The 230686-nt window shown below is 65.0% G+C and carries 213 protein-coding genes, 3 tRNA genes, 3 rRNA genes, 2 pseudogenes and 1 riboswitch (2 of these 222 running past the window's edge); of the genes and pseudogenes, 168 read left to right on the top strand and 53 right to left on the bottom strand.

Features of this window, described 5'->3' with window-relative positions; all coding sequences use genetic code 11:
* The 38 genes from rpoB to dsbD form a co-directional block, all read left to right on the top strand.
* A protein-coding gene (rpoB, locus tag CFB47_RS01560) for a DNA-directed RNA polymerase subunit beta (RefSeq protein ID WP_089439036.1) crosses the window boundary here: on the top strand, positions 1-437 show its end. The gene continues 3670 nt to the left of window position 1, outside the view; 437 of the gene's 4107 nt are visible here — the last part of the coding sequence; its start codon lies beyond the left edge, outside the window; the stop codon is at positions 435-437.
* Between the two features lie 21 nt (positions 438-458).
* Entirely contained in the window at positions 459-4703 is a 4245-nt protein-coding gene (gene rpoC, locus CFB47_RS01565) for a DNA-directed RNA polymerase subunit beta' (protein ID WP_089439037.1), read from the top strand.
* A 240-nt stretch (positions 4704-4943) separates the two neighbouring features.
* Complete coding sequence (recQ, locus tag CFB47_RS01570) at positions 4944-6791, top strand: DNA helicase RecQ (protein ID WP_089460336.1); 1848 nt, start codon at positions 4944-4946, stop codon at positions 6789-6791.
* A gap of 227 nt (positions 6792-7018) precedes the next feature.
* Positions 7019-7399, top strand: coding sequence for a 30S ribosomal protein S12 (rpsL, locus tag CFB47_RS01580; protein WP_006400662.1), 381 nt, complete (start codon positions 7019-7021; stop codon positions 7397-7399).
* Positions 7400-7571: 172 nt separating this feature from the next.
* Positions 7572-8042 (top strand): 30S ribosomal protein S7, encoded by a 471-nt coding sequence (gene rpsG, locus CFB47_RS01585; protein ID WP_006477195.1) that lies wholly within the window; start codon positions 7572-7574, stop codon positions 8040-8042.
* A gap of 123 nt (positions 8043-8165) precedes the next feature.
* Positions 8166-10268: an elongation factor G gene (gene fusA, locus CFB47_RS01590; RefSeq protein WP_006482929.1), complete on the top strand. Its 2103-nt coding sequence runs from the start codon at positions 8166-8168 to the stop codon at positions 10266-10268.
* A gap of 39 nt (positions 10269-10307) precedes the next feature.
* The gene (tuf, locus tag CFB47_RS01595) at positions 10308-11498 is read left to right on the top strand and encodes an elongation factor Tu (RefSeq protein ID WP_089460337.1); all 1191 of its coding nucleotides are present in this window, start codon (positions 10308-10310) and stop codon (positions 11496-11498) included.
* A 286-nt stretch (positions 11499-11784) separates the two neighbouring features.
* Positions 11785-12096 (top strand): 30S ribosomal protein S10, encoded by a 312-nt coding sequence (gene rpsJ / locus CFB47_RS01600; protein WP_004199280.1) that lies wholly within the window; start codon positions 11785-11787, stop codon positions 12094-12096.
* Between the two features lie 177 nt (positions 12097-12273).
* Complete coding sequence (gene rplC, locus CFB47_RS01605) at positions 12274-12924, top strand: 50S ribosomal protein L3 (RefSeq protein WP_006482922.1); 651 nt, start codon at positions 12274-12276, stop codon at positions 12922-12924.
* On the top strand, positions 12924-13544 hold the full coding sequence (rplD, locus tag CFB47_RS01610; protein WP_011350675.1) for a 50S ribosomal protein L4: 621 nt from the start codon (positions 12924-12926) through the stop codon (positions 13542-13544). Before rplC ends, rplD begins: the two co-directional genes overlap by 1 nt.
* Positions 13541-13855: a 50S ribosomal protein L23 gene (gene rplW, locus CFB47_RS01615; protein WP_004199275.1), complete on the top strand. Its 315-nt coding sequence runs from the start codon at positions 13541-13543 to the stop codon at positions 13853-13855. The genes rplD and rplW overlap by 4 nt, the downstream gene beginning before the upstream one ends.
* 2 nt (positions 13856-13857) lie before the next feature.
* Positions 13858-14685, top strand: coding sequence for a 50S ribosomal protein L2 (gene rplB, locus CFB47_RS01620; RefSeq protein ID WP_006482900.1), 828 nt, complete (start codon positions 13858-13860; stop codon positions 14683-14685).
* Positions 14686-14695: 10 nt separating this feature from the next.
* A complete protein-coding gene (gene rpsS, locus CFB47_RS01625; protein ID WP_004199273.1) occupies positions 14696-14971 on the top strand; it encodes a 30S ribosomal protein S19 in 276 nt (91 codons plus the stop codon).
* Between the two features lie 12 nt (positions 14972-14983).
* Entirely contained in the window at positions 14984-15313 is a 330-nt protein-coding gene (rplV, locus tag CFB47_RS01630) for a 50S ribosomal protein L22 (RefSeq protein ID WP_004199272.1), read from the top strand.
* An 11-nt stretch (positions 15314-15324) separates the two neighbouring features.
* Positions 15325-16125, top strand: coding sequence for a 30S ribosomal protein S3 (gene rpsC / locus CFB47_RS01635; protein WP_006482899.1), 801 nt, complete (start codon positions 15325-15327; stop codon positions 16123-16125).
* Between the two features lie 2 nt (positions 16126-16127).
* A complete protein-coding gene (gene rplP, locus CFB47_RS01640) occupies positions 16128-16544 on the top strand; it encodes a 50S ribosomal protein L16 (protein WP_006482873.1) in 417 nt (138 codons plus the stop codon).
* A gap of 9 nt (positions 16545-16553) precedes the next feature.
* Positions 16554-16748: a 50S ribosomal protein L29 gene (gene rpmC / locus CFB47_RS01645; RefSeq protein ID WP_006400652.1), complete on the top strand. Its 195-nt coding sequence runs from the start codon at positions 16554-16556 to the stop codon at positions 16746-16748.
* The gene (rpsQ, locus tag CFB47_RS01650) at positions 16745-17017 is read left to right on the top strand and encodes a 30S ribosomal protein S17 (protein ID WP_006477189.1); all 273 of its coding nucleotides are present in this window, start codon (positions 16745-16747) and stop codon (positions 17015-17017) included. Before rpmC ends, rpsQ begins: the two co-directional genes overlap by 4 nt.
* 309 nt (positions 17018-17326) lie before the next feature.
* The gene (gene rplN, locus CFB47_RS01655; protein WP_006482918.1) at positions 17327-17695 is read left to right on the top strand and encodes a 50S ribosomal protein L14; all 369 of its coding nucleotides are present in this window, start codon (positions 17327-17329) and stop codon (positions 17693-17695) included.
* A gap of 9 nt (positions 17696-17704) precedes the next feature.
* Positions 17705-18013 (top strand): 50S ribosomal protein L24, encoded by a 309-nt coding sequence (rplX, locus tag CFB47_RS01660; RefSeq protein WP_006477187.1) that lies wholly within the window; start codon positions 17705-17707, stop codon positions 18011-18013.
* Positions 18014-18029: 16 nt separating this feature from the next.
* Positions 18030-18569: a 50S ribosomal protein L5 gene (gene rplE, locus CFB47_RS01665; RefSeq protein WP_006477186.1), complete on the top strand. Its 540-nt coding sequence runs from the start codon at positions 18030-18032 to the stop codon at positions 18567-18569.
* Between the two features lie 7 nt (positions 18570-18576).
* Positions 18577-18882: a 30S ribosomal protein S14 gene (gene rpsN, locus CFB47_RS01670; RefSeq protein ID WP_011350676.1), complete on the top strand. Its 306-nt coding sequence runs from the start codon at positions 18577-18579 to the stop codon at positions 18880-18882.
* A gap of 14 nt (positions 18883-18896) precedes the next feature.
* Entirely contained in the window at positions 18897-19292 is a 396-nt protein-coding gene (gene rpsH, locus CFB47_RS01675; protein ID WP_011350677.1) for a 30S ribosomal protein S8, read from the top strand.
* Between the two features lie 18 nt (positions 19293-19310).
* The gene (gene rplF / locus CFB47_RS01680) at positions 19311-19841 is read left to right on the top strand and encodes a 50S ribosomal protein L6 (protein WP_006758786.1); all 531 of its coding nucleotides are present in this window, start codon (positions 19311-19313) and stop codon (positions 19839-19841) included.
* Positions 19842-19853: 12 nt separating this feature from the next.
* The gene (gene rplR, locus CFB47_RS01685; protein ID WP_006477183.1) at positions 19854-20219 is read left to right on the top strand and encodes a 50S ribosomal protein L18; all 366 of its coding nucleotides are present in this window, start codon (positions 19854-19856) and stop codon (positions 20217-20219) included.
* A 14-nt stretch (positions 20220-20233) separates the two neighbouring features.
* The gene (gene rpsE, locus CFB47_RS01690; protein ID WP_006482895.1) at positions 20234-20752 is read left to right on the top strand and encodes a 30S ribosomal protein S5; all 519 of its coding nucleotides are present in this window, start codon (positions 20234-20236) and stop codon (positions 20750-20752) included.
* A 15-nt stretch (positions 20753-20767) separates the two neighbouring features.
* Positions 20768-20950 (top strand): 50S ribosomal protein L30, encoded by a 183-nt coding sequence (rpmD, locus tag CFB47_RS01695; RefSeq protein WP_006400644.1) that lies wholly within the window; start codon positions 20768-20770, stop codon positions 20948-20950.
* A gap of 26 nt (positions 20951-20976) precedes the next feature.
* Positions 20977-21411 carry a 50S ribosomal protein L15 gene (gene rplO / locus CFB47_RS01700; protein WP_006482880.1) on the top strand — a complete coding sequence of 145 codons (435 nt, stop codon included), beginning with the start codon at positions 20977-20979 and terminating at the stop codon, positions 21409-21411.
* Between the two features lie 42 nt (positions 21412-21453).
* Positions 21454-22803: a preprotein translocase subunit SecY gene (gene secY / locus CFB47_RS01705; RefSeq protein ID WP_006482915.1), complete on the top strand. Its 1350-nt coding sequence runs from the start codon at positions 21454-21456 to the stop codon at positions 22801-22803.
* Between the two features lie 7 nt (positions 22804-22810).
* Complete coding sequence (gene infA, locus CFB47_RS01710; protein WP_004521905.1) at positions 22811-23029, top strand: translation initiation factor IF-1; 219 nt, start codon at positions 22811-22813, stop codon at positions 23027-23029.
* Positions 23030-23049: 20 nt separating this feature from the next.
* Positions 23050-23166 (top strand): 50S ribosomal protein L36, encoded by a 117-nt coding sequence (rpmJ, locus tag CFB47_RS01715; RefSeq protein ID WP_004199844.1) that lies wholly within the window; start codon positions 23050-23052, stop codon positions 23164-23166.
* A 38-nt stretch (positions 23167-23204) separates the two neighbouring features.
* Entirely contained in the window at positions 23205-23570 is a 366-nt protein-coding gene (rpsM, locus tag CFB47_RS01720; protein WP_006477178.1) for a 30S ribosomal protein S13, read from the top strand.
* Between the two features lie 28 nt (positions 23571-23598).
* Positions 23599-24000, top strand: coding sequence for a 30S ribosomal protein S11 (gene rpsK / locus CFB47_RS01725; RefSeq protein WP_004197937.1), 402 nt, complete (start codon positions 23599-23601; stop codon positions 23998-24000).
* 154 nt (positions 24001-24154) lie between these two features.
* Positions 24155-24778 carry a 30S ribosomal protein S4 gene (gene rpsD / locus CFB47_RS01730; protein WP_006477177.1) on the top strand — a complete coding sequence of 208 codons (624 nt, stop codon included), beginning with the start codon at positions 24155-24157 and terminating at the stop codon, positions 24776-24778.
* 124 nt (positions 24779-24902) lie between these two features.
* On the top strand, positions 24903-25880 hold the full coding sequence (locus CFB47_RS01735) for a DNA-directed RNA polymerase subunit alpha (RefSeq protein WP_006477176.1): 978 nt from the start codon (positions 24903-24905) through the stop codon (positions 25878-25880).
* A gap of 138 nt (positions 25881-26018) precedes the next feature.
* Complete coding sequence (gene rplQ / locus CFB47_RS01740) at positions 26019-26414, top strand: 50S ribosomal protein L17 (RefSeq protein WP_006477175.1); 396 nt, start codon at positions 26019-26021, stop codon at positions 26412-26414.
* Positions 26415-26616: 202 nt separating this feature from the next.
* Complete coding sequence (gene cutA, locus CFB47_RS01745; protein ID WP_089455445.1) at positions 26617-26943, top strand: divalent-cation tolerance protein CutA; 327 nt, start codon at positions 26617-26619, stop codon at positions 26941-26943.
* Positions 26936-28792 carry a protein-disulfide reductase DsbD gene (gene dsbD, locus CFB47_RS01750; protein WP_089460338.1) on the top strand — a complete coding sequence of 619 codons (1857 nt, stop codon included), beginning with the start codon at positions 26936-26938 and terminating at the stop codon, positions 28790-28792. The genes cutA and dsbD overlap by 8 nt, the downstream gene beginning before the upstream one ends.
* A gap of 154 nt (positions 28793-28946) precedes the next feature.
* Here dsbD and hemB read toward each other — a convergent pair whose 3' ends face one another.
* Together hemB and yihA are read right to left on the bottom strand one after the other, a co-directional pair.
* Entirely contained in the window at positions 28947-29945 is a 999-nt protein-coding gene (gene hemB / locus CFB47_RS01755; RefSeq protein WP_089460339.1) for a porphobilinogen synthase, read from the bottom strand.
* A gap of 252 nt (positions 29946-30197) precedes the next feature.
* Positions 30198-30857, bottom strand: coding sequence for a ribosome biogenesis GTP-binding protein YihA/YsxC (gene yihA / locus CFB47_RS01760; RefSeq protein ID WP_089424303.1), 660 nt, complete (start codon positions 30855-30857; stop codon positions 30198-30200).
* 214 nt (positions 30858-31071) lie between these two features.
* On the opposite strand from yihA, the gene CFB47_RS01765 reads away from it, so the two are divergent.
* The 5 genes from CFB47_RS01765 to msrQ all read left to right on the top strand — a co-directional run bounded on the left by CFB47_RS01765 (position 31072) and on the right by msrQ (position 37205).
* On the top strand, positions 31072-31725 hold the full coding sequence (locus CFB47_RS01765; protein WP_089439042.1) for a cytochrome c: 654 nt from the start codon (positions 31072-31074) through the stop codon (positions 31723-31725).
* A 204-nt stretch (positions 31726-31929) separates the two neighbouring features.
* Positions 31930-34146, top strand: a complete 2217-nt coding sequence (locus tag CFB47_RS01770; protein ID WP_089460340.1) for a cytochrome c biogenesis protein ResB — start codon at positions 31930-31932, stop codon at positions 34144-34146.
* Between the two features lie 4 nt (positions 34147-34150).
* Positions 34151-35341, top strand: coding sequence for a c-type cytochrome biogenesis protein CcsB (ccsB, locus tag CFB47_RS01775; protein WP_089460341.1), 1191 nt, complete (start codon positions 34151-34153; stop codon positions 35339-35341).
* Positions 35342-35499: 158 nt separating this feature from the next.
* A complete protein-coding gene (gene msrP, locus CFB47_RS01780) occupies positions 35500-36495 on the top strand; it encodes a protein-methionine-sulfoxide reductase catalytic subunit MsrP (RefSeq protein ID WP_089460342.1) in 996 nt (331 codons plus the stop codon).
* A gap of 20 nt (positions 36496-36515) precedes the next feature.
* On the top strand, positions 36516-37205 hold the full coding sequence (gene msrQ, locus CFB47_RS01785; protein WP_089461327.1) for a protein-methionine-sulfoxide reductase heme-binding subunit MsrQ: 690 nt from the start codon (positions 36516-36518) through the stop codon (positions 37203-37205).
* A 78-nt stretch (positions 37206-37283) separates the two neighbouring features.
* Here the strand turns inward: msrQ and CFB47_RS01790 are convergent, their stop codons facing one another.
* Positions 37284-37559: a lipoprotein gene (locus tag CFB47_RS01790; protein ID WP_089455451.1), complete on the bottom strand. Its 276-nt coding sequence runs from the start codon at positions 37557-37559 to the stop codon at positions 37284-37286.
* Between the two features lie 36 nt (positions 37560-37595).
* Here CFB47_RS01790 and cyaY point away from each other — a divergent pair, with 36 nt between their 5' ends.
* A complete protein-coding gene (gene cyaY, locus CFB47_RS01795; protein WP_069246934.1) occupies positions 37596-37925 on the top strand; it encodes an iron donor protein CyaY in 330 nt (109 codons plus the stop codon).
* 90 nt (positions 37926-38015) lie between these two features.
* Here the strand turns inward: cyaY and CFB47_RS01800 are convergent, their stop codons facing one another.
* Entirely contained in the window at positions 38016-40406 is a 2391-nt protein-coding gene (locus tag CFB47_RS01800) for a penicillin-binding protein 1A (protein ID WP_179243602.1), read from the bottom strand.
* Between the two features lie 220 nt (positions 40407-40626).
* On the opposite strand from CFB47_RS01800, the gene CFB47_RS01805 reads away from it, so the two are divergent.
* The 12 genes from CFB47_RS01805 (at position 40627) to ugpQ (ending at position 52748) form a co-directional block, all read left to right on the top strand.
* On the top strand, positions 40627-41553 hold the full coding sequence (locus CFB47_RS01805) for a competence protein ComA (protein ID WP_089460343.1): 927 nt from the start codon (positions 40627-40629) through the stop codon (positions 41551-41553).
* Positions 41550-42158, top strand: a complete 609-nt coding sequence (locus CFB47_RS01810) for a fimbrial protein (RefSeq protein WP_089460344.1) — start codon at positions 41550-41552, stop codon at positions 42156-42158. Before CFB47_RS01805 ends, CFB47_RS01810 begins: the two co-directional genes overlap by 4 nt.
* Positions 42155-43024: a pilus assembly protein gene (locus tag CFB47_RS01815; RefSeq protein ID WP_089460345.1), complete on the top strand. Its 870-nt coding sequence runs from the start codon at positions 42155-42157 to the stop codon at positions 43022-43024. The genes CFB47_RS01810 and CFB47_RS01815 overlap by 4 nt, the downstream gene beginning before the upstream one ends.
* On the top strand, positions 43021-44652 hold the full coding sequence (locus CFB47_RS01820) for a type IV pilus secretin PilQ (protein WP_089460346.1): 1632 nt from the start codon (positions 43021-43023) through the stop codon (positions 44650-44652). The genes CFB47_RS01815 and CFB47_RS01820 overlap by 4 nt, the downstream gene beginning before the upstream one ends.
* A 40-nt stretch (positions 44653-44692) precedes the next feature.
* Positions 44693-45247, top strand: coding sequence for a shikimate kinase (locus CFB47_RS01825; protein ID WP_089424313.1), 555 nt, complete (start codon positions 44693-44695; stop codon positions 45245-45247).
* Positions 45244-46323 carry a 3-dehydroquinate synthase gene (gene aroB / locus CFB47_RS01830; protein ID WP_089439053.1) on the top strand — a complete coding sequence of 360 codons (1080 nt, stop codon included), beginning with the start codon at positions 45244-45246 and terminating at the stop codon, positions 46321-46323. Before CFB47_RS01825 ends, aroB begins: the two co-directional genes overlap by 4 nt.
* A 41-nt stretch (positions 46324-46364) precedes the next feature.
* The gene (locus tag CFB47_RS01835; RefSeq protein ID WP_089424315.1) at positions 46365-47573 is read left to right on the top strand and encodes a deoxyguanosinetriphosphate triphosphohydrolase; all 1209 of its coding nucleotides are present in this window, start codon (positions 46365-46367) and stop codon (positions 47571-47573) included.
* A 90-nt stretch (positions 47574-47663) separates the two neighbouring features.
* On the top strand, positions 47664-48998 hold the full coding sequence (ugpB, locus tag CFB47_RS01840) for a sn-glycerol-3-phosphate ABC transporter substrate-binding protein UgpB (protein WP_089439054.1): 1335 nt from the start codon (positions 47664-47666) through the stop codon (positions 48996-48998).
* A 103-nt stretch (positions 48999-49101) separates the two neighbouring features.
* Positions 49102-49986 carry a sn-glycerol-3-phosphate ABC transporter permease UgpA gene (ugpA, locus tag CFB47_RS01845; protein WP_089460347.1) on the top strand — a complete coding sequence of 295 codons (885 nt, stop codon included), beginning with the start codon at positions 49102-49104 and terminating at the stop codon, positions 49984-49986.
* On the top strand, positions 49983-50828 hold the full coding sequence (gene ugpE / locus CFB47_RS01850; protein ID WP_039366729.1) for a sn-glycerol-3-phosphate ABC transporter permease UgpE: 846 nt from the start codon (positions 49983-49985) through the stop codon (positions 50826-50828). The genes ugpA and ugpE overlap by 4 nt, the downstream gene beginning before the upstream one ends.
* 32 nt (positions 50829-50860) lie before the next feature.
* A complete protein-coding gene (locus CFB47_RS01855) occupies positions 50861-51946 on the top strand; it encodes a sn-glycerol-3-phosphate import ATP-binding protein UgpC (RefSeq protein WP_089455457.1) in 1086 nt (361 codons plus the stop codon).
* A gap of 28 nt (positions 51947-51974) precedes the next feature.
* A complete protein-coding gene (gene ugpQ / locus CFB47_RS01860) occupies positions 51975-52748 on the top strand; it encodes a glycerophosphodiester phosphodiesterase (protein WP_089455522.1) in 774 nt (257 codons plus the stop codon).
* A gap of 170 nt (positions 52749-52918) precedes the next feature.
* Here ugpQ and CFB47_RS01865 read toward each other — a convergent pair whose 3' ends face one another.
* Positions 52919-53650, bottom strand: a complete 732-nt coding sequence (locus CFB47_RS01865; RefSeq protein WP_089439057.1) for an OmpW family protein — start codon at positions 53648-53650, stop codon at positions 52919-52921.
* Positions 53651-53843: 193 nt separating this feature from the next.
* Between CFB47_RS01865 and CFB47_RS01870 the strand changes: the two genes are divergently transcribed.
* The 5 genes from CFB47_RS01870 to thpR all read left to right on the top strand — a co-directional run bounded on the left by CFB47_RS01870 (position 53844) and on the right by thpR (position 63546).
* Positions 53844-54557 carry a transposase gene (locus CFB47_RS01870; RefSeq protein ID WP_006477151.1) on the top strand — a complete coding sequence of 238 codons (714 nt, stop codon included), beginning with the start codon at positions 53844-53846 and terminating at the stop codon, positions 54555-54557.
* Positions 54558-54846: 289 nt separating this feature from the next.
* Entirely contained in the window at positions 54847-59550 is a 4704-nt protein-coding gene (locus CFB47_RS01880) for a glutamate synthase-related protein (protein WP_089455458.1), read from the top strand.
* An 85-nt stretch (positions 59551-59635) separates the two neighbouring features.
* Positions 59636-61102: a glutamate synthase subunit beta gene (locus tag CFB47_RS01885; RefSeq protein ID WP_039366713.1), complete on the top strand. Its 1467-nt coding sequence runs from the start codon at positions 59636-59638 to the stop codon at positions 61100-61102.
* Positions 61103-61468: 366 nt separating this feature from the next.
* Positions 61469-62959, top strand: coding sequence for a sodium:alanine symporter family protein (locus CFB47_RS01890; protein WP_089455459.1), 1491 nt, complete (start codon positions 61469-61471; stop codon positions 62957-62959).
* On the top strand, positions 62956-63546 hold the full coding sequence (gene thpR / locus CFB47_RS01895) for an RNA 2',3'-cyclic phosphodiesterase (RefSeq protein ID WP_089460348.1): 591 nt from the start codon (positions 62956-62958) through the stop codon (positions 63544-63546). Before CFB47_RS01890 ends, thpR begins: the two co-directional genes overlap by 4 nt.
* Before the next feature lie 114 nt (positions 63547-63660).
* Here thpR and CFB47_RS01900 read toward each other — a convergent pair whose 3' ends face one another.
* The 4 genes from CFB47_RS01900 to CFB47_RS01915 form a co-directional block, all read right to left on the bottom strand.
* The gene (locus CFB47_RS01900; protein WP_089460349.1) at positions 63661-64977 is read right to left on the bottom strand and encodes a D-amino acid dehydrogenase; all 1317 of its coding nucleotides are present in this window, start codon (positions 64975-64977) and stop codon (positions 63661-63663) included.
* Between the two features lie 25 nt (positions 64978-65002).
* A complete protein-coding gene (locus CFB47_RS01905; protein WP_089430505.1) occupies positions 65003-66265 on the bottom strand; it encodes an MFS transporter in 1263 nt (420 codons plus the stop codon).
* 231 nt (positions 66266-66496) lie between these two features.
* Positions 66497-67273: an SDR family NAD(P)-dependent oxidoreductase gene (locus CFB47_RS01910; protein ID WP_089439062.1), complete on the bottom strand. Its 777-nt coding sequence runs from the start codon at positions 67271-67273 to the stop codon at positions 66497-66499.
* Entirely contained in the window at positions 67270-69039 is a 1770-nt protein-coding gene (locus tag CFB47_RS01915; protein ID WP_089439063.1) for an ABC transporter ATP-binding protein/permease, read from the bottom strand. Before CFB47_RS01915 ends, CFB47_RS01910 begins: the two co-directional genes overlap by 4 nt.
* Positions 69040-69308: 269 nt before the next feature.
* Positions 69309-69432, top strand: a riboswitch (TPP riboswitch).
* Positions 69433-69657: 225 nt separating this feature from the next.
* On the opposite strand from CFB47_RS01915, the gene CFB47_RS01925 reads away from it, so the two are divergent.
* The 29 genes from CFB47_RS01925 to tatC all read left to right on the top strand — a co-directional run bounded on the left by CFB47_RS01925 (position 69658) and on the right by tatC (position 91135).
* On the top strand, positions 69658-70794 hold the full coding sequence (locus CFB47_RS01925) for an FAD-dependent oxidoreductase (RefSeq protein ID WP_089460350.1): 1137 nt from the start codon (positions 69658-69660) through the stop codon (positions 70792-70794).
* Positions 70795-70826: 32 nt separating this feature from the next.
* On the top strand, positions 70827-71024 hold the full coding sequence (gene thiS, locus CFB47_RS01930) for a sulfur carrier protein ThiS (RefSeq protein ID WP_011350713.1): 198 nt from the start codon (positions 70827-70829) through the stop codon (positions 71022-71024).
* Between the two features lie 49 nt (positions 71025-71073).
* Positions 71074-71889, top strand: coding sequence for a thiazole synthase (locus CFB47_RS01935; protein ID WP_089455465.1), 816 nt, complete (start codon positions 71074-71076; stop codon positions 71887-71889).
* On the top strand, positions 71886-73010 hold the full coding sequence (gene thiE, locus CFB47_RS01940) for a thiamine phosphate synthase (protein ID WP_089460351.1): 1125 nt from the start codon (positions 71886-71888) through the stop codon (positions 73008-73010). The genes CFB47_RS01935 and thiE overlap by 4 nt, the downstream gene beginning before the upstream one ends.
* Before the next feature lie 84 nt (positions 73011-73094).
* On the top strand, positions 73095-73916 hold the full coding sequence (locus CFB47_RS01945) for an ABC transporter ATP-binding protein (RefSeq protein WP_006477138.1): 822 nt from the start codon (positions 73095-73097) through the stop codon (positions 73914-73916).
* Positions 73913-74680, top strand: a complete 768-nt coding sequence (gene mlaE, locus CFB47_RS01950) for a lipid asymmetry maintenance ABC transporter permease subunit MlaE (protein ID WP_006486220.1) — start codon at positions 73913-73915, stop codon at positions 74678-74680. The genes CFB47_RS01945 and mlaE overlap by 4 nt, the downstream gene beginning before the upstream one ends.
* A 24-nt stretch (positions 74681-74704) precedes the next feature.
* Positions 74705-75259: an outer membrane lipid asymmetry maintenance protein MlaD gene (mlaD, locus tag CFB47_RS01955; protein WP_089424332.1), complete on the top strand. Its 555-nt coding sequence runs from the start codon at positions 74705-74707 to the stop codon at positions 75257-75259.
* Positions 75260-75289: 30 nt separating this feature from the next.
* Entirely contained in the window at positions 75290-76255 is a 966-nt protein-coding gene (locus CFB47_RS01960; RefSeq protein WP_089461328.1) for a VacJ family lipoprotein, read from the top strand.
* A 111-nt stretch (positions 76256-76366) separates the two neighbouring features.
* A complete protein-coding gene (locus CFB47_RS01965; RefSeq protein WP_089439148.1) occupies positions 76367-76996 on the top strand; it encodes a phospholipid-binding protein MlaC in 630 nt (209 codons plus the stop codon).
* Positions 76993-77268, top strand: coding sequence for a lipid asymmetry maintenance protein MlaB (locus CFB47_RS01970; protein ID WP_089424333.1), 276 nt, complete (start codon positions 76993-76995; stop codon positions 77266-77268). Before CFB47_RS01965 ends, CFB47_RS01970 begins: the two co-directional genes overlap by 4 nt.
* A gap of 192 nt (positions 77269-77460) precedes the next feature.
* Positions 77461-78387, top strand: a complete 927-nt coding sequence (locus tag CFB47_RS01975) for an ABC transporter ATP-binding protein (protein WP_011350722.1) — start codon at positions 77461-77463, stop codon at positions 78385-78387.
* A complete protein-coding gene (locus tag CFB47_RS01980) occupies positions 78384-79139 on the top strand; it encodes an ABC transporter permease (RefSeq protein ID WP_089460352.1) in 756 nt (251 codons plus the stop codon). The genes CFB47_RS01975 and CFB47_RS01980 overlap by 4 nt, the downstream gene beginning before the upstream one ends.
* Before the next feature lie 56 nt (positions 79140-79195).
* A complete protein-coding gene (locus tag CFB47_RS01985; protein ID WP_006477131.1) occupies positions 79196-79435 on the top strand; it encodes a BolA family protein in 240 nt (79 codons plus the stop codon).
* Positions 79436-79449: 14 nt separating this feature from the next.
* Positions 79450-80799, top strand: a complete 1350-nt coding sequence (gene murA, locus CFB47_RS01990) for a UDP-N-acetylglucosamine 1-carboxyvinyltransferase (RefSeq protein WP_089439069.1) — start codon at positions 79450-79452, stop codon at positions 80797-80799.
* On the top strand, positions 80796-81449 hold the full coding sequence (gene hisG / locus CFB47_RS01995) for an ATP phosphoribosyltransferase (RefSeq protein ID WP_011350725.1): 654 nt from the start codon (positions 80796-80798) through the stop codon (positions 81447-81449). The genes murA and hisG overlap by 4 nt, the downstream gene beginning before the upstream one ends.
* Before the next feature lie 24 nt (positions 81450-81473).
* Positions 81474-82790, top strand: coding sequence for a histidinol dehydrogenase (gene hisD, locus CFB47_RS02000; RefSeq protein ID WP_089460353.1), 1317 nt, complete (start codon positions 81474-81476; stop codon positions 82788-82790).
* A 144-nt stretch (positions 82791-82934) separates the two neighbouring features.
* Positions 82935-84008, top strand: a complete 1074-nt coding sequence (hisC, locus tag CFB47_RS02005; protein WP_089455471.1) for a histidinol-phosphate transaminase — start codon at positions 82935-82937, stop codon at positions 84006-84008.
* A 65-nt stretch (positions 84009-84073) separates the two neighbouring features.
* Entirely contained in the window at positions 84074-84661 is a 588-nt protein-coding gene (gene hisB / locus CFB47_RS02010; protein ID WP_011350728.1) for an imidazoleglycerol-phosphate dehydratase HisB, read from the top strand.
* 66 nt (positions 84662-84727) lie between these two features.
* Positions 84728-85348, top strand: coding sequence for a YchE family NAAT transporter (locus tag CFB47_RS02015; protein WP_039366649.1), 621 nt, complete (start codon positions 84728-84730; stop codon positions 85346-85348).
* A complete protein-coding gene (gene hisH / locus CFB47_RS02020; protein WP_089439072.1) occupies positions 85345-85986 on the top strand; it encodes an imidazole glycerol phosphate synthase subunit HisH in 642 nt (213 codons plus the stop codon). Before CFB47_RS02015 ends, hisH begins: the two co-directional genes overlap by 4 nt.
* 164 nt (positions 85987-86150) lie before the next feature.
* Entirely contained in the window at positions 86151-86906 is a 756-nt protein-coding gene (hisA, locus tag CFB47_RS02025) for a 1-(5-phosphoribosyl)-5-[(5-phosphoribosylamino)methylideneamino]imidazole-4-carboxamide isomerase (RefSeq protein WP_039366646.1), read from the top strand.
* 107 nt (positions 86907-87013) lie between these two features.
* Positions 87014-87787, top strand: a complete 774-nt coding sequence (gene hisF, locus CFB47_RS02030; protein WP_011350732.1) for an imidazole glycerol phosphate synthase subunit HisF — start codon at positions 87014-87016, stop codon at positions 87785-87787.
* Positions 87787-88203, top strand: coding sequence for a phosphoribosyl-AMP cyclohydrolase (gene hisI / locus CFB47_RS02035; protein WP_089455474.1), 417 nt, complete (start codon positions 87787-87789; stop codon positions 88201-88203). Before hisF ends, hisI begins: the two co-directional genes overlap by 1 nt.
* A complete protein-coding gene (locus tag CFB47_RS02040; RefSeq protein ID WP_006485344.1) occupies positions 88200-88565 on the top strand; it encodes a phosphoribosyl-ATP diphosphatase in 366 nt (121 codons plus the stop codon). The genes hisI and CFB47_RS02040 overlap by 4 nt, the downstream gene beginning before the upstream one ends.
* 69 nt (positions 88566-88634) lie before the next feature.
* The gene (locus CFB47_RS02045; protein ID WP_089460354.1) at positions 88635-89027 is read left to right on the top strand and encodes a DUF4870 domain-containing protein; all 393 of its coding nucleotides are present in this window, start codon (positions 88635-88637) and stop codon (positions 89025-89027) included.
* Between the two features lie 31 nt (positions 89028-89058).
* Positions 89059-89424 (top strand): histidine triad nucleotide-binding protein, encoded by a 366-nt coding sequence (locus CFB47_RS02050; protein WP_059491979.1) that lies wholly within the window; start codon positions 89059-89061, stop codon positions 89422-89424.
* Between the two features lie 93 nt (positions 89425-89517).
* On the top strand, positions 89518-89748 hold the full coding sequence (gene tatA / locus CFB47_RS02055; RefSeq protein WP_089439073.1) for a Sec-independent protein translocase subunit TatA: 231 nt from the start codon (positions 89518-89520) through the stop codon (positions 89746-89748).
* Positions 89749-89774: 26 nt separating this feature from the next.
* On the top strand, positions 89775-90305 hold the full coding sequence (gene tatB / locus CFB47_RS02060) for a Sec-independent protein translocase protein TatB (RefSeq protein ID WP_089439074.1): 531 nt from the start codon (positions 89775-89777) through the stop codon (positions 90303-90305).
* Between the two features lie 41 nt (positions 90306-90346).
* Positions 90347-91135 carry a twin-arginine translocase subunit TatC gene (tatC, locus tag CFB47_RS02065; RefSeq protein WP_046544799.1) on the top strand — a complete coding sequence of 263 codons (789 nt, stop codon included), beginning with the start codon at positions 90347-90349 and terminating at the stop codon, positions 91133-91135.
* Positions 91136-91348: 213 nt separating this feature from the next.
* Here the strand turns inward: tatC and CFB47_RS02070 are convergent, their stop codons facing one another.
* Positions 91349-92554: a Do family serine endopeptidase gene (locus CFB47_RS02070; RefSeq protein ID WP_089424342.1), complete on the bottom strand. Its 1206-nt coding sequence runs from the start codon at positions 92552-92554 to the stop codon at positions 91349-91351.
* 21 nt (positions 92555-92575) lie between these two features.
* Here CFB47_RS02070 and CFB47_RS02075 point away from each other — a divergent pair, with 21 nt between their 5' ends.
* The 8 genes from CFB47_RS02075 to CFB47_RS02110 all read left to right on the top strand — a co-directional run bounded on the left by CFB47_RS02075 (position 92576) and on the right by CFB47_RS02110 (position 98654).
* On the top strand, positions 92576-93322 hold the full coding sequence (locus CFB47_RS02075) for a Nif3-like dinuclear metal center hexameric protein (protein ID WP_089439076.1): 747 nt from the start codon (positions 92576-92578) through the stop codon (positions 93320-93322).
* 218 nt (positions 93323-93540) lie between these two features.
* Positions 93541-94161 carry a ubiquinol-cytochrome c reductase iron-sulfur subunit gene (petA, locus tag CFB47_RS02080; protein ID WP_089439077.1) on the top strand — a complete coding sequence of 207 codons (621 nt, stop codon included), beginning with the start codon at positions 93541-93543 and terminating at the stop codon, positions 94159-94161.
* The gene (locus CFB47_RS02085; protein WP_089455476.1) at positions 94158-95540 is read left to right on the top strand and encodes a cytochrome bc complex cytochrome b subunit; all 1383 of its coding nucleotides are present in this window, start codon (positions 94158-94160) and stop codon (positions 95538-95540) included. The genes petA and CFB47_RS02085 overlap by 4 nt, the downstream gene beginning before the upstream one ends.
* 21 nt (positions 95541-95561) lie before the next feature.
* Entirely contained in the window at positions 95562-96320 is a 759-nt protein-coding gene (locus CFB47_RS02090; protein WP_089460355.1) for a cytochrome c1, read from the top strand.
* A 92-nt stretch (positions 96321-96412) separates the two neighbouring features.
* Complete coding sequence (locus tag CFB47_RS02095) at positions 96413-97024, top strand: glutathione S-transferase N-terminal domain-containing protein (protein ID WP_006400565.1); 612 nt, start codon at positions 96413-96415, stop codon at positions 97022-97024.
* A 71-nt stretch (positions 97025-97095) separates the two neighbouring features.
* Entirely contained in the window at positions 97096-97623 is a 528-nt protein-coding gene (locus tag CFB47_RS02100) for a ClpXP protease specificity-enhancing factor (RefSeq protein ID WP_089439080.1), read from the top strand.
* Positions 97624-97641: 18 nt separating this feature from the next.
* A tRNA-Thr gene (locus tag CFB47_RS02105) sits at positions 97642-97717 on the top strand.
* Positions 97718-98102: 385 nt separating this feature from the next.
* The gene (locus CFB47_RS02110) at positions 98103-98654 is read left to right on the top strand and encodes a hypothetical protein (RefSeq protein WP_179249944.1); all 552 of its coding nucleotides are present in this window, start codon (positions 98103-98105) and stop codon (positions 98652-98654) included.
* Positions 98655-98719: 65 nt separating this feature from the next.
* Here the strand turns inward: CFB47_RS02110 and CFB47_RS02115 are convergent, their stop codons facing one another.
* Together CFB47_RS02115 and CFB47_RS02120 are read right to left on the bottom strand one after the other, a co-directional pair.
* The gene (locus tag CFB47_RS02115; RefSeq protein ID WP_089460356.1) at positions 98720-99454 is read right to left on the bottom strand and encodes a LytTR family DNA-binding domain-containing protein; all 735 of its coding nucleotides are present in this window, start codon (positions 99452-99454) and stop codon (positions 98720-98722) included.
* A 1-nt stretch (position 99455) separates the two neighbouring features.
* A complete protein-coding gene (locus tag CFB47_RS02120) occupies positions 99456-100478 on the bottom strand; it encodes a sensor histidine kinase (RefSeq protein WP_373453138.1) in 1023 nt (340 codons plus the stop codon).
* 459 nt (positions 100479-100937) lie between these two features.
* On the opposite strand from CFB47_RS02120, the gene CFB47_RS02125 reads away from it, so the two are divergent.
* Positions 100938-101480, top strand: a complete 543-nt coding sequence (locus CFB47_RS02125) for a hypothetical protein (protein WP_089460358.1) — start codon at positions 100938-100940, stop codon at positions 101478-101480.
* A 357-nt stretch (positions 101481-101837) separates the two neighbouring features.
* Complete coding sequence (locus CFB47_RS02130) at positions 101838-102041, top strand: hypothetical protein (protein ID WP_011350748.1); 204 nt, start codon at positions 101838-101840, stop codon at positions 102039-102041.
* Between the two features lie 59 nt (positions 102042-102100).
* Here CFB47_RS02130 and CFB47_RS02135 read toward each other — a convergent pair whose 3' ends face one another.
* Entirely contained in the window at positions 102101-102901 is an 801-nt protein-coding gene (locus tag CFB47_RS02135; RefSeq protein ID WP_034189797.1) for a transporter substrate-binding domain-containing protein, read from the bottom strand.
* Positions 102902-103264: 363 nt separating this feature from the next.
* On the opposite strand from CFB47_RS02135, the gene tssI reads away from it, so the two are divergent.
* From tssI to CFB47_RS02160, 6 genes and pseudogenes are all read left to right on the top strand, one after another.
* The gene (gene tssI / locus CFB47_RS02140; protein ID WP_089460359.1) at positions 103265-106468 is read left to right on the top strand and encodes a type VI secretion system Vgr family protein; all 3204 of its coding nucleotides are present in this window, start codon (positions 103265-103267) and stop codon (positions 106466-106468) included.
* A gap of 37 nt (positions 106469-106505) precedes the next feature.
* Positions 106506-111179, top strand: coding sequence for an RHS repeat-associated core domain-containing protein (locus CFB47_RS02145; protein ID WP_179258911.1), 4674 nt, complete (start codon positions 106506-106508; stop codon positions 111177-111179).
* Positions 111172-111594 carry a hypothetical protein gene (locus CFB47_RS02150; protein ID WP_089460360.1) on the top strand — a complete coding sequence of 141 codons (423 nt, stop codon included), beginning with the start codon at positions 111172-111174 and terminating at the stop codon, positions 111592-111594. The genes CFB47_RS02145 and CFB47_RS02150 overlap by 8 nt, the downstream gene beginning before the upstream one ends.
* A 103-nt stretch (positions 111595-111697) precedes the next feature.
* Positions 111698-112432: pseudogene (locus tag CFB47_RS02155) on the top strand (RHS repeat-associated core domain-containing protein); the annotation flags it as partial.
* Between the two features lie 296 nt (positions 112433-112728).
* Positions 112729-113154: a hypothetical protein gene (locus CFB47_RS40135; protein WP_143330790.1), complete on the top strand. Its 426-nt coding sequence runs from the start codon at positions 112729-112731 to the stop codon at positions 113152-113154.
* A 130-nt stretch (positions 113155-113284) separates the two neighbouring features.
* Positions 113285-114535, top strand: coding sequence for an IS256 family transposase (locus tag CFB47_RS02160; RefSeq protein ID WP_089460362.1), 1251 nt, complete (start codon positions 113285-113287; stop codon positions 114533-114535).
* Between the two features lie 3 nt (positions 114536-114538).
* Here the strand turns inward: CFB47_RS02160 and CFB47_RS02165 are convergent.
* A pseudogene (locus CFB47_RS02165) lies at positions 114539-114765 on the bottom strand (transposase domain-containing protein); the annotation flags it as partial.
* Positions 114766-115045: 280 nt separating this feature from the next.
* Here CFB47_RS02165 and CFB47_RS02170 point away from each other — a divergent pair.
* Positions 115046-115363: a hypothetical protein gene (locus CFB47_RS02170; protein WP_089455484.1), complete on the top strand. Its 318-nt coding sequence runs from the start codon at positions 115046-115048 to the stop codon at positions 115361-115363.
* Between the two features lie 87 nt (positions 115364-115450).
* Here the strand turns inward: CFB47_RS02170 and icmH are convergent, their stop codons facing one another.
* The 3 genes from icmH to tssJ form a co-directional block, all read right to left on the bottom strand.
* Positions 115451-116233 (bottom strand): type IVB secretion system protein IcmH/DotU, encoded by a 783-nt coding sequence (icmH, locus tag CFB47_RS02175; RefSeq protein ID WP_089460363.1) that lies wholly within the window; start codon positions 116231-116233, stop codon positions 115451-115453.
* Positions 116230-117576, bottom strand: a complete 1347-nt coding sequence (gene tssK / locus CFB47_RS02180; RefSeq protein ID WP_069246988.1) for a type VI secretion system baseplate subunit TssK — start codon at positions 117574-117576, stop codon at positions 116230-116232. Before tssK ends, icmH begins: the two co-directional genes overlap by 4 nt.
* Positions 117577-117679: 103 nt before the next feature.
* On the bottom strand, positions 117680-118291 hold the full coding sequence (tssJ, locus tag CFB47_RS02185; protein WP_089439097.1) for a type VI secretion system lipoprotein TssJ: 612 nt from the start codon (positions 118289-118291) through the stop codon (positions 117680-117682).
* Positions 118292-118665: 374 nt separating this feature from the next.
* On the opposite strand from tssJ, the gene CFB47_RS02190 reads away from it, so the two are divergent.
* The 15 genes from CFB47_RS02190 (at position 118666) to CFB47_RS02260 (ending at position 138187) form a co-directional block, all read left to right on the top strand.
* Positions 118666-119295 carry a M48 family metallopeptidase gene (locus CFB47_RS02190; RefSeq protein ID WP_089439098.1) on the top strand — a complete coding sequence of 210 codons (630 nt, stop codon included), beginning with the start codon at positions 118666-118668 and terminating at the stop codon, positions 119293-119295.
* A 46-nt stretch (positions 119296-119341) separates the two neighbouring features.
* Complete coding sequence (gene tssB, locus CFB47_RS02195; protein ID WP_027783377.1) at positions 119342-119857, top strand: type VI secretion system contractile sheath small subunit; 516 nt, start codon at positions 119342-119344, stop codon at positions 119855-119857.
* 15 nt (positions 119858-119872) lie between these two features.
* The gene (tssC, locus tag CFB47_RS02200; protein ID WP_006477094.1) at positions 119873-121363 is read left to right on the top strand and encodes a type VI secretion system contractile sheath large subunit; all 1491 of its coding nucleotides are present in this window, start codon (positions 119873-119875) and stop codon (positions 121361-121363) included.
* Positions 121364-121433: 70 nt separating this feature from the next.
* Positions 121434-121937: a type VI secretion system tube protein Hcp gene (locus tag CFB47_RS02205; protein WP_006477093.1), complete on the top strand. Its 504-nt coding sequence runs from the start codon at positions 121434-121436 to the stop codon at positions 121935-121937.
* Positions 121938-122000: 63 nt separating this feature from the next.
* Positions 122001-122486 carry a type VI secretion system baseplate subunit TssE gene (gene tssE / locus CFB47_RS02210; protein ID WP_089460364.1) on the top strand — a complete coding sequence of 162 codons (486 nt, stop codon included), beginning with the start codon at positions 122001-122003 and terminating at the stop codon, positions 122484-122486.
* 77 nt (positions 122487-122563) lie between these two features.
* Complete coding sequence (gene tssF / locus CFB47_RS02215; RefSeq protein WP_089460365.1) at positions 122564-124399, top strand: type VI secretion system baseplate subunit TssF; 1836 nt, start codon at positions 122564-122566, stop codon at positions 124397-124399.
* Positions 124363-125463 (top strand): type VI secretion system baseplate subunit TssG, encoded by a 1101-nt coding sequence (gene tssG, locus CFB47_RS02220; RefSeq protein WP_089460366.1) that lies wholly within the window; start codon positions 124363-124365, stop codon positions 125461-125463. The genes tssF and tssG overlap by 37 nt, the downstream gene beginning before the upstream one ends.
* Before the next feature lie 50 nt (positions 125464-125513).
* A complete protein-coding gene (tssH, locus tag CFB47_RS02225) occupies positions 125514-128183 on the top strand; it encodes a type VI secretion system ATPase TssH (RefSeq protein ID WP_089460367.1) in 2670 nt (889 codons plus the stop codon).
* A 42-nt stretch (positions 128184-128225) separates the two neighbouring features.
* Positions 128226-129347 (top strand): type VI secretion system protein TssA, encoded by a 1122-nt coding sequence (tssA, locus tag CFB47_RS02230; RefSeq protein WP_089439100.1) that lies wholly within the window; start codon positions 128226-128228, stop codon positions 129345-129347.
* Between the two features lie 121 nt (positions 129348-129468).
* Positions 129469-132027, top strand: a complete 2559-nt coding sequence (locus tag CFB47_RS02235; protein WP_089460368.1) for a type VI secretion system Vgr family protein — start codon at positions 129469-129471, stop codon at positions 132025-132027.
* The gene (locus tag CFB47_RS02240; protein ID WP_089460369.1) at positions 132027-133076 is read left to right on the top strand and encodes a DUF4123 domain-containing protein; all 1050 of its coding nucleotides are present in this window, start codon (positions 132027-132029) and stop codon (positions 133074-133076) included. Before CFB47_RS02235 ends, CFB47_RS02240 begins: the two co-directional genes overlap by 1 nt.
* A complete protein-coding gene (locus CFB47_RS02245; protein ID WP_179258912.1) occupies positions 133063-133893 on the top strand; it encodes a hypothetical protein in 831 nt (276 codons plus the stop codon). The genes CFB47_RS02240 and CFB47_RS02245 overlap by 14 nt, the downstream gene beginning before the upstream one ends.
* A 158-nt stretch (positions 133894-134051) precedes the next feature.
* Positions 134052-134903, top strand: a complete 852-nt coding sequence (locus CFB47_RS02250) for a DUF3304 domain-containing protein (RefSeq protein ID WP_089460371.1) — start codon at positions 134052-134054, stop codon at positions 134901-134903.
* 172 nt (positions 134904-135075) lie between these two features.
* The gene (locus CFB47_RS02255; RefSeq protein WP_089460372.1) at positions 135076-135912 is read left to right on the top strand and encodes a DUF3304 domain-containing protein; all 837 of its coding nucleotides are present in this window, start codon (positions 135076-135078) and stop codon (positions 135910-135912) included.
* Positions 135905-138187, top strand: a complete 2283-nt coding sequence (locus tag CFB47_RS02260; protein ID WP_089460373.1) for a DUF2235 domain-containing protein — start codon at positions 135905-135907, stop codon at positions 138185-138187. Before CFB47_RS02255 ends, CFB47_RS02260 begins: the two co-directional genes overlap by 8 nt.
* A 103-nt stretch (positions 138188-138290) precedes the next feature.
* On the opposite strand, the gene CFB47_RS02265 is transcribed toward CFB47_RS02260, so the two are convergent.
* The 4 genes from CFB47_RS02265 to CFB47_RS02280 all read right to left on the bottom strand — a co-directional run bounded on the left by CFB47_RS02265 (position 138291) and on the right by CFB47_RS02280 (position 145335).
* Entirely contained in the window at positions 138291-139253 is a 963-nt protein-coding gene (locus CFB47_RS02265) for an OmpA family protein (RefSeq protein WP_179258913.1), read from the bottom strand.
* Between the two features lie 4 nt (positions 139254-139257).
* Complete coding sequence (tagF, locus tag CFB47_RS02270) at positions 139258-140247, bottom strand: type VI secretion system-associated protein TagF (protein WP_069246999.1); 990 nt, start codon at positions 140245-140247, stop codon at positions 139258-139260.
* Positions 140244-144188 (bottom strand): type VI secretion system membrane subunit TssM, encoded by a 3945-nt coding sequence (gene tssM / locus CFB47_RS02275; RefSeq protein WP_089460374.1) that lies wholly within the window; start codon positions 144186-144188, stop codon positions 140244-140246. The genes tagF and tssM overlap by 4 nt, the downstream gene beginning before the upstream one ends.
* Before the next feature lie 301 nt (positions 144189-144489).
* Complete coding sequence (locus tag CFB47_RS02280; RefSeq protein WP_069247001.1) at positions 144490-145335, bottom strand: M15 family metallopeptidase; 846 nt, start codon at positions 145333-145335, stop codon at positions 144490-144492.
* Positions 145336-145456: 121 nt separating this feature from the next.
* On the opposite strand from CFB47_RS02280, the gene CFB47_RS02285 reads away from it, so the two are divergent.
* A complete protein-coding gene (locus CFB47_RS02285) occupies positions 145457-146419 on the top strand; it encodes a phage tail protein (protein ID WP_089460375.1) in 963 nt (320 codons plus the stop codon).
* A 207-nt stretch (positions 146420-146626) separates the two neighbouring features.
* Positions 146627-147652, top strand: a complete 1026-nt coding sequence (locus tag CFB47_RS02290) for a transporter (protein WP_089455495.1) — start codon at positions 146627-146629, stop codon at positions 147650-147652.
* A 32-nt stretch (positions 147653-147684) separates the two neighbouring features.
* Here CFB47_RS02290 and CFB47_RS02295 read toward each other — a convergent pair whose 3' ends face one another.
* On the bottom strand, positions 147685-147837 hold the full coding sequence (locus CFB47_RS02295; protein WP_081051886.1) for a DUF1427 family protein: 153 nt from the start codon (positions 147835-147837) through the stop codon (positions 147685-147687).
* A gap of 24 nt (positions 147838-147861) precedes the next feature.
* Positions 147862-148839: a zinc-binding alcohol dehydrogenase family protein gene (locus CFB47_RS02300; protein WP_089439109.1), complete on the bottom strand. Its 978-nt coding sequence runs from the start codon at positions 148837-148839 to the stop codon at positions 147862-147864.
* A 161-nt stretch (positions 148840-149000) separates the two neighbouring features.
* Here CFB47_RS02300 and CFB47_RS02305 point away from each other — a divergent pair, with 161 nt between their 5' ends.
* The gene (locus CFB47_RS02305; protein ID WP_089460376.1) at positions 149001-149921 is read left to right on the top strand and encodes a LysR family transcriptional regulator; all 921 of its coding nucleotides are present in this window, start codon (positions 149001-149003) and stop codon (positions 149919-149921) included.
* A gap of 123 nt (positions 149922-150044) precedes the next feature.
* On the opposite strand, the gene CFB47_RS02310 is transcribed toward CFB47_RS02305, so the two are convergent.
* Complete coding sequence (locus CFB47_RS02310) at positions 150045-152228, bottom strand: M1 family metallopeptidase (RefSeq protein ID WP_089455498.1); 2184 nt, start codon at positions 152226-152228, stop codon at positions 150045-150047.
* Between the two features lie 644 nt (positions 152229-152872).
* On the opposite strand from CFB47_RS02310, the gene CFB47_RS02320 reads away from it, so the two are divergent.
* From CFB47_RS02320 to CFB47_RS02330, 3 genes are all read left to right on the top strand, one after another.
* Positions 152873-153367 carry an LEA type 2 family protein gene (locus tag CFB47_RS02320; RefSeq protein ID WP_089460377.1) on the top strand — a complete coding sequence of 165 codons (495 nt, stop codon included), beginning with the start codon at positions 152873-152875 and terminating at the stop codon, positions 153365-153367.
* Between the two features lie 129 nt (positions 153368-153496).
* The gene (locus CFB47_RS02325; RefSeq protein ID WP_089460378.1) at positions 153497-154630 is read left to right on the top strand and encodes a class I SAM-dependent methyltransferase; all 1134 of its coding nucleotides are present in this window, start codon (positions 153497-153499) and stop codon (positions 154628-154630) included.
* A gap of 89 nt (positions 154631-154719) precedes the next feature.
* Positions 154720-155610 carry an SAM-dependent methyltransferase gene (locus tag CFB47_RS02330; protein WP_089439153.1) on the top strand — a complete coding sequence of 297 codons (891 nt, stop codon included), beginning with the start codon at positions 154720-154722 and terminating at the stop codon, positions 155608-155610.
* Between the two features lie 60 nt (positions 155611-155670).
* Here CFB47_RS02330 and CFB47_RS02335 read toward each other — a convergent pair whose 3' ends face one another.
* A complete protein-coding gene (locus CFB47_RS02335) occupies positions 155671-156243 on the bottom strand; it encodes a DUF1415 domain-containing protein (RefSeq protein ID WP_089460379.1) in 573 nt (190 codons plus the stop codon).
* A 55-nt stretch (positions 156244-156298) separates the two neighbouring features.
* Positions 156299-156919 (bottom strand): TetR/AcrR family transcriptional regulator, encoded by a 621-nt coding sequence (locus tag CFB47_RS02340; protein WP_089460380.1) that lies wholly within the window; start codon positions 156917-156919, stop codon positions 156299-156301.
* 219 nt (positions 156920-157138) lie between these two features.
* Between CFB47_RS02340 and CFB47_RS02345 the strand changes: the two genes are divergently transcribed.
* From CFB47_RS02345 to CFB47_RS02355, 3 genes are all read left to right on the top strand, one after another.
* The gene (locus CFB47_RS02345) at positions 157139-158422 is read left to right on the top strand and encodes an MFS transporter (RefSeq protein WP_089439115.1); all 1284 of its coding nucleotides are present in this window, start codon (positions 157139-157141) and stop codon (positions 158420-158422) included.
* Positions 158423-158586: 164 nt separating this feature from the next.
* Entirely contained in the window at positions 158587-159192 is a 606-nt protein-coding gene (locus CFB47_RS02350; RefSeq protein WP_089439116.1) for a nitroreductase family protein, read from the top strand.
* Positions 159193-159379: 187 nt separating this feature from the next.
* The gene (locus CFB47_RS02355; protein ID WP_089439117.1) at positions 159380-160630 is read left to right on the top strand and encodes an Hsp70 family protein; all 1251 of its coding nucleotides are present in this window, start codon (positions 159380-159382) and stop codon (positions 160628-160630) included.
* A gap of 98 nt (positions 160631-160728) precedes the next feature.
* On the opposite strand, the gene CFB47_RS02360 is transcribed toward CFB47_RS02355, so the two are convergent.
* Entirely contained in the window at positions 160729-160932 is a 204-nt protein-coding gene (locus tag CFB47_RS02360) for a cold-shock protein (protein WP_006477070.1), read from the bottom strand.
* A 420-nt stretch (positions 160933-161352) separates the two neighbouring features.
* Between CFB47_RS02360 and CFB47_RS02370 the strand changes: the two genes are divergently transcribed.
* Complete coding sequence (locus CFB47_RS02370; protein ID WP_089460381.1) at positions 161353-162951, top strand: APC family permease; 1599 nt, start codon at positions 161353-161355, stop codon at positions 162949-162951.
* Positions 162952-163063: 112 nt separating this feature from the next.
* Here the strand turns inward: CFB47_RS02370 and CFB47_RS02375 are convergent, their stop codons facing one another.
* From CFB47_RS02375 to CFB47_RS02405, 7 genes are all read right to left on the bottom strand, one after another.
* Positions 163064-163855: a class III extradiol ring-cleavage dioxygenase gene (locus tag CFB47_RS02375; protein ID WP_089455504.1), complete on the bottom strand. Its 792-nt coding sequence runs from the start codon at positions 163853-163855 to the stop codon at positions 163064-163066.
* A 209-nt stretch (positions 163856-164064) separates the two neighbouring features.
* Complete coding sequence (locus CFB47_RS02380) at positions 164065-164661, bottom strand: UbiX family flavin prenyltransferase (RefSeq protein ID WP_048251007.1); 597 nt, start codon at positions 164659-164661, stop codon at positions 164065-164067.
* A gap of 16 nt (positions 164662-164677) precedes the next feature.
* Positions 164678-164989: a Grx4 family monothiol glutaredoxin gene (gene grxD, locus CFB47_RS02385; protein ID WP_006477066.1), complete on the bottom strand. Its 312-nt coding sequence runs from the start codon at positions 164987-164989 to the stop codon at positions 164678-164680.
* Between the two features lie 67 nt (positions 164990-165056).
* Entirely contained in the window at positions 165057-165899 is an 843-nt protein-coding gene (prmC, locus tag CFB47_RS02390) for a peptide chain release factor N(5)-glutamine methyltransferase (RefSeq protein ID WP_089460382.1), read from the bottom strand.
* 7 nt (positions 165900-165906) lie between these two features.
* Positions 165907-166989 (bottom strand): peptide chain release factor 1, encoded by a 1083-nt coding sequence (gene prfA / locus CFB47_RS02395; RefSeq protein ID WP_089460383.1) that lies wholly within the window; start codon positions 166987-166989, stop codon positions 165907-165909.
* Positions 166990-167071: 82 nt separating this feature from the next.
* Complete coding sequence (gene hemA, locus CFB47_RS02400) at positions 167072-168370, bottom strand: glutamyl-tRNA reductase (RefSeq protein ID WP_089460384.1); 1299 nt, start codon at positions 168368-168370, stop codon at positions 167072-167074.
* Positions 168371-168396: 26 nt separating this feature from the next.
* The gene (locus CFB47_RS02405; RefSeq protein ID WP_089430538.1) at positions 168397-169161 is read right to left on the bottom strand and encodes a response regulator transcription factor; all 765 of its coding nucleotides are present in this window, start codon (positions 169159-169161) and stop codon (positions 168397-168399) included.
* A gap of 171 nt (positions 169162-169332) precedes the next feature.
* Between CFB47_RS02405 and CFB47_RS02410 the strand changes: the two genes are divergently transcribed.
* From CFB47_RS02410 to CFB47_RS02425, 4 genes are read left to right on the top strand one after another with little or no spacing between them, the layout of a single operon-like run.
* Positions 169333-169587, top strand: a complete 255-nt coding sequence (locus CFB47_RS02410) for a hypothetical protein (RefSeq protein WP_039352130.1) — start codon at positions 169333-169335, stop codon at positions 169585-169587.
* A gap of 18 nt (positions 169588-169605) precedes the next feature.
* Entirely contained in the window at positions 169606-171420 is a 1815-nt protein-coding gene (locus CFB47_RS02415; protein ID WP_089461330.1) for an aminopeptidase P family protein, read from the top strand.
* Positions 171421-171475: 55 nt separating this feature from the next.
* On the top strand, positions 171476-172027 hold the full coding sequence (locus tag CFB47_RS02420) for a cysteine hydrolase family protein (RefSeq protein ID WP_089455508.1): 552 nt from the start codon (positions 171476-171478) through the stop codon (positions 172025-172027).
* On the top strand, positions 172024-172647 hold the full coding sequence (locus CFB47_RS02425; RefSeq protein ID WP_089455509.1) for an HAD family hydrolase: 624 nt from the start codon (positions 172024-172026) through the stop codon (positions 172645-172647). Before CFB47_RS02420 ends, CFB47_RS02425 begins: the two co-directional genes overlap by 4 nt.
* Before the next feature lie 137 nt (positions 172648-172784).
* Here CFB47_RS02425 and ettA read toward each other — a convergent pair whose 3' ends face one another.
* The 3 genes from ettA to gcvA all read right to left on the bottom strand — a co-directional run bounded on the left by ettA (position 172785) and on the right by gcvA (position 175962).
* A complete protein-coding gene (gene ettA, locus CFB47_RS02430) occupies positions 172785-174452 on the bottom strand; it encodes an energy-dependent translational throttle protein EttA (RefSeq protein WP_089439125.1) in 1668 nt (555 codons plus the stop codon).
* A 204-nt stretch (positions 174453-174656) separates the two neighbouring features.
* On the bottom strand, positions 174657-174965 hold the full coding sequence (locus CFB47_RS02435) for a DUF3761 domain-containing protein (protein WP_089460385.1): 309 nt from the start codon (positions 174963-174965) through the stop codon (positions 174657-174659).
* A 79-nt stretch (positions 174966-175044) separates the two neighbouring features.
* A complete protein-coding gene (gcvA, locus tag CFB47_RS02440; RefSeq protein ID WP_089460386.1) occupies positions 175045-175962 on the bottom strand; it encodes a transcriptional regulator GcvA in 918 nt (305 codons plus the stop codon).
* A gap of 193 nt (positions 175963-176155) precedes the next feature.
* On the opposite strand from gcvA, the gene CFB47_RS02445 reads away from it, so the two are divergent.
* From CFB47_RS02445 to CFB47_RS02460, 4 genes are all read left to right on the top strand, one after another.
* A complete protein-coding gene (locus tag CFB47_RS02445; RefSeq protein WP_089460387.1) occupies positions 176156-177475 on the top strand; it encodes an MFS transporter in 1320 nt (439 codons plus the stop codon).
* Positions 177476-177558: 83 nt separating this feature from the next.
* Positions 177559-177903: an MmcQ/YjbR family DNA-binding protein gene (locus tag CFB47_RS02450; protein ID WP_089460388.1), complete on the top strand. Its 345-nt coding sequence runs from the start codon at positions 177559-177561 to the stop codon at positions 177901-177903.
* 415 nt (positions 177904-178318) lie between these two features.
* Positions 178319-179710, top strand: coding sequence for a GABA permease (gene gabP, locus CFB47_RS02455; protein WP_046544846.1), 1392 nt, complete (start codon positions 178319-178321; stop codon positions 179708-179710).
* Between the two features lie 242 nt (positions 179711-179952).
* On the top strand, positions 179953-180921 hold the full coding sequence (locus CFB47_RS02460; RefSeq protein ID WP_256946635.1) for an alpha/beta fold hydrolase: 969 nt from the start codon (positions 179953-179955) through the stop codon (positions 180919-180921).
* Between the two features lie 153 nt (positions 180922-181074).
* Here the strand turns inward: CFB47_RS02460 and ychF are convergent, their stop codons facing one another.
* Positions 181075-182169 carry a redox-regulated ATPase YchF gene (gene ychF, locus CFB47_RS02465; RefSeq protein WP_089439131.1) on the bottom strand — a complete coding sequence of 365 codons (1095 nt, stop codon included), beginning with the start codon at positions 182167-182169 and terminating at the stop codon, positions 181075-181077.
* A gap of 246 nt (positions 182170-182415) precedes the next feature.
* Between ychF and CFB47_RS02470 the strand changes: the two genes are divergently transcribed.
* The 4 genes from CFB47_RS02470 to CFB47_RS02485 all read left to right on the top strand — a co-directional run bounded on the left by CFB47_RS02470 (position 182416) and on the right by CFB47_RS02485 (position 187064).
* Entirely contained in the window at positions 182416-183594 is a 1179-nt protein-coding gene (locus CFB47_RS02470; RefSeq protein WP_089424390.1) for a UbiH/UbiF family hydroxylase, read from the top strand.
* A 94-nt stretch (positions 183595-183688) separates the two neighbouring features.
* Entirely contained in the window at positions 183689-184417 is a 729-nt protein-coding gene (locus CFB47_RS02475; protein WP_039362328.1) for a DsbC family protein, read from the top strand.
* Positions 184418-184520: 103 nt separating this feature from the next.
* The gene (locus CFB47_RS02480) at positions 184521-186320 is read left to right on the top strand and encodes a M61 family metallopeptidase (protein WP_089460390.1); all 1800 of its coding nucleotides are present in this window, start codon (positions 184521-184523) and stop codon (positions 186318-186320) included.
* Positions 186321-186467: 147 nt separating this feature from the next.
* Positions 186468-187064 (top strand): FMN-dependent NADH-azoreductase, encoded by a 597-nt coding sequence (locus CFB47_RS02485; RefSeq protein ID WP_089439134.1) that lies wholly within the window; start codon positions 186468-186470, stop codon positions 187062-187064.
* Positions 187065-187181: 117 nt separating this feature from the next.
* Here CFB47_RS02485 and CFB47_RS02490 read toward each other — a convergent pair whose 3' ends face one another.
* The 8 genes from CFB47_RS02490 to rpe form a co-directional block, all read right to left on the bottom strand.
* The gene (locus CFB47_RS02490; RefSeq protein ID WP_089439135.1) at positions 187182-188087 is read right to left on the bottom strand and encodes a uracil-DNA glycosylase; all 906 of its coding nucleotides are present in this window, start codon (positions 188085-188087) and stop codon (positions 187182-187184) included.
* 12 nt (positions 188088-188099) lie between these two features.
* Positions 188100-188726, bottom strand: a complete 627-nt coding sequence (locus CFB47_RS02495; RefSeq protein WP_089439136.1) for a CYTH domain-containing protein — start codon at positions 188724-188726, stop codon at positions 188100-188102.
* Complete coding sequence (gene trpC / locus CFB47_RS02500; protein WP_089460391.1) at positions 188726-189511, bottom strand: indole-3-glycerol phosphate synthase TrpC; 786 nt, start codon at positions 189509-189511, stop codon at positions 188726-188728. Before trpC ends, CFB47_RS02495 begins: the two co-directional genes overlap by 1 nt.
* 29 nt (positions 189512-189540) lie before the next feature.
* A complete protein-coding gene (trpD, locus tag CFB47_RS02505) occupies positions 189541-190572 on the bottom strand; it encodes an anthranilate phosphoribosyltransferase (RefSeq protein ID WP_043191545.1) in 1032 nt (343 codons plus the stop codon).
* A 13-nt stretch (positions 190573-190585) separates the two neighbouring features.
* Positions 190586-191176: an aminodeoxychorismate/anthranilate synthase component II gene (locus CFB47_RS02510; RefSeq protein ID WP_089460392.1), complete on the bottom strand. Its 591-nt coding sequence runs from the start codon at positions 191174-191176 to the stop codon at positions 190586-190588.
* Positions 191177-191189: 13 nt separating this feature from the next.
* Positions 191190-192683, bottom strand: coding sequence for an anthranilate synthase component I (gene trpE, locus CFB47_RS02515; RefSeq protein WP_089460393.1), 1494 nt, complete (start codon positions 192681-192683; stop codon positions 191190-191192).
* A gap of 357 nt (positions 192684-193040) precedes the next feature.
* Positions 193041-193805 carry a phosphoglycolate phosphatase gene (locus CFB47_RS02520; RefSeq protein WP_089439140.1) on the bottom strand — a complete coding sequence of 255 codons (765 nt, stop codon included), beginning with the start codon at positions 193803-193805 and terminating at the stop codon, positions 193041-193043.
* Between the two features lie 4 nt (positions 193806-193809).
* The gene (gene rpe / locus CFB47_RS02525; protein ID WP_089460394.1) at positions 193810-194496 is read right to left on the bottom strand and encodes a ribulose-phosphate 3-epimerase; all 687 of its coding nucleotides are present in this window, start codon (positions 194494-194496) and stop codon (positions 193810-193812) included.
* A gap of 178 nt (positions 194497-194674) precedes the next feature.
* Between rpe and apaG the strand changes: the two genes are divergently transcribed.
* Complete coding sequence (gene apaG / locus CFB47_RS02530; protein ID WP_011350820.1) at positions 194675-195049, top strand: Co2+/Mg2+ efflux protein ApaG; 375 nt, start codon at positions 194675-194677, stop codon at positions 195047-195049.
* Between the two features lie 22 nt (positions 195050-195071).
* Here apaG and CFB47_RS41615 read toward each other — a convergent pair whose 3' ends face one another.
* The gene (locus CFB47_RS41615; protein ID WP_256940834.1) at positions 195072-195203 is read right to left on the bottom strand and encodes a hypothetical protein; all 132 of its coding nucleotides are present in this window, start codon (positions 195201-195203) and stop codon (positions 195072-195074) included.
* Positions 195204-195231: 28 nt separating this feature from the next.
* Between CFB47_RS41615 and CFB47_RS02535 the strand changes: the two genes are divergently transcribed.
* Positions 195232-196356 carry a murein transglycosylase A gene (locus CFB47_RS02535; RefSeq protein WP_242808690.1) on the top strand — a complete coding sequence of 375 codons (1125 nt, stop codon included), beginning with the start codon at positions 195232-195234 and terminating at the stop codon, positions 196354-196356.
* A gap of 264 nt (positions 196357-196620) precedes the next feature.
* On the opposite strand, the gene paaK is transcribed toward CFB47_RS02535, so the two are convergent.
* The 5 genes from paaK to paaN all read right to left on the bottom strand — a co-directional run bounded on the left by paaK (position 196621) and on the right by paaN (position 202245).
* The gene (gene paaK / locus CFB47_RS02540; RefSeq protein WP_089455518.1) at positions 196621-197919 is read right to left on the bottom strand and encodes a phenylacetate--CoA ligase PaaK; all 1299 of its coding nucleotides are present in this window, start codon (positions 197917-197919) and stop codon (positions 196621-196623) included.
* A gap of 38 nt (positions 197920-197957) precedes the next feature.
* On the bottom strand, positions 197958-198410 hold the full coding sequence (paaI, locus tag CFB47_RS02545) for a hydroxyphenylacetyl-CoA thioesterase PaaI (protein WP_089460395.1): 453 nt from the start codon (positions 198408-198410) through the stop codon (positions 197958-197960).
* A gap of 1 nt (position 198411) precedes the next feature.
* Entirely contained in the window at positions 198412-199203 is a 792-nt protein-coding gene (gene paaG / locus CFB47_RS02550; RefSeq protein ID WP_089455519.1) for a 2-(1,2-epoxy-1,2-dihydrophenyl)acetyl-CoA isomerase PaaG, read from the bottom strand.
* 45 nt (positions 199204-199248) lie between these two features.
* Positions 199249-200451, bottom strand: a complete 1203-nt coding sequence (gene pcaF / locus CFB47_RS02555) for a 3-oxoadipyl-CoA thiolase (protein ID WP_089455529.1) — start codon at positions 200449-200451, stop codon at positions 199249-199251.
* 87 nt (positions 200452-200538) lie between these two features.
* Entirely contained in the window at positions 200539-202245 is a 1707-nt protein-coding gene (paaN, locus tag CFB47_RS02560) for a phenylacetic acid degradation protein PaaN (RefSeq protein ID WP_089455520.1), read from the bottom strand.
* A 129-nt stretch (positions 202246-202374) separates the two neighbouring features.
* On the opposite strand from paaN, the gene CFB47_RS02565 reads away from it, so the two are divergent.
* From CFB47_RS02565 to CFB47_RS02605, 8 genes are all read left to right on the top strand, one after another.
* Complete coding sequence (locus CFB47_RS02565; protein ID WP_069247041.1) at positions 202375-203151, top strand: enoyl-CoA hydratase; 777 nt, start codon at positions 202375-202377, stop codon at positions 203149-203151.
* A gap of 565 nt (positions 203152-203716) precedes the next feature.
* A 16S ribosomal RNA gene (locus tag CFB47_RS02570) occupies positions 203717-205249 on the top strand.
* A 64-nt stretch (positions 205250-205313) separates the two neighbouring features.
* Positions 205314-205390: transfer RNA gene (locus tag CFB47_RS02575), tRNA-Ile, on the top strand.
* Between the two features lie 43 nt (positions 205391-205433).
* Positions 205434-205509, top strand: a tRNA-Ala gene (locus CFB47_RS02580).
* 281 nt (positions 205510-205790) lie between these two features.
* Positions 205791-208672: ribosomal RNA gene (locus tag CFB47_RS02590) — 23S ribosomal RNA — on the top strand.
* 153 nt (positions 208673-208825) lie between these two features.
* Positions 208826-208938: ribosomal RNA gene (gene rrf / locus CFB47_RS02595) — 5S ribosomal RNA — on the top strand.
* The 16S, 23S and 5S rRNA genes sit together here with 2 tRNA genes alongside, the layout of an rRNA operon.
* Positions 208939-209391: 453 nt before the next feature.
* Complete coding sequence (locus tag CFB47_RS02600) at positions 209392-211467, top strand: molybdopterin-dependent oxidoreductase (protein WP_089460396.1); 2076 nt, start codon at positions 209392-209394, stop codon at positions 211465-211467.
* A 136-nt stretch (positions 211468-211603) separates the two neighbouring features.
* Positions 211604-213277 carry a long-chain fatty acid--CoA ligase gene (locus CFB47_RS02605; RefSeq protein WP_089439157.1) on the top strand — a complete coding sequence of 558 codons (1674 nt, stop codon included), beginning with the start codon at positions 211604-211606 and terminating at the stop codon, positions 213275-213277.
* A 276-nt stretch (positions 213278-213553) separates the two neighbouring features.
* Here the strand turns inward: CFB47_RS02605 and CFB47_RS02610 are convergent, their stop codons facing one another.
* Positions 213554-214705 carry a porin gene (locus tag CFB47_RS02610; RefSeq protein WP_089455531.1) on the bottom strand — a complete coding sequence of 384 codons (1152 nt, stop codon included), beginning with the start codon at positions 214703-214705 and terminating at the stop codon, positions 213554-213556.
* Between the two features lie 276 nt (positions 214706-214981).
* Here CFB47_RS02610 and coq7 point away from each other — a divergent pair, with 276 nt between their 5' ends.
* The 14 genes from coq7 to CFB47_RS02680 all read left to right on the top strand — a co-directional run.
* Entirely contained in the window at positions 214982-215608 is a 627-nt protein-coding gene (gene coq7, locus CFB47_RS02615) for a 2-polyprenyl-3-methyl-6-methoxy-1,4-benzoquinone monooxygenase (protein WP_089460397.1), read from the top strand.
* Positions 215609-215994: 386 nt separating this feature from the next.
* Positions 215995-216423: a division/cell wall cluster transcriptional repressor MraZ gene (gene mraZ / locus CFB47_RS02620; protein WP_006487094.1), complete on the top strand. Its 429-nt coding sequence runs from the start codon at positions 215995-215997 to the stop codon at positions 216421-216423.
* A 23-nt stretch (positions 216424-216446) separates the two neighbouring features.
* A complete protein-coding gene (gene rsmH / locus CFB47_RS02625; RefSeq protein WP_089455532.1) occupies positions 216447-217388 on the top strand; it encodes a 16S rRNA (cytosine(1402)-N(4))-methyltransferase RsmH in 942 nt (313 codons plus the stop codon).
* Positions 217385-217726, top strand: a complete 342-nt coding sequence (gene ftsL / locus CFB47_RS02630; protein WP_009694564.1) for a cell division protein FtsL — start codon at positions 217385-217387, stop codon at positions 217724-217726. Before rsmH ends, ftsL begins: the two co-directional genes overlap by 4 nt.
* The gene (locus CFB47_RS02635) at positions 217723-219570 is read left to right on the top strand and encodes a penicillin-binding protein 2 (RefSeq protein ID WP_089455533.1); all 1848 of its coding nucleotides are present in this window, start codon (positions 217723-217725) and stop codon (positions 219568-219570) included. Before ftsL ends, CFB47_RS02635 begins: the two co-directional genes overlap by 4 nt.
* Positions 219567-221105, top strand: coding sequence for a UDP-N-acetylmuramoyl-L-alanyl-D-glutamate--2,6-diaminopimelate ligase (locus CFB47_RS02640; protein ID WP_089455534.1), 1539 nt, complete (start codon positions 219567-219569; stop codon positions 221103-221105). Before CFB47_RS02635 ends, CFB47_RS02640 begins: the two co-directional genes overlap by 4 nt.
* The gene (gene murF / locus CFB47_RS02645; protein WP_089460398.1) at positions 221102-222508 is read left to right on the top strand and encodes a UDP-N-acetylmuramoyl-tripeptide--D-alanyl-D-alanine ligase; all 1407 of its coding nucleotides are present in this window, start codon (positions 221102-221104) and stop codon (positions 222506-222508) included. Before CFB47_RS02640 ends, murF begins: the two co-directional genes overlap by 4 nt.
* Before the next feature lie 16 nt (positions 222509-222524).
* Complete coding sequence (mraY, locus tag CFB47_RS02650) at positions 222525-223694, top strand: phospho-N-acetylmuramoyl-pentapeptide-transferase (RefSeq protein ID WP_006477019.1); 1170 nt, start codon at positions 222525-222527, stop codon at positions 223692-223694.
* Between the two features lie 28 nt (positions 223695-223722).
* Positions 223723-225237, top strand: coding sequence for a UDP-N-acetylmuramoyl-L-alanine--D-glutamate ligase (gene murD, locus CFB47_RS02655; RefSeq protein WP_089455536.1), 1515 nt, complete (start codon positions 223723-223725; stop codon positions 225235-225237).
* Positions 225234-226517 (top strand): putative lipid II flippase FtsW, encoded by a 1284-nt coding sequence (ftsW, locus tag CFB47_RS02660; RefSeq protein WP_089439163.1) that lies wholly within the window; start codon positions 225234-225236, stop codon positions 226515-226517. Before murD ends, ftsW begins: the two co-directional genes overlap by 4 nt.
* Positions 226514-227617 (top strand): undecaprenyldiphospho-muramoylpentapeptide beta-N-acetylglucosaminyltransferase, encoded by a 1104-nt coding sequence (murG, locus tag CFB47_RS02665; RefSeq protein WP_089439164.1) that lies wholly within the window; start codon positions 226514-226516, stop codon positions 227615-227617. The genes ftsW and murG overlap by 4 nt, the downstream gene beginning before the upstream one ends.
* Positions 227614-229011 (top strand): UDP-N-acetylmuramate--L-alanine ligase, encoded by a 1398-nt coding sequence (gene murC, locus CFB47_RS02670; RefSeq protein ID WP_069247052.1) that lies wholly within the window; start codon positions 227614-227616, stop codon positions 229009-229011. Before murG ends, murC begins: the two co-directional genes overlap by 4 nt.
* A 1-nt stretch (position 229012) precedes the next feature.
* Positions 229013-229954 (top strand): D-alanine--D-alanine ligase, encoded by a 942-nt coding sequence (locus tag CFB47_RS02675; RefSeq protein WP_089424424.1) that lies wholly within the window; start codon positions 229013-229015, stop codon positions 229952-229954.
* A 19-nt stretch (positions 229955-229973) separates the two neighbouring features.
* Positions 229974-230686, top strand: partial view of a cell division protein FtsQ/DivIB gene (locus CFB47_RS02680; RefSeq protein WP_011350842.1) — the 5' portion only. The gene runs 40 nt beyond the window's last position; only the first 713 of its 753 coding nucleotides appear in the window; it begins with the start codon at positions 229974-229976; the stop codon falls past the right edge of the window.

A 230686-nucleotide genomic window follows, 5' to 3' on the forward strand; every position in this document is an offset into this window, starting at 1 on the left:
CTGAACAGCTCGGCATGAACCCGTCGAAGAACCAGGTTCGTCTGTACGACGGCCGCACGGGTGAAATGTTCGAACGTCGCGTGACGCTCGGCTACATGCACTACCTGAAGCTGCACCACTTGGTCGACGACAAGATGCACGCGCGTTCGACCGGCCCGTACTCGCTCGTCACGCAGCAGCCGCTGGGTGGTAAGGCGCAGTTCGGTGGCCAGCGTTTCGGTGAAATGGAAGTGTGGGCACTCGAAGCGTACGGCGCGTCCTACGTGCTGCAGGAAATGCTGACGGTGAAGTCGGACGACGTGACCGGCCGGACGAAGGTGTACGAAAACCTCGTCAAGGGCGATCACGTGATCGATGCAGGCATGCCGGAATCCTTCAACGTGCTCGTGAAGGAAATCCGCTCGCTCGGTATCGATATCGATCTCGACCGCAATTAATCGGACTACGGAGAGAAAGCAATGAAAGCTCTGCTCGATCTATTCAAGCAAGTCCAACAGGAAGAAGTTTTCGACGCGATCAAGATCGGTCTGGCCTCGCCGGACAAGATCCGTTCGTGGTCGTTCGGCGAAGTGAAGAAGCCGGAGACCATCAACTACCGTACGTTCAAGCCGGAACGCGATGGTCTCTTCTGCGCGAAGATCTTCGGGCCGATCAAGGACTACGAGTGCCTGTGCGGCAAGTACAAGCGTCTGAAGCACCGCGGCGTGATCTGCGAGAAGTGCGGCGTCGAAGTGACGCTGGCGAAGGTGCGTCGCGAACGGATGGGCCACATCGAGCTGGCCTCGCCGGTCGCTCACATCTGGTTCCTGAAGTCGCTGCCGTCGCGTCTGGGCATGGTGCTCGACATGACGCTGCGCGACATCGAACGCGTGCTGTACTTCGAAGCGTATGTGGTGATCGAACCGGGCATGACGCCGCTGAAAGCGCGGCAGATCATGACCGAAGAGGATTACTACAACAAGGTCGAGGAATACGGCGACGAATTCCGTGCCGAAATGGGCGCGGAAGGCGTGCGTGAACTGCTGCGCGCGATCAACATCGACGAGCAGGTCGAGACGCTGCGCACCGAGCTGAAGAACACCGGCTCGGAAGCGAAGATCAAGAAGTACGCGAAGCGCCTGAAGGTCCTCGAGGCATTCCAGCGCTCGGGCATCAAGCCCGAGTGGATGATCCTCGAAGTGCTGCCGGTGCTGCCGCCGGAACTGCGTCCGCTCGTGCCGCTGGACGGCGGCCGTTTCGCGACGTCGGACCTGAACGACCTGTATCGCCGCGTGATCAACCGTAACAACCGGTTGAAGCGTCTGCTCGAGCTGAAGGCACCTGAAATCATCGTCCGCAACGAAAAGCGGATGCTGCAGGAAGCCGTCGACTCGCTGCTCGACAACGGTCGTCGCGGCAAGGCGATGACGGGCGCAAACAAGCGTCCGCTGAAGTCGCTCGCCGACATGATCAAGGGTAAGGGCGGTCGTTTCCGTCAGAACCTGCTGGGCAAGCGCGTCGACTACTCGGGCCGTTCGGTCATCGTGGTCGGCCCGACGCTGAAGCTGCACCAGTGCGGCCTGCCGAAGCTGATGGCGCTCGAGCTGTTCAAGCCGTTCATCTTCAACAAGCTGGAAGTGATGGGCGTCGCGACGACCATCAAGGCTGCGAAGAAGGAAGTCGAGAACCAGACGCCGGTGGTGTGGGACATCCTCGAAGAGGTGATCCGCGAGCACCCGGTGATGCTGAACCGTGCGCCGACGCTGCACCGTCTCGGTATCCAGGCGTTCGAGCCGGTGCTGATCGAAGGCAAGGCAATTCAGCTCCACCCGCTCGTCTGCGCGGCGTTCAACGCCGACTTCGACGGTGACCAGATGGCCGTTCACGTGCCGCTGTCGCTCGAAGCGCAGATGGAAGCGCGGACGCTGATGCTGGCGTCGAACAACGTGCTGTTCCCGGCCAACGGCGATCCGTCGATCGTGCCGTCGCAGGATATCGTGCTGGGTCTGTACTACGCGACCCGCGAAGCGGTTAACGCCAAGGGCGAAGGCCTGTCGTTCACGGGCGTGTCGGAAGTGATCCGCGCGTACGAGAACAAGGAAGTCGAGCTGGCATCGCGTGTCAACGTGCGGATCACCGAAATGGTCCACAACGAAGACACGTCGGAAGGCGCACCGCCGTTCGTGCCGAAGATCTCGCTGTATGCGACGACCGTCGGCCGCGCGATCCTGTCGGAGATCCTGCCGCACGGCCTGCCGTTCTCGGTGCTGAACAAGCCGCTGAAGAAGAAGGAAATCTCGCGCCTGATCAACACGGCGTTCCGCAAGTGCGGTCTGCGCGCGACGGTGGTGTTTGCCGATCAGCTGATGCAGTCGGGTTTCCGTCTCGCGACGCGTGCCGGCATCTCGATCTGCGTGGACGACATGCTCGTGCCGCCGCAGAAGGAAACGATCGTCGGCGACGCCGCGAAGAAGGTGAAGGAGTACGACCGCCAGTACATGTCGGGTCTCGTCACCGCGCAGGAACGCTACAACAACGTGGTCGACATCTGGTCGGCAACGTCGGAAGCGGTCGGCAAGGCGATGATGGAGCAGCTGTCGACGGAGCCGGTGACGGACCGCGACGGCAAGGAAACGCGCCAGGAATCGTTCAACTCGATCTACATGATGGCCGACTCGGGCGCCCGGGGTTCGGCGGTTCAGATTCGTCAGCTGGCCGGTATGCGAGGCCTGATGGCGAAGCCGGACGGCTCGATTATCGAGACGCCGATTACCGCGAACTTCCGCGAAGGTCTGAACGTGTTGCAGTACTTCATCTCGACCCACGGTGCACGTAAGGGTCTGGCTGATACGGCACTGAAGACCGCGAACTCGGGTTACCTGACGCGTCGTCTCGTCGACGTCACGCAGGATCTGGTCGTGGTGGAAGACGATTGCGGCACGTCGAACGGCGTGGCGATGAAGGCACTCGTCGAAGGCGGTGAAGTCGTCGAAGCGCTGCGCGACCGTATCCTCGGCCGCGTTGCGGTGGCGGACGTCGTGAACCCGGAAACGCAGGAAACGGTGTACGAATCGGGCACGCTGCTCGACGAAACGGCGGTCGAGGAAATCGAACGCCTCGGCATCGACGAAGTGCGCGTGCGCACGCCGCTGACCTGCGAAACGCGTTACGGCCTGTGCGCAGCCTGCTACGGTCGTGACCTCGGCCGCGGCTCGCTCGTGAACGTCGGCGAAGCAGTCGGCGTGATCGCGGCACAGTCGATCGGTGAACCGGGCACGCAGCTGACGATGCGTACGTTCCACATCGGTGGTGCGGCATCGCGTGCGGCAGTGGCTTCGTCGGTCGAAGCGAAGAGCAACGGTATCGTGCGCTTCACGGCGACGATGCGCTACGTCACGAACGCGAAGGGCGAGCAGATCGTCATTTCCCGTTCGGGCGAAGCGATGATCACCGACGATTTCGGTCGCGAGCGCGAGCGTCACAAAGTGCCGTACGGCGCGACGCTGCTGCAGCTCGACGGTGCGACGATCAAGGCAGGCACGCAGCTCGCCACGTGGGATCCGCTGACGCGTCCGATCATCACCGAGTACGGTGGTACGGTGAAGTTCGAGAACGTCGAGGAAGGCGTGACCGTCGCGAAGCAGATCGACGACGTGACCGGCCTGTCGACGCTGGTCGTGATCGACGTGAAGCGTCGTGGCTCGCAAGCTTCGAAGAGCGTGCGTCCGCAGGTCAAGCTGCTCGACGCGAACGGCGAAGAAGTGAAGATTCCGGGCACGGAGCACGCAGTGCAGATCGGCTTCCAGGTCGGCGCACTGATCACCGTGAAGGATGGTCAGCAGGTGCAGGTCGGTGAAGTGCTCGCACGTATCCCGACGGAAGCGCAGAAGACGCGTGACATTACCGGCGGTCTGCCGCGGGTGGCGGAACTGTTCGAAGCGCGTTCGCCGAAGGATGCCGGCATTCTCGCGGAAGTCACCGGTACGACGTCGTTCGGTAAGGACACGAAGGGCAAGCAGCGTCTCGTCATCACGGACCTCGAGGGCAATCAGCACGAGTTCCTGATCGCGAAGGAAAAGCAGGTTCTGGTTCACGATGCCCAGGTGGTCAACAAGGGCGAAATGATCGTGGACGGTCCGGCCGATCCGCACGACATCCTGCGTCTGCAGGGTATCGAGGCGCTGTCGCGCTACATCGTCGACGAAGTGCAGGACGTGTATCGTCTGCAGGGCGTGAAGATCAACGACAAGCACATCGAGGTGATCGTTCGCCAGATGCTGCGTCGTGTGCAGATCACCGACAACGGCGATACGCGCTTCATCCCGGGCGAGCAGGTCGAGCGTTCCGACATGCTGGACGAGAACGATCGCATGATCGCCGAGAACAAGCGTCCGGCTTCGTACGACAACGTGCTGCTTGGTATCACGAAGGCATCGCTGTCGACCGACTCGTTCATCTCCGCGGCATCGTTCCAGGAAACGACCCGGGTGCTGACCGAAGCGGCGATCATGGGCAAGCGCGACGATCTGCGTGGCCTGAAGGAAAACGTGATCGTCGGCCGTCTGATTCCGGCCGGTACGGGTCTCGCGTTCCACAAGGCACGCAAGGCGAAGGAATCGTCGGATCGCGAGCGTTTCGACCAGATCGCAGCGGAAGAGGCATTCGACTTCGGCACGCCGAGCGCGCCGGCAGAAGAGCCGCAGCAACATCCGGCAGCCGAGTAAGTGCGGGCGGCGCGAGCCGCCTTGCCTTACCTTGCTGTCACCGAGACCGCCCGGTTATGCCGGGCGGTTTTTTTTCATCTGTCGTTCATGCGCATGACGGGCCTGCCGCGCGGCTGCCGCAGGCCCGTCATGCGCGCGAACGAATCCTGGCCAATCGGCCAAATCCGCACGATTCGCCACGCGTCGCGCGAGCGGGTTGTTAAAATTGCGGTCATCGCTTAGCCGTCCCTGCCCTCATTCATGTCCCGCGCCCTCGAAATCCTCGACGAAGTATTTGGTTATCCCGCATTTCGCGGCCAGCAGGGCGAGATCGTCGAACACGTCGCCGGCGGCGGCGATTGCCTTGTGCTGATGCCGACCGGCGGCGGCAAGTCGTTGTGCTACCAGATTCCGGCGCTGCTGCGCCGCGAGGCCGGGCAGGGCGCCGGCATCGTCGTATCGCCGTTGATCGCGCTGATGCAGGACCAGGTCGCCGCACTGAGCGAAGTGGGGGTGCGCGCCGCGTACCTGAATTCGACGCTGTCGGGCGCCGAGGCCGCGGCGACCGAGCGCGCGCTGCGCGAGGGCGAAATCGACCTGCTGTACGTCGCGCCGGAACGGCTGATGACGGGGCGCTTCCTCGATCTGCTCGAGCGCGCGAAGATCGGCCTGTTCGCGATCGACGAAGCGCACTGCGTGTCGCAATGGGGGCACGATTTCCGCCCGGAATACATTCAACTGTCGGTGCTGCACGAGCGGTTCCCGGCGGTGCCGCGAATCGCGCTGACGGCCACGGCCGATGCGATTACGCGCGACGAGATCATCCACCGTCTCGCGCTCGACGATGCGCGCGTGTTCGTGTCGAGCTTCGACCGCCCGAACATCCGCTACCGGATCGTCGAAAAGGACAACGCGCGCTCGCAACTGCTCGATTTCATTCGTGCCGAGCACACGAATGCCGACGGTACGACCGATGCCGGCGTCGTCTATTGCCTGTCGCGCCGCAAGGTCGAGGAAACGGCCGAATGGCTGAAAGCGCAGGGCGTGCGTGCGCTACCGTATCACGCGGGCATGGAGTTCGAGGTGCGGCAGAAGCATCAGGAAATGTTCCAGCGCGAGGAGGGCATCGTGATGTGCGCGACGATCGCGTTCGGCATGGGCATCGACAAGCCGGACGTGCGCTTCGTTGCGCACCTGGATCTGCCGAAAAGCGTCGAAGGCTACTACCAGGAAACGGGCCGCGCCGGCCGCGACGGGATGCCTGCGAATGCGTGGATGGCGTACGGCCTCGGCGACGTCGTCCAGCAGCGCAAGATGATCGACGAGTCCGATGCGGACGATGCGCACAAGCGCGTCCAGACGTCGAAGCTCGACGCGCTGCTCGGGCTGTGCGAGACGATCTCGTGCCGACGCGTGCGGCTGCTGAACTACTTCGGCGAGGAGAGCAAGCCGTGTGGCAACTGCGATACGTGCCTCGAGCCGCCGGCGTCGTGGGACGCCACGCGTGAGGCGCAGATGGCGCTGTCGTGCGTATTCCGCGCGCAGCGTGCAAGCGGCTTCAATTTCGGCTCGAGCCACCTGATCGAGATCCTGCGCGGCGGGCGCACCGAAAAGGTGTTGCAGCGCGGCCACGACCAGCTCACGACGTTCGGAATCGGCGCGTCGCTGTCGGAGCCCGAATGGCGGGCGATTTTCCGGCAGCTCGTCGCGTACGGCTACCTGGCCGTCGATCATGGCGGCTTCGGCGCGCTCGTGCTGACCGAGGCCGCGAAGCCTGTGCTGAAGAACGAGGAGAAGGTCACGCTGCGCCGCTACGTGAAGCCGCAGCGCACGCGCCAGTCGTCGAGCCGCAGCGGTACGCGCGTCGATCCGACGGCCGGCATGGGCACGCGTGAGCGCGCACGGTGGGATGCGCTGCGCGCGTGGCGTGCGGAAACGGCGAAAACGGACGGCGTGCCGGCCTACGTGATCTTCCACGACGCAACGCTCGCCGAGATCGCACGCAACGCGCCGGAGACGATCGACGACCTGCGCCATATCCCCGGCATGGGCGTGCGCAAGCTCGAACGCTTCGGCGACGAGATCATCGACGTCGTCGAGTCAGCCTGACACAGGTGTTCCGACCCCTCCGGTAAACCACGCGTTCGGCTGGCGAATCACGCAAGCCGTTGACTTAGTTGGTATTTCCGGAATATCATGCTGGGTTCCGGTATTCGGTGGGCCGAGTCGCGTTCCAAGGTTCGCACCCGTTTCGCCGGTTCGGAAGTCAACTGTGCGCCGATTCTCGCTTTGCCCGAAATCGATGCGCAGATTTTGTTCAATTTCAGGAATAAACAATGCCAACCATCAACCAACTGGTTCGCAAAGGCCGTCAGTCGGAAACGACGAAGAGCAAGAGCCCGGCCCTGCAGGACTGCCCCCAGCGTCGCGGCGTGTGCACCCGTGTGTACACGACGACGCCGAAGAAGCCGAACTCGGCACTCCGTAAGGTCGCCAAGGTTCGTCTGACGAACGGCTTCGAAGTGATTTCGTACATCGGTGGTGAAGGCCACAACCTGCAGGAACACTCGGTTGTGCTGATCCGCGGCGGCCGTGTGAAGGACTTGCCGGGTGTGCGTTACCACATGGTTCGCGGCTCGCTGGATACCCAGGGCGTCAAGGACCGTAAGCAAGCGCGCTCGAAGTACGGCGCGAAGCGTGCAAAGGCTGCCAAGTAAGCAGTTTTTGATCAGGGATCGCCGCAGGGCGGTCAAGGCGGGAGTGCCGGATTGCCGGTGCTGTCGAGTAAGTGGTCACCCGGCCAAGCTGGTTAGTCGTGAAGATGTGATCGGGTTTGTTGGTGGCCGCGGAGCTGGAACCAGCTCCAACTGAACAAGTAAAGGAAGAATCATGCCGCGTCGTCGCGAAGTCCCCAAGCGGGAAGTGTTGCCGGATCCGAAGTTCGGTAACGTTGATGTAGCCAAGTTCATGAACATGCTGATGCTGTCCGGCAAGAAGTCGGTCGCAGAGCGCATCGTTTATGGCGCATTCGAACAAATCCAGACCAAGGGTGGCAAGGACCCGCTGGAAGTGTTCACGGTTGCGCTCAACAACGTCAAGCCGGTGGTCGAAGTGAAGAGCCGTCGCGTTGGTGGTGCCAACTATCAAGTTCCGGTCGAAGTGCGCCCGTCGCGTCGTATGGCATTGGCGATGCGCTGGCTGCGTGAGGCTGCGAAGAAGCGTAGCGAGAAGTCGATGGCCCTGCGCCTGGCAGGTGAACTCTCCGAAGCGGCCGAAGGCCGTGGCGGCGCGATGAAGAAGCGCGACGAAGTTCACCGCATGGCAGAAGCCAACCGCGCGTTCTCGCATTTCCGTTTCTAAGCGCCTGGCTGGGCTTTTAGCGGAAATAAATTCCGGGCGGGTGCGCTTTTCAGGCGCCTCGCCCGTTTGTGTTGAAGCATGATGCAGCAGGGCTGCATCGTGTCATCCCAGTAGAGGATCAAAGTGGCTCGCAAGACTCCTATCGAGCGCTACCGCAATATCGGTATTAGCGCTCACATCGACGCCGGCAAAACGACGACGACCGAGCGCATTCTGTTTTACACCGGTGTGAACCACAAGATCGGTGAAGTCCACGACGGCGCAGCCACGATGGACTGGATGGAGCAGGAACAGGAGCGTGGCATCACGATCACGTCCGCTGCTACCACCGCCTTCTGGAAGGGCATGGGCGGCAACTATCCGGAACACCGCATCAACATCATCGACACGCCGGGCCACGTCGACTTCACGATTGAAGTTGAGCGCTCGATGCGCGTGCTCGACGGCGCGTGCATGGTGTACTGCGCAGTGGGCGGCGTGCAGCCGCAGTCGGAAACGGTGTGGCGCCAGGCTAACAAGTACAAGGTGCCGCGTCTCGCGTTCGTCAACAAGATGGACCGTACCGGCGCGAACTTCTTCAAGGTCTACGACCAGCTCCGTCTGCGCCTGAAGGCGAACCCGGTTCCGGTCGTGGTGCCGATCGGCGCGGAAGAGAACTTCAAGGGCGTCGTCGACCTGATCAAGATGAAGGCGATCATTTGGGACGAAGCGTCGCAAGGCACGAAGTTCGACTACGTCGACATCCCGGCCGAGCTCGCAGAGACCTGCAAGGAATGGCGCGAAAAGATGGTCGAAGTGGCTGCTGAAGCCAGCGAAGACCTGATGAACAAGTACCTGGAAGAAGGCGACCTGCCGGAAGCCGACATCGTCAAGGCGCTGCGTGATCGTACGATCGCGTGCGAAATCCAGCCGATGCTGTGCGGTACCGCGTTCAAGAACAAGGGCGTGCAGCGTATGCTCGACGCCGTGATCGACTTCCTGCCGTCGCCGGTCGACATCCCGCCGGTCAAGGGCGAGCTCGAAAACGGTGAAGAAGCAGAGCGCAAGGCGTCGGACGAAGAGAAGTTCTCGTCGCTCGCGTTCAAGATCATGACCGACCCGTTCGTCGGCCAGCTGATCTTCTTCCGTGTGTACTCGGGCGTCGTCAACTCGGGCGACACGCTGCTGAACTCGACCAAGGGCAAGAAGGAACGCCTCGGCCGTATTCTGCAGATGCACGCGAACCAGCGTGAGGAAATCAAGGAAGTCCGCGCAGGCGACATCGCCGCAGCGGTCGGCCTGAAGGAAGCGACCACGGGCGACACGCTGTGCGACCCGGCGAACCCGATCGTTCTCGAGCGCATGGTGTTCCCGGAGCCGGTGATTTCGCAGGCTGTCGAGCCGAAGACCAAGGCTGACCAGGAAAAGATGGGCCTCGCACTGAACCGTCTGGCTCAGGAAGACCCGTCGTTCCGCGTGCAGACCGACGAAGAGTCGGGCCAGACCATCATTTCGGGCATGGGCGAACTCCACCTCGAAATTCTGGTCGACCGGATGAAGCGTGAATTCGGCGTGGAAGCAACCGTCGGCAAGCCGCAGGTTGCCTACCGCGAAACGATCCGTTCGACGGCGAAGGACGTCGACGGCAAGTTCGTCAAGCAGTCGGGTGGTCGCGGCCAGTACGGTCACGCAGTCATCACGCTCGAGCCGAACGAACAAGGCAAGGGCTACGAGTTCTTCGACGAGATCAAGGGTGGTGTGATTCCGCGTGAATACATCCCGGCGGTCGACAAGGGTATCCAGGACACGCTGAAGTCGGGCGTGCTGGCTGGCTTCCCGGTCGTCGACGTGAAGGTTCACCTGACGTTCGGTTCGTACCACGACGTTGACTCGAACGAAAACGCGTTCCGCATGGCCGGTTCGATGGCGTTCAAGGAAGCGATGCGCAAGGCGAACCCGGTCGTCCTCGAGCCGATGATGGCTGTCGAAGTCGAGACGCCGGAAGACTACATGGGCAACGTGATGGGCGACCTGTCGGGCCGTCGCGGTATCGTCCAGGGCATGGAAGACATGGTTGGCGGCGGCAAGATCGTGCGCGCCGAAGTACCGCTGTCGGAAATGTTCGGTTACTCGACGTCGCTGCGTTCGCTGACGCAAGGTCGTGCAACGTACACGATGGAGTTCAAGCACTACGCTGAAGCTCCGCGCAACGTTGCAGAAGCGATCATCAGCGCGAAGTCGAAGTAATTCGTTATCTCAATCGATAATTTTTGAAAGAAGAGAATCATGGCAAAAGGTAAATTCGAGCGGACCAAGCCGCACGTGAACGTTGGTACGATTGGTCACGTTGACCACGGCAAGACGACGCTGACGGCAGCGATCACGACGGTTCTGACGAAGAAGTTCGGCGGCGAAGCGAAGGCATACGACCAGATCGACGCGGCACCGGAAGAAAAGGCGCGCGGCATCACGATCAACACGGCACACGTCGAGTACGAAACGGCTAACCGCCACTACGCACACGTCGACTGCCCGGGCCACGCTGACTATGTGAAGAACATGATCACGGGCGCAGCGCAGATGGACGGCGCGATCCTGGTTTGCTCGGCAGCAGACGGCCCGATGCCGCAGACGCGTGAGCACATCCTGCTGGCACGTCAGGTTGGCGTTCCGTACATCATCGTGTTCCTGAACAAGTGCGACATGGTGGACGACGCTGAACTGCTCGAGCTGGTCGAGATGGAAGTTCGCGAACTCCTGTCGAAGTACGACTTCCCGGGTGACGACACGCCGATCGTGAAGGGTTCGGCCAAGCTGGCGCTGGAAGGCGACACGGGCGAGCTGGGTGAAGTGGCGATCATGAGCCTGGCCGACGCGCTGGACACGTACATCCCGACGCCGGAGCGTGCAGTTGACGGCGCGTTCCTGATGCCGGGGGAAGACGTGTTCTCGAGCTCAGGTCGTGGCACGGTCGTGACGGGTCGCGTTGAGCGCGGCATCGTGAAGGTCGGCGAAGAAATCGAAATCGTCGGTATCAAGCCGACGGTGAAGACGACCTGCACGGGCGTTGAAATGTTCCGCAAGCTGCTGGACCAAGGTCAGGCAGGCGACAACGTTGGTATCCTGCTGCGCGGCACGAAGCGTGAAGACGTGGAGCGTGGCCAGGTTCTGGCGAAGCCGGGTTCGATCACGCCGCACACGCACTTCACGGCTGAAGTGTACGTGCTGAGCAAGGACGAAGGCGGCCGTCACACGCCGTTCTTCAACAACTACCGTCCGCAGTTCTACTTCCGTACGACGGACGTGACGGGCTCGATCGAGCTGCCGAAGGACAAGGAAATGGTGATGCCGGGCGACAACGTGTCGATCACGGTGAAGCTGATCGCTCCGATCGCGATGGAAGAAGGTCTGCGCTTCGCAATCCGCGAAGGCGGCCGTACGGTCGGCGCCGGCGTCGTCGCCAAGATCATCGAGTAATATCGACGATCCGCGGATCCCACGGGATCCGCGATTCCGCGGTATGCAGTCCGTACCGTCGAAACCGGGTGTCCAGCTTGCGCTGGCACCCGGTTTTGTTTTTCCGTCACGCGAACGCGCGGGGCGAGAAACTCGCACCATCGCTCCAGAATTTCGTGTAGAATCGCGGGCTTAGCAGTGGAAGTACCGTCCGGAACCTGATGTCTCGCTCCCCGCAGGCGTCAAGTTTCACGTTCTTTTAGTGTCCGGCGATGCAACATCGCCTCGCTCTTTCCAAGGAATCGTCATGCAGCAACAGAAAATCCGCATTCGCCTGAAGGCATTCGACTATCGTCTGATCGATCAATCGGCTGCCGAGATCGTCGATACCGCGAAGCGGACTGGCGCAATCGTCCGTGGCCCGGTGCCGCTGCCGACGCGCATTCAGCGTTTTGACATCCTGCGTTCGCCGCACGTCAACAAGACGTCGCGCGATCAGCTCGAAATCCGTACCCACCAGCGCCTGATGGACATCGTCGATCCGACCGACAAGACGGTTGACGCGCTGATGAAGCTCGACCTGCCGGCTGGCGTCGACGTGGAAATCAAGCTGCAGTAAGGCTTCCAGCGCCGATCGGCTTGCCGGGCGGCGCTAAGTCTTTGATTGCTTGCGGAAAACGCGAAGGCGGGCTATAATGCTTGGCTTTTCGCGTATTCGCGTAAAAAAGTTGGGCCTTGCGTGCCCGGCATTTTGTAAATCAGCCCCGACCAATCGCAGTCGGGAATGGAGAAAATGATGAGCCTTGGACTCGTAGGTCGCAAGGTTGGCATGACCCGTATCTTCACGGCGGAAGGGGATTCGATTCCCGTCACCGTGCTGGACGTGTCGGACAACCGCGTGACGCAGATCAAGACTGTTGAAACCGACGGCTACACGGCCGTGCAGGTTGCATTCGGCTCCCGTCGTGCCTCGCGCGTGACGAAGCCGCTGGCAGGTCATCTCGCCAAAGCCGGTGTTGAAGCCGGTGAAATCCTCAAGGAATTCCGCATTGACGCGGCCAAGGCAGCTGAGCTGTCGAATGGCGCCGTGGTCGGTGCCGATCTTTTCGAAGTGGGCCAGAAGGTCGACGTGCAAGGCGTGTCGATCGGTAAGGGCTACGCCGGTACGATCAAGCGTTACAACTTCTCCTCCGGCCGTGCCACGCACGGTAACTCGCGCTCGCACAACGTGCCGGGCTCGATCGGTATGGCGCAGGATCCGGGTCGTGTTTTCCCGGGTAAACGCATGACGGGTCACATGGGTGACGTGACGGTGACGGTGCAGAACCTCGAAATCGCCCGTATCGACGCAGAGCGCAAGCTGCTGCTCGTGAAGGGTGCGATTCCGGGCGCGAAGGGCGGCAAGGTCTTCGTGACGCCGGCCGTCAAGACCAAGGGGGCGAAATAATGGAACTCAAGCTCCTGAACGAAAATGGTCAGGAAGGTGCAGTGGTCAACGCATCGGACGTCGTGTTCGGTCGTGACTACAACGAAGCGCTGATCCACCAGGTCGTCGTCGCTTACCAGGCGAATGCTCGCCAGGGTAACCGCGCACAGAAGGACCGTGAGCAAGTCAAGCACACGACGAAGAAGCCGTGGCGCCAGAAGGGTACGGGCCGCGCTCGTGCCGGTATGTCGTCGAGCCCGTTGTGGCGTGGCGGTGGTCGTATCTTCCCGAATTCGCCGGAAGAAAACTTCTCGCACAAGGTCAACAAGAAGATGCATCGCGCAGGTCTCTGCTCGATCTTCTCGCAGCTGGCCCGTGAAGGCCGTCTGTCGGTCGTCGAGGACATCATCCTCGAAGCGCCGAAGACCAAGCTGCTGGCCGAAAAATTCAAGACCATGGGTCTCGACTCCGTGCTGATCATTACGGATACGGTCGACGAGAACCTGTACCTGGCTTCGCGCAACCTGCCGCACGTGGCGATTGTCGAGCCGCGCTACGCTGACCCGCTGTCGCTGATCTACTTCAAGAAAGTGCTGGTCACGAAGGCTGCGGTCGCCCAGATCGAGGAGTTGCTGTCATGAGCGAGATTCGCAAGAACGATCATCGTTTGATGCAGGTCCTGCTCGCGCCGGTGATCTCGGAAAAGGCGACGCTGGTTGCCGACAAGAACGAGCAAGTCGTGTTCGAAGTCGCACCGGATGCCACGAAGCAGGAAGTGAAGGCGGCTGTCGAGCTGCTGTTCAAGGTTGAAGTTGATTCGGTCAACGTGCTGGTTCAGAAGGGCAAGCAAAAGCGCTTCGGCCGTTCGATGGGCCGTCGCAAGGACGTGAAGAAGGCGTACGTTTGCCTGAAGCCCGGCCAGGAAATCAACTTTGAAGCGGAGGCCAAGTAATCATGGCAATCGTTAAAGTTAAGCCGACATCGCCGGGTCGCCGCGCGATGGTCAAGGTGGTCAACAAGAACCTGCACCAGGGCAAGCCGTTCGCGGCACTGCTCGACTCGCAGAGCTCGACCGCCGGCCGTAACAACAACGGTCGTATCACCACGCGTCACAAGGGTGGTGGTCACAAGCAGCACTACCGTATCGTCGATTTCCGTCGCACGAAGGATGGCATTCCGGCAAAGGTCGAGCGTCTCGAGTACGACCCGAACCGTAGCGCGAACATCGCGCTGGTGCTCTACGCAGACGGCGAACGTCGCTACATCATCGCCCCGAAGGGCCTGACCGTCGGCCAACAGCTGATGTCGGGTTCGGAAGCGCCGATCCGTGCAGGCAACACGCTGCCGATCCGCAACATTCCGGTCGGTACGACGATCCACTGCATCGAGATGCTGCCGGGCAAGGGCGCGCAAATGGCGCGTTCGGCCGGTACGTCGGCCATGCTGCTCGCCCGTGAAGGCGTCTACGCGCAGGTTCGTCTGCGTTCGGGCGAAATCCGCCGCGTGCACATCGAGTGCCGTGCAACGATCGGTGAAGTCGGCAACGAAGAGCATAGCCTGCGCCAGATCGGCAAGGCTGGCGCGAACCGCTGGCGCGGTATCCGCCCGACGGTGCGTGGCGTTGCGATGAACCCGGTTGATCACCCGCACGGTGGTGGTGAGGGCAAGACGGCTGCAGGTCGCGATCCGGTTAGCCCGTGGGGTACGCCGGCTAAGGGTTATCGCACCCGTAGCAACAAGCGCACGACGACGATGATCGTCCAGCGCCGTCACAAGCGTTAAGGAGTAGGCAATGGCACGTTCTGTTAAAAAAGGTCCGTTCTGCGACGCCCATTTGCTGAAGAAAGTTGAGGCGGCTGCAGCTTCGCGCGACAAAAAGCCGATCAAGACCTGGTCGCGTCGTTCGACGATTCTGCCGGATTTCATCGGCCTGACGATCGCTGTTCACAACGGCCGTCAACACGTTCCGGTGTACATCTCGGAAAACATGGTCGGCCACAAGCTTGGCGAGTTCGCACTGACCCGTACGTTCAAGGGTCACGCAGCCGACAAGAAGGCCAAGAAATAAGGGGCAATCAAGATGGAAGTGAAAGCAATTCATCGCGGTGCCCGCATCTCGGCGCAGAAAACGCGCCTTGTGGCTGACCAGATCCGCGGTTTGCCGGTCGACAAGGCGCTGAACGTTCTGACGTTCTCGCCGAAGAAGGCGGCTGGCATCGTGAAGAAGGTTGTGCTGTCGGCAATCGCGAATGCGGAGCACAACGAAGGCGCTGATATCGACGAGCTCAAGATCAAGAGCATCTACGTCGACAAGGCTGCATCGCTCAAGCGTTTCACCGCGCGCGCCAAGGGCCGCGGTAACCGCATCGAGAAGCAATCCTGTCACATCACTGTGACGGTCGGGAATTAAGGAGCCATACGATGGGACAGAAAATTCATCCGACTGGCTTCCGCCTGGCTGTCAGCCGCAATTGGGCTTCGCGTTGGTACGCGAACAACAACAATTTCGCGGCGATGCTGCAGGAAGACATCGGTGTTCGTGAATACCTGAAGAAGAAGCTGAAGAACGCTTCGGTCGGTCGGGTCGTCATCGAGCGTCCGGCGAAGAACGCGCGCATCACGATTTACAGCTCGCGTCCGGGTGTGGTCATCGGCAAGAAGGGCGAGGATATCGAGCAGCTGAAGACGGAACTGCAACGCCGCATGGGCGTTCCGGTTCACGTCAACATCGAAGAAATCCGCAAGCCGGAAACCGATGCTCAGCTGATCGCTGACTCGATCACGCAACAGCTCGAGCGCCGGATCATGTTCCGTCGCGCGATGAAGCGTGCGATGCAGAACGCGATGCGTCTGGGTGCCCAAGGCATCAAGATCATGAGCGCGGGCCGTCTGAACGGTATCGAAATCGCTCGTACGGAGTGGTATCGCGAAGGTCGCGTGCCCCTTCACACGCTGCGTGCTGATATCGACTACGCGACCTCGGAAGCGAAGACGACCTACGGGATCATCGGCGTCAAGGTGTGGGTTTACAAGGGCGATACGCTCGGCCGCAACGACGCACCGGTGGTGGAAGAAGTAGCCGAAGACAAGCGTCCGCGTCGCAATGCGCGTCCGGGCGACCGTCGTCCGCGCCGTGACGGCGAAGGCGGCGCTCCGGGTGCTCGTCGTGGCGCACCGCGCCGCGGCGCCGGCAAGCCCGAAGACGGCAAGACTGGAGAATAACGATGCTGCAACCGAAACGCAGAAAGTATCGTAAAGAGCAGAAGGGTCGTAACACCGGCAAGGCGACGCGCGGCAACGCAGTGTCGTTCGGTGAATTCGGCCTGAAGGCTATCGGTCGCGGTCGTCTGACCGCACGCCAGATTGAAGCGGCGCGTCGTGCAATGACGCGTCACATCAAGCGTGGCGGCCGCATCTGGATCCGGATCTTCCCGGACAAGCCGATTTCGCAGAAGCCGGCCGAAGTGCGTATGGGTAACGGTAAGGGTAACCCGGAGTACTACGTCGCCGAGATTCAGCCGGGCAAGATGCTCTATGAAATGGACGGCGTAACCGAAGAACTGGCACGCGAAGCGTTCCGTCTGGCTGCAGCCAAGCTGCCGCTGAAGACGGCGTTCATCGTGCGCCAGCTCGGCGCCTAAGGAGAAAATATGAAGGCTTCCGAACTTCTCCAGAAAGACCAGGCCGCGCTCAACAAGGAGCTGGCGGACCTGCTGAAGGCGCAATTCGGCCTGCGCATGCAACTCGCGACCCAGCAGCTCACGAACACGAGCCAGCTGAAGAAGGTTCGTCGCGACATCGCACGTGTGCGGACCGTCATGACTCAGAAGGCGAACCAGAAATGAACGATAGCGTGAAAACCTCGCTGAAGCGGACGCTGGTCGGTCGGGTCGTCAGCAACAAGATGGACAAGACCGTCACCGTGCTGATCGAGCACCGCGTCAAGCACCCGATCTACGGCAAGTATGTCGTGCGTTCGAAGAAGTACCACGCGCACGATGAAGCGAACACCTACAACGAAGGCGATCTCGTCGAAATCCAGGAAACCCGTCCTGTTTCGAAGACGAAGGCCTGGACGGTGTCGCGCCTCGTCGAAGCAGCTCGCGTCATCTAAGCGGGCAGCGCAGTAGGCAGTAACAGGCACTTCTCCGCGAAGTGCTTGAAATCGCAAAGTATTTGCTTGCGTGACCAGGATTATTTGTTATAATCCTGGTCTTCCCTCTTTATGGGAGCCCCGTCGCGGGCGAAGTTGGTGGGGGAAGCGGACTGGCGCCTGCCTGTCCGAAAGATTCACCGAATTGCGATGGCGGGTTTCGTTTGCCGTCGCTGCTGTTCCAACCCAAGCAGCCGATTGGCTGACGGGACCAAGACTGACCGAATGCATCATGGTGGTGCATCCGGATTAAGTTGGGAAAGACAAACCATGATCCAGACCGAATCTCGGCTCGAAGTAGCCGACAACACGGGTGCACGTGAAGTCCTGTGCATCAAGGTGCTCGGCGGCTCGAAGCGTCGTTATGCCGGCATTGGCGACATCATCAAGGTGAGCGTCAAAGAGGCAACGCCGCGCGGGCGCGTGAAGAAAGGCGAAATTTACAACGCCGTGGTGGTCCGCACCGCCAAGGGCGTGCGCCGTCAAGACGGCTCGCTGATCAAGTTCGACGGCAACGCCGCTGTGCTTTTGAATAACAAGCTCGAGCCGATCGGCACCCGTATTTTCGGGCCGGTCACGCGTGAGCTGCGTAGCGAACGATTCATGAAGATCGTTTCGCTGGCGCCGGAAGTGCTGTAAGGAGTCGCGATGAACAAGATTCGCAAAGGTGACGAAGTCATCGTCGTCACTGGCAAGGACAAGGGCAAGCGCGGCGTCGTGCTGGCTGTCGGTGCAGAGCATGTGACGGTTGAAGGTATCAACCTCGTCAAGAAGCATGTGAAGCCGAACCCGATGAAGGGTACGACGGGCGGCGTGGAAGCGAAGACGATGCCCCTGCATATTTCGAACGTCGCACTGGTCGACGCGAATGGCAAGGCGTCGCGTGTTGGCATCAAGGTCGAGGAAGGCAAGAAGGTTCGCTTCCTGAAGACGACCGGTGCTGTACTGAGCGCCTGACGCAGCGGAGTAAAAAATGGCTCGTTTTCAAGAGTTTTACAAAGAAAAGGTTGTGCCCGGCCTGATCGAGAAGTTCGGTTACAAGTCGGTCATGGAAGTGCCGCGCATCACCAAGATCACGCTGAACATGGGTCTTGGCGAAGCGATCGCTGACAAGAAGATCATCGAGAACGCCGTTGGCGACCTCACGAAGATCGCTGGTCAGAAGCCGGTCGTGACCAAGGCACGCAAGGCAATCGCAGGCTTCAAGATCCGCCAGGGCTACCCGATCGGCGCGATGGTGACGCTGCGTGGCCAAGCGATGTACGAATTCCTCGACCGTTTCGTGACGGTTGCCCTGCCCCGCGTGCGTGACTTCCGCGGCGTGTCGGGTCGTGCTTTCGATGGCCGTGGCAACTACAACATCGGTGTGAAAGAGCAGATCATTTTCCCCGAAATCGACTACGACAAGATCGACGCACTGCGTGGGCTGAACATCAGCATCACGACGACTGCGAAGACCGACGACGAAGCAAAGGCTCTGCTCGCCAGCTTCAAGTTCCCGTTCAGAAACTGAGGTTACCGTGGCTAAACTGGCACTGATCGAACGTGAAAAGAAGCGCGCCCGCCTGGTCGCGAAGTTCGCAGCAAAGCGCGATGCGCTGAAGGCGATCGTCGAAGACCAAAGCAAGTCGGAAGAAGAGCGCTACGAAGCACGCCTTGAGCTGCAGCAACTGCCCCGCAACGCAAACCCGACCCGCCAGCGTAACCGCTGCGCGATCACGGGCCGTCCGCGTGGCACGTTCCGTAAATTCGGCCTCGCGCGTAACAAGATTCGTGAAATCGCATTCCGTGGCGAGATTCCTGGCCTGACCAAGGCGAGCTGGTAATAGGAGAAACGTAAATGAGCATGAGTGATCCTATCGCCGATATGCTGACTCGCATCCGCAACGGGCAGATGGTCGAGAAGGTATCGGTGTCGATGCCCTCGTCGAAAGTCAAGGTTGCAATCGCGCAAGTCCTGAAAGACGAAGGCTATATCGACGATTTCGCCGTGAAGGCGGAAGGTGCGAAGTCCGAACTGAATATCGCGCTGAAGTACTACGCCGGCCGTCCGGTTATCGAACGCATCGAACGCGTATCGAAGCCTGGCCTGCGCGTGTACCGCGGCCGTAACGACATCCCGCAGGTCATGAATGGCCTCGGTGTGGCAATCGTGTCGACGCCGAAGGGCGTGATGACCGACCGCAAGGCGCGCGCTACCGGCGTCGGCGGCGAAGTCATCTGCTACGTCGCTTAAAGCCGAGGAGAGAGAAACATGTCTCGAGTAGGTAAGAGCCCGATCGCGCTGCAAGGCGCGGAAGTCAAGCTGGCCGACGGTGCGATCACCGTCAAGGGCCCGCTGGGCACCATCACGCAAGCGATCAATCCGCTCGTGAACGTGGCGAACAACGACGGCACGCTGAACCTGTCGCCGGTGGACGAAAGCCGCGAAGCAAATGCACTGTCGGGCACGATGCGCGCGATTATCGCGAATGCCGTGCACGGCGTGACCAAGGGTTTCGAGCGCAAGCTGACGCTGGTTGGCGTCGGTTATCGTGCGCAAGCGCAAGGCGACAAGCTGAACCTGTCGCTGGGTTTCTCGCACCCGGTGGTGCACCAGATGCCGGAAGGCGTCAAGGCAGAAACCCCGACGCAAACCGAAATCGTGATCAAGGGGATCAACAAGCAACAAGTCGGTCAAGTGGCTGCGGAAGTCCGCGGTTACCGTCCGCCGGAACCCTACAAGGGCAAGGGCGTGCGCTATTCCGACGAGGTTGTGATCCTCAAAGAAACGAAGAAGAAGTAAGGGTGCGCAATCATGGATAAGACTCAATCTCGCCTGCGCCGCGCTCGCCAGACGCGTATCAAGATCGCTGAGCTGCAGGTCGCGCGTCTCGCCGTGCATCGCACGAACACGCACATCTACGCTCAAGTGTTCTCGCCGTGCGGCACCAAGGTGCTCGCCAGCGCGTCGACGCTCGAAGCAGAAGTGCGCGCAGAACTGGCCGACAAGTCGGGCAAGGGCGGCAACGTCAATGCCGCGACGCTGATCGGCAAGCGTATTGCCGAAAAGGCAAAGGCTGCCGGCATCGAATCCGTCGCCTTCGACCGCTCGGGCTTCCGCTACCACGGCCGCGTCAAGGCGCTGGCTGAGGCAGCTCGCGAAGCTGGGCTCAAGTTCTAAGGAAGGAATTCGTCATGGCAAAGATGCAAGCGAAAGTTCAGGCTGACGAGCGCGACGACGGCCTTCGCGAAAAGATGATTTCGGTCAATCGCGTGACCAAGGTCGTGAAGGGTGGCCGTATTCTCGGCTTCGCCGCACTGACCGTGGTTGGCGACGGTGATGGCCGCATCGGTATGGGCAAGGGCAAGGCGAAGGAAGTGCCGGTCGCTGTCCAGAAGGCAATGGAACAAGCTCGCCGCAACATGTTCAAGGTGCCGCTCAAGAACGGCACGCTGCAACACGAAGTGCACGGCAAGCATGGCGCATCCGCTGTCCTCCTCGCTCCGGCGAAGGCAGGTACGGGCGTGATCGCCGGCGGCCCGATGCGCGCAGTGTTCGACGTGATGGGCGTTCAGAACGTTGTGGCAAAGAGCCACGGTTCGACGAACCCGTACAACCTCGTTCGCGCCACGCTGGACGGTCTGCGCAAGCAGTCCACCCCGGCAGACATCGCGGCGAAGCGCGGCAAGTCCGTCGAAGAAATTTTGGGCTAAGCCCGGGTGGTCACCATGTCTGAAAAAACTGTCAAGGTTCAGCTCGTTAAGAGCCTGATCGGGACCCGCGAATCGCACCGCGCGACCGTGCGTGGCCTGGGCCTGCGCCGACTCAACTCGGTCAGCGAGCTTCAGGACACGCCGGCGGTCCGCGGCATGATCAACAAGGTCTCGTACCTCGTTAAGGTCATCGCGTAAGCGGCCCTACGGATCAAGGAGTTGATATGGAATTGAATAACCTGAAGCCGGCAGCTGGCGCCAAGCACGCCAAGCGTCGCGTCGGCCGTGGCATCGGTTCGGGCCTCGGCAAGACGGCTGGCCGTGGTCACAAGGGTCAGAAATCGCGTTCGGGCGGCTTCCACAAAGTCGGTTTCGAAGGCGGTCAGATGCCGCTGCAACGTCGGCTGCCGAAGCGCGGCTTCACGTCGCTGACGAAGGAATTCGTCGGTGAAGTGCGCCTGGGCGACCTCGAGAAGCTGCCGGTCGATGAGATCGATCTGCTCGCACTGAAGCAAGCCGGCCTGGTCGGCGAGCTGACGAAGAGCGCAAAGATCATCGCGACCGGCGAACTGAAGCGCAAGATCGTCGTGAAGGGTCTCGGTGCCACCAAGGGTGCGCGCGCTGCGATCGAAGCGGCTGGCGGTTCGTTCGCCGAGTGACACGCGTAGCGCGTCGTCACTTGCATTCATCGGAGAAGGTACTTGGCTAACAGCCCGAGTCTTGCAAAACCCGGTCGAAGCACGGCGAAATTCGGCGATCTGCGCCGGCGAGCAATGTTCTTGCTCCTGGCGCTGATCGTCTATCGCATCGGCGCGCACATTCCCGTGCCGGGCATCGATCCGGATCAACTGGCTAAGCTGTTCCAGAGCCAGGCGGGCGGCATCCTGGGCATGTTCAACATGTTCTCGGGTGGCGCGCTTTCCCGCTTCACGATCTTTGCGCTGGGGATCATGCCGTACATCTCGGCGTCGATCATCATGCAGTTGCTGGCGATTGTCTCGCCGCAGCTCGAGGCGCTGAAGAAGGAAGGGCAGGCAGGGCAACGGAAGATCACGCAGTACACGCGGTATTTCACCGTGGTGCTCGCGACCTTCCAGGCGTTCGGTATCGCGGCTGCGCTGGAAAACCAGCCGGGCCTCGTTACTGACCCCGGCATGCTGTTCCGTCTGACGACGGTCGTGACGCTGGTTACCGGTACGATGTTCCTGATGTGGCTCGGCGAGCAGATTACCGAGCGTGGTCTGGGCAACGGTATCTCGATCATCATCTTCGGCGGGATCGCAGCAGGGTTCCCGAATGCCGTCGGTGGGTTGTTCGAGCTGGTGCGTACGGGTTCGATGAGCATCATTTCGGCGATCATCATCGTCGTCCTGATTGCCGCGGTGACTTACCTGGTCGTGTTCATCGAACGCGGTCAGCGCAAGATCCTCGTGAACTACGCGAAGCGCCAGGTCGGCAACAAGATCTACGGTGGGCAGTCGTCGCATCTGCCGCTGAAGCTGAACATGTCGGGTGTGATTCCGCCGATCTTCGCATCGTCGATCATTCTGTTCCCGGCAACGATTCTCGGCTGGTTCAGTACCGGTCAGCCGACGGGAAGCTGGATTTCCAATACGTTGCATAACGTTGCGGAAGCGCTGAAGCCGGGCCAGCCGGTCTATGTGCTGCTGTACACGCTGGCGATCGTGTTTTTCTGCTTCTTCTACACCGCACTGGTGTTCAACAGCAGGGAAACCGCAGACAACCTGAAGAAGAGTGGCGCGTTTGTTCCGGGCATCCGTCCGGGTGATCAGACCGCACGATATATCGACCGCATCCTCACGCGTCTGACGCTGGCCGGTGCGATCTACATCGTCTTCGTGTGTCTGCTGCCGGAGTTTCTGGTGCTGCGCTGGAACGTGCCGTTTTATTTTGGTGGAACGTCGCTGCTGATCATTGTCGTCGTCACGATGGACTTTATGGCGCAGGTGCAGTCGTACGTTATGTCGCAACAGTATGAGTCACTGCTCAAGAAGGCGAACTTCAAGGGCGGCAACATCCCGATGCGTTGAAAGGACTATGGCCAAAGACGATGTAATCCAGATGCAGGGTGAGGTGATTGAAAACCTCCCGAATGCGACCTTCCGCGTGAAGCTGGAAAACGGCCATGTCGTGTTGGGGCATATTTCCGGAAAGATGCGGATGCACTACATCCGCATCCTGCCGGGCGACAAGGTGACGGTTGAATTGACGCCTTACGATCTGTCTCGTGCGCGGATCGTGTTCCGGGCGAAGTGATTTGAAAAAAGGGTATTATCATGAAAGTGATGGCATCGGTTAAGCGCATTTGCCGCAATTGCAAGATCATCAAGCGCAAAGGCGTCGTTCGCGTGATCTGCAGCTCGGATCCGCGCCACAAGCAGCGCCAAGGCTGACCGCGCGTTTGTTTGCGCTTTTTGTTTGAGGAAAAACAATGGCTCGTATCGCAGGGGTTAACATCCCGAATCACCAGCACACCGAGATCGGCCTGACGGCAATCTTTGGTGTCGGCCGCACCCGTTCGCGCAGCATCTGCGTGGCAGCTGGCGTCGATTTTTCGAAGAAGGTCAAGGACTTGACCGACGCAGACTTGGAAAAGCTGCGTGAAGAAGTGGGCAAGTTTGTCGTCGAAGGCGATCTGCGCCGTGAAGTGACGATGAACATCAAGCGCCTGATGGACCTCGGTTGCTACCGTGGTGTTCGTCATCGCAAGGGCCTGCCGATGCGCGGTCAGCGTACGCGTACGAACGCACGTACTCGCAAGGGTCCGCGTCGTGCAGCGCAAGCGCTGAAGAAGTAAGCGGAACTGACAGTTACAGGAAAACGTAATGGCTAAGGCTTCGAACACCGCGGCGCAACGCGTTCGCAAGAAGGTTAAGAAGAACGTCGCTGAAGGCGTGGTTCACGTTCACGCGTCGTTCAACAACACGATCATCACGATCACCGATCGCCAAGGCAACGCACTGGCATGGGCGACGTCGGGCGGTCAGGGCTTCAAGGGCTCGCGCAAATCGACGCCGTTCGCTGCCCAGGTCGCAGCCGAGTCGGCTGGCCGCGTCGCGATGGAATACGGCGTGAAGAATCTGGAAGTGCGGATCAAGGGCCCGGGCCCGGGTCGTGAGTCGGCAGTGCGCGCACTGCACGGCCTCGGCATCAAGATCACCGCGATTTCGGACGTCACCCCGATTCCGCACAACGGCTGCCGTCCGCCGAAGCGTCGTCGTATCTAAAAGTGTGCTGGCACGTTCGTGCTAGCACATTGCCTGTCGCCGCTCAGCGTCGACGGGCGTTGCTTTTTTGATTGACTAAGCCCACCGTTCGCCCCAAAGGGCGCGAACTAGCGCGGATTCAGATCTGCGTGACTGATTGATAGAGGAATGCAAAGTGGCACGTTATATCGGCCCGAAGGCCAAGCTGTCCCGCCGTGAAGGCACCGACCTGTTCCTGAAGAGCGCACGCCGCTCGCTCGCCGACAAGTGCAAGCTCGACAGCAAGCCGGGTCAGCACGGCCGTACCTCGGGCGCACGTACGTCCGACTACGGTACGCAGCTGCGCGAAAAGCAGAAGGTCAAGCGTATCTACGGCGTGCTGGAGCGTCAGTTCCGCCGCTACTTCGCTGAAGCCGACCGCCGCAAGGGCAACACGGGTGAAAACCTGCTGCAACTGCTCGAATCGCGTCTCGACAACGTCGTGTATCGCATGGGCTTCGGCTCGACCCGCGCTGAAGCGCGTCAGCTGGTGAGCCACAAGTCGATCACCGTGAACGGCGTCGTCGCGAACGTCCCGTCGCAGCAAGTGAAGGCAGGCGACGTCGTCGCGATCCGCGAAAAGGCGAAGAAGCAGGCGCGTATCGTCGAAGCGCTGTCGCTGGCCGAGCAAGGCGGCATGCCGAGCTGGGTTGCAGTCGATGCGAAGAAGTTCGAAGGCACGTTCAAGCAAATGCCGGAACGCGCTGAAATCGCAGGCGACATCAACGAAAGCCTGATCGTCGAATTGTATTCGCGTTAATCCGATTGACGGCCGAGGTACCCCGATTGCGTTGCGCAAGGAGGGGCCTCGGCTGTTTATTTTCTGGTTGTTACCGGTCAGCCTTATCGGTGTAACGAGCCGAGGGTATTGAAAAGGAAAGCCCATGCAAACCAGTTTGCTGAAACCCAAGATCATCGCCGTGGAATCGCTGGGCGAGAACCACGCGAGGGTGGTCATGGAACCGTTCGAACGCGGTTACGGCCACACCTTGGGCAATGCGCTTCGCCGCGTGCTGCTGTCGTCGATGGTTGGCTACGCGCCGACCGAAGTGACGATCGCGGGCGTGGTGCACGAGTACTCGACGCTGGATGGCGTGCAGGAAGACGTCGTCAACCTGCTGCTGAACCTGAAGGGCGTGGTGTTCAAGCTGCATAACCGTGACGAAGTGACGGTTACGCTGCGCAAGGAAGGTGAAGGCGTTGTCACGGCCGGCGATATCGAGCTGGCTCACGACTGCGAAGTCATCAACCCGAATCACGTGATTGCACACCTGTCGAAGGGCGGCAAGCTCGACGTTCAGATCAAGATCGAAAAGGGTCGCGGCTACGTGCCCGGCAACGTTCGTCGCTACGGCGAAGACACGGCCAAGATCATCGGCCGCATCGTCCTCGACGCATCGTTCTCGCCGGTTCGCCGCGTGAGCTACGCTGTCGAAAGCGCACGTGTCGAACAGCGTACCGACCTCGACAAGCTCGTGATGAACATCGAGACGAGCGGTGTGATCACGCCGGAAGAAGCGATCCGTCAATCGGCCCGCATCCTGGTCGACCAGCTGTCCGTGTTCGCGGCGCTGGAAGGCACGGAAACGGCAGCCGAAGCGCCGTCGCGCGCACCGCAGATCGACCCGATCCTGCTGCGTCCGGTGGACGATCTCGAGCTGACGGTTCGTTCGGCGAACTGCCTGAAGGCCGAGAACATCTACTACATCGGCGACCTGATCCAGCGCACGGAAAACGAGCTGCTGAAGACGCCGAACCTCGGTCGCAAGTCGCTCAACGAGATCAAGGAAGTGCTCGCTTCGCGCGGTCTCACGCTGGGCATGAAGCTCGAAAACTGGCCGCCGGCTGGTCTCGACAAGTAAGCTCGGTTGTTGCTGTAGTTGGCAAAGATGCGGATTTTCCTTTAAAATCCGCATCTTGCTTTTTTTCGTTACCGGCCCGTGCACCCGTCGAGGTGCGATAGAAGAGCTGGATCAAAACTTTGAATCAAGGAAACTGAAATGCGCCATCGTCATGGTCTGCGGAAACTGAACCGCACGAGCAGCCACCGTCTGGCTATGCTCCGTAACATGTCCAACTCGCTGATCGAGCACGAAGTCATCAAGACGACGCTGCCGAAGGCGAAGGAACTCCGTAAAGTCGTCGAGCCGCTGATCACGCTCGGCAAGAAGCCGTCGCTGGCAAACCGTCGCCTGGCGTTCAACCGCCTGCGCGATCGTGACTCGGTGGCGAAGCTGTTCGACGTGCTCGGTCCGCGTTTCGCGAACCGTCCGGGCGGCTACCTGCGCGTGCTGAAGTTCGGCTTCCGCGTGGGCGACAACGCACCGATGGCACTGGTCGAGCTGCTCGATCGTCCGGAAGTCGACGAAACGGAAAACGTGCAAGAAGCTGAGTAAGCTTCCAGTACGCAGCAGTAACTGAAAGGGGCCGAGCAATTGCTTGGCCCTTTTTGTTTTTCCGGCGCCAGCTGCGATCGATTGTCGCAGGGCGGTGCCGGCAGTGTTGCGCGGGCTGCGCTACGATACGGGGCAGCCGGCGCGCGCCCCAGGTGGGCAATCCGCGTCGGCAGGAGCCGATAGACCAGCCAGGAGGGCGCGGATGATAGTGGTGCTGATGCTGACGACGGTGCCCGATGCCGAGACCGCCAAGGCGCTTTCAGACGGTGCGCTCGATGCGCGGCTTGCCGCGTGCGTGTCGGAGCTCGGCGCGATCACGTCGCGCTATCACTGGCAGGGCAAGGTCGAAACGGCCGACGAGATCCAGTTGCTGTTCAAGACGAGCCCCGTGCGGGCGCTCGAACTGGAGCGATTTATTCTCGCGCATCATCCTTACGAGACGCCCGAAATCGTCTCGTGGCAGACGACGGCATCGGCCGCGTACGGCCAGTGGGTGACCAGCGAAACTCAACGTCTATTTCATGTTTAACGGTATGGCGCTTCCCGTGCGCGTGCGCGCGCTGCGATTCCTCGCAGTCCTGTTGTCGTTCATGCTCGTGCTGGGCGGCCTGTCGGTCGCGCGCGCGGCCGACGATTTCCTCGATCCGTCGGTTGCGTTCAAGTTCAGTGCGAGCGAATCGCCGGGACAGGTGGACGTTCGCTTCAAGGTCGCCAACGGCTATTACCTGTACCGCGAGCGGTTCGCGTTCGCGGTGAAGAGCGGGCAGGCGACGCTCGGCGATCCGCAATTCCCGGCCGGCCACGTGAAGTTCGACCAGACGTTCCAGAAGGACGTCGAGACCTACCGTGACGAAGTCGTCGTGCACGTGCCCGTCAAGCAGGCATCGGGCCCGTTCGAGCTCGCGGTGACGTCGCAGGGGTGCGCGGACGAGGGCATCTGCTATCCGCCGGCCGAGCACGTCGTGAAGGTCGACGGCGCCGCGCTGGGTGCCGCGTCGTCGTCACCGTCGCCCGGCGTTGCGGTTGCCGAGGGCAGCTGGTTCGACAAGGTCACGAGCGCCGATTTTGCGCAGTCGCTGCTCGAAGGGCATGGCTTCTTCACGATCGTCGCACTGTATTTCGTCGCGGGCGTCGTGTTGAGCCTCCTGCCGTGTTCGTATCCGATGATTCCGATCGTGTCGGCGATCATCATCGGCCAGGGCACGCGCGCGACGCATGCGCGCGGCTTCGCGCTGTCGCTGACCTATGTGGTCGGCATGGCGCTGGTCTACACGGTGCTCGGCATTGCCGCGGCGCTGGTGGGCCAGAGCCTCGGCGCGTGGTTGCAGAACCCGTGGGTGCTCGGCGCGTTCGGCTTGCTGTTGACTGCGTTTGCCGTCTCGTTGATCTCGGGCAAGGACATCGCGCTGCCCGCGCGCTGGCAGAACGGCGCGGCCGAGGCATCGAGCGCGCGTCAGGGCGGCCATTTCATCGCGGTCGCGGCGATGGGCGCGCTGTCCGCGCTGGTCGTCGGCGCATGCATGACGGCGCCGCTGTTCGCGGTGCTCGCCTTCATCGCGCACACGGGCAATGCGCTGCTCGGCGGCGCTGCATTGTTCGCGATGGGGCTGGGGCTGGGCGTGCCGCTGCTGGTCGTCGGCGTCGGGGCCGGGACGGTACTGCCGCGCGCCGGCGCATGGATGGATGGCGTGAAGGTGTTCTTCGGCATCGTGCTGCTCGCAGCCGCGCTGTGGATCGTGTGGCCCGTGCTGGCGGGTGGCCTGAAGATGGTGCTCGCTGCGTTGTGGCTGCTGATCGCGGCCGCGGCGCTCGGGTTGTTCACGCCGAATGCCGGCGCCACGTCGATCTGGCGTCGCCTTGGCCGTGGCTTGGGCGCTGCGCTCGCGATCTGGGCGGCCACGCTGCTTGTCGGCCTGGCTGCGGGATCGACCGATCCGGTCAAGCCGCTGGCGGTGCTGGCGGCACGCACGGTTGCGTCGGGCGGTACGGCGGCAGCAGGCGCGGCCGCTGCTCAGGAAGGGCCCGCGTTCGCATCGGTGCGCTCGAGCGGCGAACTCGACACGCTGCTGAAGACGGCGAGCCAGCCCGTGATGCTCGACTTCTACGCCGACTGGTGCGTGAGCTGCAAGGAGATGGAGCATCTGACGTTTACCGACCCGCGCGTGCAGGCGCGGCTCGCGCAACTTCACCTCGTGCGCGCGGACGTCACCGCGAACAACCCGGATGACCAGGCGCTGCTGAAGCGCTTCAACCTGTTCGGCCCGCCAGGCATCATCTTCTTCGATCGAAGCGGCAACGAGATCGGGCGCGTGGTCGGCTATCAGGCGGCCGAAACGTTCCTGCGCAGCCTCGACCGGGCTGCGGTCCCGACGGTATGACCATACGTGTCGCGGGCGCGCGGGTGGCGAACCGGCCCGCTTGCGTGGCATGAATTGACGATCGACAACGCATACGGCCGCGATCGACAGCAAACAAAAAACGGCGGGACACCGAAGTGTCCCGCCGTTTTTCTTTCCACCTGCCGGCAGGCGCTTAGCGCTGTGCTTTCAGCAGACGCGCGGCGTCGAGTGCGAAGTACGTGAGCACGCCGTCGGCGCCCGCACGCTTGAACGCGAGCAGCGATTCCAGCACGACCTTGTCGTGATCGAGCCAGCCATTCATCGCGGCGGCCTTCAGCATCGCGTATTCACCGCTCACCTGGTACACGTAGGTCGGGAAGCGGAACTCGTCCTTCACGCGGCGCACGATGTCGAGGTACGGCATGCCGGGCTTGACCATCACCATGTCGGCGCCTTCGTCGATGTCCAGGCGCACTTCGCGCAGCGCTTCGTCGCTGTTCGCCGGATCCATCTGGTAGGTCATCTTGTTGCCCTTGCCCAGATTGGACGCCGAGCCGACCGCGTCGCGGAACGGGCCGTAGAACGCCGACGCGAACTTGGCCGAATAGGCCATGATCCGCGTGTGGATATGGCCGTCGCTTTCGAGCATTTCGCGGATCGCGCCGATGCGGCCGTCCATCATGTCCGACGGGGCGACGATGTCGACGCCGGCTTCCGCCTGCGCGCGCGCCTGGTCGATCAGGATCTCGATCGTGTCGTCGTTGATCACGTAGCCGTTTTCGTCGAGCACGCCGTCCTGGCCGTGGCTCGTGTACGGATCGAGTGCGACGTCGGTCAGCACGCCGAGTTCGGGGAAGCGCTTCTTCAGCTCGTGCACCGCGCGCGGGATCAGGCCTTCCGGATTGGCTGCCTCGCGGCCGTCAGGCGTTTTCACCGACGGCTCGATCGCCGGGAACAGCGACAGCACGGGCACGCCGAGTTCGACGCACTGCTCGGCGACCTGCATCAGCAGATCGACGGACACGCGTTCGACGCCGGGCATCGACGGCACCGGCTGCCGTTCATGGGTGCCTTCGACGACGAACACCGGATAGATCAGGTCGTCGGTGGTCAGGCGGTTTTCGCGCATCAGGCGCCGGGAGAAGTCGTCGCGGCGCATCCGGCGCGGACGATGAAGCGGATGGAAGCTCATGGCGATTGGGTAGAAATCAGGGCAGTAAGACCTTACGGAACCCTTAGGTCATTTTCGGGAGCGTTGGTATATGATAGCGATCGAGCGGCACGCGTCGCGTGCAGCTCCCCGCTTCTCCTCCCTGAGCGGGTGCCTGTCGTTTTTCGATTAGGCTGTTTGACCCGCCGTTCAACGGCGGGTTTTTTTATGAGCCGGCCGAAATCGCAGGCGCCGTCAGGTGCGCGCCGCCGATCCCGGCCGCGCGTTGCCCGATCATTGTGCTACAGGCTCGCTTTTTTCGTCGGCGACGGACGGCCGCACCCAGCTTTCGATCAATTCGTGCGCCTCGTCGAGCCCGACGCGCTTCATCGCCGAGAACAGCTGGACCGTCAGCTTGCCCTGGACGCCCTGGTCACGATACGCATCGAGCCCCTTTTGCGTGGTCCGCAGCGCGTTGATGCTTTCCTGCCGCGTCAATTTGTCGCACTTCGTCAGCAGCGTGTGGATCGGCTTGCCGGTCGGCACGAACCACTCGATCATGCGGCGGTCGAGATCGGTCAGCGGACGGCGCGAATCCATCATCAGGATCAGGCCGCAGAGCTGCGAGCGGGTCGCGAGGTAGGACGACAGCAGCATTTCCCAATGCGCCTTGGCGGCGCCGGGCACTTCCGCGTAGCCGTAGCCGGGCAGGTCGACGAGATTCGCGACGGGCTCGGCGGCCGGACCGACGGAGAAGTAGTTGATATGCTGCGTGCGGCCGGGCGTCTTCGACGCGAAGGCGAGCCGCTTCTGGTTGCACAGCACGTTGATGGCCGTCGACTTGCCGGCATTCGAGCGGCCCGCGAACGCGATTTCCGGCTGGACCGTCGGCGGCAGGTCGCGCAGATGGTTGACGGTCGTGTAGAAGCGGGCTTGATGGAGCAGAAAGGCCATGGGAACCGGAAGGACGGGCGGCGCGAGCCGCTTGGTGGAGGCGGGGTAGCCCCGATAGGCGCCGGAGCTTTCAACACGATATTGTACAATACGGCGGTTTTACCGAAGGCTACCGGGCGCCTGCCTCGCGCTTTTATGTAGCTTCTGCGGTAGACTGAACGCTGTCGTTTTTTGCAGAACCTCAAATTCCCACAAGACGAAACAGGGTGTGCGAATGAATCGACTGTGCAAGTCTCTGATGGTGCTTCAGGTTGCAGCAGGGTTCGTAGGTTTCGTAGCGGAGGCAAACGCGGCGGATGCGGCAAAGCCGGATCTCGACCGTGGCAAGGCGATTGCCGGGCAGGTCTGCGCGTCGTGTCACGGCGCCGACGGCAATAGCGCGTCGGGCAGTTTCCCGAAGCTTGCCGGCCAGCATCCCGAATATCTGGTCAAGCAGTTGAACGACTTCAAGACGCAGCCGGGCGCGAAGGGGCCGATGCGCACCAACGCGGTGATGGTCGGATTCGCGAGCGCGCTGAGCGCGGACGACATGCGCAACGTCGCCGCGTACTACGGGGCGCAGACGACGAAGCTCGGCACCGCGCGCGATGCGGCAACCGTGCCGATCGGCCAGAAGATCTATCGCGGCGGCATCGCGGAGAAGGGCGTACCCGCCTGCGCGAGCTGCCACGGGCCGACAGGGCAAGGGATCCCGGTCCAGTATCCGCGTCTGTCGGGGCAATGGGCCGATTACACGGTCGCGCAGTTGACCGCGTTCCAGCAGGGTGCCGGCGCGCGCAACAACAACGAGGCGATGCATCAGATCGCCACGCGGCTGTCGGACAACGAGATCAAGGCCGTCGCGGATTACATCGCGGGCCTGCGTTGAGCGGTCAGCCGCCAACGGAATGACCGGGCGCCGGAAGGGCGGCCGGAGTCAGAACAAGAAAAGGGTGGGGCGCCGCGTCGTTGCGGTTGCCTCGCCCTTCTTTTTTGTCAGCGCGCGCCGGCCGTCACGAGCGTGCTGGCCGCCCCTTCGGGGGCAATGATCAAAGTGAGCGTTGGGGGCTGTTTCCCCTGAGTCGGAGTTTGAATGAGCGTTACCACGTCGGGGTTGCAGTCGAAGTCAGGTCAGGGCGCGTCCAAGCGCGCGGTCGAGCTGCTGAGCTCGATGCGCTTCGCGATTGCGCTGCTGGTGGTGCTGTCGATTGCGAGCATCATCGGCACGGTCCTGACCCAGGACGATCCGTATCCGAACTATGTGAACCAGTTCGGGCCGTTCTGGGCGGACATCTTCCGCTCGCTCGGCCTGTACAACGTGTACAGCGCGTGGTGGTTCATGCTGATCCTGATCTTCCTCGTCGCGTCGATCTCGCTGTGCGTGATCCGCAACGCGCCGAAGATGCTCGCCGATGCGAAGAGCTGGAAGGACAAGGTTCGCGAAGGCAGCCTGCGGGCCTTCCACCACAAGGCCGAGTACACGACGTCCGGCACGCGCGCGACGGTCACTGCGACGCTCGCGACGTTCGTCACCAAGGCCGGCTACAAGCACATCGTGCGTGAGAACGACGGTGCGACGCTGATCTCCGCGAAGCGCGGTGCGATGACCAAGTGGGGCTACATCTCCGCGCACCTCGCGATCGTCGTGATCTGTATCGGCGGCCTGCTCGACAGCAACCTGCCGATCAAATTCCAGATGTGGATGTTCGGCAAGAGCCCGGTCAACACGAGCGCGACGATCAGCGAGATCTCGCCCGACCATCGCCTGTCCGCGTCGAACCCGACGTTCCGCGGCTACGCGTGGGTGCCCGAGGGGCAGTTCGTGTCGACCGCGATCCTGAACCAGCCGAGCGGCTCGCTGATCCAGGACCTGCCGTTTTCGATCCAGCTCAACAAGTTCATCGTCGACTACTACACGACGGGCATGCCGAAGCTGTTCGCGAGCGACATCGTCGTGATCGATCGCGAGACCGGCCAGAAGATCCCGGCGCGCGTCGAGGTCAACAAGCCGTTCACGTACAAGGGTGTGTCGATCTACCAGTCGAGCTTCCAGGACGGCGGCTCGCAGATGCAGATGACGGCCTACCCGATGACCGGCGGCAACGCGAAAACCTTCCCCGTGAAGGGGACGATCGGCAGTTCGGCGCCGCTGCAGATGCCGGGCAACGACGGCGACACGATCGAGTTCTCCGATTTCCGTGCGATCAACGTCGAGAACATGGCCGACGCGAACGGCAAGCCGGACGTGCGCGGTGTCGCGACGACCAGCTCGCTGAAGGAAGCGTTCGACGAACGCCTCGGCTCCGGCGCGAAGACGTCGAAGCCGACGCAGCTCCACAACATCGGCCCGTCCGTGCAGTACAAGATCCGCGGCAAGGACGGTCAGGCGCGCGAATTCAACAACTACATGCTGCCCGTCGACATGAACGGCGAGCGCGTGTTCCTCGCCGGCGTGCGTGCGAGCCCGAACGACCCGTTCCGCTACATGCGGATCCCGGCCGACAGCCAGGATTCGATCGGCGAATGGATGCACCTGCGTGCCGCGCTCGAGGATCCGTCCGCGCGCGCCGAGGCCGCTGCGCGCTTCGCGCAGCGTTCGCTGCCGGGCATGGACGCATCGCTGCGCAGCCGCCTGCAGGACAGCGCGCTGAAGGTGCTGACCCTTTTTGCGGCGGGCGACGACAGCATCGGGCGTGGCGCCGATGGCCAGCCGATCGGCGGCTTCCAGGCGGTGGCGACGTTCATCGACCGCTCGGTGCCGAAGGCCGAGCAGGAGAAGGCCGCAAGCCTGCTGCTGCGCATGCTCGAGGGCTCGATGTGGGAGGTCTGGCAGATCGCGCGGGAGCGTGCGGGCGAGCCGGCGGCGCAGCAGGGCACCGACACGATCCGCTTCGTGCAGAACGCGATCAATGCGCTATCTGACAGCTTTTTGTATGGATCGCCGGTCTATTTGCAGCTTGACTCATTCAAGCAGGTGCAAGCTTCGGTATTTCAGTTGACGCGCGCACCCGGCAAGAATCTGGTGTATCTTGGCAGCCTGCTGCTGGTCGCCGGCATCTTCTCGATGTTCTACGTGCGCGAGCGGCGCCTCTGGTTCTGGTTGAAGGACGCCGGTTCGGGCGTCGATGTGGTGATGGCAATGTCCACGGCCCGCAAGACCTTCGATTTCGAGAAAGAGTTCGTGCAGACGCGCGACGCGGCGGGTGCCGCGTTGCACGCCGCACCTCGCGACGCCGCGCCGGCCGGTGCGGCATCGACGGCCCGTCCGCCTGCCGGCGACGGTTCCGATTCCGAGAATTCCACCCGGTAACATCATGGATCTCACGCAAGTCTCCTCTTCCCATCGGGCGTCGGCCCAGGCTCCGGTGACGGCGCCGCTGTTCGACGACCGTCCGTTCCTCGCGCGCCTGTCGTTGCTCGACTGGCTGTTCGCACTGGCGCTCGTGGTGGGCGCGGGCTATGCGCTCGTGCACTACAACGCGCACATGGATTATTACGACAAGGCGGTGATGATCGGCACCGTGCCGGCGCTCATCGCGCTCGGCTGGCGCTGGAAGCCCGCGCGACTGATGATGGCGTCGATCGCCGTGCTGGCGCTGCTGTCGATCCAGATCTACCAGGGCGATCTCGCGCGCGCCGATTCGGCGTTCTTCCTCAAATACTTCCTGTCGAGCCAGTCGGCGATCCTGTGGATGAGCGCGCTGTTCGTGCTCGCGACGATCTTCTACTGGATCGGCTTGCTCGCGCGCTCGGAGTCGGGCTCCGCGATCGGCCAGAAGCTTACGTGGGTCGCCGTGCTGATGGGCTTCACCGGCCTGATGGTGCGCTGGTACGAGTCCTACCTGATCGGTTCGGACGTCGGGCACATTCCGGTATCGAACCTGTATGAAGTGTTCGTGCTGTTCAGCCTGATCACCGCGCTGCTCTATCTGTATTACGAAGGCCACTACGGCACGCGCGCGCTCGGCGCGTTCGTGCTGCTGGTGATCAGCGCGGCCGTGGGCTTCCTGATGTGGTACTCGGTCGCGCGTGACGCGCAGCAGATCCAGCCGCTCGTGCCGGCGCTGCAAAGCTGGTGGATGAAGATCCACGTGCCGGCGAACTTCATCGGCTACGGCAGCTTCGCGCTGTCGGCGATGGTGTCGGTCGCGTACCTGATGAAGGAGCGCGGCGTGCTCGCCGATCGCCTGCCGACGCTCGACGTGCTTCACGACGTGATGTACAAGTCGATCGCGGTCGGTTTCGCGTTCTTCACGATCGCGACGATCCTCGGCGCGCTGTGGGCCGCCGAAGCATGGGGCGGCTACTGGAGCTGGGACCCGAAGGAAACCTGGGCGCTGATCGTTTGGCTCAACTACGCGGCGTGGCTGCACATGCGCCTGATGAAGGGCCTGCGCGGCACGGTGGCCGCATGGTGGGCGCTGACGGGCCTGCTCGTGACGACCTTCGCGTTCCTCGGCGTCAACATGTTCCTGTCCGGGCTGCACAGCTACGGCAAGCTGTAAGATTTCCGCTGCTCGTCCGACTATGAGACCGCCGGTGCACTGCGTGCCCGGCGGTTTTCTTTTGTAACGGGCGGGCGGTCCGGGCGTCGAACGGCGCAAGACGGGCCGGGTCGAACGCTCATGAAACTGCGCGCGGCGCAGGCAGGAGGAGCAGCACGATGTGGATCAAACGCCCTTTGCGGAACGTACTGACCGGCGGCGATATTGCGCCCGACGAAATCACGCCGCGTGCGGTGTTCGAGAACCGGCGGCGCGTATTGCAGGCGGCTGGCCTCGCGGCGGCGGGCGGGTTGCTCGGCGGCAGCGGCGCAGCATTGGCCGCCCATGCGTCGCCCGATGCGCGGGCCGCGAAGCTTGCGGCGAAGACGAATGCGAAGTTCGTCGCGGCCGACAAGGTGACGCCGTTCAAGGACATCACCAGCTACAACAACTTCTACGAATTCGGCACGGACAAGAGCGACCCCGCGCAGAACGCGGGCACGCTGCGGCCGCGCCCATGGCGGGTGAGCGTCGAGGGCGAGGTGCTGCATCCGAAGGTATTCGATCTCGACGAACTGCTGAAGCTCGCGCCGCTCGAGGAGCGCGTGTACCGGCTGCGCTGCGTCGAGGGCTGGTCGATGGTGATCCCGTGGATCGGCGTGCCGCTGTCCGAGCTGATCAAGCGCGTGCAGCCGACCGGCAACGCGAAATACGTGCAGTTCGTCACGCTGGCCGATCCGTCGCAGATGCCCGGCCTCTCGGCGCCCGTGCTCGACTGGCCGTACTCGGAAGGACTGCGGATGGACGAGGCGATGAATCCGCTGACGCTGCTGACGATGGGCGTCTACGGGCAGGTGCTGCCGAACCAGAACGGCGCGCCGGTGCGGATCGTCGTGCCGTGGAAGTACGGCTTCAAGAGCGCGAAGTCGCTCGTGAAGATCCGCTTCGTCGACAAGCAGCCGAAGACGAGCTGGAACACGTACGCGTCGAACGAGTACGGCTTTTATTCGAACGTGAACCCGAACGTCGATCATCCGCGCTGGAGCCAGGCGACCGAGCGGCGCATCGGCGAGGACGGCTTTTTCACGCCGAAGCGCAAGACGCTGATGTTCAACGGCTACGGCGACCTGGTCGCGTCGATGTATCAGGGCATGGACCTGAAGAAGAATTTCTGAGGGCGATGGTGAGAAACGACATGCCCCCTTCGACGCTGACGGCCGCGCCCACGGCCGGCGCCGACCAAGGTGCCGCACGGGCCGCCCGGGCGGGTGCGGTCCGTCCCGCCGCGCCGCGCTGGCTCGCACCGGCCAAGGTACTGGTTTTCGCGGCCGGCCTTTATCCGCTCGCGCGCCTCGTGCTGTTCGGGCTGACCGACCGGCTCGGCGCGAATCCGATCGAGTTCATCACGCGCTCGACCGGGCTCTGGACGCTCGTGATCCTGTGCATCACGCTCGCCGTCACGCCGCTTCGGCGCATGACGGGGTTCGCCACGCTGCTGCGCTTTCGGCGGATGATCGGGCTGTTCGCGTTCTTCTACGCGACGCTGCACTTCACGACCTACCTGTGGTTCGACAAGTGGTTCGACGTCGTCGCGATCCTGAAGGACGTCGGCAAGCGCCCGTTCATCACGGTCGGTTTTGCCGCGTTCGTGCTGCTGATTCCGCTCGCGGCCACGTCGCCGCGCGCGATGGTGCGCCGCCTGGGCCGCCACTGGGCGACGCTGCACAGCGCGATCTATGCGATCGCACTGTTCGCCGTGCTGCACTTCTGGTGGATGCGAGCCGGCAAGCACAATCTGGCGCAGCCGAAGCTGTATGCGGGAATCGTCGCCGTGCTGCTCGGCTGGCGGCTCATCGCATGGGGATGGCGGCGCGTGCGCGCGTGACGGCGCAGCCTGAAAAAACAAAAGGCGATGACCGGGAAGTCATCGCCTTGTTTCGTGAGCCGTGCAGGTAGCGCGTCGTTACTTCGCGGCCGGGCTCGACGCCGGTGCAGGCATCGACGATGCGCTGCTCGACAGTTCGGGTGACAGCGTGAGCGGCGTGCCGGACGAATCGGGCACACTGTCGGACGACGCGTTTTCATCGGTCGGCTTCACGTCCGACGGCGGTGTGTCCTGCTGCTGGAGTGGCTTGGGCATCGGAGGCACGGTGGGCAGATAGAGCGCGCCGCTTTGACCGCAGCCGGCAAGAATCGCCAAAGCCGCTACAATCGCGCTCATCCGGAAAACGACTCGCATGATCGTCCCTGAACAATTGAACCGATAGAGTTTAGCATGTCCGATACCGAATACCTGACCCGTGCCGAGGCCGTGCTGGCGGCCGTCGAGCGTACTGTCGACGACGCCAACGACGGCGATCACGACATCGATCTGGAGCGCAACGGCAGCGTCCTGACGCTGACGTTCGAGAACGGCTCGAAGATCATCGTCAACCTGCAGCCGCCGATGAAGGAAGTGTGGATCGCCGCTCGGGCGGGCGGTTTCCACTACCGTTTCATCGACGGCGAATGGCGCGATACGCGCACGGGCACCGAGTTTTTCTCGGCGCTCACCGAATACGCGACGCAGCAGGCTGGCCTGCCGATCACGTTCAGCGCGCCGTAACCGCTCGGGCCGAAGCCGGGGCTGCGCGTCGACGCGTCGTGCCAAAGAAAAAGCGCCCCGCGGGGCGCTTTTTTCATGTTCGGCCGGTGGTCAGTGCGCGAACAGGTTCATGATGTCCTGCTTTTCCTGCTCGTCGACGTGCGGCACGGTGGCGTCGACGTTCTGCGCGGCCGGTGCCTGCGGTACGCCGACCGTCGACACGAAGCCGTGGCCCGGCGCGAACTCGGTGAAGTACAACTCGCCGCCGAGCGATTCAACGCCGTCCGGCATCGTCGGCTTGAACTCGGGCACGCCCTTCAGCGCGGCGCCCATGTAGTCGATCCAGACCGGCAGCGACAGGCCGCCCCCCGTTTCGCGATCGCCGAGGCTGCGCGGATTGTCGTAGCCGATCCACGCGATCGCGGCGAGCGTGTGCTGGTAGCCGGCGAACCACGCGTCGTGCGAGTCGTTCGTCGTGCCGGTCTTGCCCGCGAGGTCGGTGCGCTTCAGCACGTTGGTCCGTGCGCCCGTGCCGCGCTGCGCGACGCTCTGCAGCAGGCTGTTCATCACGTACGCGTTGCGCGGGTCGATCGCGCGCGGCGCATTCTGCTCGGCGACGAGCGGCTGCGCGCGCACGACGATCGCGCCGTTCGGATCGGTGACTTCGGCGATCAGGTACGGATTGACGCGGTAGCCGCCGTTCGCGAAAACCGAGTACGCGCCCGCCATCTGCAGCGGCGTGACCTGGCCCGCGCCGAGTGCCATCGGCAGGTAGGCCGGATGGCGTTCGGCGTCGAAGCCGAAGCGGGTGATGTACTGCTGCGCGTACTTCGTGCCGATGTGGTTCAGGATCCGGATCGACACGAGGTTGCGCGAGCGCTGCAGCGCGGTGCGCATCGACATCGGGCCTTCGAAGCCGCCGCCGTAGTTCTTCGGCTCCCAGGGCTGGCCACCCGTTTCGGCGGCGCTGAAATACAGCGGGCCGTCGTTGATCACGGTGGCCGGCCCGAGGCCCTTGTCGAGCGACGCCGAATAGATGAACGGCTTGAACGACGAACCCGGCTGCCGCCACGCCTGCGTGACGTGGTTGAACTTGTTCTTGTTGTAGTCGAAGCCGCCGACGAGCGAGCGGATCGCGCCGTCCTGCGGGACGATCGACAGGAATGCCCCCTCGACCTGCGGCAACTGCGTGATCGACCATTTGCCGGCGTCGTTCTTCACGACGCGGACGATCGCGCCCGGGCGGATGCGGCGATTCGGCTGCGCATTGGCCGACAGCGCGCCCGATGCGAAGCGCAGGTTGTCGCCCTCGATCGTCGCATTGCTGCCGTCGATGAACGCGACCGTGATCTGGCGCGGGCTGGCGGCCGTGACGACCGCGGCGATCAGTTCGCCGTTGTCGGGGTGTTCGAGCAGCGCATCGTCGATCGCCTGTTCGCGGTCGTCGGCCCCGGCCGGCAGCTCGATGAAGCCTTCCGGCCCCCGATAGCCGTGCCGGCGTTCGTAATCCATGATGCCCTTGCGCAGCGCGGTGTACGCGACCTGCTGATCTGCGGAGTCGATCGTCGTGACGACGTTGAAGCCGCGCGTGTAGGTTTCCTCACGGTACTGCGCGTACATCATTTGTCGGACCATTTCCGCGACGTACTCGGCGTGCACGCTGAAATCGCGGCCCGGACCCTTGACGACGAGCGGCTGCGCGGAAGCTTCGTCGTACTGCTCGCGCGAAATGAAGTTCAGCTCGAGCATGCGTTGCAGGATGTATTCCTGGCGCACCTTCGCCCGCTTCGGGTTCACGACCGGGTTGTACGCGGACGGCGCCTTCGGCAGCCCGGCAAGCATTGCGGCTTCGGCGAGCGAGATGTCCTTCAGGTCCTTGCCGAAGTAGACCCGCGCGGCGCTGGCGAAGCCATACGCGCGCTGGCCGAGGTAGATCTGATTCATGTAGACCTCGAGAATCTGATCCTTCGTCAGCGCGCGCTCGATCCGGTACGCGAGCAGCATCTCGTAGATCTTGCGCGTGTAGGTCTTCTCGCTCGACAGGAAGAAGTTGCGCGCGACCTGCATCGTGATCGTGCTCGCACCTTGCGACGCATGGCCGTTCGTCAGCGCGACGATGCCGGCGCGGACGATGCCGGTGAGGTCGACGCCGCCGTGATCGTAAAAGCGTGCGTCCTCGATCGCGAGGATCGCCTTCTTCAGCGAGTCGGGCACGTCCTTGAAATGGACGACGTCGCGGCGCTCTTCGCCGAATTCGCCGATCAGCACGTGATCGGACGTATAGATGCGCAGCGGCACCTTCGGCCGATAGTCGGTCAGCGCGTCGAGCGACGGCATGTTCGGCCATGCAACGACGAGCGCATAGCCGAGCACGAGGCCGCCGGCCACGACGAGCGCGACGCACATCGTGGCGAATCCGAGCAGGACTTTTTGCCACCAGGGCCGCTTCTTCGGCTCCGGGGCGGGAGGCGGGGACGTAGGAGTCGTGGATTGCATAGGCATACCGGAAAACAGTCCCGCGATTATAGCTGCCCGGTAAGACCGGTCCTGACGCGGGGGGCGCCCGCCGCGAAGACGCGGTCTGGCGTGCTTCCAGCATAGCCCGCGCATGGCCGTCGCGAGCGGATGCTGGCCGTTAGGCCGACTGTCGGCCGCACGCGCCGATTTGCAGAATCAGGTCTCGGAAACGCGGCATGGGCCGCGACGATTTCGGGAGGCTGGGATGGCGGGACGATGGCGAGCGCGGTTTGCGCAGGGTGGGCAACGGTCGACGGGAATCGACGTCGGTGCGGATGAGGTGAGGGTGGCCGTGCTGAGCCGGTGCGGCCGGGGCGCGGAGGTGTGCGTCGAGGGGCTGGAGCGGGAGCCGGTCGGGTTGGCGGGCGGGCCGGAGGATGCGCGCTGGGCGGCGGTTGCGCGTGCGCTGGCCGCTGCCGTGTCGAGGCTGTCGGCGGCCGGGGTGCGGTGTGACACGCGCGGCGTGATGGCGTTGCACGATGACGAGATGCGCACCGCGACGCTAGACCTGGCCGGTCGGGCCGATGTCGAGGACGCCGCGCGGCAGGCGGCCGAACGCATCTCGGGGCTGGCGCCGGACAGTCTCGCGTTCGACTGGCGGCAGGACGGCGGCGCGGGAGCCGGCGAGATCGAAATTGCCGTGGCTCCGCTGGCGCTGCTCGAACGGCGGATCGACGTGGCCGCCCAGGCCGGTGTCGACCTGACGGTGGTCGACGGCGAGTCGGCCGCGGCGCTGCGTGCGTTGCGCTATGCCGCGCAATTCGAACCCGACGCGCAGGCGGGCCCCTACGCGGCGCTCTGGTTCCATGACTCGGGCGTGCACGGCTGGCGGATTGACGGCCCGTTGGCCGTACCGGTGCTGACGCTGTCCGGCGCCGTGCCGGGGGCGTTCTCCGATGCATTGCGCCAGCGCGCGCTCGGGGCCGTGTGTTGCGTACTCGTGTCAGGGGACGAGCGGTGTATCGCCCGCGTCGATACGTCCGTCGCCGAGATTGGCGACGTGCTCGGCGCGGTTGCGGTGTCGTTCGACTGCACCGGCTGGAATGGGCAGCCATGCCTGCCCGCCGGCATGCCGGGCGGCCCGGCATGGGCGGTCGCATTCGGGCTGGCATTGCGCGGGGTGTGGGAATGACGGCCTGTCGTGCGGAGCCGGGCGGCTTCAACCTGCTGCCGTACCGCGAGCGGCTGGCGCAGGCGTTGCGACGTCGCCGCGCCGCGCAGTGCGGTGCGGCGATTCTGGTCGGTGTGCTCGGCGCCGGCCTGTGGACGGGCGCCGCCACCGGGGCGCGGTGGCGCGTGGATGCCCAGCGCGCGAGTGTGGAGGCGCGGCTGCGGCAGTTGCAGCCGCAGGTGGCGGCCGCGACACGTGCAGCCAAGGCTGCGGCCGTTGCCGCGCAACGCGACGCGCAGGCGGCCGCGCTCGCCGCGCCTTATCGGCACGTCGCAGGGCTGCTGGCCACGCTGGCGCAGGTGCGTGACGGCACCGTCCGGCTCGACGCGCTGCGCACGACGTCGGCCGGTGCCGTGCTCGATGCACGCGCCGCGAGCTACCGGGCGGTCGCGCGATGGCTCGGTGGGATGGCGCGCGAGCAACGTAGCTGGCGGATCGATATCGATGCACTGAAGCCTGCTTCCGGTGCTCCGGTCGTGACAGGCGGGATGCCGTTCCGGTTCTCGGTCCAGCTGCGCTGGCTCGATGCGATGGCATCCCGGAATGCGTCGGGAGGTGGCGCATGACGGCGGTGCTCGCGCATCGGTTCGCACTGCGCGGCGACGGATGGCGGGGCGGCATGCGGCGCGTGCCGCCGGCGGCTGTGCACGTCGCAGGCTGCGCGCTCGCATTCGCGGCCGTGCTGGCGGGCGGCATTCATCTGGCGAATGCTGCCGACTGGAGCGGGCTCGCGCATAGTCGCGCGTTGCTCGCCGCGGCGCAGACGCGGGAGGCCGACGCGCGGCGTGTCCTGGCTGCCGCTGCACGGCAACGCGGGGTGCAACCGGCGGCGGCACATGGCGATCGCTCGCCGCGTACGCCGGAATGGGCTGCGTTGATGCTGGAACTGGCAAATCGCGCCGCGTCGAGCGGGCTGCGCGACGTATCGATCGAACCGCTGCGCACCGATGGCGCGGTGCCGGACGGTCGGCGCACGGTGCGCATCGTCGCCGAGGGCCGCTTTCACGCGTTGCTGCAGCTGGTCGGCGGGCTGGCTCGTTTCCCGGTTCTGGCTGTGCCGTCCGCGCTGCGTGTCGAACGGGGAAAGGAGGCCGCGCGCGTGGAAATGTCCGTCGACGTGTTTCCGGGGTTGCCGGCGCCGACGTCCACGGGCGGGGAGGCGTCGGTTCTGGCCGACGTGCCCGGCGCCGATCCGTTCGGCGAGGCCGGTTCGTCCGAAGCGGAGGGGGCGGCTGTCCGCCTGGCCGGCACGATTCGCGACGGGCGTACCGGTCTCGCGCTGTTCGACGACGGTGACGGCGCGTTCACGGCCGTGGTCCCTGGCGACACCCTCGGGGTCGCGCGGGTGGTGCGAGTCGATCCCGTCGCCGTGACGCTCGCGACAGCGGACGGCGCGTACCGGGTCACGCTGGACGACGGGAGGCAGCCATGATCAAGCACGGATGCCGGGTGCTCGCCGTTTGGGCCGGATTGACCGCGTCCGGTGCAAGCGCGTCATTGCCGCCACTGCCGGCCGTCTGGCCTGCCGCATCGCTGGATACGCAGGTGCCGGGCCAGCCGTTGCCACAAGGCGCGGTGGACGGTGCGGATCACACCGTAGCGACGGAGGCCGATCCGCCGCCGTTCGATCAGGCGGCTCGCGCGGCGCTGCAAGCGGAGGCCGCCGCCCGTGCACCCGGGCTGGAGGGGCCGCCGATCCCGTTGGCGCCGCCGGCCCGGATGGGCGACGCTGCGGCCCGGCAACCGGGCGATGCGGACGACACGCGGCGGATCTCGCTGAATCTGCAGGGCGCGGGGCTTCCAGCCGCGTTCGACGCGTTCGCGCGGTTCACGGGGCTCAATATCGTCGTCAGCGAGCAGGTGCGCGGCACCGTCACGTTACGTCTGAACAATGTCCGTTGGCGCGATGCCTTCGACACGCTACTCGACACGCACGGGCTCGCGATGACCCGGCGGGGCACCGTGATATGGGTCACGCCGGCGGTCGAACTGGCCGCCCGCGAACGCGAGCGCTTCGAAATGCACGCGCGGGCCGCCGATCTCGAGCCGCTTGCGAGCCGGACGTTCGCGCTGCACTACCCGCGTGCGCAGGACGTGCAGCGACTGCTGGCCGGCGCGACCGGCCAGCGCCTGCTGTCGAAGCGCGGCGCCGCGGCGGCCGATCCGCGCACGAACCTGCTATTCGTCACCGATCTCGCGCCGCGTCTCGACCAGATCGCGAGCCTGATCGAGGCGATCGACCGGCCGTCGCGGCAGGTCCGGATCGAGGCCCGCATCGTCGAGGGCGAGCAGGGTTTTTCGCGCAATCTCGGCGCACGCGTCGCGCTGCGGGCGCGGGAGCGGCCGCCGTCGGGCGAGAGCGGCACGTCTACGACCGTTGCCGGCAACGCGCTCGACCTGGCGGCGCGGCCGCTCGGCGGCTTCGAAGCGGCAACCGCCGGCTTCACGCTGTTCGCCGCACCGTTCAGCCGCGTGCTCGACGTCGAGCTGAGCGCGCTCGAGGCGCAAGGGCGGGGCCAGATCGTTTCGAGCCCGCGCGTGGTGACTGCTGATCGAGTCAAGGCGATCGTCGAACAGGGCTCGGAGTTGCCGTACCAGGCGAAGGTCGGGAACGGCGTGAGCGGCGTGCAGTTCCGCCGGGCCACGCTCAAACTGGAGGTCGAGCCGCAAATCACGCCGGACGGGCGCGTGGTGCTCGACCTGGACGTGACGAAGGACAGCATCGGCGAGCCGACGGCGGCCGGCCCCGCGATCCATACGAAGCACGTCCAGACGCGCGTCGAGGTCGAGAACGGCGGGACGGTCGCCATCGGCGGGATCTATGAACAACTGAACCGGAACGATGTGACGCGCGTGCCGCTCTTGGGCAAAATACCGTTTCTGGGCGCGCTTTTCCGGCACCGCGCGCAACGCGATCAACGTAACGAACTGGTCGTTTTCATCACGCCGACCGTCGTCGATGCGCGCTGCAATGCGCGCGGCGCGGTCAGCACGGATGCCGAGAAAACGGGGACGGAAGCCGCCGACGCAGGCTCGACAAGGCAGCCGCTTTGCCAGTAAGCTGCGCCACACACCAGCAAGATTGAAGCAGAGGAAGCCGTTGCAAGCGCGGGACCCACATGCAAACGTATTTTTCGTCGGCCTTATGGGAGCGGGTAAGACCACCGTGGGCCGTGCGGTCGCGCGTCGTCTCGACAGGACGTTCTTCGACTCCGACCACGAAATCGAGGCCCGCACGGGCGCGCGCATTCCGGTGATCTTCGAGATGGAGGGCGAGGCCGGGTTTCGCGATCGCGAAACGCAGGTGATCGCCGATCTCACGCAGCGCGAGAACATCGTGCTCGCGACGGGCGGCGGCGCGGTGCTGCGCCCGGAAAACCGCGACTGCCTGAAAAACCACGGCATCGTCGTCTACCTGCGCGCCAATCCGCACGATCTGTGGCTGCGCACGCGCAAGGACAAGAACCGCCCGCTGCTGCAGACCGAAGATCCGAAGGGGCGTCTCGAAGCGCTGTACGAGGTACGCGACCCGCTGTACCGCGAATGCGCGGATTTCGTCATCGAGACCGGCCGTCCGTCGGTCAACGGTCTCGTCAACATGGTGCTGATGCAACTCGAACTGGCCGGCGTCATCGCCAAGCCGCTACAAGCATGATTACTGTCAACGTCGACCTGGGCGACCGCGCCTATCCGATTCACATTGGCGCCGGCCTGATCGGCCGCGCCGAGCTGTTCGCGCCGCATATCAAGGGCTCGTCCGTCACGATCGTCACGAACACGACGGTCGATCCGCTCTACGGCGACGCGCTGCGCGCGGCGCTTGCGCCGCTCGGCAAGCGCGTGTCGACGGTCGTGCTGCCGGACGGCGAGGCGTACAAGAACTGGGAAACGCTGAACCTGATCTTCGACGGCCTGCTGACCGACCGCGCGGACCGCAAGACGACGCTCGTCGCGCTCGGCGGCGGCGTGATCGGCGACATGACGGGCTTCGCGGCCGCGTGCTACATGCGCGGCGTGCCGTTCATCCAGGTGCCGACGACGCTGCTGTCGCAGGTCGACTCGTCGGTCGGCGGCAAGACGGGCATCAACCACCCGCTCGGCAAGAACATGATCGGCGCGTTCTACCAGCCGCAGGCCGTGATCGCGGACATCGGCGCGCTGACGACCCTGCCCGACCGCGAACTGGCGGCCGGCGTCGCCGAGATCATCAAGACCGGCGCGATCGCCGATGCGGAATTCTTCGACTGGATCGAGGCGAACGTCGACGCGCTGAACCGGCGCGACCCGGCGGCGCTCGCGCATGCGGTGAAGCGCTCGTGCGAGATCAAGGCGAGCGTGGTGGCGGCCGACGAACGCGAAGGCGGCCTGCGCGCGATCCTGAACTTCGGCCACACGTTCGGCCACGCGATCGAGGCCGGGCTCGGCTATGGTGAGTGGCTGCACGGCGAAGCGGTCGGCTGCGGGATGGTGATGGCGGGCGACCTGTCGGTGCGGCTCGGCCTGCTCGACGAAGCGTCGCGGCAGCGCCTCGATGCGGTGATCGCGGCCGCGCACCTGCCGACCCGCGGGCCCGCGCTCGGCGACGCGCGCTATATGGACCTGATGCGCGTCGACAAGAAGGCCGAGGCCGGCGCGATCAAGTTCATCCTGCTGAAGCGATTCGGCGATACGCTGATCACGCAGGCGCCGGACGAAGCCGTGTTCGCCACACTGGCGCAGACCACCCGCTAACGGCGGCCCGGATGCCCCGGCGCCCCTGACATGGAGGAGACGTGAGCGAGACATCCAGCAGCACACTGCCCGAAGCCGGCCACGCGTCAGCTGCGCCGGTGGCCGAGCCGCCGACGCTGGCGGCGCTGGAAGCCCATCTCGCTCCGTATGCCGCACACGCGTCGCAGTCGCGCGGCCGTCGCCATCCGGAAGCACCGCCGGCGGCGCGCACCGAATTCCAGCGCGACCGCGACCGCATCGTCCATTCGACCGCGTTCCGCCGGCTCGAATACAAGACGCAAGTCTTCGTCAATCACGAAGGCGACCTGTTCCGCACACGCCTCACGCACAGTCTCGAAGTCGCGCAGATCGCGCGCTCGGTCGCGCGCAACCTGCGCCTGAACGAGGATCTCGTCGAAGCGATCTCGCTCGCGCACGACCTCGGGCATACGCCGTTCGGCCATGCCGGGCAGGATGCGCTGAATGCCTGCATGCGCGAGCATGGCGGCTTCGAGCACAACCTGCAGAGCCTGGCGGTCGTCGACGAGCTCGAGGAGCACTACGGCGCGTTCGACGGGCTGAACCTGTGCTTCGAGACGCGCGAAGGCATTCTGAAGCACTGCTCGCGCGAGAATGCGCGCAAGCTCGGCGCGCTCGGCGAGCGCTTCCTGCAGGGCCGCCAGCCGTCGCTCGAAGCGCAGCTCGCCAACATCGCGGACGAGATCGCGTACAACAACCACGACGTCGACGACGGCCTGCGTTCCGGCCTGATCACGATCGAGCAGCTCGCGGAAGTCGAGCTGTGGCAGCGCCACTACGAGGCGGCGCTCGCCGAATTCCCGCACCTCGAAGGCCGCCGCCTCGTGCACGAGACGGTGCGCCGCATCATCAACACGCTGATCGTCGACCTGATCGACGAGACGACGCGCAATCTCGCGCGTGTCGCGCCCGCATCGCTCGACGACGTGCGCGCCGCGCCGCCGCTCGTGTCGCACAGCGAAACGGTCGCTGCGCAAGCGGCCGCCCTCAAGCGTTTCCTCTTCAAGAACCTCTATCGCCACTACAAGGTGATGCGCATGGCGAGCAAGGCGCAGCGGGTCGTCACCGGCCTGTTCGACGCGTTCATCGACGATCCGCGCCTGCTGCCGCCGCCGTATCAGTCCGACGACACCGCGCAGCAGCCGCGCCTCGTCGCGCACTACATCGCCGGCATGACCGACCGCTTCGCGCTGAAGGAGTATCAGCGCCTGTTCGTCATCGGCGACAACTGACTGTCACAAACGATCACTAGACTTCGCCGGTTCAATGGCGACGGGAATGTTGCACACGCTGTTGGTAACGTTTTCATAGGAGAGAGGTCGATGAAGAAGAAGCCTGCGGGGACACTGGTTCGTTCGATCGCGCTCGGCGGCGCGCTGATGTTCGGGATGCAGCACGTGGCGCTCGCCGCGACGGAAATCCAGTTCTGGCATGCGATGGAGGCCGCGCTCGGCGAGCGGGTCAATGCGATCGCCGACCAGTTCAATGCGTCGCAGAGCGACTACAAGATCGTGCCGGTCTTCAAGGGCACCTACGACCAGGCGCTCGCGGCCGGCATCGCCGCCTATCGCAGCGGCAACGCGCCGGCGATCCTCCAGGTCTACGAAGTCGGCACCGCCACGATGATGCAGGCGAAGAAGGCCGTCGTGCCGGTCTACGACGTGTTCAAGCAGGCCGGCGTGCCGCTCGACGAAAAGGCGTTCGTGCCGACCATCGCGAGCTACTACAGCGACGCCAAGACGGGCCATCTCGTTTCGATGCCGTTCAACAGCTCGACGCCGGTGCTGTACTACAACAAGGACGCGTTCAAGAAGGCCGGGCTCGACCCGAACCAGCCGCCGAAGACGTGGGCCGACGTGCAGGCCGATGCCGAGAAGCTGCGCAAGTCGGGGATGGCATGCGGCTTCACGACCGGCTGGCAGGGCTGGATCCAGCTCGAGAACTACAGCGCGTGGCACGGGCTGCCGTTCGCGAGCCGCAACAACGGCTTCGACGGTACCGACGCGGTGCTCGAATTCAACAAGCCGCAGCAGATCGCACACATCTCGTTCCTGCAGCAGATGGCGAAGGACGGCACGTTCACGTACGCGGGCCGCAAGGATGAAGCGTCGGCGAAGTTCTACAGCGGCGACTGCGGGATCCTGACGACGTCGTCGGGCGCGCTCGCGAACGTGCAGAAGTTCGCGAAGTTCAGCTACGGCACGGGCATGATGCCGTACGACGCGAACGTGAAGGGCGCGCCGCAGAACGCGATCATCGGCGGTGCGAGCCTGTGGGTGCTGGCGGGCAAGGATCCGGCGACCTACAAGGGCGTCGCGAAATTCCTCGCGTATCTGGCGTCGCCGGCCGTCGCCGCGAAGTGGCACCAGGACACGGGCTACCTGCCCGTGACGACCGCGGCGTACGACCTCACGCGCCAGCAGGGCTTCTACGCGAAGAACCCGAGCGCCGAAACCGCGATCAAGCAGATGCTGAACAAGCCGCCGCTGCCGTACACGAAGGGGCTGCGCCTGGGCAACATGCCGCAGATCCGCACGGTGGTCGACGAGGAATTCGAACAGGTCTGGGCGCAGAAGAAATCGCCGAAGGACGCGCTCGATTCGGCCGCGTCGCGCGGCGACGAACTGCTGCGCCGCTTCGAGAAGTCGGGCGGCTGAGCCCGCATCGCACCGTGCCGCCGGCCGCGTCGCGTCCTGTCCGGATGCGTGCGCCGGCCGGCGGCACGACCCCCTTTCCGTTACGCCTGACCGGATATCCGCGATGCAATCCCGTTCCCGTTTTGGTACGAGCCTGCTGCCGTACCTGCTGATCGCGCCGCAGCTCGCGATCACCGCCGTGTTCTTCCTGTGGCCGGCCGGCGTCGCGCTGTGGCAGTCGACGCAGATGCAGGATGCGTTCGGCTCGTCGAGCGAATTCGTCGGCCTCGCGAACTTCACGCACCTGTTCGCCGATCCGCTGTATCTCGATTCGTTCCGCACGACGCTCGTGTTCAGCTCGCTCGTCACGGTGAGCGGGCTCGTCGTGTCGCTGATTCTCGCCGCGTGCGCCGACCGCGTGATCCGTGGCGCGCGCGTGTACCGCACGCTGCTGATCTGGCCGTACGCAGTCGCGCCGACGATCGCCGCCGTGCTGTGGGCGTTTCTGTTCAACCCGAGCATCGGCCTGATCACCTATGCGCTCGCGAAGAGCGGCATCGTGTGGAACCACGCGCTGAACGGCGGGCAGGCGATGTTCCTCGTCGTGCTCGCGTCGGTATGGAAACAGGTGAGCTACAACTTCCTGTTCTTCTACGCGGGCCTGCAGGCGATTCCGCGCTCGCTGATCGAGGCGGCGGCGATCGACGGCGCCGGGCCGGTGCGGCGCTTCTTCAACATCGTGCTGCCGCTGCTGTCGCCCACCAGCTTCTTCCTGCTGGTCGTGAACCTCGTCTACGCGTTCTTCGACACGTTCCCGGTGATCGACGCGGCCACCGGCGGCGGCCCGGCGCAGAGCACGAAGACGCTGATCTACAAGATCTTCGCGGAGGGCTTCCAGGGGCTCGACATCGGCAGCTCGGGCGCGCAGTCGGTCGTGCTGATGATCATCGTCGTCGGGCTCACGGTGATCCAGTTCCGCTTCGTCGAACGCAGGGTGCAATACGCATGATCGAAAATCGCAAGGGCTTCGACCTGTTCTGCCACGCGGTGCTGATCGCCGGTGTGGTGCTGATCGTGTTTCCCGTCTACGTCGCGTTCTGCGCGGCGACGATGAACGCGCAGGAAGTGTTCACGGTGCCGCTGTCGCTCGTGCCGAGCACGCACCTGTTCGAGAACGTCGCGTACATCTGGGGGCACGGCAGTGGCGGCACGACGGCGCCGTTCGGCCGCCTGCTCGTGAACAGCTTCGCGATGGCGCTCGGCATCGCGGTGGGCAAGATCGCGGTGTCGATCCTCTCCGCGTACGCGATCGTCTATTTCCGCTTCCCGTTCCGCAACACGGCGTTCTGGCTGATCTTCGTCACGCTGATGCTGCCGGTGGAAGTGCGGATCTTCCCGACCGTGCAGGTCGTGTCGACGCTGCACCTGACGAACACCTACGCGGGGCTCACGCTGCCGCTGATCGCATCGGCGACCGCGACGTTCCTGTTCCGCCAGTTCTTCATGACGCTGCCCGACGAGCTGATGGATGCGGCGCGCATCGACGGCGCGGGGCCGCTGCGGTTCTTCTGGGACGTCGTGCTGCCGCTGTCGAAGACGAGCATCGCGGCGCTGTTCGTGATCACGTTCATCTACGGCTGGAACCAGTATCTGTGGCCGATCCTGATCACGACGGAGGCGTCGCTGTCGACGGCGGTGGTGGGTATCAAGACGATGATCGCGAGCGGCGACGCCGCGACCGAATGGCAATACGTGATGGCGGCGACGCTGCTGGGAATGATCCCGCCGCTCGTCGTCGTGCTGGCGATGCAGCGCTGGTTCGTGCGCGGCCTCGTCGATTCCGAGAAATGAATGACAGACGGCAACCGGGAGAAAGACCAAGAATGGCTGCGCTGAGCTTGAAGGGCGTCAGGAAATCCTACGACGGCAAGCAGCACGTGCTGCATGGCATCGACGTGGAGATCGCCGACGGCGAATTCATCGTGCTGGTCGGCCCGTCGGGCTGCGGCAAGTCGACGTTGCTGCGGATGATCGCGGGGCTCGAGACGGTGACGGACGGCGAGATCGCGATCGGCGAGCGCGTCGTCAACGCGCTGGAGCCGAAGGATCGCGACATCGCGATGGTGTTCCAGAACTATGCGCTGTACCCGCACATGACAGTCGCGCAGAACATGGGCTACGGGCTGAAGATCCGCGGGATCGAGCGCGCGACGATCGATGCGCGGGTGGCGGCGGCCGCGAAGATCCTCGAGCTCGAGCCGCTGCTCGCGCGGCGGCCGCGCGAGCTGTCGGGCGGCCAGCGGCAGCGTGTCGCGATGGGGCGCGCGATCGTGCGCGAGCCGTCGGTGTTCCTGTTCGACGAGCCGTTGTCGAACCTCGACGCGAAGCTGCGCGTGCAGATGCGGCTCGAGATCCAGCGGCTGCATGCGCGGCTCGCGACGACGAGCGTCTACGTGACGCACGACCAGATCGAGGCGATGACGCTCGCGCAGCGCGTGATCGTGATGAACCGCGGCTACGCGGAGCAGATCGGCGCGCCGGTCGACGTGTACGAGAAGCCGGCGACGGTGTTCGTCGCGGGCTTCATCGGCTCGCCCGCGATGAACCTGATGCACGGCCGGCTGTCGGACGACGGCGCGACGTTTACGGTCGCGGGCGGTGGCCCGGCGCTGCCGGTCGCGGGCGCCCCCGGCATCGGCCGCGAGATCGCCGCCGGGCGCGACTGGGTGCTCGGCGTGCGTCCCGAGCACATGACGCCGCAGCCGGGCGTCGCGCAGGCGACGCTGCCGGTCGACTCGTGCGAGCTGCTCGGCGCGGACAATCTCGCGCACGGCCGGTGGGGCAGTCACGACGTCGCGGTGCGCCTGCCGCACGCGGACCGCCCGGCGCGCGGCACGGCGCTGGCGGCCGCGCTGCCCGCGCACCGGCTGCATTTCTTCGATCCCGAGACCGGCAAGCGTGCCGGCTGAACCTGCCGACCTTGCCGAGAGACCGACGATGACGACCCGTACCGACTGGTGGCCTTATCCGCGCGTCGTCGCCCATCGCGGCGGCGGCACGCTCGCACCGGAGAACACGCTCGCCGCGCTCGACGAGGGCGCGCGCCGTGGCCACCGGATGGTCGAGTTCGACGCGAAGCTGTCGGCCGACGACGTGACGTTCCTGCTGCACGACGACACGGTCGACCGGACCTCGAACGGTCACGGCGCGGCGGCGGGCATGCGTTATGCGGCGCTGGCCGCGCTCGATGCGGGCACGTGGCGCGACGCGCGCTTCGCGGGCGAGCGGATGCCGACGCTCGAGGCGGCGGCGGCGCGCTGCCTCGCCCACGGGCTGGCAGCGAATGTCGAGATCAAGCCGTGCCCGGGGCGCGAGATTGAGACTGGGCAGCGCGTGGCGGCCGACGCGGCTGCGTACTGGCGTGATGCCGCGGTTCCGCCGCTCCTGTCGTCGTTCTCGTTCGATGCGCTGCAACAGGCACGCGCGACTGCGCCTGCGCTGCCGCGCGGGATGCTTTACGAGGCCGTGCCGGACGATTGGCATGCGCAAGTCGTCGGCGTGCTCGGCTGCGTTTCGTTGCATGCAGACCACAAACAGCTCGACGAACCGCTCGTGCGCGCGATCAAGGCGGCCGGGCTGCGCATCCTGGTTTACACGGTGAACGACCTCGAACGGGCACGCGAACTCGCGCGCTGGGGTGTCGATGCGGTCTGCACGGATCGCATCGACCTGATCGCGCCCGATGCGCTGGACGACATCGCCATCCCCTGACGGCCGCGCCGACGGCCGGCGAAACCCTTGCGCGGAACGTGCCTGACGCGAAAAAACGACGCCCCGACGGGATTTCCGCCGGGGCGTTTTGCATCGTGGAGACGTTACGCCAGGAAAAATCCGCTACAAATTGCAGCAGGATTAACCATTCCCCAAATATTCGACTACGCTTAGAAGCGGTAGCCGACGTTCAGGTACGTGACGATCGGGTTCAGCGAGATGTGGGCCTTCGACGTTTCCGTCAGCGTGCCGACCGGCGTCCGGCGGGCCGTCGTAAAGGTCGCCGTCACGCTGACCGGGATGTACGAGAGCGACAGGCCTGCGAACCAGTGTTTCGTGAAGTTGTACGTGAAGCCGGCGTTGAAGACAGGCGCCCACTGGTTGCTGGTCGTGGCGCTGGTCGGGCCGCCGAGCACGCCGTTCTCGAAGCTGCTGTTCGTGATCTTTGCACCGGTGAACCAGACGTACGTCGCGCCGATGCCGACATACGGACGGAACTTCGCGTTGGCGTCGTTGAAGTGGTAGCGCAGCAATACGGCGGGGCTCCACTGGTACGCACGGCCGAGTACGCCGAATCTATCGAACTGACCCTTGCCGGTAATGTCGAACTTCGGCGGTATCCCCATAACGAGCTCGGTGGAGATATGGTCGGTGATGAAGTAGCCCGTTGCGAGTCCAAGCGTATCAGCGTCGTTGATGCCGGCGCCGGTGTTGGGAATCGATTGGTTGATGGGCGTGCCGCCTACGCCGTAGACGAACAGCGGGTCGCTGCTGTCCTGCGGCGCAAGGTGGAACCAGCCGGTGCTGACGTAGAAATCACCTGCGGATTGTGCATGTGCCGTACCGCCCGCGAAAGCGAATGCGAGCGCTGCGGCCCCCGTAATGGCCAGTTTTCGTTTCATTGTGTCTCCTCCGATCAAAGGCGTGCTCATTATGACGACTGCGTTTAAAACCAAACAAGCTCGTAAGTTAGAGTTTTCTCCCTAGGTTTCGTACGACCGTACGCTTTCGCGCCCCGCGGGGAAAGGCATTCTACGCAGGTGCGCAATTTCGGACCCCCGGGTATTTCCTAACGCGTTCAAACGGACATTCAGCATGGCACGGTTAGCACGACTCTACGTTCCCGACCAGCCGCAGCACGTGATACTGCGCGGCCTGGATCAGCAACCCGCGTTCGTCGACGACCAGGACTACGAACTCTTCATCGATTGTCTGAAGGCCGCCGCGCGCGATCATCACCTGTCGGTGCACGCCTACGTGCTGCTGCCGCGCCAGGTGCAACTGCTCGTGACGCCGAGCGACGAAGCGAGCCTGCCGAAAGCGATGCAGGCCGTCGGTCGCCGCTACGTCGCGCATTTCAACCGCCGCTACTCGCGGCGCGGCACCCTGTGGGAAGGCCGCTATCGCGCGACCGTGATCGAAGGCGAGCGCTATTTCCTGCTCGCGAGCCGCGTGGTCGAGATGAGCCCGGTGCGCGCGCAGCTCGTCGCGACGCCCGAGGCCTATCGGTGGTCGAGCTACCGGCACCACGTCGGGCTCACCGTCGACAGCCTGATCACCGACCATCCGCTCTACTGGGCGCTCGGCAATACGCCGTTCGACCGCCAGCGCGCGTACAAGGAGCTGTGCGAGCAGCCGCTCGACGAGCGCCAGGCCGACCAGCTGCAGCAGGCGACGTTGAAGGGCTGGGTGCTCGGCGGCGAGAATTATCGCGAATGGGCGGCGCGTACCGCGAACCGGCGCGTGTCGCCGCTGCCGCGCGGACGCCCCAGAAAGGTGCGTGAAAACACGCCGCCGATCCAGCAATAAAGCAGGAACGGCGGTTCAGGAGGCGGCGCTGCGGGCGCCGCTTCTTTTTGCACCAAAACGATGCGGCCCTAATAAAACGGCACCAGATCGAGGCATCCATTTTATTGGGGTTCGATCAAGCGGTTTTTGTTGCTATTCCTTTGATTCGTCGCGTATATTCCGAATTCCGGTGGCCCGGGCGAAGCATGCCCATCCACGGTCGGCCGCGCCGTCTCCCGCCGGGAGCGGGATCGACGGCAACAAGAAAATGGTTCAACGGCCTCCAGGCCCCCTTTACGACGGTGTCCCCATGAACGACCACCAGCAGCCGCTCGCCGCGGTGCCCGCCGCACAAGGTCTGTATGACCCGCAAAACGAACACGACGCCTGTGGCGTCGGCTTCGTCGCTCACATCAAGGGCAAGAAGAGCCACGAGATCATTCAGCAGGGTCTGAAGATCCTCGAGAACCTCGATCACCGTGGCGCGGTCGGTGCCGATCCGCTGATGGGCGACGGCGCGGGCATCCTGATCCAGATTCCGGACGCGTTCTATCGCGAGGAAATGGCGAAGCAGGGCGTGAATCTGCCGCCGGCGGGTGAATATGGGGTCGGCATGATCTTCCTGCCGAAGGAAAACGCGTCGCGTCTCGCATGCGAGCAGGAGCTCGAGCGGACGGTGAAGGCCGAAGGCCAGGTCGTGCTCGGCTGGCGCGACGTGCCGGTCGACCATGCGATGCCGATTTCGCCGACGGTCAAGGCGAGCGAGCCGCTGATCCGCCAGATCTTCATCGGCCGCGGCAAGGACATCATGGTGACGGACGCGCTCGAGCGGAAGCTGTACGTGATCCGCAAGACCGCGAGCCACCGCATCCAGGCGCTGAAGCTCAAGCACGGCAAGGAATACTTCGTGCCGTCGATGTCGGCGCGCACGATCGTCTACAAGGGGCTGCTGCTCGCGGGCCAGGTCGGCGTGTACTACCGCGACCTGCAGGACACGCGCGTCGTGTCGGCGCTCGCGCTCGTGCACCAACGCTTCTCGACCAACACGTTCCCGGCGTGGGAACTGGCTCACCCGTACCGGATGATCGCGCACAACGGCGAGATCAACACCGTGAAGGGCAACGTGAACTGGCTGAACGCGCGTACCGGCGCGATCGCGTCGCACGTGCTCGCCGACGACCTGCCGAAGCTGTGGCCGCTGATCTACCCGGGCCAGTCGGATACCGCGTCGTTCGACAACTGTCTCGAGTTGCTGGTGATGGCCGGCTACCCGCTCGTGCACGCGGTGATGATGATGATCCCGGAAGCATGGGAACAGCACACGCTGATGGACGAGAACCGCCGCGCGTTCTACGAATACCACGCCGCGATGATGGAGCCGTGGGACGGCCCGGCCGCGATCGCGTTCACCGACGGCCGCCAGATCGGCGCGACGCTCGACCGTAACGGCCTGCGTCCGGCGCGCTACATCGTCACCGACGACGATCTCGTGATCATGGCGTCGGAAGCCGGCACGCTGCCGATCCCCGAATCGAAGATCGTCAAGAAGTGGCGCCTGCAGCCGGGCAAGATGTTCCTGATCGACATGGAGCACGGCCGCATCATCGACGACAAGGAACTGAAGGACAACCTCGCGAACGCGAAGCCGTACAAGAGCTGGATCGACGCCGTGCGCATCAAGCTCGACGAGATCGAGCCGAAGGCCGAGGAAGTCGCGGCCGGCCGCACGCAGGGCGCCGCGCTGCTCGACCGCCAGCAGGCGTTCGGCTATACGCAGGAAGACCTGAAGTTCCTGATGGCGCCGATGGCGCAGCAGGGCGAGGAAGCCGTCGGTTCGATGGGCAACGACTCGCCGCTTGCGGTGATGTCGAACAAGAACAAGACGCTCTATCACTACTTCAAGCAGCTGTTCGCGCAGGTCACGAACCCGCCGATCGACCCGATCCGCGAGAACATGGTCATGTCGCTCGTGTCGTTCATCGGCCCGAAGCCGAACCTGCTCGACACGAACAACATCAACCCGCCGATGCGTCTCGAAGTGTCGCAGCCGGTGCTCGACTTCAAGGACATCGCGAAGATCCGCGCGATCGACCAGTACACGGGTGGCAAGTTCAGCGCATACGAACTGAACATCTGCTACCCGGTCGCGTGGGGCAAGGAAGGCATCGAAGCACGCCTCGCGTCGCTGTGCGCGGAAGCCGTCGACGCGGTGAAGTCGGGCTACAACATGCTGATCGTGTCGGACCGCAAGACGGACGCCGAGCATGTCGCGATTCCGGCGCTGCTCGCCACGTCGGCGATCCACTCGCACCTCGTCCAGCAAGGGCTGCGCACGAGCACGGGCCTCGTCGTCGAGACGGGCTCCGCGCGTGAAACGCACCACTTCGCGCTGCTCGCGGGCTACGGCGCGGAAGCCGTGCACCCGTACCTCGCGATGGAAACGCTCGCGAAGATGGCCGAAGGGCTGCCGGGCGACCTGTCGCCGGAGAAGGCCGTCTACAACTTCACGAAGGCGGTCGGCAAGGGCCTGCAGAAGGTGATGTCGAAGATGGGCATCTCGACGTACATGTCGTACACGGGCGCGCAGATCTTCGAAGCGCTCGGCCTGTCGAGCGACCTCGTCGAGAAGTACTTCAAGGGCACGGCGTCGAAGGTCGGCGGCATCGGCCTGTTCGAAGTCGCGGAAGAGGCGATCCGCCTGCACCGCGACGCGTTCGGCGACAGCCCGGTCCTGCGCGACATGCTCGACGCGGGCGGCGAGTACGCGTACCGCGTGCGTGGCGAAGACCACATGTGGACGCCGGATTCGATCGCGAAGCTGCAGCACGCGACGCGCAGCAACTCGTACCAGACGTACAAGGAATACGCGCACCTGATCAACGACCAGACCAAGCGTCACATGACGTTCCGCGGCCTGTTCGAGTTCAAGGTCGAGCCGACCAAGGCGATCCCGATCGACGACGTCGAACCGGCGAAGGACATCGTCAAGCGCTTCGCGACGGGCGCGATGTCGCTCGGTTCGATCAGCACCGAAGCGCACGCAACGCTTGCGATCGCGATGAACCGGATCGGCGGCAAGTCGAACACCGGTGAAGGCGGCGAAGACGAGAAGCGTTACCGCAACGAACTGCGCGGCATTCCGATCAAGTCGGGCGAGACGCTGAAGTCGGTGATCGGCGATGAAATCGTCAGCGACATTCCGCTGAAGGATGGCGATTCGCTGCGCTCGAAGATCAAGCAGGTCGCGTCGGGCCGCTTCGGCGTCACCGCCGAGTACCTCGCGTCGGCCGACCAGATCCAGATCAAGATGGCGCAGGGCGCGAAGCCGGGCGAAGGCGGCCAGCTGCCGGGCCACAAGGTGTCCGAATACATCGGCAAGCTGCGTTACTCGGTGCCGGGCGTCGGCCTGATCTCGCCGCCGCCGCACCACGACATCTACTCGATCGAGGATCTGGCGCAGCTGATCCACGACCTGAAGAACGTGAACCCGAGCGCGAGCATCTCCGTGAAGCTCGTGTCGGAAGTGGGTGTCGGCACGGTCGCGGCCGGTGTCGCGAAGGCGAAGGCCGATCACGTCGTGATCGCCGGCCATGACGGCGGCACGGGTGCGTCGCCGCTGTCGTCGGTCAAGCACGCGGGCACGCCGTGGGAACTCGGCCTGGCCGAAACGCAGCAGACGCTGGTGCTGAACCGCCTGCGCGGCCGTATCCGCGTGCAGGCCGACGGCCAGATGAAGACGGGCCGCGACGTCGTGATCGGCGCGCTGCTCGGCGCGGATGAATTCGGCTTCGCGACGGCGCCGCTCGTCGTCGAAGGCTGCATCATGATGCGCAAGTGCCACCTGAACACGTGCCCGGTCGGCGTCGCGACGCAAGATCCGGTGCTGCGTGCGAAGTTCAAGGGCCAGCCCGAGCACGTCGTGAACTACTTCTTCTTCGTCGCCGAGGAAGTGCGCGAGATCATGGCGCAGCTCGGCGTCGCGAAGTTCGACGACCTGATCGGCCGCGCCGACCTGCTCGATACCCGCAAGGGCATCGAGCACTGGAAGGCGAAGGGCCTCGACTTCTCGCGCGTGTTCTACCAGCCGGAAGAATGCGAGGACGTCGCGCCGCGTCACGTCGACGTGCAGGATCACGGCCTCGAGCGCGCGCTCGACCACGTGCTGATCGAGAAGGCGAAGGCCGCGATCGAGAACGGCGAGCATGTGTCGTTCATCCAGCCGGTGCGCAACGTGAACCGGACGGTCGGCGCGATGCTGTCGGGCGTGATCGCGAAGAAGCACGGCCACGAGGGCCTGGCCGACGACGCGGTGCACATCCAGCTGAAGGGCACGGCCGGCCAGAGCTTCGGCGCGTTCCTCGCGAAGGGCGTGACGCTCGACCTCGTCGGCGACGGCAACGACTACGTCGGCAAGGGCCTGTCGGGCGGCCGGATCATCATCCGCCCGACCAACGACTTCCGCGGCAAGTCCGAGGAAAACATCATCTGCGGCAACACGGTGATGTACGGCGCGATCGAAGGCGAATCGTTCTTCCGCGGCGTGGCGGGCGAGCGCTTCTGCGTGCGCAACTCGGGCGCGACGGCGGTCGTCGAAGGCACGGGCGACCACGGTTGCGAATACATGACGGGCGGCACGGTCGTCGTGCTCGGCGAGACCGGGCGCAACTTCGCGGCCGGCATGTCGGGCGGTCTCGCGTACATCTACGATCCGGAAGGCACGTTCGCGGCGAAGTGCAACAAGTCGATGGTCGCGCTCGAGCCGGTGCTGCAGCAGGCCGAGCAGGAGCGCACGGTCGACCGCGCGCTCTGGCACGAAGGCACGACGGACGAAGCGCTGCTCAAGGGGCTCGTCGAGCGTCATTTCCAGTTCACGGGTTCGCCGCGCGCGAAGTCGCTGCTGGAAAACTGGGACGCGGCGCGCCGCCAGTTCGTGAAGGTGTTCCCGCACGAATACAAGCGCGCGCTGGGCGAGATCGGTGCGAAGAAGGCGGCGAAGGAAGAACTGGCCGCCTGAGCGACGAACGACATAGCGAATGCCGCGCGCGCCTGACTGCCGCGCGCGGCTCCCCCACCCGATACACCGAACAGAAGAGCACCTTATGGGCAAGGCAACCGGTTTTCTGGAGTTCGAACGCCGCCACGAGGCGTACGAAGCACCGCTCACGCGCGTGAAGCATTACAAGGAATTCGTCGCGGCACTGACCGACGCGGACGCGAAGGTCCAGGGCGCGCGCTGCATGGATTGCGGCATCCCGTTCTGCAACAACGGCTGCCCGGTCAACAACATCATTCCGGACTTCAACGATCTCGTTTACCGGCAGGACTGGCAGCAGGCGATCGAAGTCCTGCATTCGACCAACAACTTCCCGGAATTCACGGGCCGCATCTGCCCGGCGCCGTGCGAGGCCGCTTGCACGCTCGGGATCAACAACGACCCGGTCGGCATCAAGTCGATCGAGCACGCGATCATCGACAAGGCCTGGGCGGAAGGCTGGGTGAAGCCGCTGCCGGCCGAGCACAAGACGGGCAAGAAGGTCGCGGTCGTCGGTTCGGGCCCTGCGGGTCTCGCCGCCGCGCAGCAGCTCGCGCGTGCAGGCCACGACGTGACGGTGTTCGAGAAGAACGACCGGGTCGGCGGCCTGCTGCGTTACGGGATCCCCGATTTCAAGCTCGAGAAGTGGCTGATCGACCGCCGCATGCGTCAGATGGAAGCGGAAGGCGTGACGTTCCGCACCAGCGTGTTCATCGGCAAGGATCCGCTGCCCGAGTCGATCGGTAGCCTCGCGAAGGAAACCATCTCGCCGGACACGCTGAAGGAAGAATTCGACGCGGTCGTGATCGCCGGTGGTTCGGAAACGCCGCGCGACCTGCCGGTGCCGGGCCGCGAACTCGCGGGCGTGCATTTCGCGATGGACTTCCTGCCGCAGCAGAACCGCGTGAATGCGGGCGACAAGCTCGTCGACCAGCTGCTCGCGAAGGGCAAGCACGTGATCGTGATCGGTGGTGGCGACACGGGTTCGGACTGCGTCGGCACGTCGAACCGTCACGGTGCGAAGCAGGTCACGCAGTTCGAGCTGCTGCCGCAGCCGCCGGAAGAGGAAAACAAGCCGCTGGTGTGGCCGTACTGGCCGATCAAGCTGCGCACGTCGTCGTCGCACGAGGAAGGTTGCGAGCGCGACTGGGCGGTCGCGACGAAGCGTCTCGAAGGCAAGAACGGCAAGGTCGAGAAGCTGATCGCGGTGCGCGTCGAGTGGAAGGACGGCAAGATGCAGGAAGTGCCGGGCTCCGAGTTCGAGATGAAGGCCGACCTCGTGCTGCTGGCGATGGGCTTCACGCAGCCGGCAGCGCCCGTGTTGGAGGCATTCGGCGTCGCGAAGGATGCGCGCGGCAATGCGCGTGCGGCGACCGAAGGCGATCGTTCGTACTACACGTCGGTCGACAAGGTGTTCGCGGCGGGCGACATGCGCCGCGGCCAGTCGCTCGTGGTGTGGGCGATCCGCGAAGGCCGCCAGTGCGCACGCTCGGTCGATGCGTACCTGATGGGGCATTCGAACCTGCCGCGATAAGCGCAGGTCGGTAGCCGTCGTGGAAACCGGGCGTCCGAAAGGGCGCCCGTTTTTTTTGCGCACACGATTCGGTGATCGTGCGGTGCGCGCCGTGCGCTTCGTATCGGGCGACCGGCCGGCGTCTCGCTGCGTCCGACACCGCCCCGGGCGCGCCACGACACGATCCCACGCCGCGGCTGTCACGATCCTGACACCTCCGCATTTTCGCGAAGCGTCGCCTAATCTGATCACATCCGGCAGCAATTTCCGGTCATCCCAAACCTTTCGTTTTGTAATGATCCTTGCAAACTGTCATATCATGTCGCCCCTCCGGCCGTGAAGCGAGCGGCTATCACATGTGACTGACCCTATTTACAAGGATTCTGGATGGAAGCACTCGTGCAAGGGCTGATCGACGCCGTCAACGGCGTGTTGTGGAACTACGTGCTGATCGCGCTGCTGCTCGGCGTGGGCCTGTGGTTCACGTTGCGGTTCCGGATGATCCAGCTGAAGGCGCTGTTGCTCAGCGTGAAGCTGGTCGGCAGCAAGGGCGAGCCGGGCAGCATCTCGTCGTTCCAGGCGTTCGCGACGGGGCTCGCGAGCCGCGTCGGCACCGGCAACATCGCCGGCGTCGCGGTCGCGCTGACCGTCGGCGGGCCGGGCGCGATCTTCTGGATGTGGATGACGGCGCTGGTCGGGATGTCGTCCGCGTTCGTCGAGGCGACGCTCGCGCAGATCTTCAAGGTGTCGCATTCGGACGGCAGCTATCGCGGCGGCCCCGCGTACTACATCCAGACGGGCCTGCGCTCGCGCGGCTTCGGCGTCCTGTTCTCGCTGTCGCTGATCCTCGCGTTCGGCTTCGTGTTCAATGCGGTGCAGGCCAACGCGATCGCCGATGCGTTCGACACGTCGTTCGGCTGGAGCCGCGCGACGGTCGGTCTCGGGCTCGTGCTGCTGACCGCGCCGATCATCTTCGGCGGGATTCGCCGGATCGCGGCGGTTGCGCAGGTGATCGTGCCGCTGATGGCGATCGGCTATCTCGCGCTCGCAGTCTATGCGGTCGCCACGCATATCGCGCTGGTGCCGGGCGTGATCGCGCTGATCGTGAAGAGCGCGTTCGGTCTCGAACAGGCGGCGGGTGGCCTGACGGGCTATGCGGTCAGCCAGGCGGTCGCGATGGGCGTGAAGCGCGGGCTGTTCTCGAACGAGGCCGGCATGGGCAGCGCGCCGAATGCAGCGGCAACCGCCAGCACGCGGCATCCGGTCGTGCAGGGGCTGATCCAGATGCTCGGCGTGTTCGTCGACACGATCGTGATCTGCAGCGCGACCGCCTTCGTGATCCTGCTGTCGGGCCAGTACGAACTCGGCACCGGCATGGAAGGTGCGGCGCTCACGCAGCGCTCGATCGCGAGCCACGTCGGCGACTGGGGCGGTATCTACATGGCGTTCGCGATCTTCTTCTTCGCGTACTCGTCGGTGATCGGCAACTACGCGTATGCGGAAGGCAACGTCGAATTCATCACGAAGCGGCGCGGCGTGCTGCCGCTGTTCCGCGTCGCGGTGCTCGCGATGGTGATGTTCGGCAGCGTCGGGCAACTGCCGCTCGTGTGGGCGATGGCCGATACGAGCATGGGGCTGATGGCGATCATCAACCTGATCGCGATCCTCGCGCTCGGCAAGTACGCGCACGCAGCCTGGCGCGACTATCGCCGCCAGCGCGCGGCAGGCGTGGCCGAGCCGGTGTTCACGCGCAACACGATTCCGGAACTCGCGAACGTGCTGCCGACCGACGTGTGGGGCGAGCATGGCCCGCTGCCGCAACGTCCGGCCGCGGCTGATCCGGCGCGCGCGCCGCGCGCGGTGGCGAGCGAGTCATGAACGGCGACCGGCTGCGCGTGTTCGTCGCGCTGATGCCCGATGCGGCATCGCGCGACGCGCTGCACGCGCTGCCGGTTACCCGGGGCGCGCGGCGTCCGCTGCCCGCGCAACTGCATGTGACGCTCGCGTTCGTCGGCGCGATCGAGCGGGCGTGCTGCGACGCGCTGGCCGCGTGCCTGCCGGCGCTCGCGGCCGCGCATGCACTGCCGTTGATGCCGGTCGAACGGATCGCGTGGTGGCCGAGCCTGCCGCGCGCGCGGCTGATCGTCGCCGAGCTGGCCGCCGTGCCGGCGTGCGCGGCGTTGAATCTCGCACTGTCGGCGAAGCTGCGCGAACTCGGCGCGCCGGCCGACCGGCGGCCGTTCCGCCCGCACGTGACGCTCGCGCGGCTGCCGCACGATGCGGTCGGGCAGCCGGCGCACGGCGGTGCGGTGAAGCGGCCGGTCGCGCTGCGGTTCGACGCGCTCACGCTGTTCGAAAGCCGGCTGTCGCACGAAGGCGTGTCGCATCGGCCGATCGTGTCGGCGCCGATTGCGCGGGCGGATGGAGAGGCGGACGGTGAGGCGGGCGGCCACGCGGCGCAGTGAGCGGCTTGTGAGCCGCGTTGCGATTGCCGGTCGCCATGTGTTTTGCGTCAGCGCATCGCGTCGACGATATCGTCGTGCCTGCCGTGCCTGCCGTGCCTGCCGTGCCTGCCGTGCCTACCGGGCGTAGCGCGCGAGCGTCAATCCCGACAGGTCGATCTCCGGTTCTCGCCCCGTGACGAGATCCGCCACCACCTTCCCCGAGCCCATCGACATCGCCCAGCCCGTCGAACCGTGGCCGACGTTCAGCCAGAGTCCGTCGACCCCGCTCGCGCCCAGCAGCGGCGGCCCGTCGGGTGTCATCGGTCGGCGGCCGACCCAGAAGCGCGCCGACGCGCGATCGGCCGCGTGCGGGAACCAGTCGTCGAGTACCTTCTTCAGCGTATCGAGCGCCTGCTGGCGCAGTGCGGCGTGCCGGTTGCCGAGTTCCGCGGTACCCGCGACGCGCAGCGTCGGGCCGAAACGCGTGATCGCCGTCTTCAGCGATTCGTCCATCAGCGCGGCGTGCGGCGATTTTTCGTCGTCGACGACGGCGAGCGTCGCCGAGTAGCCCTTCACCGGATACAGCGGCACGTCGATGCCATGCGGCCGCAGCAGGCCGGCGCTGTCGACACCGAGCGCGACGACGATCGCATCGGCGGCGAGCCGCACGTCGCGGTGCTTGCCGCCGGGGTTCGATGCGCGCGGGTTCGGTCCGCCAGCATCGCCGCCGTTACCGAGGATCCGCACGCCGCGCACCCGGCCGGCTGCAACGTCGAGCGCCCGCACTTCCGTGCGAAAGCGGAACGTCACGCCGTTGGCTTCGCACAGCGCTCGCAGTTCGCGCGTGAAGCGTGCGCAGTCGCCGGCTTCGTCGTCGGGCAGGTAGATACCGCCGACGGGTGCCTGCCGCGCCCAGCGCAGGCCCGGCTCGATCGCCGTGCAGCCGGCCGCGTCGAGTTCGCGGAACGTGATGCCCGCGTCGCGCAGCACCTTCAACGCGGGCTGCACCATCTCGACGTCGAACGCGCCGCGCAGCAGTTGCAGGTAGCCGCGGCTCGCGCCGTAGTCGAACGGATGGCTGTCGCGAAACGCGTGCAGGCACGCGCGGCTGTAGTACGCGATGCGCTGCATCCGCTGCTTGTTCACACGGAACCGCTCGAACTCGCATTCGCGCAGCCAGCGCGCGATCCAGCGCCACTGCGCGGCGTCGAGCGTCGGCCGGAAGATCAGCGGCGAAGCGGGCTTGAACAGGTACTTGAGGATCTTGCCCGGCATCCCCGGCGCGGCCCACGGCGTCACGTAGCCGGGGGCGATCACGCCCGCGTTGCCGAGGCTCGTCGCCTGCGCGACGTCGGCTTCGCGTTCGATCACGGTGACGTCGCAGCCTGCTTCGCGCAGGTGCCAGGCGGTGGTGACGCCGATCACGCCGGCGCCGAGAACGATCACGTGCATGCGGTTTCCCGAACGAGGAGGCCGCTCATGACGCGACGGCCGGATCGTCGACGAGCGACTTGCCGCGCGTTTCCGGCAGCACGAGCGCGGCGACGATCACGAGCAGGTAGCCGCCGCCCGCCACGAGGCCGATCGCCTTCACGAGCGACATCGACTGCGACAGCGCGCCGACGAGAATCGGGAAGAACGAGCCGAGCCCGCGCCCGAGGTTGTAGCAGAAGCCCTGGCCCGAGCCGCGGATCGCGCCCGGATACAGCTCCGACAGATAAGCGCCGACGCCCGCGAAGATTCCCTGCACGACGATGCCGAGCGGGAAGCCGAGCAGCAGCATCGCGGTGTCGGTGATCGGCAGCATCGTGTACGCCATGCCGAGCGAGAACGAGCCGATCGCGAACAGGATGAACGACGCGCGGCGGCCGAGCCGGTCGGACAGGATCGCGCCGACCACGTAGCCGACGAACGAGCCGACGATCAGCACGACGAGATAGCCGCTCGTGTTGAACACCGACAGGTGGCGGACGGTTTTCAGGTAGGTGGGTAGCCACGTCGTGATCGCGTAGTAGCCGCCGAGCATCCCGGTGCACAGCGCGCTGCCGAACAGCGTCGCGCGCAGGTGCGGCGGCGAGAAGATCTCGAGGAAGTGGCCCGACACGCGGCCTTCGTCGCGCGCGCGGCGGGTGGCCGTGTAGATGTCGGGATCGCTGACGTTGCGGCGGATGTACAGGATCCACAGCGCGGGCAGGATGCCGATCCAGAAGCACGCGCGCCACGCGACCTGCTCGGGCAGCAGCGCGAAGAAGGCCCAGTAGAGGATCGCGGCCGCGCCCCAGCCGAACGACCAGCTGCTCTGCACGGTGCCGACCGCTTTTCCGCGATGCTCGGGCGAGCGGATCGTCTCGGCCATCATGATCGTCACGACCGACCATTCGCCGCCGAAGCCGAAGCCCTGCAGCGTGCGCGTCGCGAGCAGTTGCCAGAACGAATGGGTGAAGCCGGACAGGCAGGTGAACAGCGCGAACGTCGCGATCGTCCACTGCAGCACGCGTACGCGGCCGTAGCGGTCGGCGAGGATGCCGGCGACCCAGCCGCCGAGCGCCGACGAGATCAGCGAGCTCGTCGCGATCATCCCGGCCTCGCTCTTCGTCATGCCCCAGGTGGCGATCAGCGTCGGAATCAGGAACGAATAGATCATGAAGTCGAACGCATCGACCGCGTAGCCGCCGAAGCCGGCGTACAGCGTCCTGCGCTCGCGCGTCGACAGTTCGTTGAACCACTGGAATGCCTGCATGCTTGCCGCCCCCTCTTCTGTCTCGTCTCGCGCTGCCGTCTGGCGGCTATTTTACGGGCGGGATGCGGGGTGCCAAAAAGGGGAGTGCCGGTGCGTGGCGGCTCAATGAACGGTGAGGGCGGCGGGTGTTTGCTCGCGGAAGGCGGGATGGCGGACCCAATCGCTTGGGCGTCGTGCAGGCCCGGGCAAAGGTGGCGGTCCACGCGCCGGCACCGTGCGCCGGCACGTGCTTCAGAGCGTCAGGCCACCGTCGACATGCACGACCTGGCCGGTGATCTGCCGCGCGGCGTCCGACAGCAGAAACGCGATCAGCGCGGCCACATCGTCGGGTTCGGCGATCCGGCCGAGCGGTGTCGCCTGTTCGGCCTGCGCCCATGCGGCGGCATTGCCGGCGCTCGGCCCGTGGTCCTTGCGCGTGAAGCCGGGCGCGACCGCATTGACGGTGATGCCGCGCGCGGCGAATTCGGCGGCCGCGGAGCGCACGAGCGATTCGAGCGCGGCCTTAGCCGCGGCGGTGGCCGCGAACGGCGCGTCGGCGCGGTAGCGGTGCGCGACGAACGAACTGACCGCGACGATTCGCGGCGCCACCGACGCTTCGAGCAGCGGCCGCGCGCGGCCCGCGAGCGCCGAGAACGCGCCGGGCATCGCCGCGAAGGCCGACGTGAGCGCATCCGCGGAAAGACCGGAAAAGGATTGCCGCGCGGCGAAGCCGGCATTGGCGACGAGATGATCGAGGCCGCCGAAGTGCGTGGCGGTTGCATCGACGAGCGACGCGGCGACGCCCGGCTCGCCGAGATCGCCGGTGAGCGTGACGCACTCCGCGCCGGCCGCCGTGCATGCATGAGCAACGTCGGTGAGCCGGGCGCGCGCCGCTTCGTCCGCGCCGCGCGCGTGCAGCGCCAGCGCGATGCCGGGTGCCGCGAGCCGCCGCGCGAGCGCCGCACCGATCCCGGAACCCGCCCCGGTAATCAGCGCGATCCGTGCGATGGGCGCGGCGCGTGCGCTCAAGCCGCGACCTTGTCGCTGTCGTTCACGCGCTCGACGTTGATCGTGCCCACATGGAACGCGGCCAGCGACTCGCGGTGCGCGATGCTGACGATCGCGGCCTTCGGCAGCCGTTCGGCGAACAGGTGGTACAGGCGCGCTTCGTTGTCGGCGTCGAGCGCGCTGGTCGCTTCGTCGAGGAACAGGAAGTCGGGCTTGTGCAGCAGGACGCGCGCGCCGGCCAGGCGCTGCTGTTCGCCCGGCGACAGCACGCGGGTCCAGTGCGCGGTTTCGTCGAGGCGGCCGACGTAATCCTCGAGGCGGCATGCGCGCAGCGCGTCGCGGCAGGCTTCGTCGCTGAACGCGTCGGCCGTCGCCGGATAGGTGAGCGCGGCCTTCAACGTGCCGATCGGCAAGTAGCTCGTCTGCGGCACGAACATCATCCGCGCGCCGACCGGTGCATCGATCGCGCCGTCGCCGAACGGCCACAGGCCCGCGAGCGCGCGCATGAACGTGCTCTTGCCGGAACCCGACTTGCCGACCACGAGCCAGCGCGAGCCGGGCTCGATCGTGACGCTGCCGATGGTCGCGAGCGCGTTGCCGTTCGGCAGCGCGAGCTTGAGCGACGACGTCGACAGCTTCGCGTCGTCGACGTAGTGCAGGTTGATGCCGCCGTGCTCGGTCGCGGGCGACAGGCTTTCCTTCAGGTGCGACGTGCCCATCACGCGCTTGAATTCGCGCAGACGGTTGACGGTGGCGCGCCATTCGACGAGGGTCGAGTAACTGTTGATGAACCACGAGAACGAATCGCTGACGGTGCCGAACGCGGACGAGATCTGCATCAGCACGCCGAACGAGAACGCGCCCGCGAAATAGCGCGGCGCGGCGACGACGAGCGGGAAGATGATCGCGATCTGCCCGTAGAAGCTCAGCACGAACGTGAGCCGCTTCGTGTACTTCATCACGCGCCACCAGTTGTCGCGGATGCGCATGAAGAGGTTTTGCGCGTTGCCGGTCTCGGTCTTCTCGCCGTCGTAGAACGCGATCTGCTCGGCGTTCTCGCGCACGCGGATCAGCCCGAAGCGGAAGTCGGCCTCGACGCGCTGCTGCTGGTAGTTGATCGACACGAGCGGATGGCCGACCTTCTGGATGATCAGCGAGCCGACCACCGCGTACAGCGCGGCCGCCCACACCATGTAGCCGGGGATCGCGATCGGCGTCGCGCCGAGCGAAATCGTCAGCGCGCCGGCGAGCGACCACAGGATCGTGATGAACGACACGAGCGTGACGACCGTCGACAGCAGGTCGAGCGACAGCGCGAGCGTGGTCGTCGCGAACGACTGGAGGTCGTCGGTGATCCGCTGGTCGGGGTTGTCGGCGAGGCGGTCACGCTCGATCCGGTAGAACGCGCGATCGCCGAGCCACTGGCCGAGAAAGCGGTCGGTGAGCCACTGGCGCCAGCGGAAGCCGAGCATCTGCCGCAGGTAGCGGCCGTACACGGCGAGGATGATGAACGCGAACGCGAGCGCGGAGAACTGCATCAGCAGGTTCGGGAAGTCGTGGACGTCCTTCGACTGCAGCGCGTTGTAGAACTCCGCATTCCACTTGTTCAGCCGGACGTTGATCCAGACCACGCAGAGGTTGATCGCGATGATCGTGACCAGCAGGCCCCACGCGATTTTCCATTCGGACGATACCCAGTAGGGCTTGATGAGGCTCCATGCGGATACCGGGCGCTCGTCCTGCGGCGCGTCGGAGGCGGAGCGGACGGGATCGATCGATTGGGTCATGTGCTTCCTGATGAGTAGCCGGCGCGCGGGCCGGGCGAAGCCGGTTGCGCGCCGCGATACGGCATGCCGGGACGCGGCGCCGACTGACGGCGGGCGTCCGGATGGTCGCCCGCGCGTCTTAAACGGCACTTAAGGCCGGCGGTGACGCGGCAACCGGCCGCTCGCGCGGCCGGCCTGCGGGCATTGTGCCAGAGCGGCGCGGCACGTCGGCGAATTTGCCGCAAGGGGGACAGTTTGCGGCGCTTTCCGCTTTTATGGTCTAATGGCCGACGACGAAACAGGGGTGCTTCGTGGCGCGGCCGGCAGATGTTCCGGGCAGCGCGATGAGGCTGAGAAAGACCCTTCGCACCCGATCCGGGTAATACCGGCGAGGGAAGTTTCTGATCCCGCCGGGTCGCGCTGGCTGCCATCCCACATGGTCAGCGCCCTTGTCCCGCCCGGCCGGCCTTTGCTGCCGGTTTCGTCCTTTTGGGTACGCGCTTTGCGCGTTACGGAAGGAATGATGACCGCACAATCTTCAGTCTTTTGCATGGTTCCCGGCCCGATGCCGCGTGCGTCAGCATGCGGCGGCGCGTGCGCGTCGACGCTCGTCGTGCGTGCTCGCGCGGAGGGCGCGCGATGAACGCCCGGGATTCCCGACCCGATTTCGCGGTGCTCGGCGGCGGCCTCGTCGGCCGCCTGATCGCCTGGCGGCTCGCGGGCGACGGGCATCGCGTCGCGCTTTACGAGCGCGGCGGCCCGGACGGGGAGCAGTCGGCCGCGTGGATCGCGGCCGCGATGCTCGCGCCGCTCGCGGAAGCGGCGAGCGCGGAGCTGCTGATCACCGAGCTGGGCGCCGCGTCGCTCGCGCGCTGGCCGCAGTGGCTCGCGGAACTGCCCGAACCCGTCTTCTTCCAGCAGCACGGCACGCTCGTCGTCTGGCATCACGCCGATCGCGCGGAGGCACCGCTGTTCGAGCGGCGCGTGCGCGCGAACGCGCCGGCCGACCTGTTCGACCGCGGTTTCGTGACGCTCGCCGGCGCGCAGGTCGACGCGGCCGAGCCCGTGCTCGCGGGCCGCTTCGCGCGCGGCCTGCTGTTGCCGAACGAAGGCCAGCTCGACAATCGCCAGGCGCTGCGCGCGCTCGCGGCCGGCCTCGTCGAGCGCGGCGTCGACCTGCACTGGCACGTCACGATCGACGACGCGAACCTGCCTGCCGCGCATTTCACGATCGATTGCCGCGGGCTCGGCGCGAAACCCGCGCTGCCCGCGTTGCGCGGCATCCGCGGCGAAGTCGCGCGCGTGCGCGCGCCCGGCATCGGGCTCACCCGGCCCGTGCGGCTGCTGCATCCGCGCTACCCGCTGTACATCGCACCGAAGCAGGACGATCTCTACGTGATCGGCGCGACCGAGGTGGAGGGCGAGGACATGTCGCCCGTCAGCGTGCGCTCCGCGCTCGAACTGCTGAGCGCGGCGTTCTCCGTGCACCCGGCGTTCGGCGAGGCGCGCATCCTCGAACTCAATGCGCAATGCCGGCCGACGCTGCCGGATCATCGCCCGGCGGTGATCTGGGATGGCGCGTCGACGCTCGCCGTCAACGGCCTGTACCGGCACGGCTTCATGATCGCGCCGGAAGTCGCGCACGCGGCGGTCGCGGTCGCCGAAGCCGCGCTCGGCGGCGCGTTCGGCGATGCCGATGCGTTCGCCGCGTGGCGCGACGCCGAGCGCTGGCCGACGCTCCTTCATCACCGCAACGACGCGCGCCAGCCGGCCTGACGCGCGCTGCCGACCGAATTCGACGAAGCCTCATGGACATCCAGATCAACCAACAGAACCTGACGTTGCCCGACGGCGCAACGGTGGCCGACGCGCTCGCCGCATACGGCGCGCGTCCGCCGTACGCGGTCGCGCTGAACGGCAACTTCGTCGCGCGCACGCAGCACGCGGCGCGCGCACTCGCGGCGGGCGACAAGCTCGACGTCGTGCACCCGGTCGCGGGCGGCTGAGCGCCGCCGCGTTGTTCACGCATCGTCCCCGCTCTTTCAGGAAAACGACATGACGTCCCTCACCTCCGCCGACGCGTTGACGCTGTACGGCGAAACCTTTGCAAGCCGCGTGTTGCTCGGCACGTCGCGCTACCCGTCGCTGCAGTCGCTGTCCGATTCGATCGCCGCGTCGCGTCCCGGGATGGTGACGGTCGCGCTGCGCCGCCAGATGACCGGCGGCACGGCCGAAGCCGGCTTCTTCGACCTGCTCAAGCGCCACGCGGTGCCGCTGCTGCCGAACACGGCCGGCTGCCAGACCGTCGCCGAAGCCGTGACGACCGCGCACATGGCGCGCGAGGTCTTCGGCACCGACTGGATCAAGCTCGAACTGATCGGCGACGACTACACGCTGCAGCCCGACCCGGTCGGCCTGATCGAAGCGGCCGCGCAACTGGTCAAGGACGGTTTCAAGGTGCTGCCGTACTGCACCGAGGATCTGGTGATCGGCCGGCGCCTGCTCGACGTCGGCTGCGAGGCGCTGATGCCGTGGGGCGCGCCGATCGGCACGGGCAAGGGCGTCGTGAACCCGTACGGCCTGCGCGTGCTGCGCGAGCGGCTGCCGGACGTGCCGCTGATCGTCGACGCGGGGCTCGGCGTGCCGTCGCATGCGTGCCAGGTGATGGAGTGGGGCTTCGACGGCGTGTTGCTGAACACGGCCGTGTCGCAGGCCACGCATCCCGAGATCATGGCGCGCGCGTTTGCGCAGGGCGTCGAGGCCGGCCGTGCCGCGTATCTCGCCGGGCCGATGGATGCGCGCGAGACCGCGCATGCGAGCACGCCGGTCGTCGGGATGCCATTCTGGCACCAGGACGGAGGCGCCGCATGAGCGCGCGTTTCGCCGATGCATTCTGGCCGCCAGCCGACGAGCTGGCCGAAGCGGCCGAACGGATTCGCGCGCGGCTCGGCGACTGGCCGCGCGGGGCGGCGCCACGGCGGCTCTGCGTCGCGGTGCCCGATGTGCCGGCCGATGGCGACGTGCTGATCGTCTCGGCCGGCGACCGCGCCGCGCAGGCGCGCGTGTCGGCCGCGTCGCGGCCCGCGGCGCCGGGCGCCGTCGCGATCGAATTCGACGAGCAGGGCGCGGTGTTTCACGCAGCGGGCGCGCGCTACGCACTCGACGCCGCGCATCCGCTCGGGGACGACTGGATCGCCGCACTCGCGGCGTTCCTCGATTGCGGCTTCGCGCCGATCGATGCGCTGGTGCTCGCGCTGGCCTGGCGCGACGGCGATGAAACCCGCGCCGCCGATGCGTGGCCGGTCGACGCCGCGCAGTTCCCGCGGGTCGCCGGGCTGCCGGCCGCGCCCGAACCCGCATTCGCGCCGTGCCCCGCGCAACTCGGCCTGTATCCGGTCGTGCCGGACGCCGAATGGGTCGAACGCGTGCTCGATTGCGGCGTGCGGACCGTGCAACTGCGTGTGAAAGGCGCGACGCCGGACGTGATGCGACGGGAAATCGCCCGCGCGGTCGCGGCCGGGCGCCGCTGTCCCGATGCGCGCGTGTTCATCAACGATCACTGGCAGATCGCTGCAGAAGAGGGGGCGTACGGCGTGCATCTGGGTCAGGAAGACCTCGAGACGGCCGATCTGGCCGCGATCGCACGCGCGGGCCTGCGGCTCGGGCTTTCGAGCCACGGTTATTACGAAATGTTGCGGGCATTGCACGAGCGCCCGAGCTACCTCGCGCTCGGCCCCGTGTACGCGACTGCGACCAAGGCCGTTGCTGCGCCGCCACAGGGCCTCGCGCGGATCACCCGCTATGCGCGCTTCGTGGGTGCCCAGGCGCCGCTCGTCGCGATCGGCGGGGTGGGGCTCGATGCGCTGCCGGGCGTGCTGGCAACGGGCGTCGGGAGTGTCGCGGTCGTCAGCGCGGTGACGGGCGCGGCCGACTATCGGGCTGCCATTGCTGCGTTGCAGCAATGCTTTCCGGGACAATTTGACAATCGTTGACCGCAGGGCCCGGAACGGCTTCACGACATCATTCCAATGCAGGCCCTATAATTCGGCGTTCTGCGTAAAAGGACTGTCAGCTCCGTGAGCCCCACTCCTACCGAGACACTGCTGGAACTTCGCGACGTCGACTTTGGCTACGGCGACCGCCTCGTCCTGTCCAACCTGAACCTGCGCTTCGGGCGTGGGCAGGTTGTTGCGGTCATGGGCGGGTCGGGTTGCGGCAAGACGACCGTGCTGCGCCTGATCGGCGGCCTCGTGCGTGCGCGCCGCGGCCAGGTGCTGTTCGACGGCGCCGATGTCGGCGCGCAGACGCGCGACGGCCTGTACGCGCTGCGCCGCAAGATGGGCATGCTGTTCCAGTTCGGCGCGTTGTTCACCGACATGTCGGTGTTCGAGAACGTCGCGTTCGCGCTGCGCGAGCACACCGACCTGCCCGAAGACCTGATCCGCGACCTCGTGCTGATGAAGCTCAACGCGGTCGGGCTGCGCGGCGCGCGCGACCTGATGCCGTCCGAGGTGTCGGGCGGGATGGCGCGCCGTATCGCGCTGGCACGCGCGATCGCGCTCGATCCGCAGCTCATCATGTACGACGAGCCGTTCGCGGGCCTCGATCCGATCTCGCTCGGCATCACCGCGAACCTGATCCGCACGCTGAACCAGGCGCTGGGGGCCACGTCGATCCTCGTCACGCACGACGTGCCGGAATCGTTCGCGATCGCCGACTACGTGTATTTCCTGGCCAACGGCGGCGTGCTCGCGCAGGGCACGCCCGATGAGTTGCGCGCGTCGACCGATCCGAGCGTGCGGCAGTTCATCGACGGCGCGCCGGACGGCCCGTTCAAATTTCATTACACGAGCCCGCCGCTCGCAGCGGATTTCGGCCTCGGCGGAGGGCGCGCATGATCAGCGCGATCGGACGTTACGTCATCGGCGGCCTCGAACGCGCGGGCTACGGCACGCGGCTGTTCGTGCGCCTCGTGCTGGAATTCTTCCCGCTGCTGCGCCGGCCGCGGCTGGTCACGAAGCAGATCCACTTCCTCGGCAACTATTCGTTCGTGATCATTGCCGTGTCGGGGCTGTTCGTCGGCTTCGTGCTCGGCCTGCAGGGCTATTACACGCTGAACCGCTACGGTTCCGAGCAGGCGCTCGGCCTGCTGGTCGCGCTGTCGCTCGTGCGTGAGCTCGGGCCGGTCGTCACCGCGCTGCTGTTCGCGGGGCGTGCAGGCACGTCGCTCACGGCCGAGATCGGCCTGATGAAAGCCGGCGAACAGCTCACCGCGCTCGAGATGATGGCGGTGGACCCGATCAAGAACGTGATCGCGCCGCGCATGTGGGCGGGCATCATCGCGATGCCGCTGCTGGCGGCGATCTTCAACGCGGTCGGCGTGCTCGGCGGTTACTTCGTCGGCGTCGTGCTGATCGGCGTCGATCCGGGCGCGTTCTGGTCGCAGATGCAGGGCGGCGTGCAGGTGTGGGCCGACGTCGGCAACGGCGTGATCAAGAGCATCGTGTTCGGGTTCGCCGTGACCTTCATTGCGCTGTATCAAGGGTATGAAGCGAAGCCCACGCCCGAGGGCGTGTCGCGCGCGACCACCAAGACGGTCGTGTTCGCGTCGCTCGCCGTACTCGGTCTCGATTTCCTGCTGACCGCGCTGATGTTCAGCTAAGCCTCAGCCAAGCCAAATTTTGGGATGACGATGAAAAAGACTGCTCTCGACTTCTGGGTCGGCCTGTTCGTGGTGGTGGGCTTCCTTGCGGTGCTGTTCCTGGCGCTCAAGGTCGGCAACATGAGCTCGCTGTCGTTTCAGCCGACCTATTCGGTGAGGATGAAATTCGACAATATCGGCGGGCTGAAGCCGCGCGCGGCCGTGAAGAGCGCGGGCGTCGTGGTCGGCCGCGTGAAGTCGATCGGCTTCGACACGAACACGTACCAGGCACTCGTCACGATCGATGTCGACGGCCAGTATCAGTTCCCGAAGGATTCGTCGGCGAAGATCCTGACGTCGGGCCTGCTCGGCGAGCAATATATCGGCCTGGATCCGGGCGGTGACACCGAAATGCTGAAGTCGGGCGATACGATCACGATGACGCAATCGGCGATCGTGCTCGAGAACCTGATCGGCCAGTTCCTGTACAGCAAGGCCGCCGATGCGGGCGGTGCGAAGCCGGCCGCCGGCGCATCGGCCGCCGCGCCCGCACCGGTGGCGGTGCCGGCGTCGGCGGTGTCCGGTTCGGCCGGCCAATAACCACACGAGAGAAAACAAGAGGGAATGACCATGCAGACGATCCGCATCAGGCAGGCCGCGCTGGCGGTAGCGGCAGTCGCCGCGTTGAGCGGCTGCGCGACCGTGCAGACGCCGACCAAGGGCGATCCGCTCGAAGGCTTCAACCGGTCGATGTACAAGTTCAACGACACGGTCGACACGTACGCGCTGAAGCCGGTCGCGAAGGGCTACCAGTACGTGGTGCCGCAGCCGGTGCGCGACAGCGTGACGAACTTCTTCTCGAACATCGGCGACGTCTACATCGCGGCGAACAACATCGTGCAGTTGCGGATTGCCGACGGCGTCGGCGACATCATGCGCGTCGTGATCAACACGGTGTTCGGCGTCGGCGGCCTGTTCGACGTCGCGACGATCGCGAAGCTGCCGAAGCACACGGCCGACTTCGGGATCACGATGGGCCGCTACGGCATGCCGTCGGGCCCGTACCTCGTGCTGCCGCTGCTCGGCCCGAGCACGCTGCGCGACACGGCGGGCCTGGGCGTCGACTACGTCGGCAACCCGCTCACGTACGTGAAACCGGATGGCCTGAGCTGGGGCCTGTTCGGCGTGAACCTCGTCAACACGCGCTCGAACCTGCTCGGCGCGGGCGACGTGCTGGATGCCGCGGCGCTCGACAAGTATTCGTTCGTCCGTAACGCTTACCTGCAACGCCGCCAGATGCTGATCAGCAACGCGCGCGGCGAGGCGGCCGCGACGTCGAGCAACGATGCGCTGCCGAAGTACGATCTGCCGGAAGACGGCGCGGCCCCGGCGGTAGCCGGCGCGGCCGGTGCGGCGGGCGCAGCGGCGGTGGGCGGTGCGACGGCGCCGGCAGGCGCATCGGGCGCGGCGGTGGCCGCGCCGGCTTCGGGCACGGCCGAATCGCCGAACCCGGCCAGCGAAACGAACGTGCCGGCGATGCAGGTGGCGCCGCCGTCGCCGGGCGGGTTCCGCTTCCCGAGCATCCGGCTGCACTGACGGATTTACATTCGTTACAGCCGGAAACGATTCAGTCGGTAGCGTATGCGAACTTGCGCGTAAGCTACCTGCTCCAACCTTCGCATCGACTCATTCATGCAGGCCACTATGATGAAAAAACTGTTCCTGATCCCCGTTTTCGCGGCGCTGTTCTCGTTCGGCAGCGCAGCCCACGCGCAAGTCGACCAGTCGAACCCGCAGGCGCTGATCAAGACGGCGACGCAGCAGGTGCTCGACGAAGTCAAGCAGCAGACGATCAAGCAGGGGGACACCAACCGCATCATTTCGATCGTCAACAAGGACATCCTGCCGTACACCGATTTCCGCCGCACCACGCAGCTCGCGATGGGCCGCAACTGGCGCACGGCCACGGCCGACCAGCAACAGCAGGTTCAGGAGCAGTTCAAGCTGTTGCTGATTCGTACGTACTCGGGTGCGCTGGCGCAGCTGAAGCCGGATCAGCAGATCCAGTACCCGCCGTTCCGTGCCGATCCGGCCGATACCGATGTCGTGGTCAAGACGGTCGCGATGAACAACGGCCAGCCGGTTCAGATCGATTACCGCCTGTACAAGACGGCGAATGGCTGGAAGGTGTATGACCTGAACGTGCTCGGCGCGTGGCTGATCCAGACGTACCAGCAGCAGTTCAACGAGAAGATCCAGCAAAGCGGCGTGGAAGGCCTGATCCAGTTCCTCACGCAGCGCAACCAGCAACTTGCCGCCGGCAAGCAAGCGTCGTGAGCGGCTTCGAAGCCGGCTCCTCGCTGACCGTCGCGAGCGCGAAGTCCGCGCTCGCGGACGGTCTTGCGCGCATCGGCGCGGGCGCGACCGCCGTCGATTGCGCGGCGCTGACGCAGTTCGATTCGTCCGCGCTCGCCGTGCTGCTCGCATGGCAACGTGCCGCCAAGGCGCGCGGCGCGACCCTCGACATCCACAATCTCCCCCCGAAGCTCGCCAGCCTCGCGCGCGCGTACGGCGTCGACGCGCTCATCGACGGCACCGGGCGACATTGACCCTGTCCGACCGGAGCCTGCCGCGCCGCCCGGCGCGCGCAAGCTTCAGGCCGCGTGCCTCCGGCACCGGCTCCCCCAGCCGGTTTGCCCTATAATCAAGCGTTTTGCGGGGCAGCCAATCGGCGTCCGGCCCCCATTTTCATACGCAGCAAGCACAGAATAGGCGTCGCGGCCCTGGCGTCGCGCACAGTCATGTCAGCCATAGAAATCCGTCACGTCAAGAAGCGCTACAAGTCGCTTCAGGCGCTCAAGGGCGTCAGCCTGTCGGTCGAGGAGGGCGAGTTTTTCGGTCTGCTCGGCCCCAACGGCGCAGGCAAGACCACGCTCATCAGTATCCTCGCCGGGCTCGCCCGGGCCGACGAAGGCAGTATCTCGGTGCGCGGTCACGACGTCGTCAAGGACTTCCGTGGCGCGCGCCGTGCACTCGGCGTCGTGCCGCAGGAACTCGTGTTCGATCCGTTCTTCACCGTCCGCGAGACGCTGCGGATCCAGTCCGGCTATTTCGGGCTGCGCCGCAACGACGACTGGATCGACGAAGTGATGGCCAATCTCGACCTCACCGAGAAGGCCGACGCGAACATGCGCGCGCTGTCGGGCGGGATGAAGCGTCGCGTGCTGGTCGCGCAGGCGCTCGTGCACCGGCCGCCCGTGATCGTGCTCGACGAACCGACCGCCGGTGTCGACGTCGAATTGCGCCAGACGCTGTGGAAATTCATCTCGCGCCTGAACCGAGAAGGCCACACGATCGTGCTGACCACCCATTACCTCGAGGAAGCCGAGTCGCTGTGCGACCGCATCGCGATGCTGCGCCGTGGCGAAGTGGTCGCGCTCGACCGCACCGACGCGCTGCTTCGCCGCTTCGCGGGGCTGCAGCTCTACCTGCGCCTCGCGACCGGCGCGCTGCCGTCCGAGCTGCGCGGGCTGGAGTCCGACCCGGCCGCCCGCGCGCCGGGCGAGCATCTGCTGCGCCTGACGAGCTATGACGATGTCGAACGCATCCTCGCGCAGTGCCGCGCGGCGGGCTGCACGTTCGACGAGATCGAGGTCCGCAAGGCCGACCTCGAGGATGTGTTCGTCCAGGTGATGAACGGGGCCGACGTCATCGAGGGTCTGGCATGAGCGGGTTTCAAACGCTGTTCTACAAGGAACTGCTGCGTTTCTGGAAAGTGTCGTTCCAGACGGTGTGCGCACCGATCGTCACGGCGCTGCTGTATCTGACGATTTTCGGTCATGCGCTGTCGGGCCGCGTCGAGGTCTATCCGGGCGTCGAGTACGTGAGCTTTCTCGTGCCGGGCCTCGTGATGATGAGCGTGCTGCAGAACGCGTTCGCGAACAGCTCGTCGTCGCTGATCCAGTCGAAGATCACCGGCAACCTCGTGTTCATGCTGCTGCCGCCGCTGTCGTACCGCGACATCTTCGGCGCGTATGTGCTTGCGTCCGTGGTGCGCGGCCTCGCCGTCGGCGCGGGCGTGTTCGTCGTGACGATCTGGTTTATCCCGATGCATTTCGCGGCGCCGCTGTTCATCATTGCGTTCGCGTTGCTCGGCTCGGCGATCCTCGGCACGCTCGGCCTGATCGCCGGGATCTGGGCCGAGAAGTTCGACCAGCTCGCCGCGTTCCAGAACTTCCTGATCATGCCGCTGACGTTCCTGTCCGGCGTGTTCTATTCGACGCACTCGCTGCCGCCCGTGTGGCGCGAGATCTCGCGTCTCAATCCGTTTTTCTACATGATCGACGGCTTCCGTTTCGGGTTCTTCGGCGCGTCCGACATCAACCCGTTCGCGAGCCTCGCGATCGTCACCGGTTTCTTCGTGCTGCTCGCGCTGATCGCGATGCGGCTGCTCGCGACCGGCTACAAACTGCGTCATTGATATCGACAGGCAGCGGCCGCCATCCGGGCGGCGCGCGCCGACAGGAGCCTTACACCATGTTGCCGACTCCCGAACAGGTCAAGCAATACATCGCCGGCGGTCTCGCCTGCACGCATCTGGAAGTCGAAGGCGACGGCCAGCATTTCTTCGCGACGATCGTGTCGGCGGCCTTCGAAGGCAAGCGCCCGATCCAGCGGCACCAGCTCGTCTATGCGGCGCTCGGCGATCGCATGAAACAGGAAATTCACGCGCTCAGCATGAAGACGCTGACGCCCGCCGAATGGCAGAACGCATAAACGGAAATCACTGAGTGCAAGTCACCGTCAACGAGCGCGACGCCGTCCAGAGCGTCGCCACGGCACACCCGGCCGCCAACGGGGAAGCGCATGGCCATGGGATGGACAAGCTCGTGATCGAAGGCGGCCACCGCCTGTCGGGCGAGATCGTCGTGTCGGGCGCGAAGAATGCCGCGCTGCCGATCCTGTGCGCGGGGCTGCTCACCGGTGACCCGGTCGATCTCGACAACGTGCCGAATCTCAAGGACGTGCGGACCACGCTGAAGGTGCTGAACCAGATGGGCGTGAAGAGCGAGACCGACGGCTGCCGCGTGCGGCTCGACGCGTCGCGCGTCGACAACCTCGTCGCGCCGTACGAGCTCGTGAAGACGATGCGCGCGTCGATCCTCGTGCTCGGGCCGCTGCTCGCGCGCTTCGGCGAGGCGAAGGTGTCCCTGCCGGGCGGCTGCGCGATCGGCGCGCGTCCGGTCGACCAGCACATCAAGGGCCTGCAGGCGATGGGCGCCGAGATCAGCATCGAGCACGGCTTCATCGAAGCCCGCGCGAAGCGCCTGAAGGGTGCGCGCATCGTGACCGACATGATCACGGTGACGGGCACGGAAAACCTGCTGATGGCCGCGACGCTCGCCGACGGCGAGACGGTGATCGAAAACGCCGCGCGCGAGCCGGAAGTGAGCGATCTCGCACACTTGCTGGTCGCGATGGGCGCGAAAATCGATGGCATCGGCACCGATCGCCTCGTGATCCAGGGCGTCGAGCGGCTGCACGGCGCGCGCCACTCGGTGATCCCCGACCGCATCGAGGCCGGCACGTTCCTGTGCGCGGTCGCGGCGGCTGGCGGCGACGTGATGCTGACGGGCGTGCGCCCGCACATCCTCGACGCGGTGATCGACAAGCTGCGCGAAGCCGGCGTGTCGATCGAGGAAGGCGACAGCTGGCTGCGCGTGAAGATGGACCGCCGCCCGTCGGCGGTGACGATCCGCACGTCGGAATACCCGGCGTTCCCGACCGACATGCAGGCGCAGTTCATGGCCCTCAATACGGTCGCGACGGGCACCGCGCAAGTCGTCGAAACCATTTTCGAGAACCGTTTCATGCACGTGCAGGAGCTGAACCGGCTCGGCGCGAACATCACGATCGACGGTAACACCGCGCTCGTGACGGGGGTCGAGAAGCTGTCGGGCGCGAACGTGATGGCGACCGACCTGCGCGCGTCGGCGAGCCTCGTGATCGCCGGGCTGCGTGCCGACGGCGAAACGCTGGTCGACCGCATCTATCATCTGGACCGCGGCTACGACCGCATGGAAGCCAAACTGACCGCCGTCGGCGCGAACGTGCGCCGCCTTTCCGGGAGCCAAGCATGACCGCGCCGCTGACCCTTGCCCTGTCGAAGGGCCGGATTTTCGAGGAAACCCTGCCGCTGCTGGCCGCGGCCGGCGTGCAGGTGACCGAGGATCCGGAAACGTCGCGCAAGCTGATCCTGCCGACGACGAACCCCGACCTGCGCGTGATCATCGTGCGCGCGAGCGACGTGCCGACCTATGTCGAATACGGCGCGGCCGATTTCGGCGTGGCCGGCAAGGACGTGCTGGTCGAGCACGGCGGCTCGGGCCTGTACCAGCCGATCGATCTGAACATTGCGCGCTGCCGGATGTCGGTGGCCGTATCGGCCGGTTTCGACTACGCGAGCGCGGTGCGCCAGGGCGCGCGGCTGCGCGTCGCGACGAAGTACGTCGAAACCGCCCGCGAACACTTTGCCGCGAAGGGCGTGCACGTCGACCTGATCAAGCTGTACGGCTCGATGGAGCTGGCGCCGCTGGTCGGGCTGGCCGATGCGATCGTCGACCTCGTCAGCTCGGGCGGCACGCTGAAGGCGAACAATCTGGTCGAGGTCGAGGAGATCATGGCGATCTCGTCGCGCCTCGTCGTGAACCAGGCTGCGCTGAAGTTGAAGCGCACGGCGCTCAAGCCGATCCTCGACGCGTTCGAACGCGCGTCGCAGAATGGCGGTTGAGCGCATCACCGTAACGGAACTCCCATGTCCATCACCATCCGCAAGCTCGATTCGACGAGCGAAGGCTTCGGCGCCGAGCTGCGCGCGCTGCTCGCATTCGAGGCGAGCGAAGACGCGGCGATCGAGCAATCGGTCGCGCAGATCCTCGCCGACGTGAAGTCGCGCGGCGACGCCGCGGTGCTCGAGTACACGAACCGCTTCGACCGGCTGAGCGCGGCGAGCGTCGCCGCGCTGGAGCTGCCGCAGGACGCGCTGCAGACGGCGCTCGACGGCCTCGCGCCGAAGGCGCGCGCGGCGCTGGAAGCCGCTGCCGCGCGGGTGCGTGCGTACCACGAGAAGCAGAAGATCGAGTGCGGCACGCATAGCTGGCAATACACGGAAAGCGACGGCACGGTGCTCGGCCAGAAGATCACGCCGCTCGACCGCGTCGGCCTGTACGTGCCGGGCGGCAAGGCCGCGTATCCGTCGTCGGTGCTGATGAATGCGATTCCCGCGCGCGTCGCGGGCGTCGGCGAGATCGTGATGGTCGTGCCGACGCCGGACGGCGTGAAGAACGACCTCGTGCTCGCCGCGGCGCTGCTCGGCGGCGTCGATCGCGTGTTCACGATCGGCGGTGCGCAGGCGGTCGGCGCGCTCGCCTACGGCACGGCGACGGTGCCGGCCGTCGACAAGATCTGCGGCCCCGGCAATGCGTACGTCGCGTCGGCGAAGCGCCGCGTGTTCGGCACGGTCGGTATCGACATGATCGCCGGGCCGTCCGAAATCCTCGTACTGTGCGACGGCACGACCGATCCGAACTGGGTCGCGATGGACCTGTTCTCGCAGGCCGAGCACGACGAACTCGCGCAATCGATCCTGCTGTGCCCGGACGGTGCGTTCCTCGAGCGCGTCGCAAAGGCGATCGACGAGCTGCTGCCGTCGATGCCGCGCCAGGACGTGATCCGCGCGTCGCTCGAAGGCCGTGGCGCGCTGATCAAGGTGCGCGACATGGCCGAGGCTTGCCGGATCGCGAACGACATCGCGCCCGAGCACCTGGAAATTTCCGCGCTGGAGCCGCAGCAATGGGGCCAGCAGATCCGCCATGCGGGCGCGATCTTCCTCGGCCGCTACACGAGCGAGAGCCTTGGCGACTACTGCGCGGGCCCGAACCACGTGCTGCCGACGTCGCGCACCGCGCGTTTCTCGTCGCCGCTCGGCGTGTACGACTTCATCAAGCGCTCGAGCGTGATCGAGGTCAGCGCGGAAGGCGCGCAGACGCTCGGCGAGATCGCGTCCGAGCTCGCGTACGGCGAGGGGCTGCAGGCGCACGCGAAGAGCGCCGAGTTCCGGATGAAGAACTGACCGCACGCTGCACGGGGCCGCGGCCGGCGCTGACGTGCCGCCCGGCCTGCCCCGGTAGGCCGGGGCAGGAGACACCTGTGCAGGGCGGCAACCGCCGCTTTGCCGACCCATTGACGCCGGCGCGACGTACGCCGGCTTGAGACCATGACGACGCCACAAGACATCATCCGCCGCGACGTGCTCGCGATGACGAGCTACCCGGTGCCCGACGCGAGCGGGTTCGTGAAACTCGACGCGATGGAGAACCCGTACCCGCTGCCCGAACCGCTCGCCGCGGCGCTTGGCGAGCGTCTCGCGCAGGTCGCGCTGAACCGCTACCCGGCGCCGCGCCCGGCCGCGCTGCTCGACAAGCTGCGCCATGTGATGGGCGTGCCGGCCGGCTGCGACGTGCTGCTGGGCAACGGCTCGGACGAAATCATCAGCATGATGTCGATGGCCTGTGCGAAGCCGGGCGCGAAGGTGCTCGCGCCGGTGCCGGGCTTCGTGATGTACGAACTGTCCGCGAAGCTCGCGCAGCTCGAATTCGTCGGCGTGCCGTTGAAGGCCGACCTGACGCTCGACGTCGACGCGATGCTCGCGGCGATTGCCGAGCATCGTCCGGCGCTCGTCTATCTCGCGTACCCGAACAACCCGACCGGCACGCTGTACGACGATGCCGATATCGAACGGATCGTCGCGGCCGCGCGGCACAGCCTGGTCGTGATCGACGAGGCGTACCAGCCGTTCGCGGTGCGCTCGTGGCTGCCGCGCGCCGCCGAATTCGACAACGTCGTCGTGATGCGCACGGTGTCGAAGCTCGGCCTCGCGGGCATCCGCCTCGGCTATCTGGTCGGTTCGCCCGCGTGGCTGACCGAATTCGACAAGGTGCGCCCGCCGTACAACATCAACGTGCTGACCCAGGCGACCGCCGATTTCCTGCTCGACCACCTCGACGTGCTCGACGCGCAGGCGGCCGACCTGCGAGCGGAACGCACGCGTCTCGCCCAGGAAGTGGCCGCGCTGCCGGGCACGACGGTGTTCCCGAGCGCGGGCAATTTCCTGCTGGTGCGCGTGCCGGACGCGGCCGCCGTGTTCGACGCGCTGCTCACCGAGCGGGTGTTGGTCAAAAACGTGAGTAAAATGCATCCGTTGCTGGCTGAATGCGTGCGGCTGACCGTCGGTTCTCCCGACGAAAACGCGCGCCTGCTGGCCGCTTTGAAACTCGCGCTGCCCGGTTGAGCCTCTGGGCGCCGCAGCGCGAAACGATCAATCCCCATTTACATCGACTCAGTCAAGGAATTGCCATGCGTGTGGCGGAAGTCGTTCGCAATACCAGCGAAACGCAGATCCGTGTGAAGCTCAATCTCGACGGCACGGGCCAGCAGAAGCTGGCCACCGGCGTGCCGTTCCTCGACCATATGCTCGACCAGATCGCGCGACACGGTCTGGTCGATCTCGAGGTTGAAGCGCATGGCGATACGCATATCGACGACCACCACACGGTCGAGGATGTCGGCATCACGCTCGGCCAGGCCGTCGCGAAGGCGATCGGCGACCGCAAGGGCATCCGCCGCTATGGCCATTCGTACGTGCCGCTCGACGAGGCGCTGTCGCGCGTCGTGATCGATTTCTCCGGCCGGCCGGGCCTCGAATTCCACGTGCCGTTCACGCGGGCGCGGATCGGCACGTTCGACGTCGACCTGTCGATCGAATTCTTCCGCGGTTTCGTGAACCACGCGGGCGTCACGCTGCACATCGATAACCTGCGCGGGATCAACGCGCACCATCAGCTCGAAACGGTGTTCAAGGCCTTCGGCCGTGCGCTGCGCGCGGCGGTGGAGCTGGACGAACGTGCGGCGGGGCAGATCCCGTCGACGAAGGGCAGTCTCTGAACCTGAACTGACCGGACGGCGCGTCAAGGACAACCTCACGGCTTCGGCGCGCGGCGCCGGCTTGCGATGGATCTGCTCAAATCGTTCATCTCGCTGCTGGCGCTGATCAACCCGGTCGGCGCAGTGCCGTTCTTCCTGAGCCTGACGGCGCAGCAGACGGATGCCGAGCGGCGGCGCACGATCCGGATCGCGTCGGTGTCGGTGTTCTGCGTGATCACGGTGACGACGCTGCTCGGGCAGCAGATCATCGACTTCTTCGGCATTTCGGTCGGGTCGCTCGAAGTGGGCGGCGGGATCATCATGCTGCTGATGGCGATCAACATGCTGAACGCGCAGATCGGCAACACGCGATCGACGCCGGAGGAGCGCCACGAGGCCGAGCTGAAGGACAACATCGCGGTCGTGCCGCTGGCGATTCCGCTGCTCACGGGCCCCGGCTCGATCAGCACGGTGATCATCTATGCGGCGAACTCGCATCACTGGTATGAGCGGGCCGGGCTGGTCGCGATCGGCGCGGTCCTGGCTTTTCTGTGTTTCGTCGCGATGCGGCTCGCCGAGCCGATCGCGAACTGGATCGGCCGCACGGGCATCAACATCGCCACGCGGCTGATGGGTCTGATGCTGTCGGCGCTGGCGGTGGAATTCATCGTCAATGGACTGAGGGCGCTACTGCCTGCACTGAGATGAAAACTTCGATTGCGATTGTGGATTATGGGATGGGCAACCTGCGCTCGGTCGCGCAGGCGCTCAAGAAGGCCGAACCGGCCGCCGACGTGGCGATCGTCGACACGCCGGCCGCGATCCGCGCGGCCGACCGTGTCGTGCTGCCCGGCCAGGGCGCGATGCCCGACTGCATGCGCAGCCTCGGCGAATCGGGCCTGCAGGAGGCCGTGATCGAGGCCTCGCGCACCAAGCCGCTGCTCGGCGTGTGCGTCGGCGAGCAGATGCTGTTCGACTGGAGCGCGGAAGGCGACACCAAGGGCCTCGGCCTGTTGCCCGGCAAGGTCGTGCGTTTCGCGCTCGACGGCCGCCTGCAGGACGACGGCTCGCGCTTCAAGGTGCCGCAGATGGGCTGGAACCGCGTGCGCCAGTCGCAGCCGCACCCGCTGTGGGACGGCGTGCCCGACGACGCGTATTTCTACTTCGTGCACAGTTATTACGTCACGCCGGACAACCCGGCGCATACGGTTGGCGAAACGGCCTACGGCGCGCCGTTTACGTCCGCGGTCGCGCGGGACAACCTCTTCGCGACCCAATTCCACCCCGAGAAAAGCGCGGAGGTCGGGTTGCGTCTGTATCGCAACTTCGTACACTGGAAACCGTGAAACGTGGTGCGCGAGCCACAGTCGATCTGGCCGAACGGCCTGTCGCACGGCGCGCTCGCGCCTAAGCGCCGAAAGAGTTGTACTAAACTAGCGAGACGGCGCGGTACCGGATTGGCCGGTACGCGCCGGATTCTTTTCTTTTTCCACGACGACACCCGATTGCTATGTTGCTGATTCCGGCCATCGACCTCAAAGACGGTCAGTGTGTGCGCCTCAAACAGGGCGATATGGACCAGGCCACGATTTTTTCCGAGGACCCGGCGGCGATGGCCCGCAAGTGGGTCGATCTCGGCGCCCGGCGGCTCCATCTCGTCGACCTGAACGGCGCATTCGCCGGCAAGCCGAAGAATCTCGAGGCGATCGAAGCGATCCTCGACGAGGTCGGCGATGAAATTCCCGTCCAGCTCGGCGGCGGCATCCGCAGCCTCGAGACGATCGAGAAGTATCTCGACGCCGGCCTGTCCTACGTGATCATCGGTACGGCCGCGGTGAAGAACCCCGGCTTCCTGCAGGACGCATGCACCGCGTTCTCCGGCAACATCATCGTCGGCCTGGACGCGAAGGACGGCAAGGTCGCGACCGACGGCTGGAGCAAGCTGACCGGCCACGAAGTGATCGACCTTGCGCGCAAGTTCGAGGACTACGGCGTCGAATCGATCGTCTACACGGACATCGGCCGCGACGGGATGCTGCAGGGCATCAACATCGAGGCGACCGTGAAGCTCGCGCAGGCAGTCGGCATCCCCGTGATCGCCAGCGGCGGCCTGTCGAACCTCACGGACATCGAGAACCTGTGCGAAGTCGAGGAGCACGGCGTCGAAGGCGTGATCTGCGGCCGTGCGATCTACTCCGGCGATCTCGATTTCGCGGCCGCGCAAAAGCGCGCGGACGAACTGAACGGCGAACTCGACAACGCGTAAGCGCGGTTGTCCCGCTCGCCGGGGCTGCCTGCAGGCGGCCCCGACCGGAAGCCTCGCGCGAGGCTTTCCGCAACCGGCCGTCCCATCGCGGCATTTGGCGCAACATCATGGCTCTAGCTAAACGCATCATCCCCTGCCTGGACGTGACTGCCGGGCGTGTCGTCAAGGGCGTCAACTTCGTCGAGCTGCGCGATGCCGGCGATCCCGTCGAAATCGCCCGCCGCTACGACGACCAGGGCGCCGACGAACTGACGTTCCTCGACATCACCGCGACGTCCGACCAGCGCGACCTGATCCTGCCGATCATCGAAGCCGTCGCGTCGCAGGTCTTCATTCCGCTGACCGTCGGCGGCGGCGTGCGCGCCGTCGAGGACGTGCGGCGCCTGCTGAACGCGGGCGCGGACAAGGTCAGCATGAATTCGTCGGCGGTCGCGAACCCGCAGCTCGTGCGCGACGCGGCCGACAAGTACGGCTCGCAGTGCATCGTCGTCGCGATCGACGCGAAGCGCGTGTCGGCCGATGGCGAGACGCCGCGCTGGGAAGTCTTTACGCACGGCGGCCGCAAGAATACGGGCCTCGACGCGATCGAATGGGCGCGCAAGATGGCCGAGCTCGGCGCGGGCGAGATCCTGCTCACGAGCATGGACCGCGACGGCACCAAGTCGGGCTTCGACCTCGCGCTCACGCGCGGCGTGTCGGACGCGGTGCCGGTGCCGGTGATCGCATCGGGCGGTGTCGGCTCGCTGCAGCACCTGGCCGACGGCATCAAGGACGGCCGCGCCGACGCGGTGCTGGCCGCGAGTATCTTCCACTACGGCGAGCACACGGTCGGCGAGGCGAAGCGCTTCATGGCCGACCAGGGCATCCCGGTGAGGCTGTGATGAATACGGAATCGAATGCATTGCCCGCGTGGCTCGACAAGGTCCGCTGGGACGACAACGGCCTCGTGCCGGTGATCGCGCAGGAAGCGTCGACGAACGACGTGCTGATGTTCGCGTGGATGAACCGCGAGGCACTGGCGAAGACGATCGAGACGCAGCGCGCGGTCTACTATTCGCGCTCGCGCAAGCGCCTGTGGTTCAAGGGCGAGGAGTCGGGCCACGTGCAGCACGTGCACGAGGTGCGGCTCGACTGCGACGAGGATGTCGTGCTGCTGAAGGTCGAGCAGGTGTCGGGCATCGCGTGCCACACCGGCCGGCATTCGTGCTTCTTCCAGAAATTCGAAGGCACCGTCGACAGCGGCGACTGGGTCGCGGTCGAACCGGTGCTGAAAGATCCCGAACACATCTACAAATGACGCAATCGACCGAAGACACGCTGCTGCGCCTCGCGGCCGTGATCGATAGCCGCAAGGGCGGCGATCCCGATCAATCGTACGTATCGCGCCTGTTCCACAAGGGCGACGACGCGGTGCTGAAGAAGATCGGCGAAGAGGCGACGGAAGTCGTGCTGGCCGCGAAGGACGTGCGCCAGGGCGGCGCGCCGACCGCGCTCGTCGGCGAGGTGGCCGACCTGTGGTTCCACTGCCTCGTGATGCTGTCGCATTTCGACCTGAGCCCGGCCGACGTGATCGCCGAGCTCGAGCGCCGCGAAGGGCTGTCGGGTATCGAGGAGAAGGCCCTGCGCAAGCGTCGCGAGCGCGAGGAAAACGGCGGTTGACAGGCCCTTGTCGCGGGATGGCCACAGTGCGGTAAGCTGTAAGAATTGTCATCTAACGGGGGTAGCATCATGACCGATACGCCAAGCCAGTTTCCGCCGCCGTCGGTGCCAGGGGGCGCGGACGCCGAGCGCCTGAACGGGCTGCGCACGCTGACTCACGTGCTCTACGGCCTCTATGCGTTTCATTGGCTGACGGGCGGCGTCACGGGCATCATCGCGATCATCATCAACTACGTGAAGCGCGACGATGTGGCCGGTACGCCGTATGCGGCCCACTTCGAGTGGCAGATCCGCACGTTCTGGCGCGCGCTGATCGCCTATGTGATCGGGTTCGCGCTGATGTTCGTGGTGGTCGGATTCGCAGTGATGTTTGTCACATGGATCTGGACGCTGTACCGTATCATCAAGGGTTGGCTGTACCTGAACGACAACAAGCCGCTCGATCCGCAGGCCTGGTTCTGACCGGCCGCGCTTGGGCGTCTGCAGGAGCAACATGAGTCACGATCCGAATTGCCTGTTCTGCAAGATCGCGGCAGGCGAGATCCCGAGCACGAAGGTGCACGAGGATGACGAATTCGTCGCGTTCCGCGACATCCGCCCGGCGGCCGAGACACACGTGCTCGTGATTCCGCGCCAGCATCTGCCGACGCTGTCGGCGGCGAGCGACGCCGATGCACCGATGCTCGGCCGGCTGATGCTGCTCGTCTCGCGTCTCGCCGGCCAGCTCGGCGTCGCATATACGGGCGGCGAAACCGGTTTCCGTACGGTGATCAACACGGGCCCGGGCGGCGGGCAGGAGGTCTACCACCTGCACGCGCATATCCTGGCCGGCCCGCGCCCCTGGCAGCGGATGGGTTGACGGCGCGGGGCGTTTCCCCGCATCGATGGTCGAAGCCGGCGCGTTGCCGGCGATTTACGCCGCATCGCGGCGTGGTTGAGGAGAGGTTTCATCATGGGTGGATTGAGCATTTGGCACTGGCTGATCGTGCTGCTGATCGTCGCGCTGGTTTTCGGTACGAAGAAGCTGCGCAACATCGGCAACGATCTCGGCAGCGCCGTGAAGGGTTTCAAGGACGGCATGAAGGACGGCGAAGCACCGGCGGACGCGCAGCAACTGCCGCGTGCGGGCTCGGTCGACGTCAACGCGAAGGAAACGACGCGTTCCGACTCGAACAAGGCGTAACGCCGGTACGCTGACAGGCATTCGCGATGCTGGATCTCGGTCTTTCGAAGATGGCGCTGATCGGCGTCGTCGCGCTCGTGGTGCTCGGCCCCGAGCGCCTGCCGCGCGTTGCGCGCACGGCAGGCGCGCTGTTCGGCCGTGCGCAGCGGTACATCAACGACGTGAAGGCCGAGGTCTCGCGCGAAATCGAACTCGACGCGTTGCGCACGATGAAGACCGATTTCGAGGCGGCCGCGCGCAATGTCGAGACGACGATTCACGACAACCTGCGTGAGCACGAGAAGGACCTGAACGACACGTGGCATTCCGCGGTCGGCGGTCTCAACGAAGCGGCGGGCGACGCCGGTTCGATCGGTTCCGGCATGCCTGCCACGCCGTCGTGGCGCGGCAGTACGGCCGCGCTCGCGCCGAAGCGCCGCAACTGGCGCGTCAAGCAGGCGGCTGCGCCTGCCTGGTACAAGCGCGCGACCACCCGCCGTACGCACGTGCAGTCGGGCGCCGCGCGTGTCGCGCGCCACCAGCCGGCCAGCCTGCGCCGGCCGACGCGCTTCTTCTGAGCCGAGCGCATGCTCGCTCGTCAATCCTACCGAGGGCCGGTGTGAGCGACCCCCAGCAGAACCCGGGCGACGCCCCGGAAGAAACCTTCATTTCCCATCTCGTCGAGCTTCGCGATCGCATCATTCGCGCGGGCGCGGCCGTGATCGTCGTGTTCCTCGGGCTCGTCTACTGGGCGCCCGACATCTTCCGGCTGCTCGCGCGGCCGCTGATGGAGAACCTGCCGAAGGACGGCAAGATGATCGTCACCGACGTCACCGGCTCGTTCTTCGTGCCGATGAAGGTCACGATGCTCGTCGCGCTCGTGATCGCGCTGCCGATCGTGCTGTACCAGATCTGGGCGTTCGTCGCGCCCGGCCTGTACCAGCACGAGAAGAAGCTCGTTGCGCCGCTCGTCGGCAGCAGTTACCTGCTGTTCCTGTGCGGGATGGCGTTCGCGTACTTCCTCGTGTTTCCGACGATCTTCCGCGTGATGGCGCACTACAACGCGCCGCTCGGCGCGGAAATGACCACCGACATCGACAACTACCTGAGCTTCGTGCTCGGGATGTTCATTGCGTTCGGGGTCACGTTCGAGGTGCCGATCGTCGTCGTGCTGCTCGTCCGGATGGGCGTGCTGTCGCTGAAGAAGTTGAAGGAGATGCGTCCGTACGTGATCGTCGGCGCGTTCGTCGTCGCGGCGGTCGTCACGCCGCCGGACGTGTTCTCGCAACTGATGCTCGCCTTGCCGCTGGTCGTGCTGTTCGAAATCGGGCTGCTGGCGGCGCGGTTCTTCGTGCCGAAGAAGCCGGCCGAGGAAGGCGAGGCGGAGAACGGCGAAGCCGCCAGTTGACGGCAGCGCACCGGGCGGCGCGCGGGTAGCCGGACTTCCGGGCGCCGGGCTTGAGCGAAACCCGGTGGCGTAGTCGGTCGGTAAGCGGAGGGCGGGGCCATCTGCCCGGCAACAAGGGTCTTTCGAGACAAAGCAAAAGGGCAGCCAACCGGCTGCCCTTTGTCATTTCCCGACGGTGTTCGGGGCATGCGGCCGCGCGCCGCTCGCCCGACGTCACTCGGTATCGCTGTCCTGTTCGTCGAGCGCCTGCTTCGGCGGCGGCGGGCGCTTGCCGATCACCACGTTCAGGTCGAACGCCTTGCCCTTGCGCACGACGTGCACCTTGGTCGCCGTGCCGGGCTTGATTTGCGCGACGGTGTTCAGCAGCTTCGTGGTGTCGGTGATCTCGTCGCCGTTGACCGAGATCAGGATGTCGCCCGGCTTGATGCCGGCCTTGTCGGCCGGGCCGCCCTGCAGCACGCCGGCGACGATCGCGCCCGATTTCTGCGTCAGCCCGAACGACTCGGCGATCTCCGGCGTGACGTCTTGCGGCTCGACGCCGATCCAGCCGCGCGTGACCGAGCCCGTCGTGATGATGCTTTCCAGCACCGTGCGCGCGGTCGACACGGGGATCGCGAAGCCGATGCCGAGCGAGCCGCCCGAACGCGAGTAGATCGCGGTGTTGATGCCGAGCAGGTTGCCGTTCACGTCGACCAGCGCGCCGCCCGAGTTGCCGGGGTTGATCGGCGCATCGGTCTGGATGAAGTTCTCGAACGTGTTGATGCCGAGGTGGTTGCGGCCCAGCGCGCTGATGATCCCCATCGTGACCGTCTGGCCGACGCCGAACGGGTTGCCGATCGCGAGCACGACGTCGCCGACCCGCGACTGGTCGGAGCGGCCGAGCGTGATCGTCGGCAGGTTCGTCATGTTGATCTTCAGCACGGCGAGATCGGTTTCGGGATCGCTGCCGATCACCTTCGCGGTGGCCGTGCGGCCGTCGGCGAGCGCGACTTCGATCTGGTCGGCGCCGTCCACGACGTGCTGGTTCGTTAGAATGTAACCTTCAGGGCTCACGATAACGCCCGAGCCAAGGTTGGCTGCCGGTTCGTCCTGCTGCTTGCGGGCGTTGCGGTCGCCGAAGAAGTAGCGGAACAGCGGATCTTTCGCGCGCGGGTCGGGCGGCAGCGAGCCGTCCTTGCTGGAGAACACGTTGACGACGGCCGGCATCGCCTTTTGCGCGGCTTCGGCGTACGACGTGGTCGCCGGTGCGCCGCCGATGCCCGGCGCGACTTCCCGCAGCGCGACGATCGGCGTCGCGAGCTGCTTGCCGAGCTGTCCTTGCCGTTGCAGCCATTGCGGCTTGAGCGTCACGACGATGAACATCAGCGCGAGCAGCACGGTAACCGCCTGCGCGAAGAACAGCCAGAAGCGTCTAAGCATCTGAATGGATTAGAGGTTTATATGGATCGGATCGAACTTGAATTGTACTTGAACAATACCCTTGAAACCGCGCGCTTCAAGGACTATTGCCCGAATGGCCTCCAGGTCGAGGGGCGTCGCAAGATCGACAAGATCGCGACCGGCGTGACGGCGTCGGTCGCGTTTCTCGAAGCCGCGCTCGAATGGGGGGCAGATGCCGTGCTGGTCCATCACGGCTATTTCTGGCGCAACGAGCCGCCGCAGATCACGGGCCGCAGGTACCAGCGCCTGAAGCTGCTGCTCGCGAACGACCTGAACCTGTTCGCGTTCCACCTGCCGCTCGACGCGCATCCCGAATTCGGCAACAACGCGCAGCTCGGCGACCGGCTCGGCCTGATCGGCGAGCAGCGGTTCGGCGAAGGCGACCTCGGCTGGATGGCGACGCTGCCGATGCCCGTCACGCTCGAGCACTTCGTCGCGAAGGTCGAGCGCACGCTTGGCCGCACGCCGCTCGTACTCGGCGATCCGGACATGCAGCTGCGCCGCATCGCGTGGTGCACGGGCGCCGCGCAAAGCTATTTCGACGCGGCGATCGACGCCGGCGCGGACGTGTTCCTGACCGGCGAGGTGTCCGAATACGTGACGCATACGGCGGCCGAGAGCGGTGTCGCGTTCGTTGCGGCAGGGCACCATGCGACCGAGCGCTACGGAATCCAGGCACTTGGCGCCCACTTGTCCGAAGAATTCGATATCGAACACCTTTTTATCGATATCCATAACCCGGTCTGAATGCCGGATTTGCGGCAGCGCATCGAAATTTCGCAATGTAGCAAACGCTTAAAAGAGAAATGATTTAATCGCTCCGATAGTGGGGGGAAACCCTTAACTATCAATCACTTCGAAGGGATTTTCATCTCCGGGCCTTGTAAATGGCGACTCCATTCGCGCAAACTAGCGGCGGAATGAAAAGTCGTGACGGAAAATCCAACTCAGAAGTGGGGCGTGTGATGCGAGACAAGGAAGAGAAACGCGTCGACAGCGGCCGCCGTACCTGGCTGATTGCGACATCCGTAGCAGGTGGCGTGGGAGGCGTAGCCACCGTCATACCTTTCGCGGCGTCGCTTGCGCCGTCCGCGAAAGCGAAAGCGGCCGGTGCACCGGTCGAAGTCGACATCAGCGGGCTGAAGCCTGGTGAAATGGTCACGGTGCCGTGGCGCGGCAAGCCGGTGTGGATCCTGAACCGCACCGACGCGATGCTGGCCGACGTGGTCAAGGCCGACAAGGAAGTGGCCGATCCGGCCACCGAAAAGCCTTATACGATGCCGTTGCCCGCGTATTGCGCGAACGAATATCGCGCGCGGGCCGATCGCAAGAACATTCTCGTCGTGATGGCCGTGTGTACGCACCTCGGCTGCACGCCAAGCCAACGCTTCACGCCGGGTCCGCAGCCGAACCTGCCGGACGACTGGCCGGGCGGTTTCCTCTGCCCGTGCCATGGTTCGACCTACGACCTCGCCGGCCGTGTGTTCAAGAACAAACCGGCGCCTCAGAATCTCGACATCCCGCCCTACATGTTCACGTCGGCAACGACCCTCGTGATCGGCAAGGACGAGAAAGGAGAAGCGTGATGGCCGACAACAAGGAAGTCTCCACGACAGGTCTCACCGGCTGGATCGATCAGCGCTTTCCGCTCACGTCCACCTGGAAGAAGCACGTTTCCGAGTACTACGCGCCGAAGAACTTCAACTTCTGGTACTTCTTCGGCTCCCTCGCGCTGCTGGTGCTGGTCAACCAGATCGTCACCGGCATCTTCCTGACGATGAACTACAAGCCCGACTCGACGCTCGCGTTCGCGTCGGTCGAGTACATCATGCGCGAGGTGCCGTGGGGCTGGCTGATCCGCTACATGCACTCCACGGGCGCGTCGATGTTCTTCGTGGTCGTCTACCTGCACATGTTCCGCGGGCTGCTCTACGGGTCGTACCGCAAGCCGCGCGAGCTGGTGTGGATCTTCGGCTGCGCGATCTTCCTGTGCCTGATGGCCGAGGCGTTCTTCGGCTACCTGCTGCCGTGGGGCCAGATGTCGTTCTGGGGCGCGCAGGTGATCGTGAACCTGTTCTCGGCGATCCCGTTCGTCGGCCCGGACCTGTCGCTGTGGATTCGCGGCGACTACGTCGTGTCGGACGTCACGCTGAACCGCTTCTTCGCGTTCCACGTGATCGCGATTCCGCTCGTGCTGGTCGGCCTCGTGATCGCGCACCTCGTCGCGCTGCACGAAGTGGGCTCGAACAACCCGGACGGTATCGAGATCAAGGCGAAGAAGGACGAGAACGGTATTCCGCTCGACGGCATCCCGTTCCACCCGTACTACTCGGTGCACGATTTCCTCGGCGTGTGCGGGTTCCTGATGGTGTTCGCGCTGATCGTGTTCTTCTCGCCGGAGATGGGCGGCTACTTCCTCGAGGCGAACAACTTCGTCCCGGCGAACCCGCTGCAGACGCCGCCCGAGATCGCGCCGGTCTGGTACTTCACCGCGTTCTACGCGATGCTGCGCGCGACCACCGACCCGTTCAAGATCGTGCTGATGATCGTGATCGCGCTGCTCGGCGTGCTCGCGCTGATCCGCGCGCGCGGCAAGTGGAAGGTCGGCCTGCCGGTGCTGGCCGCGGCGATCGTCGTGTTCATGTACCTGACGGAGTCGAAGTTCTGGGGCGTCGTCGTGATGGGTTCCGCGGTGGTCTCGCTGTTCTTCCTGCCGTGGCTCGACCGCAGCCCGGTGAAGTCGATCCGCTACCGGCCGCTGTTCCACAAGGTGTTCCTCGGGATCTTCGTCGTGGCGTTCCTGACCCTCGGGTTCCTCGGCACGCGGCCGCCATCGCCGGCTTCGACGCTGATCGCGCAGGCCTGTGCGCTGATCTACTTCGCGTTCTTCCTCGGCATGCCCGTCTGGACGCCGCTTGGCACGTTCAAGCAGCCGCCGGAGCGGGTGCGCTTCAAGCCCCATTAACGTGAGCGAGGAGAGAACGACATGAAGAAACTGCTTTCGACACTCGCGCTGATCGGGGCGACCGCGTGTGCGCTGCTGGTGGCGCCGGCGGTTCGGGCGGAAGGTAATTTTCCGCTCGACCGGGCGCCCGATAACACGGAAAATCTCGTTTCGCTTCAGCACGGCGCGCAATTGTTTGTAAACTATTGCCTGAACTGCCACAGCGCGAACCTGATGCGCTACAACCGTCTGACGGATCTGGGCATATCCCAGAAGGAGATCGAAAAGAATCTCCTGTTCACGACCGACAAGGTCGGCAACACGATGTCCGTCGCGATGCGGCCCGAAGACGCGAAGAACTGGCTCGGCACCTCGCCGCCCGACCTGTCGGTCGAGGAGCGCGCGCGCGGCCGCGACTGGCTGTATACGTATCTGCGGAGCTTCTACCGCGACGATACACGGCCGAGCGGCTGGAACAACGCGGTGTTCGAGAACGTCGGCATGCCTCATGTACTGTGGCAGCTGCAGGGGCAGCGCACCGCCAAATTCGAAGACAAGACGGACGAGGAGACGGGCGAGAAGGTCCATACGCTCGTCGGCTTCCAGCAGGTCACACCGGGGACACTGTCCGCGGTGGATTATGATTCTGCGGTTGCCGACCTGGTGGCGTACATGACCTGGATGTCCGAGCCGGCTCAGCAGACCCGCAAACGCCTCGGCGTATGGGTGCTGATCTTTCTCGGTATCCTGACTTTCCTGGCCTGGCGGCTCAATGCCGCGTACTGGAAAGATATCAAGTAATCACGCCTGACCGGCGTGGGGCCGGCGCAAGGTGGAACCCCGGAAGGGGCTCGCCGCGTGCCGGCCCTCGGCTTTTTTGAGGAAACGCAAACATGATGGTTCTGTATTCCGGCACAACTTGCCCGTTCTCCCAGCGTTGCCGGCTGGTGCTGTTCGAGAAGGGCATGGACTTCGAAATCCGTGACGTCGACCTGTTCAACAAGCCGGAAGACATTTCGGTGATGAACCCGTACGGTCAGGTGCCGATCCTGGTCGAGCGCGACCTGATCCTGTACGAATCGAACATCATCAACGAGTACATCGACGAGCGCTTCCCGCATCCGCAACTGATGCCGGCCGACCCCGTGCAGCGCGCACGTGCACGTCTGTTCCTGCTCAACTTCGAGAAGGAGCTGTTCGTCCACGTCAGCACGCTCGAGAACGAGAAGGGCAAGGCAGCGGAGAAGAACCACGAGAAGGCACGCCTCGCGATCCGCGATCGCCTGACGCAGCTCGCGCCGATCTTCGTGAAGAACAAGTACATGCTCGGCGAGGAATTCTCGATGCTCGACGTCGCGATCGCGCCGCTGCTGTGGCGTCTGGATCACTACGGTATCGAGCTGTCGAAGAACGCGGCGCCGCTGATGAAGTACGCCGAGCGGATCTTCAGCCGTCCGGCCTACATCGAAGCACTGACGCCGTCCGAAAAGGTCATGCGTCGTTGATGGTGCAATGAGTGCATGACGGAGAGGGCGGCGCGGCGTGCCGCGCCCCCGCTCCGGGTTCGAGGATTGTGATGCAAGAGATTTCAACGAAGCCTTATCTGCTGCGCGCGTTGTACGAGTGGTGCACCGATAACGGTTACACGCCGCATATCGCGGTGAGGGTCGACAACTCGACGCGCGTACCGCGTCAGTTCGTGCGTGACGGTGAGATCGTGCTCAACATCAGCTTCGAGGCGACGAGCCAGTTGCAGATGGGCAACGAGTGGATCGAGTTCACGGCCCGGTTCTCCGGGAAGGCGCACAAGATCGAGATTCCGGTTGCCAACGTGCTCGCGATCTATGCGCGCGAGAACGGGCAGGGCATGGCGTTCCAGGTCGATGCGGTTGCGGGTGAAGGCGCGGATTCGGGTGCGTTCGATGATGAAGCGGCGCAGACGGATGAGGCGCAGCGCGACGAATCGCCTGCGGTGTTGACGCCGGTGGCCGACAGCGGCGCGAACGAGGAGCCCTCCGAAGGCGCCGACGAACCGCCGAAAACCGACGGCGATGGCGACGGTTCAAAAGGTGGCAGCAGACCTCGCCTCAAGATCGTGAAATGAGGTAGAATCTCGCGCTACGCCGGCTTAGCTCATCTGGTAGAGCAGTTGATTTGTAATCATCAGGTGGCGGGTTCGAGTCCTGCAGCCGGCACCATATTGAACGAAGGGCCGGGAGGTTTTGCCTCCCGGCCCTTTGTCGTTTCAGCGTTCACTTTCCCGGCTCGCGGGTTGTCGCTCGTTCCGTGTGGCGACATATAGCTCGGTTCATCGTTTCGGCATTGAATGTAGCGGCACGTTCGTGGGCGAATGTTGCCGGCTTCATGACAGTCGGTCCGACTCGCCTCAATACGGGCGCGCCGTTCGTAGCGTTGAACGATCCACTTCGGCATGCAGAAGGCCTCAGAACGGAAGGGGTTCTTCGTGCCCGCCAGTTCTCTGGTTTGCGCAGGACCATTTGGCCAAGAGCATCGAGCTCGAGAAGAGCACAACGCAAGACCTCAATAACGCGTTTCACATTACCTTTGCCTAGAAAAAGAAAAATGCAGATCGTTAAGACGTGGTGCGTCACTGTCCTGGTTTCAGTGCTGGCCGGTGGCAGCGCTGCCGCATTTTCCCGACCGTCTGCGCAAGACTGCCTGACGCAAGCCGAGGTCCGGCAGATGGATCGCGACTTCTGGGCGACATTTCCGTCGCCGGACGGTTTCGCCGCGTACGCAGCGCCGAAGTTTTCGCTGGGTACCAACATCACGGAACTGTCGCGGTCGCTTGCGGCCACGACGAGCGGTCCGGCACGGGCGCGCGCCGTTGCCACATTCCTTGCGCAGCATCCGGACGTGTTCGGGACGTTCAAGAATGCGCATGACGCGGCCTATGTGTACTATCCCGGACGCGATCACAGTCCTGATGCCGTGCTTACGTCGTCAACGTTCCCTGTCGGGCAGTGCGTTTCCGAATTCAATTACTCGATCGATACAAGCCGTGCCCGGTGCGAGGCCGGGCAGCGCATTCGCGCATACAGTCTGTCGTTCATCAAGGACAAGGGACGCGTGATGCTGCAAACAGGTGTGCTCGGGCTCGACGCCTGCAATTGAACCGCGCGCCAGCGAACGGCATGGCTGCAGTGTCATCCTGGTTCAGCGCATGGAGGCAGATACCATCACATCTGCCTGAACAACCCCGCATACGCCCGACTGACCGGCAGCATCTCCCGCTGCCCATGCACGCGGATCCGCAACCGTCCCAACAGATCGCGCTCGACACGATCGATCGCTGCGTACGCAACGATCACGCCGCGATGCACCTGCGCGAACCGCGCCGGATCGAGTCGCTGCATCAGTTCCTTCAGCGGCGTGCGAATCACGAGCCGTTCGCCTGCCGTCACGATTTCCGTGTATTTCTCCGACGCCTGGAAGTACAGCACGTCGTCGACCGAGACGAGCCGCGTCGCATCCTTCACGCCCACCGTCAGCCAGCGGATCGGCGCCGCGTCCCGCGCTTGCGCCGCCTGCGCGAGCGCATCGGCCTGCGCAAGCGCCGGCCCGCCGCGCTGCAGCTTCGCGATACAGCGCAGCAGCCGCTCGTCGGTCACCGGTTTCAGCAGGTAGTCGACCGCCGCACGATCGAACGCGTCGACCGCGTATTCGTCGTAGGCCGTGACGAACACGACATGCACGTCGGGCGCGAGTGCCGCGAGCTTCAGCCCGTCGATGCCGGGCATCCGGATGTCGAGAAACGCGATGTCCGGGCGCGGCGACGCGTTCAGCGCAGCCAGCGCTTCGATGCCGTTGCGCGGCATCGCGACGATATCCAGCTCGGGCCAGAGCTGATCCAGCCGCTGTGCGAGGGAGGCGGACAGGTTCGGTTCGTCGTCGGCGATGAGAGCGGTCGGCATGTCAGTCGATCGGAATCAGCAGGGTAGCGGTGACGCCATGCGCGGCGGCGGCGTTCGTCTCGACGCAGACACGGCCGCGCTCGCCGTGCAGCGTCCCGATGCGCGCTGCGACGTTGGCGAGCCCGACGCCGCCGTGCAGGCGCGAGTCGCCTTTGCCGAGGCCGACGCCCGTATCGATCACGTTCAGTTCCAGGCTGTCGCCACGCATCCTGCCGCGAATCACGATCACACCGCCGTCGATCGACGGCTCGATCCCGTGCAGCAGCGCATTCTCGACGAGCGGTTGCAGCAGCAGCGGCGAGAACGGCAGCGCATGCAGATCCGCCGGCACGTCGATCGCATAGGAAAGCCGCTCGCCGAGCCGGATCGACGCGATCTTCAGCAACGCGTCGACGAGCTCGAGCTCCTCGCCGAGCGTCGACGTCGCATCGCGCGTGCGTCGCAGGCTCGCACGCAGGTAGCGGTTCAGGCTGTCGAGCATCGTCGACGCGCGCGCCGGATCGCGCTCGATCAGGCTCTGCACGTTCGCGAGCGTATTGAACAGGAAGTGCGGCTCGATCTGCGCCTGCAGCAGCGCCAGGCGCGCGGCTGTCTCGGCCTGGCGTGCCTCGGCGGCTTCGCGGCGCTCGGTCTCGAGCGTCGCGCGCATGCGCATCGACTGCAGGAACAGCGACACGCACACGAACAGGATCGCCGAGATGAGAAACGACGGCCCGTAGTTGTCCCACGTGCCGATGCGGGCGCGCCCGAACACGTGCGGCACGTTTCCGCTGATGATCGCTGCCGTGATCTCGAAACCGATGAGCACGCTGGCCGGTGCGATCACGATAGCCTTGAGCGCGAGCCCCGGCTTGCGCGGCAGGAGCCAGTCGGCGGCGTGACTGAGCAGCAGCGCGGAGAAACCGATCGCGTTGGCGACGACGAGGTCGGGCAACAGCGGTTCCTGTAAATGGAGTGCCCAGAAACCCAGGCCGACTACCGAGTTGAAGCACGCGAACGCGAGCAGTGCGGCCGGATCGCGCAACAATCGCGGCGCCGCGCTGGCGGGGGGCGGCGAAATCGGCGAAGGGTCGGACGTGGCTCGCATGGTGTCGGGTGAGGAGGGCGCGCGATGCGCTGATGGTCTTGACCTTACTGCCGGGCGGGCCGACTGCGCACGCATTGCGACGAACGGTGCGCGGCCGCGACGAAGCGCGTCGGCTGCCGACGGTTGGCCGGTTTCCGTCACGAGTGTAGTGGAAGGGGCTGCGGAAGAACACCGGGCGCGGCCGGTGTCGTGTCGAGCATGAAGCGCCGGCCTTTCGGTTCGGAAGTCACCGGTCGCCGGATTCGCGGGCACATCGGTCTTCTCGATCAGCCGAACGATCATCGCCGCGACGCGCCACTCGTCCGCGAATTTCGGCCGCCCGTCGCAAGCCCCGCCGCCTGTCGGAATCGCGCAGTACGGTGTTGCCGTGTCCACTCCGATCAGGCGACTCCGACCATGTCTGCGCTCCTTCACCTGAAGCCTTACGTGTACGTGATGTTCTGCGTGCTGCTCTATATCGGCATCAAGCGCTGTTTCCCGCGCGAGGTGCCGGCCGTCCGACCGTTGATCTCGCCGGTCGCGTTCGGGATGCTCGGCATTGCCAGCCTGAATGGACTTTTTCCGCATGCAGGAGTCGACGCGAATGCGATTGCGTTGGCAGCCGTCCTGGGCGGCGCGGCGCTGGGCTGGCTGCACGCAAGCCGGTGGCGGCTCGCGTTCCGTCCGGCCTCGTCGGGTCTGCGCGTGCGCCTGCCCGGCGATGCGAGCCTGCTCGCCACGCTGATGCTGACGTTCGTCGCCGAAACCGGCATCCATTACGCGGTCGCCGTGCATGCGCCGTGGGCGGCGACGGGCGGCTTCGTGATGCTGTCGTTCGCGGTATGGGGCGTGCTCATCGGGATGACACTCGGGCGCGCGGTGAACGTGGTCGTGCGCTGCATGCGCCATGCGAGCGGATCGAAGCAGGGGAGTTTCCCGTATTCGGTCGATCCGCGATGACGGGGTGCGAAACGCCCGGCGAGCTGGCAGCTGACGGCCTGACAGGCGATACGGCCCGTCTTCGTCAATCGTGGCGCCCTCGAACCGAAACGGCGTGTGACGTGCACCGATTTGCGCCCCGTTTTCCTGTCACGGTCGCGTCATGGGGCGCCCATAACGTTGCACGTTCCCGTCGTGGCGGCACTGCCGGACCGGGAACGTGCGCAACCCGCTCGCGACGACGTGCCCGCGTCGCAGGTGGGGGCCGACCGGGATCTCGCTCCCGGCGGCGCAGCGGTCATGCATCGCGCCATTTCATTCGAAAATACGATCGACGACGGTTCGAACCGGGCCGCGGACGATCAGGAGACAGGGACCATGCTGAGTCCGCATGAATTCTCGATGCTGTTGCGCGTCGCGCGTGCGCCGGACAGCGTCGATCCGTCGAATCCGGCCTTCGCCGTGCTGGTCGAGAAGCGGCTGGTCGACGATACGCAGGTGCGAATGAATGCCGTGGCCGCGCGCCCGGCGCTGACACCAATCGGCCAGATGCTGCTGGCGCGCTTCGACGAAGCGGCTTGAGGGGAGGCGTCACGCCTTCGTCGAGACGAAGGGCGTGACGCGTTGACGCGCCGGGTCGCTTACTGTGCGACCGGCACGGTCACGTCGCTGCCGAACCAGTGCATCGAGATCTTCTTCAGCGTGCCGTCCTTGTGCAGCGAATCGAGCGCGTCGTTGATCGCTTTCTCGAACTTCGGGTTGCCCTTGCGGAACGGAATCGCCATTTCCTGCTTGCCGCCGTTCAGCACCGCGCCCGCGCGCAGCGGCAGGTTCGACGTCTTGATCATGTACGGCAGCATCAGGCGGTCGTCGAGCGTCGCCTCGATCCGGCCCGCGGCGAGGTCGCGCAGCTTCTCCGGCGCGCCCGGATACGTCTGCACCTCGATGCCGGGCACGGTGCGCGCCATCTGGTCATAGTTGGTGCCGAGCGTCACGCCGAGCTTCTTGCCCTTGAAGTCGTCGAGCGACTTGAAGTTGCGCGTGTCGTCCTTGCGCTGGATCAGCTGCGCTGCCGAGTACGTGTACGGCTGGCTGAAGTCGAGCGCTTCCTTGCGCTGCGGCGTGATCGTGACCTGATTGACGATCACGTCGAACTTGCCGGCCTGCAGGCCCGCGATGATGCCGCTCCATTCGGTCGGGACGAACTGCGTCTTCACGCCGAGCTTGCCGGCGACCGCGTTCGCGACGTCGACGTCGAAGCCTTCGAGTTGCCCAGACGTGCCGCGCGAGTTGAACGGCGGATACGTGCCTTCGAGGCCGACGCGCAGCACGCCGGCTTTCTTCACTGAATCGAGCAGGTCTTCCGCGTGCGCGGCAACGGCCGTGAAACCGAGGGCCGACGCAAGCAGCAGGCCCGACAGCAGGAACTTCGAACGTTTCATCGCAGATCTCCAGTGGTCAGCGTGGTGTGGGTGAGCGCCGGCGCCGGGTGGGGCGCGGCGGGCCGCAAGACGGGCACGTAGACACTACTCGCAACCGGGCCGCGCCGGAAGTCGAATTGGCCCTGATTGAAAGCGATTTTATGGGGGGCTGCAGACGACACACAGCAGATGGGATCGTCACGGGCCGGTTGGCGGCGCGCAACCGGCCCGCGAGGCCCGCACGGACCGGCTTCGATTGTCGAGAAAATGTTCTTTTAAATCAGGTCGTTTTTCCAAATCGTGCCGTAATTTGTCTGTAAAATCGCGCGGGAGAAATCGAACACTGCGCCATCCGAGGGCGTGTCAAAAGAAAAAAGGCCGTTCATGAACATGCAGAACTCAATCGCCGCCTTGCGCGGCGGATTGCTTCAGCAGGATCGGTTGCTGAAGCTCGATACGCCATTGGGGCCCAACGTCCTGACCGTTCAGCGGGCAGTCGGCCGCTCACGTATCGGGCGCGCGTACGAGTTCACGCTCGACGTGCTGTCGACCGACAGCGATGTCGAACTCAAAAAGCTGATTGCGCAGCCCGTCACGCTTTGGATCCAGCAGGCTGATCTCGGCTATCGGCCGATCAATGGCTACGTGCACACCGCGCGTCGGCTCGGCGCCGACGGCGGGCTCACGACCTATCAGCTCGCGTTCGCCGATTTCACCCACTTCCTGAAGTTTCGTCGCGATCAGCGTCTCTGGAACGACACGACCGTCGACCAGATCATCAGCGACGTGCTGAACCAGCACCCGCAGGCGCAGGGGCATTTCCGCTTCGCGCTGTCGAAGCCCTTGCCGAACCGCTCGTACACGCGACAGCACGATACCGACTGGCATTTCGTGCATCGGCTGATGGAGAGCGAAGGGCTCTACAGCGCATGGCAGCAGGCCGACAACGGCAAGTCGCATACGCTCGTGATCACCGACAACCTGCAGGCGTTCGCCCCGCTGTCGCCGGAAACCGTGCGTTTTTATCGCGGCGACGTGGCCAGCGAACCCGACGCGTTTACGCAATGGTCGGGTACGCGCACGCTGCAGAGCGTGACGCGTACGACGCGCACGTTCGACTACAAGAATCCTTCGCAGCCGTCGAACCCGAAAGGCACATCGCTGCCGACGATGGGCGGCCAGGGCGAGTTGCCGGATCAACTCGAAGTTTACGAGTACACGGGCGCCTACACCTATCTCGACCAGACGCGCGGCGACCATCTGACGAAGATCAAGATGGAGGAGTGGGAGTCGCGGGCGAAGCGTTTCCATGCCGCGGGCGGAGTGCGCGCGATCGATGCCGGCCGGCGCTTCACGCTGGCCGACCATCCCGAGCACGATCGTGATCCCGCGGATCAGCGCGAATTCGCCGCGATCGAGGTGGCGTGGTGGATCGAGAACAATCTGCCCGTCGCAAGCGACAGCGCGGACTTTCCGTACAGCCTGCGCGAAGCGTTGACGCAGGCACAGGACAACTACGGTACCGATCCCGCGTTTCGCGTGCAGCACGACGACGGATCGGCCGGGTTCTATCTCGTCGAAGTCGAAGCGCAGCGCGTAAGCGTGCCGTATCGCAGCCCGTTCGAGCATCACAAGCCGGAGATGCATCTCGAGACGGCGATCGTCGTCGGGCCGCAGGGCGAGGAGGTCTATACCGACGAGTTGAACCGGATCCGCGTGCAGTTCGTGTGGGACCGGTTGAATCCGGGCAACGAGAACGCGTCGTGCTGGGTACGCGTCGTGCAGTCGGATACGGGCGGCGGCTACGGCGGCGTGCACGTGCCGCGCATCGGCGAGGAAGTGCTGATCGACTACGTCGGCAGCGACTGCGACCGGCCGCTCGCGGTCGGGCGCGTGTACAACGGTGCGAACCAGCCGCAATGGCATACCGACGGGATCCTGTCCGGGTATCGGTCGAAGGAGTATTCGGGCGGCGGCTACAACCAGCTCGTGATGGACGACGCGACCGGGCAGAACCGCGTGCAGCTGATGAGCAGCAGTGCGAACAGCCTGCTGCATCTGGGCTACATCATCGACCAGAACGGCAATTCGCGCGGGTCGTATCTCGGCAGCGGGTTCGACCTGCGCTCGGATGCGTATGGCGCGGTGCGGGCGAGCCAGGGCCTGTATGTGACGACGCATCCGAAGGCGGCGAACAGCCAGCCGCTCGACGTGAAGGAAGCGCAGCAGCAGCTCGTGACGGGCGAGAGTCTCGTCGAGGCGATGTCGGGCGTGAGCGAGCAGCATCAGGCGGAAAGCCTGAAGGACGCGCAGGACACGATGCGCGCGTTCACGGATGCGACGCAGGACAGCGCATCGGGTAGCGCGTCGGGCAGCGCGTCGGGCAGCGCGTCGGGCGGGCGCACGGCAGGCGGCGGCACGGGTAACGCGAACGCGTTCAAGGAGCCGGTGATGCTGTTCGGCAGCCCGTCGGGGATCGGGATGTCGACGCAGCAGTCGGTGCACATGGTCGCGAACGATCACGTGAACGTGGCGAGCGGGCAGAGTGTGCACGTCGCGGCGGGCAAGTCGCTGATCGGGAGCATCGGGCAGAAGCTGAGCCTGTTCGTACAGAACGCGGGGATGAAGCTGTTCGCGGGCAAGGGCAAGGTGGAGATCCAGGCGCAGTCGGACAACATCGAGGTGACCGCGCAGAAGGCGGTGAAGGTGGTGTCGGCGACGGACCGGATCGAGATCGCGGCCGATCAGGGGATCCTGCTGACGAGCGGCGGCGGGTATATCCGCATTCAAGGCGGGAACATCGAGATTCATACGCCGGGCGCGGTGGATGTGAAGGGGGCGTCGCATACGTTCGCGGGGCCGGCGAGCATGGGGTATCCGTTGCCGAGCCCGCGGCCCGATCAGCCGGGGCAGTTGGAGTTGTTGCATACGTACGGGAACGGCCAACCGGTGAAGGGCGGTTTGTTCTCGGTGTTCGATGCGAATGGCGGGCTGTTGAAGAAAGGAGCGCTCGATAACAACGGGCACATGATCGTGAGCGGCCTGCCACCGGGGGCGGTGCAGGTGAAGTTCGGGGAGGATCCCCGCTCGCAGGATCAGCAGTCGAGCCGGTTCGATGTGGCGCCGTGGCCGGCCAATCCGGCGCCGGCGGCAGGCGCCGCGGAAACCGCGCAGGCGCAGCTCGGTTCGTTTTTGCCGGCAGCAGGCGGTGCCGCCGGCGCGCTGACGGGCCTGGCCGGTGCGGCGACGCAGGGTGGCGCGGCGCTGGCGAAGGCCGCCGTTGGTCAAGGCGTGGGCATGGCGCAGCAGGCGGTAGGCGGCATGTTGCCGGCGGGTGCGTCGAATGCACTGGGTGCGGCGAAAACGGTCGTGGGATTGGCGAGCTCGGCGTCGCAGGGCGGAGCCGCGTTGGCGAAGGCGGTGGCAGGCCAGGGCCTCGGTATCGCACAGCAGGCTGCGGCCAATATGCTGCCGGCGGGAGCGCAGGCGGCGCTGTCGCAAGCGGGCCAGTTGAGTGCCGCCGCTCAGCAGGTCAGCGGTCTCGCGCAGACGGCGCGTAGCGCCGCAGCCGTGCTGAAAATGAGCTGAGCATCGCCCCTTTCACCTATTCGAGAACAGAAAAATCATGACCACTGCGGGCGTCCTTCAACCCAAACCTACCGACGTGTTCGTGTCTCCGATCATGAAGATCACGGAGGCCGACGTACAAGCCGGCATCGATTCATTCGACAAGTGGCTGATCAAGGTCAGCGGCGGCGTCGTCAACGTCGGCCGGCTGAAGACGGTCGCGGAGAACGTGCCGGTCCTGGCCAATATCTTTGCGGCAGTCGATGCGGTGCTCGATATCAAGGCGATGATCGAGCATGGCGACAAACCGATCGACATGTTCGACTGGGTCAACCTCGGTCTCAACCTGATCGGGGTCGTGCCGCTGCCGCCGGCCACCGCCGAGCTTCGGCTCGGCGCGCGGCCGGTGCTGAAGCTGATTCGACAGAAGGTCGTCGAGAGCGGCAAGGCAGCGGGGGAGGCTGCCATGCTGGCGCTGCGCGATTCGATCATCTCGGCGATGGTGGCGAACGTGCAGGAGCGTTACGCGGGCGAGATCGAGAAATTCCTGAAGGTGATACGTGATGGGCTGAAGGAACTGCTCGACCACTGCGCCAAATTCATCGGCGATCTGATGAAGGCTATTGCCGACGTGTTCGCCCACGCGGCGGGGAAAAAGTACGAAGTCGGGCACAACGTGAAGTCGGCCGGGTCGCATCTGAAGGGTGTCGGGGCGGCTATCGTTGCGTATGACGGCAGGAAGGTTCTCGACAATATCGGGGGATTCCTCTCGGATATCCGCAAGGTCGAGGGGAAGATCGCTATCAACACGGTGACCTCGGCCGCCGATTTGATCGACCCGAATTCGACGAAGAAGCTGCAGCTCTTCGCTGACGATATCTACAAGCGGATTCCGACGGTTCAGAAGTGCATTCGCGAGCTCGATGGGAACGATGCGGGCAAGATCGGGTGGATCATCACGATCGGTGAAGACGGCATGCGGAGCTGGCACAAGCGCAATCCGAAGCCGCAGACGACGGGGATTCAGGAACACACGACGGCGAAGGTCAATGAGACGCGTGCGCAGCATCGAATTGACGAGGTTCAAAAAACCACTGAAGCGCATCATCCGGGGCCGAATTGCTGCCTGACACATACCCCGGTGAAGACGCCACCTGCCGCCACCCTGAATTCAATCGGATTCGCGCTCGGCGACGAGCAGATCAATCACGAAGATTTCACGATCGACGGGCCGTTGCCCATTGTCTGGGCGCGTACCTATCGATCGTTCTTCGACGCGAACGACGAGCATGGCGAACTGGGCGCACGCTGGATTACGCCGTATACGACTCGTTTCGATATTGCCTCAGAAAAGCTCGTCTATCACGACGCCGCCGGACGAAGTATCGAATACCCGCTGCTCCGCGTCGGAAGTGCGCATGATGATCTTTCCGAGGGGCAAACGTTGTTGCGGCTGGACGAGCAGTGGCTGACCGTGACGCGCGGGCATGTGTTGCTCGAAGCGTACGAGCGGCACGGTAACGTGTTCCGTCTCGCATTCGTCAAGGACCGCGCCGGCAATCAGGTGACGCTCGACTACGATGCGAAAGGGCGGTTGCATCGCCTGATTGCACCGCACGTTCAGGTTGCGTTCCGACATGACATGCGAGGGCGGATCGTTGGCGTCACTCATCATGACGCACAAGGCGAATACGTCGGCACGCTTGCGAACTATGAGTACGATGACGAGAACGACTTGATCGGGGCGACGGATCGCTACGGTAATCGCCGCGAATACCGTTATCGACATCACCTCGTGACGCGATATACCGATCGCACCGGTCGAGGTGTGAACCTCGAGTGGAACGGTGACGGGCCGAAGGCAAAATGCTTCCGCGAATACGCCGATGACGGCAGCGATGAGGTTCGCCTCGCGTGGCATCCGGACTTCCGGATGGTCAGCGTGACCGATGCGCTTGGCAATGTCACGCACCACTACTACGACAGCAAGGGTTATTCGTTCCGTGTGATTCATCCGGACGGTAGCGAAGAGTGGATGTACCGGGATGCGAACGACAAACTCGTTCAGTACATCCATCGCGACGGTACCGTTGAGCGCATGGAATACGATGCGCGCGGCAACTTCGTCCGCCATCAACGTACCGACGGCAGCGTGGTCGAGATGGCGTATGACCAGAAGGACCAACTCGTCCGCGTGACCGATCCGCTTGGGCACCCGTGGCTGCGTGAATATGACGATGCGGGGAACATGGTTGCGGAGGTCGATCCGCTCGGCCACAAGACCGAGTATGCGTACGACGAGCGAGGGCTGCTTACCCGGATCAAGGATGCCAAGGGGGGCGTAAAAGCGCTGAAGTATGACGACGTCGGCCAGTTGATCAGCTATACCGACTGCTCGGGCAAGACATCGCAGTGGGCGTATGACGCTCAGGGTCGCCTCTCGGAAGCGAAAGATGCCGAGGGTGGGGTAACGACATACCGTTATGGCGCGAATGGCCAGTTGATCGAAGTCGTGTCGCCGGCGGGGCGCGAGCAGTTGAGCTACGACGCGGAAGGGCGTCTGCTGACGCATATCGATCCGCTGAACCGCAACACGCGTTACGGATACGACGCGAGCGGGCGTATCAATATCCGCACCGATGCATTGGGACAATCGCTGTCGTATCGCTATGACCGGCTCGGGCGGATCGTCGGGCTGACCGACCAGAATCACGCGAATTACACGTTCCGCTATGACGCAACAGGCCGATTGATCGAGGAGATCGATTTCGACGGGAAGGCCACGCGCTATTCGTATGACGAGGCGAGCAGCCGTCTCGAGTCGGTCGACGAGGCGGGACAAGTCATGACGATGTCCCACGATCGCGGTGGACGGCTTGATGGCCGTTCGGTCGGCGAAGAGGCGGAGCGTTTCGCCTACGATCCGTTTGGACGATTGATCGAGGCCAGCAATCGATATAGCCGCGTTCAACGGTTTTTTGACCCCGTCGGCAATCTGGTGCGCGAGCATCACGCTTACGACCTGTTCGGCGCGAGCCGGAGCTTCGTGTGGCATCACCAGTACGACGAAATCGGTAACCGAATCAGAACGGTCAGGCCGGACGGCCATGCCGTCGATTGGCTCACGTATGGCTCGGGACATGTCCACGGGCTGATGCTGGACGGCAAGGAACTCGTTCAGATCGAGCGCGATGATCTGCATCGGGAAACATTGCGTACCCTGCCGAGCAAGATCGATCAACACACTGCATACGATCGCGCAGGCAGGTTGGCGCAGCGCACGGTACAGCGTGCGAATGCACCCGCGCCGCTGGCAGAGCGCCGGTATCGCTACGACGCGGCCGGCCAGCTCGTGCAGATTGAAGACAATCGCAGAGGGTTGACGGACTATCGTTACGATCCGGTCGGACGGTTGCTGGAGTCGATTGGTCCGGCGGGCAAGGAGCGGTTCGCGTTCGATCCCGCGAGCAATATCATCGACCCGGCACGTGTTGAAGCGCCTCGCACGGAGAGCCGGCCGAGTCCGGTACGTGCTACGGAGAGCACGTTCCCCGCGGAAGTGCCCAAGGTGTTGGGCAACTTGTTGAAGCAATACGCGGGGGAGCATTTCGCGTACGACGCGCGCGGCAATCTCGTTCATCGCAGATCGCCAGCGGGTGAGCAGCGTTACGAGTGGAACGCGTTCAATCGGATGACTGCAGCGACGGTTGACGAGGTCGCTCGCAGGAGCGAGTCGCGGTACTACTACGATGCGCTGGGCCGTCGGATTGCGAAAGAGGTGAACGGCGAGCGCACGGTGTTCGGGTGGGATGGCGACACGCTGGCGTATGAGAGCGGGGAGCAGGGCAGCACGCATTACCTTTACGAAGCGGGTTCGTTCGTGCCGATGGTGCAATACGTAAGTGCATCGGTAGACGGGTTCGAGACGCCGTCACGCCGTGAGACCGATCGCTATGTACCGGAAGACGATCCGTTGCAACGGTTGCCGGAACGGGTGGGTGAGGCGCACGCGTTCTATTACCACTGCGACCAGATCGGCACGCCGCAATTGCTGACGGATGATGAAGGCGATGTGGTGTGGGAGGCGTCGTATAAGGCTTGGGGGGAAGCGCGGGAGGTGATCGCGCGGGCGTCGAAGGCGGCGGGGATTACGCCGAGGAATTCGCTGCGGTTCCAGGGGCAGCAGGTTGATGATGAGACGGGGCTGCACTATAACCGGTATCGGTATTATGACCCGCAGAGCGGTAGATTCGTATCGAAGGATCCAATTGGACTTGCGGGTGGGCTGAACGTCTATCAATACACGCCAAGTCCAGTGCAGTGGGTGGATCCTTTGGGCTTGAGTGGCACCCTTGCGGGCCGGCTTGCAGATAAAGCACAAAATCTTCCGGCATCGCAGCGACCGAATACCGTTGCTGTGATTGTTTCCAAGGATGGGCGTATCGTTATTGGGCGAAATCAAGGTGGCGTTACTAATCCAGAGGTCGGGGACGCATTGAAGGATATTCCGCCGAATGAGTTCGATGCTCAATGTGCTGAGGTGAATGCGATCGCAAGAGCAAGAAACAAGGGTGTTGACTTGGATGGTGCGACGATATCTGTAGCCAACGTGCGTGGTAAAAATAGTACGAGTGGAATTCATGGCACCGACAAGACGCCGTGTACGGTGTGTAATCCGTTGCTCAGGAAATTTAATATGAATTTAATTCAACGATGTGGACATCATGGATAGAGTGAAGCTGCTTGAAAAATTGGAGAGCTGTCCTTCTGAAGGGAAGCAGCTCTATGCGTCTTTGTGCTTGCGGCGGTACTGTGAAGCCAAGGGGATTTCTCATCCAGCTATCGACGCCTTGTTGAATCATCTGGATTCGATAGTTTCCAGTCGAAGCTTGGTGGAGTGGGATTCGCGAGGCGCATTGCTTGATCTAAATGGGCGGGGTGATCCAATGCCAGATGATCTTAAGGATGCGCTGTCTAGTAGTGATTTAATAAATGAATTTTCTAATTTGGTTGATAGTGTGGTGGAGGTTGGGATTGTTGATCTTTATGGGGAGAAGACGGGTCTTCCTTTGAGGTTCTTGGATAGGGCAATGTCTATACTGGATAGAAATGGTATTTCTCTGCCGGATTTGGCTGTCGGGGCCTGATAGGAGAGAATTCTATTTATAAATTTAAGGCGGTGATTTTGAGTGGGGGAAAGTGCTTGCCAATCACTCTTGAAGGTTGGCGACTGCAAACCGAGCAACTATGCGAGGCAATCTCGTCCACTGCAGATCGCCAGCGGGTGAGCAGCGTTACGAGTGGAACGCGTTCAATCGGATGACTGCAGCGACGGTTGACGAGGTGGCTCGCAGGAGCGAGTCGCGGTACTACTACGATGCGCTGGGCCGTCGGATTGCGAAAGAGGTGAACGGCGAGCGCACGGTGTTCGGGTGGGATGGCGACACGCTGGCGTATGAGAGCGGGGAGCAGGGCAGCACGCATTACCTTTACGAAGCGGGTTCGTTCGTGCCGATGGTGCAATACGTAAGTGCATCGGTAGACGGGTTCGAGACGCCGTCACGCCGTGAGACCGATCGCTATGTACCGGAAGACGATCCGTTGCAACGGTTGCCGGAACGGGTGGGTGAGGCGCACGCGTTCTATTACCACTGCGACCAGATCGGCACGCCGCAATTGCTGACGGATGATGAAGGCGATGTGGTGTGGGAGGCGTCGTATAAGGCTTGGGGGGAAGCGCGGGAGGTGATCGCGCGGGCGTCGAAGGCGGCGGGGATCGTGCCGCGGAATCTGTTGCGGTTCCAGGGGCAGCAATTTGATGATGAAACGGGGCTGCACTATAACCGGTATCGGTACTACGATCCGAACAGTGGGCGGTTCGTGTCGAAGGATCCGATTGGGCTCGCTGGTGGCGTCAATGTTTATCAATACGGGCCCAATCCGATACAGTGGGTTGACCCGCTTGGACTGACATGTAAGTGTCCTTGTCCTGGTACGTTCTGGACTGATAGGTCGCTACCTCGCGACAATCACGGCAATCCCGTGCCGGATGTAGACGCGCCTCACACGCAATTGGGTAGGAGAGACGGACGTCGAGGTGCGTACAACCAGGCACGAGAATGGGGTCACGATGCAAACGGGAATCTTGTTCCCACGCGCGACATAGATTTCACTGATCACGGCCGCCCCCAAAACCACCCGTGCCCACATCAGCACAATTGGCTTCCCAATCCGACGGGAGGAACACGACAGCACGGGCCCGCGGTCCCTATGGAGATGCCATGATGCAAATGCGCTCGTTTCCGATGAGTCGGTCAGACGGCTCCAAGATCTCGCTCGAAGAACTGCTATCAGTTGTTCCAGGTAGCGAATGGACTTGGTATGTGCTTGATTTTTACGGTATCGGTTGTGCCCCCGGCGGCCAAACCATGGTCTCTTTTGAAGAAGAGGTACGCTCTTCGGAAAATGGTGTCGCCATGACTTGGGCTGAGTTGAACGACTTTGCTCGCGCGTTGGATCAGACGATCGATTGCCAAATAGTTGCGACCATGCTTCAAAATCCGGTTTCCCGCGAGCGGGTGGAAAGGAGGGACTTTCGCGGATATGAGATGGTACTCGATGGATTTGATAGTACTGAATGGGCTGTTTGGGCTTGCGACGCGAACGTATCTGATTGCGTCGTAAGAGTGGCTTCGAAATTAAAATAGTAAGGGGTACGCCTCCCGTGCTTAAAGGCTCTATCAATGCCGACGGGGGCATTCTCGCGGGTAGAGAGTTAGCCAATGGGCCTGTCAGTAATTTCGTGTTCAAGGCATATGATGCTCCGAAGGAGGATGTATGCCTCGCAAACCGAAAGCCAAGCCGGTAGACCTGTCGGCCATTCCCGCCGAGTTACTTGAGCAATTCGGCAACGGCCCGATGACCGCAGACGCGATCAATGCCGCGACGCTGGCCCTCAAGAAGGCGCTGATCGAGCGGGCGCTGGGCGGCGAGATGAGTCACCATCTCGGCTACCCGCCAGGCGCTGCCAAGCCGAGCGCCGTGACCAACCAGCGCAATGGCACGGGCGCCAAGACAGTCCTGACCGAGGACGGCCCGATCCGTATCGAGGTGCCTCGCGACCGCGACGGCAGCTTTGAACCGCTGCTGATTCCCAAACATGATAGACGCTTCACGGGCTTCGACGACAAGATCGTCGCCATGTACGCCCGGGGCATGACCGTGCGCGAGATCCAGGGATTATTGCAGGAGCAATACGGCACCGAGGTTTCGCCCGATTTCATCAGCTCGGTCACCGACGAGGTCATGGCCGAAGTGACCGCCTGGCAAGCACGGCCGCTCGAACCGATGTATCCGGTGGTGTTCTTCGATGCGCTGCGGGTCAAGATTCGCGAAGACGCCGTGGTCCGCAACAAGGCGATCTACCTTGCACTGGGCGTTCTGCCCGACGGCACGCGCGATATTCTGGGTTTGTGGATCGAAGGCACCGAAGGCGCCAAGTTCTGGATGAAGGTGTTCAACGACCTCAAAACGCGTGGCGTCCACGACATCCTGATCGCCGTGACCGATGGCCTCAAAGGCATGCCCGAGGCGCTGGCCGCCGTATTTCCGGCGACCACGCTGCAAACCTGCATCGTTCACCTGATCCGCAACAGTCTCGATTACGCCAGTTGGAAAGACCGTCGAGGATTAGCCGCCGTGATTCGCCCGATCTACACCGCGCCGAGCGCCGAAGCGGCTCAGGCAGAACTCGATGCCTTTGCCAACGGGCCATGGGGCCAGAGATTCCCGACGGTCAGCGCGGCGTGGCGCAACGCCTGGGATCGTGTGATTCCATTCTTCGCGTTTCCGCCGGCGGTTCGCAAGGTTATCTACACTACGAACGCCATCGAGAACATCAACTCGCAGCTGCGCAAGATCATCAAGACCCGAGGACACTTCCCGACCGACGAGGCTGCCACCAAGCTCATCTGGCTGGCACTGCGCAACATCACTGCCGATTGGGGGCGTGCGGCTCATGATTGGAAGACGGCGATGAACCAGTTCGCTATCCTCTACGAGGATCGATTCGTTCGACCATCCGTATGAATCTCAACCCGCCTTGAACACGGAAATTCTGACACTCCCCGCCGCCCAGGGCAGCAGTTCGTCGATTCGGTTGATCGGGTGATCCGCGATGCGCGCCAGGACATACGCAGGTACGTCTCGGGATCGATACCATTGAGCTTGGCCGTGCCGATCAGGCTGTAAATCGCGGCCGCACGTTCACCGCGGGAATCCGCGCCGGCGAACAGGTAGTTTCGTCGGCCCAGGGCAACGCCCGCGTGGACAACCGCCTCGCCCACACAAGTCCGGACAGGTTTGCGCACACACCTGGCACCAACCGTCATGTTCCCGGCCACTTCAGGCCGGCCGCGTTTCGACTGACTTGCCTTGGGGTCGACGGGCGGCCAATCAGGCGTCGGCCAGTCTCACGGACCGGGAATTGGCATAATCACGGCTCGCCGATACGAGGGCCGCGGCGCAACGCACGCTCGTGCAATTGCCTCATCGCGGCTCCGGCGCATTGACTTCAGCCCAGTTACCACCGCAATACCCATGTCGAACACCATCACGACCACCGCGTCGCTGAAACAAATCCTCGAACATCCCGGCGACTTCTCCGGATGGCTCTGCCTGCCGTCGATGCCATGGGCGCTCGATACCGAGGGCGCATTCATCGAAGACGGCCATCAAGCCGAAGTCGACACGCCACCCGCCACCGCACCGCACCCCGGCTGGCGCGTCACACTGAACAGCGCGACGATCGAGGACATCGTGATCAACGCGCACGACCAAGTCGACGAACCGAGCGTCGCGCAATTATTCGACGCATTCGTGTACTACGTCGACAACGACGAGTTCATTCTGCTCTGACGAGGCATGTGCCGCGCGCCACAGTAAAAAAGGACCGCCAAGCGGTCCTTTTTCATGCAGCGTCAACGTCCGAACGACGCCCACCCCTCAAGGCAACGAAATCGTCAAATTAGCCGACTCCGGCCCGACCTTGATGACTTGGGAATAAGGCGCCAACGCCTGCAGCGTCTTGTCCTTCAGATACGTATTCAGCCCGAGATACCCAAGCAGCGCAACCAGCGCAAAAACCGCCCCAATCGCCCAAACCGGCACTTCACGCTTGAGTCGATGCGCGATCTGATCCGGCAGCGGCCAATGCGGCGCGAACGCGGCCCGCTTGCCCTTCATATGCGCGATCTCGTCGCCCAGCCGCGCGGTGAGATAAGCCAGCTTCTCCGGCCCCTCGAGCAGATACTTCCCCTGGAACCCGAGCAGCAGGCACATATGAAACACCTCGAGCGACTGCAGCCGCGCCGCACCCTGCGCGCGACAATCCTCGAGATACTGGAAGAACTTCTCGCCCGCGAGCTGCTCGCCGAACAGCACGAGTTGCAGCGGCCGGCGTTCCCACTCCGTGCGGATCTTGAACTGCGACGACAGCACCATCTCGTCGATCGCCGCGCAGAACGCGAACTTCGCGCTGTACACGTCTTCAGCGGCGATATTCAGCTTCTTCGCGCCGCGCTCGAAGTCCGACAGGAATTCCTGGATGCGCGTGCTGAACTCGCCCGCGCTCTCCGGCTCCCGCCCGTTCTTGAGCAGGAACAGCATGAAGAACCCGTCGTACAGCAGGTCGAGCAGCGAACGGGCCTGGAACGAGGCGTCGGTCGACGCCGGCGTATGCAGGGGTGCCGGCGCGTTGTCGCCGAACAGGGAAGGCGCGTAGCTCATGATGTGACCGCGATCAGTTCGAATTTCAGGTCATTGATGCCAGTCGGCGCATAGATCATCGCGGACTGGGCCTGCAGCATGCGCTCGTACAGCGGGCTGCGCGAATCGAGCGCGAAGTAGCACGCGCCGGGGCGCACCGGAATCGCGGGCGGCACCTGCGGCGTGTACGAGAGCCGCACGCCGGGCATCGCCGACAGCACGAGCTTGTCGACGTCGTCGGGCGCGCCAACCTTGAAGCGGGCCGGCACCGCATCGACGAGCTCGACGCTCGGCATGTCCGCGGACACCGCCAGGTAGAACTCGGTCTTGTCGTCGATCTTGCCGGAATCGAGGCGGCCGAGGTGGAACGACGGGCGCACCTCGTCGAGCGTGATCGCGAAGTAGCGCGTCGAGATCACGGTGTCGAGCAGTTCGCGCAGCATCAGGTCGAGACGCGCGAAGCTCGGGCCCGGGTCGTCATGGCGGTACACCGGCAAATCAGCCAGCGTATAGCCCTTCGAGAACGTCATCAGCTGGCCTGCGAGGCGCAGCAGTTCCTGGAACAGCCGCTCCGGGTGCAGCGCCGAGTGCTGGTGCAGGTGCGCGAGCGTCGCGAACGCGGCGTTCGCGGTGTGCAGCAGCCAGAACGACGCGATGTCGCCCGAGCGGAATTCGATGATGTTCTTCGACGGCTCGCGGTGGAAGCCGTACAGCGCGTTCACCTTCGCCTGCAGCGCGTCGACGAGCTGGCGCAGCCGCTGGTGGAGGATCGGCGACGCGTCGATCGCGAGGCACGGCGGCACGAAGCTGTCGTCGATCTCGAAACCGGACGTCGCGGTGCGGCGCACGCGCACGAGCGGCACCGACAGCAGCTGGTCGCGCGGTTCGCTGTGCGCGATCAGCTTGACCTGCGTCTTCAGGAACGTGATGTCGGCTTCGGCGGCGTCGGTGAAGTTGTCGCCGACGCTCGCCTGCTCGCTGACGAAGCGCGTCATGAAGCCGGCGGCCGGATCGTCGCTGTAGTTGGTGCCGTTTTCGCGCAGCGGGTGCAGCGCGAGATAGAACACGAATTCGTTGATGCCGTCAGGCAGCGTGTCCAGCGCGATCGGCGGCGGCAGGTCGTCGGCCTGCGGCGCGGCATACAGCGCGCCGTCCGGGAACACGAGCGCAAGCTCGGCCACCCGCAGCACGTTGCTGCCGAGCGCATCGCGGTCGATACGCACCGAGCGCACGCCCCAGTTGTACGGCTGGATCGCCTGGATCGATTCGAACAGGCGCGCTTCGTGGTACGCGTCCTGTCGCTGAAAGTGTTGAGGCCGGAGGAACAGCCCTTCCCCCCACAGCACCTTGGCCGAATAACTCATGTCAAATCCGGTTAATGTCGCGTTGCGATGTAATCGATTTGTTCGTGCCCGAATTAAATCGCCAATTGTTAACTCTTGTTAATTGACATTCGTGCGTCATTGTTTAACCGCAGGAGACCGAAGAAAGCAAATTCAGCGGTTGTGAAGGCGCACCCTGTTGCGGTGCGATGACAGTGCCGTCGGTGACCGTCATCGCGCAATTATGCAGGCCGATGATTATGCCGGATTTCTCCGACTTCACCGGGTCGAACGTCAGTTTCCATCGTTGGAGTGCGGGATCGCGGAACAGCGCGACGACGCCGAATGCCTGCGCTTCGCGCGAAACCTTCTCGGTCGCCGTATAGCGCTGGCCCGGAATCAGCGTGATTTCACGCACGTTGAGCAGATCCGCGCCCAATGCGGCCTTTTCCTTGGTCGGATCCGTGAATGCGTCGAACGGGGCCTGCTGGAACGACGTCGGGTCCTTCAGCGTATAGAGCCGCACGACGAGCGCGAGCGGCTTGTGGTCGGTCGCGGCATTGAGGTTCGGCGCGGCGGCGAGCGTGATGCCGAGGTTGCGCGGCGGCTTCTGCGCGTCGGGCACCTCGGGCTTGCCGATGCCGGCCGCGGACATCACGGCGCTCGCGGCCGAGCCGAGCAGCGGGGCGGCCGCGCATCCGGCCAGAAGGGCGCAGGCAACCAGTGGCAGCGCGTAGCGAATCATCAACGATCTCATCGTATTTCCGGCGGGCTGCCTTTTATCCCTGTCAAATCTGCCGGGTATTTCCGCGTTCGCTGCGTATCCCCGGCATTGCACTGTTCAACTATTAAGCACGCCCGCGTCGAGGCAGGCGCCCGGAAAATTTTTCCGCCGTCCGGGCGGCGCGTCGCGAAACCAGTAAAACTTGCCCGTTCCGGCCGAAAGAAAAATCGCTGCGAGCCCGCTGCGAGAGGCCATTGGAGGGGGTAGCGCCCGGTTTTAAAAGGAATTACTCTTCACACGACGATTGAATTATGAAAAATTGATCGGTACTATACCCGCGCGCTTCTTGCAAAGCAAAAGAACCAGATTCTCAACGATTTAAAACTCACGCGCCGGTGGATATAACGATGAAAGACCGTCTCTTCGCAAAACTGTCTGGGGTAGTAGTGGCTTGCGGCGTGATCGCCGGTTGTGCGAGCCAGCCTCCCGCGCCGCCGACCGCCGACGTGTTCAACAAGTCGCTGGCGGATGCGGATGCAGTTGCGAAGGCAGGGGATCAGGACAAAGCCCTCGGCCTGTACCAGCAGCTCGCGAAGTCGGATCCGACGCGCGAAGAGCCGTGGTCGCGCATCGCGCAAATCCAGTTCGCCCAGAACCATTACGGCCAGGCAATCGTTGCCGCGCAGGAAGCGCTGCAGCGCGACGCGACCGACCGTCAGGCGAAGAGCGTGCTGGCCGTGGCCGGCCTGCGGATCGCGACGCAGTCGCTCGGCGAGCTGCGCCAGGATTCGTCGCTCGCGGGTGACGCGAAGTCGGATGCGCAGGCGCTCGCGAAGCAACTGCGCGATACGCTGGGCGAATCGGCGCTGTTCCCGCCGGAAACGAAGGTCGTGAAGCCGCGCCAGCCGCGCCGGGTCGTCCATCGTCCGAAGGCCGGCGCTGCACCGGCGGCCGAAGCAGCGGCGACCAGCACGCCGACGCCGCCCGCCACGCCGCAGAAGGGCGGTGCGGACCCGTTCGGCGCACTGCGCAACTGACCGCAAAACTGACGCGATAACCACAACTAACCTGGGAGCCGTCGAGATGGCCAAGAAAGAAAGCATTCAGAAAAGCTTGCAGAAAATACGGCCGCCGCGCGTCCAATTGACCTACGAGGTCGAGAAGGGCGACGCGATCGAGGTGAAGGAACTGCCGTTCGTCGTCGGGGTCGTCGGCGATCTGGCGGGCCAGTCCGAAATCGAGCAGCCGAAGCTGCGCGACCGTAAATTCGTCAACATCGATCGCGACAATTTCGACGACGTGATGAAGGCGATCGAGCCGCGTGCCGCGTTCCAGGTGGAAAACCGCCTGAGCCCGGAAGGCGGCAAGTTCGCGGTCGACCTGAAGTTCCGTTCGCTGTCGGATTTCAGCCCGGACGAAGTCGTCGAACAGGTCGAGCCGCTGCGCCGCCTGCTCGAGGCGCGCTCGAAGCTCGCCGACCTGCGCAACAAGCTCGCCGGCAACGACAAGCTCGAGGATCTGCTGTCCGAGGTGCTGAAGAACACGCAGCAGCTGCAGGAGCTCGCGAAGGGCACGGGCAGCGACAAAGACGGCGAATGACGACGGAGTGTTGAGATGAACCAGCAAACGGCTGCGGCCCAAGCGAGCGGCGCGGAATACGCCGCCGGGACTTCGCTGCTCGACGACATCGTCGAGAAGAGCAAGGTCGCGAAATCCGATTCCGAGCATGCGCGTGCGAAGGACCTGATCGGCGAACTCGTGCACCAGGTGCTCGACGGCACGGTGATCGTGTCGGACAACCTGTCGGCCACGATCGACGCGCGCGTCGCGGAACTGGACCGCCTGATTTCCACGCAGCTTTCCGCGGTGATGCACGCGCCGGAATTCCAGCGCCTCGAAAGCACGTGGCGCGGGATGGACTACCTGGTCAAGGAAAGCAACACCGGCCAGACGATCAAGATCAAGGCGCTGCACGCACCGAAACGCGACCTCGTGCGCGATTTCAAGGGCGCGAGCGAATTCGACCAGAGCGCGCTGTTCAAGAAGGTCTACGAAGAAGAATTCGGCACGTTCGGCGGCTCGCCGTTCGGTGCGCTGATCGGCGATTACGAGATCTCGCGCCAGCCGGAAGACATGTACTTCATCGAGCAGATGTCGCACGTTGCAGCGGCCGCGCATGCGCCGTTCATCGCGTCGGCATCGCCCGAGCTGCTCGGCCTCGAGTCGTTCTCCGACCTCGGCAAGCCGCGCGACCTGGGCAAGGTGTTCGATACGGTCGAATATGCGAAGTGGAAGTCGTTCCGCGACGCCGAAGATTCGCGCTACGTCGGCCTGACGCTGCCGCGCTTCCTCGGCCGCCTGCCGTTCAATCCGAAGGACGGCCAGACCGCTGAGAACTTCAACTTCGTCGAGGACGTCGACGGCACCGACCACGACAAGTACCTGTGGTGCAACGCCGCGTGGGCGTTCGCTGCGCGCCTGACGGCCGCATTCGACGACTTCGGCTGGTGCGCGGCGATCCGCGGCGTCGAAGGCGGCGGCCTCGTCGAGGACCTGCCGACCCACACGTTCAAGACCGACGACGGTGAAGTCGCGCTGAAGTGCCCGACCGAAATCGCGATCACCGATCGCCGCGAGAAGGAGCTGAGCGACCTCGGCTTCATCCCGCTCGTCCATTGCAAGAACTCAGATTACGCCGCGTTCTTCGCTGCGCAGTCGGTGCAGAAGCCCAAGAAATACAGCACCGACAGCGCGAATGCGAACGCCGTCCTGTCCGCCCAGCTTCAGTACATCTTCTCGGTGTCGCGCGTCGCGCACTACCTGAAGGCGATGATGCGGGACAAGATCGGCAGCTTCGCATCGGCGCAGAACGTGGAGACTTTCCTCAACCGGTGGATTTCGCAATACGTCCTGCTCGACGACAACGCCTCGCAGGAACAGAAAGCGCAATTTCCGCTGCGCGAGGCATCCATACAAGTGTCGGAGATTCCGGGCAAGCCGGGCTCGTATCGTTCGGTCGCGTTCCTGCGCCCGCACTTTCAGCTCGACGAACTCTCGATTTCTCTGCGACTTGTCGCTGATCTGCCCAAACCGGCAAATTCATAAGCGAGTAAATCGCCCGGGCGGGCCGCCTGGGTAGGACGTTAAAACCACCTCTTTGGGGAGTCGAAGGGCCATGTTACATATGCACTTGCAGTTTGGTAGTCCCGCGGTGAAGGGCGAATCCGCGGACAAGGACCACCAGGGCTGGATCGAGCTGAAATCGTGGGATCACTCGATCGTTCAGCCGCGTTCGGCAACCGCATCGACCGCTGGCGGTCACACGATGACGCGTTGCGAACACGGCGACATGATCTTCACGAAGGAAATCGATTCGTCGAGCCCGCTGCTGTACCAACACGCTTCGGGCGGCACCACGTTCGACGAGGTGACGGTTCATTTCTCGCGCGCTGACGGTGAAGGCAAGCGCGTGCAGTATCTGGAAGTCAAGCTCAAGTACGTGATCATCTCGAGCATCGCCCCGAGCGTTCGCGAAGAAGGTCTGCCGCTCGAGACGTTCTCGCTGAAGTACGCAGCTGTGCAGTGGAAGCAAACCCAGCAGAAGATCGGCGGCAACCAGGGCGGCAACACGCAAGGCGCCTGGAGTCTGACGAAGAACGACAAGACCTACGCGGTCTAAGGTCGGTTGCGGCAACGGGGCGCACGGCGTCCCCGTTGCCGTTTTCGCTGTGAATCCCGGCCGATGAAACGATTCGAACCCAGTTTTCTCGACAAGCTGTTCGACGACGAACCGCACCTGCCGGCCTCGGCAGCGATGCGGCAATTGTCGCTGGACGAGCTCAAGAACACGGTCGCCCGCGACGTCGAGGCGATCCTCAACACCCGTATCGCCCACACCGAAAACGAGCTGGCCGTGCTGCCGGAGTGCCAGAAGTCGGTGCTGACCTACGGGCTGAACGATTTCGCGGGGCTGAGCCTGGCGAGTCACTACGATCGCGCGTTCATCTGCAAGTCGATCCAGCAGGCCATCGCGCGCCACGAGCCGCGCCTGCAGCAGGTGCAGGTGACGTTCGAGCTGAACGAGCAGGCCACCAACGCGCTTTATTTCGCGATCCAGGCGCTGCTCGTCGTGCACCCGGCCGAGGAGCCGGTGAGTTTCGACGCGATGCTGCAGCCCTCGACGCTGCAGTATTCGGTCACGCGCGCACGCGCCGCAAGAATGCAGTAAATCAAGCCGCCGAGCGGGCCGGACCGCCCGGTGGTGGATCAGGGTCCGGCAGGAAATATTGAGGTTCGGGGTCGTCGATGGAAGAATTGCTGCCGTATTACGAGCGCGAATTATCGTTTTTGCGGCGCTATTCGCGAGATTTCGCCGAACGCTATCCGAAGATCGCGGCGCGGCTCGCGCTGTCGGGCGAGCATTGCGAGGATCCGCACGTCGAGCGGATGATCGAGTCGTTCGCGCTGCTCGGCGCGCGCATCAACAAGAAGCTCGACGACGATTACCCGGAATTTACCGAAGCGCTGCTGGAAGTGCTGTATCCGCACTACCTGCGGCCGTTCCCGTCGTGCTCGATCGCGCAGTTCACGCCCGCGTCGCCCGGCCAGCAGACCGAACCGGTCGTGATCGATCGCGGCACCGAGCTGAAGAGCCGCCCGATCCGCGGCGTGCAGTGCCGGTTCCGCACCGCCTATGACGTGACGCTCGCGCCGATCCGCATCTCGGAAGCACGCTTTACGCCGGTCGCGCTCGCGCCGAGTGCGACGGTGCTGCCGTCGAATGCGACCGGCGTGATCTCGATCACGTTCGAATCGCTCGCCGCGCAGCTCGATCTCGGCGCGCTGAAGCTGCCGATGCTGCGCGCGCACCTGCACGGCGAGCAGTCGTTCGTCGCCGCGCTGACCGACTGCCTGTTCGTCAACGTGCTCGGCGCGTATGTCGAGCCTGAGCGCAACGGCCGCTGGACCGCGCTGCGCAAGCTGCCGATCGCACACGCCGGCTTCGACGAGGACGACGCGCTGATCGACTACCCGGCGAAATCGCATCCCGCGTATCGCCTGCTTACCGAATACTTCGCGTTCCCCGACAAGTTCGATTTCGTCGACTTCGACATCGCGGCGATCGCGCGCGCGAGCGGCCGCTGCCAGCGCGCGACGCTGCATCTCGTGCTGCAGGACGTGCGCAGCGATTCGCACGTCGCGCGGCTGCTCGAACTGCTGACGGCGAGCCACTTCCGGCTGTTCTGCACGCCGATCGTCAACCTGTTCCGCCAGCACGGCGAACCGATCCGCATCACGCACCGCGCGGTGTCCTACCCGGTGATCGCCGAGGCGCGGCGCGCGTTCGCGTACGAGGTGTATTCGATCGATTCGGTGAAGCTCGTGAGGCAGCAGGCGCACGAGGAGTCGGTGATCGAGTTCCGGCCGTTCTACTCGCTGCATCACGGTGAATCGGCGCGGATCGGCCATTACTGGTTCGCGCGCCGCAACGACTGGGTCGCGCAGAAGAGCCCCGGCTACGAAACCGAGATCTCGATCGTCGACATCGATTTCGAGCCGACGTCGCCGCAGACCGACACGCTGAGCCTCGACCTCACCTGCACGAACCGCGACCTGCCGGCGATGCTCGCGTTCGGGCTCGAAGGCGGCGACCTGTTCCAGGAAGGCGGCGCGCAGACGAGCGGCATTTCACTGCTGCGCCGCCCGACGCAGAGCGTGCGCTTCGAGCGCGGCCGCGCCGCGCACTGGCGGCTCGTGTCGCATCTCGCGCTCAATCACGTGTCGCTGGTCGCGCACGGCCTCGCGCCGTTGAAGGAAATGCTGACGCTGTACGACCTGCGGCGCACCGCCGTGTCGATGCGCCAGATCGACGGCCTGGCCGGTATCGAGCAGCGCGGCGCCGTGCAGTGGCTGCCCGGCAAGCCGTTCGCGACGTTCGTGCGCGGCATCGAGATCCGCCTGACGATCGACGAGGAACACTTCGTCGGCGCGAGCCTGGCCTCGTTCGTGCGCGTGCTCGACAGCTTCTTCGGGCTGTACGTGCACCTCAACAGTTTCGTTCAATTGGTCGTCGTGTCGAAGCGCACCGGCGAGGAGATCATCCGATGCAAGCCCCGAACCGGCGAATCGATCCTGGCGTAGTCGACGCGCTGCTCGACGAACCGCACCGCTTCGAGTTCTTCCAGGCGGTGCGCGTGCTCGAAGGGCTGTTCGCGCGGCAGGCGTCGGACGCGCCCGGCGCGTGGCGGCAGGGCGACGTGGTCGCGCAGCGCATCGAATTCCGCAATACGTTGTCGCTCGGCTTTCCGCCGAGCGAGATCGAAGGCGCGCGTTCGTTCGACGACGACGGCACCCACCTCGACACGGGCGAGGCGCGCGGCGCCGCGCTCGCGGCCGGTGAGCTCGGCCACGTCGAGCTGACACCCGCGTTCTTCGGGCTGCTCGGCGGGCAAGGCGCGCTGCCGCTGCATTACACCGAGCAGATCGTCGCGCGCGAGCACCTGAAGCGCGACCATGCGGCGCGCGCGTTCTTCGACGTGTTCTCGAACCGCGCGACCGCGCTGTTCTACGCCGCGTGGAAGAAATACCGGCTGCCGTTCCATTACGAGCTCGACCGCGACGAACGCTATCTGCCGCTGCTGCTCGCGATCGCGGGCGTGCCGAGCGACGAGGTGCGCGACAGCCTCGCGGCCGGCGTGGGCGGCGTGCTCGACGAGGCCGTGGCCGGCTATGCGCTCGCCGCGCGGCACCGGCCGATGTCGGCCGCCTACCTGCAGCGCACGCTGTCCGACTATTTCCGCGTGCCGGTGAAGATCGACCAGTTCGTCGGCAAGTGGTACGACGTGCCGCCCGACCAGCTGAGCGTGCTCGGCGAAGTCAACGCGGTGCTCGGCGCGACGGCGCTCGTCGGCGAACGCGTGTGGCAGCGCGACATGCGCGCGCGGATCGTCGTCGGCCCGCTGTCCAAGCGCGACTACGAGGCGTTCCTGCCCGGCGGCGCGCACGCCATCGCACTGGAGCGGATGTTGACGCTGCTTGCCGGCGTCACGCTCGAATACGAGGTGAAGCTCGTGCTCAAGCGCACCGAGGTCGGCGCGAGCGTGCTCGGCGCGGGCTCGCGGCTCGGCTGGGACGCGTTCCTCTGCACGCGCGACGCGATAGAGGACCGCTCCGACGCACGCTATGAACTGCACGTGATTCACTGATTCCGAACGACAACAAACACGCAATCGAACCTGAGACTGAGATCGACGCCATGAGCACGCCTCTGAAGACCCTGATCACGAAACTGAACCCGCTGTGCCGCCACGCGACCGAGCGTGCGGCGAGCGCGTGCCTGGCGCGCGGCCACTACGAGGTCGATCTCGAGCACCTGTTCCTCGCGTTGCTCGACGAAGCGACGGGCGACCTGCCGCTCGCCCTGCGCGCGAGCCGCGTCGATCCGCACGCGCTGCACGCCGATCTCGAGCGCGAACTGACGCGCCTGAAGACGGGCAACACGCGTACGCCGGTGTTCTCCGTGCACCTGATCGCGCTGTTCGAACAGGCCTGGCTGATCGCGTCGCTCGACTCGCAGCTCGGCCGCATCCGTTCGGGGCACCTGCTGCTCGCACTGCTGACCGCGCCCGATCTCGCGCAGTTCGCGCAGCGGATGTCGGCGCAGTTCGCGGAAATGAACGTGACGGACCTGAAGCACAAGTTCGACGAGATCATGGCCGGCTCGAGCGAAGCCGAACCGCGTCAGGCGGACGACGAAGGCAGCGACGTCGCGCCGGCCGCCGACGGCTTCGCCCCTGCGGCCGGCCCGTCGAAGACGCCCGCGCTCGACACGTACACGACCAACCTCACGCAGCGCGCACGCGACGGCAAGATCGACCCGGTGATCGGCCGCGAAGCCGAGATCCGCCAGGCGATCGACATCCTGATGCGCCGCCGCCAGAACAACCCGATCATGACCGGCGAGGCCGGCGTCGGCAAAACGGCGGTCGTCGAGGGTCTCGCGCTGCGCATCGCGGCCGACGACGTGCCGCCGCCGCTGCGCGGCGTCGCACTGCACGTGCTCGACATGGGGCTGCTGCAGGCCGGCGCGAGCGTGAAGGGCGAGTTCGAGAATCGCCTGAAGAGCGTGATCGACGAGGTGAAGAAGAGCGCGCATCCGATCATCCTGTTCATCGACGAGGCGCACACGATCATCGGCGCGGGCGGCCAGGCTGGCCAGAACGACGCGGCGAACCTGCTGAAGCCGGCGCTCGCGCGCGGCGAGTTGCGCACGATCGCCGCGACGACGTGGAGCGAATACAAGAAGTACTTCGAGAAGGATGCGGCGCTCGCGCGGCGCTTCCAGGTCGTGAAGGTCGAGGAGCCGAGCGAGCCGCTCGCGGCCGCGATGCTGCGCGGGATGTCCGGCCTGATGGAGAAGCACTTCAACGTGCGGATTCTCGACGACGCGATCACCGAGGCCGTGCGCCTGTCGCATCGCTACATCAGCGGCCGCCAGCTGCCGGACAAGGCGATCAGCGTGCTCGACACCGCGTGCGCGAAGGTCGCGCTCGCGCACAGCGCGACGCCGGCGGCGATCGACGACACGAAGAAGCGCATCGAGCGGATCGACGCGGAGATCGCGTCGCTGGAGCGCGAGGCAGCGGGCGGCGCGTCGCACGACGAGCGGCTCGGCGAGCTGCGCGGCACGCGCGACACGGCGCTCGAACAACTGGCGAAGGACGAGGCGCGCTATGAAGCCGAGCGCGCGATCGTCGCCGAGATCACCGAACTGCGCGAAGCGCTCGACAAGGCACGCGGCCCGTCGGAAGACGGCCAGCCGGTCGACGTGCAGGCCACCCGCGACAAGCTCGCCGAACGCGTCGCGGCGCTGCACGCACTGCAGGGCGGCGAGCCGATGGTGCCGCTGCAGGTCGACGGCCACGTGGTGGCCGAGATCGTCGCCGCGTGGACGGGCATTCCGCTCGGCCGGATGGTGAAGGACGAGATCGACACCGTGATGAACCTGCAGCCGCTGCTCGCCGCGCGCGTGATCGGCCAGGACCACGCGCTGGAAGCGATCGCGCAGCGCGTGCGCACCGCGACCGCGAGCCTCGAGGATCCGAACAAGCCGCGCGGCGTGTTCATGTTCGTCGGGCCGTCGGGCGTCGGCAAGACCGAGACGGCGCTCGCGCTGGCCGACATCCTGTACGGCGGCGAGCGCAAGATGGTCACGATCAACATGAGCGAGTACCAGGAAGCGCACAGCGTGTCGGGCCTGAAGGGCTCGCCGCCGGGCTACGTCGGCTACGGCGAAGGTGGCGTGCTGACCGAGGCCGTGCGCCGCAACCCGTATTCCGTCGTTCTGCTCGACGAGGTCGAGAAGGCGCACCCCGACGTGCTCGAGATGTTCTTCCAGGTGTTCGACAAGGGTGCGATGGACGATGCGGAAGGCCGCGAGATCGACTTCCGCAACACGCTGATCATCCTGACGTCGAACGTCGGTTCCGCCGCGGTGATGCAGGCGTGCCTGAACAAGCCGGCCGAGGAGCTGCCCGATCCGGACGCGCTCGCCGAGACGCTGCGCCCGCAGCTGTACAAGACCTTCAAGCCCGCGTTCCTCGGGCGGATGAAGGTCGTGCCGTACTACCCGATTTCCGACGACGTGCTGGCCGAGATCATCCAGCTGAAGCTCGAGCGGATCCGCCGCCGGATCGAGGCGAACCACAAGGCCGCGTTCGAATGGGACGAGTCGCTCGTCGAGGCGGTGCTCGCGCGCTGCACCGAGGTCGATTCGGGCGCCCGCAACGTCGACCACATCCTGAACGGCACGCTGCTTCCGGAGATCGCGGGCCACGTGCTCGGCCGGATCGCCGACGGCGAGGCCATCGCGCGCATCGCGGTGCGCGCGGACGAGGCCGGCGAATTCACGTACACCGTCGAATGAGCGCGGCCGAGCAACGCAAGCATTTGATGAACTGACCGAACCATGCCGATCAATCTCCCCGAGCTGCTGACGCCGATCAGCGATGCGTCGCCCAGCGGCGACGACCTGCTGTTTTCGAACGAATTCGACGCGATCCAGGATGCGCGGCGCTACGACGATCCGACGCTCGACCAGGGCGAGTGGGTGACCGAGATCAAGGAGGCCGACTGGGGCTTCGTGGTCGACCATGCGGGCGAGCTGCTGCGCACGCGCACGAAGGACCTGCGGCTCGCCGTGTGGCTGACCGAGGCGCTCGCGCTCGAGGACGGCATCACCGGCCTCACCGAAGGCTATGCGCTGCTCGAGGGCCTGTGCCGCGACTTCTGGGACACCGTGCACCCGCTGCCCGAGGACGGCGATACCGAGCACCGGCTCGGCAACGTCGCGTGGTTGTCCGGCCGCACGGCCGAGCTGCTGCGCGCGGTGCCGATGACGGACGGCGCGTCGAATGCGTTCAGCACGCTCGACTGGGAAGTGGCGCAGCACGTCGCGCAGGCCATCAAGCGCGACCCCGAACATGCGGACGACATCGCACGCGGCAAGCCGTCGATCGAGCAGATCGATTCGTCGCGGCGCGTGACGTCGATCGCGTTCTACACCGCGTTGCTCGCGAACCTGAAGGCGTTCGAGTTCGCGCTCGATGCGTTCGAGGAACGGCTCGTCGAGCGCGCGGGCGATTCGGCGCCGAGCTTCCGGCAGGCGCGCGACGCGTTCGAGACCGTGTACCGGCTCGCCGAGCGCTTTGCGCGCGAGCAGGGCTATACGGGCAGCGCGCCGCACACGCAGGCGGCGCAGCAGGCGCAGCCCGAGCGCATCGAGCCGGTGTTCGGCAACCCGATCCAGACGGAGGAGACTCACGTGCAGCCGCAGCCCGTTCCGCGCGCCCCGGTGACGCAGATGATCGCCGGCATCCAGAACCGTGCGCAGGCCGTCGACCAGTTGCGCGCGGTCGCCCGTTACTTCCGCCAGACCGAGCCGCACAGCCCGGTCGCGTATCTCGCCGACAAAGCCGCCGAATGGGCCGACATGCCGCTGCACAAGTGGCTCGAGAGTGTCGTGAAGGACGACGGCTCGCTGTCGCATATTCGTGAGTTGCTGGGCGTGAGGCCGGACGAGCAGTCGTGAAGACGATGGGGTGGCGGCGCGCGTGACGCGTGCCCGGGTACCGTCGTGCGGTGAGAGAAGGGCTCTTTCCTGAGAGCGTGGGCCCCGGCGGGTCCGCGGCAAACAAGAAGATGAGTGACGCATGAACATGACCGATCTGGCACAGGCGATTCGCGGTGGCCTGATTCAGCAGGATCGCCTGCTGAAGACAGACATCCCGTCGCTGCCGAACAACGCGCTGGTGCCGCGCCGGGCCGTGATCTGTTCCGAACTGGGCCGAGACTTCAGCGTGACGCTCGATCTCGTGTCCACCGCGAGCGACGTCGAGCTCAAGACGCTGATCGCGCAGCCGATGACGCTGTGGATCCAGCAGGTGGACCGGTCGTATCTCCCGATCAACGGCTACGTCCATACGGCGCGCCGGCTCGGCACGGACGGCAGCCTGTCGGGCTACCAGCTTACCTTTGCGTCGTGGATGCACTTCCTCAAGTTCCGCAGCGACATGCGGTACTGGCAGGACAAGCCGGTCGACGCGATATTGGCTGACGTATTCGATACGCATCCACAGGCCAAGGGGCGCTATCAGTTTGCGTTGTCAAAGCCGCTGCCGTCGCGGTCCTACTGTCGCCAGAGCGAAACCGACTGGAACTTCGTGCATCGCCTGATGGAAGACGAAGGGCTGTTCGGGTTCTGGCGGCATGCCGAGGACGGCAGCGCGCACACGCTCGTCATCACCGACGACCTGCACGCGCTCGACGAAGTGTCGCCGAATATCGTCCGGTTCGACCGCTCGGGAGCCGGGAGCGAAGCCACCGGATTCACGCAGTGGGCCGCGTCGCGCACCTTGCAGAGTTCGCAGCACACCACGCGCACGTTCGATTACAAATCGCCGTCGACGCCCGGCAATCCGAACGGCACGACGTTGCCCACGAAGGCCGGCCAGGGCGATCTGCCGGGCCAGACGGAGATCTACGAATACACCGGTGCGTACACGTACGCGGGGCAGGATCGCGGCGAGCATCTGTCGAAGATCCGCCTCGAGGAATGGGAGTCGCGCGCGAAACGCTTCTTCGGCGTGGGCGGCGTGCGCGGGATCGACGCCGGGCGACGCTTCACGCTGGCCGATCATCCCGAGCACGACCGCGATTCGGCGCAGGACCGGGAATTCGCGGCCTTGAAGGTGTCGCGGTACATCGAGAACAACCTGCCGATCTCGGACCACGAAGCGAACTTCCCGCACAGCCTGCAGGCGCGGCTTGCGCAGGCGAAAGCCGGGCACGGTGCGGCGGCCGCGTTCGAAGTGGGCCATGACGACGGTTCGGCCGGGTTCTATCTCGTCGAGGTCGAAGCGCAACGCGCGGCGGTGCCGTATCGCAGCCCGTTCGAACACAAGAAGCCCGTGATGCAGCTCGAGACGGCAGTCGTCGTCGGACCGAAGGGCGAAGAGGTGTATACGGACGAGCTGAACCGCATCAAGGTCATGTTCGTCTGGGACCGGCACAACGGGGGCACCGAAACCGCATCGTGCTGGATGCGTGTCGTGCAGTCGGATACCGGCGGCGGCTACGGGGCCGTCCATATTCCGCGGGTCGGTGAGGAAGTGCTGATCGGTTACATCGGTGGGGACTGCGACCGGCCGATCGTCATGCATCGCGTCTACAACGGGGCAACCAAGCCGCAGTGGCACAGCGACGGCATCCTGTCGGGCTTCCGGTCGAAGGAGTACGCGGGGTCGGGGCACAACGAGATGGTGCTCGACGACGCGACCGGCCAGAACCGTGCACGCCTGTTCAGCAGCAGCGCGAATTCGCTGTTGCATCTCGGCTACCTGATCGAGCAGAACGGCAACACGCGGGGCGCGTATCTCGGTTCGGGGTTCGACTTGCGCACCGATGCGTACGGTGCCGTGCGTGCCGGGCAGGGGCTGTACGTCACGACGCATCCGAAAGCGGCGAATAGCCAGCCGCTCGACGTGCGCGAGACGCAACAGCAGCTCGTCAATGCCGAGGGGCTGATCGAATCGTTGTCGCAGGTCAGTGAAGCGCATCAGGCGGAAAGCCTCGGCAACGGTCAAGACGCGCTGAAGACGTTCACCGACGCGACGCAGGAGAGCGTGGCGGGCGCGTCGTCGGGCGGCCGGACCGCCGGCGGCGGGACGGGGAACGCGAATGCGTTCAAGGAGCCGGTGATGCTGTTCGCGAGCCCGGCGGGGATCGGGATGGCGTCGCAGCAGTCGGTGCACGTCGCGAGCGACCGGCAGACCAATATCGTCAGCGGTCAAAGCACCTTCATCACGAGCGGCAAGTCGCTGATCGCCGGCATCCGCGACCGCATCAGCCTGTTCGCGCAGAATGCCGGAATGAAGCTGTTCGCCGCGAAGGGCAACGTCGAGGTTCAGGCGCACGCAGACAACATCGAGCTGACCGCGCAGAAGACGGTGAAGCTGGTGGCGGCGACCGAGGCCATCGATGTGGCTGCGAAGCAGGAGGTCCTGCTGACGTCGGGCGGCGCCTATATCCGGATCAAAGGCGGCAACATCGAGATTCACGCGCCGGGGAAGATCGATATCAAGGGCGCGCAGCACCAGTTCAGCGGGCCGACGAGCATGCCGTATCCGCTGCCCGCGATGCCGGGCGGCACGTGCAAGCAATGCGTGCTGAACGCGCATAGCGGGCGCGAATCGATGGTCGAGGCGGATTGATGGACGAGGTCAACGACACGGGCGATGTGGTCGATCGGGACGACGCCGTCGAGCCAGGCGAAGTCGTCGACACCGCGCCGAATCCGCGCGAGCCGGCGTGGCCGGCGTTCCTGGAATCACTGAAGGCTTCGCTGGCGCATGCGGACGACGACGGCAAGGCGATGCGGCTTTATGTGCTCGTCGATACGCGCGGCTATCAGGAGCTGGATGTGCAGCTCGCGACGGTGCGCGGCCTGCGCTATGCGTCGCTCTGGATCGATACCGGGCTCGATGCCTATACCGATATCGCGCCGTACCTGATCGCGTTCGAGCGCGACGCGCTCGACGACGAGCATGCCGGGCAGCATCGGCTGCTGCGCCAGCTGTGGCTCGATGCAGTCGATCTGCATGCGGTGACGTGGCTGTGGTCGACGTGGACGTTCGATGCGCTCGACGCGCATCTGCGCCGGTATGTGCAGTACAAGCTGCCCAATGGTCGCTCGTACTACCTGTTTTTCTTCGACAACCACGTAATCGAACGTATGCGGCAGGTGTGGAGCGATGAGCAGGCGCGGCAGTTCGTTGCGCCGTTCACCGAGATCCGGTATCGCGATCGGCGGCTCGACGAGGTCGTGTGGCGCAACGATGCGCCGGCGATCGAAGGCGCGGCGCCGGCAGGCGATGCGCCGGGCCTGAGCGAGCAGCAGCACGCTCGGTTGATCGAGCTCGGGTATCCGGACAAGCTCGTGCTGAAGTTTCGCGAGACGATGGGGGCGGTGGTCGACCACCTGTCGGATGTGGACCTTCACGATCAGGTCGTCCAGCAGCTCGATCGCGCGGCGGCGCACGGGATCGTCGATGAGATCGGGCTGCTCTGCTATGTCGTGACCGGCGTGCAGGTTGCGCCGCGGTTCGACGAGCACCCGGCCGTGAAGTCGTCGCTCGAAGCCGTGTCGCGCGGCGAAACGAGCGTCGATGCGGCGCTTGCGTCGATCGACGATGCGACATGGGATGCGATTCGCGACGCGCATGAGCGCGCGTTGCTGGAGGCGCGTAGTGACGTGGCGTAGGTCTGCGGGGGCGGTGGGCCTGCTTGCGCTGGCTTTGAGCTTGAGCGCGTGCGGCAAGTCGGGACCGGTGTATAGCGGGATCTCGGTTATTGCCCACAACTATCTGCCGTACAACCTCGACGGATTTGCGATCACTGACGCACGTGGAAACAAGGCCGGCGGGGGAAACAGCTTGCCGGGCGGCGGGGGCGGGGTGGCCTGCTGCTACAAACTCGAAGGCACGGAATTCATCGTCAAATGGAGTTATGTCGACGTTGACAAGTGGCACAAAGGTAACGAAGAAACGCTGCACGCCGAGGCAAGGGTTGTGATGCCATCGGCCCGGGTTCCGGAAAAGATCGGCGATCGAATTCTCGAAGTGCATTTTTACCCGGATCGTCATGTCGAGCTGCAATTTCCCGGTGCGCTGGCGGATACATCGCGCATTCCGATGATCGATGTGTCGCGCTGGATGTCCAGCTACTACCAGGATCAGTTGAACAGGAAGTACGACGAACGCGAGGATCAGCAGTTTCGACGCATCGTTCGTGTCGTAGCAATGGCATGGCTGAAATACCGACTCACGGATCTCGACGATCTGGAGCAGTACGCCTACTACGACTTGCTCGTGAACGGCCGATTCGATGCACATCCCGAGGTTCAGCGTGTGCTGCAGACGGCTGCCGGTAAGCCGGGTACGTTCGCGAAGTCGATGCAGTCTCTGCCAAAGAGCGTGAGGTTGGCGCTGGCAAGCGATAACTTCAAGCCAGTGGCTGTCCCGGTCATTTCGGACGGGTTGTTGCCGCCGCCGCGCGTGCCGGAGGTGCAGCATGGGTAAGTCGGCTACGTTCGATCAGGGTTGCGAGCAGTCGCCCATCGGCATCGCACGCTGGACGACCTTCGAGCCGTGCGCGAAGGCGATCGATCACAGATGTAAGACAGGCGCTTGCTTGCCACGGAACGGCGGGCGAGGTGGCCTTCGGAAGGGAAACATCGATGCATAGAGGAACGAAACTGGCGCGTATGACCGGTCGTGTTCTGGCGACTTGCCTGTTGTTCGCCGCCGTGACGGCCTGTGGTAAATCCGAGCCGACCTACAGCGGGATTTCGGTCATGGGCCGGAACTATCTGCCGTACAACATGAACGGTTTCACCATCACCGACGCATACGGCAACAAGGCAAGCGGTGGCGGAGACGATCCGCCGGGCGCAGGTGGCGGCAGCGTCGCGTGTTGCTACACGCTCAAGGGCACCGAATTTACGGTCAAGTGGAAGTACTACGACGCAGATCGATGGACGATGGACGACTCGCATGCGCAGCAAGTCGAGACCAAGGTCGTGATGCCGTCGTCGGCCGTTCCCGAGAAAGTCGGCAACCGGATTCTCGAAGTTCATTTCTATCCGGATCGTCACGTCGAGTTTCAGTTCCCCGGCCAACTGCTGGACGAATCGCGCATTCCGGTTGTAGATGTTTCCCGATGGATGGCGACGCACTATCAGGAGCAATTGGACAAGAAATTCGACGATACGGATGGACAGTCGCATCGGCGGATCGCGCGTACCGTCGCGGCTGCGTGGCTGAAATACCATTTGACTGACCGGAATGATCTCGAGCAATACGCGTATTTCAGTTTGCTCGTGAACAGTCGGTTCGATGCGCACCCCGAGATTCAGCGCATCTTGCAGGCCGCTGCCGGCAAGCCGGGGACGTTCGCGAAGTCGATGCAGTCTTTGCCGGAGAGCGTGTTGTCCGCTTTGTCGAATGATGCGTTCGAAGCCGTGGCCGTGCCGGCGATATCCGATGGCTTGTTGCTGCCGCCGCGTACAGGAAATGCGCAGCGTGGATGATCGGATCGGGCACGTCTCGGATGCGATTTGCGATGTAGATGAGCGACGACGGAAACAGATGAGGCGCACGCGGTGGCCTTTGTCGCTGAGGACATTCGGATGATTGGGGCCGGTCCATGCCTGCATGGCTTGCCGGGCGCGATTCAGAAGGGAAACGTCAATGGGTGGAGCAATGAGATTGTCGAGGCTGGTAAGTCGTGTGCTGGCAGGGTGCCTGCTCGTGGTGGCTGTGACCGCGTGCGGGAAGTCGGAGCCGACCTACAGCGGGATTTCGGTCATCGGTCGAAATTATCTGCCGTACAACATGAGCGGCTTCACGATCGCAGACACATTCGGAAATACGGCGAGCGGAGGGGGAGACGACCCGCCGGGCGCAGGAGGCGGTAGCGTCAAATGTTGTTACAAGCTCAAGGGCACGGAATTTGTCGTCAAGTGGAATTACTACGATGTCGACCAGTGGCACAAAGGGAACAAGCAAATGTTCCATGCAGAGACGAAGGTGTCGATGCCGCAGTCCCAGGTGCCTGACGATGAGGGTGCGCGGATTCTCGAAGTGCACTTCTTTCCGGACCGACATGTCGAGTTCCAGTTTCCCGGCGAGATGCTCGACGACGCACGTCTGCCGATTGTCGATGTCGTGAAATGGATGAAGCAGTATCAGGCGCAACTGGACAAACGATACGACGAGCGCGAGGACCAGCAGTTTCGTCGTATTGCCCGTGTCGTTGCGTCGGCGTGGTTGAAATACCGCCTGACCGACCGTGGCGATCTGGAGCAGTACACGTACATCAATCTGCTCTTGAACAGCCGATTCGATACGTATCCCGAAGCTCAGCACGTTTTGCAGACTGCCGCTGGGCAGCCCGGCAATTTCGCGAAGTGGGCGCAGTCACTGCCGAATAACGTTCGCTCGGAGTTGGCGAGCGGGAAATTCAAGCCCGTGGCCGTACCGACGATTGCCGATGGCTTGCTCCCGCAACCGCGCGTAGAGGAGAAACCGCATGGCTGAGAAAATCAAGCTTGATCCGGACGACGCAACACCGATGGCCGTGTACACGCAACTGGTTTCCCGGGACGCGAACCTCTATCCGAAGGGCGACTGCATGCCATGCGGTGCAACGATTCGCATGGGATTTTTCTTCGACGCCTTCGGCCGCAATGCCGATATCGACGACAAGGAGAGTTCGCGATACTCGAATATTTGCCGCTTGTGGGAGGCGCATCGCGATAACGACGACACGCGGCGGCCAGCCAATCAGTTTTGGTACCGCTTCTATTATTCGGGATTGGGCACGCCGCTCAACGAGTCGGCCAAGTCCAACGCGTTGGTCAATGCAGGTGTCGCCGCAGCCAAGATGGCGGCCAAGAAGGCGCAGAGCGGTGCGACGTCGATTGCTGGGACGTTCACACGCGTCAATACGCCGATCAAACAGGCCGACATGAAAAAGCGTGTTTCCGACGTGAAGAAGCAATTTCTCGAAGGAGATTTCTCGCTTCGACCGATCGAGAAGGCGTTCGAGGATCTCCGCAAGGATATCGAGCGCATTCCGGCTCAGGCGAGACGCGTCTTGAATGTGCTGAATGCATCGCCGGAACGATATTGGGAACGGACCAAGGCGACCGGGACGCTGCTGTGGCGCAACACCAAGAACGATTTCAAGACAAACTGGAAGGGAACGCCGATGAAGGCGGCGTGGGGCGTTGCACGCAGCCTCTTCGTTGGCATAGCGATGGAGAACGTGCCGATCGTGCGTGACAACGCCGTGATGGCCGAAGCTTTCGGAACGGGCGTCGATACTCGGTTGATTGCAGCCAAAAAGCAGTTCGAAGCCGCGTACGATGCTGTCAAGCATCAGATGAAGAAGATTCGCGTCATCGAGGTATCGGTGTTTGGCGCAGACCGCGGATGCGTACTTGCGCGGGCGTTCATCAACGATCTAGCAGAGAAATACAAACGCAGGGACGACACGGATCTCGCTATTGACGGCGTGTCGATCCAGATCAAGTTTGTCGGTCTGCTCGATGCCGTTTCATCGGTCATGTCGGAAGAGGCAGGGGAACTGATCGGCATGGTGCCGTATCTGGGGATGATCAAAACCAGCTACAAGGATCGCCCGCTTGGCATACCCGCTAGCGTGCAGCGCTGCGTTCATTTCGCCGCAGCGCACGAGATGCGCTTCTATCAGCGTCTCGACAGTCTCGAGAAAACGCGCGGTGAGCAGTTCCTCTATCCAGGCACGAGCTGCGATGTGGTCGGCGGCGCAACGAATGGGTCGCTCGGGCTGAATGCGGAGCTGATGCGGGTGCCGCTGCGCGACATGCTGCTGGAAGCGCTGAAAGCGGGCGCGGTGATGGATACGATGGAGGATCTCTACCTTTACAAGAACGACACCTTTGGTCGATTCTCGATCGCCGAACCCATCAAGAGCGGTGGCAAGCAATACCGCATCAAGCAACTCGTCGATGCGTATACCGCACTCGTCCCCCGCAAAGCCGGCGTCGATTTCGTCGCGCATTCGAAAGTCTTCCTCCGCTGGATCGCCGTCCGTTACCAGGATCCCGAGTTTCGTCGCACGATGTCCGACCCAGTCACCGACTGGAAGCGCAACATGGCCGATGCCGACCTTCAGCGCAAGACGACGAAATCCCAACTCGACTGGGAACTGCAGCGTCAAGGCATCAACATGAGCATGCTGGCCAGCCGAAGCCCGGCCGATCAGGCGACGTTGAAGGGGATGAAAGCGGCAAGCGATGCAGCGCAAAAGCGTTACGAGAAGCTGGTCGCGGAGGCGCCGAAGGACTACACGACCGTGTGGGAGCGCCTTCACAAGGAGTCGGAAAAGATGCTGCGCCGCGCGGCTGTCCAGGACGGCCTGCGGAAATCTGCGGAGCACGTTCGGAACCTGCCCGATTCGTGGGATTCCAACAACAAGATGAGCGCGGATGTGATCGAGTCGACCATGCTGCCCGAACCCCAAATGGAGCTCGTGTCGGCCTGGAAGGAAGGGATCGAAGGCAAGCACCCGCTTCCGCCAGACGTGATGGCACTGTTCGACATGCTCGTCCACGACACACTGCTGACGAGCTGGCAGGACCATGTGCTGGCGCCGTCACTGTACTTCCGGACACGCGACAAGGATACGTTCGGGTCGAGTGATCTCGACAAGGAAGCGAAGCAGCGCAAGAAGGACGACCTCGCCGCCGCCCGTATCGACCAGGCCGCCAAGCAGAGCCAGGAATGGGCGAAAAGGTACAAGGGCGGCGCGACGCCTCCCGTTCATTGACGGCCGGTAGCCGCCCATGAAAAACGGGCGGCGACAATTCCCGTCGCCGCCCGCATCGGATGATCGCCCGCCGGCTCGCGATGGAGCCGGCCGCCCCGCAAATTTACTGCCCCACCCGAAACTCGATCCGCCGATTCCTTGCCCGCCCATCCGCCGTATCGTTCGGCGCGATCGGTTGATCCGGCCCGACGCCCGTCGTCGTCATCTGCTGCGGCGGAATGCTCTTCGTGATCAGGTAGCCCTTCACCGAATCCGCGCGCGCCTGGCTCAGCGCGATGTTCGACGTGCGGTTCCCCGAGTTGTCGGTGTGGCCGATGATGTCGACCGTGCGGTTCGGCATCTTCGCAAGTGCCGCCGCCATCTGGTCGAGGATCAGCTTGCCCTGCGGCGTGAGCGTCGCGCTGCCCGTCTCGAACTCGATCGTCCGGTTGGCAAGCGTCTGGTCGAGCACGCCCTGTTCGGACGCCGACACGCGCAGCCCGTTCTTGATCGTATACGTCGGGTTCAGCGTGTTCGCCATGTCGCTCGCGAGCTGCTGGCGTTGCGCCTCGTTGTGCACCTCGCCCTTCATCTCGATCTGCGTGCCGTTGATCTTCAGCTGCCCCTTGCTGATCTGCTTGAGCTGCGTGCCGAGCAGCTTCTGCACGTTCGCGCTCCAGTTCGGCGGCGTGGCGACATCGCCCACTTCGATCTGGTCGACGACGTTCGTCGCGCCGTAGGTATCGCGCAGCTTCTGCAGCACGGCGGCCTTGGTCGCCTCGTCGGGCACCTTGCCGCCGACGACCACCTGGCCGGGCGTCGCGGTCGCGGGCGGCGGCGTGACGGTGTTCGCGGTGCCGGCCGTGCCGTGCACGACGGCGCCGGACGCCGTCCCCGGCGCGGCGCCGGGGTTCGCGGACAGCGCGGTGGTCGCGACCGTGCCGTTGCCGACCGGTGTGACGGTCGCGCCGGTGTTCTGCGCGAAGGCCGCGCCGCTGGCGAAGAGCCCGGCAGCGAGGAGGGCGGCGACGGCGGGCGAGCGCGCGGCCGAAAAGCGCGCGCGCCGGGCTTGAATCGTGCGATGCATCCCGTCAGCCTCCGATGAACGCTTCGCGGAACGCGTCGATGGCGACACGCAGCGAGAGTTGCGGTTGGTCGAGGTAGCTGACGAGCTTGCTGATCTGGTGATCGTTTTGCGCATGGGCGTCGATCCACTCGGGATCGTCGATGTCGATGTTGTGGGCGGCGTAGGTCTGCGGGTCGACGACGCTCAGCAGCGTCTTCGCCGACGCGCCGTTGAAGCCGATGATGAGGCGTTCGCGCTCGGCGATCGTGCCGATGAAGATTGCGAGCTCGAAGTCGGCCTGCGCGACGAACGGTGCGATCAGTTCGAGCCAGAACGCGGCGACGAGGCTGCGGTAGAACGGATCTACCGGCAGCGGCAGCGTGAGGCCGCGCTCGATGTGCGACGAGCCGCTCTGCATCACCGGCCGCAGCAGCGAGCCGAGCGCGAGCATCGCGCCGCGCAGCCGCACCGGATGACCGCTTTCCAGCAGCATCTCCTGGAGGCCGTGCAGCGTCTGGTGCTCGACGAAATCGTTGAAGGTGCCGTCATGCGATGTGCCGGGGCCGCCGATGTCGATCGGCACCTGCGTGTCGCCGAGCGCCTGCAGCGCGCCGGGCGGCTCGTCCTTGCCGAGCAGCGGCGGGATCTGCGTGGCGACGCGCGACCACAGCCGCGCGAACGCGAGCGGGCTGCGCGCGAGGAACGCGAGCGGCCGGTCGACCTCGAGCGCGGTCGCGCCGAGGAACGGGAAGCGGCGCATCGACACGTCGTGGCTCGCGACCATGTGGCCCGCGATCGCGAGCTTGCTGCGCGAGCCGAGGAACGCGAAATGCATCGGCTTTGCATCCTCGTAGACGAGCTTCCAGCGCGGATCTTCCGCGAGCAGTTCGAGCGCCTGCGCGATCCAGCGGTCGAGCGTCTGCAGCAACTGCGGGTTGTGCGGGCTCTTCACGAAGTCGCCGCGCGACGGGATCTTGCCGAAGTAGGCGATCTGCGCCTGTACGGTTTGCGTCATTGCGCCCCCTGGGCATGCGTTGCGTTGGCGGCCCCGACGGCCGGCGCTGCGGCCGGCGTGCCCGTGCCGGCGGTCTGGGTTGCGTTCTGCGCGGCACCCGCGCTGGCGTCGGCGACCGACGACGGCAGCTGCAGGCCGCGCAGGCTCTGCTGCTGCGGCTGGTCACCGCCGCCGCCGGACGGTTGCGACGTGCTGATGATGCGCATCGTCACCGACACGTTCACGCTGCCCTGCGCCCACGTCAGGTCGAAGGTGCCGTCCGGACGGCGCTTGCGTTGCGCCGAGTTGATCAGCTTCTCGAGACCGTAGCGGCCCGGCTCGTTGACGAGCTGCACCGTGCGGCCGTCGAAGGTCGTCGCGGACAGCGTCGCGCCCGGCGAGCCCTGCGGGTTCGGCCACACGAAGTTGGTCCACTGCGGCGGCGTGTTGCGGTAGCGCAGCTGCTGGCCGTCGATCGCGATCGTGTATTCCGTCGTGCCCGTGCTCGGCTGCGGCAGGATCTGGAACACGGTCTGCGGCTCGGACGACGCGGCGGCGCTGCCTGCTGCTCCGCCTGCAAGCGGCGCGACCCAGCGTGCGAAGCCGTTCGTGAAGTCCGGCGTGAGGCCGATGCCCATGTCGCCCCACGTGCGGGCGGCGAGGGTGTCGCCGCGGCGCACCGCGAGCGGCCCGAGCGTCGTGCCGACGAACTTCGCGATCGAGCCGTCCGGACCGAACACCTGCGCGATTTCACCGGCGCCGGCCTCGACCTTCGCGCTCGCCGCGAACGGGTACTTCGTCGCGAGCGAGTTCTGGAACGGCTGGTAGACCTGCGCGTTCCACACCTTGTTGACTTCGGCGCTGGCCGGCTGGATCACGACCGCGAACGCCTGCATCAGCGGCCGCACCAGCAGCGGCCGCAGCGACTTGCGTTGCGAGTCGGTGAGGCCCGTCAGCATCTGCTCGTCGACGAGCTTCAGCGAATCGGCGAGTTCCGAACCGTTGCCGTCGAGCGTCTGCTGCATCAGCTGGCGTGCGCCCGGGCCCGGGTCGCCCTGGTTCTTGATCACGTTGAAGCGCGTGCGGACCTTCGACAGCGATTCCATGTAGCCCTTGAGCATCGACGTGCCGTCATGCGTCGCGACGATCCGCGCGAGCCCGATGAACTCCTGGCCGATCGGACCCATCGGCACCTCGGCCGGATTGCCGTTGATGTCGATGTTGGCGGCCGCGACCTGGCCGGCCGGCGAGCGCGAGAACAGTTGCTTGACCCAGTTCACGACGCCCGTCTGCGCCTTCTTGATCGTCACGTTCGCGAGCGACGGGTTGTCCCACGAAGTCTGGTCGTACGCGGTCTCGAGGATCTTGCGGATCGGCGAATCCTGCGGGTCGCCGAGGCGGTTCATCCCGTCGACGGCCTGGCCGAAGCTGCTGAAGCCCTGCACCGCGATGCCCTGCATGAACTTCTGCCAGTGCTGCGCGTACTCGGTCTTGTACATGCCGACCAGCGTCTTCTGGATCTGCTCGGGGCTGCCCTCGAGCGTCAGGTCGTCCTGCGTCGACGTGTTCAGCACCCAGTCCTTCGCCTGCAGTTCCTTGGTCGCCGCGTCGCGGATCGCCGGCTGCACGTAGTCGAACCACGCTTCACGCGTGAACGTGCCCGGAATCGCGTAGCTGCCTGCCACGAGCCCCTGGTTGCCGTCGCCGACGATGCGCGCGATGGTCATCGGCGCGAAGCGGGTCGACGCGCGCGCCTTGATTTCCTCATAGACGCGCTGGCGGGCCGGCATCCCGCGCACGACGTGTCGCAGGTTCTCGCGGGTCTGGTCGACGAGCGCGAGGTTCGCGTCGATCATCGGCCAGTTGTCGTCGTTCACGCGGGCCAGGTAGAACGAGATCATGCGCTCCGCGCTCTTGATCATCTCGTCACGCGGCATGTTGCCGCGATTCGTCTCGAGCCAGCCGCGCCAGAAGCGGGCGAGCTGGTCGGTCAGGTGCGCCTGCTCGACGTGACGCTTGTCGGACAGCATCAGGTACGTCTTGAGCGCGTTGTACGCGTCCTGCACGTTGGTCGGCGACGCGTCGCTGTAGAGGCCGCCCTGCGGTGCGGCCGGCTGCTGCGCCGCGGCCGGCGCGGCGCCGGACGCGGCCAGTGCGGCACCGGCCTGCGGCGCGGCGCCCGCCGCGTTCGTCGAGACCGGCATCGTGCCGCCCTGCACGGCGCCCGATTCGGGCGGGCGCGTCATCGGCACGAGCTGTTCGGGGTGCGCGTTCACGTCCTTCATGAACGACGCGAGGTTCTGCGACACCGGGGCGAGCAGGATCTGGCGCACGCCGTTGTAGTACTCGGTCAGCAGGTGCTGCTCGAGACGGTCGCCCTGGTACAGGCCGAGCGACACCGAAATCGGCTTGTCGCGGCGGAACTGCTCGAGCTGCTCGATCCGGTCCTCGAGGATGTCCATCGCCTGCAGGCGCGACTGCAGGTCGTTGCGGCCCTGCTGCAGGCGCGTGACGTTGTCGAGGTCGGCCTGCACGTTCGCGACGAGCTGCTGGTTGCCGATCGTCGACCAGGTCCAGCCGCCCAGCGCGAGCGCAAGCGCCGCGACGAAGCCGAAGAAGGTCGCGTAGCGCAGCCGCGTCTTGGTCGGGCTCGCGAACTGCCGCACCGTCTGGCGGTCCGCGAAGATCACCTTCGAGAACAGGTCGCGCAGGAAGAAGCCGTTCTTCGAGAATGCGCTGTGCGGCTTCGGCAGCGCGGCGCCGTCGAGGCCGAAGCGATGCGCGATGCGCTGCGCGGCCGCGCTGTTGGTTTCGCCTTCCTGCAGCGCGCTGGTGAAGTAGAAGCCGCGGAAGATCGGCTTGTACTGGAACGGGTTGTTCTCGAACAGCGTCGCGAGGAATGCGCGCAGCGACGGCTTGATCGTCGAGAATTCGAGCGGGAAGCTCAGCTGGCCCGGCGACAGCTGGTTGCCGCGCGACAGCGACAGCTGTGCGACGCTGATCTCCTTCAGCCCTTCGTAGAGTTCCTCGAAGTGCGTGTCGAACTGCGCGACGACGTCACGCTTGTCGTCGGGTTCGTAGGGCAGGGTGGCGCCCCACACGCGGTCGTACTCGTGCTTGTCGCTGCTGCTGAAGAATTCGGTGAAGCCGGTGATCAGGTCGGCCTTCGTGAACATCACGTAGACCGGCGCGAACACTTCGAGCTTCTCCGTCAGCTCCTGAACGCGCTGGCGGAGGTTTTTCGCGAGGTTGATCGCGAATTCGGGGCGGTTGCCGGTGAGTTCGGCGATGCTCGCGGTGACGATGATGCCGTTGATCGGCGCCTTCGGGCGGTAGCGCTTGAGCAGGCCGAGGAAGCCGAGCCACTCGCTGCGGTCTTCTTCATGCACCGAATAGCGGCCGGCCGTATCGAGCAGGATCCCCTCGGTCGTGAAGAACCAGTCGCAGTTGCGCGTACCGCCGATGCCGTGGATCACGGCGCTGTTCTTGTCCGCGAACGGGAATTGCAGGCCGGAATTGAGCACGGCGCTGCTCTTGCCCGCGGCCGGGTTGCCGATCACGATGTACCAAGGCAGTTCGTACAGCGCGGAGCCGCCCGACACCTGGCCGATCTTCGACGTCTTGATCGTCTTCACCGCATCCGACAGGCGCGTGCGCAGCACGTCGAGGTCGGCCGTCTTCGCGTCGGGGGCGAGCGCGGCGGCGGCGGGCGCGGCGATCTTGCCGGTTTCCGCCTGCTCTTCCAGTACCTGGCCGAGCTGCTGGTTCGCGCGCTTCACGCGCCAGCGGCGCCACAGCGCGACGACGAGCCACAGCGCGAGGATCGCCGCGAAGGCGATCGCCGCCCACAGGAGCGGCAACTGCAGCATGTCGGCGACGATGAACAGAATGGCCGCTAGCGCGACGATCCCGACGATCGAGAGCGTACGCGGATGAGTCAGCACGTTGAGGATGCGTTGCATAGGACGTTCAGGTTCCGGTGCGATTCGATGAGGCGACGCAGGCGCGCCGAGCGGCAAGGGTGGCGCCGCGATGTGTCGCCATGCTGTCAAACGGGATGAAGGGGGCTGGCATCAATGCGCCCGCGGCATCGGAGAAGGCGCGCGCATTAACGAAAGGACGCTGTGAGATTTAAAACGGAAGCGGCGGCCGGAAAAAATCGCGCACCGGAATGCATGATTTTTTGCGCCGCCCATATCGTTTCCTGCCGGGATATTAAAAAGCCCCATGCCGCCCTCATTATTTCCTGTCCGGCAGCCCTGGCTAGCTGCCGCGTCCCAGTTTAAAACCGGGTTTATGGTATTCCACGTGCCCGAGATCCATCATTTTCCAGCGGCCCCCCCAGGTCAGGCCAACCTGTTCGGCGACCTGGCCATACAACTGGTAGCCGCGCATCGCCCACGGATCTTTCTCGGAGATGACCAGCTTGCCGTCACGCAGGAATGCATTGTCGGCCGCCAGCCCGAATTGGTGATAACTCTGGAAGGCGGCCGCATTGGTCACGTTGGTGCCCATCTGCGCCAGCCGGTTCTGCCGTTCCGGGCTCCGGTAACCTTCCAGCAACGCCATTTCATAACCATATTGTTCGTGCATGATCTTGTAGACCAGCAGCAAACGCGTACGGAAATCCGGATCCAGCAGGTTCCAGTCGCGGCTCGCATCCTTCAGCGCCGGGCGTACCTGTTCGACTTCCTTGGTGGCGAAGACTTCCGGCGGCAGCGGCGGGGGCGGCACGAGCTGTTCGCCCTGCAGCAGCGCGGCGATCTTCTCGTCGGGCACGCGCGCCGTGTCGTCGTACTGGAACAATTGCCGGCCGCGTAACGCAATGGCGACCAATGGCGGCGTCGCAAGAATACCTGCCGATACCATAATCATCAAGCGCCGGCGAACCAGTAAATTTTGCACGTCGTTTAAAGCACCGCGCGTAGCGCTTGCCGATTTAACAATCTGACTTCGCGTACGCGAGGCGCGATCGTTCGCGCGGCGCGTTAGACGGCCGTGAAACTGGGCGACGGATTCGAATACGGTCGCCCGGATACCCGGTAAAAGCAACAGTGCCGCAACCGCGACGGCAAGGGCGAAATAGGCGACGAGTGCGACGGCAATCAAAGAAATCCCCGGAAATTGGAATTGATTGTGTTTTGCAATGCTTGCTCTTAGAATCAGGCTGCTTCGAGAGGCCGGGCTATATTATCGCGGTGAATTAAACCAGGATTCAATGAGACGCTGAATGAGTGCGCCGGAAAATTCAAATTCGAAATCTCCGCCCAGCCTGCTGTCCGATACCAAACCGGCAGGCGACGGAGCTCAGCAGTCGCGCATTCTCGCGAATCTGGAAGGACGTGTCACGCCGCCGGCCGAGCCGCCGCGCCGTTCGCTGAAGGCGCCGATCGCCGCCGTCGTGGCCCTGGTGGTCGCCGTCGGTGGCTGGGGCGCATGGCGCATGCAGCATGCGGGCGGGCAGGCCCCCGCCGTCACGGCCGAGGCTGCGCCGGCAGCCGCCGCGCCGGCGAAGGCCGCGGCGGCCAGCGATGCCGCCGTGCAGGTCGCGCAGAATGCCGCGTCCGCCGCATCCGCCGCGCAGCCGGCCACGATCGTCAACGACGACGCGGCTTCCCGAACCGTTGCATCCGCATCGTCCGCGTCCGCCGCGGACAACAGCCGCCTGTCGCGTGCGCTCGCCAATGGCGCAGACGACGCGTCGGGTGCGGCCACGGCCGGTGCGGCCGCCGCCGCCGCCGCCGCTGCCGCGACGACCAAAACCGCGAAGGCCGACGCCGCGAAGGGCGCGAAGGTCGCCGCGCACGGCAAGACCGATACGAAGGCCGACACGAAAGCCGAGGCCCGCAAGCGTCACAAGGAACAGCAGGCCGAGCTCGCGCAGGCGAAGAAGCATCGCGACGCGACGCCGGCCCGTACCGCGAAGGCGGCCGGGAAGGACGATCCGGATGCGGACCTGCTCGCGGCGCTCGTCGCGCGCACGAAGCCGGCCGACAAGAAGCTCGCCGCGCAGAAGGCGCAGGCCGTGCCGACCAAGACGGCCGCGACGACCGGCTCGCTGGCGTCGCGCGTGAAGGAGTGTTCGGAGCGCGGTTTCTTCGAGGATCAACTGTGCCGCTGGCGCGTCTGCGATGGTCACTGGGGCAAGGACCCCGCGTGCCCGAGCGCCGCGCAGTCGGAGACGCGGCAGTAACGCGTCCCGCGCGTGTCGACCCGCCGCACCTGCGCCGCCCGTTGGGCGGCGCGTTGCTTTTGGGGCCGCGGAACCGGACGGTATGATGCGGCGTGATGCTGTCACCGGCGCGTCACGCCCGTCGGGCATACGTTTCCTTTCCTTTTCCGGCGCGGGTGCGCGACCCGCTATGCGCGGCGCGCCGTGCGCCGCACGACCTTCGACACGATGGACCTGATCGTACAGACTTACGGCGCCGATACGTCCGGCATGGTGTGCGGATTCCGCTTCGTTCCCGGCGGCTCCGGCGCGACGCTCGATGCGGACACGGCCGCTGGGTGGCTGCGCACGTGCCGCGAGCACGATGCCGCGTCGGGCGATTTCGTCTGGCTGCACTTCAATCTCGCGCACGGCGCGAGCGAGCGCTGGATGCGCACGCATCTCGGGTTGCCCGACAGCTTCTTCGCATTCCTCCACGAAGGCTCGCGCTCGACGCGCATCGAGCAGGAAGACGGCGCGCTGCGCGCGATCGTCAACGACGTGATGTTCAACCTCGAACTGACGCCGTCCGAGATCGCGACGCTGTTCGTCCACGTCGAGCGGCGCATCATGGTCACCGCGCGGCTCAAGCCGCTGCGCTCGGTCGACACGCTGCGCGCGTGCGTGCGCGACGGCGAGCAGTTCAGGTCGCCCGCGGAACTGCTCGTCCACCTGCTGCGCGACCAGGCCGACCTGCTGATCCAGATCATGCGGCGCACGAGCGTCGACGTCGACCGCATCGAGGATCGCTTCCTGTCGCAGCGGCTCACGTCGAGCCGCATCGAGCTCGGCGCGATGCGCCGCACGCTGACGCGCCTGCAGCGCATGCTCGCGCCCGAGCCCGGGTCGATCTTCCGGTTGCTCGCGAAACCGCCTGCGTGGCTGCATCTGGAAGACGTGCAGGAACTGCGCGAATCCACCGAAGAGTTCTCGCTGGTGCTGGCCGACCTGGCGGGGCTCAACGAGCGGATCAAGCTGTTGCAGGAAGAGATCGGTTCGCGTCTCGACGAGCAGAACAACCGGACGCTGTTCACGCTGACGCTCGTGACCGTGATCGCGCTGCCGATCAACATCGTCGCCGGCTTCTTCGGGATGAACGTCGGCGGCGTGCCGTTCTCGGAGAACAAGCACGGCTTCTGGCTGATGGTGCTGCTCGTCGCGGGTTTCACGGCGCTCGCCGCATGGTGGGCGTTCCGCCGGCGCAACGACCGCTAGCACCACCGGCGCCGCATCGACGCATCGACGCGTCAGCGCAGCAGCGCGATCGCGCGTTCGCCGATCACCATCCCGAGCAGGCCCACGAGCGCGACGAGCGGCGGGGCCGGCGAGCGCACGTGCAGCAGCGCGTACAGCACGCCGACGCCGAGGCCCACCGCGAGCGAAGTCACGTAATCCATCATGGCGGTCTCCCGTGTGGTCCGGCGTCAGGGCTTGAGGATGACGCGCTCGCGCGCACCGGCCAGCACTGCGCGATACGCGTCGTGTGCGCGCTCGAGCGGATACACGTAGTCGTCGCCGATCGGGAACGGGCGCAGCGTGCCGTTGCCGAAGCCGGGCGCGAGCGTGTCGAGGATCTGCGCGACCGTGGCGCCGCCGAGCTGCAGCGAATCGACGCCCACGAACGTGTGCTGGCCGCGATAGAACGCGAAGATGTCGAACGGCACGCTGCGCTCGATCGTCGAGATGAAGATCTGCCGCGCGCCGATCGCCATCGACGCATTCGCCGCTTCGAAGTACGGGCTGCCCACCGTGTTGTAGACGATGTCGGCACCGTGGCCGCCGGTTGCCGCGCGCACCGCGTCGGCCACCGGTTCTTTCGACGCGTCGATCATGTGCACGTCGCCCGATGCGTGGCCGCGATAGCCGCCGGCGCTGCGCTCGACGCCGATCACGGTCGCGCCGTGGGCGGTCGCGAGCTGGATCGCCGCCTGGCCGACCTTGCCGTTCGCGCCGAACACGAGCACGACGTCGCCGGTCGTCGGCATGCCGGCGCGGCGCAAGCCCTCATAAGCGGTGACGAACGGCACGCCGACGCCGGCCGCTTCGTCGAGCGTCAGCACGGCGGGCTTGCGGCGCACCAGCGGCGCATCGAGTACGAGCCACTCCGCATGCGAGCCGTCGCGATGCACGCCGAGATCGCCGCCCGAGCCCCACACCGGCGCGCCGATCCAGCCGTCCGGGCCGCTGCGCACGATGCCGGCCCAGTCGCGCCCGGGCGTGCGCGGCCACACCGCGTGCGGCATGCGGCCGAGCGCGGCCTTCACGTCGCTCGGGTTCACGCCGGCCGCGCGCACCTCGATCAGCATCTGGCCGTCGGCGGGGACGGGTGGGTCGATTTCCCTGACGCGCGCGTCGAGCGACTCGATGTCGGCGGCGGGGGCGTCGAAGCGGATGCTGCGCATGATGATCTCCGTAGCGGATGGCTGGCGCGCGGCCCGATGGGGCGGGGCGCGCAGCGGGTGAAAAGGATGCATGCAGTCTAGTCGGCCCGGTTTGACGCGGAAACGTGCAAAGGCGGATGATTGCTTTGCGTTAAACGCATAGCCAAATCAGAAGACTTCGAATGGACGACTTTCTTTCCCCGCATCTGGCGCTGTTCGTCGACGTGGTCGACCAGCAGAGCTTCTCGGCGGCCGCGCGCCGGCTGGGCGTCGCCGCGTCGTCGGTCACACGGCGCATCGACCGGCTCGAGACGCAGCTCGGCATCCGCCTCCTGCATCGCACCACGCATGCGCTGCGGCCGACCGAGGCAGGCCAGTTGCTGTACGAACGCGCGACGCGGATGCTGGCCGAGCTGCGCGGCCTGCAGGAAGACCTGCACAGCCAGCGCGACGAGCCGAGCGGGCTGCTGCGCGTCGACTGCCCGGCGCCGTTCGGCCGCCGGCACCTGATGGCCGCGCTGGCTGCCTTCATGCAGCGCCATCCGGCGCTGCAGGTCGACCTGGTGCTGACCGACAGCATGGTCGACCTGCAAGGCGCGCGGCTCGGCTCCGACGTCGATCTCGCGGTGCGCATCGGCCCGCTCGAGGACACGCGCTTCGTCGCGACCGTGCTGGCGCCGCAGCGGCGCGTGCTGTGCGCGAGCGCGGCGTATCTCGCGCGGCGCGGCGAGCCCGAGTCGCCCGACGCGCTCGCCGGCCACGACTGCCTCGCCTGGCACGGTGCGCCGCCGCCGGGCGCATGGCGCTTCGGCGAGCGCCGCCACGTGCCGGCGCAGCCGCGGTTTCGCAGCAATCATTCGGAAGCGTTGCTCGAAGCCGCGATCGACGGGCTCGGTCTCGCGCACCTGCCGACCTGGCTCGCGGGCGACGCGCTGCGCGACGGACGCTTGCGCGCGGTGCTGCCGCAGTTCGCGGCGGCGCCCGAGCCGGCGACGATCCACGTGTTGCGCCAGCAGGCGCGCGGCACCGCACGCGCGTCGCGGCTCGTTGCGTTTCTCGCGACGTGGTTCGCGCAGCCGGCGTGGGATGCCGCGTGGGCATGACGGCCGGCGGCAGCCCGTGCCGAAAGAAAAAAGGGCCTCGCATGCGAGGCCCGTCAAAGGTCGGAGAAACCGGTACGCCGGCCGGCAGCCGCAGGCTGCGCGGCGCCGGCCGGATGCGCACCGTTACTGCGTCACTACCTTGCGCGGCTTGAAGATGCCCTGGTATTGCAGTGCCGGGCGTTCCTTCGTCACCGGCTCGAGGCCGCCGAAGGTCGGCGTCTGGCGCAGCTTCATCGCGGCCGGCGAAGCGACCGAGCCGATCGACGTCGAGCGCGAGGCCGGCGCGAGGTTGTTCGCGACGAGCAGTGCGGCCTCGCTCTTCAGGTTCGCGAGCAGGACCGGATCGGTCGAGCTGTTGACCTGCGTGAGCAGCCCGCTCCAGGCCGCGTCGCTGTAGTTCACGACGTAGTAGTCGAGCCCGCTCGGGTCGGCGACCACGCCCGTGCAGCCGTCGACGCGCGTTTGCGTCTGCGTGTCCTTCAGCGCGAGCGTCGTGCGTTTCGCGAGACCCTGGCCGTACGCGAGCGTGATCGGCACCGTCCATTGCAGGCCCGGATACGCATTCTTGTTCGGGAACGGCTGCTGTTTCAGCGTGATGACCGTCTGGTTCTTCGTCAGGTCGCACTGCGTGTCGAGCGAGATCAGCGGCACGCCGGTCTGGCGGACGTAGCTGTCGCCGATCGCGCCGATCGCCTGGCCGCTTTCCTTCGACAGCGCATCCCACAGACGCTTCGGCGTACCGTTGCCGAACGAGTAGTCGACCAGGTACTGCTGCAGACCCTTGCGCAGCGTCTGTTCGCCGAGATAGTTCTCGAGCGTCTTCAGCACGTGGCCGCCCTTGTCGTACGTGAACGCGCTGGCGCTCAGCACGAAGTCGTTCGACGCCCAGCCGTTGAAGTTCGGTGCGACCGGGAACGCGTTCGGGCCGATGTCACGATTGATCACGCGGTACTTGTTCTTCACCTGGTCGAGCCAGCTGAACTCGTTGGGGAAGAACTGGATCGTCGTCTTCGTCTCGAAGAACGTCGCGAACGACTCGTTGAGCCACACGTTGTCCCACCAGTCGGTCGTGACCAGGTCGCCGAACCACTGGTGCGCGACTTCGTGCGTCAGCACCTCGTTGCCGTAGTGCGACATCGGCTGGCCCGGCTGCGGCAGGATGTCGTCGGCGAACTCGAGGATCGATCCCCAGTTCTCCATCCCGCCGAAGTTCAGGTCCTTCTGATCCTTGAACGCGTCGTTCGCGGCCACCGTGTCGAACTTCGTCAGCGGCAGCGCGATGCCCGTGTAGCGGTAGTAGAAGTCGAGCGCCTGCTTGGTGCGATCCATCGCCGGCTTCGCCCAGTCGCTCATGCCCGGCGGCGTGAACACGCGCAGGTGCAGGCCGCCCTTGCCGCCCGGCAGCGGGCTCGTGAAGTCGTCCTCGTAGGTGTCGAACAGGCCGCCGCCGAAGAACAGCAGGTACGACGGCATCGGCGGGGTCTTCTCGAACTGCACGAGCTTGTAGCCGCCGCCGACGTTGGTCGACGGTTTCTCGGCCGCGTTCGACACGACCCGCCAGCTCTGCGGCACTTCGGCCGTCACTTCATAGGTCGGGCGGAATGCGGGCTCGTCCCAGCCGGGGAACCACTGGCGCGACAGGTTGGTTTCGCCTTGCGTGAGGATCGCGCCGCTCGTCTTGCCGTCGGTGCCCTTCAGGTCGACGCGGAAGATGCCTTCCGCGGCCGAGCAGCCCGGATACGGATCGTCGCCGCAGCTGCCGCCGGTCTTCGCGACCGGATCGTCATACGACTTGAAGTTGATGATGCCCGACCATTCCATGTGCAGCGAATAGTTGCCCGGCGAGATCGTGCCGCTCACCGGGCGCAGCTGGTAGAAGTCGCCCTTGTCCTGCGGTGTCGCGATCAGCTGGATGTTGCCCGGCTGCAGCGTGATGCGGCCGTTCGTGAACTTGATCCGGTGGCCGGCGATCACGATGTTGTTGACCGGCTTCAGCACCTTGATCTCGACGTCGGCACGGCCGTCGAACGCGTTCAGCGCGTCGTTCGGGCGGAACCACAGCCGGTAGTTCACGGGTACCACGGTGTCCGGCAACTCGACAGGCGAGACGCTCTTGTCGACGTTGGACGTGGCCGGCGGAGGTGCGCTCGGCGGCGCGGTGACGGTGGGCGACGAGCCCGAGTGCGGCGCGCCGGCGGAGCTGAGCGCGGACGCCGAGCCCGCGCCGCCGTCGTCGCCGCCGCACCCGGCTAGCGCGAGCGCGGCGACGATCGGCAGATAACGCATCTTGCGAATGTTGATCGACATGACTGAAACCTCGATTGTTGAAAGAATCGTTCAGTGCTGCGAAAACGCCGGCAAAAACAATCCCCTCGCCGTTAATCAACAGCGATGAAAATGCCAATGACGGATTATTCGAAAAGACGGCGGCCGACTACGTGAAGGTAATCATGGTTTACTGCCCCCTCTGGATTTCCGGATGTCGGTTAACTTGCCGGTTCAAAATGGCCGGGCGCGTGTTGTACTGAATTGATTTCGCGCGCACGACACGGAGCCGCACGCCCTGGGCGGGCGCGCTGTCCCCTTTGAACAGACGACCTACGGGGCTGGCCGGGCCTCGTCGCAAGATGGCAGGAAGGCATGTCGCCGTTCCGTAAAATCACCGTCATGCGGCATCAAGGTTTGTCGGCTTGCTCGAAGGATGCGTAAATATACTTGATGGTTTTAGGTAAAGGAAACGAAAATTTTAGAAATTGCATCGATTGAATTCACCGTGCTTCATTGAATGCTGGGAAGCGTTAATGCGCATTCCATTCGGCATTTATTTTCGTAGTTTTAATCTATTAACGATCTCGCGCGACTGCGAAAACTACGAAACCCGGCGTACCGGGGCGCGCTCGGTACAATGCAGCGACGACAAGCTCACCGATTTGCCGCGAGGAGGTTCTCCCATGCCACGACCCCTGTTCCGTATCGCGCCGCTGCGCGCCGTGCTGCTGCTGTTCGCCGCCGTGCTCCTGCTCGGCGGCTGCGCGGGGCTGACGCGCGACCCGGTGCGCGTGACGGTCGCCGGGCTCGACCCGCTCGTCGGGCAAGGCCTCGAGATGCGTTTCAGCCTGAAGCTGCGCGTGCAGAACCCGAACGACGCGCCGATCGACTACGACGGCATCTCGGTCGCGCTCGACCTGAACGGCACGCCGTTCGCGAGCGGCGTCAGCGATCGCTCGGGCACCGTGCCGCGCTTCGGCGAGGCCGTGCTCGACGTGCCGGTTTCCGTGTCGGCCTTCGCGGCCGCGCGGCAGGCGTGGAACCTGCCCGGCGCGGCCGCGAACGGCGAGCTGCCGTATGCGCTGCGCGGCCGGCTCGCGGGCGGCGTGCTCGGCACCGTGCACTTCAACGATGCCGGCACGTTGCGCCTGCCGGCGATGCCGGGGTGGGGCGGCTGAACCCGGCGGCGCGCGGCACGGGCCGGCCCCCGCGCTTTGCCGCGCGGGCAAAGCGCGGTATGGTGTGAGCCGCGCGGCGCCCGCATTACCGTCGCGCCGCCCGTTGAAGCCAACCGTAACCGAGTTCGCGTGACCGATTTCCCCGTTTTCCACTGGACCGACGCCGACGGCGCCGATCATGCCGTACGCTGGCGCTCCGAAGCCGGCGTGCAACCGCCGAAGCGCGCGGTGCCCGCCGACGACCGCCTCACCGCCGACGCGGCCTACCGTCTCGCCTGCGAGGGCACCGCGCTCGTCTGGCAGGGCGATTTCCAGAATGCGCGCCAGCTCGTGCAGGCGATGGCGCGCCGTGTCGAGCGCAAGCCGAAGAAGGCGAAAGCCGCGGCCGGCGTCGACGCGTTCAACCTGCATCGTCTCGCGCAGTCGCAGCGCGCCCGCACGCTCGGCATGCTGCTGATCCCGCTCGAGGCCGACTACACGATTGCGCTGCGCCGTGCGCCCGACGTGCGCGCCGCATGCGAAGAGGCGTACGGGCCCGGCGGCGCGCCGTCGGTCGTGTCGCTGCGCGAACTGCTCGGCCTCGTCGGCGCGCACGAATGGCGCAAGAAAGGGGTGCCGATCCCGGCGCTCGGCGGTGCGCCGATCCACCCGCACTACGGCGTGTTCTCGCCGGTGCGCGGCGAATACGTCGAACTCGTCGCGCGCGCGCCGCTGCCGGCAACCTCGCTCGCGTTCGACATCGGCACCGGCACCGGCGTGCTGGCAGCCGTGCTGGCGACGCGCGGCGTCGAGCGTGTCGTCGCGACCGATCAGGATCCGCGCGCGCTCGCCTGTGCGCGCGAGAACGTCGAGCGGCTGGGCCATGCGGATCGCGTCGAAGTCGTCGAGGCGGATCTGTTTCCGGCCGGCCGTGCGCCGCTCGTGGTCTGCAACCCGCCGTGGGTGCCGGCCCGGCCGAGCGCGCCGATCGAATACGCGGTCTACGATCCGGACAGCCGCATGCTGCGCGGTTTCCTCGCGGGGCTTGCCGCGCACCTCGAGCCGGGTGGCGAAGGCTGGCTGATCCTGTCCGATTTCGCCGAGCATCTCGGCCTGCGGCCGCGCGACACGCTGCTGCAATGGATCGACGAAGCGGGCCTCGTCGAGCTTGGCCGCGACGACATCCGTCCCGCGCACCCGAAGGCGATGGATGCCGACGATCCGCTGCACGCGGCACGCCAGGCCGAGGTCACGTCGCTCTGGCGGCTCGGCGCACGAGCCTGACCGCGCATTTTCGGTAAACTGTCGCCATTCCTCACGAATTCCCGCCGCCGGGCCGTGGTCGACCGACCGTGGCCCGGCGCCGCATCACGATGTCGAACAAGACCCACGAAATCCGCCCGGAGCAGTCCGTCGAGCTGCTGAAGGAACTGCACATCCTCACCCGCGACGGGAAGCTGAACCAGGACAGCCGCCGCAAGCTGAAACAGGTCTATCACCTGTTCCAGTTCATCGAGCCGCTGCTCGCCGGCGTGCAGGCCGAGCGTGGCAGCGTGACGCTCGTCGATCACGGCGCCGGCAAGTCGTATCTCGGCTTCATCCTGTACGACCTGTTCTTCAAGCAGCAGCCGGGGCACGGCACGCCGGCGTTCGCGTCGCACGTGTACGGGATCGAGACCCGCGAGGAGCTCGTCACGCGTTCGGCCGAGCTCGCGGCCCGGCTCGGGTTCGGCGGCATGTCGTTCCTGAACCTGTCGGTTGCCGATTCGATCACGTCGCCGAAACTGCCTGAAACGGTCGACGTCGTCACCGCGCTGCACGCGTGCGACACGGCGACCGACGACGCGATCCGCTTCGCGCTCGCGAAGCGCGCGCAGCATATCGTGCTGGTGCCGTGCTGCCAGGCGGAAGTCGCGGGCGTGCTGCGCAAGAACAAGGGCAAGTCGCTCGCGAACGCGCTGACGGAAGTGTGGCGGCATCCGCTGCATACGCGCGAATTCGGCAGCCAGATCACCAACGTGCTGCGCTGCCTGCAGCTCGAAGCGCACGGCTACCAGGTCAGCGTGACCGAGCTGGTCGGCTGGGAGCATTCGATGAAGAACGAGCTGATCATCGCGCAGTACAAGAACCTGCCGCGCCGGCGGCCCGGCGAGCGGTTGAACGAGATCCTCGGGATGTTCGGGTTGGCCGAGCTGAACGCACGCTTCTTCGTGCCGGAAGCCGCGGCCGCGGGCGGCGAGGTCGCCGAACCGGCCGCCGGCTGACCTGCGCGTGGGCGGGCGCGTCGCGTGGCGCCCGTTGCTCGTCGCCCGTTACACGCCCCGTCAGACGTCGTCGCCCGGCCGGCGCATCCATTCGCGCCAGCCGTCATGGCCGAGGCGCCGCAGCGTTTCCTGATTCTTTTCGTAGATCGCGGACGCGTCCGGGAACGCGTCAACCGCGCGCGCGATGCTGTCCTCGCGCAGCAGGTGCAGGATCGGGTACGGCGCGCGGTTCGTGTAGTTCTCGATGTCGTCGGGCTCGCTGCCCTCGAACCGATAGTGCGGATGGAAGCTCGCGATCTGCAGCACGCCGTCGAGCCGCAGTTGCCGCACCAGCCGGTCGGCAAAGAACAGCGCATCGTTGTAGTCGATGAAATCGGCGAACGCATGCGGGAAGATCACGAGCGTCGTGTCGACCTGCTGCAGGTCCGCCGCGTCGAGCGCGCGCAGCTCGGTTTCGAGTTCGGCGAGCGCGTCTTCCAGCGTCGTCGCGTCGCTGATCGCGTAGCGCACCTGTTCCTTCACATAGACGCTTTTCGCGAACGGGCACAGATTGAGCCCGATCACCGCGCGCGCGAGCCAGTGCCGCGTGGCGGCGAGGATGTCGTCGTGCGATTCGGGGCGAGTGTCGGTCATCGTGAAACCAGTCGGGCGGAAGGGCGGCGAGGACCGCATTGTAGCGGGCGCGCCGTCACGCGCAGGCGGCCTCGATCAACTGCGTGACGAGCGCGGGCGCGACGCCGATCGGCGTTTCGCCGTGCCGGTAGGTCTGGCTTGCCGCGTAGATGCCTTCGATCAGCAGCGCGAGCGAATCGGCGAGCGCCTGCGGCTGCCGCGCGCCGGCGGCTTCGCATAGCGCGACGAGCCGCTTCATCAGCTGTTCCTTGTTCTGCGCGACGCGCTCGCGCGCCGGGTGCGACGCATCCGGGAATTCGGCCGCGACGTTGACGAACGGGCAGCCGCGGTAATCCTGCTGCGTCGCGCGCTCGGCGAGATCGACGAAATACTGGATCAGCTGCGCTTTCGGCTGGCCCGGGTGCTTCGCGACGCTCGTGTTGAAGCGGTCGAAGAAGCATGCATCCATCCGCTCCAGGTACGCGAGGATCAGTTCATCCTTCGACGAGAACTGGCGATACAGGCTCATCTTGTTGACGCCTGCGCGCTCCACGACCGCCTCGACGCCCACCGTCCGAACGCCTTCCCTGTAAAACAGCTCCTCGGCGGCGCGTAGCAGGTGCTCCTGCGCGGTGGCGCCGTCGATCGGCCGGCGGGTGCGGCGCGGCAGCGGTTTGGCGATCTCGATGCCCGACATGATGACCCTCGACTGCATATTGGATTGCTTGACATGTTACCGATTGGTCACTACGATCGCAACACACTTGTGACCGGTCGGTAACAACGCCGCCCGGGTCGACAGACAAATGCCAAGCGTCGGCCCGGGTCAGCCGATGCAGTGTGCGGCGGAGGTGGCCTGGCAGGGCGGGCGGCGCGGGTGCGGAGGCACCGGAGCCGCCAACTGGAGAACGCGAAGATGAACTGGGCGGTGACACGAATCGGCGGGCGCTTCCACTACGGATGGCTCGCGGCGGCGGTGGTATTCCTGATCCTGCTGGCGGCGGCCGGCACGCGCGCGACGCCGAGCGTGCTGATGGTGCCGCTCGAGCGCGAACTCGGCTGGAGCCGCGCGGCGATTTCGCTGGCGATCTCGGTGAACATCGCGCTGTACGGACTGACGGGCCCGTTCGCGGCCGCCGCGATGCAGCGCTTCGGGCTGCGTCCGACCATTCTCACCGCGCTCGTGACGATGAGCGCGGGCGTCGCGCTGTCGTCGATGATGACGCAGAGCTGGCAGATGGTCGTGATCTGGGGCCTGATGGTCGGCTGCTCGACGGGCGTCGTCGCGCTGACGCTGTCCGCGACCTTCGTCACGCGCTGGTTCCATGCGCGGCGCGGCCTCGTGATGGGGATCCTGACCGCGAGCACGGCCACCGGCCAGCTCGTGTTCCTGCCGATGCTCGCGGCGATCGCGCAGCGCCATGGCTGGCGGCCGGTCGTGCTGGTCGTCGCGGTCGCGGCCGCGATCGTGATTCCGCTGGTTGCATTCCTGTTGCCCGAACGGCCGGCCGACGTGCAGCTGCGCCCGTACGGCGAGCCGGCCGATGCGCCGGCCGCGCCCGAGGGGGCGAAGGAGAACCCGCTCACGGTCGCGTTCCGCACGCTGCTGACGGCGAGCCGTTCGCGCGATTTCTGGCTGCTGTTCTTCAGCTTCTTCATCTGCGGCGCGAGCACCAATGGTTACGTCGGCACGCACCTGATCGCGATGTGCAGCGACTACGGGATGACGGAAGTGCAGGGCGCGTCGCTGCTCGCGGCGATGGGCGTGTTCGACCTGTTCGGCACGACGCTGTCGGGCTGGCTGTCCGACCGCTACGACAATCGCATGTTGTTGTTCTGGTACTACGGGTTGCGCGGGTTGTCGCTGATCTACCTGCCGCACGCGTTCGGGATCGATTTCTTCGGTCTGCCGCTGTTCGCGATGTTCTACGGGCTCGACTGGATCGCGACCGTGCCGCCGACCGTACGCCTCGCGACCGACGTGTTCGGCAAGGCCGCGGCGCCCGTCGTGTTCGGCTGGATCGTCGCCGGCCACCAGCTCGGCGCGGCGTTCGCGGCGCTCGGCGCGGGGCTGCTGCGCGCCAGCCTCGGCACCTACACGATCGCGTCGATGATCTCGGGCGGGCTGTGCATCGTCGGCGCGCTGATCGTGCTGCGGATCAACCGCGGCCCGTCGCGGGCAGCCGCGCAGGCGGCCTGAGCGCGGCAAGCCGATGGCCCGGCCGGCCGCGCGACGGATGGCCGGGCAATACACGCACGGAGATTTGCATAGCGCGGGAGGATCGGGCGCGCATCGGCTCAAGCGGGTATGCTTTCGGTTCGCGAGGCGTTCGCGCCCCTTCATCGATGTCAGCGAGGAACCGCATGTCCGTCAAACCTGCTCCCACCACTGTTTCGATTCACGATCTGATCGCGGGCCGCTGGAGCCCGCGCGCGTATTCGGATGAAGCCGTCAGCGCCGGCGATCTGCACGCGGTGCTCGAAGCCGCCCGCTGGGCGCCGTCTGCCTACAACGCGCAGCCGTGGCGCTTCATCGTATTCGACCGCACGCAGGACGAAGACGCATTCAAGCGCGCGTTCGCGACGCTGGTGCCGTTCAACCAGGGCTGGAATGCGCCGGCGCCCGTGCTGATCGCGGTGACCGCGCACACGCTCACGCCGAAGGGCGAACCGGCCCCCACCGCGCTGTACGACGCGGGCGCCGCCGCGATGTCGCTGGTGCTGCAGGCGCACGCACTGGGCCTGGCCGCCCACCAGATGAGCGGCTTCGACGCGAAGGCGTTCCGCGATGCGTTCGCGATTCCGGCCGACGTCGCGATTCCGGCAATCATCTCGCTCGGTCACTACGGCAACGTCGACAAGCTCGATCCGGTGCTGCGCGATCGCGAGAAGGCGCCGCGCACGCGCCATGCGATCGGCGAGGTCGTCTATGCGGGCGCGTGGAAGAAGGGTTTCGACGCGGCAGCCTGACCTGCGTGGCGGACGGGCTGCGTCGCGCATCCCGCCCGCATCTCTCCCCGGCGCGCCAGGTTGCGCGCCGCCGCCAGCCGGGCCCGTTGCGCGGGACTGGTGGCCGGCCCGGTTGTGATCCCGCGGGCTTCATGTTAAAAAGCCCGTCCTTTCCGTTTTCGCGCCGGCCCTGCTGCGGCAACTTCCCATGACTTACTGCGCGATCGATTTCGGCACGTCCAATTCCGCCGTGGCGCTGCCCGACGGCGACGGCATGCGCCTCGCGCCCGTCGAGGGCGACCACCTGACGCTGCCCACCGCGATCTTCTTCAACAACGACGAAGAGACGGTCGAATACGGCCGTGCGGCGCTGGCTTCCTATATCGACGGTTTCGACGGCCGGCTGATGCGCTCGATGAAGAGCATCCTCGGCTCGCCGCTCGCGGAAACGACGACCGATCTCGGCGACGGGAGCGCGATCGCGTACACCGAAATCATCGCGCGCTTCCTGACGCACCTGAAGCGCAAGGCCGAAGCCCGCGCGGGCGCGCCGATCGGCCGTGCGGTGCTCGGCCGGCCGGTGTTCTTCGTCGACGACGATCCGCGCGCCGACCGCCTCGCCCAGGACCAGCTCGAGGCCGCCGCCCGATCGGTCGGCTTCACGGACGTGCAATTCCAGTACGAACCGATCGCGGCCGCGTTCGACTACGAGTCGCGCCAGCAGGCGGAGCGCCTCGTGCTCGTCGCCGACATCGGCGGCGGCACGTCCGACTTCTCGCTGGTGCGCGTCGGGCCCGACCGGATGGCGCGGCTCGAGCGCAAGGACGACGTGCTGGCCCACCACGGCGTGCACGTCGCGGGCACCGATTACGACCGGCGTGTCGAGCTGGCGGCGATCCTGCCCGCGTTCGGCTACCGCTCGCTCGACCCCGAAGGGCGCGAGCTGCCGAACAAGATCTACTTCGATCTCGCCACCTGGCACCTGATCAACACGGTCTACACGCCGAAGCGGCTCGGCGAGCTGAAGCTGATGAAGCACCTGTACCGGGACGTGCAGCAGTACGACCGGCTCACGAGCGTGGTCGAGCAGCGGCTCGGGCATGCGCTGATGGCGCGTGCGGAAGAAGCGAAGATCGGCGTCGCGGCGGGTGGGGAGACGATGATCGACCTGAACGACGTGGAAGAGGATCTGCAGATCGCATTCGATGCCGACCGGCTCGTCGACGCGAGCCGCGACGACACCGCACGCATCGTCGACGCCGCGCGCGAGACCGTGCGGCTGGCGGGCGTGGCGCCGCGCGATGTTGGCGCCCTGTACTTCACCGGCGGCTCGACGGGGCTCGCGTTCTTGTCGGGCGCGCTGGCGGGTGCATTCCCGGATGCGCAGCCGGTGTTCGGCGACCGCCTCGCGAGTGTCGCGACGGGTCTCGGCATTCACGCGCAGCGATTGTTCGGTTGAATGCGGGCGGCTGAAAGGCCGCCATGCCGTTTGAGCGGCGCCGAAAAACAAAAAGCCCCGCCGAAGCGGGGCTTTTTTCACGAATTATCGCGCCAAGCTTAGACCGGACGGATGTTCGCAGCTTGCAGACCCTTCGGGCCCGTCTTCACTTCGAATTCAACCTTCTGGTTTTCTTGCAGCGTCTTGAAGCCTTCGACGCGGATTTCCGAGAAGTGCGCGAACAGATCGTCGCCGCCGCCTTCCGGGGTGATGAAGCCGAAGCCCTTTGCGTCATTGAACCACTTGACGGTACCGGTTGCCATGTTACTTGTTCCTAAAAAGATAAAACGGGGCCGAGGCCCATGGGGTGCGGAAAATCAAGGAAGGGGTAATAGGACCAACCGGAGTACCGTTGATGGGCGAACTACGAAAGAACCAATTCACTCGCCACTTGAAATCCTGCGAAGTCCTTTATACGGCTTATCCAGCGCGTGGTCAACCGTATTTCCATGGACTCAGGGTTATTGCGGAGATCAGGTTTACAAAGCTTGCAAACGATGCGAATTTTTTGTAGGGGCCGAACGATTTTGGCGCCACGTTTGAGGTGCAACCGTTAAACTACGCGCCGCGTGGACGGGTTGCCCCGATCGGGTGACACGCCCCCCCAAAATTGCGTGCGCGGTGCTGTCCGAGCCGATCCCGGACGGCGAGCCGACCATGCTTTTTGAGACACAGGAGAGGATGTGAAGAGTTCTATTCAACGGAACATCGGCCCGTTTGCATTGATGCTGACGGGGCTGGGTTCGATTATCGGCTCGGGCTGGCTGTTCGGCGCCTGGAAGGCCGCGAAGATTGCCGGTCCGGCGGCGATCTGCGCCTGGATCATCGGCGCTGTCGTGATTCTCGCCATTGCACTGACTTACGCGGAATTGGGCGCGATGTTCCCCGAGTCGGGCGGCATGGTGCGCTACGCGCGCTATTCGCACGGCTCGCTGGTCGGTTTCATCAGTGCGTGGGCGAACTGGATCGCGATCGTATCCGTGATTCCGATCGAGGCTGAAGCATCGATCCAGTACATGAGCACGTGGCCGTATCCGTGGGCGCACGCACTGTTCGTGAACGGCGAATTACAGACGCTCGGCCTGCTGCTGTCGGCCGTGCTGGTCGTCATCTACTTCATGCTGAACTACTGGGGCGTCAAGGCCTTTGCGCGGGCGAACACCGCGATCACGATCTTCAAGTTCCTGATCCCCGGCCTCACGATCCTCGGCCTGATGCTGACGAGCTTCCACTCGGAGAACCTCGGCGTCGCATCGAATGCGAGCTTCGCGCCGTACGGCTGGTCGGCCGTGCTGACCGCGGTCGCGACGAGCGGCATCGTGTTCGCGTTCAACGGCTTCCAGAGCCCGGTGAACCTGGCCGGTGAAGCGCGCAACCCGTCGCGCAGCGTGCCGTTCGCGGTGATCACGTCGATCCTGCTCGCACTCGTCATCTACGTGCTGCTGCAAATGGCGTATATCGGCTCGGTGAATCCGGCCGACGTCGCGAAGGGCTGGGCGCACTTCAACTTCTCGTCGCCTTTCGCGGAACTGGCGATCGCGCTGAACCTGAACTGGCTCGCGATCCTGCTGTATGTCGACGCGTTCATCAGCCCGAGTGGCACCGGTACGACCTACATGGCGACGACCACCCGCATGATCTACGCGATGGAGCGCAACAACACGATGCCGAAGATGTTCGGCAACGTGCACCCGATCTACGGCGTGCCGCGCCAGGCGATGTGGTTCAACCTGCTGGTCTCGTTCGTCTTCCTGTTCTTCTTCCGCGGCTGGAGCTCGCTCGCGGCCGTGATCTCGGTGGCGACGGTGATTTCGTACCTGACCGGCCCGATCAGCCTGATGGCACTGCGCCGTTCGGCGACCGACATCGAGCGTCCGCTGTCGATTCCGCTGATGAAGCTGATCGCCCCGTTCGCATTCGTCTGCGCGTCGCTGATCCTGTACTGGGCGAAGTGGCCGCTGACGGGCGAGATCATCCTGCTGATGATCGTCGCGCTGCCGGTGTACTTCTACTTCCAGGCGAAGTCGGGCTGGACCGGCTGGGGTGACGACCTGAAGGCCGCCTGGTGGCTGGTCGCGTACCTGCCGACGATGGCCGTGCTGTCGCTGATCGGCAGCAAGGAGTTCGGCGGCCACGGCGTGCTGCCGTACGGCTGGGACATGCTGGTCGTCGCGGCGATCTCACTGGTGTTCTACTTCTGGGGCGTGAATACCGGCTACCGGACCAAGTATCTCGACGAGCGTGAATCGCACGACGAGATCCTCGAGGGGGTCGGTGCCTGACGCGTGACCTGTCGCCGGATTCGGCGGCGGCAGCAAGCAGCGTAAAAAAACCCGCCCGGGCGATGCTCGGGCGGGTTTTTTGTTGGGCGGTCGGCAGCGGCCGCGCGACCGCTCAGGCGGCTGCGCCGGCGAACACGTAGTTCGTCATCGCAAGCACGCGCTGGTAGGTACCGAGCGACTGGATGCCGAGCTGGTAGTCGTCGTCCGCCGCGCCGAGCGCCGTGAACACCGGCAGCAGGTGCTCGTCGGTCGGATGCATCAGCGCCGCGTGCGGCGCCTGCCGGCGGTAGTCGAGCAGCGCGTCGACGTCGCGCGCGGCCAGCTTCGCCTCGAACCAGTCGGTGAATTCCGTGACGCGCGGGTCTGCATCCTCCGGTGCCGCACCGAAATCGGCGGCGCGCAGGTTGTGCGTGATCTGGCCGGAGCCGATCACCATCACGCCTTCGTCGCGCAGCGGTCGCAGCGCGCGGCCGAGCGCGAAGTGGTGGGCGGCATCCGCGCGCGGCTGGATCGACAGCTGCGCCACCGGCACGTCGGCTTCCGGGAACATCAGCAGCATCGGCACCCACGCGCCGTGGTCGAGGCCGTGCTCGGTCGTCGCGGTCTCGATGCCGGCTGCATTCAGCAGCCCGGCCGCGCGCTCGGCGACGTCGGGCGCGCCGGGCGCCGGGTAGCGGATGTCGTACAGCGCCTGCGGAAAGCCGTAGAAATCGTGGATCGTTTCCGGATGCGCGGCAGTGCTGGCGACAGGGCGCTGCGTGCCCCAGTGCGCGGACAGCATCAGTACCGCGCGCGGGCGCGGCAATTCGGCCGCCAGGTGCGTGAACGCGCCGGACGGCAGCGTCGGGTCGATCGGCAGCGTCGGGGCGCCGTGGGACAGGTAGAGCGAAGGCAAGCGGTTCATGGTGGTGGCCTGCAAAGGGATTTGCCTGTGACTATAGGCGCGCACCGGGTATTGATAAATCCGCGATTGCGAATTTGATTGACGCTTGTGGGTTGATAATCCGGGCAGCGTCGTGCGCTTCACGGCAGTTGGGCGCCGTATGCGCACAATTGAATGAATTTCAGTGAAAATCGGCGCAGATCTGCGACGAGTGGATCGTGGGTGCTCGCTTACTGCGCGTGCCGGATGCCGGCCCAAGGCGTCGTCAGCGGTGCGCTGAGCGCGAACAGGTCGAGCACGCGCGTGACGGTCTGGTCGACGAGTTCCTCGATCGTCTTCGGCATTGCGTAGAACGCGGGCAGCGGCGGGAAGACGATGCCGCCCATTTCGGTGACGGCCGTCATGTTGCGCAGATGCGCGAGGTTGAACGGCGTTTCGCGCACCATCAGCACGAGGCGGCGGCGTTCCTTCAACGTGACGTCGGCTGCGCGCGTGATCAGGTTGTCGGACAGCCCGTGTGCGACGCTCGCGAGCGTCTTCATCGAGCAGGGCGCGATCACCATGCCGTCGGTCGCGAACGACCCCGATGCGATCGTCGCGCCGACGTCGCGCACCGAATGCACGACGTCCGCACGGCTTTCGACATCGGCCTTCGACAGCTTCAGTTCGTGCTGGATGTTGAGCCAGCCGGCGTTCGAAATCAGCAGGTGCGTTTCGACGCCGCCGGCGGCGCGCAGCAGGTCGAGCAGCCGTACGCCGTAGATCGCGCCGGTGGCGCCGGTGATCGCGACGATCAGCCGGCGTGGCGGCGCGCTGGGAGATGCCATCGAAAGGAGGGGCGTATTACGCGGCGGCGAACAGTTGCTGCAGTTCGCCCGACTGGTACATCTCCATCATGATGTCCGAGCCGCCGATGAATTCGCCCTTCACGTAGAGCTGCGGGATGGTCGGCCAGTTCGAGAATGCCTTGATGCCCTGGCGGATCTCGTCGTCTTCGAGGACGTTGACCGTCTTGAATTGGTCGACGCCGCAGGCTTTCAGCACCTGGACTGCGCGGCCCGAAAAGCCGCACATCGGGAATTGCGCGTTGCCCTTCATGAAGAGCACGACCTGGTTTTCGTCGACGATTTGCTTGATGCGTTGTTGGGTGTCCATGACTGACCTTGCGTTTGCGGGGCGTTAGATCGAAATGATAGCGGATTTCAACCGGGCAGGCCGGGCATCAGCCCGGCAGGCGGCCGCCCGTCGTGCGCTCGATGGCGGCCAGATCGGCAAGCGATTCGACCGCGACGAAGCCGTGCGAGGCGAGCACCGCGCGCACGGCCTCGGCCTGGTCGTAGCCATGCTCGATCCAGAGCGTGCCGCCCGGTTTCAGATAAGAGCCGGCGCCCGCGACGATCGTGCGGATCGCGCTGAGGCCGTCGGCATCGTCGGTGAGCGCGCCGCGCGGCTCGAAACGCAGGTCGCCTTGCTCGAGGTGCGGATCGTGCTGCGCGATGTAAGGCGGGTTGCTGACGATCGCGTCGAATGCGAGTGCCGGATCGAGCGCCGCGTACCAGTCGCTCTGCAGCCAGTGCAGCGGGCCGCCGGGGCGGCGCGCGTCGAGCAGCTTGCCTGCGTTGCGCTGTGCGACCTCAAGGGCGGCCGGCGAGCGATCGAGCGCCCACACGCGCGCATCGGGACGCTCGGCGGCGATCGAGACGGCGATCGCGCCGCTGCCCGTGCCGAGATCGAGCACGGCCGGATGCGGCAGCCCGTCGATCGCATCGAGTGCGGCTTCGACGAGCAGTTCGGTTTCAGGGCGTGGAATCAGCACGTCGGGCGTCACGTCGAACGGCCGGCCGAAGAATTCGCGCATCCCGACGAGCTGCGCGACCGGCTCGCCGGCCAGGCGGCGCGCCTCGAGCGCGCGGTAGCGTTCGACCGCGGCCGCGTCGAGCGGCGCGTCGCCGCGCGTGATCAATTGCGTGCGGGTCCAGCCGAGTGCGTGCGCGAGCAACACGCGCGCATCGACCGCATCGAGCGGCGACGCGCGCAGCAGTTCGTCGGCGGAAGTGTCGGGCATCGCGGCCTCAGTCGGCGTCGCCGAGCGACGCGAGCAGTTCGGCCTGGTGTTCGCTGACCAGCGCGCTGATCAGTTCGTCGAGGTCGCCGTCCATGAGCGCCTCGAGCCGGTACAGCGTCAGGTTGATCCGGTGGTCGGTCATCCGGCCCTGCGGGAAGTTGTACGTGCGGATCCGCTCCGAGCGGTCACCGGAGCCGATCAGGCTCTTGCGCGTCGCGGCTTCCTTCGCGTGCTGCTCGTGATACTGCTTGTCCTTGATGCGTGCGGCGAGCACCTTCAGCGCGCGATCCTTGTTCTTGTGCTGCGAGCGGTCGTCCTGGCACTCGACGACGATCCCGGTCGGGATGTGCGTGACGCGCACCGCCGAATCGGTCTTGTTGATGTGCTGGCCGCCCGCGCCGGACGCGCGGAACGTGTCGATCCGCAGGTCGGCCGGATTGATCTCGACCTCGCCGATTTCGTCGGCTTCCGGCATCACCGCGACCGTGCACGCGGACGTGTGGATGCGCCCCTGCGTTTCGGTGGCCGGCACGCGCTGCACGCGATGGCCGCCCGATTCGAACTTCAGGCGCGAATACGCACCCGGGCCCGCGATCCGCACGATCACTTCCTTGTAGCCGCCGAGATCCGACGCGCTCTCCGACATCATTTCGACCTGCCAGCGCTGGCGTTCCGCGAAGCGCAGGTACATGCGCAGCAGGTCGCCCGCGAACAGCGCCGATTCGTCGCCGCCTGTGCCCGCACGGATTTCGAGGAAGATGTTGCGGTCGTCGTTCGGGTCCTTCGGCAGCAGCATCTTCTGCAGCTCGGTCTCGAGGCGGGCCATGCTTTCTCGCGCGCTGCGGATTTCGTCTTCCGCGAAGTCGCGCATCGACAGATCGCCGAGCAGTTCCTGTGCAGCCGTCTCGTCGCTGCGCGACTGGCGCCACAGCGCGTACTGTTCGACCACCGGGCCGAGTTCCGCATGTTCACGCGTGAGCTTGCGGTACTGGTCGAGGTCGGCCGTGACGTTTTCGCGGCTCAGCAGGTCGTTCAGTTCGGCCAGCCGTGTGGACAGCTGGTCGAGCTTGCGTTGCATGCTCGTCTTCATGGTGTGGAGCGGCGCTCCCGGGCAAGGGGTATTCGGAAAGGATAGGCCGGCGTGCGGCCGGCGGCAGGGCGATCGGCCGGCGCTAGTGGCCGGACTGGTCGCTCGAACGCGGGGCGTGCTGGTAGAAGCCGCGCATCAGGTCGATCAGCGAATCGCGATCGGCGCCGTTCACGCGGTTGAGCGCGCTCGTCGGGCCGTGGATCAGCTTGTTGGTCAGCGCCTGCGACAGCGCTTCGAGCACGGCGGCCGGATCGTCGCCGCGCGCGAGCAGCTTCTGCGCCTTGTCGACTTCGGCCCGGCGCAGTGCGTCGGCCTGCGTATGCATGTGACGGATCACCGGCACGACGCTGCGCGTGTCGAGCCATTGCATGAAATTCTGCACGCGCGTTTCGATGATCGTTTCGGCCTGCGCGACCGCGGCCTGGCGCGATGCATTGCCTTCGCGCACGATCGCGCCGAGATCGTCGACGGTGTAGAGGAACACGTCCTTCAGCTTGCCGACTTCGGGCTCGATGTCGCGCGGCACCGCGAGGTCGACCATGAAGATCGGCCGGTGGCGCCGTGCCTTCACCGCGCGCTCGACTGCGCCGAGGCCGATGATCGGCAGCGTCGACGCCGTGCACGACACGATGATGTCGAATTCGTGCATGCGGGTCGGCAGATCCGCGAGCGGCATCGCGCGGCCGTTGAAGCGTTCGGCGAGCCGCTGGCCGCGTTCGGCCGTGCGGTTCGCGACGACGAGTTCGCGCGGGCTTTGCGCGGCGAAGTGCGTCGCGCACAGCTCGATCATTTCGCCGGCGCCGATGAACAGCACGCGCTGATCCGACACCTTTTCGAAGATCCGTTGCGCGAGGCGCACCGCGGCGGCGGCCATCGACACCGACTGCGTGCCGATTTCGGTCGTGCCGCGCACTTCCTTCGCGACCGCGAAGGTGCGCTGGAACAGCTGGTTCAGATAGGTGCCGAGTGCGCCGGCTTCCGTTGCGGTGCGGACGGCATCCTTCATCTGGCCCAGAATCTGCGTTTCGCCGAGCACCATCGAATCGAGGCCGGATGCGACGCGAAACGCGTGCCGGACCGCTTCCGACTGCGGCAGCGCATAGACGTGCGGCGCGAGTTCGTCGACCGGGATCCGGTGATACTCCGACAGCCAGCGGATCGCGCCTTCGCGTGCCGCGCGATCGTCGGTCGCGCAATACAGTTCGGTGCGGTTGCAGGTGGAGAGGATCGCCGCTTCGGGCGTATTGGGCGCCTGGGGGCCGAGAAACACGTTCTTGAACGTGACGAGAGCCGGCTTGATCTGCTCGAGCGGAAACGCCACGCGTTCGCGCAAGGCGACAGGCGCAGTGTGGTGGTTGATTCCGATCGTGAGGAGTTGCATATCGAGGGCTATCGTTTAGCCCCATATTATAGCGTTTCAGCGATTTCCTCACTCGCTGCATACCGGGCATCAGCGTGGCGTGGCCGGGAATTTGGGGGCTCGATCGGCACGCGGTCGAGCTGATAGCCGTAGCCGTAGAGCGGCAGCAGCCGGTAGCCGCGCTCCGGAAGCAGCCGTAGCTTGCTGCGCAGCCGGGACGCATGGGTATCGAGCGTGCGCGACTTCATGTCGCGGCGGCGCGCCCACACCGTTTCGAGGATATGGGCGCGCGACACCGGCCGCGACAGGTTCGTGAACAGCAACTGCGCGAACCGGAACTCCTTCGGCGTGAGTGAAACGATTGCGTCGTCGAAGCGAACGAGGCAGTGCGTGGCGTCGAACGCGTATTCGCCATACATTTCGCGCGAGCGGTTGGGTGGCCGGCGCACGCCGGCACGCCGGCTCAGCGCGTTCACGCGCGCAAGCAGCTCGGGCCCGCTCACGGGGCGTACGAGGCAATCGTCGGCGCCCGCGTGCAGGCACGATACGATTTCGCTTTCGCGCGGCAGCAGCATCACGGCGATGGCCGGCAGCCCCGGCAGGACCGTCTGCGCACGCGGGATGACTTCCTCGGCCGGCTGGTCGCCGGCCCAGTGGCCGGTGATCAGCATGTCGCAGGTGTTGTCGGTGGCGAGCCACTCGAACAACGCCGCGCTGGACGGAAACGCATGGCACACATGACCGCCCGCAAAGAGCAGGCGGTTCAGGAGCGCGGCATGGCGCGCGTCCGGATCGATCAGAGCGATTCGCATGAGAATTTCTTCAATACGGCAGCCGGCGCGCGCTTGCCATAACGTCGAGTCGGCCCCTACACTCGAATGTTGGCGGCACCCGGCTGGTCTCGGGTTCGATGGATGAATCGATGCTAGCCGCTGGCAACGTTCACGCCTATGGGACGAATCTGAATTTATAGAAGGCGTCGAATGAACTGGTTTGGAATCCTTGTCCTGGGAGCGGCCGTCGGGCTGTTCGGCCGATGGCTGCATCCGATGCGGCGCACGGGCCGGCCGGCATGGTGGATCGCGGTGCTCGCCGGCATCGTCGGCGCGGGCGCGGCCCGCATGGCCGGCAATCTCTCGGGACTGTTTTACGATGGCGAGACGCTCGAATGGCCGGTCTGCACCGGTGTCGCGTTCCTCGTCGTAGCCGTGACGGTTACGCTGTCGGCCCGTCGCTGAATGTTCTCAGGTGAAATCATGAATGCCCGTCTTCCCGAAGTCTCGCCGGTGCCGGCCCGCCTCGCGCTGCTGCGTGGCGCCATGGCCCGCGAGGACCTGGCCGCCTATCTCGTGCCGTCCGCCGATCCCCATCTGTCCGAGTATCTGCCGGAGCGCTGGCAGGCCCGCCGCTGGCTGTCCGGCTTCACGGGCTCGGTCGGCACGCTGGTCGTGACCGCGGATTTCGCGGGGCTATGGGTCGACAGCCGCTACTGGGTGCAGGCCGAGGCCGAACTGGCCGGCACGGGCGTGCAACTGATGAAGATGACGGGCGGGCAGCAGAGCGCGCCACACGTCGACTGGCTCGCGCAGAACGTGGCGGCCGGTGCGGCGGTCGGCGTCGACGGCGCCGTGCTGGGCGTCGCGGCCGCACGCGGGCTGACGGGCGCGCTGAATGCGCGCGGCATCGCGCTACGTACCGATCTCGACCTGCTCGATGCAATCTGGCCCGAGCGGCCGGGCCTGCCCGGCGACGCGGTGTTCGAGCACGCGGCGCCGCAGGCCGACACGACGCGCGCGAGCAAGCTGGCCGAAGTGCGCCGCGCGATGTGCGCGCAGGGTGCGCAATGGCATTTCGTCTCGACGCTCGACGATCTCGCATGGCTGTTCAACCTGCGCGGCGCCGACGTCAACTTCAATCCCGTATTCGTTGCGCACGCAATGATCGGCACTGATCGCGCGACGTTGTTCGTCGCCGACGGCAAGGTGTCGCCGGCGCTGGCCGCGTCGCTCGCGAAGGATGGTGTCGACGTTCGCGCCTACGACGCCGCGCGCGCGGCGCTCGCGTCGCTGCCGGACGGCGCGACGCTGCTGATCGACCCGCGCCGCGTGACGTTCGGCACGCTCGAGGCCGTGCCGGCCGGCGTGAAGCTCGTCGAGGCCGTGAATCCGTCGACGTTCGCGAAGTCGCGCAAGACGTCCGCCGAGATCGAGCACGTGCGCGTGACGATGGAACACGACGGCGCCGCGCTCGCGGAGTTCTTCACGTGGTTCGAGCAGGCGGTGAACCGCGAGACGATCACCGAGCTGACGATCGAGGAAAAGCTCACGGCCGCCCGCGCCCGGCGCCCCGGCTATGTGTCGGCAAGCTTCGCGACGATTGCAGGCTTCAACGCGAACGGCGCGATGCCGCACTACCATGCGACGCCGGCCTCGCACGCGACGATCGCCGGCGACGGCCTGCTGCTGATCGATTCGGGCGGCCAGTACGTGACGGGCACGACCGACATCACGCGTGTCGTGCCGGTCGGCACCGTCAGCGACCTGCAGCGGCGCGATTTCACGATCGTGCTGAAGTCGATGATGGCGCTGTCGCGCGCCCGCTTCCCGCGCGGCATCCGCTCGCCGATGCTCGACGCGATCGCGCGCGCACCGATGTGGGCGGCCGGGCTCGACTACGGCCACGGCACGGGGCATGGCGTCGGCTACTTCCTGAACGTGCACGAAGGCCCGCAGGTGATCTCGCACTACGCGCCGGCCGAGCCGCACACGGCGATGGAAGAGGGGATGATCACGTCGATCGAGCCGGGCGTCTATCGTCCCGGCCAGTGGGGTATCCGGATCGAGAACCTGGTCGTGAACCGCGCGGCCGGGCAAACGGAATTCGGCGATTTCCTCGCATTCGAGACGCTGACGCTGTGCCCGATCGACACGCGCTGCGTGCTGATCGAGATGCTGCACGACGACGAGCGCGCATGGCTGAACACGTATCACGCGACGGTGCGCGAGCGTGTCGGCCGGCACCTGAGCGGCGATGCGAAGGCGTGGCTCGTCGCGCGCACGCAGCCGATCTGACACAACACGCGATCACGGCCGGACAACGGCCGAACGACACAACCGAGGGCAGGCAATGGCGGACACCGCAGTGATCGTGGTCGACATGCAGCGCGGGCTGGTGGAGCGGGCGCGGCCCGCTTACCGGCTCGACGACGTGGTATCGGGCATCAACCGGCTGACGGCGGCGGCGCGCGCGGCGAACGCGCCCGTGTGCTTCGTGCAGCACGACGGCGATGCGGACGACGACATCGTGCCCGGCACGCCGGGCTGGGAGCTGCATGCGGGGCTGGTCGTCGGGAACGACGACTGGCGCGTGCGCAAGCAGGTGAGCGATTCGTTTCACGACACGCCGCTTGCGGCGCAACTCGACCGCCACGGCATCCGTTCGGTGCTGATCTGCGGTTATGCGACCGAGTTCTGCGTCGATTCGGCCGCGCGCCGCGCGGCGCTGCTCGGCTACCGGACGACGGTCGTGTCCGATCTGCACACGACGAACGAGCGCACGCACCTGTCGGCCGCGCAGATCGTCGCGCACCATCACTTCGTATGGCAAAACAATTCGCTGTCGGGCAACCCGGTGACGCCGCGGCCGCTCGCGGACGTCCTTTCGACGGAGTTCGCATGACGATCAAGGCCGTGGTGTTCGATTTCGGCGGCGTGCTGATCGACTGGAGCCCGGAGTACCTTTACCGGGAGCTGATTCCCGACGACGCGCAGCGTCGCTGGTTTCTCACGCACGTGTGCGCGATGGACTGGGTGATCCGCCAGGACGGCGGGCAAACGATCGAGGAAGGCACGGCCGAGCTCGTCGCGAAGTTTCCGGAGCACGAGGCGCTGATCCGCGCGTTCTACGCGCGCTGGCACGAAATGATCGGCGGTGTGCTCGACGAAGGCGCCGCGCTCGTCGATCGACTTGAAGCGCAGGGGATGCCGCTGTTCGGGCTGACGAACTGGTCCGCGCAGACATTCCCGTATGCGTGGGACAACTTCCCGGTGCTGCGGCGTTTCAAGGAGATCGTCGTGTCGGGCCGAGTGAAGCTCGTGAAGCCCGATCCGGCAATCTACCGCGAGATGCATGCGCGGATCGAACCGCACCTGCCGGGCATTGCGCCGCACGAACTCGTATTCATCGACGACAACGCGAAGAACGCCGCGGCCGCGACGGCGCTCGGCTGGCACGGCATTCATCACACGAGTGCGGCGACGACCGAGGCGCGGCTGCGCGAACTGGGCGCGCTCGCGTAAGCGGCGGGCGAGCAGCCCGCCATCGGATAGAAAAAGCGGGCCAGCGGCCCGCTTTTTTGTTGTGACGCTTCCTGAAGCGGCCACCCTCGGCGACCGGCCCCGCGTTGCCGCGGCGCCGGGCACCCGGGTCGTGCCGGTCAGCGGCTGATCGGCTTGTAGCGCAGGCGCTTCGGCTTCGCGGCTTCCTCGCCGAGGCGGGCACGCTTGTCGGCTTCGTATTCCTGGTAGTTGCCGTCGAAGAACGTGACCTGCGAATCGCCTTCGAACGCGAGGATGTGCGTCGCGATCCGGTCGAGGAACCAGCGATCGTGCGAGATCACCATCACCGAGCCCGCGAATTCGAGCAGTGCGTCTTCCAGCGCGCGCAGCGTTTCGACGTCGAGATCGTTCGACGGTTCGTCCAGCAGCAGCACGTTGCCGCCCGAGATCAGCGTCTTCGCGAGGTGCAGCCGGCCGCGCTCACCGCCGGACAGGTTGCCGACGATCTTCTGCTGGTCGCCGCCCTTGAAGTTGAAGCGGCCGATGTACGCACGCGACGGCGTTTCGTACTTGCCCACCGTCAGCACGTCGGCGCCGCCCGAGATTTCCTCGAACACCGTCTTCGACCCGTCGAGCGCGTCGCGGCTCTGGTCGACGTAAGCGAGCTTCACGGTCGGGCCCATCACGACTTCGCCCGAATCCGGCTGTTCCTTGCCGGTCAGCATCTTGAACAGCGTCGACTTGCCGGCGCCGTTCGGGCCGATGATGCCGACGATCGCGCCGGCCGGGATCTTGAAGCTCAGATTGTCGATCAGCAGGCGGTCGCCGAACGACTTGCTGACGTTCTTGAACTCGATCACTTCATTGCCGAGGCGTTCGCCGGCCGGAATGAAGATTTCCTGCGTTTCGTTGCGCTTCTGGTATTCCTGGCTGCTCAGCTCCTCGAAGCGCGCGATACGGGCCTTCGACTTCGCCTGGCGGCCCTTCGGGTTCTGGCGCACCCACTCCAGTTCCTTCTTGATCGCCTTCTGGCGCGCCGATTCCGACGCTTCTTCCTGCTTCAGGCGCTCTTCCTTCTGGTCGAGCCAGCTGCTGTAGTTGCCCTTCCACGGAATGCCGTGGCCGCGGTCGAGTTCGAGAATCCACTCGGCTGCGTTGTCGAGGAAGTAGCGATCGTGGGTGACCGCGACGACGGTGCCCGGGAAGCGCACCAGGAACTGCTCGAGCCAGTCGACCGATTCGGCGTCGAGGTGGTTGGTCGGTTCGTCGAGCAGCAGCATGTCGGGTTTTTCGAGCAGCAGCTTGCACAGCGCGACGCGGCGCTTTTCGCCGCCCGACAGGTGTTCGATCCTGGCGTCCCACGGCGGCAGGCGCAGGGCGTCGGCGGCCACTTCGAGCTGCTGCTCGGGGCTGCCGCCGTCGCTCGACGCGAGGATCGCTTCGTACTTCGCCTGCTCGGCCGCGAGCGCATCGAAGTCGGCGTCCGGCTCTGCGTACGCCGCGTAGATTTCCTCGAGCTTCTTGTTGGCCTGGAACAGGTCGCCGAGGCCTTCCTCGACGGCTTCGCGCACCGTCTTCGTCGGGTCGAGCTGCGGTTCCTGCGGCAGGTAGCCGATGTTCAGGTTCGGCATCGGCGTGGCTTCGCCTTCGATGTCCTTGTCGACGCCCGCCATGATGCGGATCAGCGTCGACTTGCCCGAGCCGTTCAGGCCGAGCACGCCGATCTTCGCGCCGGGAAAGAACGACAGCGAGATGTCCTTCAGGATCTGGCGCTTGGGCGGCACGATCTTGCCGACCCGGTTCATCGTGAAAACGTATTGGGCCATTTCGGTGTGAAATTCAGAAGTGGTTGAGACTGCCGCGCAGCGCGCGGGCGTGGCGGCGTCGGGTGATTCGGTACGGAGCGTGCCGCGCAAGGCGCGGCGGCGTCGCCGCGTGCGGGCGGCGCGAGCGCCTATTGTACTTCGCCGCCGAGTGTCGCTGACAGCGGCGGGTGGCTGCAGCGGTGCGGATTGGCCATTCGGCCGAGGCTACAGCCACGCGGCAACGCCGCCGTGCCCCGAGCACGTGCCGCGCCGGTGGCGGCTGAAGCTGTACGTGCCGTCGCGACAGCGCGCGCTCGCGCCGTCGGGCACGCGGCCCGATTTCGAATGTGCGGGGGCGTGCACGGTGTCGCCGTCGCGGTTGCGGTACGTGTCGTGGCGGTCGAGATCGGCTTCGTTGCCGTAGCCGGGCGATGCGCGGTAGGCCTGCGCGGCAGGCGGTAACGCGGCACACGCGACAAAGAGCGCGGCGGACAAGGTCGCGATGCGTGTCGCGCGGCGGAGCAGGGCAGGCATGGTCTCTCTCGTCTGTCGTTATCGGTGTCGGGCCGCATGTTAGCCGATCGGCCGAGGAACCGCGCCGTGACGGACGGCGCTACGTCGTGCCGGACATCGATGCCGCGCCGTCGGCCAGGGCGGCGTCGAGGATCCATCGGCGGAATGCGGCGACCTTTGGCCGTTCCGCGTGGTGCGGCGGATAGACGAGGTAGTACGCGAAATCGTCGAGCCACGCGACGTCGGCGAGCTGCACGAGCCGGCCGCTCGCCAGCTCGCCGCGCACCATCGCGGCCGGCAGCAGCCCGGCGCCCTGGCCGGCGACGATCGCCTGCAGCAACAGGCCCGAGTCGTCGAATGCAGGGCCGCGCGGCGGGCCGAAATCGTCGATCCGCTGCGCGCCGAACCAGATGTGCCAGCCCTTGCGCTCGGCGTCGTGCAACTGCGGCCAGCCGACCAGATCGGCCGGCGTCGCCGGCATGCCGAGCCGCGCGACGAGTTCGGGCGACGCGAGCGCGACGATCTCCACCGTCAGCAGGCGCTCGCTGCACAGCCCGATGTAACGCCCGAGGCCATGACGGATCGCGACGTCGACGCCGTCGCGTGAGAAATCCGCCAGCGCGTGGCTCGTGACGACCTGCAGGTCGACGTCCGGGCAAGCTTCACAAAACTGCGCGAGGCGCGGGACGAGCCACGCGGATGCGAAGAATGGCGTGACGCTCACCGTCAGCACGCCGCTGTCGGCAGCGCCCGACACGCGCTGCGATGCATCGGCGATCTGCCTGAACGCGTTGCGCACCGGCGGCAGGTAGTCTCGGCCGGCGGCCGTGAGCAGGATGCCGCGGTTGACGCGCTCGAACAGCTGTACGCCGAGGTGCGTCTCGAGCGTGCGGATCATCTGGCTTACCGCGCCGGGCGTGACCGACAGCTCCTCGGCAGCCGCCTTCACCGACAGGTGGCGGGCGGCCGCTTCGAATGCGCGCAGCGGGTTGAGAGGCGGCAAGCGGGAACGATTCATTCAGTTTTTCTAAATCGAAAGTCCGACGAAATATCGTTTGAGACGATGCGTACGCGCGAGTACCGTTGACGCATCGGATCGCATGCTTCACGACTGCCTGTCGGCGGCCGGTGCGATCAACATAGTTCATCTATATCCACGAGGCAATCCGGGCGCCGCCCGGCGGCCGGGGGAACCTGAGAGGAGCATCGTCATGAACCGCCCGGGCGCATCGCGCGTTTTCTACGGCTGGTATGTGGTGGCGGCCGCGTTTGCCGTCACGTTCGTCGGTTTCGGCAGCGCATACACGTTCAGCGCCTTCGTCGAGTCGCTGCAGCGGGATTTCGCCGCGTCGCGCGGACAGATCTCGCTCGTGTTTTCGCTCGCCGGCTTCCTGTATTTCGGTTTCGGCATCGTCAGCGGGCCGCTGGCCGACCGCTTCGGCTCGCGGCAGCTCGCCGTCGCCGGGATGCTGCTGACGGGCATCGGGCTCGCGGCTGCGGGCGCCGCGCATACGCTGGTGCAGGTCTATGTCGCGTACGGGCTCGGTGTCGGTCTCGGCGTCGGCTGCGCGTACGTGCCGGCTGTCGGCGCCGTGCAGCGCTGGTTCGTGCGCCGGCGCGGCTTCGCGTCGGGGCTCGCGGTCGCCGGGATCGGCGTCGGCACGCTGGTGATGCCGCCGCTCGCGTCCGCGCTGATCGCGCACGTCGGCTGGCGCGGTGCGTATTTCACGCTGTCCGTGATCGCGGTCGTGATCGGCGCGGGGATGTCGCTGCTGATCGAGAACGATCCGCGCGGACGGGGGCTGCTGCCGGATGGGGAGGCGGCGCATGAGCAGGAGGAAGGCGGCGGCGCGAAAGTCACCGGGCGCGATGCAGGCGCTTCGATGTCCGGCGCGGCGGTGGGCCGCAAGCCGGTTGCGGCTTCGACGTCTGCCGGCGCGACAGTGCGCGAAGCGGTCACGTCGCGTCCGTTCGCGAGCCTCTACGCGGCATGCCTCATCTGCTCGTTCGGCGTGTTCGTCCCGTTCGTTCATCTCGTGCCGTACGCGCTCGATCATGGCGTCTCGTCATCGACGGCCGTGCTGCTGCTCGGCGCGATCGGCGTCGGCAGCACGGCCGGCCGCTTCTTCCTCGGCGGCCTCGCCGACCGTTTCGGCCGCCGCACATCGCTGCTCGCGATGTTCGCGGGCATGGCCGTCGCGCTCGTCGCGTGGGCCGGCGCCGGCACCGTCGCCACGCTTGCCGCGTTCGCACTCGGGTTCGGCGTGTTCTATGGCGGCTGGGTCGCCGTGCTGCCGGCAGTCGTGATGGACTATTTCGGCGGCCGCAACGTGAGCGGGATCATCGGCGTGCTTTATACGAGCGTCGCATTCGGCACGCTGATCGGGCCGACCGCGGCCGGCTTCATCTACGACGCGGGCGGCGGCTATCTCGTGCCGATCCTGGCCAGCGCCGCAGCGAATGCGATCGCCTTCGCGATCGTCGCCACGACAGGGCGTGCGTCGACGGTCGCACGTGCAGCGCGCGGATAGGCGCGCTTCGGCCGACGCACCATCGCGCGAATTCCGGTAGGGTGGCCGGACCGTGAACCGAAGGCATCCAGCCGGGAGGCCCCATGACATTCGACGAAGTCAGGCAGATCGCACTGGCGTGGCGCGGCGTCGAGGAAGGCACGTCGTACGGCACGCCCGCACTCAAGGTGAAGGGCAAGATGCTCGCGCGGCTGCGCGAGGACGGCGACACGCTTGTCGTGAAAGGCGTCGGCCCCGACGAGCGCGCGTGGCTGATCGAATCGGAACCTGACGTGTATTACGTGACGGATCACTACGTCGGCTGGCCGATCGTGCTGGTGCGGCTGTCGGTGGCCCGTCCGGACGCCGTGAAAAACCTGCTTCTGCGAGAATGGCGGGCCGTCGTCCCCGCCAAATGGCGTGACGAGATGACGAACGGAACGCACTGACGCGCCGTCTGCGACTGGCTCACCCGGTGCCGCCGGGTGTTTTCGGCGCGCTCGCGAGTCGTCACGAACGGTACAAGCGTTGCATCGATCGATGTCGATGCAACAAGTGGTTCCATCGAAATTCTTCAATTGGTTCTTAGTGAAGAACCGTTTGATGCTTACACTCCTTCGCTTCGAAGGCAGCTGACGAAAGCCGACGGAAAGGGCGCACGTGATGCGCCGGCGCCCTGCGTGCCGCATCGCACCCGCAGCTTCGCAGACTGCGTCGCGACCCGTTCCGGAACGGCCCCCGATCCGGCTGTGCGCCTGCATCCCGTGCAGGCGCCGCATCCGGCCCGGCTCAAGAACCACAATCCCCCGTGCTGCCTTCACGCGATACCCGGCCATACCGGAACCGTTTTTTGGAGAGAGACAGATGAGTGGAAGCAACACAGGCCTCGGTACGGGCCTGAAGCAGCGGCACGTGACGATGATGTCGATTGCCGGCGTGATCGGCGCGGGCCTGTTCGTCGGCTCCGGCCACGCCATCGCGGAAGCCGGCCCGGCGTCGATCCTCGCGTATGCGATCGCAGGGGTGCTGGTCGTGCTCGTGATGCGCATGCTCGGCGAGATGGCAGTTGCCCATCCCGACAGCGGTTCGTTCTCCACCTATGCCGATCGCGCGATCGGCCACTGGGCCGGTTTCTCGATCGGCTGGCTGTACTGGTGGTTCTGGGTGCTGGTGATTCCGATCGAGGCGACCGCCGCCGCGACCATTCTCAACGCATGGTTCCCTGGCGTCGCGACCTGGGTCTTCGCGCTCGGCATCACGCTGGTGCTGACGGTGACCAACCTCTTCTCGGTCAAGAACTACGGCGAATTCGAATTCTGGTTCGCGCTGATCAAGGTTGTCGCGATCGTCGTGTTCCTGTGCATCGGCGGGGCGGCGATCGTCGGCATCATCCCGGCGCCGGCCGTATCGGGCGTGTCGAACCTGTTCGTGCATGACGGCTTCATGCCGCACGGCGCCGGCGCCGTGCTCGCGGCGATGCTGACGACGATGTTCTCGTTCCTCGGCACCGAGATCGTGACGATCGCGGCCGCCGAATCGGACAACCCGCAACGCCAGATCGTGCGCGCGACCAACTCGGTGATCTGGCGTATCACGCTGTTCTATCTCGGCTCGATTCTCGTCGTCGCGGCCATCGTGCCGTGGAACGACCCGCTGCTGCCGAAGCACGGCTCGTATCAGCGCGCGATGGAGCTGATCGGCGTCCCGAACGCGAAGGCGATCATCGACGTGATCGTGCTGGTGTCGGTCGCGAGCTGCCTGAATTCGGCGCTGTACACCGCGTCGCGGATGCTGTTCTCGCTGTCCAAGCGCAAGGATGCGCCCGCGTTCCTGCACCGCACCGATTCGACCGGCACGCCGCGCGCGGCCGTGCTCGCATCCACCGCGTTCGGTTTCGTGACCGTGATCGCGAACTACCTGATGCCGGAACAGGTGTTCGGCTTCCTGCTGGCGACGTCGGGCGCGATCGCGCTGCTCGTGTATCTCGTGATCGCGATCTCGCAGCTGCGGATGCGCAAGACGCTCGAATCGACCGGCGCTGACCTGACGTTGCGGATGTGGTTGTTCCCGTGGCTCACGTGGGCCGTGATCCTGTTCATCTGCGGCACGCTGACCGTGATGCTCGTGAGCGAGGATCACCGGATGGAAGTGGGTGCGACGGCCGTGCTGGCGCTGATCGTGCTGCTGGCGTCGTGGCTGAACAAACGTGGTCGCGATGCGCAGGCGAGTGAAGGGCGGCGCGTGTCGGCGACTTGATGCCGTGAAGTGACGGCGGGCGGAAAGCCCGCGTCGTGAAAAATGGCCCGATCGGCGTTTGCCGGTCGGGCCATTTTTTTTTCCAATGTGGCAGTTGAAGCCGGGCGTGACGCGTTGTGAGAGGCGGCGAGCAAGACGTAACTAACGCGAAATAATCGAACTCGTCTGATTTCATCAGCAAAGATTTGCTCTTACATTGATCGCTTCGATTACCGGGGTGAATCGATGTATAAATCAATTTGGTGTCCTTTGTTGATGATCGGCATTATCAGGCAGAACCTGATATCCAATTGCCCGATCGATTCGTTCCCTCGTGCGTCGTCTGTATCGAAGTCGAAGCAGTGATCGAGCGTTCGACACCTCGCGTCAGCATAGCTTTCGCCGCCCGTGACGGTTTCCAGCTCAAGGGAACCTATTTCCCGGCGTCCGACGGTGATCGTTCCCCCGTGCTCATCTGTCCTGCGACAGGAATTCGGCAATCTTTTTATTTCCCGTTCGCGGATTGGTTGCGCAAAGACGGCCACTCGACGTTTGTATTCGATTATCGGGGAATCGGCGCGTCGCTCGATACGGGTCACGTCCGCTGGTCCCAGGCGCGAAAACAGGACTGGGGGCAGTTGGACATGCCTGCGGCGCTCGACTGGCTCCTTGGCGAAACCGGTGCGCGCGGCGCACATTTGATCGGGCATAGCGCGGGCGCACAACTGGTCGGCCTGATGCCGAATCATGCGTCGATTCGTTCGTTATGTGCCATCTCGGCATCTTCAGGGTATGTCGGCAACATTCGCTGGCCAAAGCGTTTCGCGGCCTTGCTGCTTGCCCATCTGTATGTGCCGATTTCCGTTCGACTGCTCGGTTACGTTCCGGCCAGGGTACTCGGCTGGGGTGATGATCTGCCGCCGTGCGTCGGACTTCAGTGGGCCCGATGGTGCCGTCGGCCGGGATATGTGGCGAACGAATTCGGAGCAGGGGTGGCACGCCACTACTACGACGAATTTATCGCTCCCGTCACCGTTGTGGCCGCAACCGACGACCCGCTTGCCACGCCGGCCAATATTGCAGATTGGCTGCGCCTGCTGCCGAGCGCCAAGTCCGATGTCCACTTCATCCATCCAGAAAATCCCGACGGCCGAGCAATTGGGCACGTCGGCATGTTCCGCCGCGAGCATTCGTCGCTGTGGCCGGAACTCACCAGAGGATTGCTGCGCTGACCGCGCGTGTCGATCCGACCAGCGCAAGGCAGGTATGCGTTTGTCCTGAACGGATCGAAATCAGACAAGCAGTTCCGGTCGTGACTAGGCTGGTGCGCCGAAAAGAAAAAAGCCCGCAGAAGCGGGCTTTCCACTGAGGCGATAACGCAACGCTCAGACGTTGAACAGGAAGTTCATCACGTCGCCGTCGTGCACGACATATTCCTTCCCTTCCGCGCGCATCTTGCCGGCTTCCTTCGCGCCTTGCTCACCCTTGTACGTGACGAAATCGTCGAACGCGATCGTCTGCGCACGGATGAAGCCGCGCTCGAAGTCGGTGTGGATCACGCCCGCTGCCTGCGGAGCCGTGTCGCCGATATGGATCGTCCATGCGCGCACTTCCTTCACGCCCGCGGTGAAGTACGTCTGCAGGCCGAGCAGCTTGAAGCCCGCGCGGATCACGCGGTCGAGGCCCGGCTCTTCCATGCCCATGTCGGCGAGGAACGCTTCCTTGTCCGCATCGTCGAGATCGGCGATTTCCGCCTCGATCGCCGCACATACGGCCACGACCGGCGCATTCTCGCTTTCCGCGTACTTGCGGACCGCGTCGAGATGCGGGTTGTTCTCGAAACCGTCGTCCTTCACGTTGGCCACGTACATCGCCGGCTTCGCGGTGATCAGGCAGAACGGCTTGATCAGCGCCGCTTCGTCGTCCGACAGTTCGAGGCCGCGCACGGCCTTGCCCTGGTCGAGCTGAGCGCGCACTTTTTCGAGCACCGCGACGAGCTTCGCCGCTTCCTTGTCGTTGCCGGACTTCGCCGCCTTCGAATAGCGCGTGAGCGCCTTCTCGACGGTGCCGAGGTCGGCGAGCGCGAGTTCGGTGTTGATCACTTCGATGTCGTCGATCGGGCTGACCTTGCCGGCGACGTGAATGACGTTCTCGTCCTCGAAGCAGCGCACGACGTGCGTGATCGCGTCGGTTTCGCGGATGTTCGCGAGGAACTGGTTGCCGAGGCCTTCACCCTTGCTCGCGCCCGCGACGAGGCCCGCGATGTCGACGAATTCGACGACGGCCGGCACGACACGCTCCGGCTTGACGATCTCCGAGAGCGCCTTCAGGCGCGTATCGGGCACTTCGACGATGCCGACGTTCGGCTCGATCGTGCAGAACGGGTAGTTCTCGGCGGCGATGCCGGCCTTGGTCAGCGCATTGAACAGGGTGGACTTGCCGACGTTGGGCAAGCCGACGATGCCGCATTTGAGACTCATGGAATCCTTCGGACGGGTAAGGCGGCGCGGCCGGACAGGGCACGGCGGCGCGGGAAAAAAGGGCGGCCGGCGCTTGGGGCGCGGCGGGCCGACGGTCAAAGACGCTATTGTACCGTGCCGACGCCCCGGATTCCGGGCGGGCGCCGAACGGCCGATGCGGCGGGCCGCCGCGCCGCCGCATCGCCCTGCGATTCTGCTGATTTCCCGCAAAGTCCGGCCGCGTAAGGGTTTGGCCCCGCGGCTATAATGCCCGCCATGACTGCCCACCACACCTTCGACGTCGCCGTGGTCGGCGGCGGGCTCGTCGGCAAGACGGCCGCGCTCGCGCTGACCCAGTCCGGCTACAAGACAGCCTTGCTCGCCCAGCCGGCCACGCCGCGCCCCGCCGATCTCGCCTTCGACACGCGCGTCTACGCGCTGTCCTCCAGTTCGCAGGCGCTGCTCGAGCGGCTGCGCGTCTGGCAGGCGCTCGATCACAGCCGGCTTGCGCCGGTCTACGACATGCGCGTGTACGGCGACGCGCACGCGGAACTGCATTTCTCCGCGTACCAGGCGTCCGTGCCGCAACTCGCGTGGATCGCCGAATCGTCGCTGGTCGAGGCGTCGCTCGACGCCGCGCTGCGGTTCCAGCCGAACCTCACGTGGTTCGATGCGCGCGCTCAGGGCTTCGACGTGCGCGACGACGCGGCCGTGCTCACGCTGTCGTCGGGGCAGGTGCTGGAGGCGGACCTCGTCGTCGGCGCGGACGGCGCGCATTCGTGGGTGCGCTCGCAAATGGGGGCCAAAGTCGAGCGGCGCGACTACCGGCAAACCGGCGTCGTCGCGAACTTCAAGGCGTCGCTGCCGCATCGCGAGACCGCCTACCAGTGGTTCCACGAAGGCGAGATCGTCGCGCTGCTGCCGCTGCCGGACGGCCATGTATCGCTCGTCTGGTCCGCGCACACCGCGCATGCGGACGAATTGCTCGCACTCGATCCGGCGCAGCTCGCGGCCGAAGTCGAGCGCGTGTCGCACGGCCAGGTCGGCACGCTCGACTGCGTGACGCCGGCTGCCGGCTTCCCGCTGGCGCTGCAGACGGTCGACAAGCTGATCGCGCCGCGCGTCGCGCTCGTCGGCGATGCCGCGCACCTGATCCACCCGCTCGCGGGGCAGGGGATGAACCTCGGCCTGCGCGACGTCGCGGCGCTTGCCGACGCGATCGCGGGCAAGGAAAGCTTCCGCAACCTCGGCGATACGGTGCTGCTGCGTCGCTACGAGCGTTCGCGCCGCGAAGACATCCGCGCGCTGATGGTCGCGACCGACGGGCTGCAGCGGCTGTTCGCGGTGCCGGGCTCGCTCGCGAAGGCCGTGCGCAACGCAGGCATGGCCTTCGTCGGCGCGCAGCCGCTCGTGAAGCGCTGGCTCGTATCGGCCGCGCTCGGCTGATCGATCGAACCTTCGGCCGCTTCGCCGGTCGGACACGGTTCCGTTACGGCGTACACTGTGCCGTGCACTCCGATTGAGCTGAAGGAAGATTTCAATGAAAAAAACGATCCGCATCGCATCGCTGGCGCTGGCCGTCACGATGGCGACGCTTGGCTGCACCGCGCAGGCCGACCAGACCACCGACAAGCTGAAAGCAACGCTGCAGGCTCGCCTCGGCAGCGACGCGCCGATCAAGAGCGTGTCGAAAGCGCCGGTCGCCGGCCTGTACGAAGTCAACCTCGGCTCGCAGATCATCTATAGCGATGCGGCAGGCGATTACGTGCTGCTCGGCGATCTCGTCGACACCAAGACGCACAAGAACCTGACCGACGCGCGTCTGTCCGAAATCAACAAGATCGACTTCGCGAGCCTGCCGTTCGCGAATGCGATCAAGGTCGTCAAGGGCAACGGCGCCCGCAAGATCGCCGTGTTCTCCGATCCGAACTGCCCGTATTGCAAGAAGCTCGAGACGACGCTGCAGTCGGTCGACAACGTGACCGTCTACACGTTCCTGTACCCGGTGCTGTCGCCGGATTCCACCGCGAAGTCGAAGGCGATCTGGTGTGCGACCGATCGCGCGAAAACGTGGGAGGGCTGGATGCTCGACCACCGCGCGCCGTCCGGCGCCGGTACTTGCGACACGACCGCGCTCGACAAGAACCTCGCGCTCGGCCGCGGGATGAACGTCACGGGCACGCCGACGATCTTCCTGCCGGACGGCCGTCGCCTGCCGGGCGCCGTGTCGGCCGACCAGCTCAACCAGGCGCTCGCCTCGAGCAAGTAACCGACCACCCGCCGGGCCGCATGGCCCGGCCAGCGAGGGGCGCCCGCATCTGCCGGCGCCTCTCTTCGTTTCCGCCGCCGTATTCGACCGACCGATTGCCACGATGACCCAGCCGATCCGCTATTCGATTGTTCCGAAAGATCTTGCCGCGCACCTGTTCGAAGTGTCGGTGACGGTCGCCGATCCCGACCCCGAAGGCCAGCGCTTTTCGTTGCCGGTGTGGATTCCGGGCAGCTATCTCGTGCGCGAGTTCGCGCGCAACATCGTGACGCTCGGCGCGTTCAACGACGCAGGCCGCAAGGTGCGGATCGCGAAGACCGACAAGCACACGTGGCAGGCCGCCCCCGTGAACGGCACACTGACGCTGCGCTACGACGTATATGCGTGGGATCTGTCGGTGCGCTCCGCGTATCTCGACGAATCGGGCGGCTTCTTCAACGCGACGGCCGTGTTCCTGAGCGTTGCGGGCCACGAGGAGGCGCCATGTGAAGTCGACATCGCGAAGCCGGCCGGCGCGGCGTTCCGCGCATGGCGCGTCGGCACGTCGCTGCCCGAGGCGCGCGGCACCAAGCGTTACGGGTTCGGCGCCTATCGCGCAGCGAACTACGACGAGCTCTCCGACCATCCGGTGACGATCGGCGAATTCGCGCTCGCGACGTTCGACGCGCACGGCGTGCCGCACGACATCGTGATCGCGGGGCGCGTGACGCAGCTCGACCTGGAGCGCCTGCGCACCGACCTGAAGCGTGTGTGCGAAGCGCAGATCGGGCTGTTCGAGCCGAAATCGAAGAAAGCGCCGATGGACCGCTACGTGTTCATGACGCTGGCGGTCAGCGACGGCTACGGCGGCCTCGAGCACCGTGCGTCGACCGCGCTGATCTGCAACCGCACCGACCTGCCGGTGAAGGGGCGGCCCGAAACGACGGAAGGCTATCGCACGTATCTCGGGCTCTGCAGCCACGAGTACTTCCATACGTGGAACGTGAAGCGCATCAAGCCGGCGGCGTTCGTGCCGTACGACCTGTCGAAGGAAAACTACACGTCGCTGCTGTGGCTGTTCGAAGGCTTCACGTCGTATTACGACGACCTGATGCTGGTGCGCAGCGGGCTGATGTCGCAGGACGAATATTTCGCGGCGCTCGGCCGTACGGTCGGCGGCGTGCTGCGCGGCACGGGGCGCCTGAAGCAGAGCGTCGCCGAAAGCTCGTTCGACGCGTGGATCAAGTACTACCGCCAGGACGAGAACGCGACCAACGCAATCGTCAGCTACTACACGAAGGGTTCGCTCGTCGCACTCGCCTTCGATCTCGCGATCCGCGCGCAGACGCGCAACAAGAAGTCGCTCGACGACGTGATGCGCCTGCTGTGGCAGCGTTACGGCCGCGATTTCTACCGCGGCAAGCAAGCGGGTGTCGAGGAGAACGAAGTCGAGGCGCTGATCGAAGAGGCGACGGGCGTCGCGCTCGGCCGCCTGTTCGCCGATGCCGTGCACGGCACGCGCGACCTGCCGCTCGCCGAACTGCTCGCACCGTTCGGCGTGACGCTTGCGCCCGATGTCGCGAACGGCGCGATCGCGAAGCCGACGATCGGCGCGCGCCTGCGCGGCGGCGCGGACTGCACGTTCGCGGCCGTCTACGAAGGCGGCGCCGCACATCGCGCGGGGCTGTCGGCCGGCGACACGCTGATCGCGGTCGACGGGCTGCGCGTCACGGGCACCAACCTCGACGCACTGCTCGCGCGCTACCGGCCCGGTGACAAGGTCGAGGTTCACGCGTTCCGCCGCGACGAGCTGCGCACCGCGAAACTGAAGCTCGACGGCCCGGAAGTCACGCGCTACCGGCTGACGGCGGCCGCGAAGCCGGCTGCGGTTTCGAAGGCCCGGGAGGCCTGGCTGAAGGGTTGAGCGGTCTGAAGCGGGTATCGGGGCGCGATCAACGATTGTTCTGCTGCTGCAACAATCCGTCGCCCTGAACCCGCTTTTTCGCGGTCATGCGGCCACGCACAATGGCGTCACTCGCGCTACCAAAGCGCAACCCTACTGGAGCCTGACATGACGACCATTCTGCAAATCAATTCCGCCGCGCGTTCGCAAGGTGCGCAATCCACGCTGCTGGCCAACGAACTGACGGCAAAGCTGCAACAATCGAACCCCGGCGCGAACGTCGTGGTTCGTGACCTGCTGGCCGATGCGCTGCCGCACCTCGACGAATCGGTGCTCGGCGCGTTCTTCACGCCGGCCGACAAGCGCACCGCGGAACAGAATGCGATCGTCGCGAAGAGCGATGCACTGATCGCCGAACTGCAAGCTGCCGACATCATCGTGATCGGCGCACCGATGTACAACTTCGGCATCTCGTCGCAACTGAAGACGTACTTCGACTGGATCGCCCGTGCAGGCGTCACGTTCCGCTACACCGAGAACGGTCCGGAAGGCCTGATCAAGGGCAAGAAGGTTCACGTGGTGACGGCCCGTGGCGGCAAGTACGCCGGTACGCCGAACGACAGCCAGACCCCGTACCTGCGTACGTTCCTCGGCTTCGTCGGCATGACCGACGTGAACTTCATCTTCGCGGAAGGCCTGAACCTCGGCGCGGAGGCGCAAAGCGCAGCGCTGGCTGGCGCACGCGAAGCGATCGCCGCCGCGTAAGGTCGATGCGGGTGCGCCGCACCCGCCGCATCGCCCGATAAAAAAACGCCGCGTCCCGAAAGGGGCGCGGCGTTTTTGCATGCCGGCTGGCGTGGCGAACGGACGGCGGCGCGGCGGTTACGCGAGCGTTTCCGCCACTTCAGGCAGGCGCCAGTCGATCGGTTCGCGGCCTGCCTCGACCAGATAGTCGTTCGCGAGCGCGAAATGGCGGCAGCCGAGGAAGCCTCGGTGCGCGGACAGCGGCGACGGATGCGGCGCCTCGAGCACGCAGTGCGCGCTGGCGTCGAACAGCGCACGCTTCGCCTGCGCGTGGGCGCCCCACAGCATGAAGACGAGCCCCTGATGGCGGCCGGCGAGTTCGCGGATCAGCGTGTCCGTGCACTGCTCCCAACCGCGCTTCGCATGGCTCGCGGCGGCCCCGCGCTCGACCGTCAGCACCGTGTTGAGCAGCAGCACGCCCTGGCGCGCCCAGGTGTCGAGGCAGCCATGGCGCGGCGTGTCGTGGCCGAAGTTCGCGGCGATTTCCTTGAAGATGTTGCGCAGCGACGGCGGCGTGCGCACGGCCGGCGGCACCGAGAACGCGAGCCCGTGCGCTTGCGGCGTGCCGCGATCGTCACCGTGGTACGGATCCTGGCCGAGGATCACGACTTTTACGTCGTCCGGGCTCGTCAGGCGCAGCGCGCGGAACACGTCGGTCGGGTAGACCGTCTTGCCGGCCGCACGCTCGTCATCGACGAAGCGGCACAGCGGCGCATACGCGTCGCTGTCGGTAAAGGGTTTCAGCACATCGCGCCAGACTGGCGGCAGCGCGTCGAATTGCGCGGCGAGGTGCGGGACGTCGGCGGCAGCGGGCTGCGGTGCCGTCGGGGCCGCAGCCGGAGCCGCGGTTTTCTTTGCGGGCTTGCGTCCGGCCGTGGGCGCTTCGGGCGCCGGCGGCGGAATATCGGCCGGTGCCGTTTCCGGCACGGGATCATCGAACAGCGACGCCTGTTGCGGCGCGCGGGAAGTCTTGCGGGTTGCCATGCGTGATGCGGGTTATTGCGCGCGCAGCCGGTAGCCGCGCTGCGCCTTGCTGATGTTTTCGGGAACGAGGCCCGGCAGCGCTTGCTGCAATTCGGCGGCGAGCGTTGCGAGTGCTGCCTCCGGGCCGTCGATCAGTTCGAGTTCGATTTCGCTGATCGGTTCGCGGCGCGTTTCGTGTTCCGCCTGGACGACGATCTCGCCGAGGTCCACCGCGGCCTCGACCGTTGCGCCGCCGATTGCGATGCGCCACAGCGTACGCGAAAAATCCGTGCGGAACAGCGCCGACAGCGTGCCGGCCGCGTCATTCAACGCGGCGGCGGCTTCCGGCACGTCGCAGGCGGCGACGAGCGCGTCGATCTCGAGCGCATCGCCGGCGACCGGCAGCTCCCACTCGTGGCGGCGATGCAGGCCGCCTTCCGCGCTACCGACCGTCTTGAATGTCTGCAGCCAGCCTTGCGGCGTGCGGCGCACGCGCACCGCGCTCTTCGAGCGGGCCAGCGCGAGATCGGGCGTATCGTAATAGACGTTTGCGAGCGTGATGTCGCGACCGGGTTCGCCGGTCAGCGTCTCGAAGAAGCGTCGCGCGGCGTCGGCCTGGCCGGCCGGCAGCGCGAGCTTGATTTCCTTTTCGATCGCCATCAGAAGAACATCCGTGCGAGTTCCTCGCCCGGCTGCTCGGCGCGCATGAACGCCTCGCCGACGAGGAACGTGTTCACGTTCGCCGCACGCATCGTGTCGACGTCGGTGCGCGACAGGATGCCCGACTCGGTCACGACGATACGATCCGCCGGAATCATGTCGAGCATGTCGAGCGTGTTCTGGATCGACGTCTCGAACGTACGCAGGTTGCGGTTGTTGATGCCGAGCAGCGGCGTCTTGAGCGTCAGCGCCTGTTCCATCTCGTTGCGGTCGTGTACTTCGACCAGCACCGCGAGGCCGAGCGAGTGCGCATACGCTTCGAGATCCTGCATCAGCGGCGTGTCGAGCGCGGCGGCGATCAGCAGGATCGCGTCGGCACCCATCGCGCGGGCTTCGATGATCTGGTACGCGTCGACGATGAAGTCCTTGCGCAGCACCGGCAGTTCGCAGGCCGCGCGCGCTTGTTCGAGAAAGCGGGCGCTGCCCTGGAAGAACTGCTCGTCGGTCAGCACCGACAGGCAAGCGGCGCCGTGCGCTGCATACGAACGCGCGATGTCGGCTGGCACGAAATGCTCGCGCAGCACGCCCTTCGACGGGCTGGCCTTCTTGATTTCGGAAATCACGGCCGCGTGGCCGGCCGCATGCTTCGCGCGCAATGCGCCGACGAAGTCGCGCAGGTCGCGTGCGGACGCTTCCAGTTTCAGTGCCTCGAGCGGTGCGCTGCGCATGGCCGCCGCGACTTCTTCGCGCTTGACGGCGATGATTCGGTCGAGAATGTCGCTCATGTGGATTCCTGCTTGATTCGTAAGGGGAGTCAGCGCTTGAACTGCTGCGTGAAGCGCACGAGTTCGTCGACTTTCGCACGGGCCTTGCCGCTCGCGATCGCTTCGCGGGCCAGCTGGATGCCGTCCGCGATCGACTCGGCGACGTTCGCCGCATAGAGCGCGGTGCCGGCGTTCAGCGTGACGATTTCACGCGCGACGCCCGGCTGGTTGTCCAGCGCGCCGAGCAGCATCGTGCGCGATTCGTCGGCATTTTCCACCTTCAGCGTGCGGTTCGACACCATCTGCAGGCCGAAGTCTTCCGGATGGATCTCGTATTCGTGCACCTTGCCGTCGCGCAGCTCGCCGACGAGCGTTGCCGCGCCGAGCGATACCTCGTCCATCCCGTCCTTGCCGTACACGACCAGCACGTGCTGCGCGCCCAGGCGCTGCATCACGCGCACCTGGATGCCGACGAGGTCGGGGTGGAACACGCCCATCAGCTGGTTCGGCGCGCCGGCGGGGTTGGTCAGCGGGCCGAGGATGTTGAAGATCGTGCGCACGCCGAGCTCGCGGCGCACGGCCGCGATGTTCTTCATCGCCGGGTGATGGTTCGGCGCGAACATGAAGCCCATGCCCGTTTCGGCGATCGACGCGGCAACCTGGTCGGACTGCAGGTCGATGTTCACGCCGAGCGCCTCGAGCACGTCGGCGCTACCGGACTTGCTCGATACGCCGCGGTTGCCGTGCTTCGCGACTTTCGCGCCGGCCGCGGCCGTGACGAACATCGACGCGGTCGAGATGTTGAACGTATGCGAGCCGTCGCCGCCGGTGCCGACGATGTCGACGAAGTTCGAGTTGTCCTGCACCTCGACGTGGTTCGCGAATTCGCGCATCACGGTCGCGGCGGCGGCGATCTCGCCGATCGTCTCCTTCTTCACACGCAGCCCGGTGATGATCGCGGCCGCCATCACGGGCGACATGTCGCCGCGCATGATGAGCCGCATCAGGTGCAGCATCTCGTCGTGGAAGATTTCGCGGTGTTCGATCGTGCGCTGCAGCGCTTCCTGCGGGGTAATCGTCATCGTGAGGCTCCCGTCAGGCGGCTTGCGCGGCCGCGGCGCGGGCCTGTTTCAGGAAGTTCTCGAGCAGCGCGTGGCCATGCTCGGACAGGATCGATTCCGGGTGGAACTGCACGCCTTCGATCGGCAGCGTCTTGTGGCGCACGCCCATGATTTCGCCGTCGTCGGTCCAGGCGGACACCTCGAGGCAGTCGGGCAGCGATTCGCGCTCGATCGCGAGCGAGTGATAGCGCGTGACGTCGAAGTGCTTCGGCAGGTCGGCGAACACGCCGCGGCAGTCGGTTTCGATCTTGCTCACCTTGCCGTGCATGATGGTCTTCGCGCGCACGACGCGGCCGCCGAAGGCTTCGCCGATCGCCTGATGGCCGAGGCACACGCCGAGGATCGGCTTCTTGCCCGCGAATTCCTTCAGCACGGCGAGCGTGATGCCCGCGTGTTGCGGGTTGCTCGGGCCGGGCGACAGGCAGATCGCATCGGGATTCAGGCGCGCGATTTCGTCGAGCGTGATTTCGTCGTTGCGGTAGGTGCGCACGTCCTCGCCGAGTTCGCCGAAGTACTGGACCAGGTTGTAGGTAAACGAGTCGTAGTTGTCGATCATGAGCAGCATGGTCAGTCTCCGGTCAGAAGTCGCTATCGAGGCCGTCCTGGACCTGTTCGGCCGCACGCAGCACCGCGCGCGCCTTGTTCTCGGTCTCTTGCCATTCGGATTCGGGCACCGAATCCGCGACGACGCCGGCCGCCGCTTGCACGTACAGGTTGCCGTTGTGGATCAGGCCCGTGCGGATCGCGATCGCGAGATCCATCTCGCCCGAGAACGACAGGTAGCCGACGGCGCCGCCGTACAGCCCGCGCTTGACCGGCTCGAGCTCGTCGATCAGTTCCATCGCACGGACCTTCGGCGCGCCGGACAGCGTGCCGGCCGGGAACGTCGCGCGCAGCACGTCGTAGTTCGTCATGCCGGGTTTCAGCTTGCCTTCGACCGAGCTGACGATGTGCTGCACATGCGAGTATTTCTCGATGACCATCTGGTCGGTCACGTGCACCGAGCCGATTTCCGCGATGCGGCCGACGTCGTTGCGTGCGAGGTCGATCAGCATCACGTGCTCGGCGATCTCCTTCGGATCGCTGAGCAGCTCGGTCGCGAGTTCCGCGTCGCGCTCGGGCGTGTTGCCGCGCGGTCGCGTGCCGGCGAGCGGGCGGATCGTGACGATCTGGTCTTCGCCGCGCTTTTCCTGGCGTACGAGGATTTCCGGCGATGCGCCGACCACGTGGAAATCGCCGAAGTTGTAGTAGTACATGTACGGCGACGGATTCAGCGAACGCAGCGCGCGATACAGCGACAGCGGATTGTCGCGGTACGGTTTCGTCAGGCGCTGGCCGACCTGGATCTGCATCAGCTCGCCGGCCGCGATGTATTCCTTCGCCTGGCGCACGGCGGCCAGGTAGTCGTCCTTCTTGAATTCGCGGAACGTCTCGGTGCGCACGCTCGCCGACGTAACGGGCGGCTGCACGGTCGTGCGCAGGCGCTGCTTGAGTTCGCGCAGGCGCTGTTTCGCCTTCGTATAGGCTTCGGCCTGGCTCGGGTCCGCGTAGATGATCAGGTACAGCTTGCCGGCGAGGTTGTCGATGACCGCGACTTCCTCGGTCAGCAGCAACTGGATGTCGGGCAGGCCGAGATCGTCGCGCGGTGCGGTGTTTGCGAGCTTCTTCTCGATGTAGCGCACCGCGTCGTAGCCGAAGTAGCCGGCGAGACCGCCGCAAAAGCGTGGCAGGCCCGGGCGCTGCGCCACCTTGAAGCGCGCCTGGAACGATTCGATGAACTGGAACGGGTCGCCGTCATGTGTCTCGACGACCTGGCCATCGCGCACGACTTCCGATACGCCGTTGCGGGTCCGCACGAGCGTACGGGCCGGCAGGCCGATGAACGAATAGCGGCCGAAGCGTTCGCCGCCGACCACCGATTCGAGCAGGAACGAGTTGGCGCCCGAGCGTTCGGGCTGGGCCAGCTTCAGGTAGAGGGACAGCGGCGTTTCGAGATCGGCGAGGGCTTCCGCGATCAGCGGGATGCGGTTGTAGCCTTCGTTCGCGAGCGATTGAAATTCGAGTTCGGTCATGTTCCGGTCCTGTTCGGGACGAGCGGCGCGTGCGCCAGGGATCACTTGACGCTGTGCAGGTTGCCGTCGGCGAAAGGGCGGTCGATCGAGAAGTGCCTGTTGCCGGCCGGCACTCCGGGCGTGAACGTCGCGAGCCTGCGGCCGAGCCGGAACGCAAGCGTTCGGACGCGGTAGAACTCGAGGTGGTGCGACGATCGGCGCGCGGATGCGCAGCGAGATAAAAAACGGCGCTGAAGACGTGCTTCAGCGTACCTCATCGAAGAGGTTAGCGCGACCAGCGACGCCAGGGCCAGGCTCCCCGGTCGATGCTGCTCAGACTCCGTTTTTTATTCAGAAACATGCAGATGGAAGAAATAATCAGAGGGTTGGCCGGCCGGCGTTGTGCGCGGAGATTGCGCGAGCCGCGACCAGCAACGAATCGACTATACCATCCGAATTTATCGTTTGTATAGCTTTGCCATGGTTGTAGCCATACGGCACCGTCAGCGTCGCCATCCCGGCCGCGCGGCCTGCCAGCGCATCGTTTTCCGAGTCGCCGATCGCGACTGCCGCATCCGGTGCGACGCCGAGCGCGTTGCAGGCCGTCAGCATCGGCAGCGGATCGGGCTTCTTGCGCGCGACGCTGTCGCCGCCGAGCACGATGCCGAAGCAATCGGCCAGCCCGTATTGCTCGAGCAGCTCGACCGCGAAGCGATGCGGCTTGTTCGTCACGCATGCGAGCCGGATGCCGGCTGCGCGCAGCGCGTCGAGGCCCGCGGCCACGTCCGGGTAGAGGCGTGTGTGGCGGCCGTTGATCTTCGCGTACTCGGTCTGGTAGATCGCCAGCGCGTCGTCGAAGCGGGCGTGCGCCTCGTCGGCCGCGAAGCGCGGCTTCAGCACGCTCTGGATCAGGTGTTCGGAGCCCTTGCCGACGTAGCCGATCACCTCGTCGCGCGACGTGGCCGGCGCGCCGAGCTGCGCGAGCATCCCGTTCAGGCCGGCCGTGAAATCGTCGGCCGTATCGACCATGGTGCCATCGAGATCGATCAGCGCCGCGTCGATGCGCGACGTGGCGAAGCGGATCGGGGCGGCTTGCGGCGCGGCTCCGGCCGGCGCATGGCCGGCGAGCGACGAGTCGGCCACGGCGTCAGCTCCGCTCGACGGTAGCGAGCGCGGCGCGCATCTCGTCGATCACCTTGCGGTAGTCGGGCTTGCCGAAGATCGCCGAACCCGCAACGAAGGTGTCGGCGCCGGCCGCCGCGATTTCCGCGATGTTGTCGGTCTTCACGCCACCGTCGACCTCGAGCAGGATCTCGCGGCCGGTGCGCTCGGTGTACGCGTCGATGCGTGCGCGTGCTTCGCGCAGCTTGTTCAGCGTTTCCGGAATGAACGACTGGCCGCCGAAGCCCGGGTTGACCGACATCAGCAGCACGAAGTCGAGGCGGTCCATCACGTGGTCGAGGTAGTTCAGCGGCGTGGCCGGGTTGAACACGAGGCCGGCCTTGCAGCCGTGGTCGCGGATCAGCGACAGCGTGCGGTCGATGTGATCGGAGCCTTCCGGGTGGAAGCTGATCAGGTCGGCACCGGCCTTCGCAAAATCGGGCACGATCCGGTCGACCGGGCGCACCATCAGGTGCACGTCGATCGGCACCTGTACGTGCGGGCGGATCGCTTCGCATACGAGCGGGCCGATGGTCAGGTTCGGCACGTAATGGTTGTCCATCACGTCGAAGTGGATCCAGTCGGCGCCGGCGGCGACCACGTTGCGGACTTCTTCGCCGAGTCGTGCGAAATCGGCCGACAGGATGCTGGGAGCGATGCGGAATTGGGTCATGGCAGGGGAGCGGGGGCGTTGCGGCGCAAAAGCGCCATTCTACCGTCCGGCGACCCGGTGCGCGGCGGCAGGCCGTGCGGTCGAGGCCGGATTGCGCATAGAATGCCGAACCAATGCGGCGCGCCCGCGGCCCCGTTGCCCATGCCGGCACGGGCGGTCATCTTCCAGCGGAAACACCATGAGTCAGTATCAATTCACCGTTTCGGTGAAAACCAGCTACTTGCCGGAACAATCCGACCCCGATCGCCGTCAATACGCATTCGCGTACACGCTGACGATCCGCAACACGGGACAGGTCGCGGCGCAGCTGATCGCGCGTCACTGGATCATCACGGACAGCGAGAACCACGTGCAGGAAGTGAAGGGGCTCGGCGTCGTCGGGCACCAGCCGCTGCTGCAGCCGGGCGAGCACTTCGAGTACACGAGCTGGGCCGTGATCGCGACACCGGTCGGCACGATGCGTGGCGCGTACTTCTGCGTGGCGGAGGACGGCGAGCGTTTCGAGGCGCCGGTCGACGAGTTCGCACTGCACATGCCGCGCACGCTGCATTGAGCGTGCGGAGTGCGTCAGGGTATTAGCGCGGCTTGCGGGTGTGCTTCTTTCTGCCCGACGACGTCCACACGACGATGAAGATCAGCAGGGCGAGCGCTACGAAGGCTTCGAGCGCGAAGATGAGCATCGGATATTGGTCGAGAAAATCTGACATGGCGGTTTCCATCAAGAACGGACATTGTATGTGGTTTGGGCCCCGGGTGGCCGGGTGGGTCGCGGCGGCTGCCGCGGCGGCGCTGCTGGCGGCGTGCGGTGGCGCGCCGACGCGGACGTCGTCGCTGAAGCCGCCGACCGGCGCGGCGATCGTGCCGGGACAGGTCGCCGCGAAGCGGCTCACGCCGGTCGCGTGGCAGCAGGTGCCGGGCTGGCAGGACGATTCGCTGCTCGGCGCAACCGCCGCGCTGCGGCAGAACTGCGTGCGGCTCGCGCGCCAGCCGGCCTGGACACGCGCCTGCGCGGCCGCCGACCGGCTCGACGAGCTCGACGTCAGCAGTGCACGCACGTTCTTCGAAACGTATTTCACGCCGTTCCAGCTTGCGAACACCGACGGTACGCTCGACGGGCTCGTGACCGGCTATTACGAGCCGCTGCTGCATGGTTCGCGCGTGCGTCGCGGTCCGTATCAGTACGCGCTCTACCGCTGGCCGGCCGGTTATCGCCCGGGCGCCGCGTTGCCGGCACGCGCGCAGCTCGAACGCGCCGGCATCCTGAACGGCAACGAACTCGTGTGGGTCGACGACCCGATCGAGGCGTTCTTCCTGCAGGTGCAGGGCTCGGGGCGCGTGCTGCTCGACGACGGTTCGGTGATGCGGGTCGGCTTCGGCGGCACCAACAACCAGCCGTACCGCTCGATCGGCAAGTGGCTGCTCGATCGCGGCGAGCTGACGCCTGCCCAAGCGACGATGCAGGGCATCAAGGCGTGGGCGAAGGCGAACCCGACCCGCGTCGACGCGTTGCTCGACACGAATCCGCGGTTCGTGTTCTTCCGCGACATGCCGACCAAGGAAGATGCACCGCACGGCGGCGCGGACGGCCCGATCGGCGCGCTGGGCGTGCCGCTGACGCCGGAGCGCTCGATCGCCGTCGATCCGTCGTCGATCCCGCTTGGCACGCCCGTGTTCCTGCAGACGACGCGCCCGCTGACGAATACGCCGATGAACCGGCTTGTTTTCGCGCAGGATACGGGCTCCGCGATCAAGGGCGGCGTACGCGCCGACTATTTCTGGGGGCTCGGCGACGATGCAGGCGATCAGGCCGGGCGGATGAAGCAGGTCGGCCGGATGTGGCTGCTGTTCCCGAATTCGTGATGTGGCGCGGCGCGGGTGGCTGGGGTTTCTCGGGTCACCGTCAATGCGGTAGGCGCAGCATTCGTGGAAGCGGCGGTGTGCGCGGGGCACGTCGCTCGGACCGTGAGGGCGGACGTGCTGTGTCAGATTTCGCGATGCGCTTGTTGCGTCGGCGGATGCCCAAATGCATCCCGGAATGAAACAGCCCGATCGGTGTTGGCCGATCGGGCTGTTTCATTTGCAGCCACGGATTCACCGCGCGTGATTGACGCGCAGCGACTTTCGTCAGCCCCTGCGCTTGTCGACGACGCGTCGCGCCTTGCCGACCGACCGCTCGATCCCGTTCACGGGCAGCACGTTGATCACGGCCGTCACGCCGATCAGCGACTTGATGTCGTAGGCGAGCGCCTGTTTTGCCGCATGGATCGCCGCCGTATCGGGTGCTGTCTCGGGGCAAGGCTCGACATTGAGCGTCATCACGTCGAGCGGACCTTCCTTCGTCAGCACGATCTGATAGTGTGGCGCGAGCGCGCGCTGCTTGAGCAACTGCTCCTCGATTTGCGTCGGGAACACGTTGACGCCGCGCACGATCATCATGTCGTCCGAGCGCCCGGTGATTTTCTCCATCCGGCGCATCGTGCGGGCAGTGCCGGGCAACAGCCGCGTGAGGTCGCGGGTCCGGTAGCGGACGATCGGCAGCGCCTCCTTCGTCAGCGACGTGAACACGAGCTCGCCGAGTTCGCCGTCCGGAAGCACTTCGCCGGTTTCGGGATCGATGATTTCCGGGTAGAAGTGGTCTTCCCAGATGGTCGGACCATCCTTGGTCTCGACGCATTCGGATGCGACGCCGGGGCCCATCACTTCGGACAGCCCGTAAATGTCGACCGCATCGATGCCCATCCGCTGCTCGATCGCGACGCGCATGTCGTTGGTCCAGGGTTCCGCGCCGAAGATGCCGATGCGCAGCGAACTCTGCACGGGATCGAGACCTTGGCGCTCGATTTCGTCGGCGATCGACAGCATGTAGCTCGGCGTCACCATGATGATGTCGGGTCGGAAATCCTGAATCAGCTGCACCTGCTTCTCGGTCTGGCCGCCACCGAACGGGATCACGGTCAGCCCTGCGCGTTCGGCGCCGTAGTGCGCGCCAAGCCCGCCCGTGAACAGGCCATAGCCGTAGCTGACGTGCACCTTGTCGCCGCGGCGCGCACCGGCGGCGCGGATCGAGCGCGCGACGAGATTCGCCCAAGTGTCGATGTCGCCGGCCGTATAGCCGACGACCGTCGGCTTGCCGGTCGTGCCCGACGACGCATGAATGCGCGAGATCTGGTCTTGCGGCACCGCGAACATCCCGAACGGGTAACTGTCGCGCAGGTCGCTCTTCGTCGTGAACGGGAAACGCGACAGGTCGGCGAGCGTCTTCAGGTCGTCCGGATGGACACCCGCGTCGTCGAACTTGCGACGATAGACGGGGGAGTGGTCATACGCATGCCGGAGCGACCACTTGAGGCGCTCGAGCTGCAGCGCGGTCAGCTCGTCGCGTGAGGCGGTCTCGATCGGCTCGAGCGGTAGCGGGGTAGTCATGCATGTCTCCAGTGTTTGTTATGTGCGAGCCGTCGACGTCAGCGGTCTTCCGGGATGACCGTGCCCTTGATCTGGGCGGATTTGCCGCGAAACATCGCGACGGTGTCGCCGGTCTGGTTCGTGACGCGGATGTCGTAGATGCCTTGGCGGCCGGCGCGCGCCTGCTCGATCGCCTCGGCCGTCAGCACGTCATCGCCGTGCACGGGGCGCAGGAATTCGATCGAGCAGCCGGCCGCGACGGTATTCACGTTGTACGAGTTACACGCGAACGCGAACGTCGAATCGGCCAGCGTGAAGATGATCCCGCCATGGCAGGTCTGATGCCCGTTCAGGAATTCGGGCCGCACGCGCATCTGCAGGCGCGCGTAGCCGGCTCGGACTTCGGCAATTTCCATCCCGAACGCACGGCTGCATGCGTCGGCGTCGTACATGGCCCGCGCGGTGGCGCGGGCGAGTGCATCGGGGTCGAGCGTGGCAGTGGCGTTTGTCATGTCAACGCCCCTCGAAGCGCGGCGCGCGCTTCTCGATGAATGCCTTCACGCCTTCCGCGTAGTCGTGCGACTGGCCGAGCCTGCGCTGCAGGTCGCGTTCCATGTCGAGTTGCTGGTCGAGCGTGTTCGTGACACTGGCACGCATCGATTGCTTGATCGATGCGATCGCGAGCGTCGGCTGCTGCGCGAGCTGGGTGGCGAGCTGGCGGGCTGACGCAGCGAGCGCATCGTCGTCGACCGCGCGCCAGATCAAGCCCCATTGCTCGGCCTGTTCGGCGTCGAGCTTGTCGCCGGTCAGCGCGAGCCCCAGCGCGCGGGCCATGCCGACGCGTTGCGGCAGGAACCACGTGCCGCCCGAATCGGGCACGAGACCGATCTTGACGAAGGCCTGGATGAAGCTGCTCGAGCGGGCGGCGAACACGAGATCGCAGGCGAGCGCGAGATTCGCACCGGCGCCGGCCGCGGTGCCGTTGACGGCGGCGATCACCGGAATCGGCAGATGCTGCAGGCGGCGGATCAGTGGATTGAAGTGCTCGTCGATCAGCGCGCCGAGATCGGTGGACGCGCCCGGCGTGAAGTCGAGATCAGCCAGGTCCTGGCCCGCGCAGAAGCCGCGCCCCGCACCTGTCAGAATCAGCGCGCGCGCGCCGGCCGCCTCGACATCATCGAGCGCCGACTGCAACTCGCGATGCATCGCCCGCGTAAAGCTGTTCAGCTTGTCGGGACGGCTGAGGGTAATCGTGGCTACGTTCGAGGCCTGATCGATTTCCAGCTGAATCGCCTGATAGGACATGCAGTGTCTCCTTCATGACTTCGTTATAGGCGCGCCGTGCGTGGGTTACACGCGTTCGATCGCGAGTGCGATGCCCTGGCCGACGCCGATGCACATCGTACAGAGCGCAAAGCGGCCGCCCGTACGCTCGAGTTGGTGGAGCGCCGTGGTCACGAGCCGGGCGCCCGATGCGCCGAGCGGATGGCCCAATGCGATTGCTCCACCGTTCGGGTTCACGCGCGGATCGTCGTCGGCGACGCCGAGCATGCGCAGCACCGCGAGACCTTGGGACGCGAACGCCTCGTTCAGCTCGATCACGTCGAATTGATCGATGGTCATGCCGAGTCGGTGCAGCAGTTTTTGCGTGGCCGGCGCGGGGCCGATGCCCATCACGCGCGGCGCGACGCCGGCTGTCGCCATGCCGATGACGCGTGCGCGGCGGCGCAGGCCGTACTGGTCGGCTGCCAGCGCATTGGCGAGCAGCAGCGCGCACGCACCGTCGTTGACGCCCGAGGCGTTGCCGGCCGTCACCGAGCCGTCCGGACGCACGACGCCCTTCAGCTTCGCGAGCGCTTCGAGCGATGTCTCGCGCGGATGCTCGTCGCGCGATACGACCAGCGGATCACCTTTCTTCTGCGGAATCGTGACGGCAACGATTTCGTCGGCGAGCGTACCGTCCTGCTGCGCACGCGCGGCCTTTTGCTGGCTGCGCAGCGCGAACAGATCCTGGTCGGCGCGGCTGATGTTGTAGTCGACCGCGACGTTTTCGGCCGTCTCGGGCATCGAATCGACGCCATAAAGCTGTTTCATCAGGGGATTGATGAAGCGCCAGCCGATCGTCGTGTCGAAGATGTCGGCCTGGCGTGCGAACGCGCTCGGGGCCTTGCCCATCACGAACGGCGCACGCGTCATGCTCTCGACGCCGCCCGCGATCATCAGACGCGCCTCGCCGGCCTTGATCGCGCGCGCGGCTGTGCCGACCGCGTCCATCCCGGAGCCGCACAGCCGGTTCAGCGTCGTGCCGGGCACGTCGGTCGGCAGGCCCGCGAGCAACGCCGACATGCGCGCTACGTTGCGGTTGTCCTCGCCGGCCTGGTTTGCGCAGCCGTAGATCACATCGTCGATTGCCGTCCAGTCGACGTCACGGTTGCGCTCGATGAGCGCCTTGAGCGGCACTGCACCGAGGTCGTCGGCACGGACGTCTTTCAGGGCGCCGCCGTAGCGGCCGATGGGAGTGCGAATCGCGTCGCAGATAAAGGCGTCTGTCATGGGCGTATCGATGAGCAACGAACCCGCCGGGTGGCGGATTCGTTCATGGTAGAGAACGTGGCGGCGTTTGCACGTCGGCCATTCGGGTTATGCCGGTTGGCCGGCTTCCACGGGTGCTGCTTTCGGCGCAACATGGACACGGCTTTGCACTACGCGGAACCGGTTGGCGACGAACGCCGGGTCGGCCAGCGCCGCGTTGGCTGCCGGATTCGCGCCCGTGCCGTGGAAATCCGAGAACGCTGCCGACTGGTTCACGAACACGCCGCCCGTCAGGTTGATCGACAGTGCGACGCCACCGCGTACCGCCGCATCGTGGGCGGCGTCGACGATCGCGTCGTCGGTGCTGTAGACGGAGAGGGTCAGCGCGCCATGTTCCGCCGCGATTTCCCCGGCGAGGTCGAGCGACTGCGCGGTCGAGTCGGTCGCGATCACGAACGAGATCGGGCCGAACCACTCCTGCGTGAATTTCTCGCGATCGGCCACGTCGAGTTGCAGCACGAGCGGCGTGCGCACGCGGGCATCAGGGAACGCAGGGTGCTGGAGGGTCAGGCTGTCGGCGAGCACGCGGCCGAGCTTGCGTGCGTTGTCGATGCGCGCGGTCACGCTTTCGTTCTGGATGGCGCCGATCAGTTCGACCGAGCGTGCCGGGTCGCCGGTGAGTTTTTGCACGGCAACGGCGATGGCCTGTGCGACCTCGTCGAAGCTCGCATGGCCGTCCGCCGTCCGGATGCCGTCGCGCGGTACGTAGATGTTCTGCGGTGCCGTGCACATCTGGCCGGAGTACAGCGCCAGCGAAAACGCGATGTTCTTGGCAGCGGCCTTCAGGTCGTCGGTCGAGTCGATCACGATCTGGTTGACGCCGGCCTTCTCTGTATAGACCTGTGCCTGATGGGCATGGCGTTCGAGCCACGTGCCGTTTTGCGTGCTGCCGGTGAAGTCGATCAGCTTGATCTCGGGGCGCAGCGCGAGATCCTGGACGAGTGCGCCGTCGTTGGGTTCGGTCGCGAGGAGCGTGACGACGTTCGGATCGAAACCGGCTTCGCGCAGCACGTCGCGAGCGATCCGGACGGTGATGGCGAGCGGCAGGATCGCGCCCGGATGCGGCTTGACGATCACGGTGTTGCCAGTTGCGAGATCGGCGAACAGGCCCGGGTAACCGTTCCAGGTCGGGAAGGTGCAGCAGCCGAGCACAAGCCCCGTGCCGCGCGGGACGATCGTGTAGCGCTTGTGCATTGCGAGCGGCGGGTTCTTGCCTTGCGGCTTTTCCCAGTGTGCGTCGGCCGGGATGCGGCGCAGTTCGTCCCATGCATAGGCGACTGCTTCGAGCGCACGATCTTGTGCGTGCGGGCCACCGGCCTGGAACGCCATCATGAATGCCTGCCCCGTGGTGTGCATCACGCTGTAGGCGATTTCGAAGCTGGCGCGATTCAGGCGCGCGAGGATTTCGAGACTGACGCCGATCCAGGCGCTCGGGCCGGCTTCGCGCCATGAGCGCTGTGCTGCGGCAGCGGCAGCGATCAGCTCGTCGGGCGTCGACTTCGGATACCGGAGGCCCAGTGCAATACCGTACGGCGAGCGCTCTGCGCCGACCGTTTCTCCTGATGCCGGCTGGTCGATCGCGAACGTCTTGTCGAGATGCGACTTGAACGCGGCCTCGCCATCTGCGTTCGCGCTTTCCCCGTACACTTTGGGGCTCGGCATTTCGGCGAACGGGCTCCAATACCCGCGGCTCTCGATGGCGGCGAGTGCGTGTTTCAGCGTGTCTTCGTGCTTCGTGAACAGTGCATGGGTCATGGCGGCGGCCTGATGGACGTTGAGAGGGGTTGGATCGATTAATTAACCGACCGGTTGGTCGGAGAATGGTAGCATCAAACTATTCGCATGTGCGAGGCGTTTCTCATTTCATTGATCGAGGAGAAATAGATGGCTTACGAGAACATCCTGGTGGAGACCCGGGGGCGTGTCGGGCTGGTTACGCTGAACCGTCCGAAGGCGCTGAATGCGCTGAACGATGCGCTGATGGATGAACTGGGAGCCGCGCTGAAAGCGTTCGATGCGGACGATGGCATCGGCGCGATCGTCGTGACCGGGAGCGAGAAGGCGTTCGCGGCGGGCGCCGACATCGGCATGATGGCGACCTACTCCTATATGGACGTCTATCGGGGCGACTACATCACGCGCAACTGGGAGACGGTCCGCGAGATCCGCAAGCCGATCATTGCCGCGGTTTCGGGCTTTGCGTTGGGTGGTGGCTGCGAGCTGGCCATGATGTGCGACATCATCTTTGCGGCGGACACGGCCAAGTTCGGCCAGCCGGAAATCAAGCTGGGTGTCATGCCGGGTGCGGGCGGCACGCAGCGCTTGCCGCGCGCGGTGTCGAAAGCGAAGGCGATGGATATGTGCCTGACTGCCCGTTTCATGGACGCAGCCGAAGCGGAGCGCGCTGGGCTCGTGTCTCGCGTGCTGCCGGCCGACACGCTGCTCGACGAGGCGCTTGCCGCCGCAGCGACGATCGCCGAGTTTTCGCTGCCCGCGGTCATGATGGTCAAGGAGTCGGTGAACCGTGCGTACGAGACGACGCTGGCCGAAGGCGTCCATTTCGAACGTCGGCTGTTCCATTCGTTGTTCGCGACCGAAGACCAGAAGGAGGGGATGGCGGCATTCGTCGAAAAGCGGAAGCCGGTGTTCAAGCACCGCTGATCGTGCTGTCAGGGTAGGCGGCGGGAGGTTGGTCAGTATCGATTGCCGGCATGATTGCTTGGCCGGTCGAGCCCGAAGCCCCGTGCGCGTCAGCGCACGGGGGCTTTTTCAAAATATTTTCACAAAGGGCTTGCGTAGACGGGGGTGGGTGCTTAGAATCACGCCTCTTTCGCGCTAACGGAAACGCGGCGCGGGAGAGGGAAGCAGGGTGGGCGGTGTGCTGGAGTCTGGAGCGCGCCACTAGCCTGGAAGTTGAGCCCCGCAGTCGCAACGATGTAGTGTAAAAAGTTGTTGACGAGCTGCGAAACACGGTTCATAATCTCGCTTCTCTGCTGCTGAAAACGCAGCGCTGCTGAGAAACGCGAAGTTCCTCGCAGAATGCTCTTTAAAAATTAACAGCCGATAAGTGTGGGCGCTTGATGGAAGCGAGCTGATCCTCGGATCAGATAGCGAAAGTATCAAGAGTCTCACACTAAAGTAAGTCAGGTTTATGAAGTAATTCATTTACCTGTCAGCTTTGAGTGAGCGACCGGTTCTTAACTGAACCGAAAACAGTAACAGGTTTAAACTGAAGAGTTTGATCCTGGCTCAGATTGAACGCTGGCGGCATGCCTTACACATGCAAGTCGAACGGCAGCACGGGTGCTTGCACCTGGTGGCGAGTGGCGAACGGGTGAGTAATACATCGGAACATGTCCTGTAGTGGGGGATAGCCCGGCGAAAGCCGGATTAATACCGCATACGATCTACGGATGAAAGCGGGGGACCTTCGGGCCTCGCGCTATAGGGTTGGCCGATGGCTGATTAGCTAGTTGGTGGGGTAAAGGCCTACCAAGGCGACGATCAGTAGCTGGTCTGAGAGGACGACCAGCCACACTGGGACTGAGACACGGCCCAGACTCCTACGGGAGGCAGCAGTGGGGAATTTTGGACAATGGGCGAAAGCCTGATCCAGCAATGCCGCGTGTGTGAAGAAGGCCTTCGGGTTGTAAAGCACTTTTGTCCGGAAAGAAATCCTTGGCTCTAATACAGTCGGGGGATGACGGTACCGGAAGAATAAGCACCGGCTAACTACGTGCCAGCAGCCGCGGTAATACGTAGGGTGCGAGCGTTAATCGGAATTACTGGGCGTAAAGCGTGCGCAGGCGGTTTGCTAAGACCGATGTGAAATCCCCGGGCTCAACCTGGGAACTGCATTGGTGACTGGCAGGCTAGAGTATGGCAGAGGGGGGTAGAATTCCACGTGTAGCAGTGAAATGCGTAGAGATGTGGAGGAATACCGATGGCGAAGGCAGCCCCCTGGGCCAATACTGACGCTCATGCACGAAAGCGTGGGGAGCAAACAGGATTAGATACCCTGGTAGTCCACGCCCTAAACGATGTCAACTAGTTGTTGGGGATTCATTTCCTTAGTAACGTAGCTAACGCGTGAAGTTGACCGCCTGGGGAGTACGGTCGCAAGATTAAAACTCAAAGGAATTGACGGGGACCCGCACAAGCGGTGGATGATGTGGATTAATTCGATGCAACGCGAAAAACCTTACCTACCCTTGACATGGTCGGAATCCTGCTGAGAGGCGGGAGTGCTCGAAAGAGAACCGGCGCACAGGTGCTGCATGGCTGTCGTCAGCTCGTGTCGTGAGATGTTGGGTTAAGTCCCGCAACGAGCGCAACCCTTGTCCTTAGTTGCTACGCAAGAGCACTCTAAGGAGACTGCCGGTGACAAACCGGAGGAAGGTGGGGATGACGTCAAGTCCTCATGGCCCTTATGGGTAGGGCTTCACACGTCATACAATGGTCGGAACAGAGGGTTGCCAACCCGCGAGGGGGAGCTAATCCCAGAAAACCGATCGTAGTCCGGATTGCACTCTGCAACTCGAGTGCATGAAGCTGGAATCGCTAGTAATCGCGGATCAGCATGCCGCGGTGAATACGTTCCCGGGTCTTGTACACACCGCCCGTCACACCATGGGAGTGGGTTTTACCAGAAGTGGCTAGTCTAACCGCAAGGAGGACGGTCACCACGGTAGGATTCATGACTGGGGTGAAGTCGTAACAAGGTAGCCGTATCGGAAGGTGCGGCTGGATCACCTCCTTTCCAGAGCTTCTCGCACAAGTTGAGCGCTCACGCTTATCGGCTGTAAATTTAAAGACAGACTCAGGGGTCTGTAGCTCAGTCGGTTAGAGCACCGTCTTGATAAGGCGGGGGTCGTTGGTTCGAATCCAACCAGACCCACCACCGTCTTGTGTGGCGGTACACCCTGAGGCAAATCTGTACTCATGGGGGCATAGCTCAGCTGGGAGAGCACCTGCTTTGCAAGCAGGGGGTCGTCGGTTCGATCCCGTCTGCCTCCACCAATCACCAACGCTAAGAGCTTGGTTCAGACACTGAACCGAGAATTTTGCATTGGCGATTGAGCCAGTCAGAGTGATACGTAGTATGTATCGGCTGTCGTTCTTTAACAATCTGGAAGAAGCAAGTAATTTGGATAGCGGAAGCGTCTTGAGATGGACGTGAAAACTATCCGGGTTGTGATTGTATCGATGTATCTCAAGATGATTCGAACTCTATGTTCGACTTAAATTGGAATACGGCACAACGCGAGAACTCAACCTGTAACGAGACAGACTCGTTATAGGGTCAAGCGAACAAGTGCATGTGGTGGATGCCTTGGCGATCACAGGCGATGAAGGACGCGGTAGCCTGCGAAAAGCTACGGGGAGCTGGCAAACGAGCTTTGATCCGTAGATGTCCGAATGGGGAAACCCACTCCTTTTGGAGTATCCATGGCTGAATACATAGGCCATGCGAAGCGAACGCGGTGAACTGAAACATCTAAGTAACCGCAGGAAAAGAAATCAACCGAGATTCCCAAAGTAGTGGCGAGCGAAATGGGATGAGCCTTGCACTCTTTATTTGTATTGTTAGCCGAACGCTCTGGAAAGTGCGGCCATAGCAGGTGATAGCCCTGTAGGCGAAAACAGTATGAAAGAACTAGGTGTGCGACAAGTAGGGCGGGACACGTGAAATCCTGTCTGAAGATGGGGGGACCATCCTCCAAGGCTAAATACTCGTGATCGACCGATAGTGAACCAGTACCGTGAGGGAAAGGCGAAAAGAACCCCGGGAGGGGAGTGAAATAGATCCTGAAACCGCATGCATACAAACAGTCGGAGCCTCGTAAGGGGTGACGGCGTACCTTTTGTATAATGGGTCAGCGACTTACGTTCAGTAGCAAGCTTAACCGTATAGGGCAGGCGTAGCGAAAGCGAGTCCGAATAGGGCGTTCAGTTGCTGGGCGTAGACCCGAAACCAAGTGATCTATCCATGGCCAGGATGAAGGTGCGGTAACACGTACTGGAGGTCCGAACCCACTAACGTTGAAAAGTTAGGGGATGAGCTGTGGATAGGGGTGAAAGGCTAAACAAACTTGGAAATAGCTGGTTCTCTCCGAAAACTATTTAGGTAGTGCCTCGTGTCTCACCTTCGGGGGTAGAGCACTGTCATGGTTGGGGGGTCTATTGCAGATTACCCCGCCATAGCAAACTCCGAATACCGAAGAGTGCAATCACGGGAGACAGACATCGGGTGCTAACGTCCGGTGTCAAGAGGGAAACAACCCAGACCGCCAGCTAAGGTCCCCAAATATAGCTAAGTGGGAAACGAAGTGGGAAGGCTAAAACAGTCAGGAGGTTGGCTTAGAAGCAGCCACCCTTTAAAGAAAGCGTAATAGCTCACTGATCGAGTCGTCCTGCGCGGAAGATGTAACGGGGCTAAGCTATATACCGAAGCTGCGGATGCGTGCTTTGCACGCATGGTAGGAGAGCGTTCCGTAAGCCTGCGAAGGTGCGTTGAAAAGCGTGCTGGAGGTATCGGAAGTGCGAATGCTGACATGAGTAGCGATAAAGGGGGTGAAAGGCCCCCTCGCCGTAAGCCCAAGGTTTCCTACGCAACGTTCATCGGCGTAGGGTGAGTCGGCCCCTAAGGCGAGGCAGAAATGCGTAGCTGATGGGAAGCAGGTCAATATTCCTGCACCATTGTTAGATGCGATGGGGGGACGGATCGCGGAAGGTTGTCCGGGTGTTGGAAGTCCCGGTCGCTGCATTGGAGAAGGCGCTTAGGCAAATCCGGGCGCGTAATTCAAGGGTGTGGCGCGAGCTCCTTAGGGAGCGAAGCAATTGGAAGTGGTTCCAAGAAAAGCCTCTAAGCTTCAGTCTAACGATGACCGTACCGCAAACCGACACAGGTGGGCGAGATGAGTATTCTAAGGCGCTTGAGAGAACTCGGGAGAAGGAACTCGGCAAATTGGTACCGTAACTTCGGGATAAGGTACGCCCTTGTAGCTTGACTGGCCTGCGCCAGGAGGGTGAAGGGGTTGCAATAAACTGGTGGCTGCGACTGTTTAATAAAAACACAGCACTCTGCAAACACGAAAGTGGACGTATAGGGTGTGACGCCTGCCCGGTGCCGGAAGATTAAATGATGGGGTGCAAGCTCTTGATTGAAGTCCCGGTAAACGGCGGCCGTAACTATAACGGTCCTAAGGTAGCGAAATTCCTTGTCGGGTAAGTTCCGACCTGCACGAATGGCGTAACGATGGCCACACTGTCTCCTCCCGAGACTCAGCGAAGTTGAAGTGTTTGTGATGATGCAATCTACCCGCGGCTAGACGGAAAGACCCCATGAACCTTTACTGTAGCTTTGCATTGGACTTTGAACCGATCTGTGTAGGATAGGTGGGAGGCTATGAAACCGGAACGCTAGTTTCGGTGGAGCCGTCCTTGAAATACCACCCTGGTTTGTTTGAGGTTCTAACCTTGGCCCGTGATCCGGGTCGGGGACAGTGCATGGTAGGCAGTTTGACTGGGGCGGTCTCCTCCCAAAGCGTAACGGAGGAGTACGAAGGTACGCTAGGTACGGTCGGAAATCGTGCTGATAGTGCAATGGCATAAGCGTGCTTAACTGCGAGACCGACAAGTCGAGCAGGTGCGAAAGCAGGTCATAGTGATCCGGTGGTTCTGTATGGAAGGGCCATCGCTCAACGGATAAAAGGTACTCTGGGGATAACAGGCTGATACCGCCCAAGAGTTCATATCGACGGCGGTGTTTGGCACCTCGATGTCGGCTCATCTCATCCTGGGGCTGTAGCCGGTCCCAAGGGTATGGCTGTTCGCCATTTAAAGAGGTACGTGAGCTGGGTTTAAAACGTCGTGAGACAGTTTGGTCCCTATCTGCCGTGGGCGTTGGATATTTGAAGGGGGCTGCTCCTAGTACGAGAGGACCGGAGTGGACGAACCTCTGGTGTACCGGTTGTCACGCCAGTGGCATCGCCGGGTAGCTATGTTCGGAAGAGATAACCGCTGAAAGCATCTAAGCGGGAAACTCGCCTTAAGATGAGATATCCCTGGGGACTAGATCCCCTTGAAGGGTCGTTCGAGACCAGGACGTTGATAGGTCAGGTGTGTAAGCGCAGTAATGCGTTCAGCTAACTGATACTAATTGCCCGTAAGGCTTGATCCTATAACAAGTCTGCCTTGTAGATCGGCGCCGTGCCTTGCACGAGCTGCGATCCAAAGCGACAAGTTGGATTCTCGTGTGTGATACACACAACTCAAAATTACTGCTTCTTCCCGGATTGGTTGTGCTGCAAAGCCAGCGCAACAACCCTCTTTGCCTGATGACCATAGCGAGTCGGTCCCACCCCTTCCCATCCCGAACAGGACCGTGAAACGACTCTACGCCGATGATAGTGCGGATTCCCGTGTGAAAGTAGGTAATCGTCAGGCTCCCTAAGCCGAGAACCCCCGCCCGAAAGGCGGGGGTTTTTGCATTGGCGCGGCAGAAATGCATGGGGGCGCGGAGTGGCCGGCCTGGCCATATCCAGGCGCCGAATGCGTCGAATCAGACACTTGCCGTTCCTGAGAACTCGCCGCTCCCGGCACGCCAATCGGCCAGTATCATCCGCGATCCCTTAGCCTATTGCTGCCATCTCCGATCAAAGCTGCAATTTCTCTCTCCCGCACCTGGGGCCGCACACTCGTACGTGATCAGCTTGCCATCGTCGACAACGAGTGTTGGGTCGCCACGCAAATCCCCCGCGGACAACGCACCGAACCACCGAAACTGAACCGATTCCCCCATCGCGTTTCGGCCAAATACCTCAGACACCGTACGAAATGAACGCTTTATTCGGCGTGTCCACGTAAAATTTGCGAATCCCCATCTCTGCACACAAAACGATGAACGCCGCCATTCAGGTAGCTAGGGCCGTTTGCCCGCATGATTGTCCGGACACGTGCGCAATGCGTGTGACCGTCGAAAACGGCAAGGCGATCAAGGTCACGGGGGATCCCGACCATCCGCCGACACAAGGCGTGTTGTGTACGAAAGTCAGTCGATACGCCGATCGCGTTCATCACCCCGACCGCCTCACCGTCCCGCTCAAGCGCGTCGGTGCCAAGGGGGAGGGGCATTTCGTACCCATCAGCTGGGACGAGGCGTTCGATGAGATCGGCCGTCGTCTCGGTGAAATCGCGGCGCGCGCGCCGGAAGCGATCATGCCGTACAGCTACGCAGGGACGATGGGGCTCGTGCAGGGGGAGGGCATCGCCCAGCGATTCTTCCACAAGCTCGGCGCCTCGCGGCTCGAGCGCACGATTTGCGCGGCGGCCGGTGCAGCGGGGTTGCGTTACACCTATGGCGGCAGTCTCGGCATGCACCTCGAGCATTTCGAGGAAAGCGAGCTGATTCTGATTTGGGGAGCAAACCCGATCGCGTCGAGCCTGCACTTCTGGACGCGCGCGCAGGAAGCGAAGCGCCGAGGCGCACGTCTTGTCGCCATCGATCCGTATCGTTCGCTGACGGCCGAGAAGTGTCATCAGCACATCGCGTTGAAGCCTGGTACCGACGGCGCGTTCGCACTCGGCATGATGCACGTGCTGATAACCGAAGACCTGCTCGACCACGATTACATCGCCAGCCATACGCTCGGCTTCGACGCGCTCAAGGAGCGGGCGATGTCCTATCCGCCGGAACGCGTTGCGCAGATCTGCGGGATCGACGCGTCGGAACTGATCGACCTTGCACGTTGTTACGGTGCCACCCGCAAGGCATCGATCCGACTCAACTACGGCATGCAGCGCGTTCGCGGCGGTGGCAACGCCGTACGCGCGATCGCAAGCCTGCCAGCACTCACGGGCGCCTGGCGGGACCGGGCCGGCGGGCTGTTGCTCTCGTCGTCGGAATCCGCGCCGGTCAACCAGGCTGCGCTGCTTCGTCCGGATTTGATGCCGGGCTGGCCGCACAAACTCCCGCGCATCATCAACATGAACGCAATCGGCGACGCGTTGCTGCACCCGGGCGACGCCACCTTCGGGCCGAAGGTCGAAGCGGTGATCGTATACAACTCGAACCCGGTGGCGGTCGCGCCGGATTCATCGAAGGTCGCGGCAGGGTTCGCGCGTGAGGATCTGTTCACGGTCGTTCTCGAGCATTTCAAGACAGATACCGTCGATTTCGCCGACATTGTGTTGCCGGCCACCACCCAGCTCGAGCATCTGGACATCCACAAATCGTACGGTCACACCTACGTGATGGCGAACCTGCCGTCGATTCCTCCGGTGGGACAGGCTCGGCCGAATACGGAGATCTTCCGCGGCATCGCGCGAAGCATGGGGCTCGATGAACCGGCGCTTTATCACAGCGACGAAGAGGTCGCGCGCGCGGCGCTCCGCTGGGACGATCCAGTGCTCGACAGCGATTGGGATACGCTCAAGCGCGATGGCTGGTTGAAACTCAAGCTGCCGGAGGCGCCGTTCGCAAACGGTGGTTTCCGCACGCCGTCCGGCAAGTGTGAGTTCTACAGCCCCCGACTCGAGCAGATGGGCGTGGATCCCGTGCCCGACTACCTGCCGCCGTTCGAGTCGGCAGAGGCCGCGCCGGAGCTCGCCGCACGCTATCCGCTCGCGATGATCTCGCCGCCGGCTCGCCACTTCCTGAACAGTACGTTTGTGAACGTCGACAGCCTGCGTCATACCGAAGGCGAGCCGCATCTCGACATCCACCCGTCTGACGCCGATGCGCGCGGGATCGCGGAAGGTGACGTCGTTCGCATCTTCAACGACCGCGGATCGATGCAGGCGCTCGCGAGAGTTACCGATCGAGCGCGCGCAGGGCTCGTCGTCGGGCTGTCGATCTGGTGGAAGAAACTGTCGCCGGACGGCAGAAACGCGAACGAAGTGACGAGCCAGGCACTTACCGATCTCGGGAATTCGGCGACGTTCTACGACTGCCTCGTGGAAGTTGAGCGCGTTTGATCGGATATCCCCGTATGATCAGACGAATTTCCACGGAAGTTCGAAGTGGACATCTAACCCTGTTGTCTCGGAACGAGCGAGCCGTTACGATGCGTTTTAGCACGACCATTCGAAAATCAGTGAGGAGACGCGCGGTATGGACAAAATTTGGCTGAAATCGTACCCACCCGGCGTTCCAGCCGAAATTGACGCGTCTCCTTATCCCTCTGTTCCCGACCTGCTCGACGAAAGCTTCCGGCAGTATCGCGACCGCACGGCATTCGTCTGCATGGGCAAGGGCATCACGTACGGCGAACTCGACAAGCTGTCGCGCCAGTTCGGCGCGTGGCTGCAATCGCGCGGGCTTGCGCGCGGCGCGCGCGTCGCGATCATGATGCCGAACGTGCTGCAGTACCCTGTGGCGATCGCTGCGGTGCTGCGCGCGGGCTACACCGTCGTCAACGTCAATCCGCTCTATACGCCGCGCGAGCTCGAGCATCAGCTGAAGGACAGCGGTGCGGAGGCGATCGTCATCCTCGAGAATTTTGCGTCGACGCTGCAGGCCGTCATCGCGAATACGGGCGTCAAGCACGTCGTCGTCGCATCGATGGGCGATCTGCTGGGCATCAAGGGATGGCTCGTCAACTACGTCGTGCGCAACGTCAAGAAGATGGTGCCTGCCTGGCAGCTGCCGTCGTTCACGCGCTTCAAAGCCGCACTGTCGGAAGGGGCGCGCCAGGCATTCAAGGCGCAGAAGATCGGCCCCGATGACGTCGCGTTCCTGCAATACACGGGCGGTACGACCGGCGTGGCGAAGGGGGCGACGCTGCTGCACCGGAACATCGTGTCGAACGTGTTGCAGGCGGGCGCCTGGCATCATCCGGCGCATGAGAAATTCCCCGACGTGAAACAGTTCGTGACTGTTGTCGCGCTGCCGCTGTATCACGTGTTCGCGCTGACCGTCTGCGGCTTCCTGACGATGCGTACCGGCGGCATGGGCATCCTGATCCCGAACCCGCGCGACATCGCCGGGATGATCAAGGAACTGAAGGGCTACCAGATCTCGACGATCCCGGCAGTCAATACGCTGTACAACGCACTGCTGAACCACCCGGAATTCAATCAGCTCGACCTGTCGAAGCTCGTGATCGCCAACGGCGGCGGCATGGCGATCCAGGAAGGCGTCGCGAAACGCTGGTATGAAAAGACCCATACGGCAATCATCGAAGGTTACGGGTTGTCCGAAACGTCGCCGGTGGCGACCTGCAACCCCGTGACGGCGACCGAGTACAGCGGGACGATCGGCTTGCCGCTGCCGTCGACCGAAGTGGCGATTCGCGACGACGCCGGCAACGACGTCGCGCTCGGCGAACCCGGCGAGATCTGCATTCGCGGGCCGCAGGTGATGGCCGGCTACTGGAACCGGCCGGACGAAACCGCGAAGGTCATGTTCGCGGACGGCTTCTTCAAGACGGGCGACGTCGGCGTGATGGATGCGCGAGGTTACGTGAAGATCGTCGACCGGAAGAAGGACATGATCCTCGTGTCGGGCTTCAACGTGTACCCGAACGAAGTCGAGGACGTGGTGGCGTCGCATCCGGGCGTGTTCGAGGTGGCGGCGGTCGGCGTGCCCGACGAGCATTCCGGCGAAGCCGTGAAGTTGTTCGTCGTGAAGAAGGACCCGGCGCTCACCGACAAGGACATCCTTGCCTACTGCAAGGAGCGGCTCACCGGCTACAAGCGGCCGAAGCTGGTCGAGTTCCGTACGGAGCTGCCGAAAACGAACGTCGGCAAGATCCTGCGGCGCGAACTGCGCGACGGACGCGCGTAACGGCGTGGTCGAACGAAAGGGAAGCCCGGCTTGTGCCGGGCTTTTTGTTTTGTGGCGTGGCTCCGGTGAGGCTGTTTTCGAGCGACGCGGCCGCCGGAGTGGGCTTGCGGTGGCGGCAGCACGTTTCGATGCCGCAGGGGCAGCATGGCAACCCCGAAACCGGTTTGTCGGAGGCGGGACGATTCGCCACGCTCAGGCTTCGCGGCTGCACCGACCGGATAAGAAAAAGGCGCCCGAAGGCGCCTTCAATATGCTGCGGCTTGCCAGGCAAGCTGATTAGAACTTGTGGCGGATGCCGACGCGTGCTGCGACCTGGTTGGCCGAGCTCGAACCTGCGAGACCGTTGATCGCTGCCGTCGCCTTCAGGACATTGCCGTTCGAGTCGAGCACGTTGCCCGATGCGTGTTGGTACACGCCGATTGCGTACACGTCCGTACGCTTCGACAGGAAGTAGTCGACGCCCAGCGAGCCTTGGTGGTACTTGGCTGCCGAGTTGCCGTCGATCTTGCTGCCTTGCGTGTAATCGTACGCAGCGCCGAGAATCAGCGCCGGGGTCAGCTGATACTTGAAGTTGATTTCGCCGTTGTTGAACGTCGCGGTCTGGTTCACGAACGGGCCTGCCGAGAAGCCCTTGAACTTCGTGTTCGAGTACGTCGCGCCGATCGTCGCTGCGCCGAACGTGTAGGCGCCGCCTGCACCGATGACCTGGTACGTGTTCGCGTTGTTCGCGTACGCGCCGTAGATCGGCGACGAGACCGACGAAGACGCCGAGCCGTTGTTGAACATGCCGCCGAACTGGTTCGGCGTACGTGCGTTCAAGTAACCGACGCCCAAGACCAGCGGGCCGTTGTTGTAGCCTGCGCCGAGCGACCAGACCTGGTTCTTCGAGAACTGGCCTGCCTGACCGCCGAAGCTGTACAAGCCGCCGAACGAGAAGCCGCCGTACGTGTTGCTCGTGAACTTGACCGCGTTGTTCACGCGATACGCGTTGTTGAAGTTGTCGAGGTCACCCGGGTGAGCAGCGATGTAGCCGCCCCACTGGTCGCCTGCCTCGAGCGGGCCGACGAAGTCGACGACGGAGTCGTATTGACGACCCAGCGTGACCGTACCGTACTGGCTCGACAGGCCCACGTAAGCTTGACGACCGAACATCAGGCCGCCCTGACCGAGCTTGCCGCTGTTCACGTCGAAACCGTTTTCGAGGGTGAAGATCGCCTTCAGGCCGCCACCGAGGTCTTCGGTGCCGCGCAGGCCGAAGCGGCTGCCTTGCATCACGCCGCTGGCCATGCTGTACAGGTGCTTGCCGCCCGCGTTGTTGTTGAAGAGCAGGCCTTCATCGATGATGCCGTAAAGCGTCACGCTGCTTTGCGCGTGGGCAGCGCCAGCGAACGCGCCCAGCGCGACGAGCGCGAGAAGCGACTTTTTCATTAACGGATCTCCAAAATTCACTGAATTTTTCTGGCGGGGCGGATAGTTATGTTCTGTTGACGGGCCCCATCAACTTCGCAAGAAGTCGCACGTAATGTAGCAAAACCGTTTTTTGCCACAAAGCGAAATGCCGCAGCTCAAGGTCGCCATGTTTCCTTTATGCAACAATGGTTAAAATCACGGGTTAACCGCAATTTCCGCTGAATAATCAAGTCGGTTACGCAGCGGACTCGTGCCCTTGCCGCTCGCGGCAGCACCTGCAGCCAGGAGAACAGGATGGTGTTGGATGAACTGATCAGCGAATTCGATCGCGGCCTGCGATCGCTGACCGGCATTAGCCGGATGAGCCGGCCGGTGCCCGCGCCGGCGGAGGTGCCGGCCGTCGAACTGACGCCTGCGGAGCGTACGCATGCCGCCGGGCTGATGCGCGTGAACCACGTCGGGGAGGTCTGCGCACAGGCGCTGTACCAGGCGCAGAAACTCACCGCGCGCACGGCGTCGGCGAAGGCGATGTTCGAGGAGGCCGCACGCGAGGAGGAGGATCACCTCGCGTGGACCGCGCATCGCCTGAAAGAACTCGACTCGCGCCCGAGCCTGCTGAACCCGCTCTGGTATGCGGGTTCGCTCGCAATCGGCGTGGCGGCCGGCGCGCTCGGCGACAAGGTCAGCCTCGGCTTCATGGCAGAGACCGAACGGCAGGTCGAGAGCCATCTCGAAGGCCACATGTCCGAGTTGCCGGCGGCCGATACCGCGTCGCGCGCGATCGTCGACCAGATGCGTATCGACGAGGTGAAGCACGGCAAGGCTGCGGCCGACGCAGGCGGCATCGAGCTGCCGCTGCCCGCGCGGATGCTGATGCGCGCCGCGTCGAAAGTCATGACGAGCACTGCGTACTATCTGTGAGATTCCCACCGGGGCGATGCATGACGTCGCCCCGGTTCCCCACCGCTGATACCGCCCGTTTATTCCGCGTTTTCCCGCCCCCGAAAGCCCCGTCCGCACACCCGTCTGGCCCGTCTTTCTCACGTATCACCTTCACAAGTTGCACTAGCTCATTCATTTATAACGGTTTTTAGAATGAGGGGTCGCATGAGCATGTGCGCGTAAGTCCTTGTTCTAACTAACAAAATTCGTCAAAAAAGCGGGCCGCTCCCTTGACCGTGCCACACCCTTCCTCTAAAGTGGGAGACAGTGTGAGAAAGTGTATTTTTGTGTGATTTGGCGGGCTATTCCGGCTAAATTCTCAGCATGTAGCGGGTGCTTCGGTGCCCTGAACGGGAGAGCGGAAAGTGTTCCAAGGGGCGTCGGCGCTGACGCTCGATGCGAAAGGGCGGATGTCGGTGCCGGCTCGCTATCGCGAAGCGCTGCAAGGACAGGCAGAAGGACGGGTGACTGTGACCAAGCACCCGGACGGCTGCCTGTTGCTGTTTCCGCGCCCCGAATGGGAAGTATTCCGCGCCAAGATCGCCGCGCTGCCGATGGACGCGCACTGGTGGCGGCGCATTTTTCTCGGCAATGCGATGGATGTCGATCTCGACAGCGCGGGCCGGATTCTCGTATCGCCCGAGCTGCGCATGGCAGCCGGACTGGAAAAGGAAGTCATGTTGTTGGGAATGGGTAGTCACTTCGAGCTGTGGGATTCGCAGACCTACAACGCGAAGGAGCAGGCAGCGATGGCGCAGGGCATGCCCGACGCGCTGAAGAATTTCACGTTCTGATTGCGGTGACGGAGACGCCCGCGATGGGAAACGAATTGCAGCATCGGACCGTGTTGTTGGACGAAGCGGTCGAATCGCTCGTGACGCGACCGGACGGCATTTATGTCGACGGTACGTTCGGGCGCGGCGGCCATAGCCGTGCGGTGCTCGCGCGGCTGGCGCCGGGCGGGCGGCTGATCGCGTTCGACAAGGATCCGAGGGCGATCGAGACGGCGCAGGGCATTGAGGATGCGCGCTTCTCGATCGTGCATGACAGCTTTGCATCGATGCGCGACGCGCTTGCGGCGCGCGGCGTCGAGAAGGTGTCGGGGGTGTTGCTCGACCTGGGCGTGTCCTCGCCGCAGGTGGACGATCCGGCGCGCGGCTTCAGCTTCCGCGCCGATGGTCCGCTGGACATGCGGATGGATCCGACGCGCGGCGAGTCGGCGGCGGAATGGCTCGCACGGGCTTCGGTGCAGGAATTGACGGAGGTGATACGGGATTATGGGGAAGAACGGTTTGCTTTTCAGATTGCAAAGGCGCTTGTTGCTCGCCGGGCAGAGTCCGACCGTCTTGGGCCTCTCGACACCACGGGCGAGCTTGCCCAAATCGTGGGTCACGTCGTCAAAACCCGTGAGAAGGGCAAGGATCCGGCAACCCGCACCTTTCAGGCTATACGGATTCACGTCAATCAAGAGCTTGCGGACCTGCAAGTCGTACTAGACGCGGCATTGTCGTTGCTGGAGCAAGGGGGGCGGCTGGTGGTCATCAGCTTTCATTCACTCGAGGACCGGATCGTCAAGCGATTCATGCAGGCGCACGCGAGTGCGCCTGCGGTCGATCGTCGCCTGCCGATCCGCGCCGTCGACCTCCCGAGCCCGCCGCTCAAGATCGTCAGCCGCCAGTTTCCGAGTGAAGCGGAAGTCGCAGCGAACCCGCGCGCCCGCTCCGCCGTGATGCGCATTGCGGAGCGCGTCACGCCATGAGCCGCTTCAACATCTTCCTGCTGATCATCGTGATGGGTTGCGCGCTGTCGGTCGTCAATTCGACGAACCAGCAGCGCCAGATCTTCATCCAGCTGCAGCGTGCGCAGTCGCAGGAGCGTCAGCTCCAGCAGGACTACGCGCAGCTTCAATATCAGCAGAGCGCGCTGTCGAAGACGTCGCGCATCGAGCAGCTCGCGAACGATTCACTGAAGATGCAGCCGATCACGACCGGCCGCACGCAATACCTGACGCTGCCGCCCGGCGCCGCGAAGGCGATCGATGCGCCGATCCCGGCTTCGGCGGACACGGCCGGCAAGGGCAAGGGAGGCGCGCGATGAAGCCGTCTCCGCAGCGCCATAACGTGAAGTTCTCGTCGAGCCCCGTGCTCGGCGTGCATCTGCCGATGTGGCGCTCGAAGCTCGTCGTGTTCCTGCTGTTCATGGCGTTCGTCGCGCTGGCCGCACGCGCGTTCTGGATCCAGGGGCCCGGCAACGCGTTCTATCGGAAGCAGGGCGAAAGCCGCTATCAGCGCACGATCGATCTGCCGGCGACGCGCGGCAAGATTCTCGACCGTAACGGGCTCGTGCTCGCGACGAGCCTGCCCGTGCGCGCGATCTGGGCGATTCCCGACGCGGTGCCGGACGATCTCGATGCCGACAAGGTCAATCAGCTCGGCAAGCTCCTCGGCATGACGTCGAAGGAACTACGCGTGAAGCTGTCGGAAGACAAGGGTTTCGTCTACGTCAAGCGCCAGGTGCCGATCGACGTCGCGGACAAGGTCGCCGCGCTCGACATTCCCGGTATCTATCAGCGCAACGAATACAAGCGCTTCTATCCGGAAGGCGAGATCACCGCTCACCTGATCGGTTTCACGAACGTCGAGGACGAAGGGCAGGAAGGCGTCGAGCTGGGCGACCAGAAGATGCTGTCCGGTACGTCGGGCATGCGTCGCGTGATCAAGGACCGGATGGGGCACATCGTCGAGGACGTCGCCGAGCAGATCCCGCCGCACAACGGCACCGACGTCGACCTGTCGATCGACAGCAAGATCCAGTACATCGCGTACGCGAACCTGAAGTCCGCCGTCGAGAAGTTCAAGGCGAAGGCCGGCGCGGCGATGGTCGTCGACGTGCGCACCGGCGAGGTGCTCGCACTCGTCAACTACCCGACGTACAACCCGAACGACCGCTCGCGCATGACGGGCGAGCAGTTGCGCAACCGGATCATGACCGACGTGTTCGAGCCGGGCTCGATCATGAAGCCGTTTACGGTGTCGCTTGCGCTCGACCTGCACCGCGTGACGCCGAACACGCTCGTCGAGACGGGCAACGGGCATTTCGTGCTCGATGGCGCACCGATCACCGACGACGCGGGTTTCGGCACGCTGACGGTCGGCGGCGTGATCCAGAAGTCGAGCAACATCGGCGCGACGAAGATCGCGATGACGATGCGGCCCGAGGAAATGTGGAATATGTATACGAGCATCGGCCTCGGCCAGGCGCCGAAGGTCGGGTTCCCGGGCGCGGTGGCCGGCCGCCTGCGTCCGTGGAAGAGCTGGCGCCGCATCGAGCAGGCGACGATGTCGTACGGCTATGGCCTGTCGGTGTCGCTGTTCCAGCTCGCGCGCGCCTACACGGCGATCGCGCATGACGGCGAGCTGATGCCCGTGACCATTTTCAAGACCGACCCCAACCAGCCGGTCGTCGGCACGCAGGTGTTCAACCCGACCACCGCGCGCGAAGTGCGCGCGATGCTCGAGACGGTGGTGGCGCCGGGCGGCACGTCGCCGGATGCGGCCGTGCCGGGCTATCGCGTCGGCGGCAAGAGCGGTACCGCGTACAAGCATGAAGGTCACGGCTACACGCGCAAGTACCGCGCGTCGTTCGTCGGGATGGCGCCGATGCCGAATCCGCGCATCGTCGTCGCGGTGTCGGTCGACGAGCCGACCGCCGGCAGCCACTTTGGCGGCCAGGTGTCCGGCCCCGTATTCTCGGCGATCGCCGGCGACACGATGCGTGCGCTGAACGTGCCGCCGAACATGCCGATCAAGCAGCTCGTCGTGTCTGACGATTCGCCGGCAGCACCTTCCGCGACGGGGCCGCAAAAGCTGCCCGCGGGTGGCGGTGCGAAGCATATGATCGTGTCCAGCACGACGCGTAATTCACCAGGAGTTGTTCGATGAGCGCCGCTCGCAGTTCCCATCCGGCGCATCAGCAGATCGCAGCCGCGCTTGCGTGGCTGCGTCAGCATGTGGCCCCCGCAGCGCAACTGCATGCCGACACGCGCAGCCTCGAGGCGGGCGACGTGTTTTTTGCGTATGCAGTCGATGGGGCCGACAACCGCGCATTCATTGCCGAAGCCGTCGCGCGCGGTGCGGCCGCCGTGCTGTATCAGCCGGAAGGGCTGGCCGCTGCGCCGGCGGTGCCTGTCGCACTGGCCGTGCCGGCGCTCGACCAGCTCGCCGGCGAGATCGCCAGCGGCTGGTACGGCGATCCGAGCGACAACCTGCTCGCGGTGGGGGTGACCGGCACGAACGGCAAGACCTCGTGCACGCAGTGGATCGCCACCGCGCTGACGGCGCTGCACCAGCCGTGCGCGGTGATCGGCACGCTCGGCACCGGGATGCCCGGCCAGCTCGTGCCGACCGGTTTCACGACCCCCGACGCGCCGCAACTGCAGCGCAGCCTCGCGCAATTGCGCGACGCGGGCGCGAAGGCCGTGGCGATGGAGGTGTCGTCGCACGCGCTGCACCAGGGGCGCGTGAACGGTACGGCTTTCGACATCGCGGTGTTTACGAACCTCACGCAGGATCACCTCGACTATCACGGCACGTTCGACGCGTACGAAGCCGCGAAGGCGAAGCTGTTCGCATGGCGCGGCCTGCGCGCGGCAGTCGTCAACCGCGACGACGCAGCAGGTCGGCGCCTGCTCGAGAAACTGGCCGGTCGCGTGCGTACGATCGCGTACGGGATCGGTGATGCACCGGTGCCGGACGCCGATCGCGAACTGGTCGCGCTCGACGTGCGCGCCACCGCGACCGGCACGGCGTTCCGCCTGCGTTCGTCGTGGGGCGACGCGGACGTCGAGGTCGGCACGCTCGGCACGTTCAACGTCAGCAACCTGCTGGCCGTGCTCGGTTCGTTGCTCGCGGCGGACGTGCCGTTCGACGCGGCGCTCGCCGAGATCGCACGGCTCGAGTCCGTCAACGGCCGGATGCAGCGGCTCGGCGGCCGGCTGCAGAACGACGAACCGCTGGTCGTGATCGACTACGCACACACGCCCGACGCGCTCGAAAAGACGCTCGACGCGCTGCGCCCGATCGCCACGGCGCGCGGCGGCCGGCTCGTCTGCATGTTCGGCTGCGGCGGCGATCGCGATGCGACGAAGCGCCCGCTGATGGGCGCGATCGCGGAGCGGCTCGCCGATGAAACCGTCGTCACGAGCGACAACCCGCGCAGCGAGGATCCGCAGCGCATCATCGACCAGATCGTCGCGGGCATGACCGCGCCCGATCACGCACGCCGTATCGAGGATCGCGCGAGCGCGATCCTGCAGGCCGTGCGCGGCGCGGCACGCGAGGATGTCGTCGTGCTGGCCGGCAAGGGCCACGAGGCCACGCAGGAAATCATGGGCAAGAAGCGCACGTTCTCCGACCAGGATCACGCGCGGCTCGCGCTGGCAGCGCGCGCGACGCACGGCAAGGGAGGCGCCGAATGACGATGCTCAGTCTCGGCGAAGCCGCTCGCCTGATCCCCGGCGCGACCGTCCACGGCGACGCGGGCGTCACGTTCGACCGGGTGTCGACGGACAGCCGCACGGCCGGCCCCGGCGACCTGTTCGTCGCACTGAAAGGCGAGCGCTTCGATGCGCACGACTTCCTCGGCGATGTCGCCGCGCGCGGGGCTGCCGCGGCGCTGGTCGCGCACGTGCCGGCGGGCGTCACGATGCCGGTGATCGAAGGCGGTGAAACGCGTGCTGCGCTCGGCGCGCTTGCGCATGGCTGGCGCCAACGATTCGCGCTGCCGCTCGTCGCGGTGACGGGCAGCAACGGCAAGACGACCGTCAAGGAAATGATCGCGTCGATCTTCGCGGCGGCGGTCGGCGCCGACGCGCGGCTCGCGACGGCCGGCAACCTGAACAACGATGTCGGCCTGCCGCTGACGCTGCTGCGCCTGTCGGCCGCGCATCGTCTCGCGGTGATCGAGATCGGGATGAATCACCCGGGCGAGACGGAAGTCCTTGCGCGCCTCACAGCGCCGACGGTCGCGCTCGTCAACAACGCGCAGCGCGAGCACCAGGAGTTCATGGCGACGGTCGAAGCCGTCGCGCTCGAGCACGCGGCCGTGATTCACGCGCTGCCGCCGGACGGCGTCGCGGTGTTCCCGGCCGATGACGCATACGCGGGCATCTGGCGCGTTGCGGCAACCGGCAACCGGATCCTCGATTTCGCGCTGCACGATGCCGAACGGCAGAACGACGCGCAGGTCACGGGCCGCCTGCATGGCGGCGAACTCGCGATCGACACGCCCGCGGGCGCCGTCACGGTGCGGCTGCGCGCGCTCGGCGAGCACAACGCGCGCAACGCGCTGGCCGCCACGGCGGCGGCGCTGGGCGCCGGCGTCGCGCTGTCGGCGATCAAGCAGGGGCTCGAATCGTTCGAACCGGTCAAGGGCCGGCTGCAGGTGAAACAGGCGATCGCAGGCAGCCTCGCGGGCGCAACGGTCGTCGACGATACGTACAACGCGAATCCCGATTCGATGCGTGCCGCGATCGACGTTCTTGGCGCGCAACCGGCGCCGCGCGTGCTGGTGATTGGCGACATGGGCGAGGTCGGCGACGAAGGCCCGGCCTTCCATCGCGAAGTCGGTGCCTATGCGCGCGAGCGCGGGATCGACGCGCTGTTCGCGCTCGGCGACGCGTCGCGCGATGCCTGCACCGCGTACGGCGACACGGCCCGCCATTTCGACGACGTCGACGCGCTGGTCGGCGCATTGCTCGCGGCGGGTTACGGCGCGCAGGCGACGCTGCTCGTGAAGGGCTCGCGGTACATGAAGATGGAGCGCGTGGTCGACGCGCTGACGAACCAACCCGCAGCGGGCACGACGCCCGCTGCACACTGAGTAGAAGGAAGGAAGCATGCTGCTGGCGCTGGCGCAATGGCTGCAAGGAGACGCAAGCTTTTTGCGCTTGTTCACGTACCTCACGTTCCGTGCGGTGATGGCCACCATCACCGCGCTCGGGATCGGGCTCGTGTGCGGACCGTGGGTGATCCGCAAGCTGACGCAAATGAAGGTCGGTCAGGCCGTGCGCAAGGACGGCCCGCAGACGCATCTGGTCAAGTCCGGCACGCCGACGATGGGCGGCGTGCTGATCCTGATCGGCATCGCGGTCGCGACGCTGCTGTGGGGCGACCTGACCAACCGTTTCATCTGGATCGTGATGCTCGTCACGTTCGGTTTCGGCGTGATCGGCTGGGTCGACGATTACCGCAAGGTCGTCCACAAGGATCCGCGCGGGATGTCGTCGCGCGAGAAGTATTTCTGGCAATCGGTGATCGGGCTGTTCGCGGCCGTCTACCTCGCCTTCAGCGTATCCGAGGCGAACAACGTGCGTGTGTTCGACCTGTTCATGGCATGGGTGAGGAGCGGCCTGTCGATGGGGCTGCCGGCACGCGCCGACCTGATGCTGCCGTTCCTGAAGTCGATCAGCTACCCGCTCGGCGTGTGGGGCTTTATCGTGCTGACGTACTTCGTGATCGTCGGCGCGAGCAACGCGGTGAACCTGACGGACGGCCTCGACGGCCTCGTGATCATGCCGGTCGTGCTGGTCGGTGCGTCGCTGGGTGTGTTCGCGTACGTGATGGGCAGCGCAGTCTATTCAAAATACCTGCTGTTCCCGCACATTCCGGGCGCGGGCGAACTGCTGATCTTCTGTTCCGCGATGGGTGGGGCAGGGCTCGCGTTCCTCTGGTACAACACGCACCCCGCGCAGGTGTTCATGGGTGACGTCGGCGCGCTGGCGCTCGGCGGCGCGCTCGGCACGGTCGCGGTGATCGTGCGCCAGGAAATCGTGCTGTTCATCATGGGCGGCATCTTCGTCGCGGAAACGCTGTCGGTGATGCTGCAGGTTTCGTGGTTCAAGTACACGAAAAAGCGCTACGGCGAAGGGCGGCGCCTGCTGAAGATGGCGCCGCTGCATCACCATTTCGAATTGTCCGGCTGGAAGGAAACGCAGGTGGTCGTGCGTTTCTGGATCATCACGCTGATGCTGTGCCTGTTCGGTCTGACCACCCTCAAGCTGCGGTAAAGGAAAGGTAACAAGGATGTCTGGCGAGATGTTTGGAGATCGGCAACGGCCGATGGTGCTCGTACTGGGGCTCGGGGAATCGGGTCTCGCGATCGCGCGATGGTGCGCGAGGCACGGGTGCCGGCTGCGTATTGCCGATACCCGCGAGGCGCCGCCGAACCTTGCCGCGCTGCAGGCCGAAGGCATCGATGCGGAATTCGTCGGCGGGGCGTTCACGCCTGCGCTGCTCGACGGCGGTGTCGAGCTCGTCGGGCTGAGCCCCGGGCTGTCGCCGCTCGAACCGGCACTCGCGTCACTGGTCGCGGCCGCGAACGAACAGGGCGTCGCGGTGTGGGGCGAGCTGGAATTCTTCGCGCAGGCGCTGCGCGCGCTCGGCACGAGCGGCTACCAGCCGAAGGTGCTCGCGATCACCGGCACCAACGGCAAGACCACGACGACGAGCCTCACCGGCCTGCTGTGCCAGCGCTCGGGCAAGAAGGTCGCCGTCGCGGGCAATATCAGCCCGGCGATGCTCGACCGGCTCGCCAGCGCGATCGACGAAACCGCGCTGCCCGACGTGTGGGTGCTCGAACTGTCGAGCTTCCAGCTCGAGACCGCGCGCACGTTCGCTCCCGATGCGGCCGCGATCCTCAACATCACGCAGGACCACCTCGACTGGCACGGCAGCTTCGACGCGTACGCGCAGGCAAAGGGCCGGATCTTCGGCGCAACGACGACGCGCGTGCTGAACCGCGACGATGCGGCCGTGATGAAGTTCGCCCCGGCAGCCGGCGCGGCCGACGCGCCGCGCACGATCACGTTCGGCCTGAACGAACCGGTGCAGGACGGCGACTACGGGCTGTCGCGCGATAACGGCATCGCGTGGCTGGTCGAAGCGGTCGATCGCGACGCCCCGGACGAAACCGCGACGACGACCCGTCGGCGCAAGCGCGACGCCGCGCATACGCCCGACATCGCTCAGAAGCGCCTGATGCCGGCCGACGCGCTGCGCATCCGCGGGCTGCACAACGCGGCGAACGCGCTGGCCGCGTTCGCGCTCGCCCGCGCGATCGACCTGCCGGCCGCGCCGCTGCTGCACGCGCTGCGCGAGTACCGCGGCGAAGCGCATCGCGTCGAAGTGATCGCGACGATCGACGACGTGGACTACGTCGACGACAGCAAGGGCACGAACGTCGGCGCGACGGTTGCGGCGCTCGACGGGCTGGCGCAGAAGATCGTGCTGATCGCCGGCGGCGACGGCAAGGGGCAGGATTTCGCACCGCTGGTCGCGCCGGTCGCGCGCTGGTGCCGCGCGGTGATGCTGATCGGCCGCGACGCACCGGCGCTCCGCGACACGCTCGCCGAAACGGGCGTGCCGCTCGCCGACCACACGACGCTCGAAGGAGCGGTGCACGCGGCGGCCGACCTCGCGGAGCCGGGCGATGCGGTGCTGCTGTCGCCTGCCTGCGCGAGCCTCGACATGTTCAGGAACTACGCCCATCGCGCGGATGTGTTCCGCGCGGCGGTCGACGAAATCGCCATCGACAAAGGAGCGACGCCATGAGCTGGTCCGATCGCCTCGTCTCCCGTTTCAACGATCGTCGCGACACCGGCGGCAATGCCGCGGGCGGCCGCGTCGCGTCGGCCACGCGCGCCGCGACGGGCGGCCTCGCGAGCGTCGTCAACGGCGTGCGCCCGAGCCGTTCGCGGATGCTCGACTTCGACTACTCGCTGCTGTGGGTCGCGATCGCGCTGCTCGGGCTCGGCGTCGTGATGGTGTATTCGGCGTCGATCGCGATGCCCGATTCGCCGAAATACGCGTCCTATCACGATTACGCGTTCCTGATGCGCCACTGCATTTCGCTCGCCGTCGCGTTCGTCGCGGCGGTGGTCGCGTTCCGCGTGCCGGTGTCGACGTGGGACAAATACGCGCCGCAACTCTTCCTGATCGCGCTCGTCGGCCTCGTGATCGTGCTGATCCCGCACGTCGGCAAGGGCGTGAACGGTGCGCGCCGCTGGATTCCGCTCGGCATCACGAACATGCAGCCGTCGGAAATCATGAAGCTCGCGGTGACGATCTACGCGGCGAACTACACGGTGCGCAAGCAGGAATACATGCAGAGCTTCGCCAAGGGCTTCCTGCCGATGGCGTTCGCGGTCGGCCTGGTCGGTGCGCTGCTGCTGCTCGAGCCGGACATGGGCGCGTTCATGGTGGTCGCGGCGATCGCGATGGGCGTGCTGTTCCTCGGCGGCGTGAACGGCAAGCTGTTCGGCGGCCTGGTCGCCACCGCGATCGGCACCTTTACGATGCTGGTGTGGCTGTCGCCGTGGCGTCGCGAGCGGATTTTCGCGTACCTCGATCCGTGGGACGAGCGCTACGCGCAGGGCAAGGCGTACCAGCTCACGCACTCGCTGATCGCGTTCGGCCGCGGCGAATGGTTCGGCGTCGGCCTCGGCGGCAGCGTCGAGAAGCTGAACTACCTGCCGGAAGCGCATACCGACTTCATCCTCGCGGTGATCGGCGAGGAGCTCGGTTTCGTCGGCGTGCTGGTCGTGATCCTGCTGTTCTACTGGATCGTGCGCCGCGCGTTCGAGATCGGCCGCCAGGCGCTCGCACTCGATCGCACGTTCGCGGGCCTGATGGCGAAGGGGATCGGCATCTGGTTCGGCGCGCAGACCTTCATCAACATGGGCGTGAACCTCGGGCTGCTGCCGACCAAGGGCCTGACGCTGCCGCTCGTGAGCTACGGCGGCTCGGGCATTTTGCTGAACTGCGTCGCGCTCGCGGTGCTGCTGCGCGTGGACTACGAAAACCGGGTGCTGATGCGCGGAGGGAAGGTATGACCGCGTCGCAACGCACGCTGATGGTGATGGCAGGCGGCACCGGGGGCCACGTGTTCCCGGGGCTCGCGGTCGCGCACCGGATGGAAGCGGCGGGCTGGCGAGTCGTGTGGCTCGGCAATCCGGCCGGGATGGAAGCGACGCTCGTGCCGAAGCACGGCATTCCGATGGAATACGTGCGGTTCGGCGGGCTGCGCGGCAAGGGTTTGAAGACCAAGCTGACGCTGCCGTTCAACCTGCTGCGCGCATGCGGACAGAGCCTCGCCGCGCTGCGCCGCGTACGGCCCGACGTCGTGCTCGGGATGGGCGGCTACATCACGTTCCCGGCGGGCGTGATGACCGCGCTGTCGGGCCGTCCGCTCGTGCTGCATGAACAGAATTCGATCGCGGGCCTGACGAACAAGGTGCTCGCGAAATTCGCGAAACGCGTGCTCGTCGCGTTCCCCGGCGCGCTGCCGCACGCGGAATGGACGGGTAACCCGATTCGCGCGGAACTTGCCGGCACGCAAGCGCCCAAAGCACGCTATGCATCGCGCAGCGGCCCGTTGAACGTGCTGGTCGTCGGCGGCAGCCTCGGGGCGGCCGCGCTGAACGAGGTCGTGCCGCGCGCGCTGGCGATGCTGGCGCCGGGCGAACGCCCGCGCATCGTGCACCAGGCCGGCGCGAAGCACATCGAAGCATTGAAGGCGAATTACGAAGCGGCCGGTTTCGCGGCCGGCGAGGACGTGCGGCTCGTGCCGTTCATCGACGACATGGCGGCCGCGTATGCGGCGGCGGATCTCGTGATCTGCCGGTCGGGGGCGATGACGGTGTCGGAGATCGCGGCGGTGGGCGTGGCGGCGCTGTTCGTGCCGTTCCCGTACGCGGTCGACGATCACCAGACGAGCAACGCCGCGTTCCTCGCCGATGCGGGCGCGGCCGTCCTGGTGCAACAACGCGACCTGTCGGCGGAACTGCTTGCCGACTGGCTGCGCGGCCAGTCGCGGGCATCGCTCGCGGACATGGCGGAGCGTTCGCGCTCGCTGGCGAAGCCCGAGGCCACCGACGAAGTCGCGCGCGTGTGCGCGAAGGCGGCCGGCGCGAACTTGGAAACACTGCAATGAAACACATCGTCAAACACATTCATTTCGTCGGGATCGGCGGCGCGGGCATGAGCGGCATCGCTGAAGTGCTCGTCAACCTCGGTTACGAGGTCAGCGGCTCGGACCTGTCGCGCAACGCGGTGACCGATCGTCTCCAGGCGCTCGGCGCGCGGATCGCGATCGGCCACGACGCGGCGAACATCGAGGGCGCGAACGCGGTCGTCGTGTCGACGGCCGTGCGTTCGGACAACCCGGAAGTGCTGGCCGCGCGCGCGAAGCGCGTGCCGATCGTGCAGCGTGCGGTGATGCTGGCGGAGCTGATGCGCCTGAAGCAGGGCATCGCGATCGCCGGCACCCACGGCAAGACCACGACGACGAGCCTCGTCGCGAGCGTGCTGGCGGCGGGCGGGCTCGATCCGACCTTCGTGATCGGCGGGCGCCTGATCAGCGCCGGCGCGAACGCACGGCTCGGCACCGGCGACTTCATCGTCGCCGAGGCCGACGAGTCGGACGCGTCGTTCCTGAACCTGTATCCGGTGATCGAGGTCATCACGAACATCGACGCCGACCACATGGACACCTACGGCCACGATTTCGCGCGGCTCAAGCAGGCGTTCATCGAATTCACGCAGCGCCTGCCGTTCTACGGCAGCGCGGTCGTGTGCGTCGACGATCCGAACGTGCGGCAGATCATCCCGTTCATTTCGAAGCCGGTCGTGCGCTACGGGCTGTCGCCGGACGCGCAGGTGCGCGCGGAAGACATCGACGCACGCGACGGCCGCATGCATTTCACGGTGATCCGCGAAGGGCGCGCGCCGCTGGCGGTCGTGCTGAACATGCCGGGCCTGCACAACGTGCAGAACGCGCTCGCGGCGATTGCGATCGCGACCGATCTCGGCGTGTCGGACGATGCGATCCAGCTGGCGCTCGCGGAATTCAACGGCGTCGGCCGGCGCTTCCAGCGCTACGGCGACGTGCCGACCGCGGACGGCGGCCAGTACACGCTGATCGACGACTACGGCCATCACCCGGTCGAGATGGCCGCGACGATCGCGGCCGCGCGCGGCGCGTTCCCGGGCCGCCGCCTCGTGCTGGCGTTCCAGCCGCACCGTTACACGCGCACCCGCGACTGCTTCGACGATTTCGTCAACGTGCTGTCGACGGTCGACGCGCTGGTGCTGACGGAAGTCTACGCGGCGGGCGAGGCGGCGATCTCGACCGCCAACGGTGACGCGCTGTCGCGCGCGCTGCGCGCGGTGGGGAAGGTTGACCCGGTATTCGTCGCGACGGTCGACGACGTGCCAGACGCATTGGCGAAGGTCGCGCAGAACGGCGACGTGGTGATCACGATGGGCGCGGGTTCGATCGGCGGCGTGCCGGCGAAGGTTGCGCAGCACACTCAACAGAAGGCATGACATGAGCGGGATTGATCCGAAACGTTTCGGCAAGGTGGCGGTGTTGTTCGGCGGCGAGTCCTCGGAGCGCGAGGTGTCGCTCACGTCGGGCAAGCTCGTGCTGCAGGGCCTGCGCGACGCGGGCATCGACGCGCACCCGTTCGACCCGGCCGAGCGTCCGCTGGCGGCGCTGAAGGATGAAGGCTTCGTGCGCGCGTTCAACGCCCTGCACGGCGGCTACGGAGAGAACGGCCAGATCCAGGGCGCGCTCGATTTCTACGGCATTCGCTACACGGGCAGCGGCGTGCTCGGGTCGGCGCTCGGCCTCGACAAGTTCCGCACGAAGCTCGTGTGGCAGCAGACGGGCGTGCCGACGCCGCCGTTCGAGACGGTGCTGCGCGGCGACGACCTCGCGGCGCGCGCGACGGACATCGTCGCGAAGCTCGGCCTGCCGCTGTTCGTGAAGCCGGCGAGCGAGGGCTCGAGCGTGGCGGTGCTGAAGGTGAAGACGGCCGACGCGCTGCCGGCCGCGCTTGCGGAAGCCGCCAAGCATGACCCGATCGTGATCGTCGAGAAGAGCATCGAAGGCGGCGGCGAGTACACCGCCTGCATCGCCGGCGATCTCGACCTGCCGGTGATCAAGATCGTGCCGGCCGGCGAGTTCTACGACTATCACGCGAAGTACGTCGCCGACGACACGCAATACCTGATTCCGTGCGGGCTGCCCGCCGACAAGGAAGCGGAGCTCAAGCGCGTCGCGCGCCGGGCGTTCGACGTGCTCGGCTGCACCGACTGGGGCCGCGCGGATTTCATGCTCGACGCCGACGGCAACGCGTACTTCCTGGAAGTGAACACCGCGCCGGGCATGACCGATCACTCGCTGCCGCCGAAGGCCGCGCGCGCGGTCGGCATCAGCTATTCGGAGCTGGTCGTGAAGGTGCTGTCGCTCACGCTCAACGACTGACGCAGGAACGGAACGACGTATGTGGAACAACGTTCGCCAACTCAACCTTGCCGCCAGCGCGCTGTACGCGCTGCTGCTGCTCGTGTTGGCGGCGGCCGGTTGCTACTGGCTGATCCAGCGCCCGACGTTCGCGCTGCGGGAAATCCGGATCGACGGCGACACCGAGCACATCAATTCACCGACGGTGCGCGCGGGCGTGGTCGGCCGGCTGAAGGGCAATTTCTTCACGGTCGATCTCGACGCCGCGCGCGCCGCGTTCGAGCAGATGCCCTGGGTGCGCCATGCGAGCGTGCGCCGGGTGTGGCCGAATGCGCTGGCTGTCACGCTCGAGGAGTACAAACCGCTGGGGACCTGGGGCAGCGACCAGCTCGTGAGCGTCGATGGCGAGCTGTTCACCGCGAACCAGGGCGAGCTGGAGCAGGAATTGCCGGCGTTCGACGGCCCGGAGGGCAGTGCGAAGGAAGTCGTCACGCGGTATCGCGACTTCGGGAAATGGTTTGCGCCGCTGAAGGCGGCGCCGGAAGAAGTGACGCTGTCGGCGCGGTACGCGTGGACGGTGAAGCTGTCGAACGGCATGCAGGTCGAGCTGGGCAAGGAACGCAACAGCGAGTCGCTGCATGACCGGAGCCAGCGCCTGGTCGCCGCATGGCCGGCTGTCACGGAGCGCTGGGGCAACGACATCGAGTACGCGGACCTGCGCTATCCGAACGGATTCGCGATTCGCGCGGCAGG

Source organism: Burkholderia sp. AU27893 (assembly GCF_002223205.1).
GTDB lineage: Bacteria > Pseudomonadota > Gammaproteobacteria > Burkholderiales > Burkholderiaceae > Burkholderia.

Coding starts and splice junctions, on each gene's coding strand:
- ugpQ (WP_089455522.1), top strand. CDS start 51,975: ATGACGACCCGTACCGACTGGTGGCCTTATCCGCGCGTCGTCGCCCAT.
- infA (WP_004521905.1), top strand. CDS start 22,811: ATGGCCAAAGACGATGTAATCCAGATGCAGGGTGAGGTGATTGAAAAC.
- tssF (WP_089460365.1), top strand. CDS start 122,564: ATGGAAGAATTGCTGCCGTATTACGAGCGCGAATTATCGTTTTTGCGG.
- CFB47_RS01790 (WP_089455451.1), bottom strand. CDS start 37,559: ATGCGAGTCGTTTTCCGGATGAGCGCGATTGTAGCGGCTTTGGCGATT.
- CFB47_RS02345 (WP_089439115.1), top strand. CDS start 157,139: ATGAACTGGGCGGTGACACGAATCGGCGGGCGCTTCCACTACGGATGG.
- paaI (WP_089460395.1), bottom strand. CDS start 198,410: ATGACAAACGCCACTGCCACGCTCGACCCCGATGCACTCGCCCGCGCC.
- ugpB (WP_089439054.1), top strand. CDS start 47,664: ATGAAGAAGAAGCCTGCGGGGACACTGGTTCGTTCGATCGCGCTCGGC.
- CFB47_RS02260 (WP_089460373.1), top strand. CDS start 135,905: ATGGCTGAGAAAATCAAGCTTGATCCGGACGACGCAACACCGATGGCC.
- rsmH (WP_089455532.1), top strand. CDS start 216,447: ATGGGAAACGAATTGCAGCATCGGACCGTGTTGTTGGACGAAGCGGTC.
- tssA (WP_089439100.1), top strand. CDS start 128,226: ATGCCGATCAATCTCCCCGAGCTGCTGACGCCGATCAGCGATGCGTCG.
- CFB47_RS02190 (WP_089439098.1), top strand. CDS start 118,666: ATGAAAGACCGTCTCTTCGCAAAACTGTCTGGGGTAGTAGTGGCTTGC.
- CFB47_RS02160 (WP_089460362.1), top strand. CDS start 113,285: ATGCCTCGCAAACCGAAAGCCAAGCCGGTAGACCTGTCGGCCATTCCC.
- rplP (WP_006482873.1), top strand. CDS start 16,128: ATGCTGCAACCGAAACGCAGAAAGTATCGTAAAGAGCAGAAGGGTCGT.
- murG (WP_089439164.1), top strand. CDS start 226,514: ATGACCGCGTCGCAACGCACGCTGATGGTGATGGCAGGCGGCACCGGG.
- CFB47_RS02145 (WP_179258911.1), top strand. CDS start 106,506: ATGACCACTGCGGGCGTCCTTCAACCCAAACCTACCGACGTGTTCGTG.
- pcaF (WP_089455529.1), bottom strand. CDS start 200,451: ATGACAGACGCCTTTATCTGCGACGCGATTCGCACTCCCATCGGCCGC.
- CFB47_RS02350 (WP_089439116.1), top strand. CDS start 158,587: ATGTCCGTCAAACCTGCTCCCACCACTGTTTCGATTCACGATCTGATC.
- tssJ (WP_089439097.1), bottom strand. CDS start 118,291: ATGAGATCGTTGATGATTCGCTACGCGCTGCCACTGGTTGCCTGCGCC.
- CFB47_RS40135 (WP_143330790.1), top strand. CDS start 112,729: ATGATGCAAATGCGCTCGTTTCCGATGAGTCGGTCAGACGGCTCCAAG.
- CFB47_RS02115 (WP_089460356.1), bottom strand. CDS start 99,454: ATGCCGACCGCTCTCATCGCCGACGACGAACCGAACCTGTCCGCCTCC.
- rplX (WP_006477187.1), top strand. CDS start 17,705: ATGAACAAGATTCGCAAAGGTGACGAAGTCATCGTCGTCACTGGCAAG.
- CFB47_RS02435 (WP_089460385.1), bottom strand. CDS start 174,965: ATGCCTGCCCTGCTCCGCCGCGCGACACGCATCGCGACCTTGTCCGCC.
- CFB47_RS02070 (WP_089424342.1), bottom strand. CDS start 92,554: ATGCTTAGACGCTTCTGGCTGTTCTTCGCGCAGGCGGTTACCGTGCTG.
- rplN (WP_006482918.1), top strand. CDS start 17,327: ATGATCCAGACCGAATCTCGGCTCGAAGTAGCCGACAACACGGGTGCA.
- rpsM (WP_006477178.1), top strand. CDS start 23,205: ATGGCTCGTATCGCAGGGGTTAACATCCCGAATCACCAGCACACCGAG.
- CFB47_RS02470 (WP_089424390.1), top strand. CDS start 182,416: ATGCCCGCCATGACTGCCCACCACACCTTCGACGTCGCCGTGGTCGGC.
- CFB47_RS01890 (WP_089455459.1), top strand. CDS start 61,469: ATGGAAGCACTCGTGCAAGGGCTGATCGACGCCGTCAACGGCGTGTTG.
- tatB (WP_089439074.1), top strand. CDS start 89,775: ATGCTGGATCTCGGTCTTTCGAAGATGGCGCTGATCGGCGTCGTCGCG.
- CFB47_RS01980 (WP_089460352.1), top strand. CDS start 78,384: ATGAGCGGGTTTCAAACGCTGTTCTACAAGGAACTGCTGCGTTTCTGG.
- CFB47_RS02250 (WP_089460371.1), top strand. CDS start 134,052: ATGCATAGAGGAACGAAACTGGCGCGTATGACCGGTCGTGTTCTGGCG.
- CFB47_RS02675 (WP_089424424.1), top strand. CDS start 229,013: ATGAGCGGGATTGATCCGAAACGTTTCGGCAAGGTGGCGGTGTTGTTC.
- CFB47_RS02295 (WP_081051886.1), bottom strand. CDS start 147,837: ATGATGGATTACGTGACTTCGCTCGCGGTGGGCCTCGGCGTCGGCGTG.
- aroB (WP_089439053.1), top strand. CDS start 45,244: ATGATTACTGTCAACGTCGACCTGGGCGACCGCGCCTATCCGATTCAC.
- CFB47_RS02600 (WP_089460396.1), top strand. CDS start 209,392: ATGAACGCCGCCATTCAGGTAGCTAGGGCCGTTTGCCCGCATGATTGT.
- CFB47_RS01960 (WP_089461328.1), top strand. CDS start 75,290: ATGCAGACGATCCGCATCAGGCAGGCCGCGCTGGCGGTAGCGGCAGTC.
- rpsS (WP_004199273.1), top strand. CDS start 14,696: ATGGCACGTTCTGTTAAAAAAGGTCCGTTCTGCGACGCCCATTTGCTG.
- coq7 (WP_089460397.1), top strand. CDS start 214,982: ATGGTGTTGGATGAACTGATCAGCGAATTCGATCGCGGCCTGCGATCG.
- CFB47_RS02410 (WP_039352130.1), top strand. CDS start 169,333: ATGAACTGGTTTGGAATCCTTGTCCTGGGAGCGGCCGTCGGGCTGTTC.
- grxD (WP_006477066.1), bottom strand. CDS start 164,989: ATGGACACCCAACAACGCATCAAGCAAATCGTCGACGAAAACCAGGTC.
- rpsH (WP_011350677.1), top strand. CDS start 18,897: ATGAGCATGAGTGATCCTATCGCCGATATGCTGACTCGCATCCGCAAC.
- cyaY (WP_069246934.1), top strand. CDS start 37,596: ATGTCCGATACCGAATACCTGACCCGTGCCGAGGCCGTGCTGGCGGCC.
- gabP (WP_046544846.1), top strand. CDS start 178,319: ATGAGTGGAAGCAACACAGGCCTCGGTACGGGCCTGAAGCAGCGGCAC.
- apaG (WP_011350820.1), top strand. CDS start 194,675: ATGAGTCAGTATCAATTCACCGTTTCGGTGAAAACCAGCTACTTGCCG.
- CFB47_RS01935 (WP_089455465.1), top strand. CDS start 71,074: ATGACGTCCCTCACCTCCGCCGACGCGTTGACGCTGTACGGCGAAACC.
- rplF (WP_006758786.1), top strand. CDS start 19,311: ATGTCTCGAGTAGGTAAGAGCCCGATCGCGCTGCAAGGCGCGGAAGTC.
- prmC (WP_089460382.1), bottom strand. CDS start 165,899: ATGCCCGACACTTCCGCCGACGAACTGCTGCGCGCGTCGCCGCTCGAT.
- rplR (WP_006477183.1), top strand. CDS start 19,854: ATGGATAAGACTCAATCTCGCCTGCGCCGCGCTCGCCAGACGCGTATC.
- CFB47_RS01805 (WP_089460343.1), top strand. CDS start 40,627: ATGGCGGGACGATGGCGAGCGCGGTTTGCGCAGGGTGGGCAACGGTCG.
- CFB47_RS01815 (WP_089460345.1), top strand. CDS start 42,155: ATGACGGCGGTGCTCGCGCATCGGTTCGCACTGCGCGGCGACGGATGG.
- CFB47_RS02110 (WP_179249944.1), top strand. CDS start 98,103: ATGCAGATCGTTAAGACGTGGTGCGTCACTGTCCTGGTTTCAGTGCTG.
- CFB47_RS01900 (WP_089460349.1), bottom strand. CDS start 64,977: ATGCACGTGATCGTTCTCGGCGCCGGCGTGATCGGCGTCACCACCGCC.
- cutA (WP_089455445.1), top strand. CDS start 26,617: ATGATAGTGGTGCTGATGCTGACGACGGTGCCCGATGCCGAGACCGCC.
- CFB47_RS01985 (WP_006477131.1), top strand. CDS start 79,196: ATGTTGCCGACTCCCGAACAGGTCAAGCAATACATCGCCGGCGGTCTC.
- rplC (WP_006482922.1), top strand. CDS start 12,274: ATGAGCCTTGGACTCGTAGGTCGCAAGGTTGGCATGACCCGTATCTTC.
- CFB47_RS02475 (WP_039362328.1), top strand. CDS start 183,689: ATGAAAAAAACGATCCGCATCGCATCGCTGGCGCTGGCCGTCACGATG.
- rpsQ (WP_006477189.1), top strand. CDS start 16,745: ATGAACGATAGCGTGAAAACCTCGCTGAAGCGGACGCTGGTCGGTCGG.
- CFB47_RS02605 (WP_089439157.1), top strand. CDS start 211,604: ATGGACAAAATTTGGCTGAAATCGTACCCACCCGGCGTTCCAGCCGAA.
- tssI (WP_089460359.1), top strand. CDS start 103,265: ATGAACATGCAGAACTCAATCGCCGCCTTGCGCGGCGGATTGCTTCAG.
- CFB47_RS02015 (WP_039366649.1), top strand. CDS start 84,728: ATGGATCTGCTCAAATCGTTCATCTCGCTGCTGGCGCTGATCAACCCG.
- rpe (WP_089460394.1), bottom strand. CDS start 194,496: ATGACCCAATTCCGCATCGCTCCCAGCATCCTGTCGGCCGATTTCGCA.
- prfA (WP_089460383.1), bottom strand. CDS start 166,989: ATGAAGACGAGCATGCAACGCAAGCTCGACCAGCTGTCCACACGGCTG.
- CFB47_RS02125 (WP_089460358.1), top strand. CDS start 100,938: ATGTCTGCGCTCCTTCACCTGAAGCCTTACGTGTACGTGATGTTCTGC.
- CFB47_RS02090 (WP_089460355.1), top strand. CDS start 95,562: ATGAAGAAACTGCTTTCGACACTCGCGCTGATCGGGGCGACCGCGTGT.
- CFB47_RS02640 (WP_089455534.1), top strand. CDS start 219,567: ATGAGCGCCGCTCGCAGTTCCCATCCGGCGCATCAGCAGATCGCAGCC.
- CFB47_RS02100 (WP_089439080.1), top strand. CDS start 97,096: ATGCAAGAGATTTCAACGAAGCCTTATCTGCTGCGCGCGTTGTACGAG.
- hisC (WP_089455471.1), top strand. CDS start 82,935: ATGACGACGCCACAAGACATCATCCGCCGCGACGTGCTCGCGATGACG.
- CFB47_RS02040 (WP_006485344.1), top strand. CDS start 88,200: ATGACGCAATCGACCGAAGACACGCTGCTGCGCCTCGCGGCCGTGATC.
- hisA (WP_039366646.1), top strand. CDS start 86,151: ATGTTGCTGATTCCGGCCATCGACCTCAAAGACGGTCAGTGTGTGCGC.
- CFB47_RS02490 (WP_089439135.1), bottom strand. CDS start 188,087: ATGGCAACCCGCAAGACTTCCCGCGCGCCGCAACAGGCGTCGCTGTTC.
- CFB47_RS02445 (WP_089460387.1), top strand. CDS start 176,156: ATGAACCGCCCGGGCGCATCGCGCGTTTTCTACGGCTGGTATGTGGTG.
- thiE (WP_089460351.1), top strand. CDS start 71,886: ATGAGCGCGCGTTTCGCCGATGCATTCTGGCCGCCAGCCGACGAGCTG.
- CFB47_RS02340 (WP_089460380.1), bottom strand. CDS start 156,919: ATGTCGGGCATCGAGATCGCCAAACCGCTGCCGCGCCGCACCCGCCGG.
- paaN (WP_089455520.1), bottom strand. CDS start 202,245: ATGACCCATGCACTGTTCACGAAGCACGAAGACACGCTGAAACACGCA.
- rplE (WP_006477186.1), top strand. CDS start 18,030: ATGGCTCGTTTTCAAGAGTTTTACAAAGAAAAGGTTGTGCCCGGCCTG.
- CFB47_RS02205 (WP_006477093.1), top strand. CDS start 121,434: ATGTTACATATGCACTTGCAGTTTGGTAGTCCCGCGGTGAAGGGCGAA.
- tssK (WP_069246988.1), bottom strand. CDS start 117,576: ATGAGTTATTCGGCCAAGGTGCTGTGGGGGGAAGGGCTGTTCCTCCGG.
- trpC (WP_089460391.1), bottom strand. CDS start 189,511: ATGAGCGACATTCTCGACCGAATCATCGCCGTCAAGCGCGAAGAAGTC.
- CFB47_RS01770 (WP_089460340.1), top strand. CDS start 31,930: ATGAGCGTTACCACGTCGGGGTTGCAGTCGAAGTCAGGTCAGGGCGCG.
- CFB47_RS01870 (WP_006477151.1), top strand. CDS start 53,844: ATGGCACGGTTAGCACGACTCTACGTTCCCGACCAGCCGCAGCACGTG.
- CFB47_RS02050 (WP_059491979.1), top strand. CDS start 89,059: ATGAGTCACGATCCGAATTGCCTGTTCTGCAAGATCGCGGCAGGCGAG.
- CFB47_RS01765 (WP_089439042.1), top strand. CDS start 31,072: ATGAATCGACTGTGCAAGTCTCTGATGGTGCTTCAGGTTGCAGCAGGG.
- tagF (WP_069246999.1), bottom strand. CDS start 140,247: ATGACGCAAACCGTACAGGCGCAGATCGCCTACTTCGGCAAGATCCCG.
- murF (WP_089460398.1), top strand. CDS start 221,102: ATGACGATGCTCAGTCTCGGCGAAGCCGCTCGCCTGATCCCCGGCGCG.
- rpoC (WP_089439037.1), top strand. CDS start 459: ATGAAAGCTCTGCTCGATCTATTCAAGCAAGTCCAACAGGAAGAAGTT.
- CFB47_RS02450 (WP_089460388.1), top strand. CDS start 177,559: ATGACATTCGACGAAGTCAGGCAGATCGCACTGGCGTGGCGCGGCGTC.
- CFB47_RS02320 (WP_089460377.1), top strand. CDS start 152,873: ATGCCACGACCCCTGTTCCGTATCGCGCCGCTGCGCGCCGTGCTGCTG.
- paaG (WP_089455519.1), bottom strand. CDS start 199,203: ATGTCCTATCAGGCGATTCAGCTGGAAATCGATCAGGCCTCGAACGTA.
- thpR (WP_089460348.1), top strand. CDS start 62,956: ATGAACGGCGACCGGCTGCGCGTGTTCGTCGCGCTGATGCCCGATGCG.
- hisG (WP_011350725.1), top strand. CDS start 80,796: ATGACCGCGCCGCTGACCCTTGCCCTGTCGAAGGGCCGGATTTTCGAG.
- petA (WP_089439077.1), top strand. CDS start 93,541: ATGCGAGACAAGGAAGAGAAACGCGTCGACAGCGGCCGCCGTACCTGG.
- CFB47_RS02255 (WP_089460372.1), top strand. CDS start 135,076: ATGAGATTGTCGAGGCTGGTAAGTCGTGTGCTGGCAGGGTGCCTGCTC.
- msrP (WP_089460342.1), top strand. CDS start 35,500: ATGTGGATCAAACGCCCTTTGCGGAACGTACTGACCGGCGGCGATATT.
- mraY (WP_006477019.1), top strand. CDS start 222,525: ATGCTGCTGGCGCTGGCGCAATGGCTGCAAGGAGACGCAAGCTTTTTG.
- CFB47_RS01975 (WP_011350722.1), top strand. CDS start 77,461: ATGTCAGCCATAGAAATCCGTCACGTCAAGAAGCGCTACAAGTCGCTT.
- tssC (WP_006477094.1), top strand. CDS start 119,873: ATGAACCAGCAAACGGCTGCGGCCCAAGCGAGCGGCGCGGAATACGCC.
- CFB47_RS02485 (WP_089439134.1), top strand. CDS start 186,468: ATGACGACCATTCTGCAAATCAATTCCGCCGCGCGTTCGCAAGGTGCG.
- CFB47_RS01925 (WP_089460350.1), top strand. CDS start 69,658: ATGAACGCCCGGGATTCCCGACCCGATTTCGCGGTGCTCGGCGGCGGC.
- rplW (WP_004199275.1), top strand. CDS start 13,541: ATGAGCGAGATTCGCAAGAACGATCATCGTTTGATGCAGGTCCTGCTC.
- CFB47_RS41615 (WP_256940834.1), bottom strand. CDS start 195,203: ATGTCAGATTTTCTCGACCAATATCCGATGCTCATCTTCGCGCTCGAA.
- CFB47_RS02075 (WP_089439076.1), top strand. CDS start 92,576: ATGGATCGGATCGAACTTGAATTGTACTTGAACAATACCCTTGAAACC.
- CFB47_RS02235 (WP_089460368.1), top strand. CDS start 129,469: ATGAACATGACCGATCTGGCACAGGCGATTCGCGGTGGCCTGATTCAG.
- thiS (WP_011350713.1), top strand. CDS start 70,827: ATGGACATCCAGATCAACCAACAGAACCTGACGTTGCCCGACGGCGCA.
- CFB47_RS02405 (WP_089430538.1), bottom strand. CDS start 169,161: ATGCGAATCGCTCTGATCGATCCGGACGCGCGCCATGCCGCGCTCCTG.
- CFB47_RS02290 (WP_089455495.1), top strand. CDS start 146,627: ATGGACCTGATCGTACAGACTTACGGCGCCGATACGTCCGGCATGGTG.
- CFB47_RS01855 (WP_089455457.1), top strand. CDS start 50,861: ATGGCTGCGCTGAGCTTGAAGGGCGTCAGGAAATCCTACGACGGCAAG.
- tuf (WP_089460337.1), top strand. CDS start 10,308: ATGGCAAAAGGTAAATTCGAGCGGACCAAGCCGCACGTGAACGTTGGT.
- hisH (WP_089439072.1), top strand. CDS start 85,345: ATGAAAACTTCGATTGCGATTGTGGATTATGGGATGGGCAACCTGCGC.
- CFB47_RS02380 (WP_048251007.1), bottom strand. CDS start 164,661: ATGGCATCTCCCAGCGCGCCGCCACGCCGGCTGATCGTCGCGATCACC.
- CFB47_RS02355 (WP_089439117.1), top strand. CDS start 159,380: ATGACTTACTGCGCGATCGATTTCGGCACGTCCAATTCCGCCGTGGCG.
- CFB47_RS02635 (WP_089455533.1), top strand. CDS start 217,723: ATGAAGCCGTCTCCGCAGCGCCATAACGTGAAGTTCTCGTCGAGCCCC.
- CFB47_RS01800 (WP_179243602.1), bottom strand. CDS start 40,406: ATGCCTATGCAATCCACGACTCCTACGTCCCCGCCTCCCGCCCCGGAG.
- hisF (WP_011350732.1), top strand. CDS start 87,014: ATGGCTCTAGCTAAACGCATCATCCCCTGCCTGGACGTGACTGCCGGG.
- tssE (WP_089460364.1), top strand. CDS start 122,001: ATGAAACGATTCGAACCCAGTTTTCTCGACAAGCTGTTCGACGACGAA.
- mlaE (WP_006486220.1), top strand. CDS start 73,913: ATGATCAGCGCGATCGGACGTTACGTCATCGGCGGCCTCGAACGCGCG.
- icmH (WP_089460363.1), bottom strand. CDS start 116,233: ATGAGCTACGCGCCTTCCCTGTTCGGCGACAACGCGCCGGCACCCCTG.
- CFB47_RS02045 (WP_089460354.1), top strand. CDS start 88,635: ATGACCGATACGCCAAGCCAGTTTCCGCCGCCGTCGGTGCCAGGGGGC.
- hisI (WP_089455474.1), top strand. CDS start 87,787: ATGAATACGGAATCGAATGCATTGCCCGCGTGGCTCGACAAGGTCCGC.
- CFB47_RS02130 (WP_011350748.1), top strand. CDS start 101,838: ATGCTGAGTCCGCATGAATTCTCGATGCTGTTGCGCGTCGCGCGTGCG.
- CFB47_RS02095 (WP_006400565.1), top strand. CDS start 96,413: ATGATGGTTCTGTATTCCGGCACAACTTGCCCGTTCTCCCAGCGTTGC.
- CFB47_RS02170 (WP_089455484.1), top strand. CDS start 115,046: ATGTCGAACACCATCACGACCACCGCGTCGCTGAAACAAATCCTCGAA.
- CFB47_RS01810 (WP_089460344.1), top strand. CDS start 41,550: ATGACGGCCTGTCGTGCGGAGCCGGGCGGCTTCAACCTGCTGCCGTAC.
- CFB47_RS01735 (WP_006477176.1), top strand. CDS start 24,903: ATGCAAACCAGTTTGCTGAAACCCAAGATCATCGCCGTGGAATCGCTG.
- rpsK (WP_004197937.1), top strand. CDS start 23,599: ATGGCTAAGGCTTCGAACACCGCGGCGCAACGCGTTCGCAAGAAGGTT.
- ftsW (WP_089439163.1), top strand. CDS start 225,234: ATGAGCTGGTCCGATCGCCTCGTCTCCCGTTTCAACGATCGTCGCGAC.
- CFB47_RS02375 (WP_089455504.1), bottom strand. CDS start 163,855: ATGAACCGCTTGCCTTCGCTCTACCTGTCCCACGGCGCCCCGACGCTG.
- rpmD (WP_006400644.1), top strand. CDS start 20,768: ATGTCTGAAAAAACTGTCAAGGTTCAGCTCGTTAAGAGCCTGATCGGG.
- gcvA (WP_089460386.1), bottom strand. CDS start 175,962: ATGAATCGTTCCCGCTTGCCGCCTCTCAACCCGCTGCGCGCATTCGAA.
- CFB47_RS01965 (WP_089439148.1), top strand. CDS start 76,367: ATGAAAAAACTGTTCCTGATCCCCGTTTTCGCGGCGCTGTTCTCGTTC.
- ettA (WP_089439125.1), bottom strand. CDS start 174,452: ATGGCCCAATACGTTTTCACGATGAACCGGGTCGGCAAGATCGTGCCG.
- CFB47_RS02495 (WP_089439136.1), bottom strand. CDS start 188,726: ATGGCGATCGAAAAGGAAATCAAGCTCGCGCTGCCGGCCGGCCAGGCC.
- rplV (WP_004199272.1), top strand. CDS start 14,984: ATGGAAGTGAAAGCAATTCATCGCGGTGCCCGCATCTCGGCGCAGAAA.
- rpsG (WP_006477195.1), top strand. CDS start 7,572: ATGCCGCGTCGTCGCGAAGTCCCCAAGCGGGAAGTGTTGCCGGATCCG.
- CFB47_RS02565 (WP_069247041.1), top strand. CDS start 202,375: ATGGCTTACGAGAACATCCTGGTGGAGACCCGGGGGCGTGTCGGGCTG.
- CFB47_RS02305 (WP_089460376.1), top strand. CDS start 149,001: ATGGACGACTTTCTTTCCCCGCATCTGGCGCTGTTCGTCGACGTGGTC.
- CFB47_RS02150 (WP_089460360.1), top strand. CDS start 111,172: ATGGATAGAGTGAAGCTGCTTGAAAAATTGGAGAGCTGTCCTTCTGAA.
- CFB47_RS02330 (WP_089439153.1), top strand. CDS start 154,720: ATGTCGAACAAGACCCACGAAATCCGCCCGGAGCAGTCCGTCGAGCTG.
- hemA (WP_089460384.1), bottom strand. CDS start 168,370: ATGCAACTCCTCACGATCGGAATCAACCACCACACTGCGCCTGTCGCC.
- rpmC (WP_006400652.1), top strand. CDS start 16,554: ATGAAGGCTTCCGAACTTCTCCAGAAAGACCAGGCCGCGCTCAACAAG.
- trpE (WP_089460393.1), bottom strand. CDS start 192,683: ATGACCGAACTCGAATTTCAATCGCTCGCGAACGAAGGCTACAACCGC.
- CFB47_RS02300 (WP_089439109.1), bottom strand. CDS start 148,839: ATGCGCAGCATCCGCTTCGACGCCCCCGCCGCCGACATCGAGTCGCTC.
- ugpE (WP_039366729.1), top strand. CDS start 49,983: ATGATCGAAAATCGCAAGGGCTTCGACCTGTTCTGCCACGCGGTGCTG.
- rplD (WP_011350675.1), top strand. CDS start 12,924: ATGGAACTCAAGCTCCTGAACGAAAATGGTCAGGAAGGTGCAGTGGTC.
- tssG (WP_089460366.1), top strand. CDS start 124,363: ATGCAAGCCCCGAACCGGCGAATCGATCCTGGCGTAGTCGACGCGCTG.
- ugpA (WP_089460347.1), top strand. CDS start 49,102: ATGCAATCCCGTTCCCGTTTTGGTACGAGCCTGCTGCCGTACCTGCTG.
- CFB47_RS01865 (WP_089439057.1), bottom strand. CDS start 53,650: ATGAAACGAAAACTGGCCATTACGGGGGCCGCAGCGCTCGCATTCGCT.
- ccsB (WP_089460341.1), top strand. CDS start 34,151: ATGGATCTCACGCAAGTCTCCTCTTCCCATCGGGCGTCGGCCCAGGCT.
- CFB47_RS02480 (WP_089460390.1), top strand. CDS start 184,521: ATGACCCAGCCGATCCGCTATTCGATTGTTCCGAAAGATCTTGCCGCG.
- msrQ (WP_089461327.1), top strand. CDS start 36,516: ATGCCCCCTTCGACGCTGACGGCCGCGCCCACGGCCGGCGCCGACCAA.
- ychF (WP_089439131.1), bottom strand. CDS start 182,169: ATGAGTCTCAAATGCGGCATCGTCGGCTTGCCCAACGTCGGCAAGTCC.
- CFB47_RS02335 (WP_089460379.1), bottom strand. CDS start 156,243: ATGACCGACACTCGCCCCGAATCGCACGACGACATCCTCGCCGCCACG.
- rpsJ (WP_004199280.1), top strand. CDS start 11,785: ATGCAGCAACAGAAAATCCGCATTCGCCTGAAGGCATTCGACTATCGT.
- CFB47_RS02535 (WP_242808690.1), top strand. CDS start 195,232: ATGTGGTTTGGGCCCCGGGTGGCCGGGTGGGTCGCGGCGGCTGCCGCG.
- dsbD (WP_089460338.1), top strand. CDS start 26,936: ATGTTTAACGGTATGGCGCTTCCCGTGCGCGTGCGCGCGCTGCGATTC.
- CFB47_RS01905 (WP_089430505.1), bottom strand. CDS start 66,265: ATGCAGGCATTCCAGTGGTTCAACGAACTGTCGACGCGCGAGCGCAGG.
- CFB47_RS02265 (WP_179258913.1), bottom strand. CDS start 139,253: ATGCATCGCACGATTCAAGCCCGGCGCGCGCGCTTTTCGGCCGCGCGC.
- paaK (WP_089455518.1), bottom strand. CDS start 197,919: ATGACTACCCCGCTACCGCTCGAGCCGATCGAGACCGCCTCACGCGAC.
- murD (WP_089455536.1), top strand. CDS start 223,723: ATGTTTGGAGATCGGCAACGGCCGATGGTGCTCGTACTGGGGCTCGGG.
- recQ (WP_089460336.1), top strand. CDS start 4,944: ATGTCCCGCGCCCTCGAAATCCTCGACGAAGTATTTGGTTATCCCGCA.
- murC (WP_069247052.1), top strand. CDS start 227,614: ATGAAACACATCGTCAAACACATTCATTTCGTCGGGATCGGCGGCGCG.
- CFB47_RS02285 (WP_089460375.1), top strand. CDS start 145,457: ATGAGTGCGCCGGAAAATTCAAATTCGAAATCTCCGCCCAGCCTGCTG.
- CFB47_RS02240 (WP_089460369.1), top strand. CDS start 132,027: ATGGACGAGGTCAACGACACGGGCGATGTGGTCGATCGGGACGACGCC.
- rpmJ (WP_004199844.1), top strand. CDS start 23,050: ATGAAAGTGATGGCATCGGTTAAGCGCATTTGCCGCAATTGCAAGATC.
- CFB47_RS02415 (WP_089461330.1), top strand. CDS start 169,606: ATGAATGCCCGTCTTCCCGAAGTCTCGCCGGTGCCGGCCCGCCTCGCG.
- rpsL (WP_006400662.1), top strand. CDS start 7,019: ATGCCAACCATCAACCAACTGGTTCGCAAAGGCCGTCAGTCGGAAACG.
- CFB47_RS01820 (WP_089460346.1), top strand. CDS start 43,021: ATGATCAAGCACGGATGCCGGGTGCTCGCCGTTTGGGCCGGATTGACC.
- tssM (WP_089460374.1), bottom strand. CDS start 144,188: ATGCAACGCATCCTCAACGTGCTGACTCATCCGCGTACGCTCTCGATC.
- CFB47_RS01880 (WP_089455458.1), top strand. CDS start 54,847: ATGAACGACCACCAGCAGCCGCTCGCCGCGGTGCCCGCCGCACAAGGT.
- CFB47_RS02510 (WP_089460392.1), bottom strand. CDS start 191,176: ATGCTGCTCATGATCGACAACTACGACTCGTTTACCTACAACCTGGTC.
- CFB47_RS01885 (WP_039366713.1), top strand. CDS start 59,636: ATGGGCAAGGCAACCGGTTTTCTGGAGTTCGAACGCCGCCACGAGGCG.
- CFB47_RS01915 (WP_089439063.1), bottom strand. CDS start 69,039: ATGACCCAATCGATCGATCCCGTCCGCTCCGCCTCCGACGCGCCGCAG.
- CFB47_RS02360 (WP_006477070.1), bottom strand. CDS start 160,932: ATGGCAACCGGTACCGTCAAGTGGTTCAATGACGCAAAGGGCTTCGGC.
- hisD (WP_089460353.1), top strand. CDS start 81,474: ATGTCCATCACCATCCGCAAGCTCGATTCGACGAGCGAAGGCTTCGGC.
- CFB47_RS02310 (WP_089455498.1), bottom strand. CDS start 152,228: ATGTCGATCAACATTCGCAAGATGCGTTATCTGCCGATCGTCGCCGCG.
- tatA (WP_089439073.1), top strand. CDS start 89,518: ATGGGTGGATTGAGCATTTGGCACTGGCTGATCGTGCTGCTGATCGTC.
- rplB (WP_006482900.1), top strand. CDS start 13,858: ATGGCAATCGTTAAAGTTAAGCCGACATCGCCGGGTCGCCGCGCGATG.
- trpD (WP_043191545.1), bottom strand. CDS start 190,572: ATGACGATTACCCCGCAGGAAGCGCTGCAGCGCACGATCGAACACCGC.
- CFB47_RS02610 (WP_089455531.1), bottom strand. CDS start 214,705: ATGAAAAAGTCGCTTCTCGCGCTCGTCGCGCTGGGCGCGTTCGCTGGC.
- mlaD (WP_089424332.1), top strand. CDS start 74,705: ATGACGATGAAAAAGACTGCTCTCGACTTCTGGGTCGGCCTGTTCGTG.
- CFB47_RS02420 (WP_089455508.1), top strand. CDS start 171,476: ATGGCGGACACCGCAGTGATCGTGGTCGACATGCAGCGCGGGCTGGTG.
- yihA (WP_089424303.1), bottom strand. CDS start 30,857: ATGGCCTTTCTGCTCCATCAAGCCCGCTTCTACACGACCGTCAACCAT.
- ftsL (WP_009694564.1), top strand. CDS start 217,385: ATGAGCCGCTTCAACATCTTCCTGCTGATCATCGTGATGGGTTGCGCG.
- CFB47_RS02135 (WP_034189797.1), bottom strand. CDS start 102,901: ATGAAACGTTCGAAGTTCCTGCTGTCGGGCCTGCTGCTTGCGTCGGCC.
- rplO (WP_006482880.1), top strand. CDS start 20,977: ATGGAATTGAATAACCTGAAGCCGGCAGCTGGCGCCAAGCACGCCAAG.
- rpsE (WP_006482895.1), top strand. CDS start 20,234: ATGGCAAAGATGCAAGCGAAAGTTCAGGCTGACGAGCGCGACGACGGC.
- rplQ (WP_006477175.1), top strand. CDS start 26,019: ATGCGCCATCGTCATGGTCTGCGGAAACTGAACCGCACGAGCAGCCAC.
- tssB (WP_027783377.1), top strand. CDS start 119,342: ATGGCCAAGAAAGAAAGCATTCAGAAAAGCTTGCAGAAAATACGGCCG.
- CFB47_RS02425 (WP_089455509.1), top strand. CDS start 172,024: ATGACGATCAAGGCCGTGGTGTTCGATTTCGGCGGCGTGCTGATCGAC.
- hemB (WP_089460339.1), bottom strand. CDS start 29,945: ATGAGCTTCCATCCGCTTCATCGTCCGCGCCGGATGCGCCGCGACGAC.
- rpsC (WP_006482899.1), top strand. CDS start 15,325: ATGGGACAGAAAATTCATCCGACTGGCTTCCGCCTGGCTGTCAGCCGC.
- hisB (WP_011350728.1), top strand. CDS start 84,074: ATGCGTGTGGCGGAAGTCGTTCGCAATACCAGCGAAACGCAGATCCGT.
- tssH (WP_089460367.1), top strand. CDS start 125,514: ATGAGCACGCCTCTGAAGACCCTGATCACGAAACTGAACCCGCTGTGC.